Origin of the sequence: Pseudomonas sp. 43A, assembly GCF_013363935.1 — a bacterium.
Classification (GTDB): domain Bacteria; phylum Pseudomonadota; class Gammaproteobacteria; order Pseudomonadales; family Pseudomonadaceae; genus Aquipseudomonas; species Aquipseudomonas crudilactis.
Window position 1 is genome coordinate 2,623,776 of the sequence record NZ_CP054880.1, and the last position, 230,686, is coordinate 2,854,461.

A 230,686-nucleotide genomic window follows, 5' to 3' on the forward strand; every position below is an offset into this window, starting at 1 on the left:
TTCAGGACGAAGAAGTGTCCCCAATTGTCAAAAGCGCGTTTGCAGCTGCGCACAAATACTGGTTTGAAGGGGAAAAAAATGAAAAGGAGTTGAATGCTGCCAGAGTTAAATGCTGGGATTTTCTGGAGGCGAAAGGACGCGATGTCGACATTGAAGATAACGAGGACGCTGCTGTAAGAGCTTTATTTTGCGTCATGTATCCTGACAGAGTTTCCGATGAAGATTTCGTGCAAGAGTCTTTTGAGTGGTTTTTTGAGATGATCAACAGGATTGGCGATTTCAGTCAGGCGTTTGAAAAGCTAGCTACGAAAGTAGCCCTCGAGGGAGGGGCCTGACCATAAAAGGCCTAAGCGCTGGCTACCACAACCGAGGTAGCTCAGTAAAAGTGATAGCCATTTACTGGTCTAAAGTCGACATTATGAATCGCACTGGTTTCGTAGGCATAACTGGCTCGTTATTTTTTTTCGGTTCTCTACCGTTCACAACGGGCGGGAATCGGCCAAGAGCGGTTAATTGCCAGTGTCTGCTTTGGCCGATAGCGGTCGGTCAAAAGCGGCAACTATCGGCCAAAAGCGGACGTTCTGGAGCGACTGCTGTCGGCCAAAAATGGACATCAAGAGCGTCTATAAAACTTAGGGCGGTTCACAAATTGATCGACCTTGGTCTAGATTCAAAACGGCTGAGGGAATCGGCTATGATGATGGCCATTTGTTTATATGGTGCTTTTGGCCCCGGCGATAAGGACTCGCGACATGAAAAAACCGGTGGCCGCTGCAGTCGTTCATCTTGATGGGAAAATTCTCATCACTCGTAGGGCTCCAGGTCAAAAACTCGAGGGCCTGTGGGAGTTTCCAGGCGGCAAGCTTGAACACGAAGAATCTGCCCTGGAGTGCATTAACCGTGAGTTACGTGAGGAGCTTGGTGTTGAGTCTGTCGCCGGCGAAATACTCACCACCACGACTTACACCTATCCCGGCGGTGAGATCGAACTGATCGCCATTTCGGTTCAGCTGCAATCCACTCAGTTCACCTTGCAGGTCCACGACCGGTTTCAGTGGGTGCTACCTCAAGAACTCCTTCAATACAACTTGGCTCCTGCCGACATTCCCATTGCCCAAGAGATCATCCGGAAATATGGCTAATTTCATTTCTCCTGTCCCCGGATCAAACCTTAAAAACGAAGACCTAATTCTTCATTTTTTGTGCAGTCCTCAAGGTGGAATGCGCCGGTCAAATCGAACCAACACTCTCGTCATTGTTTCTAATCACGTGGCGTCAATTTACGACGATCGCTGGGTCGAAGATGTATTGCATTACACCGGTATGGGTCAGGTCGGTGATCAATCTCTTGCGTTCAACCAAAACAGAACACTGAACGAATCGCGCATTAATGGAGTGGCCGTACATCTATTCGAAGTCTTTACCGCCAAGACCTATACCTACATCGGTGAGGTAATGCTGGCTGATGAGCCATACCAAGAGAGACAACCGGATGTAGAAGGGCAGGACCGCTTTGTTTGGGTTTTCCCTTTGCGTTTGAAATCGGGCACTCCGCCGGCAATTTCTGATGTCACGCTGCAGCAACTCAATCGGGTTAAGGAAAAACAGGCCCGGAAATTGAGTGACGCTGAGGTAGAAGCGTTAGCCCGGCGTCAAGGACGGGTCAATGTTGGGAAGCGCAGCGCCAGAGTCACGCAACACCAGCGCTCACCATGGGTAGCAGAGCACGCTAAGCGTAGATCCAAGGGGCGATGTGATTTGTGCCAGGAAGCCTCTCCGTTCAACAGGAAGGATGGGACGCCATATCTGGAGACACACCATATCGAGTGGCTTGTACATGGTGGAGCAGATACGGTGGAAAACACAGTTGCTCTCTGCCCCAACTGCCATAGAAAAATGCATGTGCTTGACGACCAGGCTGACCAAATACTTTTGGTCGCACGGATCAATTCCCACTTATTAAAGGAGCTATGTGTGGACGAGGAAATCAGTTTTGAACATGAAGGGGCAAAGTACAGCGGCACCTACTCGGTTCACGGAGATGAGCTCATAGTTTATCTACCTGATGGTAGCCAGCGGGCAACCACGTTGCGTGGCCTTGACCCTGAAGTGACTGCCTTAACTCATCTACGTGGGTTTGTACTGCACTCGAAAAACGTTGATCGGACTGGTAACTGACAGTCAGCATCGTTATGCCGTGATCAGAAAACCCATCGGTAGGTCGTCATGAGTGGCTGTTCCCGGCTAGAAGCGGACATTTTTTTCGAATCCATACCTTACCTTGAGCACGCACAGCGCCGCCTACAGAGCGCGCTCACTCCGGCTTACAGATGAGTTTGATTTGCTTGCATGCAAGTTTAATGAAATAGCGCAAAATTAACGGATCCGGGAGTTTTTAGATGGCAAGCACTGAGATTAAAAACACTCTTTGCCCCTATCTGGTCAGACCTCTGATAGAGGTTGGGCAGATTAATAGGGAGCATGTACTACCAGTAGGAATAGGCGCTCCGGAGTCATTTTTTGTAGAGGCAGCATTGTCTGAGAATAGTCGGCTTAATGAGCTGATTGACGCTCCAATGGTAAATGACCAACTTATTAAGATGCTTTGCATGATGGCCGACATCCACGGACGCTCTGGTGGGAAGACTGCAACCATGCATGGAGAGACCGAGGTGGGAGGTCGATTTACTGCGAATGTTAGCAAGGAAAGTATTGATTTCAAATATCGAAAGCCTATTGAAAAGAACAAGCTCACTGGGGATTTTTTGGTAAAAGGCTTTAGCGAAGAGGTTTTTGAGGAAGCGGCTAAAATTGCCAAGAATATGGCTGACAAGGGGAGAAATAGACAAGGCGATATAACCATGCTTATCCACAGCAAAGAGCGCTTGGATATGAGCTTTTACAGTGATTTTATGTTGATTGTACGCGAGGCAATCAAGGCGGCTTACCTATTTACTGTCAAGACTTATGGGGATATTGCAATAACTTCTAAGAGCGGGCATGTGTTTAGAGCCGCCTTTGAGGCTCGTACTGAAGAAAAACTCAGAGCGTCAGGGCTGTATTGGCAGCAGCTGCCTGCCGACCATTACGAGCCTATTGTTAAACTTACTGCTAAGCATCATATGTTCATGACAAGCATAAAGGAGGATATGATGTACACTCAGGTAATCTTGTTTGGAGGGTTGTCATTTATTTTTTGGACTCCTCGGGATGACATAGAGTTCGAGCATGATGGCTGTGGAAAGCTGATTGATGCATCCAAGCAGTGTTTTATTGATAGGCCAGAAGATTGAGGTTGTATGTCATTTGACTTAGGTTTTTAAGTTCTGCACATGATTTCCTGAACTCTGGCGGCGTCCGGTGCGAATTAAATGAATGCCAACCAACACACTGATAACAATGCTTGCGGTCGCCACCGTCAGCTTTTGGCCGAACGCGGCTGCTTATGAGAGACGGCTTTCGACCATAAGCAGACGTTCAAGGTTGCCTCTCACGGTTGGTAGAGTTCGGGCCAAAGCACGCTTTCCTCGAGACACTTAAGTATTACAGCTGCAAGCTGTGAAGTGTAAAAAGATGCGATTATCAAGGACTTCCGCCCTTCTAATTTTACCATTGATCGCATTCGCGGTATGTCCAGAGTTTTCATGCGGGGACTGAGCAAGCGATTGAAGTTATTAGCTACTGATTGTATTTAAACATTCACATAAGGATAGGATGTTTTGCACGTACGCAGTCGATCATCCGGGTAATCATCTTGATTCAGTCTGAAATCACGTCTACCGAGCCGAGGATGGCATCAATTGAGACGCATGAAATAGCGCGCTTGACCTGGCTTGCACGATCTGGATATATTGATAAAACTAATATTATGATCCATGGTTTCATGCACCTCCTTTAAATTGTAGTAACTGTCGAAAGGAATCGATTCTAATGACCAATCTTAACTTGACCTCCTTAAGCGCTTTTGCGCCATGTTTGATGCAAGGTCAACTAAATGGAAGGCGGGCATTGTGCAGGCTACGCAGTCTCGTATCGACGCTTAAGTTCGAAAGATACCTGTCAACTTGCTTTATATAAAGCAATTAGTTTTAGGTGTTGTAGTCGGCCAAGTTCTCAAAAAATAATTTCGATCTAGGTAAGATCGCCACAATATTGGTAAATACATGAAAAAAGAATTAGTCTGGCTACACTTATCAGATATCCACTTCCATCCAAAGACCGCTTGGCGCGATAATGTTATCCGCCGTGAATTGTTGACTTTTTTGAGCCGTAGATTCGCCAGCGGCCTTCAGAAGCCGGACATCATATTCTGCACGGGGGATATTGCATTTGGAGAAACCAGCGGTGCCCCACTCAAAGAGCAGTATAAGGAGGCAGCAAAGTTCTTCGATGATCTGCTTCAGTGTTGCGATCTTACCAAAGATAGATTATTCCTAGTCCCCGGAAATCATGATGTTAATAGAAAAAACATTTCAGGTGACCAGCAGGCGAGACTGGTCGAGATGGCGGAAAAGTCGCGAAATCATGTTGGCGAGATTAATGAGCGGTTTGCAGATTGTACTTTTGATCACAAATCCGCAATGGGAAGACTAGTCGAATATGGAGATTTTGTTAAAGAATATCGTCCGGAGTTATACAAAGAACACTATCATTTATACGCCCATACTCTAGAAATTAACGATTTTATCGTAGGGATAGCTGGATTTAACTCTGCGTGGAGTTGCGCGGGACCAGAAGATGATCGTCATGTATGGCTTGCAAGCGAGTGGCAGTTTAATTATATGTCGGAAATAATCAATGGTGCGGATATTCGGATTGGCTTAATTCATCATCCGTTCGATTGGCTTAGTGAAGCTGAGCAACATGACGCAGAAAGTCGTGCAAGTAGGAGTCTGCACTTTCTTCTACATGGTCATACTCATACATCTTGGGTCCGCCCTACTGAAAACTGCATTCAGTTAGCCGCGGGCGCTGTAGGAGCAGATACCGTAGATCAATTTGGTGTTAACTTAGTGAGGACCGACCCGCTCACTGGAGCAACCACTGCCCATTTATTCGGGTATAACAAAGGTTGGACAATACAGCCAGTTGCCGACCACGCTGATGAAGGGCAATGGAGTTTCAACTCTTCCCTTAGACTTAAGAAGCCGCAGAAATATAGCGCAGGGTCAGATGCAAATACTCAGGCTGTGAATCACCCTTCATTGCCTTATGTGCCACCATTTTGTGGGCGCGAAAAACTTCTCAATGTGCTAACTGATTATCTAGAGCATAACTCATCGATTGCTTTGTACGGAATGAGTGGAAATGGGAAAACGGCGCTAATCAAAAAACTTCATGACCAAGCGAACTTTAACTCCTTAAAGTTTCTCGATATAAATTGTAGCAAGCAAATAACCGCAGGAGAGATTTTTCGCAGGTTGCTGGATGTTCTAAATAATCGCCGAGAAGATCCGCAGCCGCCGAGCGGAGTAACTTCAAGAGAAATGGCAGCGGGGTTGCTGAAATCCTATCCCGACCCCCACACAGCCTATATCTGGGTAAACAACGCACACTTACTTATGCACAATAGTAAATGGCGAAATGCGGAAGTACGTATTTTGCTAGAAAGCCTCTCAATTGCTTTTCCCGATTGGAAATTTGTTTTTGAACTTAATGAAAAGGTCGATGACGGCAGTTTCGGCGTTAACTGTCTACTTTATGAGGTTCCAGGCTTGGATAAGTCGGGGTTCGCTCAACTACTTGTTGAAAGTGCTCCTCTGGGACAGGAAGAGGAATGGACCTATTCAGGCAATAGTCTGAAAGCTCTATTCCAATGGTTAGGAGGTGGGCACGGGGGAACCGCTCACACGTTAGCCGCAGAATTACTTGCGTCTATCGCGCGGGAAAAACGCTCTACACCATGGGATGTTTATCAAACAATACGCCAAGACGTTATTGATCGATTAGACGAAAAATTACTTTCCATATTACATGATGAAATAATCGGGGATAGCGAACGCAGTCTTTTGAGGGTTCTGGCACTTTACAGAAATGCAATCCCACAAGACCATGCTGACAAGCTAGAGGATGGCATTGGTGTAAGTCATGCTTGGCAAAAATTAAGAAGACTTGGTCTTTTGCCGATTGACAATAACAAAGATCATTATTTACACGGATTTATTACCGGCTGGATTCGCCAAAAAATGGCTCTCGGTGACGCAGAGTTTTCTCCAGACTACGCTAGCAGCATACCTGAAGAAATCTCCAGTAAGCACTTGCTAATTGCTCAATGTTGGCAACATCAAATTGGCAGGCAGATAGAGCAGATTAACCTACAGAGAGCAAACGAGGCTTTTTATCATCTGCTTTGTGCGGATTCCCTCGCTGATATAGATATTTGGATTGCTCATTTGGAAGGAAAGGAAATAGGCTGGAGCGAGAGTGCCCTCTGGGGAATATATCATCGACGGCGGGATGCAGGAGAAAGTGTTATTCGGCAACAGGAAGTTTTGCAGATAATAGTAAATATTTATCCTCGAGACTCCAAGGCTTGGCGCTTTTATGGTGAAAGCTTGCAAAAAACTCAGAGTTTGGGTTGCGATGAAGCGATCTACGCATTTGAAAAAGCGTTGCAGTTGAATCCCAACTTTCCGCCAGGTGTTGCCAACCTTGGACAAGCACTTTTGGCACAGGGTAAAGCTGGCGCTGAATTTTTTTTAGAACGACTAGAAACTCATCAAAAAGATTATCCAGACTCTGTCAATAATTATGTTCAATCGGTCCAAAATCGCTGTATTCAATTAGTCGTGGATGCAGCGGAGGCTTCCCGTCAGCGCCGATTGGCCATTGAAGAAGGAAGTATGAATTCGGCTCTTTATAATGAAGAGGCCTTATATCAACTGGAGCAGCAGCAAAACCCAGATAAGTCACTAAAGATATTAGAAAAAGCTCAGTCCTTCGGCGCTACAGATGTGTATACAGACTCCATTTTGGGAAAAGTTTTAGAGCAATTAGGTCGTGGTCCCGAGGCTTCACAGTTACGTATGAACTTAATTCTCGAAGGCGCAGTTGATGATGTGATTTTTTGCGACGAGATTTATTATCAGTTAGAAAAAGCAGAAGACTTACCGAAGTCGATTGAGTTATTAAATCTTTTTGAGGCGAAAGGTGGAAGTCAATCATGGATTGAGCGTCTTCGGCGGAAGATACTTACAATGCAAAGCCAAAAAAATCATAGCTATGTAGCTGGAAAGAAAATATTCAAATGGTCACTGCCTCATCATGGATGACGCCATTTAAAAAATAGCCTGTAAAAGCGAGATTTGCTTGTCGTCTTAGAACTATAGATTTTGTCGTTAGTTTTAGTGGCTATTCTCGCTATCTGCTACCAAGCTGATTATAGGGCGCCTAACTTCTAACAAGTTAGTCCTTCTTCGTGCTTATGCGTCTTGAGCGTCCGTTCTTGGCCGGAAGGTGCCGATTTCAACCGTCCGCTTCTGGCCGGAAGCGGTCGGTTATGAGCGCCTGCTTATGGGTGACACCGCTAGCTTTGGGTAGTGAGCAGTCATTCGCTAACGTCTGCTAACCGCCGACCTCCGATTCAGGCAGCGGGAGCGGCGTGCTAACAATTATGTTGAGGGCAAATCTAGGGTCGCAGCAGACCACAAGACGCCAAAGGATTGAACGGAGAGACCGATTAATGTTGGCCTTACGCCTGTAGCGACGAGAGAAGGGGGGCGAAGCAAAATTCTGCCTCGCGACCAATGCGAGACATCTATCGTGTGAAAACAGAAAAGCAACCGTAAGAAAAAGAAATTCATCAAATCGTTGATGGCCATATAGAGTCACGCGGGAAGCACGCCAATTGCTGAAGCGTCTCGCTGCTTCAATGACGCTGTGCTTGGCTGAAGTGCCGAACAGCGTATCGCGAGACAACGCCTCTAAGCGAACGCTCAACCGAAAATCCGCTTCGTTTCATCGGGAGAGTTGACGCAATTAAATCGGCGGATGCGACTATGCTCGTTGTTCCTGGGGGCGTTGCGTCCGCGCGCGGCGAGCGACGTGATCGAATAACTCTTGGCGCAAAGCGGATAGGGGGGGCGACGTGGCGATCAAAGCTATTTTCGTGGGCATCAACAAACACCTCGACGCGACAATCCCCGAGCTGGGCGGGGCCCGCCGCGATGCGACGGCGTTGTGGGCGCTGTTCACCGACACCGTCGAAGGCCTGGCTGGCCGACTGCTTGTCGATGAGGTCGCCACGCATGCAGAGGTGTCGCAGGCCATCCTCGGAACGCTGTCGGCCGCGGGCCAGGAAGACGTGATAGTCATCACATTCGCTGGCCACGGTTCTCCCGATGGAAACCTGGTCCTGTTCGATACCAACGCAGCCGATCTTTCCAGCACAGGCCTGTCGATGGCGGGCCTGGCCGATGCCTTTAAGGCGACGAAGGCGCGTGCGGTGCTGTGCGTGCTTGACTGCTGCTTCAGCGGGCAGGCACCTGCGCGTGTACTGGAGGCTGCAGCGCGACCGCGCAGTGCATTTGCGTTGACTGGGATTTACGGGGAGGGGCGCATTCTGCTTGCCGCCTGTGCAACCAACGAATCCGCCTGGGAGCAGCCGGGCACCGGACACGGATTGCTTACACATGCCGTGATCGAGGCGTTGACGGGGGCGGTCGGCGACTCGGTCAGCTTTCCGGAAATCGCCGGGGAGATCATTCGATTGGCGCGTGTCGAGGCCGAGCGCATCAGCGTGACACAGACGCCTGTATTCCTGGGCAACGTCCTGGGTGGCCTCGTGTTTCCGGCTCTCAGGCGCGGTGACAACTACGCCGCTGCGTTCCCAGCTAGAGCGGTCCAGCAAATGTCGGGGTCGTTTGCGGAATTTTCTGCGCACGGCTTTCCGCCGGAAATCGTCGAACAGTGGACAACGGACTTCCCGCGAGGCCTCAACGCACTGCAACTCAAGGCAGTCAACGAACACGGCGTACTGGCCGGCAGATCGCTGCTGGTGGTCGCGCCCACTAGTTCAGGTAAGACCATGATCGGCGAACTGGCTGCGATTCAGGCAGTCACAGCCGGCAAGAAAGCCGCGTTTCTGCTGCCGTATCGGGCGCTGGTCAGCGAGAAGTTCGAGGAGTTCAGCGAGCGATACGGACCTGCGGGGCTGCGCGTCGCTCGGTGCAGCGGTGATGCAACGGATGGCATCGGTCCCGTGTTGGGCGGCCGCTATGACCTGGGTTTCTTCACCTATGAAACCTTTCTCAATCTGGCGCTCGGTTCGCCGCGCCTGTTCAACCAGCTCGGACTCGTCGTACTTGACGAGGGGCAGTTCATCACGGACCCTAATCGAGGTATTACGGTTGAGCTGATCTTCGCGCTCCTGCTACGAGCACGTCAGCGTGGCATTGAACCGCAACTTGTGATCTTGTCGGCGGTGATTGGCAACCTCAACAGCTTCGATCGCTGGCTCGACCTTCCCTTGCTGATATCCCGCGAGCGGCCTGTGCCCCTGGTCGAGGGCGTGCTTGATCGACACGGGACGTTCCAGTTTGTCGATGCGGACGGCACCACCAAGACCGAAGCCCTGTTGCCAGCACATCGCATCGTGCAGCGTCGCGAAAAGCCCAGCTCGCAGGACGTGATCGTGCCGCTGGTCCAGCAACTGGTCGCACAGGGCGAAAAGTTGCTGGTCTTCCGCAACATGCGTGGTCCGGCGCAGGGCTGCGCCAAATACTTGTCCAAGGAATTGGTACTCGGTCCCGCGACTACCGTTCTGGCCGTGCTTCCGACTCAAGATCTGACTGGCGCCTCGCAGGATCTGCGGGAGTGCCTCGCTGGCGGTACTGCATTCCACAACACCAATCTCTTGCGTGCGGAGCGCGAAGCCGTCGAGAAGGGGTATCGCAATGCTGGCGGTGGCATCCATGCGCTGGTAGCCACGACGACGCTGGCTGCCGGCATCAACACTCCGGCATCTACGGTGATCCTCGCGGAGAACGAATTCGTCGGAGAGGACGGCCGGCCATTCACCGTCGCCGAGTACAAGAACATGGCGGGGCGGGCGGGACGGCTCGGATACAACGAGACCGGCAAGGCCATCATCCTCGCCGACACGCCGATGGAGCGCGCGCAGCTATTCCAGAAATACGTGCTCGGTGTGCCAGAACATGTGAAGTCATCCTTCCAGCAACGAGACCTGCCAACCTGGACGCTGCGCTTGCTTAGCCAAGTCAGGGGCGTGCGTGCCACCGACATTCCTGGCCTCTTGGTCAACACGTTCGGTGGCTACTCTGCATCACGTGCGAATCCTCAATGGATCGCGATGGTGGAGCACGAAGTCACCGCTTTGGTCGAGCGCCTGTTACAGGCTGGGCTGGCCGAGCGCGAGGGCGAGTTGATCCACCTTACCTTGCTCGGACGCGCCTGCGGCGCTTCGTCCTTGTCGTTTGAGTCGAGCCTGCGGCTGGTCGAGTTGATGAAACAACTCAACGCCGCACAGACGTCGCCCACCCAGGTGCTGGCGATGGTGCAGGTCCTCGACGAGATGGATTCGATCTATACACCGGTCATGAAGCGGGGCAGGTCGGAGAGCGTGCGCTCCAATGATGTGGCGCAGCGTTATGGGCATGCCATGACGCAGGCACTGCAGCGATATTGCCGGGACGAGATTGAGTTCTGGTGCCGATGCAAGCGCGCGGCGCTCTTGTACGACTGGATCGAGGGCACCCCCGTCGATGTGTTGGAGAAGCGGTTCTCTACCACGCCCTTCGGAGGCGCCGTTGGATACGGGAACATCATCGGTATCGCAGACGCAACCCGCTTTCACCTGCGCTCGACGCACCAAATCCTGTCGGCACTCTTCCCGGACCAGCCTACGTTCTTGGCGGGACTCGACGAAATCCTGCAGCGGCTCGAATTCGGCCTTCCAGCCGGTGCGTTGCTGCTTACAAACTTGCCGATTGCTCTGACTAGGGGGCAGTACCTCGGGCTCTTCAATGCCGGATGCTTGACGCCGGAAGCCGTGAACGACTTGAGCGTAGAGCGGCTAGAAGCATGCATTGGTCCAACTAGCGCGTCCTTAATGAGGCCACAAGCATGAACACCATGGTACTGCGCAGGGAAATGAGTATTTTGGATAGACACGTCGCCACCATCGCGTCGTGGGCGCGAACGGAGTCAACGTGATGAGCGACTACTTCAGCGATCGTCAGAATGGTCCGCGCGCACGCACCGAGCAGGTGATTTCGCCCACGGTCTGGGCGGGCCTGGTGGCAACGGTGCAGGCGTTGATCAATAGTGGCGCATTCGGCCTGCGTTTCCCCGAACGCTGCCTGGACGGACAAGCAACTTGCGGCGGCGATGCGGACGCCTTGGCGGCTTCGGTAAGCGCAGAAATGCCGGGTCTGGCTTGGCCGTTGGAGACCGTCTCCATTGATGGGGAGAGCTACTTTGCCAACCGCCAACCGCCAACCGCCAGCCGTTCGCGCCGGACACCTTGCTTGTCTTGGACTTCATCGAGTTCGTTCACGCGTCATTGACAAAACCGATCTTAGGAAAGTATCACGACTACTTCAGTCATCACCACCTGACCTTCGACCAAGAGGCGGGGCAGGAAGACTTCCGCGTGACCGTCAATCGTATATTCGCGCGCAACGGGGTTGCGTTCGAGATGCTGCCCAATGGCCGAATTGAACGAGTGCTCCCGCCGGTGCTTGGCGAAGAGCTGAAGCGAACGCTCTTCAATACCGGTGATCGCACGCTCGACAATATGCTCGACGAGTGCCGGGCTAAGTTTTCGGACTGCAATCCATTGGTGCGTCGTGAAGCGCTGGAGCGGCTGTGGGACGCATGGGAACGACTCAAATCACTGGCTGACCCGAGCGACAAGAAGCGCTCAGTCAAGATCATCCTCGACGCGGTTACTTCCGTGCCGTCACTGCGGGAGAGATTGGAGACTGAAGCGAGAGAACTGAGCTCCATTGGAAACAGTCACCTCATTCGGCATTCGGAAATCAGCCAGGTGCCGGTGATGGATGTGGACCAGGTCGACTACCTGTTCCACCGCCTGTTTGCCATGATTCAACTGATGCTGAGAAAAAAGTAGTAGTTGGGTCGCTCAAGAGTTATGCGGCGTTAGTGACGCCTTAATAAATGGAAAAGATAAGTCGGGGAGGGACGCAATGCTTGAATGGTACTTGCAGGTAAATGCTCTATTTCGGGCAATGCGTCAGAAAGCGATCGACGCACAAGGCCTCCTTGAGAGCGACGATAAAGCAGGGGCCAAGTTGATCAATGGCTATTTGAAATCCGACTATCAACTGCTACGCAAGCTGTGGACCGGCGCAGGATTCCCCGAGCAGGACATGGGAAATCTTGGCAGGCATATCGGATTTGGCGACGCGAATGACTACGACGACATTCTTGCGCGCGATCTACCCCATGTTGAGGTGAGGGCAGAAGCGCACGTGCGCGACGCGACGGGCGCCAAACCGAGCATTGGTTTTGAGGAATTGCTGCATCCGGTTATCTTCGCGCATGCCTTCCAGCACTATATGGACGGACATTACCGCGATGCCGTGTTGAACTCCGTCGTTGCAATCTTTGATCTGATGCGAGAACGCACTGGCCTGGATCTCGACGGCGCAGCATTGGCGACGCAAGTGTTGAGCTTGGAGAGACCGCACCTGATCCTTAGCGAACTCGACACGGAGTCGGGTAGGAATGATCAGAAAGGGTTCATGCAAATTTTGGTCGGCGCTTACCTTGGCATTCGCAATCCCAAGGCTCATTCGCTAAATCATGATCTCGACTCGGAGAAGGCCGCGCAGTATCTGATCTTCACCAGCCTTCTCGCTCGACGGATCTACGAAGCAATAGACGCTCCGAAGATCTGATTCAGGCAAAACCAGATGGCCTTGAGCTGGCTAAATGCCGTTACCGCCTTTGAAAACTCGCTAATGTTGATCGCCCCCCCCCAAAAAAACGACTTCCGAGAGCAAAGACTGGAGTTAGACAGAACACCCGCTTTCGGCCGAAATCAGCCTACTGCTCAAGTAGTCTGTCGCATTAAATCTGGCAATTGAAATTTTCGGTAGGATGGCGTCTGAAAAGCAGGGTTGCGGAAATGCCCGAAAAGATGCGGAAACGATCCATAGAGAGAGGAGCAAAATTCCTGAATGCCAGAAACGACAAAGCCCTGAATAATCAGGGCTTTGTCGTACATAAGATGGCGGAGGCGATGGGATTCGAACTCATGGACCTGTTACAGTCGACGGTTTTCAAGACCGTACAATGATCGGATCTTATGACTGACCGGCTCCTTTTGGGAAATTGCTTCCAACCGTAACCGAGCGACTTCGGCGAGAAACGGACGGCGATGAGCCTACCCATCTGGCCGCTAGCGAACGTTCAGGAACGACCGCTTCCGGCCAGAAGCGGACATTCCCATGCGACCGCATACGGCCATAAGCAGAAGTTCGCAAGCGGCCGCAAGCTGCCAGAAACAGCCCATGTACTAAGTCGCAAATGAGTAGCGTCAAGCCGTCAATGATGTTATATCGAAAAATAATAACCACCATCTAAAGAACGTAAAATGTCACTCAACAATCCCGAAACTGCGCAGCGACTTCTAGATGCATGGAAAGCAATAAGAGAGGGGACGTTGAAATTTCCTCCATCACTGCAATCCCATGCAGATGAGCTATTAGCTGCTCCTTTGACAGCTACTGGATTGGTAGATACTAAAGGTATTTCCAGAGAGACTGTATTGATGGCAACAAGCTTTGGCGCAGCGATGTCGGTACAAAGACAAGAGGCTTTAAAGGAAAAAGCTCATAAATCAATCACTGGTGCGAACGAAGTTCAAGTTAAACTATTTGCCCTTTTCAGCTCGTTTTTTTCTGCATTGACAGGTCGCTCGGTCGATCTGATAAATGACGTGGCCGAGATTAAGCAAAGGTTGATGTGGCGTGTTAAATATCAACCAGACGTGTTCGCCGGTTCAGTAAATCGAGTAGCAGAAGAGCTGGGTGAGTTTTATAATTGCCACTCCACAAACATTTATCAACATGCAAAGACTTTCGGTGGAATGAGATTAGTTACTGGTGGCCAGCGTCAATTTGGCCCATCCGCACTCAATGCCGTTCGCATAACCGGTCTTTACGCAGATACACAACTAATTCCAGATCCTATATATCCATTCATAAGTTCCGACCTAAACCTAAATGCGGTACACTTGCAACTTGCCATTCAACTTTTCCACATTCTACAGTTGCGGCCATTAGTGGATGCTCAGTTACCCGTGCCAGCCGTTTTTGTTTTTCCTAGCTTCGAGGAAGTATTGGAGAGGAACGATGCACATACCAAGCTGGGGCTTGAGGAGTTAGCGATTCGCTTGATCTCGCCACTTTGCCGCGGGCAGATTCAATCACTAGAGGAGCTAGTCGACTATTCAAATAAACAGGAAACTGCGTTTCTTGACGCACTGATGCCATCAGGCTTGTTCATCCCTCCAGGCGGAAAACTAGGGATTCAACTCAGCGCCGCCGAAGCGGCAAGCCAATATCTCAAAGAGCTTGAGGGAATACGATCGCCTCTAATTTTGGATCAAATGAAACGCGTGTCCACCGGCCCACTGCTTCTCAATGGCGTTCTGGAGAGAATTCGCCCTCAGTACCATTTATTTGAGAATTCCAGCGAACTTGGGGCACAAGCACTTCTTTCGCAGCCTGTTCATTGGCACTATTTCGAGAAAATTGCGCAAGCAAATGCCAGAGATCTACGCTCTAAAAATGTTATTTCTGATCAAGCGCTTCGGACGCTTCACGCGATTCAGGATGACAGTCTATCCTGGCTTGCTAATATCCCCGTAAAGACTCTCGCTCAGCTAATTTTAAATAACGAACATCGATGGCTCCGAGAGGAACTCAACAAATATACAAGCCAATTGGCGTCCACAGGCCCCATTGATACGAATGAAATGATCAAAGAAGTCAGCCACGGTCTCGCTTCGCTGGTACAGCGGCAACGCAAGAGCCTTAAGGATATTGAGTTAAAGTATGCACCGAAGAAAGCAGCAGTCCTTACAGGCAGCATCATGGGGGCGGGGCTAGTAGCATCGGCAGTCATGCTTCCCTTACTTTCCCCGTTCCTTGCAGTGGGTGTTCCCACAGTTGCACTGGCAGGCGCAGCTAGCGGTGCCCTCATTGGTTTTGGTAAAGAAAAAATAGGCGAAGTCGTTGAGAAGCGTCATGCGGGTCAATCTATGCTGGGCGTGCTCGCTACAACCAGGCCTATTTGATACTCCGCGTCCTTCCACTGCCGTATCTGATTAGTTTGAGCGAGATGCTGGAGAGGGGCAGGTTGGTACGACTAACGCTCCGATACTGCCCCTTTGAGGCCATCCATCGCTCATTCGTCGATATCAATCTCAAGCGCTTTCATCACTGCGGCAAGAGCATGATCACAACCTTCGGCTAGGTGAAAAAAGTGCGAACGGAAATTCCCATGAGTGGTACGGGCTTCCCGAATAGCGACAGCTTTTTTTTCGTTAGTCGCATGTCCCCGGATTTCATTACGAAGCTCATGGAGTTTTCTCATCGGCGCCAAGATTTGCTTAGCTTCCTCCGCGGTGATTGAGTTTCCCACGAGAATTTCATACAACAACTTGAGCGAGCGCCAGTTCGGCTCCAGATCGCGTCCTTTTTCCTCAGCCATCTTACGCAGTGGCTTGTCGAGAAAGCCTTCTACCAGACATTGATCGAGAGCCATGACTTCATCTCCCCATTCCTTAGGCGAGTCTGTGGCTGGAGCAAGCACGCTATCGATCAGCTCCTCACCGCGAGGGTTCCACCAGGCAGGCTTTCTCTTGTCGAGCGTTCGGATCTTGCGCTTCAGCGCATCCAATGGTTGATATTCGGTGTACCAATCGCCTTCGATGTCCGTTCGATGCGCGCGCTCGGAGATTGGGGCCTTAGGCCATTCGTTGAATGCCTTCCAGTAGAGTTGTTCGTCATAGGGCAGATTTGATAGGTCCCAGATGTACGCATGAACTTGGCCGGCCTCATTGATATCGTAAGATTTAAGGTACCAAGCTCCTCTGCACGAGATGCTCCGGTCCTCCAGCGTGTACTTCTCAGGATCCCCCTTGAAACGATTTAGAACCTCTGGCCTGAAAAAACGGGAGATATCTGCCATGGAAGATCGCTATCTTCAAAATAGCTGACGATGTGCTCGGGGCTGCAAGAAGTCTCTACCTGGCGGTCATTCTTACGGTCATAGATTTTGAAGACCGCGTACTCACGATCTGGATCACCGTCGAAGTCTTTGCGCCACGCCTCTTCTTGTTCTTCAACGGTGGTATTAGGCCTTACCACCATTGCTCCATGCGTGAAGCTCGCCTTACTGGTTGATCCACCATGATAGAAAAGATCTAACTCGTCTCGGTTATATCGGCTGGCTCCATCCCAACTGTTGAAGCTACCGGCCACATAGCGAGTGAAATCAAATTTCATTACCAGCGCCATGTCCGCTAGGGCCATGTAGTTGTCCAGGTCCTTACGAAGGATCGTAACCATTTCCCGCCCCTCTATTTGGTCGGGAATTTGGAGCCTCAGTATTCTGATAACGTCCTCGATATCGCCATTATCATTCAGGCGACAATATGCCTTTCGCTCATCCACATAGTGAATGTCTAGGCAATGCACGAGTTTTTGGCTAATTTCGATCGGCGTAGACCCGGTATGAACACCCTCAAGGCGTCGCCGAATGACCAGAGGTTCCCCACCTGCTAAAGCAGACCCGCTGTCCTCTGGAAATGGTGCCTCAATGTAGACACGATGTCCCTCACTGGAACACCAAGACTTCTCGATGCGCCAAGTAGTATCGGTAAACAGTGAGAGGTTTTGAAGCGCTTCACCATCGGGTGGAGTGACATTATCGGTTGGAGCGAGTGCCCCTACGATTAGAAGGAAAGGCGCGCTAGCGTAAATCACAATCTCGTCTGATTCCGAGTTTGCTTTCATGTACTGAATAGCCAGCTCGGCTTCTTTATACCAAGGATCATCCTGGTCCTCTGGAGCCGTCGCCAACGCAATCAAAGGTCTGGTATCGAAACGACGCATTTCCACTCCCGCAAGCCTAATCGAAGAATTCAGGGGTTGGCCCGGTAAGCCTGATCGTGCAAAAAGATGATCGCAGAGGCCGTCATATTGAGGGTGTACTTAGCAACATGCTCTAGTACTACCTTCTGCATCTCACCGGCACCATGCGAGGTGCTCAGTTTGTTGCGAAGCGTGCCGACAGTCATCAGTGGCTGCTCCCAGAATGTATCCATCTCTGTTTTCTGCATGATGGTCCGAATGAGCTTGGAGGTTGTGTCTCCTTGGGTATACCCAAAGCCTTTCTGCCCACAGATTACCTTCATGACGCTTTCGTAGCTGCTGTTGCACTTGGTGACGCAGTCGCCGAATTTTCCATGCCGAAAGTCTTCCAGAGCTGACATGAACTCGGAGTTCGCATTCAGGAATGCAGGCTGACGCAATAACTTCAGAGCAGGCTCGATAGCCGTCTCGTGGATCGCTTGACTTTCCTTTGGGATGACCTTCGCCTGCTCACGGATTCTGGTGAATTGAGTAAGGGCGCCTCGGTACATTTCCTCCGTCGTTTCCCATACCGGTTTGGTGACGAAGTAGGGAAGATCATCTACATTTAAAAACTCGTTCAAACGATCAATCACGGGTTCATGTTGACCGCCTATGTAACGCCATCCTTCGTGATGTACTAGGTATTCAATAGCATCAAGGAAGTGCGGGTCGCTGCAGTCATGCAGAAACTCGAAAGCATCATCAGCATAGGAAATATTTTTCTTCCCTGAGAGGTTTTGGTGCCCGAGTAGGTAGGAAAGCCGGTCGTGAAGAAACTCTAGGGATTCGACCATGCCCGGGCCAACATCCCGAATGAGCATGAATGTCCTCTGCCGAAACTGCTGAGTGAGCTGCTTTCTAGGCTTATTCTGATTTTCTCTACGTCGTGAGAAAACGTTGAAGATATTTCCTATCACTACGACACCTTTGAGCCTTTTAAAGAATTGCATCATAGTCATGAGGGTGTCGCATAGCCATCATCTGAACGTGGCCGCCAATCGCTAGTTGAGTGCTTTACCCTCAGTAAAACAAAATGATCTTTTGTTGGTCTCTTGACGTCGCCTCATCGTCGTTGAGTCTTTTTCATCCATTTGGGTGGTGAGTCGGAAGCGTCTGCTTTTGGCCGACAGCCGCCGTTCGGGAGCGACAGGTATCGGCCGAAGCGGCCAGTCAGGGGGGGGGGCGGACGCGGACGTCAATCGATGGGAGAGCAACAACTTGCTTCGAGCATTGATGAAATCAACCGGATCTGTATCTATTGGCTTCCTTGTTACCTCGGTACGATTCAACCCCGCCCTCGTCCGAGATAATCCCATGTAGCTCACCGACATCCCATTTGGGACCACCAATTGGTCGAAAATAGAAGCGACTGCCCATCCTGGCGAAACCGGCACGGCACACTGGCGCACTTGCCAATTCGGTAATGCAAGAGTTCGAATGGTTGAATACAGCCCTGGCTATCTTGCCGATCATAGGTGCCGCAAGGGGCATATTCTGCTCTGCCTGGATGGTCGACTGGAGACCGAACTTGATGATGGTCGTACCTTCACCTTGACAGCCGGGATGAGCTACCAAGTGGCTGACAACGCGGAGGCTCACCGGTCTTCAACCGCTATTGGCGCCAAGTTGTTCGTCGTGGATTGAGACTTGAGTAGGAAGAGTTGCTTCTGGCCGACTTTTGCCTTCAGTAACAGGCAAAAAGCGGCTATTCCCGGCTGCTCGCGAAGATAGAATAGCGGTTGCCGGTTATTTCTGTGATTAGCTGATGCTCTGTCCGATCGATATGAGGCATAACTCGTAGTCGGTGCCTTATGAAGGTCCACTCTTAAAAATTCAAACACCCAGCGTTGGAATGAGAATGTCTGATAAAACTATCTATGCCAAAGAATTCGCGATCTGTGTATCGATGTCAGATTTAGTAACCTGGGAAGGTGATCAGACGTCTCCCAGCGTCTACCTGCAGGTGGTATTTTCGACCCTTGAAATTCCCGTCAATATTCTCGAACTCCACGCGTTGTATTTCGCCCACCTTTACAACGGCTACGGCGACGTGCATGTGTATCATGCTCGAAATAATGGAGGCAGTATTTTCGCAATCGACTTGTATCGAGAGCTTACGGACCAGCTAGATTTGACAGGTCTATTTCTACGTATTGAAAGCCCCAAATTTGATCAGGCACTCGCCCATCTCCGGTCGTTCTATGACAGCGCGAGGTGCCAAGTAGCATTTGAGCAGGCAGGCTACTCCAAGCGACTTCGTGAAACGCTTGATGAAAGCAGATACCCTAGATTGGTCGAAGAAGAGCACGCCTTCATACAGCAGCATTTCACTCATCGGTGACGCTAGCCGATAGCTGCAACTACTGACCGTCCGCTTCCGGCCGTAATCAGACAGTAAGCAACCTATTGCTAATGCTTATTGCCCGGTTCAGACCTTTCTCGATCACAATAAAACGGAAAAAAAAGGCATTGGTTGATTATGGGCGCTAAAATCCAGAATATTTACTAAAAGAAAATGTAAATGAAGAAGCTGAGTAATGATTTCAGTGGAGCACTCCGAACGTTTGCGTACTATATGGCAAGTGGAACCCACTACATGCTTGAAAACGTGGAGTACATCGATATTTATGGTTCTGAGCCGAGTGCAATTGAGATGGTCTTCGCGATATTCGCGAACGTCATAGAGATGGACGGTGAAGGTAACGTGCTCAATTTTACCTATGCCCAAAGGAGAGCGACTGACTACTTAAGGTCATACTGCGACCCATCTTTCAAAGTAACGCCGCCTCTTGAAGACTGGGAAACTGAGCTATATGGGCCGCCCTCACTCGGACGCTAAGAAATTGCTTTAGCTCGCAGACACGGGGACCGGAAAGGGGCGAAATATCGAGCCGAATGGCAGCTTGTGGCCGAGGCTGTGTAAAAACGTTTTTCAGCGCGACAGGCACTCAAAACCGGACTGGAAATCGCGCTTCTACGCAAAAACCACATCTGCTGACGTGCCGATAAATTTCAGATTTAACGTAAACGCGCACACCTCAATTTTGGCGAAGCGTTTTTACACACTCTGGGCCGAAAGCAGCTTTCCGCGAACGTCTGCTTTTGGCCGGTAGCGTTCGCTTGTGAGCGTCCGCTAATGGCCGATTGACGCCTGTCAGAAGCTTCCTAAAGTTGATCTGTCTCAAGCGCCAGTACCCAGCGGTTGAACGGCGCTGAGCCCGCCAAACCCAGCACGTCAAAGAACACCCATTTCCGAGTCTTTACCGAAAAAGACTGAACGGCTTGTCCGGGGGTAACCCTCTGTGCATTGCTGGTCGATATGACCTCACCAGACGCGCTTCCAATGTAAGGCGAGTTTCTGGGGTCAAGCATACCGACTTGCAACGTCCCGCAAGCGTCCGGAAGGTTCAAAGATAATGTTTCACCCGTTTCCAGGCGGCCCACGAACGTTCCATCAAACAAAATTGCCAGCGGGATAGCGTGGCCATAGGCGCTGTCAAACATTCCTTTCTTGCGCTGAATGGTGATGTCCATGTGCTTTCCTTAAGGTGCTCACTACACAGAGTGTAGTCGCACGCTTACGACGCACTGCGAGCGCGCGCACCGAGGTCTAACGCGCTCTAATTTGGCAGGCAGGTGGAATGACCGCTTCTGGCCGAAAGCTGACGACCACGACTGATCGCATTTGGTCGAATAGAACGACCGCTGCCTGCTAGGCATTCCTAGGACTGCCGTATACGCATAATTGCATCTTTAATCGCTTTTGCATTTGTGTCTAAGGTTTCCATAGCCATCACAGCGTTATCTGCAACTACCTGCACGCCATTAGCCGAAAGCCACACGGTGACCTCCTCTATTGCAGCCGCCAACGCATGCTGGTTGTGCAGTAGCAATGTCAAAGCATCTGCCGTTGCGATATTGGAGGCTGAGTGATCTGACATGAAAATCGTCCTTGAGCGATGGGTTTGAAAAGCCTAGTACATGCTGCGGAGTTGCATTGGCTTAAACACTTGTGCAACAGACATCTTTAGCGCACCACACAATGGTGGGACAGCTCATGTCAGATCTCACGGGACAACGTCAAGAGAGCGTTCATTGCACCAGTATTTCTATCCCCGTTTTTGACAGTATCAGTAGTGCCCAGATCGTAGCCGAAAACGCTTGCTTTAAAATTGCTACAAAGAAGGGAATAAATCGCGGAGTCTTCGAGAAGGGTACCTGGCTGGTACGATGCTGGTACAGGGCTTTTTAAAGCGGTCTTTTAGCCTTTATTAAATGGGGCAGGGACCGACGATGTGTCCGATCCATCATCGGAGCGACGCACAGTGCTTCAAGAAGAACGATTTGCTCTCTGCGCTGGTGACAATATTTGGATCGTTTAGCGTGCTCGTAGAGCCCTTTAAACAGAAAAAGCCGCGTCTGTTTAAATGAAGTCTCTTGCTGCAGCCCTAAGCCTACACAACCTTGCGCCTCCCCCTACACCTAAGACAGAATCCCCCGGCTTGTGCCTCTAGCCCGCAGGTTCTATCGTCCCCACATCACTGAAAACCAGTGATCGGGTTTGGTAGCCCGCTTCGTGTCTAGATGCATCGCATCACCAATTTCAGTCGCTTCCCCAGGACTCGGATTTCATGGTGGTCATGCGTGGGGCCCATTCGTGGGCGCCGGGTTCTAGTGCGACCGGTCTACCAACCCGCGTATGGCCGCCACCCATCGTTTGGTAGCGTGGGTGATGGCTCCTTTTAGTAATCGCGCTAGAGGTTCCATCTATGTTCAAAGTAACGCCCAACCCACCAGAAACCGATCCCGCATCCCCCTACGAATCCCTCAACTCCAAAAAACTCCACGAAGCCGCCGAGCGCGCGCTCGATCACTATCTCCTTCCCGCCGGCCACATCATGTCCAGCGTCAACGAGCCCGAGCGCATGTACCTCGCCAACCCCAAGTACGACTCGGAATCCCTGCTGGCCAACGCCAGTGAAACGCTGAGTTCCGCCTCGGAAATGCTCAACAACTTCGCCGCGACGCTTGAACCCTCGCACCGCAAAACCGCGCTGGGCATTGCGCAGGTGGTGATGTTGGGCGAGTTGGCGGTGAATCAGGCGTTGGATAACGTTGAGGTGAAGGCGTAAATCCTGTCCCGCCATGGGCAGGTGAAATGCTCTTTCGCTGATAACAAAAAGCCGTCACTTCCAGGTGACGGCTTTCTCTCGCAGATCTATCCAAACTGCCCCGCCGATTCAACCGCAGATTTCGGCTTCCTCAACCGCGTCAACTGGTAAGCAATCGCCAACCAGACAAACCACCCCGGCATGACCATCAGCGCAATCCGCGTATCAGGCCGCAACGCCAGCAACCCCAGCACAAACCCCAAAAACGCCAACGAAAACCAAGCCATCGGCACGCCGCCGGGCATCTTGTAAGCCGACTTCGCATGCAGATCTGGACGTTTTTTCCGGTAGGCGATGTAAGACGCAAGGATGGTCGACCAGGTGAAGATCACCAGAATCGCCGACACGGTGGAGACGATGGTGAATGCGGTCATGACTTCCGGCACGATGAACAGCACCAGTACGCCGACCAGCATCAACAGCGTGGTAAACGCCAGACTCAGCAGCGGCACGCTGTTGCTAGACAGTCGGCGGAATAGGCCGGGCGCGTTGTCTTGGTTGGCCAGCCCGAACAGCATGCGGCTTGAGGAGAACACGCCGCTGTTGGCCGAGGAGGCCGCCGAGGTCAGGACCACGAAGTTGACGATACCGGCCGCTGCGGGAAATCCGGCGACGAGGAACAGTTCGACGAAGGGGCTTTTGACCGGGGAGACTTGCTGCCACGAGGTCACGGCGATAATGCAGGTCAGTGCCAGCACGTAGAACAGGATGATCCGCAGCGGAATCGAGTTGATTGCTTTGGGCAAGGTCTTCTCCGGCGAGCGGGTTTCGGCGGCGGCGGTGCCGATCAGCTCGGTGCCGGCGAAGGAGAAGATCGCCATCTGAAATCCGGCGAAGAAGCCGAACAAGCCGTTGGGGAACGCCGCCTGTTTGTCCACCAGGTGACTCAGGGACGCGGTGACGCCGCTGGGCGAGACGAAGGAGCTGGCGATCAGTACGGTGCTGACGCCGATCAGGGTCACGACGGCAATGATCTTGATGATCGCGAACCAGAATTCCACCTCACCGAACAGCCTGACGGTCTGCACGTTTAGCGCGAACAGGGTTGCCAGCATGCCGACGGCGGGTATCCACGCCGGGACGTCGGGGAACCAGTACTGGAAGAATCCGCCGACCACGACGGCATCGCCGATCACCGCGACGCTCCAGCTCAGCCAGTACGACCAGCCGAGAAAGAACGCTGCGCGTGGGCCGAGGTAGGCACCGGCGAAGTCGGCAAAAGTTTTGAAGTTGAGGTTTGACAGGAGCATTTCGCCCATGGCGCGCATGACGAAAAACACGAACAGACCGATGATCATGTAGATGAGGATGATCGACGTCCCGGAGAGGGCGATGATCTTCCCGGAACCCATGAACAGGCCGGTACCGATGGCACCGCCCATGGCCATTAACTGGATGTGACGATTGCTGAGCGTGCGCTGCAGCGCGGGCTGTTCAGGCAGCCCGGAAGGGGTCGATTTCATTGCAAAACCTCTTGATTTTATGTTTTTGAGTTTTGGCAGAAAGTGGGTGTTGAGCGTTCTTGTTAGAGGTGCAGCGGCTGATCACAAGGTGAATCGCCCCCTGTGGCTTGGGGGCGGCGGTTAGCGATCAACTGACGGTACGCAGACGCGAGGCTTTGGCCGGTTGCGGATCCAGCAGTTGGAAGAGGTTTTTGATGTTGGCCGGCGTCGGTACCAGGTGGATGCGCTGGCCGATTTGCTGTGCCTGAGCCAGGTCATTCAGGTAGCGCAGAGAGGAAAAGTCTTCCAGGGCAAAACCCACCGAATCGAACACCGTCACCTGCGCATCGTTTTCGCGCCCGGCGACTTCGCCCTGCACAATGCGGAAAAATTCGATCACCGGGGAATCGGCGTCCAGTTGCTGAATGTCGCCTTCAATGCGCGTTTGCGGCTCGAACTCGACGATGACCCGGGCGTTGCGCAGGATGTCGGCGTGCAGTTCGGTTTTACCCGGGCAGTCACCGCCGACCGCGTTGATGTGCATGCCGGGCTCGATCATCTCAGGGGTCAGAATGGTTGCGTAGGCTTTATCGGCGGTGACCGTGGTGACGATATCCGCGCCCTTGACCGCGTCCTTCACCGAGGTGGCCAGAATCACTTCGATGTCCGGGAACGCCGCGAGGTTGTGCTTCAACTTGAGAGACGCGTCGCGATCGATATCGAAGATACGGATTTCGTTGATGCCCAACATCTCATGAAAGGCCAGTGCCTGAAACTCACTCTGCGCACCGTTGCCAATCAGGGCCATTGAGGTCGCACCCGGACGAGCCAGCGATTGCGCGACCAGCGCGGAGGTTGCGGCGGTGCGCACGGCGGTGGTCAAAGTCAGTTCGCTGAGCAACGTCGGATAGCCACTCTGCACATCGGCCAGAAGCCCGAAGGCCATGACCGTCAGCAAGTTCTGCTGGCCGTTGTTCGGGTGGCCATTCACGTATTTGAATGAGTACTGCTGGCCGTCGTCGGTGGGCATCAACTCGATCACGCCGTCTGCCGAGTGATTGGCCGTGCGCGGCGATTTACCAAACTGCGCCCATCGTGCGTAATCCGCTTCGATGTAGCCGGCCATTTCGCGGATGGCGCGGCGGATGCCGACTTGGGTGAACAGGCGTGCAGCATCATCGACATCTATAAAAAGCGTCATGTTTTTATTCTCCGATCCAGTCATTGAAAGGTTGTAGAGCGGCGGGCGGCTCAGCTGCGTTTGCTCTCGAAGCCGTGCAGCACGTTGACGGCATTGATGCCGATTTCATCGACCATGTAGCCGCCCTCCATGACGAACAGGGTCGGGCAGCCGACGCTGGCGATCAGTTCACCGATGCCAATGAAGTCCTCGCTTTCCAGCAGAAAGTGGCTGATGGGGTCGTCCTTGAACGTGTCGACACCCAGGGAAATCACCAGCACTTCAGGGGCGAACTGCTGAAGCTTTTTGCAGGCGTGGAGCAGGGCGTTGCGATAGCTCTCCCATGTGGTGTTTTTCGGCAGGGGATAGTTGAGGTTGTAACCCTCGCCGACACCCGCGCCGACTTCGTGGCTGTACCCCGAGAAGTACGGATAGGACACCGCCGGTTCGCCGTGCAACGAGACGAACATGACGTCGCTGCGCTGATAAAAAATGTTCTGCGTGCCGTTGCCGTGATGGAAGTCGACGTCGAGCACCGCGACACGTTTGGCGCCTTGGGTGATGGCTTGTTGCGCGGCAATCGCGGCGTTGTTGAGGTAGCAATAACCGCCCATGTATTCGCGCGCGGCGTGGTGGCCGGGCGGACGGCACAGGGCGAAGGCACTGTCGTGGCCTTCATCGATCAGGGCCAGGCCGGTGAGGGCAATATCGGCGCTGGTTTTTACCGCTTGCCAGGTCGTCGCGGTGATCGGTGAGCCGGCGTCCATCGCATAGAAACCGAGCTTGCCGTCGATGAAGGTCGGCACCTCTTCGCCGGCCAGATCGCGCACCGGCCATACCAGCGGCAAGGCATCGTGAGTGCGACCGGTTGCGCGCCATTCGCTCCAGGCATTTTCCAGAAAACTGACGTAGCGCTCGCTGTGCGCGTTGACGTAGCACGAGCGATCAAACGCGCGCGGTTCGACGATCTGCCCGAGGCCGACCTGTTTGACGCGGTTATGCACGGTGTCGGCGCGACTCGGTTGCTCGAACGAAGGTTTGAGCACGCCGTCTTTCAATTCGGTGCCGTGGTGCAAACGGTGGGAATCACTGAAAACTGTAAACATTCTGCGCATCCGTTATTGTTGGCCAGTGCAAATATTCTGTTCCGGCTTGGCTGCGCTTTCTTTGCTTTGTTTTCGTGGTTTGGTCGATTATTCGGGCGTTTTTACTCAGGAATGGCGGCATGCAGAAAAAAATATCCAAACGCATCAGCCTCGACGAGACCGACCTGGCAATTCTTGAGTTATTGCAGGAAGACGCCAGCATTTCCAACGCTGAACTTAGCGAGCGGCTGTCGCTGAGCCTTACGCCGTGCTGGCGGCGGCGCAAGCGCATGGAGGAGGCGGGGGTCATCAAGGGCTATCAGGCCAACCTTGATCGGCGAATGCTCGGGCTGGATATCATGGCGTTCGTGCACATTCGTTTTTCCACCCACGCCGACCACGCACCGGACGCTTTCGAGGCGGTGATTGCGCAATTGCCGCAGGTGGTGGCCTGCCACAAGATCACCGGCGATGCCGATTATGTGTTGCAGGTGTTGGCGGAGGATCTTGATAGCTACAGCGATTTCATCGAGCAGGTGCTCAGGCGTCAGGTGGGGATTGCTTCCATTCAGTCCAGCCTGGCGTTGCGCGAGGTCAAGACTGGGAGCCGGATTGCGATTCCCAAGCCAGCAAGGGACTGAGTCGGCAGGCGCCTGATTCAGCATTTTCAGCCTGGTTTTTCGCCAGTAGCGATGTGCCATAAATCATGATGGCAATGCGTCATCACGCCGCTCAAAAAGTTCAACGATTGTACAAAAATATAAAGTTGTACAAGTTTTCGCAAAATTACTAGCATCCCTCCAGACACCTTTGCTGAAACGATAAATCCAGTGTGCAGACGCCCTGTCTGCGACGTGATGGGTTTGTCTGCCGGTGCTCGCGTCGGGTGTTTCTCGACGCTTCAACAGCATCTGCATTTGCATTTCCGGGACAGTTGGAGCGTCCCGTATTACGCCTTGGATGACGACCCCCGAATGTCTGGACGGTGACTGTGGTTACCAGAGATCAATTTTTTGTGCCTGGCGTTTCGCGTCAGGGCGTTTGAGGCTGAATATGGCAGTAGCATCGAATTTCCTGGGTGACATCAAAGTTTCCCGCAAGCTGGGAACCGGCTTCGGCATTCTTCTGCTGGCCGTTTTGGCGGTTGCCTTCATTGGCTATAACAGCAACAGCGTGCTGGTTGATCGCTTGAGTACGACGCGTCTGATCGGCACGTTGAATGACGCGACGCAAGATATGCGTCTGTCTGAGAAACAGTACGAAGCCGCGGCTGACGCAGCGTTCGCCGAGTCCTATAACGCGCAGTTGAATGTCTTGCAGGGCCTTGTGAGCAAGGCGCTGGACACGTTGACGCGCGCTGAAAACCAGCAAGCCTTGAAGGCGTTGCAAACCACGATTGTCACCTACGACCAGAAGGTCAAGCGGCTGATCGCTGCTGATCAGTCGACCACCGATGCCCTGAAACCGCTGACTGCGCTGTCGGACAAGTACGCGCAAACTTTTGCCGGCATGCTTGAAGCCTCCACGACCAATGCGCTGGCGTCTGCCGACGGCGAACGCGTTCGGGATCTGCGCACGGTGGCCGACTTGCGCAATGGCATGACCACGTTTCGCCTGATGTTGCGTCGTTACATTGCGGTGCCTAACGACGCGAACAAAAAACTGATGATGGAAACCATCGATACCTTCTTGAGTGATATCACCAAGGCGCGTAGCAACTTGCCGGCGACCCTGTCGAGTCAACTGGAAGATGCGCATGCCGGGATGCGTCGTTATCGCGAAGTATTGGTGGAAGTGGCCGGGCTGTTTGAGCAGAAACAGAACATGCGCGACCAGGTCGACCAGGAAAGCAAGGCGATGGACAAGATCATGAATGGCCTGATGGACACCCAGCAGCGCCTTGCGCGTGAGGATCAGCATTCAGCCTTTGTTCAGATCGCCGTATTGACCGTGTTGGCGCTGGTGATCGGGCTGTTTGCTTCGGTGGTCATCTCGCGCCAGATCACTGCACCGCTGGCTCTGACGGTTGAACTGGCTCGACGGATTGCCAAGGGCGATCTGACGGTACAGGCCAAATCAAACCGCAAAGACGAGTTGGGCGATCTGCAAAATGCGATGCAGGACATGGCGCAAAACCTGAACACACTGGTGCAAGGTATCGGCAATGGCGTGACGCATATTTCCACTTCTGCGGAAAAGCTCTCGGCCATGAGCGAGCAGACCAGCGCTGGCGTGCGTCAGCAAAAAAGCGAAGTGGATCAAGTCGCCACGGCGATGCACGAAATGGCTTCGACGGTGCAGGAAGTTGCGCGTAACACGACCGATGCGTCCGCCGCCGCCACCCTGGCCGATCAACAGGCGCGCCACGGCAGTACGGTGGTGAAGCAGGCGACGTTGCAGATCAGCGAGCTCGCGGTGGCCATTGAAGAGTTGGGCGGCGCGATGAACGTGCTGTCTCAGGACAGTGAGCAGATCGGCAAAGTGATCGATGTCATCAAAGCCGTCGCCGAGCAGACCAATCTGCTCGCGTTGAACGCCGCAATCGAAGCCGCGCGGGCGGGAGAACAGGGGCGTGGGTTCGCCGTGGTGGCAGACGAAGTGCGCTCGCTGGCGCAGCGGACACAGGACTCGACCAAGGAAATCGAAGCGCTGATCGTCACCCTGCAACAAGGCGCGCAAGCGGCCTCGACACTGATGGCCTCCAGCCGCGAGCGCACCCTCGATACGGTGGTATTGGCGCAGAAGGCCGAGTTGGCGATTACCGAGATCAATCAGTCCATCGGCACGATCCAGGAAATGAGCCTGCAAATCTCGGCCGCTGCCGAGCAGCAAAGTGCCGTGGCCGACGAAATCAATCGCAGCATCGTCAGCGTACGGGATGTGGCTGACCAGTCGGCGGTTGCCAGTGAGGAGAGTGCGGCTGCGACGGTCGAGTTGGCGTCACTGGGGCAGGACCTGCAGCGAATGACCGCGCATTTCCGCACCTGATCATTTGTATGTAGAGCACGCGGCGCCTTCGAATATTCAGGCGCCGTCGGGCTGCAGTTGTCGCCTGGTTTGCAGATGAGTCAGTCCTGCGGCTGTTTATTAACCGCCATGGAAGGTTACAACCCGTTATCAGAGGGTGTCATGACCGACTTTCCAAAATCATTCACGTCTGCCGGAGGCTGCCAGGGCTGTAAGAGCAACGGCATGCCGGACATGGATTTTGCCTTCGCCTTTCAGCCCATTGTGGATCTGCGCGATCAAACGACGTTTGCTCATGAAGCGTTGGTTCGAGGCGTAAAGGGTGAGGGCGCCTTATCTGTCCTGGAGCAGGTGGACGATCAAAACCGTTATCGATTCGACCAACTGTGTCGCGTGCGGGCTATTTCCACGGCGGCTGAGTTAGGGATGACGCAGTACCTGTCGATCAACTTTCTGCCGAATGCCGTTTACCGTCCAGAGATGTGTATTCGCAGCACGCTGGAAGCGGCACGCACTTACGGCTTTCCGCTGGAGCGGCTGATCTTCGAAGCGGTGGAAGGCGAGCACGTTGAAAGCAACAAGCATTTGATGGCGATCTTGCGTGAGTATCGTGATTTTGGGTTCAAGACGGCGATCGACGATTTTGGTGCAGGCTATTCCGGCCTTAACTTATTGGCGGATTTTCAACCGGACTTGATCAAGCTGGATATGGCGCTGATCCGAAATATTCACCGTGATCGGGTGCGCCAGATCATCGTGCGTAACGTGGTGAACATGTGTAGAGAGTTGGGCGTGGAGGTGATCGCCGAGGGCATAGAAGATGCCGAGGAACGAGATTTTCTCGCCGATTGCGGTATTTACTTGATGCAGGGTTACTGGTTCGCCAGGCCTGCCTTCAAATCATTGGCGCAGATCCCGACGAGTGCGTGGCTGAAGAGCTGATCGCTTTCAGCTCGCACTGATCCGCTCGATAACTTGGCTCAGTGCCGGACGTTTGTTGAGCCATTCAGCGTTGGTAATCTCCCTGGCGATGAGCAAAGTTTCATCTTGCCGGGTGCGGCGCAGGCCTAGGATGTTCAGACAAGATCGTCGCTGTTCATCCCGAGGGGAATCGTGCCATGCGCCTTTATGTCGTCAAAGTGCTGTTGATCGCTGCAGCGGTATCGGTGTTGAGTGCCTGTTCCGGCGCGGGTGGTTTGACCACCACCAGTTGTTTCTCCAGCGACTGTCAGTCGCCGGAGGGGCGCAACGCCAATACGTTGAAGTTCGGCGGCAGCAGTATCGGCAGCAGCCTCAATCAGTACAGCTCCGGCATGCTGCATGACGATTAAGGATTACTTCGCGGCGGGTACGGCAATCCATTCGCTCAGGGTTTTCTGATAGTTGCCGGTGACTTTGCTCAAGTGCAGCCACTGATCTACGTACAGTTTCCAGCTGATGTCATCGCGCGGCAGCAGATAAGCCTTCTCGCCATATTGCATGTACTGATGCGGATTCACCGCGCACAAGCCCGGTTTGAGTTTCTGCTGATACAGCGCTTCCGAGGCGTCGGTGATCATCACGTCGGCCTTGTTGTCGAGCAGTTGCTGGAAGATCGTCACGTTGTCGTGCAGGGCCAGTTGCGCCTTGGGCAGGAAGGCGTGGACGAAGGCTTCGTTGGTACCGCCGGCGGGTTCGACCAGGCGTACGTTGGGCTGGTTGATCTGTTCGACCGTCTGGTACTTGCTGACGTCGGCGCAGCGCACCAGCGGGATCTTGCCGTCGGTGTCGAGGGTGTTGCTGAAGTAGGCTTTTTTCTGCCGTTCCAGGGTCACCGAGATACCGCCCATACCGATGTCGCACTTGCCGGCCTGCATGTCCGGCATCAGGGTTTTCCAGGTGGTTTGCACCCATTGCACTTTGACCCCGAGGCTGTCGGCCAGCAAGCGGGCCATGGCGATGTCGATGCCTTCGAAGTCGCCGTCGGGGCGTTTGAAGGTGTAGGGCTTGTAGTCGCCGGTGGTGCACACGCGCAGTTCGCCCTGTTGTTGGATGGTGTCGAGGTGTGAAGGGTTTTGTTCGGCGTGGGCAGCGCAGGACAGGGCGAAACCAGCACCCAGCACCATGATTTTTCTTATTGATGATTGCATGTCGTTTTCTTCAAGCTGATTGCAGGAGCAACCGATTTTAGTAGCACGAGCGCACGGTGCAATGAGCAGTTGGTACGCTGATCGGATCAGCGTGGGTTGATGGCGATTTAAGCGTGACTTGGTTACTCTTCATTTTTTCTGCCCAAAAGGGCTAAGGACGGCGTGAGTATGAAGAGTCGGCTACGGTCGTGGCTGCATCAAGCCATTGCAGTTGTTTGTTGCGGCTGTGCAGACCGGGTGTCCGCCAAAACGGACTATTACTATCGATTTGAGACGGCAAAAGGTTGGTCGAATTTTTTCAAAACTGGTTTTACGATAACCGAGCGAAAAGGTAATGCCGGAGATCTCAGAAACTCTCCCGAATACGCCAAGAATCTGAAGAACACCGGAAACGATCGGGCGTTTTATTTCTACGATACGTACGAAAACGCCCTGCTCCAGTTGAAGCAAAGATTACCGCTTGGCAGTACCGCGTATAACCGCGTTCATGATGAGTTTCAATTGGCCTTTCTCAGTCGAATCAAAAAATGTACGCCAGCACTAAAATGGCGAAAGTCCCACGTCGATCGTTCCGACGAACGGCGGGGAGCCAAATACATTCTTCCCTCCTTGAAATGTTTTGAGATCCCCGCTTCACATATTGAAATTTACCTGGACGGTCAGTGGTGGCCGAAGAATGGGGATGCTGAACACGTGATTTTGAATGCATATGAGAACATTCAATCTATGCCATATGAGGAGTTTTGCTCCCGATTACGTCCGCTGTCTTAATTCTGACCTGAGTGCTATTAGGGTCATGCATCAATATGTATGAGCCCGGTCACGTGTTTCACCAGCGCGGGGACGCCAATTTCGCTTACAGCCCCAACCCTTCTTGCACCGCCAACAACAGATTATTTTCCGTCAGCGCGATGGCATCCAACTGCTGGCCTGTTTCAATCGACTGCACCCACCAATGGCTTTCACCGTGCTCATCCACGGTGCGCAGCAGATAGGTGTCCGTGGCTGACGGGATGATCTGCACCCGCCCGGCGCCATCCTCGGTAAACCGCGCAATGGGATCAAATGTCAGGCTTTGATGATTGGCTTCGATCACCAGTTGGTCGATGGCGTAATCGTGGGATTCACCATCGGGTGAGGTTTCACAAACGTGGGTCGGATTGCGCCGAATCTTCAACCCAACCTCGGTGACCGGCTGCAGCCACGCCTCGATGCGGTGGTACAAGTCGTACACCTGCGCCGGCCAGCAATCGATCTCCAGCGCGGCATCCGCGTGGGTGTGCCGGGTTTGCTTGAGTTTGGCGGCGAGTTCGTCTGCTTTACTCATTTCGGATCCCTTGGTTTGATGTCTGCCTGTTAATCGTAGACCTTTCAACGGGGTACGGCGTTGCCTTGCGTCATGCGCTTGCAACACAAGCATGGCGAAATCAGTGCTGGCCAAGACTGGTCAGGATCGAAAACCACGGACGCAGGCGTCCCAAGGAGCGGGTAGATGAAAAAGCTGTTTACAATTTTGGCAGTGATTGCGCTGACGGCCGGTAGCATCGGTTTGAGTTCGGCGCGGCAATCACAGTCGAGCAAGGCCCAAGCGGAGTCGGTGGCGGGGGTGTTCGATTACTACCTGCTGGCGTTGTCCTGGTCGCCGACCTTCTGTTTGACGCACAAAGATGACGCGCAGTGCACGGGCAAGGGCTACGGCTTCGTGCTGCACGGTTTGTGGCCGCAATACGCCAAGGGCGGCTGGCCTGAATCCTGCCCGCCGCTGACTGCGCTGAACGCGTCGCAAACCACCCAGGGCCTGACGCTGTTCCCGACCAAAAAACTGCTCGACCACGAATGGTCCAAACACGGCACCTGCAGCGGCCTCGGCGCGATGGGCTATCTGGACGAAGCGGACAAAGCCGTCGCGGCGGTGAAAATCCCCGATGAGCTGCAACCGTTCAGCACCTCGTATTACTTCGAAGCCCAGGAAATCGCCGACCTGTTCCGCAAGGCCAACCCGGGCATTCCGGCGGATGGAATCGCCGTCATTTGCAGTGGCCCGGAGTTGTCGGAAGTACGCGTGTGCATGGGCAAGGATCTGCAGTTCGGCGCCTGTGGCAAGGGTGTGAAAACCCAGTGCCGGGCGGGGGATATTCGGGTGCCGCCGTCGCGCTAACCTGAGCGGTTTCCACGTATCAAAAAGGCGCCCGATCGGGCGCCTTTTTTGGTCTGGAGGTTTGAAGTACCCGGCGAACTCCCGCATGCTTGCACTCCCGAAAGGATGACCAAGTTACATTGCAAGGAGCTGTTCATGAGCGGAAAACCCGCCGCCCGCGTCACCGATCCAACCGCCTGTCCATTGCCGGGACATGGCACCAATCCCATAGCCAGTGGCTCGCCGAATGTCAATTTCGACGGTCTGGCGGCTGCGCGAATGACTGACAAATCCGCCTGCGGCAGCCCGATTACCGGTGCTGTTGCGTCGACGGTGTTCATCAATGGCTTGAACGCCGCCACGTTGGACAGCACCGGTGGTCACGGCAATGTCGTCATCGGCGGTTCAGGCACGGTGATCATCGGTGATACGGTGACAGCCGCGCCATTCAGTGGCCTGTTACCGATGCCGGTGCATTTCACTGACAGGTTGAAACTGGTCAATGATGTGACTGGTGAGCCCATGCCTGATCATCCTTACGTTATTCAGCGCGCTGACGGGCGTCTGGAACATGGGGTGTCTGACGCGAACGGATTTACTCACCAAGTCAGCTCGCACCTGCCGGAAACCATCAAGTTGTTTTTGGAGGAGTAAGGGATGACTGCTGAAACGGTAACGTGCGCGAAGGGCAACAATTACAAGCTGCACAAGGAGCATGCGCTGACGGACAAGAAGGATGTCAGTGACAAGCCGGTACCGGTGGAGAGTACCAAGGCGATTGTTTTATTTATTGGTGGGGCTGGCGACAAAGAGAGATATTACTTTTCCGGACCGTATAAAAATATCCGAGAGGCATGGGTGACATTTGATGATCGCACTCGTAGGTTGCAAGAGCAGGGTAGATACAAGTCAGATTGGTTGGGCTACAACGAGGTCAGAGGAAAACAGGATATTCAGCGTCATGTCTTGAGCCTTATTCCTTACAAGAGTTGTCCTGTTTATATCGTCGGACATAGCCTCGGTGGATGGAATGGCGCTCATCTGACAAAAATCATGTCGGAATGGGGCTACCGAGTTCAGATGCTGATCACTCTTGATCCGGTAGGAGAGGGGGCTTTGGTTTGGCTCGGGTCGGATATTTATCGCGAGCGACCTGCGCCAATCACCAATGACTGGATAAATATCAAGGCTGCACCCACCCAGAGAGACCCGTCAGATGGGGTGGCTGACTTTGGCGAGAAATGGCTTGTTTCATGCGGTCCCTCGGTGAATGTCAGTGTCGATACGAACCATGCCAACGCATTCGGGCTATTCAATGCGCCCATAGCAGGCAGGAAATCGGCGAGCGACTTCTTGTTCGAATCCATCATGAAGGAGTTTTCGGGTGAGTAAGTTCTTACTTTGCGTATTTCTATGTATTTGTTCCGGTTGTGCTAAAGACCATATAAAACCTCCTGCGAACTTGATATTCCGTTCTATTGAGAGGGATGATAGTTCGCTTCTGTATGTCATTCGGTATCAGTCGGATGTCGATGTCCTTAATCTTTTTGATCGAGGAGAAAGGGTGGGGATGGCTTCAGGCATGCTCGAGTGCGCTTTGTCGGATGACCAAGATTTTTCTATTAAGAAATTTATGCGATTTACTGCATTTGGTGTAATACAACCCGAAAAAGACGTCAGCAGTAAAATGGGGTTCTCCTACTTGACCCGTACATTCATGAGTGAACTTTCAAACGGTGGCGGTTCGCGGCGAGACTTGTCAGTGGCAGAACTGAACCAACTCCTCTCCAACAAACAACAGATCCCCTGCAAAGTCGTCGTCACCGCCTACGGCTACAAGCCCTACTACTCAAACACCATGAACATTCCCGTCGCGGACCTCCTACGGGAAATCAACAAACCCCAATGATAAAAACGGGAGGATTTCAGGCGAATCCCCCCGCATCCACCCCCAACTCCCCACGTAAAAACTCCACCAGACCGCGCTGTAACCCGCTCAACACACCCTCACGACTAACCAATGCCAATTCCGTCGGCGCCAGTTCCGGCAGATCCGTACACACCTGATGCTCAGGCAATACCGCCGACACCGGCAGCACCGACACCCCCAATCCCGAAGCCACCGCTGCTTGAATGCCGGTCAGGCTGTGGCTGCCAAACGCGACCCGCCAGGGGCGCTGGGCAACATCGAGCAAACGAATGGCGCGCTGCCGATACAGGCAGCCTTGCGGAAACAACGCCAACGGCAACACGCCGATCGACGAATCAAACTCCGCACCTTTGACCCACACCAGCCGCTCCGGCCAGGTCGCCCACGCCGGGCCGCTGTCGGGTTCGCGTTTGATCAGGGCGATGTCGATGTCGCCGGCATCGAGGCGCTGGCGCAGATCAAGGCTCATGCCGCTGAGGGTTTCCAGCCGCGCTTGCGGATGGCTGCGGGTGAAGCCTGCAAGGATCAGCGCCATGCGCCGCGCGTCGAAGTCTTCCGGCATGCCGATACGGAGGATTTCCAGGTCGAGGTCACTGGCCAGCGCTTCAGTGGCTTCAGCGGACAGCGCCAGCAAACGGCGGGCATAGTGGATCAGCAGTTCGCCGTGCTCGGTGACGGCGACATTCAGTCCGGTACGGTCGCGCAGCAGCAGGGCGTGGCCAACGAGGTCTTCGAGTTTGCGCACCTGCTGGCTGACCGTCGACTGGGTCCGGTGTACGCGCTCGGCGGCGCGGGTGAAGCTGCCTTCGTCGACCACGCAGACAAAGGTTTTCAGCAGTTCCAGATCCAGCATGGCGGTGCTCTCGATAGTGGTTTTTCAACTGACGATTGGCTATTTATTTAATTTCACACTATCACCGTGCGCTCATAAGCTGAAGTCCTCACCACGGAGGATTCGACCAATGACACTCATCAACACACCGCGCCCGCAATGGCTGACCTTCGATTGCTACGGCACGTTGATTCAATGGGACGAAGGCCTCAAAGCCGTCGTTGGGGAAATCCTCAGCGAGAAGGGCGAGCATCAGGTCGACGTCGGGCACCTGATCGAAGTCTATGATCGCCATGAACATCGCCTCGAACAAACGCCGCCGCACCGTTCGTTCCGCGAGCTAAGTACCCTCGGCCTGCAATTGGCCCTGGAAGAATTGGGCCTGCCCAGCCTGCCCGAAGACAACCAGCGTCTGGCCGCTGCGATCCCGAAAATGCCGCCGTTTGCCGAGGTGATCGAGACCCTGCGTGAATTGAAAACCATGGGTTTCAAACTGTGCATCGTCTCCAACACCGACGACGACATCATCGCCGGCAACGTCGCGCAACTCGGTGGTTACATCGACCGGGTGATCACCGCGCAACAGGCCGGCGCCTATAAACCGGCGCCACGGCTGTTCGACTACGCTCATGAGCAGTTGGGCGTCAGCCGCGATGAAGTCGTGCACATCTGTGCCAGTCCCATGCTTGACCACACGGCGGCGCGGGACATGGGTTTTCGCTGTGTGTGGATCGATCGCGGCACCGGTCGCCAGTTGCTGGCGGACTATCGCCCCGACGCGATCCTCAACCGCCTTGATCAAGTGTTGCCGCTGTTCAAATCCCTCGGTTGGTAATCACGGAGAATCGTCATGGCTCACACCCTGACCGCCAGTGCACGGGCCTCACGCCTGACAGCGCTGAACCTCGACACGGAAGCGATCATCACCGCGCGCACTGAGCTGGCGGCGTGCTTTCAACTGGCCGCGCTGCATGGCCTGGAGGAGGGCATCTGCAATCATTTTTCGGCGATGCTGCCGGGGCACGACGATCTGTTTCTGGTCAATCCCTACGGTGATGCGTTTGCCGAAGTGACTGCGCAGAATCTGCTGGTCTGCGACTTCGACGGCAATGTGGTTGAAGGCGAAGGCCAGCCGGAAGCCACGGCGTTTTACATTCATGCGCGTCTGCACAAGCAACTGCCGCGAGTGAAAGTCGCCTTCCACACCCACATGCCCCACGCCACGGCGCTGTGCCTGCTGCAAGGGCCGCCGCTGTTGTGGCTGGGGCAGACCGCGCTGAAGTTCTATGGGCGCACGGCGGTAGACGAGGATTACAACGGTCTGGCGCTGGACGCGTCCGAAGGCGACCGTATCGCCAGTGTCATGGGCGATGCCGACATTCTGTTTCTGAAAAACCACGGCGTGATCGTTGCCGCGCCGACCATCGCCGAAGCCTGGGACGACCTCTATTACCTGGAGCGCGCCGCGCAGGTGCAATTGCTGGCGATGGCCACGCAACGGCAATTGAAGCCTGTGCCTCATGCCATTGCGCAACGAGCCTATGAGCAGATGCGCGAAGGTGATCCGCAAAGTGCGCGCGCGCATCTGCACAGTGCGATGCGGCGCCTGGCCCTTCACAACTGACTAACCCGAAAGAGGCAATCGAAAATAAATCTGCGAACAGCGATCATCCAAACTCGTTGCGCGCCGATATACCTGGGCGGGACCGGGGTGTTTGCCCCGTAGATTCCAGTGGGCTACGCTCACAAACATAAGGGTTTTCCCGCTGGCGCCCTTGTCGTACCTGCCCAGGACTTGCTTTTGCCTATCCCTATTCACGACCCGCAACAGGCCCCCGGAGGCACCCTTAAACGCCTGCCGCTGCGCAAAGCGGCGGTGCTGTTTATCGTTGCGGTGGGGCTGTGCCTGTCCGGTTTGCTGTACCTGCAACTGGAGCAGTCGCGGCGTCAGGATCTGGCGGTGGCAAAAGTGGCTTCAAGCAACCTGACCCGGGCCATGGCGCAGCAAGCGGAGGACACATTCCTTGCCGCCGATCTGGTAATGACCAGCCTGGTTGACTGGATTCAGGATGACGGCTACGGCGCGGCGCAGCGACCGCGCCTGCAGAAAACCTTCGCCCGGCGCGTGCAGCAACTGGATCAGTTGCACGGCATGTTCCTCTTCGACACGCAGGGCCAATGGGTGATTACCTCGTTCGCCGATCTGCCCCGTGGCAATGGCGTGGCCGACCGCGAGTACTTCAGGTTTCACCAGCAGAACGCCTCGACGCTGGCGCACATCGGCCCGGCGATTCGCAGCCGCGAGAACGGTGAGTGGATCATCCCGATTTCCAAGCGCGTCAATGATCACGCCGGCAATTTTCAGGGTGTGCTGCTGGCCGGGATCAAGATGTCGTACTTCGACCGCTTCTTCGAAAGTTTCAGCCTCGACGACCAAGGCATCATGTTTCTCGGTCTGAGCGACGGCACCTTGCTCGCCCGCCGTCCGTTTGATGAAAACCTGATCGGCACGTCGCTGGCGCAAGGGCGGATTTATCGCACGTTGCTGCCCGAGGCCTCCGCCGGCACCGCAATGATCGATTCGGTGGTCGATGGGGTTGTGCGTCTGTACGGCTATCGACGCTTGTCGGCGTATCCGTTGGTGGTGTCGGCGGCGACGTCGCGCGACACGATTCTCGAGGGCTGGTACGCCCGCGCATTCCAGTCGAGTGTGATTGTCGCGCTGGTGATTCTCGGCGTCGGCCTGTTTGGCTGGGTGTTCATTCATCAGGTGCGCGACGGCGAACGGATCGAGAAAAACCTGCGCAAGGCCCAGCGCACACTGGAGCAGATTGCGACCCACGACAGCCTGACCGGGCTGGCCAATCGACGTCTGTTCGAGCGTTCGCTGGAGATCGAATTCGCCCGCGGCGCGCGGCAGGTCAGCCCGGTCAGCCTGATCATGCTCGATATCGACTTCTTCAAGCGCTACAACGATGCCTATGGTCATGTCGCCGGCGATCATTGTCTGACTCAGGTCGCACAGGTGCTGCAGACGTGCTGCCAGCGCAAGTCGGATCTGGCGGTACGCTACGGTGGCGAGGAGTTTGCGGTGCTGTTGCCAGACACTGACATCAACGGCGCGCTGGCAATTGCCGGGCAGATCCGCCGCAGTGTGATCGACAAGCACATCATCCACAGCGGCTCGCCGACCGGGTATCTGACGGTGAGTCTGGGGTGTTATTCGTTTATCCCGAGTGGCAATGACAGCCTGGAAGTGTTTATCCAACGTGCCGATGCGGCGCTGTATCAGGCGAAAAATGCCGGGCGCAATCGTGCGGCGGTGCTGTCGCTGGACAGCGGCCTGGCCGAGTTGATGCGCTCTGATCGCTGATCCAATCGCTGACACAAACCCCTGTGGGAGCGAGCTCGCTCGCGAAAGCGCCGTGTCAGCCGATGAAGATATTGGCTGATCTACCGCCTTCGCGAGCAAGCTCGCTCCCACAGTGATTTTCATCAAGCCAAGGTTATGTGAGTACCCATACAACCGAGGGTTTTCACCACGGATGGCTCTTGTTCGTTCAGCCGCCAGTGCCACCGCCCGCACCGCCAGTGCCGCCTCCGGCCGAACCGGTGCCGCCGCCAGCCCCCGACCCCGAACCGCTGGCGCCGCCATTGGTGCCAGTCCCGGAACCGGCACCGTTGGAGCCATTACCGCCCGAAGGCGCGCCCGGCGTGTTATCGGGTGGCATGGTCGAACCGCTCGTAGCACCGGATTTGGTGCCGGTGGCGTCAGCGCCATCGTTGGCGGCGAAGCTGACGGCCGAGGCGCTGGCCAGCAGCCCGGCCAGTAACAACGAAGTGAGTTTGCGCGTGATCATGATCCGTCTCCAGAAAGGGGATGTACCTGATATTGGTCAGACGCGCAGGACCCTTGGTGCCGGTTGCCTGACGAGCGGTCAGCCTTTGCACCCAGTGGCCTCCTGATCTTCTGGAATATTGGCTATTTGCCGAACCGGGTGTGAGGGCTAACGTAGCCACACATTCACTTGCTGCCCGGAGCCACCATGAAACCTCGTACCGATTTCTATACCGCTTCCCCAGACGCCCTGAAAGCGATGATCGCGCTGGAAACCGCGGTGTCCAAACTGCCGCTGGAGAAAAACCTGATCGAACTGGTCAAGCTGCGTGCTTCGCAAATCAACGGCTGCGCGTTCTGCATCGACATGCACACCACCGATGCGATCAAGGGCGGCGAAACCCCGCGCCGGCTGTTCGCGGTGACTGCTTGGCGTGAAGCGCCGTTCTTCAGCGACCGCGAACGCGCCGCGTTGCTGTGGACCGAATCGTTGACGCAACTGAGCCTGACCCATGCGCCGGACGAGGATTACGACGTGGTCGCGGCGCAATTCACCCCGAAAGAAATGGTCGACCTGACTGTGGCAATCAGCACCATCAACAGCTGGAATCGTCTGGCTGTGGGCTTCCGCAAAATCCCGCAGGTGTAAGCCTCAACGCATAACCCCTGTGGGAGCGAGCTTGCTCGCGAAAGCGATGTATCAGTCGCAAAATTGTTGCCTGATACACCGTATTCGCGAGCAAGCTCGCTCCCACAGGGGGCGGTGGATAGTTTCAGAATAGGCATCAATGCCCATCCGCACTCGGCGCCGCCGGTGGTTGCACCTTGCGCATCAAGGGCACCATCGCGGTGGCGATGACGAAGCACGCCCCGATCATCAAAAAGGTGTCGCCGTAGGTCTGGGTTTGCGCCTCGCGGTAGGTCAGCAACCACAACTGGCGCAGGCTGGCGGTGACGCCGACGTCGCCGCTCTGGCCCAGAGTCGCGAGGTTGCCGCCGACCTGCGACAGCCACTGATTCAACGCTTCATTGCTGCTGTTGAGATGCTCGGCCAGCCGCGTGAAGTGCAGGTTGGTGCGGTCATTGAGAATGGTCGCGCACGCCGCAATACCAATGGCACCGCCGAGATTGCGCATCAGGTTGAACAGGCCCGACGCATGCTTGAGCCGTGCGGGTGCCAACCCTCCCAAGGTCAACGTCACCGCCGGCGGCACTGCCAGTTGCTGAGCAATCCCGCGCAACGCTTGCGGCAGCATCAACTCTCCGGCACCCCAGTCGTGGGTGATCGGACTGAACTCCCACATCGACACCGCAAACAAACCCAGACCGACCATCATGATCCAGCGCAGATCGACGCGATTGGCCAGAAAGGCATACAGCGGAATCGCCATGATCTGGAATACGCCAGTGGAGAAAACCGCCAGACCAATGTCCAGCGCGCTGTAGCCGCGCACCCGGCCGAGAAACAGCGGCGTCAGGTAAATCGTTGCGAACAGGCCGATGCCGGTGACGAACGAGAAGAAGCAGCCGAGGGCGAAATTGCGATCCTTCAAGGCACGCAGATCGACGATCGGATTGGCCACGTGCAAGGTGCGGCCGATGAAGGCCAATCCGGCGAGGCCACTGATCCACGCTGTGGTCAGAATGGTCTGATCGCTGAACCAGTTCCAGCGCGGGCCTTCTTCGAGGGTGTATTCCAGACAACCGAGAAACAGCGCGAGAAACACCATGCTCAGGTAGTCCGCGCCTTTGAGCAGGGACAATTCCGGCTGGTCGATTTTCACCAGCATCGGCACCGCTACGGCAACGAAAATCCCCGGCACCAGGTTGATGTAGAACAACCAGTGCCACGAGGAAATATCAGTAATCCAGCCACCGATCACCGGCCCCATTGTCGGCGCCAAGGACGCGACCGCACCGATGGTCGCGGCGGCGATCACCCGTTGTTTGCCGGTGAAGAAAAAGAACGCCGTGGTGAACACCAGCGGAATCATCGAACCGCCGAGAAATCCTTGCAGCGCGCGAAAGGCAATCATGCTCTGGATGTTCCAGGCCACGCCGCAGAGCAGGCTGGCGAGGGTGAAACCGACTGCCGAAGCGCAGAACAACCAGCGCGTCGAGAACACGCGCGACAGCCAGCCCGACAGCGGAATCACGATGATTTCGGCGATCAGGTAACTGGTCTGCACCCATGCGGTTTCGTCGGTGCCGGCGGACAGTCCACCGCCGATATCACGCAGCGACGCCGAGACGATCTGGATATCCAGCAGCGCGATGAACATGCCGATGCACATGGTCGCGAAGGCGAACACCTTGGTCGCGGTCGCCATGTCCGCCGGGTTGAATGGCTGTGCAGGGGCGGCGAGGGTGCTGCTCATGGCGCGACGGCCACGGCGCTGGTTTCAGGTTGCGCGCGGGTGTCGACTTCCGCTGTTACCGAGAGCCCCGGACGCAAGTGGCCGAGCACGCCGTCAGCCGGATCAAGGAGGATCCGTACCGGCACGCGCTGGACGATTTTGGTGAAGTTGCCGGTGGCGTTTTCCGGCGGCAGCACGCTGAACTGGGAACCGGTGGCAGGGGCGAGGCTGTCGAGACGGCCGTGGAATTCCTGACCGGACAGCACGTCGGCGCGGATGCTCACGCGCTGGCCGGGTTTCATCCGCGCCAATTGGTCTTCCTTGAAGTTGGCATCGACCCATAAACCGCTGGCCGGTACCACGGACAATTGTTGCGAACCGGCCTGGGCATAGGCGCCGACTCGAGCGCGGCGGTTGCCAATGACGCCGTCGACCGGCGCGCGCAGTTCGGTATAGCCGACATTCAACTGCGCCAGATCACGTTCGGCGCGGGCTTGCTGGAGGGCGGCGCGGGCCTGTTGTTTCTGGGTGTCGATCACCGCGAGTTGGCGTTGCGCGGCAAGCAGTTCGGCCTGGGCGCGGGCGCTCAGGGCTTGTGCGGTTTTGAAGGTGGCGTCGGCGCGTTGTGCGCTTTCCACGGACACAGCATTGGTGCTCACCAAGCGTTTGTAGCGCGCGTTGTCATCCTGCGAACGCGCGGTTTCTGCGCCGGCGGCGTCGATGCCGGCTCGGGCCTGACCGATCACTGCTTGTTGCAGTTGTTCGGTGGCGTCGAGGTTGGCCAGCAGCGCTTCTTCGGCGGCGACGGCGCCATCGGCTTTGGCGAGGTTGGCGCGATAGTCGCGGGCGTCGAGGCGGATCAACACATCGCCGGCCTTGACGTGCTGGTTGTCGCTGACCAGCACTTCGTCAATGTAACCGGCGACTTTCGGCCCGATCACCGTGACATCGCCACCAATATAGGCATCGTCGGTTTCTTCGAGAAAACGCCCGGCGCCCCACCAGTGCACGGCATACACACCGGCGAAGATCAGCGCGAGCAAACCCGCGCCGGGAAGCAGCAAGCGTTTAAGCAGGGGCGGCTTGGACTTCACCACAACAGGTTCGAGGTTGGGCATGCTGGTCATGGCGGATTACCTGGGTAAACGGGTAGTTATTACGGCTGTAATATGACGCAGGTAATATTTAGTCGCAAATGATTTCTGACGCCGATCGTCAGTTGTTCATTTGAGCCAGTGGCCCGGTGTGCTGCCGGTCATGGATTTGAAGAAGGCGATGAAGGCGCTGTCGCTGGCAAAACCCGTTTCAAAAGCGCAGTAACTCAGGCTGCGTCCGGTGGCGAGCAATTCCATCGCGCGCATCAAGCGCCACTGCTGGCGCCATTGCTGATAACTCATGCCGGTTTCGCGCTGGAAGATTCGCCCGATGGTGCGGCTGCTGGCGCCGATCTGCTGTTCCAGCACTTGCAGTTCCGGTGGCAGTCGATCCGGCGTTTTCAGCAGCGGCGCCAGGCGCTTGTCCTGAGGTAACGGCAACAGCATCGGTTGCTGCGCCGCTTCGACGATTTCGCTCAGGCACAGGCCGAGCAGGTGGGCGAATTTGCCTTGCTGCCAATCGGTGGCGAAATCGGCCAGCGCCATTGGTTCCAGCACCGCACGCAACAAGGGGCTGACTTCGATCACGCAGACCTGCTGCGGCAACTCGGCGCACAGTTCGGGGATCAGGTAGATCGAGCGGTAATCGACACTTTGCTGCATCACGGCACGATGGCTGACACCCGGCGGAATCCACGCCGCCCGCGACGGCGGCAGCAGACACAGCTGCTGCGCCAGGGTAATCCGCGTGCAGCCTTGTCGCGTGTACAGCAATTGCCCGCGTTGATGACGGTGCAGGCCGGAATTGTGATCACTCAAAGTCGAGGCGATGCCAATCACCGGTGCCTGAAAGCGATCAGCGTCAAAGGTTGCGTGGGCGTCGAGCCAAGCCATGGGTTGTCCGATTTCAGCGATTAGTTGGCAGGGTTCGGATAATACGCCACTCACCGATTCTTAAACTCCTCGGCGATTTATGTGAGGAGTGATGAAGAATGAACAACAGACATTTCCTGTGGCTGGCGATTTCGCTGCTGATGTTTCCGCAGATCGCGCAAACCCTGTACAGCCCTGCGCTCGGTGATATCGGGCGTGTGTTTAACGTTGGCCCGCAAGCCGCCGCGCAGACGTTGTCGGTGTATTTCCTCGCGTTTGCTGTCGGGGTGGTGGTGTGGGGGCGTTTGTGTGATCGCATCGGTCGGCGCCCGGCGATGCTCGCGGGCTTGGCAATCTATGCGATGGCCACGCTTTTAGGCCTGCGGGTCAGCAGTTTCAACGGCTTGTTACTGGCGCAGATGTTGGCGGCGTTCGGTGCGGCGGTGGGCTCGGTGGTCACGCAAACCGTGTTGCGCGACCGCTTCAAAGGCGCCGAACTGGCGCAGGTGTTTTCGTTGGTGGGCATTGCGCTGGCGGCCAGTCCGGCGATTGGTTTGTTCAGTGGCGCCGGTCTGGTTCAGGCCTTTGGTTATCGCGGTGTGCTCGGCGCCTTGCTGTTATTGGCCACGCTGCTCTGGTTGTGGAGTGTGTACGCCTTGCCGGAAACCCGAGCGGAACAACCACCGCACGTCTGCCTGTTCGAAACGTCAGGGCGCATGTTGCGTGACCCGGGAATCTGGCGCTCGGCGCTGTGGATCGCGTCATTCAACGTGGCGCTTTTCAGTTATTACAGCCTCGGCCCGTTCATGTTTCAGCGGCTGGGGGTGGACGCCAGTGTGTTCGGTTACAGCGGTGTGATCCTCGCGCTGGGTTCAGGTTTTGGAGCATGGCTTAACCGGCGTTTATTGACAGCCGGGTTCAAGGCATTGCAGTTGATTCGCCTCGCGGGTGGCATCGCGTTGCTCGGTGGCGTGGGCGTGTGGTCGCTGCAGAACAGTGTCGCGTTCGTCCTGCCGATGTTGTTGGTGGTATTGGCGTTCGGCTTGGCGATCCCCAACATTCTCGGTGCGGCGCTGGCCGATTACGCTGATCGATTGGGCACCGCCGGGGCGTTGTTGGGCTTGATGTATTACTTGCTGATCGGCACAGGGCTGATGCTCGCCGGCTGGTCTCAAGCTCTCGGGGAAACCCTGATAGTGTGCAGCGCCGTGGCCTTGCTGCTGACAATAAAGCCAGGCAAAGCAATTGTTTAAGAAATGTAAGCGCTGTAGGAAGCGTCTTGCATTTGTGTAGGAGGGCTCCGACTATCACGATCATTGATGACATGGCATTACGCCATTTTATGATCGCAAGGATGTTGCGTGCCGTATCCGTTTCGCGCTGTTTTCCGTCGTCGTTCCACGCTTTGCCCGCTGTTGTCGGCCTTTGTGTCGAGTGTCTGTGCCTCCTCGATTGAAGCCGCCGAACCTGTAGCGCCGGGCCAGGAAGTGCTGCGCCAGCAGCAACAGCAACAGCGCGATCTGCAACAACTGCAACTTGAACAAAGGAAGCGACAGTTGGAGCGCGGCGCGTTCGGCCCGACGCCGATCACTCCGGCCATCCCGCAAACGGTTACTCCCGATGAACGTTGCTGGCCATTGAGCGGCACGCGCATCGGCGGCGTCACGCTGATCGACAGCGACAAACTCAACGCGCGGATCAAACCGCTGCTGGCGCCGTGCATGGGCGTCGGCCAGATCAATCATCTGCTGGCGACCATCACCGCGAGCTACGTCGACAAGGGCTACATTGCCAGCCGCCCGTATCTGGTCAGCGCACCGGCAGCGGGGCAGTCGCTGGATATCCGCGTTGACGAAGGCTACATCGAGTCCATCGAACTGGCCGATCAAAGTCTGCCGGTGTCCCTCGCTGGCGCGTTCCCGAACATGCTCGGTGAGCCGCTGAACCTGCGCGATCTGGAGCAGGGCCTCGATCAACTGAATCGCCTGCGCTCGATCGATCTCACCGCCGACATCGCCCCCGGCAGCCAGCCCGGCGCCTCGCGAATCATCCTGCGCTCACGCACCTCCGCGCATTCGCGCTGGGCCTTGAATGCCGGTTTCGACAACCTCGGCAGCGCCAGCACCGGACGCGACCGCGATACGGTCAGCCTCAGTCTCGACAGCCCGTTGCAACTCAACGACTTGTTGAGCCTCAGCGCCAGCGACACCCTCAATCAGGGTGACCGCTACAGCCGCAATGCCAGCCTGTATTACGCGATCCCTTACGGCTACTGGACCTACAGCGTGTTTGCCAGCCATGCCGAATATCGCGCGCCATTCAAACTGCCGAGCGTGACCTTTCACAGCACCGGCATCACCGACCAGGTCAGCCTGCGCGCCGACCGTGTGTTGTGGCGCGACCAGAGCCGTCAACTCAGCGCCAACCTGCAACTGGCGCACAAGGATGTCGACAGCTATCTGCAAGACGTCCGCCTCGGCATTCAGAGCCCGACCCTGACCGTGGCCGAGGCCGGGCTCAATCTGTTCTGGCTCGACCGCGCGGTGTGGAACCTCGACGTCAATTACGCCCAAGGCCTGCGCTGGTTTGGCGCCGACGACGATTCACAGCAGCAGATCAACAATTTGCCCAAGGCGCAGTTTCGCAAGTACCGCGCCGGCCTCAGCCAATGGCGTAACGGTCAGTTCGGCGCGCAGGCCTGGCAGTGGCAGAGCCAACTCAATGTGCAGTACAGCCCGGACCCGCTGCCAGCGATTGAACAGTTGCTCGGCACCGACGATTCGGCGGTGCGCGGCTACCGGGTCAGCAGTGCCTCCGGCGCCAGCGGCGCGATCTGGCGCAACACCTTGCGCCTGCCGATGCGCATTGAGTGGCCGCTGCAGATCACCCCGCGTGTGGGCCTCGACCACGGCTGGATCAAGGCTGATCACGGCGCGCAGGGCCAACGCCTGAGCGGCGCCAGTGTCGGCCTGAATCTGGGCTGGAAGAATCTGCAAGTCGACGTCGATTACCAGCGCGCCCTCAACACCCCGAACGGTCTGCAGCACGAGCCAGAGACCTGGCTGATGCGCGTGGGCCTGCAAATCTGAACAACGCAGTGAACAAACAGCCGTCGGATCTGAGCGCGTCAGCCACGGCCAAGACTAAACGCGCAACGTGATGCCGTACTCACATGGAGACGTTTTTATGCTAGCACACACCTTTGCATTTCATCTTTCCCCTCGGGGCAAATTGCGCTGGGCGATTGCCAGCCTGTTCTTCGCCGTGCATCTGCCGAGCGCGCTCGCCGGCGGCGTCGTGGTCGCACCAGGACCCGGCGGCACTGCGCAATTGCAGACCCAGGGCGGTGTGCCCATCGTCAACATCGTCGCACCCAACGGTTCGGGCCTGTCGCACAACCAATTCCTCGACTACAACGTCGACCGTCAGGGCCTGGTGCTGAACAATGCCTTGCAGGCCGGGCAATCGCAACTGGCCGGGCAACTGGCGGCCAACCCGCAACTGCAAGGACAGGCCGCGAGCGTGATCCTCAACGAAGTGATCAGCCGCAATCCGTCCGCCATCAACGGCGCGCAGGAAATCTTCGGCCGGCCTGCCGATTACGTGTTGGCCAACCCCAACGGCATCTCGGTCAATGGCGGCAGTTTCATCAACACGCCGAATGCCAATCTGGTGGTCGGTCGCCCGGAACTGAATGACGGCAAACTGCAAAGCCTGAACAGCCGCGACGCCAGTGGTCAGTTGCAGATTCAAAATGGCGGCCTGCGCAACGGCGAGGGCTCGATCAACCTGATCGCCCCGCGTATCGACAGTCAGGGCGCGATCACTGCGCGCGATCAATTGAACCTCACGGTCGGGCGTAATCAGGTCGACTACGGCAGCGGCCAGGTGAAAACCGTTGATCCGGCGGGCAACACCGCTGATCAACGCATCGACGCCAGCCTGTTCGGCGCGATGCAGGCCGGGCGCATCAACATTGTCAGCACCGCCGAAGGTGCCGGCGTGCGGGTGGGCGCGGTGCAGGTGGCCGGGCGTGACGGTGTGCAGATCCGCTCAGCCGGTGACTTGAGTGTCAGCGGTGAAGCGCTGGCCAACAGCCTCGACGTGACCCGCGCCGGTATCCGCAGCAGCCAGGGCGATGTCGCTTTGCACAGCGGCAAGGACCTGACGCTGGCCGCCACCGATGTCAGCGCTCGCGACGTTACGGTCGACGCCAAACGCAACTTGACCCTGTCCACTGTCGAAAGCCGCAAGCTTCAGGAGAAGCGCGAAAACTGGAACAACAGCACCATCGGTATCACCTGGGAAACCTACGATCGCACCCAGACTGACAGCGAATCGCGTCAGCACGGCAGCCAGATTATTGCCAGCCGCGACGCCAAGTTGTCGTCCGGCAAAGACACCGAACTGAGAGCCGCCAAAGTCGAAGCCGCGAACAATCTGAGCGTGCAAAGCGCTGGCGATCTGCGCCTGACCGCCGCCACTGAAAGCCACACCCAGACCGATCAAGGCAACCACCGCAAACACCTGTGGAAAGCCGACTGGAACAGCAGCAGCGAAGAGCAGCGCAGCGTCACCAGCCAATTGAAGGCCGGTAACATTGCGCTGCAAACCGCCGCGCTGTTGCGCTCCGAAGGCGCCGAATTGAGCAGCGCCGGCGACGTGCAACTGGCCGGCAAACAGGTGGAAATCACCACGGCAACTCGTACCAATCGCAGCAGCGACAACCGATATTCCGGCGATCTGGTTGGCGGTGGTTTCTTCGGCAAGACCGGCGATGCCGACAAGGGCAAGACCCAGCATCAGGGCAGCAAGGTCAACGCCAGCGGCAAGTTGATCGTCAAGGCTGACGACGTGCGTATCAGCGGCAGCCAGGTGCGTGGCGGCACCGACGCCAGCGTGATCAGCGACAAGGGTTCGCTGGTGATCGATGGTGTGCAGGACACCTCGCACAGCAACAACCACGACAAGGACAGCAAGTTCTTCGGCATCAGCAAGGACGAGTCGCGGCAGAACAGCCAAGACAGCAGCACCGTGCGCAGTGAACTGGTGTCGGACAGCAACCTCAAGCTCAAAAGCGCCAAGGACATCGAAGTGGCGGGTTCTACGGTCAAGGCTGACGGGGCGCTGACGGCCGACGCGGCGGGTGACGTCCATGTGCATGCTGCGCAGAACACTCACGACAGCACTGATACCACGCAAACCCGTGGCTTCGATGCGTACGCCAAAGAGCAAACGCCAGAGCAGTATCGCGCCGGGGTTCACTACCAAGACAAACAGCAAACCGTCACTAGCAACGACGTCACCCAGCAAGGCTCCAGCCTCAGCGGCGGCAGTGTGCAGGTGAAGGCGGGCGGTGACGTCACGCTCAAAGGCGCTGAGGTGAAATCCACTGCTGGCGACACAACGTTGAGCGGTAAAAACGTGTCGTTGCTGGCCGAAGTTGATAGCCACAAAACCGCCACCGACACCTCCAGCACCGGCGGTGGTTTCTACTACACCGGCGGCCTCGACCGTGCTGGCAGTGGCGTCGACTTCGCCCACAGCACGGCGCAGGATTCGACCAGCAAAACCACCGCACAGACCACGAATGTGCAGAGCAGCGGCAATCTGAACATCAATGCCGACAAACTCGCCACCGAAGGTGCACAACTCAAGGCCGGCAACGGTCTGAATGTTGCCGCCAACGAGATCGACAATCGCGCGGCCAGCAACCGCGAAAGCAGCACGCACACCGAGAGCAACTGGTCGGCGGACATCGGCGCCAACCTCGAGTACAAAGACATCGCCCGGCCGGTCGCGGGCGCGGTCAAGGACGTGCTCAACGGCAAGATCCCGGACAAGGACGCACTGGCCAATCTCGGTCAGCCGAATGTCGGTATCGACGTCGCGGTCGGTCACGGCAGCGCCAGCAAAACCGAGCAGAGCAGCAACGCTGTGGTCAGCCGTTTTGACGGCGGCACTGTCGATGTGAAAACCACTGGCACGCTGCATGACCAAGGCACTCAATACAACGCCAGCGCCGACCAAGTGAACATCAGTGCAGACAAACTGCTTGCCGATGCTGCGAGCAATACGCATAGCAGCAGCGCCAACGCGGTGGATGCCAAGGTCGACGTGCGCGTCTACACCAAGACCGGTGAAGACGTGAACGTCGCTGGCAGCGGCGCGGGTGGCAGCAGTGCGTCGAGCAAGGACAGTTCCACCGCCGTGGTCGGCGGTTACGCCGGCAGCCAGGGTGTGAACATCAAAGTCGGTGGCGACGCGCAGTTCGAAGGCAGCCGTTTCGATGGCGGGCAGGGCGGTGTGAGCATCAACACTGGCGGTGATCTGGCGCTGAATCAGGCCAACGACCGGCAGAACAGCAACGACAGCAGCCTGCGCGGCAATGGCTCGCTGACGGTCGGCACCTTGCCGGGCACCGATGGTACCAACGTTGATCTCGGCGCCGGGTTCCAGCTCGATCACAGCGGCAAGCACAGCACTGACACCCAGGCTCATGTGGCGAGCATCATCGGCAACGGCCCGGTGCAACTCAGCAGCGGCGGCAATCAAGTCCAGCAAGGCAGCAAGATCGGCGCTGGCGCCATAAATCTGCACGCCGACGGCAAGCTCGATCTGCAAGCCGCAACCGACACTCACACCGCCATCGGCAGCAACCTCGGCGGTGGTTTGAAGGGCGGCGGCAGCAAAACCAGCAGCGAGAAGAGCCGTGATCAGGGCGGCAATCTGAGCGGCAACTTCAACATCGGCCGGGTCAACGAGGATTCGAAAATCCTCAGCGGTGGCCAGCTCAATAGCGAGAACGGCATTGTCCTGAACGGTGATTCGGTTCATCTGCAAGGCACGCAAGTCAGCGCACCGAACGTCAACATCGACGCGCAGAAGGGCGGTTATGTGCAGGAATCGGCGCAGTCCAGCGACAACCGCAATAACTGGAATGTCGCGTTGAACGCCGGCGGCAAACTGAGCAGCAAGACCCCAACGGCAGCCGATGAAAAGGCCAGCAGCGATCATGATTTCAACGCCGGGGCCAAAGTGGGCGTGGATTACCTGCAAGGCGGCACCCAGCAGAACAGTCAGATCAAGGCTGACAGCGTGGTGTTGAACAGCGCCGGTGATGCACAGCTTTCGGGTGCGCAGATCGACGCGAAAACTGTCAGCGGCAAGGTCGCGGGTGATCTGACCGTCGAAAGCCGTCAGGACAGCAGCAACCACGCCAAGGTCGATGTCGATCTGGGCCTGACTGCGAAGAAAAATCCACCGAGCGACAAAGAGAAGCTCGCCGGCACCGACTACAAACCGACGCTGAAAGTGCAGGGTGAGTACGCGCACAAGGACAGCGTTGCGCAGGCGTCCGGTATCAGTGCCAGCCAAGGCTTGAACCTCGCGGTCGACGGCGCAACACAACTGACCGGTGCGCGCATATCGGCGACGCAAGGGAAGGTCGATCTGGGTGGTTCGAAGGTCAGCAGCACTGATCTGAGCAACCGTGACTACGGTGTGAAAGCGGGCCTTGATCTGCCGCATAAAGCCGAGGAAAACGCACCGAAGGTTTCCCTGGAAAACGGCAACCTGAAAGTCGGTCCGGTCACCCTCAGCGGGCATCTGGATACCCAGACCCTGCAAGCCGGGATCGACGAAAAAGGCTAAAACCAACGGTAGTGGATGTGCCAGATCTGCCATCCACCACCGAACCCTGTGGGAGCGAGCTTGCTCGCGAGAGCGTCCGCCCAGTCACTGCAACCAGTGCCTGATGTACCGCCTTCGCGAGCAAGCTCGCTCCCACTTTGTTTTGCGCCAAGCGATAAATCTCGCGCATCATGCGCGACCTTAAAGACGCCATGGAGGCAAACAATGAAAACAGCATTCGTCGCAGTACTCGGGGCTTTGTTGATCGCTCAACCCTCCGTGTCGTTCGCGGATAACAGCAACGGCAAAAACCTCTATTCGCAGCGCTGCGCTGTGTGCCACGGCGCCGATATAAAGGGCACCGGACCGCTGGCGCATAAAAGCAATCCGCCTACACCTGACCTGACAACGTCCGCGTTCAAAAAACGCCTGAATGAATATCCGGGCGTGATTGTGTCGTCGATCATCCTTCGCCCGAACGGCAACCTGATTCCGAAAACGTTGCAGGAGAACGGGGTAAAGATACCGCCACACGCCTGGAGCGTTAAGGATCTGCGCGATCTGCATGAATACATGAGCGGCGTGATTGCGCTAAAACGCTGATCTTCAGTTGCTGCGCGGACAGTCGGTCGAGGAATCCATTGCTTCGGCTTAATGGTAACCATTACTATTCACGCCCTTTTCTTTAGCACGCCGCCAATACCCCCATGCGTCCTCGCAGACCCGGCTTTTTCGAGCATTACGAAGAGTTGATCGGCACCTGGACTCGTCGCCTGCGCAATCGCGCGCAGGCCGAGGATCTGGCGCACGACACCTTTGTGCGCGTGCTTGAGTCCGATTCGGCGGCGGTGCAGCAGCCACGGGCGTATTTGCATCAGACCGCGCGCAATATTGCGGTCGACGGTTATCGGCGTGAGGATCGGCGCGGCGCCATGGAGTCACAGGCCCTTGATCACAGTGAGTCGTCATCCGGCGACCCGGAGCATTACATGCAGGCGATCCAGTTGGCCGATTCCATCGAACGGGCGCTCAGCGAGCTGCCGGTCAATTGCCGCAAGATCTTCGTCTGGCAGAAGATCGAAGGGCTGACCCAGGCCGAAATCGCCGAACGCCTGGGGCTGTCCAAGAACATGGTCGAAAAGTATATGATCCGCACCCTGCGGCATCTGCGCGATCGCCTCGACGGGCTGCAGTCATGAACCGCCGCAGCTTTTCATCCCCAGCCCAACAGGACATTCCATGATGGATACGCGTGATTGCGCGTGCGGGCAAACAACGGTGCGCGATGACGCGGCTCGCTGGTTTGTGCGTTTGCAGGAGCCGGCTATTGATGGCGTCGAGCAGCAGCGCTTCGACGCCTGGCTGAATCAACATCCGCAGCACCGTGACGAATTCCAGTTGCTCCAGGGCTTGTGGTCGGCGGCCGATCTGCTCCCGGCGCCACGCCTCAAAGCCCTCGCTGAAACACCGCCAACCCGCCGCGAACGCCGTCCGATGCTGCGTTATGCCGTGGCCGCGAGTGTGCTAGCGGTGGCGCTCGGGCTGGGACTGTTCAGTGGTTTGAATCATCCGGGCGGCTACAGCGCCGAGTTCGCCACAACGTTGGGCGAGCGCAAACATGTGGCGCTGCCGGACGGTTCGGTGATTGATCTGAACAGCCGCAGCCGTTTGCAGGTGCGTTTTGAACAGGATCGTCGCGTCATCGAATTGAGCGAAGGCGAGGCAATGTTCAGCGTCGCTCACGACACCTCGCGGCCGTTCGTGGTCGAGGCGGGCAACGGCAAAGTCACGGTCACCGGCACGCGTTTCGATGTGCGCCGCGATGGCATGCAAACCCGTGTGGCAGTTGAGCAGGGCACAGTGAAAGTGCAGGGTCGTGATGCAGCAGATGATCAGTTCATCAGCCTGACCGCCGGCCTCGGCACCTATGTCGACGCGCAGGGCAAAGTCGCCGCTGCCTATGCGGTGAACCCGGTGGAGCTGACGGCATGGCGCAGCGGCAAACTGGTGTTCAACAACGCCAGCCTCAGCGAAGTCGCCGCCGAAGTATCGCGTTATCGCGACAAGCCGCTGACCGTTGCCAACCCGTCGGTGGCCAGTCTGCGCCTGACCAGCGTGTTCAAATCCGACAACACCGATGCCTTGCTCAAAGCCTTGCCGAGCATCCTGCCAGTGGCCGTGCGCACCCTTGCGGATGGCAGTCAGGAAATAATTTCAAAATAAAATTCAGGTTTTTTTCGAGTTCATCGTCTTCCTGTTCAACTGCAACTGGTTTGCATTAACAGCCGCACACTCTTGCGATCCACAGGACTACGTACGACGTGAAAAACACCCCTGCCAACAACAAAAAATCCCCTTGGTTGCCGCTGGCTCTCGCGCTGGCGGTCAACGCGGCGATGCCGCTGGCCTTTGCTGGCGAAGCGATTCATATCCGCGCGCAGCCATTGGGTCAGGCTCTGAGTGAACTGGGTCAGCAGACATCGCTGCAAGTGTTTTTCAGCCCGGACCTGGTCGCCGGCAAACAGGCTCCGGCGGTCGACGGCGATATCTCTCCGGAACAGGCTTTGCGCCAATTGCTGCAGGGCAGCGGTCTGGATTATCAGATCAATGAAGGCTCGGTAACGCTGTCGCCAGCCGCGACTTCCGCCGCCGGCAACGGCCCGCTGGAATTGGGCGTGACCGACATCAAAGTGGTCGGCGACTGGCTCGGTGATGCCAACGCTGCGGTGGTGCAGAACCATCCGGGCGCGCGCACGGTGATCCGCCGCGAAGCGATGGTCGAGCAGGGCGCGATGAACGTCAGTGACGTGCTCAAGCGTGTGCCGGGCGTGCAGGTGCAGGACTCCAACGGCACCGGCGGCAGTGATATTTCCCTGAACGTCGGTGTGCGCGGTCTGACCTCGCGTCTGTCGCCGCGCTCCACCGTGTTGATCGATGGTGTGCCGGCGGCGTTCGCCCCCTATGGCCAGCCGCAACTGTCGATGGCGCCGATCTCCTCGGGCAACCTCGACAGCATTGACGTGGTGCGCGGCGCCGGTTCGGTGCGTTATGGGCCGCAGAACGTCGGCGGGGTGATCAACTTCGTCACCCGCGCGATTCCGGAAAAAGCCACCGGTGAAATCGGCACCACCCTGGAAACCACTCAGTACGGTGGCTGGAAACACATCGACACCGCGTTCCTCGGCGGCACTGCCGATAACGGCATGGGCGTAGCGTTGTTGTATTCCGGCGTCAACGGTAACGGCTACCGCGAGCGCAACAACGGCAACGACATCGACGACGTGCTGCTCAAGACTCATTGGGCGCCGACCGATCAGGACGATTTCAGCCTCAACTTCCACTACTACGACGCTACGGCCGACATGCCCGGCGGTCTGACACAGAAGCAGTACGACGCCAAACCGTACGACTCGGTGCGGGACTACGACCAGTTCACCGGTCGGCGCAAAGACGTGTCGTTCAAGTGGATCCGCCAGATCGACGAGCGCACCCAAGCGGAGATTCTGACGTATTACACCGACAGTTTCCGTGGCAGCACCATCGCCGCCCGCGACCAGAAAACCCTCAGCTCCTACCCGCGTTCGTATTACACGCTGGGCATCGAGCCACGGGTGTCGCGGGTATTCGATGTCGGCCCGACCACCCAGGAAGTCAGTGTCGGTTATCGCTACCTGAAAGAGGCGATGCACGAATCGTCGAGCCGTGTGGCGCTGGTCAACAACCAGCCGGTGCTTACACCGACTTCCGACGGCCATGTGTTCCAGGACCGTACCGGCGGCACCGAAGCCAATTCGGTCTACATCGACAACAAAATCGACGTCGGCAACTGGACCATTACTCCCGGTATTCGCTTCGAACACATCAGCACTGACTGGCATGACCGCGCGGTGCTCGACACGGCCGGCAAACCGGTACAGGCGAAAAACCGCAGCATCGAAAGCAACGAACCGCTGCCGGCGCTGAGCGTGATGTATCACCTGTCAGACGCGTGGAAACTGTTCGCCAACTACGAAACCTCGTTCGGCAGCCTGCAGTATTTCCAGCTCGGCCAGGGCGGTGCGGGTGATCAGACCGCCAACGGTCTAGAGCCGGAAAAGGCCAAGACCTACGAGATCGGCACGCGCTACAACGACGATGTGTGGGGCGGTGAAGTGACGCTGTTCTACATCGACTTCGATGACGAGCTGCAATACATCAGCAACGACGTGGGCTGGACGAATCTCGGCGCGACCAAGCACCAGGGCATTGAAGCCTCGCTGCATTACGACATGGCGGCGCTGGATCCGCGTCTCGATGGCTTGACCGCCAACGCGGGTTTCACTTACACCCGCGCTACTTATGAAGGCGAGATTCCGGGCTTCAAGGGCCGTGATCTGCCGTTCTATTCGCGGCAGGTGGCGACCGTTGGTTTGCGTTATGACATCAACCGCTGGACCTACAACCTCGACGGTTTTGCCCAGTCGAAACAGCGTTCGCCGGGCACCGGGGTGAACGCCGATGGCAGCTTCAACGGCAATTACATTACCGACGGCACGGCGGACGGGCAGTACGGCGACATTCCGGGTTACGTGACCTGGAACGTGCGTGGCGGGTATGACTTTGGGCCACAGGTGTCGAATTTGAAGCTGGGCGCGGGGGTGAAGAACGTCTTCGACAAGCAGTACTTCACCCGCTCCAGCGACAACAACTCGGGGATGTATGTCGGCGCGCCGCGCACGTTCTTTGTGCAGGCCAGCGTCGGCTTCTAAAGCATAAGATCAAAAGATCGCAGCCTGCGGCAGCTCCTACATTGGAATGCGTTCCTGTAGGAGCTGCCGCAGGCTGCGATCTTTTGCTTCAGACTTTCAGGACTTTGCCGCCGATGGCCACTGCCACCAACAGCACCGCCATCAAACCAAAGGCAAAACTCAAACTGCTGGCATGCGCTACAAAGCCGATCACCGCCGGCCCCGCCAGAATCCCTGCATAACCGAGCGTGGTAATCGCCGGCACCGCGATGCTTTCCGGCATCACCGTCTGCTTGCCCACCGCCGTGTACAGCACCGGCACGATGTTCGAACAACCGGCACCGACCAGCGCATAACCGACCAGTGCCGCTTCCCAGCTCGGCGCGAAGGTCGCCAGAAACAAGCCTGCCGCTGCCAATAGACCGCCAAACAAAATGATCCGCGTAGCACCGACAATCCGCACAATCCGGTCACCCATCAAGCGTCCTGCCGTCATGGTCAGGGCAAACGCTGCGTAACCCAATCCCGCATAGGCGGTGTCGATCCCGCGTTCCTGCGCCAGAAACACCGCACTCCAGTCCAGCGCCGCGCCTTCGGTGAGAAAGACGATGAAGCACATTCCGCCGATAAACAGCACGATGCCATGGGGGATGGCGAACGCTGGGCCCGAGCTTTCACTGCCGTAGGGCAACATGTGCGGCACGCATTTGAACAGCGCCGCGATCAACACCACGACCACCACCAGCATCGCCGCGAGCGGCGTCAAGCCAAGGCCGAGCAGGGCGCTGACACCCGCCGCGCCGACGATCCCGCCGAGACTGAACAAGCCGTGAAAGCCCGACATCATGTTCTTGCCGCTGGCGCGTTCGACGATCACTGCTTGCAGGTTTACCGTCGAATCCACCGTACCGAGGCCCGCACCGAACACGAACAGCGTGGCGATCAACGCCGGTATCGACGACACCGTCGCCAGTAACGGCAACGCCGCGCAGATCAATAACGTGCCGCCGGTGGCAACACGCCGGCAGCCGAAGCGCGTGGCCAGAATCCCCGCCAGCGGCATCGCCAGAATCGAACCCACCCCCAGGCACAACAGCAACAACCCCAGCGTGCCCTCATCCAGTCCGGCGCGGGCTTTGGCGTAAGGCACCAGCGGTGCCCACGCGGCAATCCCGAGACCGGCAATGAAGAAGGCGATGCGCGTGGACATCTGTTGCAGGCGTCCGGGGACGAAGGTGTCTTGAGGGTTGAGGCTGGTCATATCGATCCTTGGCAAAAAACATCGCGTCCCCGAAGGACAGTGATTGAGCGTCGAGGTTCGATCGCCAGTCATTCGAGGACGTACAGCCGACATCCTAACCTGTAGGAGTGAGCCTGCTCGCGATAGCCGTGTGTCAGTGGAAAAAATGTCGACTGCACACCACTATCGCGAGCAGCTCGCTCCCACAAGGGATTGCGTTTTACAGTGGCGGCTTCAGGGGATTTAACAGCAAGGGCCGGTGATGACGCAGTTCTACGATGCACGGGGCAATATTTATGGGGTGATTTCGCCGCAGGCACTTCGCGAGGCGGGCATTGATTTACCGGCCAGTGCTGCGCAGTGTGCTTCGTCGAGACAGATCTGGAGCCGCGCAGCCATCACGTTGTGCTGCGACTGGCCTGAAGGCGAGCGCCCGGCGAACAGCAAACCCCACCGCAGCGACGGTCTGTTGATCGGCCCGTTCCAGGCTTCACCGCCGTTCGAGGTGCTGATCGTCAACACCGATGGCTCGCTGGCCGAACGCAGTGGCAATGGCTTGACGATTTTCTCTGAGTTTCTGGCCGCGCAAGGCTGGATGGCGGAGGAGGGTGCGCTGTTGCGTGTTCATCATGACAAGGGCGAGCCGGTGGAAACCTCGGTAAAACCTGCCGAGGTCGAAGGCGTTAGGGGCTTCTGGCTGGACCTCGGTCAACCCGTATTCGGACCTGATGCCGTTGACGCATCATGGACGCCAACCGTTGGGTTCAACGGTCGGGATGTCAGCGCTGTGCAACCGTTGGTGCAGCTCGATCCGTCGTGGGCCCATAGCCAGTTCGTACGCATCGGCAACCCGCATTGCGTGACACTGCTCAGCGACAAGGGCGCATTGCCCGAGAATCAGCAGATGCGTGAGTCGCCATTGAGTGAGGGGTTGACCCGGATCGCTTACGCCATGCCGGCCGGCGCCGGGCAGCCCTGTCCGGCGGGCGTCAATCTGCAATGGGCCGCGCGCGAGGCGACACAACGCATCGTTGCCCGGGTGTTCGAACGCGGCGAAGGGCCGACCGCCTCCTCGGGCACCAGTGCCAGCGCGGTGGCGTCAGCGGCGTGGCGGGTCGGTTGGGTCGCAGGTGGCGCCGTACACGTCGTCATGCCCGGCGGCACGGCGCCGATTCTGCTGGAAGAGGTCCACGGTGAATTGCTGCGTGTCAGCTTGTTCGGCACCGCCCGCCTGATCGTATAACCGTTGCAGGCGCAGCCTGCGCCAGTGTCGGCAGAAAGTTGGGGCGAGGCCGTGTCGGCGCAAGATTAGTGAGCCTTGAACAGCGTTACGCTCGTCACGGCTGCACCCTGCACCTCGAGTCGTAGCATGGCTTGCGCAGTTGACTGCTGTTCAAAACATTCAACGATCACCGAGTGTGCCGATGTCGCCAGCAGCGACAGGCTGCGGGCATGCTTCAACTGGCGTTTCACTGCGGTACTGACAGGAATCGGCGCTTGTCCTTCGCGCACGAGCTCACAGAACGCCAAAGCCACCTCACGCGGCGTCGGTGCGGGAGGCGATATCAGACCGGCCTCGTCGAACAAACGATTGAGTTGCTCGGCCGCGCTCACCGCTCGCGGAAACCCCGCGAATGCCGACGCCTGCAGCAGCACTTCGGTCATTTCGCCGGGCGCCAGTCCCGAGGCCAGTCCCGTCTTGAGATGGACGCTCAACGGCGGGCCGATCATGCCTGAGGCCACGATCGCGGCGAATGACACGGCTTCACGCAGGCGCGGGTCGAGTCCGGGGCGTGCATGCAGATGTCCGTACACAACACCGACTGCCAGTTCTCCCAACGCCGGTACGGTATGAAACAAGGCGTCGAGGCGGGCACCGCCGTCAGGTACAAGTTCGACAAAGGTCTGGCGACCTTCGGTATACAGCGTGGTCATGGGAGGGGAGTGAGGGTTGTGTTTCATGGCGAGTCCTCAAGCGAATGAGGATGGCGGCTGATCAACTACGCACGAACTTCAGCATGAAAAAGCGTACATCCGAGAGGGGGTGTGCGGCCCGTTGCGATGGCGGCCCTCACACCTTAGCTCAAGTTTTGCGGGCGCGAACCTGTTAGTTCTTACAGTTTACGGATGCTCGAATTGCGCTTAAAAGGGGAACAGTTCAATCGCAAAGACTCCAGCTGTGTCGATGCCCGATCAGTATTCGGAGGCGATGATGGATCATCCAACGCAAGTGTTACTTGTGCGCAAAATATTCAGCCTGCTGGATCAGGGCTCTACCAGCCTGGCGGACGCGCCGTTTCTCAATCCGGTGTCCGTTTATCACTGTGCGCACCAGTTGGCACTGGAACAGGCCGGTCTGTTCGGTGCCTATCCGTTGTTGATGGGACTGAGTGCCTGTTTGGACCATCCGGGGGCTTATCTGACGGATGACTTGAGTGGCGTGCCCATCGTGATCATTCGCGCGGCCGATGGCACACTGAACGCGTTCATCAATGTCTGTCGGCATCGCGGCGCGCGACTGCTCGAGGGACAAGGAACGCTGAAAAACGCTTTGACTTGTCCTTATCACGGCTGGATGTACAACCTTCAAGGCCAGCTTGTGCAATTGATGCCAGCCGGCAGTTTTCCGGGCCTGACGTGCGCCGAGCACAATCTGCGGAGTTTGCCGGTGTTCGAACGGCACGGTCTGATATGGGTTGCCCGGGAGCCCGGACAAGCGGGCAGTGCACAGCGGCCATCGAATACGCTTGATGCAGAAATTGCTCATTTGCGCCTGGAAAACTTTTCTCTGTATGAAACGCGATTGCTCGAGAAACCGTTCAATTGGAAAAATGCACTCGAGACGTTTTTCGAGAACTGGCATTTCCCGTTTCTGCATCAGAAAACCGTGGCGTCGATTTTTCTTCCAGCGGTCAGCCATTTCGAGGCCTTTGGCAACGATGCGCGTCTGATCATGCCGCGACGAAGCATTCTGACCCTGCGCGATCAACCTCCCGAACAGTGGAATCTACTCAAGCATTCGCTGGTCATTTATTTTCTTTTTCCCAATACGCTGGTGCTCTGGCAGCGCGATCACCTTGAAATCTGGCGGGTATTCCCGAAGCCGCAAACGCCCGGCGCCTGCCTGGCGCAGGTCGCGCTGTATACCCCGCGTGCAGCCACCACGGAACGTGAGCGCGATCTCTGGGACACGAACATGAAGCTGCTGCTGGAAACGGTGGACGGTGAGGACTTCGAGGTCAGCACGAAAATACAGCAGGGCATCGCGTCAGGTGCGCAGACACACCTGACGTTCGGAAGAAATGAGCCGGCTCTGCAGCATTTCCACCGAGTGATCCAGCAAGCGCTGACAGCTCAGCGCGTGGGGTTGTCCGAGCCGGTTCGGTGACAGTGCGCATGCCGGGTATTCAACCTGGCAGCTGGTTGAACTCCACCACCGGCATCTGCCGCTTCATCAACACCTTGCCACTGCGAATCGAATACAACGGCAAGCCCTGACTGCGGATCACTTCGTAATCACTGTCCGCCGAGAGAATCAGCAGATTCGCCGGGCGGCCCTGTTCCAGACCATAGCGATCACCCAGGTGCATGGCTTTGGCACTGTTGTCGGTGACCAGATCCAGCGCACTTTGCAGGTTGCGGTAACCAAGCATGTGGCAGATGTGCAGCCCGGCTTCGAGCACGCGCAGGATGTTGCCGTTGCCCAGCGGATACCAAGGGTCGACGATGGAATCCTGGCCGAAACACACGTTCATCCCGGCTTCGAGCAGCTCATTCACGCGGGTCACGCCACGGCGTTTCGGGAAGTTGTCGAAGCGGCCTTGCAGGTGAATGCTCTCGGTCGGGCAGGAGACAAAACTGATTCCGGAATGACCGAGCAGGCGGAACAGTTTTGCGCAGTAGGCGTTGTCATAAGAGCCCATCGCTGTGGTGTGGCTGGCGGTGACGAGGGCGCCCATGTCGCGGCTGCGTGCTTCTTCGGCGAGTACTTCAAGAAAGCGTGAGTGCGGGTCGTCGGTTTCGTCGCAATGCACGTCGACCAGACAACCGGTGCGCTCAGCCAGATCCATCAGAAACTTCACCGAACTGACGCCCTGATCGCGGGTGTACTCGAAATGCGGAATGCCGCCAACCACATCCGCGCCCATGCGGATCGCTTCCTCCATCAACTCGCGACCGTTGCGGAACGACTCGATGCCTTCCTGCGGAAACGCGACGATTTGCAGGTCGATGAGATGACGGCTTTCCTCGCGCACTTCGAGCATGGCTTTGAGCGCGGTGAGTTGCGGGTCGGTGACGTCAACGTGGGTGCGCACGTGCTGGATGCCGTGGGCGGCCAGCGTCTGAATGGTTTTCTTCGCGCGGGTCTTGGTGTCTTCTTCGGTGATAGTGACCTTGCGCTCGCCCCAGCACTCGATGCCTTCGAACAGCGTGCCGCTCATGTTCCAGCGCGGCTCGCCAGCGGTGAGGGTGGCGTCGAGGTGAATGTGCGGCTCGACGAAGGGCGGCACCACCAGATTGCCGCCGGCGTCGAGGTCATCCGGGCCAAGGGTGGGCGCTTCGGTCTGGCGGGCGATGCTGCGGATCAGGCCGTCTTCGAGGTGTAATTCGTGCAAACCTTCCTGGTTGCGCAAACGGGCGTTGATGATGTGCATCAGGCGAATCCTTTTTATAGGTCTTGTAGTGGCGCGCTGGCGCTGCGAGCGCCAAGCACGCCGGTGACGATGACATACGTTAGCGCGGCAGCCGCGATCCCTACCAGCGGCGCGACCCACGGCGAGCTGAACGCGGCGATGGTGCCGACCGCATAGGCCCCGAGCCCCGGCCAGTTGAACGCCGGCAACCGTGCGTCGGCCAGACGCGGATAGTGCCCGCGCCAGCGGTAGAAAAAGTCCGCCATGATCACCCCGCCAATCGGTGGAATCACCGTGCCGAGCAGAATCAGATAAGGCACGAGCATGTCGTACATGCCCAGCAGAGCGAGCAGGGTGCCGATCACCGCGCCAGCGAGGGTCACGGTCTTGCGCCGGCCAGTGCGCAGCAGGTTGCAACCGGCGACGGCGAAGTTGTAGATGGTGTTGTCCTGAGTGCTCCAGATGTTCAGCAACAGCATGGCCATCGCGGCCATGGCGAAACCTTGCAACAGCAGCACTTCCACCACGTCCGGTTGCTGATAGACGATGGCGCCGTACGCGCCGATCAGCACCATCAGGCCATTGCCGATGAAGAAACCGATCAGGCTGGCCAGCACTGCGACCCGGGCCGAGCGTGAGAAACGCGTCCAGTTGGTCGCTTGCGTCGCGCCGCTGACGAAGGTGCCGAACACCAGGGTGATCGCGGTCGACCAGTCCAGCGAGCCGCTTGGCACCACGCTGAGCAAACCTTCGAAACCGCCGACTTTCACCGTCGCTACCCACATCGATAGCATCAGCAGCAACATCATCGCTGGCACGGCGATGTACGACAGAATTTCCAGCCCGCGATAACCGACGTACGCCGTGGCGCAGAACATCAGGCCGAACAACACCATCAAGCCGAGCACCGTACCTTCGTCGAGATCGAAATATTTACCGATCACAACGGCAGCCGTCGCCGTGCCCCAGGCATACCAGCCGATCTGGGTGAAACCAAGGATCAGGTCACTGAGCTTGCTGCCGACTTCGCCGAAACAGAAACGGCCCATCAGTACCGAGTTGAGGCCGCTTTTGAAGGCGATGTAGCCCAGTCCTGCCGCATACAAACCCAGCAGCAGGTTGCCGACGACGATCACCGCCATCATCTCGCCGAAACTGAACGCCACGCCGAGCTTGCCGCCGGCAAACATGGTCGCGGTGAAAAACGTGAAACCGAGCAAGACCATGGCCGTGGAGGCCAGACCTTTGCGTGCATGCATCGGCACTTCGCTGAGGGGGTAATCGTTGCCGGGATCGTTCTGCGTCATGGGGCGGTCCTTGCTGGAATAGAGGAGACGCGGGGGAGGGTTGCAGTGGTCGTGCCAAACGCCGGATGGCGCGGGTTATGTATAGACGAGTCGCGTCGTTCGGCACGAAAACAGTGCACCTGAATACACCGGAGCCCCAATGTAGGAGCTGCCGAAGGCTGCGATCTTTTGATCTTGTTTTAAAAAGCAAAATCAAAAGATCGCAGCCTTCGGCAGCTCCTACAGGTGGATAGGTGTTGGGTCAGAGAAATCGCAGCAGGGCGGCGACGATGGCTTCGGGGGCGTCTTCCTGGACGAGGTGGCCGGCGTTGGCAATCGGGTGGAATCGTGACCCCGGGATCATTTGCTGTAACGCACGGCCACGTTCGATGGGTATCCACTGATCGTCTTCACCCCAGAGAATCTGCACCGGGCAGCGGATCGTCGGGTACAGCGGTTCGGCCTCGCGGGTGTAGCGCTCGTCCATCTGCGCAATCTGCCGATAGAACGCCGCTTGTCCCGGATCGCCGAGCCACGGTTGCACGTAGGGAGCGAGTTCGTCGTCAGGAATATCCCGGTGAATCGCCCCGCGAATATAGGTTGGCACGATGGCGCGCTGGATGTAATCGGGCAGGCCACTGAACGCCGCTTCATGCTGACGTACATGTTGCACGAACGGCGAACCCCACGGCGTCAGCGCCACCGGATCGATCAGCGTCAGGCTGCGGTAATCCTTGCCGTTGAGCAGGTGTGCGCGCAGCACGGTGGCGCCGCCGAAGTCATGAGCGACGACGTCGGGGTTTGCAATATTCCAATGCTCGAGCAACTGCGCCAGCAGTTGATTTTGCACGCCGAGGGAGACGTCGGCGTCGGGTTGCTCGGAGCGCCCGTAGCCCAGCAGATCGAAGTAATGCACGCGATGCGTGCCGAAAAAATGCGGCGCGATCCGATGCCATACGTACGACGAAAACGGCGTGCCATGCACGAACACCAGCGGCGGGCCGTCGCCGCGCACGGCGTAACGAATGTGGTGCCCGTTGAAGTCAAAGACCTGATCCAGCAGCCAGTCTGTCATGGGCCTGTCCTCTTGGCGGGTGGGAGCCAAAAAGCATAGGCGTAAAAAAACAGCCGTGAAGGCTGTTTATTCATTCACTGACACGCCGCCTATCCCTGTGGGAGCGAGCTTGCTCGCGAAGGCATTGTGTCAGTCAATATTTATTTCACTTGCAAACCGCATTCGCGAGCAAGCTCGCTCCCACAATGGTCTTCAGTAATCTCTGCATTACTCACCGCGATAGATGCAACCGCTGGTGCACGTCTCGTGAATCCGGATCGCGCTCAGTTCCGGCAGCAACGGTTTCATTTCATTCCAGATGAATTTGGCCAGCACTTCGCTGGTCGGGTTTTCCAGGCCGGGAATGTCGTTCAGGTAGTTGTGATCGAGGCGCTCGTACAGCGGCTTGAAGATCGCTTTGATCTCGGAGAAATCGCGGATCCAGCCGGTGTGCGGATCGAGGTCGCCGCTGAGGTGAAGCGCCACTTTGAACGAGTGACCGTGCAGACGTCCGCACTTGTGGCCGTCCGGGACGTGCGGCAGGCGGTGGGCGGATTCGAAAGTAAACTCTTTGAAGATTTCCACGGTATTTTCGGCTCTGTTCAGATGGCGTTCGCCGCAGCGATTCGGGCAGGCGGCGAGTTTATCAGCTTGTGTTTGGCCGTGCTGACTAAAGGGTCAGCAAGCGCTCGGCGAGGCGACCATTGGCAGTCAGTTCAAGGAATTCGTCGCCGAGGCGGCGGCTCTCGGCCATCGCCGCGTGCCAGTATTTCTGCCGGCCCGGCGCATCCCCCATAAAGCGCTTGAAGTCATTGCGGTCGGGCAGTTTGCCGAAGGGCAGGCGCGCCAGATACTCCTTCGACGGCGCGAGCAACAGCACGTCCTGCAGGCGCTCCACCGAGGCCTTGCGCCACGGCAGGGTCTTGTCGAACCAGCCGGGAATCACCCGATCAGTGAAGTGCGGATAGAGCACGATGCCGTCACCGCTGTAGGGCAGGTCCAGATGATAGTCGAGCAGACCACCGTCGCGGAAAGTGCCGGCACCGGCGCCCGGCAGGTCGCGCACACCTTCCATGACCATCGGAATCGAGCCCGAAGCGAGCAAGGCCTGGCGCAGATTGCCGGCATTCAGCGCAACGAAGCGTGACGGGAAATCGTTCAGCGCATTGACCGGCGGGGCGAGGCGCGGGTCGTGGATGATCAGGCGTTCGAAGTGCCGCGACAGCCGTGCGCGGCCGCGCAGGTTGTCGGCGATCACCGAGCCCAGCGCCAGACCCAAACGCCCGCGATGATCGTCGGCCAGACGGCCCTGACTTTTCACCACCATGATGTTCAAGCGGTAATGCGCGTTATCGAGGATGCTCGCGTCGCGGCCGTCGAGCAGGTCGTTGAGCATGCGCTGCGAGCTCTGACTGATCTCGGCCATGGTCACGCCTTTGTTGAAGTTCTGCTCGGCGTACAGATGGCCAAGACGGCGGATGCCTTCGGCGGCGTCCGGCAGACAGGCACTGGCGAAGCGCCAGGAACCAACCGAGGCGCCAATCAGCGAGCGCTCACGCGGTGCGCTCGGCAGCCATTCGCCGAACAATGCCAGATCCAGCCCCTGAATCCCCAACGCCTTTGGCCCACCGGCAGCGCCGGGCAGGGTGCCGACGTCGGCGGCGTTCAGGCCTTGCGCACGAATACGCGCCATCGCGCGTGGGCCGGCCTTGAGGGTGAGGGCGGGGAGTTTGATGTGGATGGCGGTCATACCGGTCTCGATCGTTAGCAAGCGAAGGATTATAGAACGATGATGTCCCCTGTGGGAGCGAGCTTGCTCGCGAAAGCGTAGGGTCAGTCAACGATGATGTGTCTGATACACCGCATTCGCGAGCAAGCTCGCTCCCACAGGGGGGCCTATGTTGAGCTGGGGCAATGATGGCAATTCAGTTTCAGTTAAGTTCATCCCGCTAAGGTGCCCACCGTGAAGCAACACATAAAAATACGGAGACACCATGAAAACCCTGACTGCCCTGTCCATTGCCTCGATCATCGGTTTCACTGCCAGCCTCGCCCACGCCCGCGATCTCGGTCCTGACGAAGCCCTGCGTCTGCGCGACGCTGGTACTATCGTCTCCTTCGAGAAGCTCAACGCCACCGCGTTGGCCAAACACCCGGGTTCGACGATCACCGACACCGAGCTGGAAGAGCAGTACGGCAAGTACATCTACCAGATCGAAATGCGCGATCCGCAGGGGCAGGAGTGGGATCTGGAATTAGACGCGGTGACTGGGCAGGTTCTCAAGGATCATCAGGATACGTAATGAAGGTTAATGTTCGCGCCACCCGCCGCATGGCGTTGGCGCTGGTGATGTGTTGCTCGACGGCGATGGCCCGCGACCTCGGCCCGGACGAAGCGCTCAATTTGCGCAAGCAGGGCGTGATCCTGCCGCTGGAGCAAGTGCTGCAGCAGGCGATGGACCGCTATCCCGGCGCAAAACTGCTGGAAGTCGAGCTGGAAGAAAAACACGACGTCTACATTTATGAAGTCGAGTTGCTGACCGTCGAAGGTGTCGCCCGTGAGCTGCACTTGAAGGCCGATACCGGCGAACTTGTGAAAGACAAGGAAGATTGATCGATGCGTTTGCTATTGGTGGAAGACCACGTACCGCTGGCTGACGAATTGCTCGCCGGCCTGCAACGCCAGGGTTACGCGGTCGATTGGCTGGCGGACGGTCGTGATGCGCTGTATCAGGGCAGCAGCGAGCCGTATGACCTGATCATTCTCGACCTCGGCCTGCCAGGCGTGCCGGGGCTTGAGGTGCTGGCGCAATGGCGTGCTGGCGGTCTGGCGATCCCGGTGCTGATCCTCACGGCGCGCGATTCCTGGGCCGAGCGCATCGAAGGCCTGAAGGCCGGCGCCGATGATTACCTGACCAAACCGTTCCACCCCGAAGAGCTGCAACTGCGCATTCAATCGCTGTTGCGGCGCTCCAAAGGCCAGTCCAATCAGCCGACATTGCAGGCTGCCGGACTGCATCTGGACGAGGGCCGCCAGTGCGTGGTGCGCGACGGTGCCGACATTCAACTGACCGCCGCCGAATTTCGTCTGCTGCGCTATTTCATGCTGCACCCGGAGCAGATCCTTTCCAAAAGCCACCTCGCCGAACACCTCTACGATGGTGAGACCGAGCGCGATTCCAACGTCCTCGAAGTGCATGTCAATCACCTGCGGCGCAAGCTCGGCAAAAGCGTGATCGAAACCCGTCGCGGTCAGGGTTACCTGTTCGGCGGGCAAGCTTCGTGAGGTCGATCCAGCGCCGCTTGAGCCTGGGTTTGATCAGCGTGATGGTGGTTGTCGGTGTGGTGGTGGCGCAAACCAGTCTGTGGTTGTTCGAAGTGGGGTTGCAGCGCTACCTCGAAGCGGGTCTGCGCAACGACAGCGAAAGTCTGCTAGTGGCATTGGTGCGTGGCCCGCAGGGTTTGCAATTGGATGAGCGGCATTTGTCGCCGGCCTATCAGCGGCCGTTTTCCGGGCATTATTTCCGCATCGATTTCGCCGACAGCCATTGGCGTTCGCGCTCGCTGTGGGATCAGGATCTGCCGTTGCTTGACCATCCCGGTCTGCACAGCAATCTGCAACTGGGCCCGGACGGCCAGCAATTGCTGGTGCTGCGTTCGGACTATCGACGCTTGGGTCAGTCGATCTCGATCAGCGTCGCCCAGGATTACACGCCCGTGCGCGAGAGCTTTCAGCGCATGCGCCAGATCGGCCTCGGCCTCGGTCTGGCGGCGTTGCTGTTGATTCTGTTCTTGCAGCGCTTGACCGTGCGCCGTGCGTTGAAACCGCTGGAAAGGGCTCGCGAACAGATCGCGCAATTGCAGCAGGGCCAGCGTTCACAGCTGGATGATCAGGTGCCGGTGGAGCTGGAGCCATTGGTGGCGCAGATCAACCATTTGCTCGCACACACCGAAGACAGCCTCAAGCGCTCACGCAATGCCTTGGGCAACTTGGGACACGCCTTGAAAACGCCGTTGGCGGTGTTGTTGAGCTTGGCCTCAAGCGAAAAACTCGATGCTCATCCAGAGTTGCGCAAGGTGCTCAAGGAACAGCTGGAGCAGGTGCAGCAGCGGCTCAATCGTGAATTGAACCGTGCGCGACTGTCCGGGGATGCGTTACCGGGCGCGCTGTTTGATTGCGATGCGGAACTGCCGGGGTTGCTCGCCACGTTGAACATGATTCATGGCGAGCATCTGGCCTTGAGTTATGTCGCGCCGGCGGGGTTGCAACTGCCGTGGGATCGGGAGGATTTGCTCGAGTTGCTCGGCAATCTTTTGGACAACGCTTGCAAGTGGGCGGATGCCGAGGTGCGCCTCAGCGTGATCGAGCGCGCGGATGGCTTTGCCCTGAGCGTGGAAGATGACGGCCCGGGGATTCCCGAAGAACAGCGCACTGAGGTGTTCAGCCGGGGGACGCGGCTGGATGAGCAGACCCACGGGCATGGCCTGGGGCTGGGGATTGTCCGCGACATTGTCGAGACCTGGGGCGGGTTGCTGGTGTTGGGCGAGAGTGAGTGGGGCGGGTTGAAGGTGGTGATCGAGTTGCCTCGGCGGTGAGCCTTTTAGAAGCCCCTCACCCTAACCCTCTCCCGGAGGGAGAGGGGACTGACCGCGTTGTTTGGGAGAGGTACGCCGACGTGAGATACCGAGTCGAGCTCAGGGTTTGAAAGCCTTCCCGTGATCTGAAATACCGAGCCGAACTCAGGTTTTGAAAGCGTTACCGGGATCTGGAAAATCGAGTCGAACTCAGGTTTTGAATGGCGTGGAGATCGGCTCCCTTTCCCCCTCGCCCCTTGGGGGAGAGGGCTGGGGTGAGGGGGTAAGGATTTACCTGACACCCTCCAATCTTGAATCAAACCCGAAACTGATCCATCAAACTCTGCTGCTGATTCGCCAGACTATTGAGCGACTGACTCACCCGCGCCGACTCATTCGCCTGCCCGGACAACGACTCCGTTACATCACGGATCGTCGCCACGTTGTTATTGATCTCCTCGGCCACCGCGCTCTGCTCTTCCGCCGCGCTGGCAATCTGCAGGTTCATGTCGCTGATCACCGTCACCGCATCGCCAATCTGGCGCAGCGCAGTCACCGCTTGGCCAACCTGTTCAACGCTACCCTGAGCCTGACGATGGCTGTTGCCCATCGACCCGACCACATCCTGGGTACCGCTCTGCAACTGCTCGATGACCTGACGGGTTTCTTCCACCGACTCCTGTGTGCGGCGGGCGAGGTTACGGACTTCGTCGGCAACCACGGCAAAGCCACGTCCGGCCTCACCGGCACGCGCCGCTTCAATCGCAGCGTTGAGCGCCAGCAGGTTGGTCTGTTCGGCGATGGCGCGGATGGTTTCCAGCACGGCGCCGATCTTCTCGCTGTTGGCGGCCAGACCTTCAACTTGCACCATCGCTGCGCTCATGTCAGCGGCTAGGGTGTCGATGCTGGCGGTGGTGCGGTCGATCACGGTCAGGCCCTGGCGGGTGGCGCGATCAGCATCCTTGGCGGCTTCGGCCGCTTGTGCAGCGCTGCGGGCGACGTCTTGCGCGGTGGCGCTCATTTCGTGGGACGCAGTGGCGACCTGATCGACCTGACGGTATTGCTGTTCCATGCCGGCGCTGGTCTGGGTGGCAATCGCTGAGGACTGGTCGGCAGTGTTGCGCGCATCCTGCACCGAACGTTTCACCTCGGCGATGATCGGCTGCAACTTGTCGAGGAATTTGTTGAACCAACCGGCCAACTGACCCAGTTCGTCCTTCTTGTCATAGGCCAGACGGCGGGTCAGATCGCCTTCACCGCTGGCGATGTCTTCGAGCATGTGCGCCACGCCGAGGATCGGTTTGGTCACGCTGCGCGCCATCAGCCACACCAGCAGCAGGCCGATCAACGCGGCCAGCACGCCGAGACTCAATTCGATCAGCGTGCCCGAGTTGTTGCTCGCGTCCAGCTGTTGCTTGAGCGCTTCGGCGCGGCTGACCAGGACTTTCTCTGGCACATCGAGCAAGACGCCCCACGACGGACCACCCGGAATCGGCTGGAACGGCGACAGCACTTTCAACTGGCCGTTGCTGTGCAGGCTGCTCACGCTGGTGCTTGAGGCGAGCTTGCTCAGCAGTTCGGCGCCGCTGATTTTGTCCACGGCGTCCAGGCGCTGGCTGAGTTTGCCGGCATCCGGGCTGTACCCGGCGAGCAGGCCGGCGGGGCTGATGATGCTCACGGCGGTCTGGCCGTCGTAGAGCTTTTTGCTCGCGCCCTGGCTGATCGCTTGCAGGCTGTTGAGGTTGATGTCGACCGACAGCGAGGCGATGACTTTGCCGTTGACCATCAGCGGGAAGACGATGCTGGTCATCAGCACCTTCTGGCCGTCGATCACATAGAAGTACGGTTCGATCACACACGGTTTGAGCGTGGCGCGCGGGCAGGTGAACCAGGCATTGGCCGCTTGGCCGCTGGGGCCGGTGCTGGTGTCGGCCATGTCGCTTTCCGGCAGGGCCATCGAGGTGACCTTGCCCGGTGTTGGCTGCGACCAGTACAGGGCGAAACGGCCCTTGTCGTTGCTGCCGAGTTCAGCCTGACCGGCGAACAGTTCGTCTTTGCCGTCCAGTGCATTGGCTTCGAACACCAACGACAGGCCGAGCAGATCCGGGTTGGCTTGCAGCGCCGATTTGACCTGTCGGGTCATGTCTTCGCGCAGATCGAAGGCATCGAGAAAGCGCTTCTCGGCCTGCTCGCGCAGGAACAACACCTGCCGCGAGAAGCCATGGCCGTACTGATAGGCGTCCATGAACTGCTGGCGGATACCGGCGGCCTGCACTTCACCTTGCGATTCGATGCGTGCCTGCGCCGACTCAGTGAGCATTTCCATGCTCGAAGCTTTCACCAGTTCGGAACTGTGCTCCATGCGATACAGCGAAAGACCCACCAACAGGGTCACGATACCGGCCAGGCACAGGCCGGCGAGCAGGGTGATTTTCCATTGGATGGAAAGTTGTCTGAGCGACATGGAGACGTCCTTATTCGATAAATATCTGAGACTTTGCACTGTAACGGCCGTGTTTCGGCTTTCTTTATCCTTGAAACACAATATGGCGGATTGCCGCACCCGAAATCGCCGGCTCACTTTGACACTGCGGCCACTCTGCGGCACAGTGCGCGCCCTTCTAATAAGACCCTCTTTGCAAATCCGCCGGTTAAGCTTTGGCGGACTCATTCTGTCTGGCGGTCGGTTTTCCACCGCAGTGTTTTTCGAGGAAGTGAAATGAATGCAGTCATAGCGGCGGTCGGCGTCATGCTGGTGCTCAGCCTGTCCCGCGTGCATGTGGTGATCGCTCTGATCGTTGGTGCGCTGGTTGGCGGCCTGACCGGTGGTCTGGGCATCGACGCCACGCTCAAGGCCTTCAACAGCGGCCTGGGCGGTGGTGCCACGGTGGCGCTGTCCTACGCGTTGCTCGGCGCTTTCGCTGTGGCGATTGCCAAGTCAGGCCTGGCCCATGCCTTGGCCGACAAGGCGCTGGCGATGGTCGACCGTCAACATGCGACCGGCGGTGGCAGCGTCAAATGGCTGCTGATCGGCTTGCTGTGGGTTGTGGCGATTGCTTCACAGAACATCCTGCCGATCCACATCGCGTTCATTCCACTGCTGGTGCCGCCGCTTTTATATGTGCTGACCAAGCTGCAACTCGACCGTCGCTTGATCGCCTGCGTCATGACCTTCGGCCTGATCACGCCGTACATGTTTCTGCCGGTGGGTTTCGGCAACATCTTCCTCAATGAGATTTTGTTGGCGAATGTTGCGCGCAGTGGTGTCGATATCAGTGGCATCAATGTCACCCACGCCATGGGCATTCCGGCGCTGGGCATGGTCTTCGGCCTGGCGATGGCGTTCATCACTTATCGCAAACGGCGCGTGTACGACCTGGCGAAGATCGAGCAGGTCGAGCAAGTGGCGGTGCAGTACAACCCGCTGAGCCTGATGATTGCCGGTGTGGCGATTGCCGCCGCGTTCATTGTGCAGCTGCTGCTGGACTCGATGATTATCGGGGCGCTGGTCGGTTTTCTGATCTTCTCGGTATCGGGCATCGTGAAATGGCGCGAGACCGATGACCTGTTCACCGAAGGCATGAAAATGATGGCGATGATCGGCTTCATCATGATCGCCGCCTCCGGTTTTGCCGAAGTGATGAAGGCCACTGGCGAAGTGCAGACACTGGTTGAATCTTCGGCGTCGTGGATCAATCACAGCAAGGGCATCGGTGCGTTGTTGATGCTGCTGGTCGGGTTGCTGGTGACCATGGGCATCGGTTCGTCGTTTTCTACCGTGCCGATCCTGGCGGCGATCTTTGTGCCTTTGTGCGTGCAACTCGGGTTCAGCCCGATTGCGATCGTGTGCATCGTCGGCACCGCCGGCGCGTTGGGTGATGCCGGTTCGCCGGCCTCGGATTCGACCCTCGGGCCGACCTCCGGCCTGAACATCGACGGCCAGCATCACCACATCTGGGACACCGTGGTGCCGACGTTCCTGCACTATAACTTGCCGTTGCTGGCGTTCGGCTGGGTGGCCGCGATGGTTCTCTGAACCCCGCCGATCTCCTGTGGGAGCGAGTTGCTCGCGAAAGCGGTGTATCAGCGACTTAATGGTTGACTGACACGACGCCTTCGCGAGCAAGCTCGCTCCCACAGGGGAATGGGGTAATCCCTTTGCTCAACTTTTGTGATGGCGTGCCGTTAAAGCCTTTAACCACGCCAATAAAACCAAAAGAGTGAGCTCCCACAATGCGCCTGAGCCTCAAGGCTAAAGTCCTCTCCCTCGCCGTTCTTCCGGTATTGCTCTTTGCCCTGGTCATCAGCCTGACCACGCTGTTCATCCTCCAGGAACAGGCGCACAAAGAGGTCGAACAGACCCGCGAGCGCCTGCTCGGCGATGCCAAAGCGACCCTGCAAAGTTATGTCGCCGTGGCCATGACCACGATCAAACCGCTGTACGACGCGGCCGCTCCCGGTGACAACGAGGCGCGGGCGCAAGCGATCAAACTGCTTTCGGGCATTCGCTACGGCAAGGACGGCTACTTCTTCGGCTACGACTCCGAGACCGTGCGCCTGTTCAAGGCCAACGACCCGGAAGGCGTGGGCAAAAGCTTCAAAGACAACCGCGACCCGAACGGCGTTTACGTCAACCGTGGCCTGGTCAGTGTGGCGAAGGACGGCACGCACTATCTGCAATACAGCTCGCCGCTGCCGGGCAATGCGCAGGTGCTGGTGCCGAAACTCGGTTACACCGAATACCTGGCGAAGTGGGACATGGCAGTCGGTACTTCGGTCAACCTCGACGGCATCGAAGCGCAAGTGGCGTTGGTCGAAGCGCAGGTACAGGAGCGTATGCAAGGCGTGGTGCTGAGCATCGTCGGCGTTGCGGTGGTGGTGTTGTTGGTGATTGCGGCGGCGGGAATGCTGCTGGCCAATACCATTTTGCGTCCGCTGACCCTGATGAAAGCCAACCTCGATGACATCGCGGCAGGCGAGGGCGATCTGACCCGTCGACTGAATATCACCAGCCAGGACGAACTCGGCGAACTGGCCGGCTCGTTCAACCGCTTCGTCGACAAGATCCATGGCCTGGTGCGGCAGATCACCGAGATGACCACGCAACTGACCGGGCTGGTGACGCAAGTGTCCGATCAGGCCCAGCGTTCGGATCAGGCGATGGAACGTCAGCGCCATGAGACTGATCAGGTCGCTACCGCAATCAACGAAATGTCCGCCGCCGCACAGGAAGTCGCCAAAAGCGCGCAGAACGCCGCCGTCGCCGCTCAGCAGACTGACGAAGAAGGCCAGAGCGCCAAGCGCGTGGTGGCCGGCAGCATCAAACAGATCCATGCGCTGGTCGATGACATCCGCAGCAGCGGCGTGTCACTCGACAGCCTGCAGCAGGACGTGACGTCGATTGTCGGCGTGCTCGGGGTGATTCGTTCGATCGCCGAACAGACCAACCTGCTGGCGCTGAACGCCGCGATCGAAGCGGCGCGCGCTGGCGAGGCCGGACGCGGCTTTGCCGTGGTGGCGGATGAGGTGCGGGCATTGGCCAGTCGTACGCAGATCAGTACCCAGGAAATTCAGGGCATGATCGATCGTTTGCAGGCGGGCACGCAATCGGCGGTCGAGGCGATGCGCCGTTCCAGCGAAGCGGGTGACGGCACTTCACAGCAGGCCAATCAGGCCGGGGCTTCGCTGGATGCGATGGCCGAACTGATCGCGACGATCAACTCGATGAACGCGCAGATTGCCAGTGCGGCGGAAGAGCAGACGGCGGTGGCGGAAGAGATCAATCGCAGCGTGCATCAGATTGCGGTGGCGGTGGACAGCGTGGCCGATGAGACGCAGCTGGGTGCACAGACTTCGCGTAGTTTGGCGGAGCTGGGGCAGCGCCTGGGCAAACTCGTGGGTCAGTTCCGTATTTGACCGCTTGAGAAGCCCCTCACCCTAACCCTCTCCCGGAGGGAGAGGGGACTGACCGAGGTGTCTTGTGTCATCCATCGACCTGAGAAATCGAGTCGATTATGGATTCACAGCAGAGCTTTCAGGTCAGTGCATGCCTGCAATATCCCCCAATCAGTCCCCTCTCCCTCCGGGAGAGGGCTAGGGTGAGGGGCTCTTGATCTTCAGCTTTCAGGGACGATCCCAGTACGGCACTTCGCCGAAGCATTCGACAAAGAAATCAATCACCGTCCGCACCTTCACCGACAACCTGCGGCTCCCCGGCCACAACACCGCAATCTGCTGCGGTTCCAGGCTGTTCGACACCTGATAGTCCCCCAGCACCGGCACCAGCGTGCCGTCGCGCACCGCTTCGCCAATCAGCCATGACGGAAACATCACCAGCCCCAGGCCTTGCTCGGCGGCTTGGGTGAGGGTGTCGGCGTGGTTGCCAGTGATCGGGCCTTTCACCGAATACGGCGTCCAGTCCTTGCCGTCGCGGCGGAAAAACCAGCGTTGCTGGCCGGTCGCGCCCTTGTAGGCCAGGCATTGGTGTTGCGCGAGATCTTCAGGCTTCTGCGGTGTGCCATGAAGTTTGAGATATGCCGGGCTGGCCGCGACCTGAAAGCGATGCGGCGCCACAATCCGTGCCTGCATGCTCGAGTCGTGCAGCGGTCCGATGCGAAACAGCAAATCCGCGCCTTCCTGTAACGGGTCGACGTAATGGTCGGTCTGCTGGATATCCAGTTGCAGCTTCGGATAACGCGCACACAACTGGCCCAGCCACGGCGTCAGATGCCGTTGGCCGAACACCACCGGGGCGTTGATCCGCACCAGACCGGTGGGTTCGCTTTGCTGTTCCTGCAACGCCTGTTCGGCTTCTTCCAGTTGCACCAGCACCAGCCGCGCATGGTGACCGAGCATGCGCCCGGCTTCGGTCGGCGTCACTGCGCGAGTGTGGCGGTAGAGCAATTGCTGGTTCAACGCCTGCTCCATCAACTGGATCTGCCGGGAGATCGAGGAGGGTGCCACACCTTCGCGACGGGCCACTTCGGAGAAGCTGCCGTGATCGAGCACTGCCACAAACAGCCTGAGTGCCTTGAATCCGAGTTCATTGAGCCCGTACATGATGTGTCCTGCTGTGCGTATTGCGCAAAAGTGTTGTCCGGATGCTCCCATTTATCGCACAGCTTCGCCAGCCGATAATCCGCGCCATCGTTTATGTGAGTGGAATGTTGTTTATGCAGACGTTGGATGAGGTGAGCGTTAGCGCGCCGGCGACTAAATCCGGATTGCGCTTGTTGTTGCTGCCGCTGGTGATTCTCGCGGGGATGGGCTTGTCGGTGGAGGCCGGATTGCTTGGGCCGTTGGGTGTGCAGGTCGGACATCTGTGGGCAACCTTGAGCATCTTTGGGGTGGGTTCGGCGATTCTGTTTTTGCTGCTGCTGTTTGCCGGCCCGCAAAAAGGCCCGGCACTGACCGATCTGCCGCGCTGGCAGTTGATCGGCGGGTTTCTGGGGCCGATGTATGTGGTGGTGCTGACGTTGGCGACACCGCATATCGGCATTGCCATGACGATGATTGCGATTCTGTCCGGGCAGGTTGGCAAGAGTGTGTTGATTGACCATTTCGGCTGGTTCGGGGCGACGCGCAAGAAGGTCAACGCCGAGCGGTGGCTGGCGTTGGGGTTGATTGTGGCGGCTTTGGTTTTGATTGCGCGGGGGTGAGTGATGAGTCTGGTTATTTTGTTGGCGGTGGTGGTGTTGGCCGGTGCGGTGTTGAGTGTGCAGGCGGCGATCAATGGGCGTTTGGGCGAGAGCGTAGGGGTGTTGCGCAGTAGTTTGCTGACCTTTGTTGTAGGTGCTGTGACGACGGGGTTGTTGATTTTGTTTTTTGAGCCGGCCCAAGCGGTGAGCCTGTTGGATGTGCCGAAGTGGCAGTTGACCGGGGCGTTGTTTGGCGTGGTGTACATGATGGTGATGGTCGGGGCGGTGCCGGTGGTGGGGACGGCTGTGGCGACGGTGGCGGTGATTGTCGGGCAGTTGGGGATGGGGATGTTGATTGATAATTTTGGCTGGTTGGGGAATCCGGCGATTGAGCTGTCTGGTTCGCGGATTTTGGCGATGGTGTGTTTGGGGGTGGCTTTGGTGTTTATGTATAGGAGTTCGCGTCAGGCTGGGTGAGTTGAGTGCATATCCGTTGCTGCGGGTGTTGCTGATTAGGGTTCCGCCCTGACGGCGGGTCACCTTTTCCAAACGCCGAAAAGGTAACCCAAAAGGCTTGCTCCTACGTGCGGCCCGCTCGCTGGGGCTCGGGGTCCCTTCGCTGCGGGATCGATCCGGGCGCAGCGTCTCCGGTTTGCTTCGCTGCACCTACTCTCGCTGTGTTTGGCTGCGCCAAACGGTCGCTGCGCTCCCACGCCCGGATCAATCCCTCCACTCAGCCTTCCGACGTCGCCTTACAGATCAAGAGCTGCAGCCGAGCTAACGCTCATCCTATTGAGTGGTGAAGAGCGGGTGTTCGGCTTTTGATTTGTGGTGTGTTTGCCCCTCATCGGAACGCCGCCCGCCCAGCCCTCTCCCGAGGGAGAGGGAGCCGATTTGTGGGCCGTTCAAAATCTGAGTTCAACGCGGTATTTCACGTCGGCGTAGCTCTCCCAAACAACTCGGTCAGTCCCCTCTCCCTCCGGGAGAGGGCTAGGGTGAGGGGCTTTTGATCTGTTTCAAAACCTGAGTTCAACACGGTATCGCACGTCGGCGTAGCTCATCCAAACACCACGTTCAGTCCCCTCTCCCTCTGGGAGAGGGCTAGGGTGAGGGGCTCTTGATCTGGCTCTTGATCTTGCTTCGGCTTTTGATTTTTTGCCCCTTCGGCAGGCCGAGCGTAGGTGTTCATCCGGGGGTTAGGCGCGCAGCGCCGTGCGGCGAAGCCGCACACATCGAGAGGAGGTGCAGCGAAGCAAACCGTAGGCGATGCCCCCGGATGGACACCGTAGCGAGGGAACACTGAGCCTCAGCGAAGTGCCGTACGCCGGGGCAAAGCCTTTTGGGTTACCTTTTCGGCGTTTGGAAAAGGTGACTCGCTGTAAGAGCGAAACCGCCAGCGGCAACACCCGCAGCAACGGATATGCCCCCAATCCCAATCCCAATCCCAATCCCAAACAAAATCAAAAGATCGCAGCCTGCGGCAGCTCCTACACTGGTTATCAAGGCTTGCCCTTCAAGCCCCAGACAACCCCCACCCAAGGAGTCTGTCCCATGCCCGATAGAAAATGCGACTGCCCCAACTGCAAATGCACGATCAAGGAAGGCGATCATTCCTACGCCGTCCACGGCAAACACTATTGCTGCGAAGCCTGCGCCCACCACCACAAAAGTGGCGAAGAATGTTCAAGCAAAGGCTGCCATTGCGCCCATCCGAAATAACAGCACGCATAAAAAAGTGGAGCCTAATCAGGCTCCACTTCCAGTTTCAGGCTCTCATCATCCAGCCGCTCTGCATGCCTTACCGTACCTTGCAGCCTTCGCCCTTCAACCCTGACCACCACGGTTTTCGCCTGGTCGAGGTCTTCCGGCAGCGGCGCCGGCACACGCAAGGCAAAGCAAAACGGATCATCCGCGACCGCCTCCAGCCCAACGCGGCAGTCCACGCTTTTGGTGATACGCCCGAACAACGTATCAAGGCCGTAGTCCAGATGCGCCGGGCTGATGATGTTGCTCATGATGCATTCCCCCGAATGATGCCGATCGCCAGGCAGAGCTTAGCTGGTCGGTCGCCACACGACGTTTTCCACGCCGAATTTTTCCGCCATCGGTTTGCTGGTCTTCTGCACCTTCTCACGGCCAAAGCGCGGGATGCGGCCGACCCCGGCGTCGCAACTCGCCCAATGCCACGCCTCGGTGTTGTCCATTTTGTCCGAGCGGATAATGAACGACTTGGGCGTGCCGTGAAGGGTGTATTCGATGACATACAGTTTTGCGTTGTTCATAAAGCCCGTATTCCTCCCTGTGGTAATAGAGGGATCGCGGCGCATCGGGAAAATTCACTCGGATTGTCCGACGGTATCTATCGTTGGCGACGCTGTGGCGCACTGGTTACCATGGCGTTCCCGCCAAGCCCAATGAATGCTCGCCATGGCCCTCGCCACGCCCCCCGATCTCAGTGATACCGATGTGCCCGTGCAGCCGCTGGCGCGTACCTATCCGCGCGGCTTGTTTATCGAGCCGCACGAGCATGTCTGGGGGCAGTTGCTGTATGCGATGAGCGGGGTGATGTGGGTCGAAACCCCGCACGAGGCGTTGGTGGTACCGCCGCAGCGCGCGGTGTGGTTGCCGCCGGGCGTGCCGCACGGGATCCGCGTGGTGTCGGATCTGCAGATGCGCAATATCTACCTGCGCCCGGCGCTGGCGGCGACGCTGGATCAGACTGTGCAGGTGATCGAGGTCGGCGGTCTGCTGCGCGAGTTGATTGTCGGGCTGGTGGGGCAGGGTGATAGCGGTGATCCGGCGTATTACGAGGCACTGGTCGGGTTGGCCTTGCTGGAGCTGAAACGCGCACGGCGTTCGCAGTTGAAGATCCCGATGCCGGACGACTCCGACCGGCGCTTGATGAATCTATGTCAGGCAGTGATGGCGGCGCCGTCGCTGGAGATTCCGTTCGAGCAGCATGCGGAAAATGCCGGAGCCAGCGTGCGCACGCTGGCGCGGTTGTTCAAGGACAGCCTTGGCATGGGCTTCGCCGAGTGGCGGCGGCAGGTGCAGCTGGCGACGGCGGTGGCGGAGTTGATTCAGGGGGTGGCGGTGAGTGTGATTGCTCGGGAGCTCGGCTATTCACCCAGTAGTTTCAGCGACATGTTTCGCCGCGAATTGGGTATCGCCCCCTCGCAATTCATAGTGGAACAGGATTAATCAAACCAGCGCAGATCCAATGTGGGAGCGAGCCTGCTCGCGAATGCGGTGGATCAGCTGACTCATCCTTCACTGACACACCGCATTCGCGAGCAGGCTCGCTCCCACAGGGTTTTGTGGTGTGCATCCGATACTTGTCCGAAATTCAGAAGTCCTTGGCCGATACCGCACCTGCCGATTCCCTAGACTCTGCCCATTCCCTTCAAACGGCGGAGTTCCTCCCCATGAACTACCTGATTGCGCTGGCCATCGGTCTGGGCGTCGGCCTGTTGTACGGCGCGCTGGATTTCCGTTCTCCGGCGCCACCGGCCATCGCGTTGGTGGGTTTGCTCGGCATGTTGGCCGGTGAACAGTTGTGGCCGATGGGCCGACAGCTGGTCGCGGGTTGGTTGTCCTGAATTTCCTCTTTTCCTTTGGTGGATGTCCCCATGAAAGCACTGCAATTCGATAAAACCGGCGACCTGTCTTCCCTGCGCTGTGTCGAGGTGCCGACCCCGGTACCCGGCGCTGACGAAGTGCTGGTACAGATCAAGGCTGCCGGCCTGAATCCCAGCGATGTGAAAAACGTCCTCGGCCGTTTTCCCTACACCACGCTGCCGCGAATTCCCGGTCGCGATTTCGCCGGCGTCGTCGTCGAAGGCCCGCAGGCGTTGATCGGTCAGGAGGTCTGGGGCACCGGCCGTGAGCTGGGCTTTTTCGCCGACGGCACTCACGCGCAATTCGTCAAACTGCCAGCCAATGGCGTCGCACACAAACCGTCGCACCTGAGTTTTACTCAGGCCGCCAGCCTCGGCGTGCCGTACACGACGGCGTGGGATGCTTTGGAACGCAGTCTGGTAACGGCTGAAACACGTTTGCTGGTGATCGGTGGGGGGGCGGTGGCCACGGCGGCATTGGCTCTGGCAAAAGTGCGTGGCGCGCAGTTGCTGGCGGCGGCGCGGCGCCCGGAGCAAGTGGTGGAGCTGCAAGCGCAGGGTTATCAGACGATTCAGCTGGATAAACCCGAAGACCTCGGTGCGCAAGTCAATGCGGTGTATCGCGGCGGCGCCGATGTGATCTTCGACACCACTGGTTTCTGGCTGCCGGCGTCGGTGGCGGCATTGGCTAGCTTCGGCCGGATCGCGATCATCGCCGCGCCGGTGGACGGGCATGTGCAATTGCCGGCACTGGCGCTGTATCGCAAGGGTGGTTCGGTGGTCGGGATCAATTCGTTGTTGTATGGCGTTGAAGCCTGTGCGGCGATGCTGGAGCAGTTCGGGCGGTTCTTCGATGAAGGCTCACTGCCGTTGCCGCAAGGGTTGGTCGAGGCGCCGTTGGCCGAGGGACTACAGCGTTATGCGGATGTGAATCAGGGCAGCGGTGACAAGGTCATCCTTATCCCCTGATACACCGCAAAACCCCTGTAGGCCTTCGCCTGCTCGCGATAGCGGTGTGTCAGTCAGTCAGTCATGATTAAACTGACACACCGCTATCGCGAGCAGGCGAAGGCCTACAGTAGATCGGTGTCGGGCTCAGGATTGCGGGACGCCGTTTTCCCAGGCCGACCAGTTCTTCAGGATGTCCTGAACCAGCGGATTCCCGGTGCGATAGAGGTTTTCCAGCGCCGGCACAAAGCCTCCCTGATCAGCGTATTTGAGCAGGTTGTCCACTTCACTGCCGCCCGGCTCTGGACGATCAAAATCGGAGCCGGCACGCACCACGGCCAGACGTTGCACGTCGACCAGACCTTCGCGACTGGCACGCAGCAAGGCCTCGTAAGTCGAGTTGTCTTCCTGCTGTGTCGTGCAGTATTCGCCCTTGTTATCGGTCAGTAATTTGGTCCAGACCTCGGCCCGTTCGCTCAGGCGTGTGCCGGAAAACCAGGTGTTGCCGGCCAGCGTGTCGCAGCGGGTTACCACCGGTGGTTGATTGGCCGGGGCCGATGGATATTTCAGGCGCCACGCCGCCGATTCCTTGCTCTCGCTCAGCTCGACCTTGTGGCTGAGGGCGAACGCCTTGGCCTGCAGTTTCGGGTTGAGTTCAAAGACTTCAGTCTTGTAATCCAGCGGCGGTTTTTCGTTCGGGCCTTGGGTGTTGATGCCCAGATACCCGGTCGGCCAGCTCGACGGCGCATCGCGCGAATCGATCTCCCATTGTGTGCCGAACTCCACCAGATAATGCGCCCATGCAGCGGTGCCGATGGTCCCGTGTTGCGGGCTGATCCCGGCAATGCCGGCGATCAGGAAGTAGCTTTTACGCAGGTCGAATTTCGGCGACAGTGCCAACGCCAATGTCGAAGCGGCGGCGTTGGTCTGGCCCATACCGGTGGTCAGTAGGCAGACCTGCTGCGTGTTGCAGCGGATGCTCGGGTACTCGGCGGACAGGCCTGGCACGCGGATTTCCTGCTTCAACTCCAGGCGATCAATCCAGTTTTGTGCCTCGGGGGCGAACATGGTGATCAGCATGACTTTCGGTTGAATCGGTGTCTCGGCCGCCCACGCGGTGGAGGAGAGCAGGGCCGCACCGGCCAAGGTCAAACGCATCATTGCTTGCATGGAAAACTCCTTGATTCAGAACTGATAACCGACGCCGGCGTAGTAACCCCAGCCATTGGAACGCGCACGGAAATTACCGTCGCCAAAATTCAGCTCGCTGCCATCCTCCCAGTTGCCGCCGTTGTGGAAATAGCGGCCGACCAAGGTGAAGCGCAAGTGGGTGAACGAGTAGAGCAAGACGTTGGTCGCCACCGTCGCATTGGCGGTGCGCGCCGGGTTGTCCTTGTGGATGTCCGAGCCGAAATCGAAGTTGGTGAAGCCGATGTAAGTCAGCGATGCGCCGTTGCTGAACTTGTCGATCGGCACGATGTACTTGAGTTGCGCGCGATAGCCGTCCCAGGAATATTCATTGCTGGCGCCGTAGTTTTCCCACTGATAGCGACCGTAGAGGTTGGCCGACAGATTGACCCGCGAGTGCGTATCGATGTCGGTGCCGAAACCGCTGTAGAGGGTGTTGGCGCGGTTCTCTTTGCGGCTGCCGTGGTCGTAGATCCAGTCGAACGCCACATACCATTCCTTGAATGGACCGATGGCCAGGCTGCGGCCGGCGAGGTAGTCAATGGAGATGCGCGGTTCGTGCTCCATGAACACCGGCGAGCCGTGATCCCACACGCCTTTATCGTGGCTGTTGCCGATGTTGAAGATCTTCGGGATGTCGACATAGCCGTACAGTTCGAACGGGCCTTTGCGGCCGAAGTACTCGTATTCCAGATAGATGTCGTCGGCCGGTTGCGGGCCGAAGCTGATGTCCTTGCTGCCAATCAACATCAAGTCCTGGTTGTACCAGTCCGACAGATACTCACCTTTTTTCGGCGGGCTGGCTTCGGGGCTGAGCGCTTCGCCCTGGGCGGATTCTTCTTTGCTTGCCGGTTGCGCCAGAGCGCTGTGGCTGAGAAGTCCGGTAACGCCGGTCAGTAGCAAGGAAACAGCAAACGTGCACGAGAAAGGTGCGCGAAAAGGGCATGCAATGGCCATTCAAAGTCCTTTTTTGCGGATCGAGGCCCGTGTTCCGTGGGCTTGTACGGTTTTGTTACGAAAACGTTGGTATTGACGTTACGCAAACGTTTGCACAAGGCGTACCAAAACCTTCAATGGGCTGAAAAATCTGTCCTTTTTCAGTATTTCCTGATGGATCGGTCAGGCGCGGGTTTGCAGACCCTACAGTTCCCTGTGGGAGCGAGCTTGCTCGCGAAGGCGGGGTATCAGAAAAGTATCCGCAAGCTGACACAACGCATTCGCGAGCAAGCTCGCTCCCACAGGTGTTGTATCGCCCTCAAGACCAGCGCTTGCGGGCTGAAACCCTGATCCCAGACCCCTCTAGTATTAAAGTATTAACACCATTTAATCCGTGCCCCATTGCTGGGCGTCTACTAGCTTTGTCTCCAGTTAAGCGGTTTTGTGATGACCGTCGCAGTCTTGATTCGCGTGTGGAATAAGCACGGCTCTTCGCGCGCTCAAGGAAGAAATTGGCCACGACAAGGAGTAGCCCGTGGAAGCAAGGTTTGGTGTCGCCCTCGTTTCGCGCTTTTCCCCTCTTTCCCTTGCTGTGCACTTGAGCGTTGCCGGGCTGTTGTTCGGCGGCGTCAGCGCACCTGCGTTGGCCACGTGCTCCACGGCGGGTTCAACGGTGACCTGTACCGGCGTGCCGAGCCTGCCGCTGTTTCTCAATAATTTTTCCAGCGCCACCAGTGGCCTGACGGTCAACGTCAACAGCGGCGCGCAGATGAACGCGACCCTCGGCGGCCATGTGATGGACCTGACCGGGGTGAACATTTCCCTGAACAACTCCGGCACTATCGACCCGGCGCTGCTCGGCCTGGTCTCGGTATTGAGCGGCGGCGCGTTCATCGGCACTGGCGCAACAAGCACGGTCAGTGTGCTTAACAACGCCAGCGGGATCATCCGTGGTACGGGCATGCTGCTCGGGCTCAACCTGACCAGCATCGACGGCCTGGCCCTTTCGGTTAACAACGCGGCAACCGGCACCACCAGCATCACCAACAACGGCACCATCACCTCGACCGGACTCTCGATCGGCGGAATCACGTTGGCGGATACCCCGGTGATCGGCGTCTACGGTGGTTCGCAGGTCAACATGACCAACAGCAGCACCGGTGTGATCAACGGCCGGATCGCCTTCGAAACCTCGGCGGCGGGCAACACTTTCACCAACGCCGGTGCGATTACCGGCGGTGTGTCGATGGGCGCGGCGAGCACCAACACCTTCACTGCGGTGACCGGCTCCAGCGTCAACGTCGGTGACGGCGTGCAGATCAGCGTCGGCCTCGGCGGTTTGATCGGCATCAACCTGACCTTCGCGCCGACCGGCACGGTCGATGGCGGCGCGGGCGGCACCAACAGCCTGATCCTGCAAAACCCGGCTGGCGTCGGCGGCGGTATCACCGGGACTGGCACCGCATCGAGCGCCACCTACATCAACTTCAACAACCTGACCCTCAACAGCGGCACCTGGACCTTGCAGGGGCCATTGGTCAGCGGCGCGACCACGCTCAACGGCGGTGTCGCGAACTTCAACAACAACGCCACCTTCGGCAGCGGCGTAATCACCTCCAACGGCGGGATTCTGCAGGCCAGCAATGCCGGGTTGAACATCAGCAATCTGATTTCCCTCGGCGCTGGTGGCGTGACGGTGCAAGGCACCAACGCGACCACCCTGAGCGGGGTGATTTCCGGCAGCGGCGGTTTCACCAAGGCCGGTACCGGCCAGCTAAACCTCAGTGCCGCCAACACCTATCTGGGTAACACCACGCTCAATGGCGGCACGGTGCAGTTGGGCAACAATCAGGCGTTCAGTACTGGCACCCTCAACGTGACCGGCGCGACGACGTTGAGCGCACCGGGCACCATCAGCCTGGCCAACGCCATCAGCCTCGGCGGCACCTTGACCGCCGGCGGCACCGGCGCACTGACCCTCGGCGGTTTGATCAGCGGCAGCAGCGGCCTGACCAAAACCGGCAGCGGCAGCCTGACCGTCAGTGGTGCCAACAGCGGTTTCACCGGCACCACCACCCTGAGCGCCGGTAGCCTGCTGGTGACCAATAACAACTCGCTCGGCAGCGGTGCGCTGAATACGGCCGCCGGTACCAGTCTCGACAGCACCGCCAACGTCACTCTGGCCAACAACATCGCGATGACCGGCGCGCTCAACGTGCTCGGCAGCAATGCGCTGACCCTCGGTGGCGTGTTGTCCGGCACCGGCGGCATCACCAAATCCGGCAGTGCCAGCCTGACGTTGACCGGCAACAACACTAACAGCGGCAACACGTTGCTCAATGCCGGCAGCCTGTTCGTTGGCAGCAACACCGCGCTGGGGACCGGCGCGCTGAATGCGGCGGCGGGCACCACGCTGGATGCGACCACGGCGGTGACCCTGGCCAACGCCGTCGCGCTGGCAGGCGATCTGACCTTTGGCGGCACGCAGGCATTGGGCCTGAGCGGCGTCGTCAGCGGCGCCGGCAATCTGATCAAAAGCGGCACCGCGAACCTGAGTCTCAGCGGCAACAACACCTTCTCCGGCGGTACTGCGCTGAATGCCGGCACGCTGATTGTCGGTTCCAACACCGCGCTGGGCACTGGCGCCTTGACCACGGCAGCCGGCACTACGCTCGATGCCAGCACCGCCGTTGCGTTGACTAACGCCGTCTCACTCGGCGGCAACCTCAACGTCGGTGGCAGCGCCAACCTGACCTTGGGCGGGATTGTCAGCGGCAGCGGCGGGCTGACCAAAAACGGCGCGTCCAACCTGATTCTCAACGGCACCAACACCTTCCTCGGTGCCGTAGCGTTGAACGCGGGCACGATCACCGCGGGCGCCAACGCGGCGCTCGGCAGCGGCAACATCACCGTTGGTGGCGTGGCAACTCTGGACAGCAATGCGGCGGTGACCCTCAACAACGCGGTCATTCTCAACAACAGCCTGGGCATTGGCGGCAGCAACGCGCTGACCCTCGGCGGGGTGATCAGCGGCGCCAGCCAACTGGTGAAAAACGGTGCGGCCAATCTCACGCTCAACGGCACTAACACCTACAGCGGCGGCACCACGCTGAATGCCGGCAGCCTGACGGTCGGCAACGGCGCAGCACTGGGCACCGGCGCGTTGTCGGTGGAAGGTGCGGGCACGCTCAACAGCAGTTCGGCCGTGACCCTGAACAACAACGTGATTCTCAACGCCAACCTCACCGCTGGCGGCGCCAACGCACTGACCCTTGGCGGCGTGATCAGTGGCAGCAACGGTTTGATCAAGACCGGCGCTTCGAGCCTGACCCTCAACGGCAACAACACCTACACCGGCACCACGGCGCTGAATGCCGGTTCACTGATTGTCGGTTCCAGCACCGCCCTCGGCACCGGCACACTCAACGCCTCAAACGGCACTACCCTCGATGCCAGCACCGTCGCCACCCTGGCCAACAACGTCAACCTCGCCGGCACCCTGACTGTGGGCGGGACCAATGCGCTGACCCTCGGCGGCGTGGTCGCCGGTATCGGTGGGCTGACCAAGAATGGCGCTGCCGACCTGACCCTCAACGGCGCCAACAGTTATTTTGGCAACACCCTGTTGAACACCGGCAAACTAACCGTCGGCAGCAACACCGCGTTGGGTTCCGGCACGTTGAACGCGGCGGCCAACACCACGCTGGACGCCAACACCGCCGTCAGCCTGAACAATGCCGTGGCGCTGGCTGGCGCTTTGAACGTCGGCGGCACGGCGAACCTGACCCTGACCGGTCTGGTCAGCGGCGCCGGCAGTCTGGTGAAGGACGGCGCGGCCAATCTGATTCTCAACGCCGCCAACAACTACCTCGGCGGCACCACGCTGAACGCCGGTACCCTGACCGTCGGCAACAGTTCGGCGCTGGGTTCCGGTGCGCTGACCGTCGCTGGCGCGGCAACGCTGGACAGCAACTCGCCACTGGTCAGCCTCAACAACGCCGTTGCCCTGAATGCGGCGCTGACCGTGGGCGGCACGCAGAACCTGACCCTCGGCGGCGTCACCAGCGGCACCGGCCAGTTGATCAAGGACGGCGCGGCCAACCTGACCCTCAATGGCAACAACACGTTCAGCGGCGGCACCACGCTCAATGCCGGCACGCTGACCCTGGGCAATGCCAACGGTCTGGGCAGCGGCGCATTAATCGTCGGTGGCGCGGCAACGCTGGATAACAGCGCTTCGTTTGGCATCGGTAACGCGGTTACTTTGAACGCTGGGCTGACCGTGGCCGGCAATAACGATTTGAGCTTGAACGGCATCATCGACGGCGCCGGCAGCCTGACCAAAAATGGTTTGTCTGACCTGACTCTGGCCGGCAACAACACCTTCACCGGCGCGCTGAATATCGTCTCGGGCAGCGTCACCACGCTCAATACCAACGCGTTGGGTAACACCTCCGGCGTCAACATCAGTGCCGGTGCAGGGTTGAATCTGGGCAGTGACGCCAGCCTCGGCGCGCTGACCGGCAGCGGCAGTGTGCAACTGACCGGCAGCAACCTGCTGACCGTCGGCAGCGGCAACGTCACCAGCACCTTCGACGGTGATCTCAGCGGCAGCGGCGGCTTGGTCAAAGTCGGCACTGGCACGCTGAACCTCACCGGGATCAACGGCATTACCGGCAACACCGCGATCGATGGCGGTATCGTGAATCTCACTGGTTCGCTGGGCAGTGCGCAAGTCAACGTCAATACCGGTGGCACGCTGACCGGTACCGGCTCTGCGCTCGGCGCGGTCAACATCAACAACGGTGGGCATCTGGCGTTGTCGTCGGGCAACACCTTGTCGGCGAGTGCCCTGACTCTTGGCGCCGGCAGCAACGTTGATGTGGCACTGGGCACACCGTCGACCGCGTCGCTGATGAACGTCGGCGGCAATCTCACCCTCGACGGCAATCTCAACGTCACTGATGCCGGCGGTTTTGGCGTCGGCGTGTATCGCCTGTTCAACTACACCGGCGCCCTGACCAACCTCGGTCTGGACGTGGCCAGCGTGCCGGTCGGCTACGGCCTCGGCGATCTGCTGGTGCAAACCGGGGTGGCCAATCAGATCAACATTCAAGTGTCGGCACCGAACGTCAACATCCGTTACTGGGACGGCAGCCAGACCATTGCCAACGGCGTGGTCGACGGTGGCAGCGGCACGTGGAATGCGGTCGGCACCAACTGGACCGATGCCAACGGTCTGGTCAATCAACCATGGGCCGGCGACTTCGCGGTGTTCCAGGGCACCGCCGGCACGGTGACGGTGAACGGCACGCAAGCATTCACCGGCATGCAATTCCTCACCGATGGCTACAACGTGGTCAACGGTGCGGCGGGGCAACTGACGGCGGTCAACGGCACTGGCGGCACTACTTCGTTGCGCGTCGATCCGGGCGTGACGGCGACCATCAATGCCAATATCAATGGCAGCGGCATCCTCAATAAACTCGACGCCGGCACCCTGGTGCTCGGTGGTGCCAACACCTATACCGGCGGCACGCAACTGGACGGCGGCAAGATCATCGTCGGCAGCAATACGGCGCTCGGTACCGGTACGTTGACGGCGAATGCCGGTACGCAACTGGACAGCAACGCAGCGGTGACACTGGCCAACGCCGCGACGCTCAACGGCAATCTCACCGTGGTCGGCAGCAATGCACTGACCCTCAACGGCGTGATTGGCGGCACCGGCGGCCTGATCAAAACCGGCACGGCGAACCTGACCCTCGGCGGCAACAACGCCTTCCTTGGCCCGGTGGCGCTGAACGCCGGCGGACTGATTCTGGCGTCGAACTCGGCGCTGGGTTCCGGCACGTTGAACGCGGCGGGCGGCACCACGCTGGATGCGAGCACTGCGGTTTCGGTAAACAACGCGGTCAACCTGGCCGGCAACCTCGGCGTCGGTGGCACGGCGGATCTGACCCTGGCCGGTACAGTCAACGGCGCCGGCAGCCTGAGCAAAAACGGCGCCGCCAACCTGACCCTCAGCGGCAATAACAACTTCCTCGGCGGCACCACCCTCAACGCGGGCACGCTGACTGCCGGCAGCAACTCGGCGCTGGGTCTGGGCAACCTCACCGTAGCCGGCGCCTCGGCGCTCGACAGCAACAGCGCGCTGAGCCTGGGCAACAACGTCGTGCTCAACGCCAACCTGAGCAACACCGGCAGCAACAATCTGACCCTCGCAGGTGTGGTTAGCGGCGCGGGCGGGTTGATCAAGAACGGTGCGTCGAACCTGACCCTAAACGGCATCAATACTTACTCCGGTGGCACCACGCTGAATACCGGTACGCTGACCCTTGGTACAGGCGCGTCGCTGGGCAGTGGCGCGCTGACCGTGGCCGGCGCCTCCACCCTCGATAACTCCGCGCCGCTGGTGCTGGCCAACAGCCTCAACGTCAATGCCAATCTGGCCCTGGCCGGTAACAACAATCTGACCCTCGGCGGTGTCATCGCCGGTGTCGGCACGTTGACCAAAAATGGTCTGGCCGACGTGACGCTGAGTGGCAACAACACCTTCAGCGGCATCTTCGATGTGGCGTCCGGCAGCCTGACCACGCTGAACGGCGCAGCGCTGGGCAACAACGCTACGGTCAATCTCGCGGGTGGCGCGGCGCTTAATCTCGGTGCTTCCGGCAGCCTCGCCAGCCTGACTGGCAGCGGCACGGCGCTGATCGGCACTGGCAATACGTTGAGCCTCGGCGGCAACAATGTCAGCAGCACCTTCGCCGGCATCCTCAGCGGTGACGGCAGCCTGAGCAAACTCGGCAGCGGCACCCTGACCCTCAGCGGCATCAGCGACCTGACTGGCGACACCAACGTCAACGCCGGCACCTTGCAGGTCAACGGCTCACTGGCCAGTGGCAACGTGCTGGTCAACAGCGGCGGCACCCTCGGTGGCAGCGGCACGTTGACCGGTGCCGTGACGGTGGCCGATGGCGGTCATCTGGCGGGCGTCACCGGCAGTACGCTGAGCGTCAGTTCGCTGCTGTTCAACGGCAATTCCAACTTCGACGTCGGCCTCGGCACACCGGTGTCCGGCGGCGGCAATGCGCTGGTCAATGTCGGCGGCAACCTGACCCTCGACGGCACCCTCAACGTCAGCGACATCGGCGGTTTCGGCAGCGGCGTCTATCGCCTGATCGACTACACCGGCGGCCTGACCGACAACGGCATGCTCTTCGGTACGCTGCCGGGCAGCGTGACGCCGGGCGATCTGACCCTGCAAACCGCACTGGCCAATCAGATCAACCTGCTGGTCACCGCACCGGGCGTCACCGTGCAGTTCTGGGACGGCAACCAACTGGTGGCCAACGGTTCGGTGGAGGGCGGCATTGGCACCTGGGGTACCGGCACCACCAACTGGACCGACGTCAACGGCACCACCAATCAGGCCTGGACCAACAGCTTCGCGGTGTTCCAGGGCGCGCCCGGCACAGTGACCGTCAATGGCGCGCAAACCATCACCGGCATGCAGTTCGTCACTGATGGCTACAGTCTGGTGAATGGCACAGCGGGTTCGCTGAACCTGGTCAATGGTTCACTGGGCAATGCCACGGTGCGGGTTGACCCGAACGCCACGGCAACCATCGGCGTCGCGCTCAACGGCAGCGGCACGCTGGGCAAATACGACAGCGGTACGCTGGTGCTCAACGCGGCCAACGGCTACACCGGCGGCACCGCGCTCAACGGCGGCAAGATCGTGGTTGGCAACAACGCGGCGCTCGGCACTGGCGTGTTGACCGCTGCTGACGGCACAGCGCTGGACAGCAACGCGGCCGTCAGTCTGAGCAACGACGTGGTCGTCAACGGTGGTTTGACCGTTACCGGTTCCAACGCCTTGACTCTCGGCGGCGTGGTCAGCGGCAGCGGCAGCCTGATCAAGTCCGGCGCCTCGAGCCTGACCCTCAACGGCAACAACACTTACAGCGGTGGCACTCAGCTTGCGGGCGGCACGCTGATTCTCGGCAACAACAGTGCGATCAGCAGCGGGGCGCTCAACGTCACCGGCAATGGCACCCTCGACAGCACTTCAGCGCTGCAACTGGCCAACGCCGTTAACCTTGGCGCGCAACTGACCCTCGCCGGCAATCAGAACACCACCCTGATCGGTGCGGTGACCGGCACCGGCAGTCTGCTGAAAAACGGTAGCGGCGATCTCGTCCTCAGTGGTGCCAATACCTACAGCGGTGGCACCACGCTGAACGTCGGCACGACGCGCGGTGACACCAGCAGCTTGCAAGGGGCGATCGTCAACAACGCAACGCTGACCTTCGAGCAAAACGCCGATGGCAGCTACACCGGCAATCTCACCGGCGCCGGTACGCTGAACAAAACCGGCAGCGGCCAATTGCTCCTGACTGGCAACAACACCTTCACCGGCAACACCTCGGTGCAGGCTGGTCGCTTGACCGTCAATGGTGTGCTCAACAGCGCCAACGTCAATGTCGCCAGCGGCGCGAGCATCGGCGGTGGCGGCCAGCTCGGCGGCGCCGTGCAACTGGCCAATGGTGCGACGCTGGCCGGTGGCGGCACGGCGACGCCGTTGTCGGTCGGTTCGCTGGCACTGTCCTCGGGGACCAATCTGGACTTCAGCCTCGGCTCGGCGACCAGTTCGACCACGGTGGTCAATGTCGCTGGCAACCTGACCCTCGACGGTACGCTGAACGTCAGCAATGCCGGTGGTTTCGGCACCGGGGTTTATCAACTGTTCAGCTACGGCGGCAGCCTGACCGACAACGGTCTGGTCTACGGCAGCCTGCCGGTAGCGGCGACGAATCTGACCCTGCAAACCGCCATCGCCAACCAGATCAACCTGCTGGTGCAAGGCACGCCGGGTGAGGTGCAATTCTGGAACGGTGGCAAAACCAATCCGGATGGCAGCATCGGTGGCGGCAGTGGCGTGTGGGGGCCAGGCACTAACTGGACCGACCCGAACGGTACGCAGGCGCTCGCTTCGAACGGTCAGTTCGCGGTGTTCGGTGGCCAGGCGGGTACTGTGACCGTGCAGGGCAATCAGAACTTCACCGGCCTGCAATTCCTCTCCGGCGGCTACAGCCTGGTTCCGGGGGCTGGCGGGACGCTGACGCCGGTCAATGGCGCCGACGGCAGCCTTGCACCGGTGCGGGTCAATGCCGGCGCGAGTGCGGAAATTTCCACGCCGCTGGTGGGCACGGGCGGTATCGAGAAGCTTGATTCCGGCACGCTGGTGCTCAGTGGCGCCAATACTTACAGCGGCGGCACCACTGTCAGCGGCGGTACGTTGATCGGTAATACCACCAGCCTGCAAGGCAACATCCTCGACAACGCCACGCTGGTGTTCCAACAAAACGCCAATGGTCTGTTCAACGGATCGCTGAGCGGGCTTGGCGCGATGCTCAAACGCGGTACTGGTACCTTGCTGTTGACCGGTGATAACCCCTTCAGCGGCACGGTCGCGGTCGATCAAGGCGTGCTGCAAGTCGGCAGCCGCGCCGCGCGAGCTTCGCTGGGCGCGCAAGTCACCGTGGCCAACGGCGCGGGTCTGAGCGGCAACGGCAGCGTCGGTTCCGTGGTCAACCATGGGGTTGTCGTTTCGGGGTCAGAAGCCGGAACCCTGAGCGTCGCCGGTAACCTGACCAACGCTAGCGACGGCGTGCTGGCGCTGACGGTCAGTTCGCCAACCGCAACGCCACTGGCCGTCGGCGGCACGGCAACGTTGGGCGGCGCCTTGCAAGTCAACTCGCTGGCACCGTTCACCGGCAACACCACGTATTCGCTGATCACGGCGGGCGGAGGCGTGAACGGCTCCTTCAGCGCTGCGGACCTGCCGCAATACGCGTTCCTCAACAGCGCACTGGTGTATGACGCCAATGCAGTCAACCTGGTGGTCAGCCGCAACGGCAATTCGTTCGCCGATGTCGCCGCCACCGGTAACCAGTTCAGGACCGCCACCGCGCTCTCGAACAACGGTCCGGCGGGTGCAGCGTTGCAGAACGAGATCGTCAACCTCAGTGTCGCCGGTGCGCGTAATGCCTTCGACAGTCTGTCGGGTGAGATCCACGCCAGCACCGCCAGTGCGATCCTCGAGGATTCGCGTTATGTGCGTGACGCAGTCAACGATCGCATGCGCCAACCGTCGTGCAGCGCGGCGGATGATCCACGCCGTGCGCTGGCGCCAAGTGACAATCAACTGAGCAGCAACGGTTGCCACGGTGAAATGGTCGGCTGGGCCCGTGCACTCGGTGCCTGGGGCGAGTCGGATGGCGACAGCAACGCGGCGAAACTCGACCGTAACCTCAGCGGCTTCATGCTCGGCACCGACAAGCAACTCGATGACCAATGGCGCGTGGGCATGGCCGCCGGTTACACCCGCAGCGATCTCGACGCGCATGATCGTCGCTCGGATGCCACCGTCGAAAGCTACCACCTGGCGGCGTATCTCAATTCGCAGTTCGACGCCTTGGCGGTGCGCCTCGGCGCGGCTTACAGCTGGCACGACATCGAGACCAAGCGCAACGTCAGCGTCGGCAGCTACAACGATCGCTTGAAGGCCAATTACGATGCGCGCAGCGCCCAGGTATTCGGTGAAGTCGGTTACACCATTGAAGCCGGTGGCATTGCCCTTGAGCCGTTCGCAGGGCTCGCCTACGTCAACTACGACACTGACAAAGCCAAGGAGAAGGGCGGAGTAGGGCGCCTGGAGGCCGATGCCGATCAAGACATCACCTTCTCGACCCTCGGCGTACGCGCGGGCAAAGTCATCACCCTGGCCAACGGCGGGCAATTCACCCCGCGCGCGGCCATCGGCTGGCGCCATGCCTTTGGTGATACCAAGCCTGATGCCGACCTGACCTTCATCGACGGCGGTGCTTCGTTTAGCACCCAGGGTGTGCCGATCGCCAAGGACAGCGCCATCGTTGAAGCGGGTGTCGACTTCCAGATCAGCCCGACCGGCAAACTCGGGGTTGGCTACTCGGGCCAGTTGTCGAACGACAGCAACGACCATGCGATGACCATCAGCTTCAGCCTTGGCTTCTGATTTAGGGTCGAAGCACTTTTAGCCGCCCGTAAGGGCGGTTTTTTTTGCCTGTAAATTCTTTGGCAACCCGATGCTTGTGGTGACTGTTCGATTGCCTTCGCGAGCAGGCTCGGTCAGTGCAAAAATCTGCTGCCTCGTGCTCTGCTAGAATCGGCCCCATCAACAGCCTGAGACTCCCCCATGAGCGAGCCGATTCGTCTGACCCAATACAGCCACGGCGCCGGTTGCGGCTGCAAGATTTCCCCGCAGGTGCTGGAAGTGATTCTGGCCGGCAGCGGCGCACAGAACCTTGATCCGAAACTGTGGGTCGGCAATGCCTCGCGCGATGACGCGGCGGTGTACGAGATCGATGCCGAGCGCGGTGTGGTCTCGACCACGGATTTTTTCATGCCGATCGTCGACGACCCGTTCGACTTCGGCCGCATTGCCGCGACCAACGCGATCAGTGACATCTATGCGATGGGCGGCGATCCGCTGATGGCGATCGCCATTCTCGGCTGGCCGGTTAACGTGCTGGCGCCAGAAGTGGCGCGCGAAGTGATTCGCGGTGGTCGTGCCGTATGCGACGCCGCGGGCATTCCGCTGGCGGGCGGGCATTCGATCGATGCGCCGGAGCCGATCTTCGGCCTCGCTGTCACCGGTCTGGTGGAAAAGCGCCACATGAAGCGCAACGACACCGCCACCGCAGGTTGCCTGTTGTACCTGACCAAACCGCTGGGCATCGGCATCCTCACCACCGCCGAGAAGAAGGGCAAATTGCGCGCCGCCGATGTCGGCGTGGCCCGCGACTGGATGTGCACCCTGAACAAACCCGGCAGCCGCTTCGGCAAGCTCGCCGGCGTTACAGCGATGACCGACGTCACCGGTTTTGGTCTGCTCGGGCATCTGGTGGAAATGGCCGATGGCAGCAAGCTCACCGCACGTATCGCCTATGACCGCGTGCCGCGTCTGGACAGCGTCGAGTATTACCTCGATCAGGGCTGTGTGCCCGGCGGCACGTTGCGCAACTTCGACAGCTATGCGAGCAAGGTCGGCCGCGTGCAGGAGTTGCACAAACGCGTGCTCTGTGACCCGCAAACCAGCGGAGGTCTGCTGATCGCCGTTACCCCTGAAGGCGATGCCGAGTTCCTCGCCGTCGCCGCCGAACTGGGCCTGAACCTTGCGCCAATCGGCGAACTGGTTGAGCGACAGACGAACGCAGTCGAGGTGATTTGATGCTCCGCGACTGCACTGACTACCGTGACATTTTTCTCAACGACCGGCCCATGATGGATGCCCGTGCGCCAGTTGAGTTTTCCCACGGTGCGTTCCCCGGCGTGGTCAATCTGCCGCTGATGAACGACCGTGAGCGCGAACAGGTGGGTACCTGTTACAAACAGCACGGACAGCAAGCTGCGATTGCTTTGGGTGAGCGGCTGGTGTCCGCCGAGGTCCGGGAGCAGCGCATTCAAGGCTGGGTCGAGTTTGCCCGTAACAATCCTGATGGCTATTTGTATTGTTTTCGCGGCGGCCTGCGTTCACAGATTGTTCAGCAATGGATCAAGGACGAGGGCGGCATCGATTACCCGCGTGTCGGCGGCGGTTACAAGGCCATGCGCACATTCCTCCTGGAAACGGTCGATCAGGCTGTTGCCGAATGCGAACTGGTTCTGCTCGGCGGCATGACCGGCACCGGCAAGACCGAAGTGCTGGTGCAGTTGAGCAATGGCCTGGATCTGGAGGGCCATGCCAATCATCGGGGCTCGAGTTTCGGCAAGCGCGCCACCGAGCAACCGACCAACATCGATTTCGAAAACCGCCTGGCCGTTGACGTGCTGAAAAAACGCGCTGGCGGGATCGGGCAATTTGTTCTGGAGGACGAGAGCCGGGTGGTCGGCAGTTGTGCCTTGCCATTGCCTTTGTACAGGGGCATGCAAGCGGCCCCGCTGGTATGGTTGGAGGACAGCCTCGACAATCGGGTCGAGCGAATCCTGCAGGATTATGTGATTGACCTGCATGCCGAATTCGTTGCGGTGCATGGTGAGCAGGGCTTTGCGCTGTACGCCGAGCGATTGATTTCCAGCCTGAACAATATTCAGCGTCGCCTGGGTGGCGAGCGTTATCAGCGCATGTATTTGCAGATGGAAGCGGCACTGGCCGAACAGGCGCACAGCGGTTCGGTCGAGCTGTTCCGTGAGTGGATCGGCGTATTGCTGCGCGACTATTACGACCCGATGTATGTGTTTCAGCGCGAGAAGAAGGGCGGGCGGATCGAGTTTGCCGGGGAGCGTGGGGCGGTGCTTGAGTATTTGCGCGAGCGGGTCAGCCAAAAAGATTGAGGTTGTAGCGGCTGGCCTCTTCGCGAGCAGGCTCGCTCCCACAGGGGATTTGTATTTCACGCAGATCCAATGTGGGAGCGAGCCTGCTCGCGAAGGAGTCGGGTCAGGCCATACAAGACTCAGGTCGGGCAGGTTTCCTTGCCATGATCCAGCCCCTGCTTGTAGCTGTGGCTCTGCAGACTGGCCTTGCCGTTGTGCCAGGTCAGGGTCAGTACATACAGCGAGTCAAAATCGTTGCCCGCCCAGTCCTCGGTGATGTTCTGTTTCTCGCCGACCGCTTTGCCGGCCACCTTGTTGATCAGCTCCGGCAGATAGCCGTGGGACCACGCGGTGTAGATCGTCGAGTTGTGATACTTGTCTTCCAGCAGTTCGCGGGCCAGGTCACTGGTGTCGTTGGCCGAAAACTCGATATTCACCGGCAGGCCGAGCTTGATCGCGGCGGGGCTGATGGTCATCAGTGGGCGAATGTAGCTGTAGGAATTGTCCAGCTCTCCTTCCTCGACATTGCGCGTAGGGTTGGCGGCGAACACGTAGTCAGCCTTGCCGAACTTCTCCGGCAGCAGCGTCGACAGGTCGATGGCGCGGTTCAGGCCCTGGCAGTTGAGCTGGCCGAGACCGCCTTCGGGTTTCTCCGCATGGCGCAGGAACACCAGTGTCTGGGTGCCGTCCGCCGGTTGCGCGCGACTTTCGCTGGACTCAAGCGAAAGGAACAGCGCACTGACGGCCAGCAGGGAAGGCAGGGCCACATACGCGCGATGTTTGAAACGTTTGGCGAAACGCATAAGGTTCGTCATCAAATAGAAAGTTCTTCAGCTGATTCAATTAAGGCTGACAAACCTTTACACCGCGGGCTCCCAGCACCGGGTGTTTTCCCTGTCGTGAACAGCTTCCTCTGCGAGAAAGACATAGCTCAGAGTCCTCTGAGGCCCGTTGGTTCGATCCGAGCGAGTGCGTGGCACTCTAACGGCATCTTTCAAGGGCTTGGACGCAGGTTAACGACAGGATGTTACCGTTCGTGTAGGCGCTGCAGCAGGCCTACATTATGATCAGGCTTTAATTTGTGACTGGATGCTTCCCATGACCGATCTGTCCGCGTTCCCGATCACCCAGAAATGGCCGGCGCAGTACCCAGACTGGATTCAGCTCTATTCCTTGCCCACGCCCAACGGCGTGAAAGTCTCGATCATGCTCGAAGAAATCGGCCTGCCGTACGAGCCGCACAAGGTCGCTTTCGATAGTAATGATCAGTTGTCACCGGAGTTCCTGTCGCTGAACCCGAACAACAAGATCCCGGCAATCCTTGATCCCCATGGTCCCGAAGATAAGCCGCTGCCGCTGTTCGAATCCGGTGCGATCCTGATTTATCTGGCCGACAAAAGCGGCCAGTTGCTGGCCCAGGAAGGCGCGCTGCGCTACGAAACGATTCAGTGGCTGATGTTCCAGATGGGTGGCATCGGCCCGATGTTCGGCCAGCTCGGTTTCTTCAACAAATTCGCCGGCAAGGATTACGAGGACAAGCGTCCGCGTGATCGTTATGTCGATGAAAGCAAACGCCTGCTCAAAGTGCTCGATGGCCGGCTCGAGGGCCGTGACTGGATCATGGGTGAGCGCTACACCATTGCCGATATCGCCACGTTTCCGTGGGTGCGTAACCTGATCGGGTTTTATGAGGCCGGTGATCTGGTCGGCATTCAGAACTTCCCGAATGTCACTCGTGTGCTTGAGCGATTCCTCGCCCGCCCAGCGGTCATTCGCGGCCTGACCATCCCCTCGTAATCTCAGGGCTGCACACATAACCCTGTGGGAGCGAGCTTGCTCGCGAAGGCGTCGTGTCAGCCAGCATTTCTATTGCTGATACACCGACTTCGCGAGCAAGCTCGCTCCCACAGGGGATTTGTTGTGTCACAGCGATTATTGCACCCCCGGTAATGCACTCTTGATTGATCCAGGTTTGTACCCCAACCCCCGCAAGGCATAAGCTTCGCCCCCTACGACTTTCGTCTCATCTGCCGTTTTCAGGAAAGGCCCCCATGTCCAGTCAGTTCCCCGAAGCACGTCCCCGCCGTCTGCGCCGCAATGCGAGCCTGCGCAGCCTGTTCCAGGAAACCGAGTTCAGCCTGAATGATTTGGTGCTGCCGATTTTCGTCGAAGAGGAAATCGACGACTTCGTGCCAATCAAAAGCATGCCCGGGGTGATGCGCATTCCCGAGCGCAAGCTGGCCAGCGAAATCGAGCGCTATGCCCGTGCCGGCGTCAAGTCGGTGATGACCTTCGGCGTGTCCCACCATCTGGACAGCAACGGCAGCGACACCTGGCGCGAAGAAGGCCTGGTCTCGCGCATGTCGCGCATTGCCAAAGACGCAGTGCCGGAGATGATCGTGATGTCCGACACCTGCTTTTGCGAATACACCGATCACGGCCACTGCGGCGTGATGCACAACCATGAAGTCGACAACGACCAGACCCTGATCAACCTCGGCAAGCAAGCTGTGGCGGCGGCCCGCGCCGGTGCTGACGTGATCGCGCCGTCGGCGGCGATGGACGGTCAGGTGCGAGCGATTCGCCAGGCGCTGGATGCGGCCGGGTTCACGCAGATTCCGATCATGGCTTATTCGACCAAATTTGCTTCCGCGCTGTACGGCCCGTTCCGCGAAGCCGGTGGCAGCGCGCTGAAAGGCGACCGCAAAAGCTATCAGATGAACCCGATGAACCGCCGCGAAGCCCTGCGTGAATCGCTGCTCGACGAGCAGGAAGGCGCCGATGCGCTGATGGTCAAACCGGCCGGCGCGTACCTCGACATCATTCGCGACATCCGCGAGGCCTCGAACCTGCCGCTGGCGGCGTATCAGGTCAGCGGCGAGTACGCGATGATCAAGTTCGGCGCACAGGCCGGGGCGATTGATGAGGATCGTGTGGTGCGCGAGAGCCTGGGCGCGATCAAACGGGCGGGTGCGGATTTGATCTTCACTTACTTTGCGATGGATCTGGCATTGGCCGGGATCTAAGCAACACCGCAAACCCAAATGTAGGAGTGAGCCTGCTCGCGATAGCGTCTTGTCAACCGACATCAATGTTGACTGATACGACGCTATCGCGAGCAGGCTCACTCCTACAGGGGATTGTGGTGGGTCAGGGGCAGTTGAAGAACGGCCGGATGCCGTGATCGCGGAAATAGCGTTCAATCACCTTCGGATCCGCGCTGTTCTCGGCAATCGCCACATAGGTATCCGGGCGCAGCAGATAAAAGCCGTTGCGCCCCAATCCCGCCGTTTCAAACGCCGGGCGCCAGTCGAACACATGCAGCGGTAAATGGTGTTCATTGCACCAGGCAATCATTTCGTCGCTGGTGTCGCCGTACACATGCACCTGCCAGCACGGCTGTCTCAGCGGTTCGTAATTATCCCCCTCACCATCATGCGCCCAGGGCAAACGGTCACCGCCGTGGACGTGACCGGCCGCGCCCTGGCTCAGCGGCATGCCGCGATAGTGGAGGGTGACTTGCGACACCGTGCGAAAAAGGAATTCGCGACTGGCCTCGAACGAGGCCATTTTCGGGATCAGGAACGGTGCCACACGCATGCGCAGCAGATCGGCCATGCGCCCCTCGGCGGTGACGAAACTGAAGACTTTATCGGTGGTCGACACCAGCCTGCGGGCGAAGGCAATGCGTTCGGTTTCATAGCTGTCGAGCAGGCTCGGTTCGGCGGCGCCGCTGAGCACTGCAGCGAGTTTCCAAGCCAGATTGATCGCATCGCCGATACCGGTGTTCATGCCCTGACCGCCCGCCGGGCTGTGCACATGCGCGGCATCGCCAAGCAGAAACGCGCGGCCGCTGCGAAAATGCTCGGCCACGCGGTGATGCACACGGTAGGTCGAGAACCAGTGGACGTCTTCGATATGCACTTTCAGGTGTTCGATGGCGCGGCTGCTGACATCGGAAAATTCCAGGGTTTCGGCGCGATCCGCACGTTCATCACGCACGGTGCCGATCAGCCGCGCGCGGCCTTCGCCGGCCAGTGGAAACACGGCGAGGAAGTCCGCTTCATCCAGATCCAGATGCAACTCGCCGTTCATCGCCGGGCCGCTGGCCTTGACGTCGGCGACGTAGAAAATCTGCTGATAAGTGCCGCCGGGAAAATCCGTGTCGAGGGTTTTGCGCACCACTGAGCGGGCGCCATCACATCCGGCCAGATAACAGGCCTGGCAGATTTCCTGTTCACCGTCGGGCAGGCGCAGATGTGCGGTGAGGCCGTCGCCGGTTTCCTCGAAACTTTCCAGCATCGTGTCGCGTTCGACCGTGACGCCGTAGTCTTCGAGGCGCTCGATCAACAGCCGCTCATGCTCGTCCTGCGGGAAGATTTCGACGAACGCGTAGGGCGTCAGGCCTTCGCCGATGCGGTTCAGCGGCAATTGCGCGACCGGTTTGCCGTTGACCCAGAAATTCGCCGCCGCCACCCGATGACCATTGCGCACCACGGTGTCGGCGAGGTCCAGTTGCCGGTAGAGCTCGAGGGTGCGCGCCTGCACCGCCAGTGCTCGCGAAGTGGTGCCGGGTGCAGAGGTTTTATCGATGATGCGCACGCGTACGCCGAGTTTGCTCAGCCACAGGGCCAGCACCAGACCGGTCGGGCCGGCGCCGATGATTAGAACGTCGCTGCGGTTCATGGGGCTGTCCTCCGTTTGCTGTGCAGCAAGTATGGATCAGCAGGATAGGGTGGCCAGTGGATCGGCCAGACGGGGCTGTTTTGATGGTGTTCGGCTGGGGTGCTGTTGTGTGACGTAAATAGTGGCCCCTCACCCCAGCCCTCTCCCGAGGGAGAGGGAGCCAATTGGGGGCCTTTCAAAACCTGAGTTCGACTCGATATTTCAGGTCGGTGTAGCTTGCAAGAACACCACGGTCAGTCCCCTCTCCCTCCGGGAGAGGGCTAGGGTGAGGGGCTTTTCAGCGTTAGAAATCAATGGTGCCGGACAACTTGGCAACCCGCGGCTCACCCTGAGTCAGGTACCCACCCTGAGCCGATTCCCAGTACTTCTTGTTCGCCAGATTCTCCACGCCCAGACGCAACGTCACGTCCTTTTCCGAGACCTTGAACGCATAACGCGCACCGGCATCGAAACGGTTCCAGGTCGGCAGACTGAGGTTGTTCGCCGCATCGGCATATTGACCGCCGGTACGCAGCATCCGCGCGTTCAGCGCTACGCCTTGCAGGCCGGGCACGTCCCAATCCGCACCAGCGTTGAACTGGAAGGTCGGCACGCCGATCGCACGGTTACCGTCGTTGGCGCCGTTGAGGGTGTTCTTCAGTTCGGTGTCCATCAGGGTCAGGCCGCTGATCAGACGCAGGCCCTGGATCGGCTCGCCGAACACGTTCATTTCCACGCCTTTGTTGACCTGCTCGCCTTCACGCACGTAGGTGCAGGTGGTGGCGCTGTCGATTTCGCAGTAACCATCGCTTGGCTGTTCGATGCGATAGACACCCAGGCTGGCGCCGTAAGTGCCCATGTCGACTTTCACCCCGGCTTCGGTCTGTTTGGAACGCGCGGGTGCATAGACTTCGTTGCCGTTGGTCACACGGAAACCACCGGAACTGGTCGGCGAGGTCGGGCCCTGGGCCAGGCCTTCGATGTGGTTGGCGTAGAACGACACATGTTCCCACGGTTTGAACACCACGCCGTACACCGGGGTGGTGATCGATTCGTCGTAGCTCGACTTGCGATCGCCGCTGCCCCAACTGGCATAGTTGTAACCTTGCACCACCAGTTGCTGACGGCGCAGGCCGGCGGTGACCAGCAGGCGATCGTCGAAGAAACCGAGGGTGTCGGAAATCGCAATGCTGCGGTTGAAGGTCTTGCCGACGATGCCCGGATCATTCAAGTTGCCGCCGGCAAAATTGCCCACTGGCGACGGTGTTTGCACCGGGTGATAGATGTTGTTGGCGTATTGGGTCAGGTCGAAATCATAGGCACTGCGCTGTTCGGCCCAGATGCCGGTCAGGCCGAAGTTGAGCTTGTGGCTGACCGGACCGGTATCGAATTTACCGTTGAGGCCGGCCATCACACTGGTGTTGTCTTCATCGTGCGGAATGAACGAGCCGGTGGTGAACGAGGCGCCGTTGTTACCGACCAGGGTGGTCGAGTTGTAATTCCCGACTTCACGGGTGTGCTTGGCGCCGCCGGCGGCGTAGGCGGTCCAGTTGTCGTTCAGGTCGTACTCGGCGCGGAGCATGCCGAAGGTGTCTTCGATGTCGGTGTAGCCCCACTTCGGCGCGTAGTTGGTGTCGGCCGACGGCGCGTCCGGAATGTGCGTGGCGGTGCCGAGGTTGACCGAGTTGCGGCCACCGTTGACGCGTTCTTTCTGATAGGCGAAGTCGCCAGAGATGCGCAGGGCATCACCGCGATAGTCGAGGCCGATGGCGAACAGTTTCGAGCGCTGGTTCTCGTGATCGATACCGGTGTCGCCTTCGCGCTGCGACAGGTTGATCCGTGCGCCGAAGCGGTTGTCTTCACCGAAGCGCTGGCCGATGTCGAAGTGATGACCGATGCGGCCTTCGCTGTTGATGTCGGTGGTGTAACGACGCAATGGCACGTCACCGGCACGTTTTGGCTGCAGGTTGACGCCACCGCCGATGCCGGAACCGGTCGGGGTCACACCGTTGATAAAGGCGTTCGGGCCTTTGAACACTTCCACGCGCTCCAGCGCATCGGTGGAAATGATCTGCCGTGGCAGCACGCCGTACAGGCCGTTATAGGAAATGTCGTCGCCGTTCAGTGGCAGGCCACGGATCATGAAAACCTGCGCCTGGTTGGAGAAACCCGAGGCCTGCCGTACCGACGAATCGTTGAGCAACACGTCGGCAACGTCTTCGGCCTGCTGATCCTGAATCAATTGTTCGGTATAGGAGGCGGCGCTGAACGGCACGTCCATCATGTCCTGATTGCCGAGCACGCCAAGCTGGCCACCACGGGCGACCTGACCACCGGAGTAGACCGGGGGCAGGGCGTTCGGCGTCGGGGCTTGGGCATTGACGTTGACGTCGTCCAGCACCAGCGCCTTGTTATCGCCTTCAGCGGCGTGAGCGGTGACAGTCAGGGAGCACAGCAGGGCGAGAAGCGTCGGGCGAAACGGGACGGCGAGTCGAGCTGGAGCGGACATGTATGTACCTGGAGGCGCACGGCCAGTGAGAAAAATAAGGGCGGCGCGGGAACTCCTTGCGCAAATGCGACTCCAGGTGCAAATGATAGGTTTTCTCAGTAACGTTTTGCAATCAGTTTGTCATTAGTCTTGGAGAGCTCTATTTCAAGGCACTTGGCGACACAGGGAGATGAACATTCAGGGAACAGCGCCAAATCAGCGCAGTCCTAGCCTGCGCCACACCATTGATCGTATGGTGAACACGGCACAACGGACTGGATGAGGCTTCATGCACAATTTTCGATTACCGATCACGCTCGCTGCACTGCTGGTGCTCGCCGGTTGCGCCGGGCAGCGCAGCCAGGAACCGGTGCCCCGTGCGCCTGCTGAAGTCAAGGCTGAGATCGTGCGACTGATGCCGGCCAAGACCGCGGATCGCCAAGGCTGGGCCACTGATATCTATGCCGCGTTTGCCGCGCAGAACATCAGCCCGACCACGCAAAACCTCTGCTCGGTGCTGGCCGTTGCCGAACAGGAATCCACTTTTCAGGCCGACCCCACGGTGCCCGGCCTGGGTAAAATCGCTCGCGACGAAATCGACCGCCGCGCCGCCAAAGTGCACATCCCCAGCCTGTTGGTCAGCGGTGCTCTGCAAGTGCGTTCAACCAACGGCAAGACCTACAGCGAGCGCCTGAACGCAGCGCGCAGTGAAAAAGAACTGAGTGCAATCTTCGATGATTTCATCGGCAGGGTGCCCATGGGCCGCACGCTGTTCGGCGGCTTCAACCCGGTGCACACTGGCGGGCCGATGCAGGTCAGCATCGAGTTTGCCGAGCAGCACGCCAAGGATTATCCGTACCCGGTGGACGGCACGATCCGCCGTGAAGTGTTCAGCCGTCGCGGAGGCATGTATTTCGGCATCGCGCACTTGCTCGGTTATCCGGTGAGTTACCGCGAGCCGCTGTATCGCTTTGCCGACTTCAACGCTGGTTGGTACGCCAGTCGCAATGCCGCGTTTCAGAATGCGGTCAGTCGCGCCTCGGGCATCCCACTGGCGCTCGATGGCGACCTGATCCGCTACGACTCGATCATGCCCGGCGGCACGGAACTGGCGGTACGCACTCTCGGCAAGTCGCTGGGCATGCGCAACCCGACCATTCGCGATCAACTGGAGAAGGGCAAAACCCTGGAATTCGAAGAGACCAGACTCTATCAACGCGTTTTTGAGCTGGCGCAAAAGGCTGAAGGTAAATCATTGCCCCGTGCAGTGCTGCCGGGGATCGTGCTGCAAAGCCCGAAAATCACTCGCAAGCTGACTACGGCGTGGTTCGCCAAACGGGTGGATGAGCGCTACAGGCGCTGCATGGCCAAGGGCAGGTAAAACAGACGGACGTAAAAAACCCGGCTGACGTGCGCCGGGTTTCTCTGGGTTGTTGCGATGTTCCACTTCATTCAAGCGTTGCGAAGTTCGTTCAAACGATCTGCGCCACCTTCGGCGACGGTGTTGCCTTGCAGACGATCAGAGCCATCGGCGGCGACAGTGTTGCCCTGCAGACGATCAGAGCCATCGGCGGCGACAGTGTTGCCCTGCAGACGATCAGAGCCATCAGCGGCGACAGTGTTGCCCTGCAGACGATCAGAGCCATCGGCGGCGACAGTGTTGCCCTGCAGACGATCAGAACCATCAGCGGCGACAGTGTTGCCCTGCAGACGATCAGAGCCATCAGCAGCGACAGTGTTGCCCTGCAGACGATCAGAACCATCAGCGGCGACAGTGTTGCCCTGCAAACGATCAGAGCCATCAGCGGCGACAGTGTTGCCCTGCAGACGATCAGAACCATCCGCCGCAACAGCGTTCTGGTACAGACGATCGGAGCCGTCGGCGGCGATCATTGTGTGGGCCGGGGTAGCGGCGAAAGCGTTAACTGCGAAAACCGAGAAAGCGATGCTGAGAAGAGTCTGGCGTTTCATGATGGTGTGCTCCGGGGTGTTATTGGTTGGTATGGAGCAGATGTTACCCCCGGGATTTTTTATGAGAACTTCATTGCCGTGATTGTAAACATCGATGCCGATGATGTTTGCCAGAAGCCGCAGAGCAGAGCCTTACAGCACCTTCACTGCGCGCCCGATCGCCTGAATCGGCCCGGTCGGTTTGCCGATCGGCGAGCCGTTGGCGCTCTCTAGCGTCAGTTCGAACAACTGGTTCGGTTGCAGCGGCGGCAGCTTGTCCAGCGGCACCGACAGGGCCTGCCCCGGCTTGACCAAACCTAGCGAAACCGGCCCCTGCCAGCCATCAGCCTTGGTCCAGAATTCCAGTGCCTTGTCCGCCGGGACTTCGACCACACCCAGCGGTATCAACTGAATCTCCCGCGAATTGCTCGCCTGGATTACCCAGCCCGGCGCCTTGTCCTGCGGCGCGACCAGCACCACCAGAAAGCTTGGTTTCGGCGTGGTCTGGGTCAGCAGGATCGAACCCAGAATCAACGTGGCGACCAATCCGGCAGCACTCAATCCGCGCCATAGCGGCAGCAGGTTCCACCATGAAGTCGAGGGTGCTTTCGGCGTGAGTCGTTCGACACTGCGCTCAATGCGCGGCCACAACTGCGCCGACGGTTGTTGCGGTTCGGCCAGATCCGTCAGCTCCAGCAGGCGCCGTTCCCAGGCATCCACCGCGGCACGCAACTCGGGTTCATTCGGCAAGCGCCGTTGTACTTCGATCCGCTGTTCGGCAGGCAATGTGCCGAGCACATATTCGCCGGCCAGTTCATCCCGTTCCTGTGCCGATTCGCTGGTCATCCCATGCACTCCCGCAAGGCGTTGAGGCTGCGTTTGATCCACGCTTTGACCGTGCCCAGCGGCGTGTCGAGGCGCGCGGCAATCTGCGCGTGGCTGTAACCGTCGACATAGGCATGCAGGATGCAGTGGCGGCGTTGCGGCTCCAGTTGTTCCAGGCAACGGTGGATGCGCGCCGAATGTGCCTGGGCGTCGAAGTCGTTATCCTCCGCAGCCACCTCGTGAGCTTCGTCGAATGGTGTTTCCCGTCCGTGATCGCGCAGCAGATTCAGCGCCAGATGCCGGGTCACGCTGAACATCCAGCCACGCGCCGAACCGCGCGCCGGGTCAAACCCCGCCGCACCGTTCCAGATCTTGATAAACGCCTCATGGACAACGTCCTCCGCCAGCGCCGTGTCGCGCACCAGGCGCTTGGCCACACCGAGCAGACGCGGGCCTTCCTGCACATACAAATCGCGCAGGGCCGACCGCTCGCCGCGGGCACAGGCAGCGAGGCGGGCTTCGTAATCGAAAACGGATTCGGCTAAAGGCATGTCGTGCAATCTAGCTCACATTCCCCAAACATCCAGAACACATTGTCCACTGTGGGAGCGAGCTTGCTCGCGAAGGCGGCCGGTCAGAGAAGACTGTGTTGACTGACACTCCGCCTTCGCGAGCAAGCTCGCTCCCACAGGGTTTATCAGTGGTGCCAGGAATCAGTTCGCCGCCCAGAAGATGTAATCGGCCTGGTACTTCACCACTTCCTGCTTGCCCTTGTTCGCCGCCGTACATTCGCTGCCCGGCGCCACGCCGCCCTTGAGCGCGACCCGCTGGATGTAACTCACACCCGTCATCGCGCCTTTGCCTTCGGCGGGATTGGCCTTGACCAGTTGATAGGGCAGGTTGCCCGGAGTCGACGGCGCTACGGCCAATTGTGTGCCGGTGACTTTCGAACCGTCCTTGGCCTGCCAGGTGGCCGGCGGGCCGAAGTAGGTGCCGACCTGTTTGCCACTGCGATCATTGAGCACCGCTTTCGGGCCGACAAAGGTCCACTCGGTCTGTCCCGGGGTATTGGCTTTGTCACGGCATTCGTAGGTGATCTCGCCGACCCCGGTGGTCTCCATCGCGATCTTGTGGCCGTCCGGGACTTTGATCGCGTCGGGATAGCTGCTTTGGGCGAAGGTTGAGGCGCTGGCGGTGAGCAAACCGGTGAGGCAGATCAACTGGGTGATGTTCATCAGTATGTTTCTCCGAAAAGGGTAGATCGCTGGCAGCCGAAGAGGGCTGTTACAGGGACTACCCGTGACGGAGGTGTTTGGATGCAGTGCCTGAAAAATAAATTTCAAACCCCACCGATCCCATGTAGGAGTGAGCCTGCTCGCGATGGCGTCGTGTCAGCAAAATCTATATCACTGGAATACCGCTATCGCGAGCAGGCTCACTCCTACAGGGTTTTGTGTCGGACTTGAGGCCGGAGGCGTTCAGAAGTTCCTGGGTGTAGGGGTGTTTGGGCGCGGCGAAAATCTCCCGCGACGAACCCTGCTCAACAACTTTGCCATCCTTGATCACCATCAAGTCATGCGCCAACGCATGCACCACCGCCAGATCATGGCTGATGAACAAATAGGTCAGCCCATGCCTGATCTGCAATTGCCGCAACAACTCCACCACCTGCTTTTGCACCGTACGATCGAGCGCCGAGGTCGGTTCATCAAGCAGAATCAGCGCCGGTTCCAGCACCAGTGCGCGGGCGATGGAAATGCGCTGGCGCTGCCCACCGGAAAACTCGTGGGGATAACGATGCCGGCTCTGTGGATCGAGGCCGACTTCCTCCAGCACCCGAATCACTGCTGCTTCCCGCTCGGCTTCAGTGCCGATGCCATGGGTCAGCAACCCCTCGGCAATGATCTGCTGCACCGACATCCGTGGGCTGAGGCTGCCGAACGGATCCTGGAACACCACTTGAATCTGCCGCCGCAACGGCCGCATCAAGCGCTGATTGAGCAGGCTCAGTTGCTTGTTGCCGAAACGGATATTGCCCTCCGATTCGACCAGTCGCAGGATCGCTTGGCCTAACGTTGATTTGCCCGAACCCGACTCGCCAACAATCCCCAGCGTCTTGCCCCGTTGCAGGGTGAAACTGACGCCGTCCACCGCTTTGATGTAATCCTGCTGGCGACTGAACAACGCTTTGGGCAACGGAAACCACACCTTTAAGTCATCGACTTCGAGCAGGTTGTGATCATACTCACTCGGCACCGGCCCGCCGCTCGGCTCAGCCTCGATCAACAAACGACTGTAAGGATGCTGCGGCGCTCGAAACAGCGCTTCGCAATCCGCCTGCTCAACAATCTCGCCATGGCGCATCACGCACACCCGCTGCGCGATGCGCCGCACCAGATTGAGGTCATGGCTGATCAGCAACAGCGACATGCCCAGCCGTTGCTGCAACTCGATCAGCAACTCGAGAATCTTCTGCTGCACCGTGACATCCAGCGCCGTGGTCGGCTCATCGGCGATCAACAGTTCCGGCTCGTTGGCCAGTGCCATGGCGATCATCACCCGTTGCCGCTGCCCACCGGAGAGCTGATGCGGATAGGCTTTCAAACGCTGCAATGGCTGGCGAATACCGACCAGCTCCAGCAACTCCAACGTCCGTTCGCGGGCAGCACGTCCCTTCAGACCTTTGTGAATCTCCAGCACTTCGCTGACTTGCTTTTCCACTGTGTGCAACGGATTGAGCGAGGTCATCGGCTCCTGAAAAATCATCGCAATGCGGTTGCCACGCAAACCACGCATCTGCTGCTCGCTGGCGTGCAGCAAATCCACGCCGTTATAGCGGATCGCGCCGCTGCTGCTGACGTTCTTGCCCGGCAACAAACGCAGGATCGAATGCGCCGTCACCGACTTGCCCGAGCCGGATTCACCGACCAGTGCCAGGCACTCGCCCCGGCGAATATCCAGGTTCAAACCGTGCACCACTGCCTCCCCGGCGAAGGCCACGCGCAGATCGCGAATTTCAATCAGGTTGTCGTTCATCTCAGCTCCTTGGATCAAACGCATCACGGCAAGCCTCACCGATGAAAACCAACAAAGACAAAATCAGCGCCAAGGCAAAAAAAGCGGTCAACCCCAGCCACGGTGCTTGCAGATTGCGTTTGGCCTGACCGATCAACTCGCCCAGCGACGCAGTGCCGGCGGGCATACCGAAGCCGAGAAAATCCAGTGCGGTCAGGGTGGCGATGGCGCCGGTCAGAATGAACGGCAGGTAGGTGAGGGTGGAGGTCATGGCGTTGGGCAGGATGTGTCGGCACATCAGTTCGTTGTCGCTCAGGCCCAGCGCTCGCGCAGCTTTGACGTATTCCAGATTGCGTCCACGCAGAAACTCGGCGCGTACCACATCGACCAATGCCAGCCAGGAAAACAGCGCCATGATCCCCAGCAGCCACCAGAAACTCGGCGAGACAAACCCGGACAAAATGATCAGCAGGTACAGCACCGGCAACCCCGACCAGATCTCCAGCACGCGCTGCCCAAGCAAGTCGACCCAACCGCCGTAATAACCCTGCAACGCCCCGGCAACGATGCCGATCAGAGCACTGATGCCCGTGAGGATCAGCGCAAACAGGATCGAAATCCGCGTGCCGAAAATCACCCGTGCCAACACGTCGCGCGCCTGATCATCAGTGCCCAGCCAATTGCTCGATGACGGCGGACTCGGCGCCGGTTCGCTGAGGTCGTAATTGACCGTGTCGTAGCTGAACGGAATCGGCGGAAACAGCATCCAGCCGCCCTGATCCTCGATCAATTTGTGCACGTAACTGCTGGCGTAATCCGGTTGAAATGGCAGCTCACCACCGAAATCGGTTTCCAGGTAATCGCTGAGGATCGGGAAGTAGAAAGCGTCGTGATAGCGGATTACCAGTGGTTTGTCGTTGGCGATCAACTCACCGCCCAGACAAATCAGGCACAGTCCGATAAACAGCCACAGCGACCAGCGCCCACGCCGATTGGCTTTGAATTGCGCAACGCGACGCTGACCGAGAGGAGAAAGAGTGAACATCAGGCAGTCCTCGCCGAGAAGTCGATGCGCGGGTCGAGCAGGGTGTAGCAGAGGTCGCCGATCAGCTTGATCAGCAAACCGAAGAGGGTGAACAGAAACAGTGCGCCGAACACCACCGGGTAATCCCGCGAAACTGCCGCCTCGTAGCTCATGCGCCCGAGGCCGTCGAGGTTGAAGATGGTTTCGATCAGCAGGGAGCCGGCGAAAAACACCTCGATCAGCGCCGACGGCACACCGGCTACCACCAACAACATCGCATTGCGAAACACGTGGCCGTAGAGCACGCGGCGCTCGGTCAAACCCTTGGCCCGCGCGGTGATCACGTACTGGAGGCTGATCTCGTTGAGGAAGCTGTTTTTGGTGAGGATCGTCAGCGTGGCGAAGCCACCGATCACCAGCGCCGTCACCGGCAATACCAGGTGCCAGAGGTAGTCGCCGACCTTCCCCAGCGTGCTGAGGCTGTCGAAGTTATCCGAGACCAGCCCCTGCACTGGAAACCAGTTGACGTAGCTGCCACCGGCAAATACCACGATCAACAGAATCGCGAAGAGGAACGCTGGCATCGCGTAGCCGATGATGATTGCCGTGCTGCTCCAGACATCAAACGCGCTGCCGTTCTTGATCGCTTTGCGAATGCCCAGCGGGATCGAAATCAGGTAGGTGATCAGCGTCGCCCATAAACCCAGCGACAGCGACACCGGCAACTTCTGCACGATCAGATCAGTGACCTTGGCGCCGCGAAAAAAACTGCTGCCCAGATCCAGTTGCGCATAGTTTTTCAGCATCAGCCACAAACGTTCTTGCATCGGTTTGTCGAAGCCGTAATGGTGTTTGATTTCCTCGATCAGCGCCGGGTCGAGACCACGGCTGCTGCGCCCGGCGCCGCCAATCGCGGCAACCTCGCCACCGCCGCCCATGCTGTGCCCGCCGAAGCCTTGCAAGCGGGCGATGGCTTGCTCCACCGGGCCACCCGGCGCAGCCTGCACAATCAGAAAATTCACCACCAGAATGCACAGCAGCGTCGGGATGATCAGCAGCAAACGTCGACTCAGATAACGCAGCATGTCACTGGCCTCCCGCGAGCTGAGTGTGCATCTGCTGGGTGGTCAGCGCCTTGGCCGATACCTCCCACCAGGTGTTGAGGCCTTCGTCGTAGGCCGGTTGCACGGGCGGCATGCCGAAGCGGTTCTGATACACCGTCGGCGTGCCTTTGGAGTAATAGTTGGGAATCATGTAGTAACCCCATTGCAGCACCCGGTCGAGGGCGCGGGCGTAATGCACCATGGCGTCGCGGGTGTTGGCCTGCACCAGTCCGTCGATCAGTTGATCGACCGCCGGATTGGCCAGCACCATCGAGTTGGAACTGCCGACTTGCGTGGCACTTTGCGAGGCATACAGGCTGTACAACTCACGGCCGGGGGAGACGATCGGATCGCCGCTGCGCGGGAAACTGGTGACGATCATGTCGTAGTCGCGGGCGTTGAGGCGGTTGACGTATTGCGCCGAATCGATCCGTCGCAAATTCAGCGTGATGCCGATCTGCGCGAGGGTGCGTTTGAACGGCAGCAACATGCGGTCGAAGCCGCCCTGACCGTCGAGAAAAGTGAACTCAAGTGGCTCGCCAGCAGCATTGACCAGGCGATTGTGTTGCGGCGTCCAGCCAGCCTCGGCGAGCAGCTTCAGCGCTTGCAGTTGCTTGTCGCGGATGTAGCCGCTGCCATCGGTTTTTGGTGCCTGATAAACCTCGGTAAAGACCTCGTCGGGAATCTGCCCGCGGAGCGGTTCGAGGATCTTCAATTCTTCGGCGTCGGGCAGGGTGGTCGCGGCCATTTCGCTCTTTGGCCAGAAGCTGTTCTGGCGCACGTAGAAGCCGCGCATCATCTGCTTGTTGGTCCACTCAAAATCCCACAGCAGGCTGATCGCCTGACGCACGCGGCGATCCTGGAAGATCGGGTTCTGCAGGTTGAACACAAAGCCTTGGGCGGCGGTGGGTTTTTCCGGCGCCAGAATCGACTGCTGCAAGCGACCGTCGCGCAATGCCGGGCTGTCGTAGCCGACCACGTAGCCGGACGAGGAAAATTCGCGGTTGTAGTCGAACGCGCCGGCCTGCAACAACTGGCGGGCGACGTCGGTGTCGCCGTAGAAATTCACCGTGAGGGTGTCGAAGTTGTACATGCCGCGACTGACCGGCAGGTCCTTGCCCCACCAGTCCGGATCGCGCTGGAAACTGATGCTGCGCCCGGCGTCGACCTTGCTTATCCGATACGGGCCGCTGCCCAGCGGTGGCTCGAAACCGCCGCCATTGGCGAAATCGCGGGTCTTCCACCAGTGTTCGGGGACCACGCGCATCGTCGCCAAGTCTAGCGCCAAGGTGCGGTTGAGGTTGTTTTTGAAGGTGAAACGCACCTGTCGCGGGCCTTCGATCAGCACGTCCTGGACGTCGGCGTATTGCTGGCGATAACTCAGGCTGCCCTTGGTCATCAGCAGGTTGTACGTGTAGCGCACGTCTTCAGCAGTGATCGGCGTACCGTCGGCGAAGCGTGCTTTTGGATTGAGGGTGAAGCGCACCCACAAGCCATCCGGATCGCGCTCGATCTGTTGCGCGACCAGCGCGTAAACCGTGTACGGCTCGTCGAGCGAGCGGAACGCCAGCGGCGCATACACCCAGTCGTTGACCTGCACCACGGAAATGCCCTGATCGGCGTACGGGCTGATGTAGTTGTACTGGCCGATTTCCATCGACGCGCGGCTCAGCGAACCGCCCTTGGGCGCGTTGGGATCGACGAAATCGAAATGCTGGAAATTCGCCGGATACTTCGGCGCCTCGCCGTATACCGTCAGCGCATAACTGCCAGCGGCCAGCGCCGAGGTGCCAGTGCACAGCAGCGCACTGCCGAGCATCAGGCCAGCCATGTTGCGCAAAAAACTCATGAAGTCACTCCTCAAAATCCCTGAAAGAACCCGGCCCCCTGTGGGAGCGAGCTTGCTCGCGAATGCGGTGTATCAGTGAAGGATGTGTTGACTGATACGACGCCTTCGCGAGCAAGCTCACTCCCACATTGGGGGTATGGTGTTTCCGGTTAGAAGTGGTAAGTCATGCGCGCAAACAAGGTACGCCCCAGCGGGTCGGTGTAACGCGGGTCATAGCCGCTCTGGAAGTTGTAGGCCTGGTTGGAGAACGGCGGGTTGCGGTCGAACACGTTCTTCATCCCGGCATCGACATCCAGCACCTTGTTGAAGGTGTAACCGGCCGACAGGTCCCACACCGAATACGACGCCACCCGCGCGTGGGTATCGCGGTCGTAATCGTTGTAGCCGGTGGTGAAGCGGTTGGTCAGCGCCGCCCGTGCCGCGCCGAAGGTCCAGCTGCCGGTGAGGTTGTGCTTCCAGCGCGCGATCACGCCGTCACCCTGGAAGTCGCCGACCTTGTCGGTGAACGGGCCTTTGATGGTGCTCTGGAAGTCGTACTCGTCAACGTAAGTGCCTTGCAGCCCCAGACCGAACTGACCGTAAGGCGTGTTCGGGAAACGGTAATCCAGCGACACATCGACACCGTTGGTTTCGACGATGCCGAGGTTGGCGTTGCCGGTGACGATGTAGTTGAGCGTGCCGTCGGCATTGCGCACGAAGCGATCCGGGTAGGAGCCGGCCTGATCAAACACGGTGGATTCCGGGAACGGCTGGATCTGGTTGGAAATGTGAATCCACCAGAAATCCAGACCCAACGAGAGGTTGTTGATCGGCTGGTAGACGAAGCCCAGCGTCACGTTGCGCGCCTTCTCCGGGGCCAGGTCTTCGTTGCCGCCGATCTGGTTGAGGAACTGCTGACCGCAATCGCGGCCGCCGTTGCCGCCCGGTTGCACCACGCCGCCAGTACACAGTACCGGGTCGTTGTAGTAGCCCTGAGTGAAGGTGATGCTGCGCGGTGAATACAGCTCGTACAGCGACGGCGCACGGAAACCTTCGCTGTACGCGCCACGCACCACCAGCTCTTTCAACGGCTGATAACGGAACGAGTATTTCGGGTTGGTGGTGCTGCCGAAGTCGCTGTATTTGTCGTGACGCACGGCGGCGGACAGTTCGAGGCTGTCGAGCACCGGCACGTTGATTTCCGCGTAGGCGGCTTTGACGCTGCGGTCGCCCTCAACACTGCCGGCCGGGTCGATACCGAGGCTCTGAATGTCGCCGGCGAACGACTCGAAGTCCTGATGGAATTTCTCTTTGCGGTACTCGCCGCCCAGCGCCAGACCGGACGGACCGGCGCCGAACCAGTCGCCGATTTCACGACTGATACGACCATCGAAACCGGCTACACGGCCCACAGCAGTGGAATAGGCGCCGTGGTACGCCGCGTCGTCGATGTACTGCTGACCGGCGGCGGACTGCGGGCCGAACGGGTTGAGCAAACCACTGGCCAGACCATTGATCATCGCCTGGTCGCTGACAAAGCCATTGGTGACGCTGGAGACGATTTTGTTCTGGTTGTACGAGGCGCCGACGTTGTAATCCCAGCCGGCGACCAGACCATCGAAACTGAGCAGGAAGCGCTGGCTGGTGTTCTGGTCTTTCGATTCACGCGGGCCGGCAGCGGTTTCACGCCAGTTGACGTCCACCGGTTGGGTCGGGTCGAGGGCGAAATCGGTTGGCGCCGGGGTGATGCCGTTGCCGGGATAGTAGGGCGACGAGGAATCGAGGCTCAGACCGGTCAACGGCGCAGGGCCGATCGCCGTGGCGTTGTTGTTGCGCGACCAGAAGTATTCGAGATTGACGTTGTGATCGTCGCCGAGCTTGCCAGTGGTTTTGCCGAAGAACGAGGTCTTCTCGGTTTGCGGCACCAGATCGATGTATTCACGGGTGCTGAAGCGGCACAAGCCATCGCGGGCGATCAGGTTGGGGCCGTTGCAATTGCTGTTGGCCAAGGGATTGGTGGCGTTGCCGTTCTGGCTGTAGTTACCGGGAAACGCGGTGCCGGAGGTCTGATCGAGACCACGACCGGGCGCGTAGTCGGTGGCGAAGGAGCGGTCGTTGGCGTCGAGGTTCTGCTGCTTGTTGTAGTTGAACACGCCGAGGACGTTGAAACGGTCTTCTTCCAGGTCGCCGTAGCCCCAACTGGCGCTCATGTCTTTGGTCGCGCCGCCACCGCTGTGGGTCGGGGTTTCGCCGCCGAGGGTCAACTGGCCGTCGGTCAGGGATTTCTTGGTGATGAAGTTGATCACACCGCCGATGGCGTCAGTGCCGTACAGCGCCGAGGCGCCGTCACGCAACACTTCCACGCGCTCGATCGCGGCAAACGGGATCATGTTCAGATCCACCGCGCCGCCGGCCGAGTTGGTCCCCGACAAGGCGTTGTTGGCCAGGCGTCGACCGTTGAGCAACACCAGCGTCTTGTTCGCGCCGATGCCGCGCATGTCGGCGAACGAGGCGCCGCCAGTGGCTGCGCCGACTGAGCCTGCGCTGTTGTTGATCGACTGGCTGCCGGTGATGCGCTGCACCAGTTCGGCGGTGGTGGTCACGCCCTGTTTGCGCAGTTCATCGGCCTTGAGAATGGTGATCGGCACCGCCGTTTCCGCATCGACCCGGCGAATCGCCGAGCCCGTCACTTCCACCCGTTGCAGTTGCGTGGTCGGCGCAACCACCGCCGCAGCTGCCGGGACGGAAGCGTTGTCGTCCTCGGCCGCCTGCACAGTCCCGGCGCCCATCCCCATGGCCACCAGATACAACGGAACAAAACGGTGGCGAGAAATCGTTGCCACCAAGGGTTTGAGCGTGAAGCGTGGAGTGTTCATCAGCATGGTTATTTCCGACTTTTTAGACGTTATCGAATTGGCCTTGTGAGCCCCTCATTGCTCCGCTATCGGTGATACCGCGTGCGGAAAACCACTTTCTTCAAGCAAGCCGATCCCCTCCGAAGACGCGTGGCGTTTTTTCGGTCGGCTGATTGCGACGGGATTCAGCGGGCGGTGGCGGGCGCGTCTCTCAAGACGCGGCCGCCACCGTACTCAGTGGGTGGTCATCACCGAAATCTTGGTAATGCCCGAGCGTTCGATCGACGCCATGGCTTTCGCCACCTGGCCGTAATTGACGGCGGAGTCGGCCTGCAACTGCACGCGCACTTCGGCGTCCTTGGCCTTGACCTCCTTGAGGCTGGCCTCCAGCGATTCCGGGGCCAGCTCGGTTTTCGCCAGATAGAACTTGCCGTCCTGATCGACGCTGACCACCACCGGGTCTTTCTTTTCGGCGGGGGCGACGGCGTCGGTTTTCGGCAGGTTCACCTTGATCGCGTTGGTCATCAGCGGCGCGGTGACGATGAACACCACCAACAGCACGAGCATCACGTCGACCAGCGGCGTGACGTTCATTTCGCTGAGCACTTCATCGCTGTCCTGAGTAGAAAAAGACATCAGCTGGCCTCCCGCACGGCGGCTGTGGTTTTGCTGGCGATGGCCTGACGGCTGATGGAAAACGCGCTGCGCGAGGCGAGGGCGTCGAAGTCGTGGGCGAAGTCATCCATGTCGGCCGAAGCAAGTTTCAAACGACGCAGGAAAAAGTTGTAAATCAGCACCGCCGGTACGGCGACGGCGATACCGACGCCGGTGGCGATCAGCGCGTGACCGATCGGCCCGGCGACTGCTTCAAGGCTGGCCGAGCCGGTTTCGCCGATGCTTTTCAGCGCTTCCATGATTCCCCACACGGTGCCGAACAAACCAATGAACGGCGCGGTGCTGCCGATACTGGCGAGGATCGCCTGGCCGTTTTCCAGCGAGCGGCGTTCCTTCTGGATCTGCTGGCGCAGGTTGCGTTCCAGGCGATCCGAACGGTTGATGGTGTGCGCCAGTTGTTGCGTGGTGCGCGGCGAATCTTCCACCAGCAGCGCCTCGAAACCGCTGCTGGCGATGCGCGCCAGCGAACCCGGATACTGGCTGGCGTGTTCGGCGGCGGTGAGCAGATCCGGCGCGCCCCAGAAGGCTTTGCTGAACTGTTTGTTCTGCGCTTTCTGGCGCAGGTACTGCGCCGACTTGACCAGCAGGATCGCCCAGCTGACCACGGAAAACAGCACCAGACCCCAGAGCACGCCGGGGACAATCATCGAAGACAAATCGTTCATGGTGATACCTCGCTTGCGTTATTCGGTTGTGCGTTGATTGAGCATTCGGTTATTGCGGCAATTTGAAATCGATGGTCTGGGTGGCGAAGCCGTCGATCGGCGTGTCACCGCGTTTGGCCGGAATAAACTTCCAGTTCTTCACTGCCGCGACAGCGGCGTCATCCAGTTGCGGCTTGCCGCTGGATTTGGTCACCGTCACCGAGCCGGCGCGACCGTTGGCCAGCACCTGAATGCGCAGCACCACGCTGCCTTCCCAGTTGCGCCGCAGGGCCAGCGACGGGTATTCCGGTGGCGGGTTGCCGAGGCTGGCGAGGCCGGAAACAGCTGCCGATTCCTTCACCGGACCGGGCGCGGCGGCAGGGGCCGGTGGCGCGCTCGGGGTGGCTGGCGCAGCGGGTGCAGCCGGTTGTGCCGGGGCCGGTGGCGCTTTCGGCGGCTCGACCTTTTTCACCGGTTTCGGCTTCTCGACCGGTTTCGGTTTTTCGATCGACTTGGGTTTCTCCAGCGGTTTCGGTGGTGGCTTGACCGCGTCTTCGTCTTCCACCGGTTGTTCAGGCTCCGGTGGGGGAGGCGGCGGTGGCGGTGGTGGTTCCGGCGTCGGCGGTGCCGGTGGCGTCGGGCTGGTCAGCTCGACGGTCATTTCCGGAATCTGCGGTGGCGTTGGCAATGGCTCTGTTCTGGACTGCTGGAGAAACCACCAGGCGCCGCCATGTATCAGCGCCGACACAGCGACCAGCAACACCATCTGCTGTTTATTCATACCGCCGGGTTGTGAGGTATTGGCTTTAAACGCCGGCCTGCCCGGTGGCGGCGGGACTGGCGCTTCCCGCAACGGCCCCGGCAGGGTTCTGTGCTTTACCGCATCGTTCATTAAAGCTCCCTCGGGTTGATGAAGGGCAATAAGGTGCCGTCCGAACATCCAGGGGATATTCGAGTGGGTGGGTGCAACTTTCTTCAAGGTGTGCAGAAGCCGATAGTTGAACTATCCGGTGAACAAGGCTTGTGCAAACTTACTGGCTTGGCGCTATCGACTTCGAGTGTTCATTAGCCATTCCCTGGTTGTTCTTCTATTGCGTAAGACAACGGTCGGTGTCTCATGCTTGTTACACATAGCAACCGCTGTGCCACATGTTGCTGAAATGTAGAGTGCGTATTTCATGAGTGTTACCGATGTCGCATTTATATAAGTTTTACCCTTGTCGTGGTTTTTCCATGGCGCGCAGATTCCCGTGACTCCGGTTGAGGGAGCTTTTTCACAGGCGAGTCAGGCTGTGCGCCATATCACGCGGGCTGGCGGGATAGAGCGCCTGCGCAGCTGGCGGCCAGGGCACTTGCTGGTGCGCGGCGGACTGAATTGGTGCGGGTCAATGTTTTAGCGGCTCACGGGGCATGTTCCTTGTTGTTGTTTAAATGAAATCGCTGTTTGAAGTATTGAATAGTTGAAACCCGTGGAGCAGTTTTGGTGCACTTGCAATGGCGCTGAAAGTTATTGTTCGACAATCCTGCTTGCGTTCATTCAATACATTGGTTGTGCAATAACTTTGTGAGTTGTATTTAAAAAATAAATAGCGCGCCATTGCCGGCGAATAAGTCATTGCCGGTCACGGGGCGCGGTCGTGGATTCAGGTAATAAAATAAAGGCGTTGGTCGCCGGGACTGTTCGAATGAACTCGGCGTTGTGCACAAAGAGGCGAGCAGAGGTTGATGCGGCAGAGCGTTTGAAGATTCACGCGGTGAACTCCTTGATGCCAGCTCGGATACGCGAACTTTTGGTTCGGTATCGCACCTTACAAGAACGCGGATAGCGTTCGATGATTGCTCTTGGTGCGGGATGGGCACCGCCAGCGCTGTTTTGCGAGGTTTGAATTCGCAAGTCGCGAGTGCATGGGAAAACCGTGCCAAAGCCGATACACAGGCAGATTATTTCTACATCCACGCTACAGCCATCTACCCTGTGGCAATGGTCTTTTCGGGGGGATTGGATATGTACCAGCTCTACGGGCACAGAAATTCAGGCGCAGCCGCCATCGAAGCGGCGCTGGAACTGTGCCAGATCGCTTACCGTTTCATTGATATCGAGGCCAGCACCGAAGCCGCCGAGGCGCTGGCTCAGCTCAATCCACTCAAGCAGATACCGACCTTGCAACTGCCTGACGGCAGCGCCATCACCGAGAGCGCGGCGATCCTGATTCATCTGGGCCTGACGTTTCCCAAGTCCGGCCTGCTGCCTGCCAAGGCGGATGATCGCGATCAGGCGATCCGCGGTCTGGTCTACATCGTCAGCAATTGCTACGCAGCGATCGGCGTCATTGATTATCCGGAGCGCTGGCTGCTGATGCCTGACGAAGCCTCGCGGCAGAACCTGGTCGCCGGCGCCCGCGAGCGATTGCACTGGAGTTGGGAGGTGTTTGCCGACCAGTTTTCAGCGGAGTTGTATCTGGATGACGAAACGCCGGGGGCACTGGATGTGCTGGCGGCAGTAGTGACGCGTTGGGCGGGGAGCCGCGAGCATTTACGGCAGGCGCGACCGGGGTTTTATGCGTGGTTGCAGCGGATTGACCGGCATCCGGTGCTGGCACCGGTGTTTGCCCGGCATTGGCCTGCCTGAGCACCAAAGAACCCTGTGGGAGCGAGCTTGCTCGCGAAAGCGTAGTGTCAGTCGACGCTTGTTGTTCTGACCCACCTCTTTCGCGAGCAAGCTCGCTCCCACAGGGTTAGGGGATGATTCTGAAAAGTTATTCCCCGCGAATGTACTGCTCCAGCTGCTTGATCAGCTCTGCCTGTTCGGCAATCGCTTCCTTGACCAGGTCACCGATCGACAGCAAGCCGATCAGCTTGCCGTTCTCGACCACCGGCAAGTGGCGCAGGCGTTTGTCGGACATGATGCCCAAGCAGGTGTCGACGGTTTGGTGGGTGTCGACGGTGATCACGTTCGCCACCATGATGTCGCGCACCGGTGTGCCGACCGATGAGCGGCCATGCAGCACCAGTTTGCGCGCGTAGTCCCGCTCGCTGATGATGCCGACCACCTTATCGTCTTCGACCACCAGCAAGGCACCGACGTTTTTCTCGGCCATCTTCATCAGCGCTTCGAGCACCATGTGATCAGGTTTGATCTGGTGCACTTCCTGATTTTTCTGATCTTTGAGCTTGAGCAGTTGGGCGACGGTCTTCATGGCGGTTACTCAGGTGTTGTCGTTGTTCTCCAAGCATCGTAGACGCACGCGCGCAGGGCAAGGTGGCAAAGCGGCAGATAACACGCAAAAAACGTCATTTGCCGGGTTTTTCCGTGGCTGATGGCGATTTATCGCCAGGGCCATCCCGCGTAATGCCGCGTAGAATGCCTCTCTGATTCAATTCCTGAGGTTGCAGTGGTGGATTTACCGCAGGGCTTCGTCCTGACCCGGCATTGGCGCGACACCCCGGCCGGCACCGAAGTCGAGTTCTGGCTGGCGACCGACGCCGGGCCGCGCCGTGTGCGCTTGCCGCATCAGCCGTCGGTGGCGTTTATACCCGCCGAGCAGCGCGCAGCGGCCGAACGTCTGCTGCACGACGAAAAGAACGTCGAACTGCGCCCGCTGGCCCTGCAGGATTTTGAGCATCGCCCGGTGCTGGGTCTGTATTGCCAGCAACACGGCCAGTTGATGCGCCTGGAAACCGCCCTCAATCGCAACGGTGTCGACGTATTCGAAGCTGACGTGCGTCCACCAGAACGCTATCTGATGGAGCGTTTCATCACCGCGCCGGTGCGGTTCAGCGGCGCGCCCGATGCCGACGGCGTGTTGCTCAACGCCCAGCTCAAACCCGACCCCGATTACCGACCGAAACTACGGCTGGTCTCGCTCGACATCGAGACCACCGAAACCGGCGAGTTGTATTCCATCGCCCTCGAAGGCTGCGGCGAACGTCAGGTGTACATGCTCGGCGCGCCGAACGGCGACGCCAGCATCGTCGACTTCGACCTCGAATACTGCGACTCGCGCACCGTCATTCTGAAAAAGCTCAACGACTGGTTCGCCCGCCACGACCCCGATGCGATCATCGGCTGGAACGTCGTGCAGTTCGACCTGCGCATCCTCCACGAACACGCACGGCGCCTCGGTGTGCCGCTGAAGATCGGTCGTGGCGGCGAAGAAATGCAATGGCGTGAACACGGCAGCCGTAATCATTATTTCGCCTCGGCAGCGGGGCGGCTGATCATCGACGGCATCGAGTCCTTGCGTTCGGCAACCTGGAGTTTCCCTTCGTTCAGTCTGGAAAACGTCGCGCAAACCCTGCTCGGCGAAGGTAAGTCGATCGACAATCCGTACCAGCGCATGGACGAAATCAACCGCATGTTCGCCGAGGACAAACCGGCGCTGGCCAAGTACAACCTCAAGGACTGCGAACTGGTCACGCGGATCTTCGCCAAGACCGAACTGCTGACCTTCTTGCTCGAACGCGCCAGCGTCACTGGATTGCCGGCCGATCGCAGCGGTGGTTCGGTGGCCGCGTTCACGCATTTGTATATGCCGTTGATGCATCGACAGGGTTTTGTAGCGCCGAACCTCGGCACCAATCCGCCACAGGCCAGCCCCGGCGGGTTTGTCATGGACTCGCAACCGGGGCTTTACGAATCGGTGCTGGTGCTTGATTACAAGAGCCTTTACCCATCGATTATTCGTACCTTTCTGATCGACCCGGTCGGGCTGATAGAAGGCTTGCAACACCCGGATGACGCCGATTCCGTGGCGGGTTTTCGTGGCGCCAGATTCTCGCGCACCCGCCATTGCCTGCCGTCGATCGTCTCGCGGGTGGCCGAGGGGCGGGAGACTGCCAAGCGCGAGCACAACGCACCGCTATCGCAAGCACTGAAAATCATCATGAACGCCTTCTACGGCGTACTCGGTTCCAGTGGTTGCCGCTTCTTCGATACACGGCTGGCGTCATCGATCACCCTGCGCGGCCACGAGATCATGCTGCGCACGCGCAAGCTGATCGAAGAGCAGGGCCACGCGGTGATCTACGGCGACACCGACTCGACTTTCGTCTGGTTGCGTCGCCCGCACGGGCAGGAAGAAGCAGCGAGCATCGGTCATGCGCTGGTCAAGCATGTCAACGATTGGTGGCGCGAGCATGTGCGTGATGAATATGGCCTGGAAAGCGCCCTCGAACTGCAATTCGAAATTCACTACAAACGCTTCCTGATGCCGACCATTCGCGGTGCCGAGGAGGGCAGCAAAAAGCGCTACGCCGGACTCGTCACCCGTGCCGACGGCAGCGATGAAATGATCTACAAGGGCCTGGAAACCGTGCGCACCGACTGGTCGCTGCTGGCTCGGCAATTCCAGCAGGAACTCTACGAGCGGATTTTCCAGCGCAAGCCGTATCAGGATTATGTGCGCGACTACGTGCGCAAAACCCTCGCCGGTGAATTCGATGATCGACTGGTCTACCGCAAGCGCCTGCGTCGCACCCTCGACGATTACGAGCGCAACGTGCCGCCGCACGTGCGCGCGGCGCGGTTGGCCGATGACTACAACGCCCAGCACGGCCGCCCACGGCAATACCAGAACGGTGGCTGGATCAGCTATGTCATCACCCTGGCCGGTCCCGAGCCGCTGGAGGTGCGCCGCGCCGCCATCGACTACGACCACTACATCACTCGGCAATTGCAACCGGTGGCGGATGCGATTCTGCCGTTTGTCGACGACGACTTTTCAACCCTGATCGGGGGGCAACTGGGCCTGTTTTGAGTCCAGCAGTTGCAGCGTCCATTCATCGAGAATGCCGTGGAAGTAGCGTTCCAGCGCCTGATTGAACACGCTGTCTTCAGCGGCAAATTGGGCGAACAGGGTCATCGAGGAATGGAATTTCAGGTCATCGGGATGGCCGAAAATCTCCGCGATCGAGCGCTGTTGCACATTAAGCACAAGCTGCGCGCAGGTGCGCAGTCGGGCGCCGAGCAGCTCGTGGGCCAGATAGGCCCGGGCTTCCTCGGCTGAACCGATGGCGTAGCGCCGGGACATTTCACTGCCGCCCAGACCCGCGAACTGCGGGAAGACAAACCACATCCAGTGGCTGCGCTTGCGGCCCTCATCGAGCTCGCGTTGCACGCGCTCGAACACCGGGTCCTGAGCCTGGACAAAACGTTGCAGGTTGAACGGGTCGTACTGATCAGTGCTTCTCATCGCGAAGCCCTCGCCAGCCGCTGGCTCAAACCATGGCCAGCCGCTGCTTGCGTTGTGGCGCTTGAAACACCTGGTCCAGCGCCGCCAGATCCCCAGCCTCCAGTTGCAGTTGCGCGGCTTGTGCATTGAGTTGCACGTGTTCCGGTCGCACAGCCTTGGGAATCGCAATCACACCATCCTGACGCAGAATCCACGCCAGCGAAACCTGCGCGGGGGTTACACCATGACGAGCGGCAATCTCATTCAGCAGCGGTTCAGCCAGCATCGCGCCGCCCTGGCCGATTGGACAGTAGGCCATCAGCGGCATGCGCTGGTGTTGGCACCACGGCAGCAGATCGAATTCGATGCCGCGCTCTTCGAGGTTGTAGAGCACCTGATTGGTCGCGCAGGCCGAACTCGACAGTTCTTCGAGATCATCGACATCGAAATTCGACACGCCCCAACGGCCGATCTTGCCGTCCTCGCGCAGGCGCTCGAAGGCCTCGACGGTTTCTTCCAGCGGATACTGGCCACGCCAATGCAACAGATAGAGGTCGATGTAATCGGTCTCGAGCCGACGCAGACTGCGCTCGCAGGCCTGCGGAATGCCTTTGCGGCTGGCGTTGTGCGGGTAGACCTTGCTCACCAGAAACACCTGATCGCGCAGGCCGGCGATGGCCTCGCCGACCACGGTTTCGGCACCGCCCTCGGCGTACATTTCCGCCGTGTCGATCAGGCTCATGCCCAGCTCGATCCCCGTGCGCAGCGCCGCCACTTCACGCTTGTGCGCCGAGCGGTCTTCGCCCATGCGCCAAGTGCCCTGACCGATGACTGGAACCTGGACGCCGGCCAATTCGAGGGTACGCATGCAAACCTCCTTGCTGAATGTGTCGATACCTTTTAGTGGGCAGCAGGATAGCTCAGGGGTTCCTTCATCTACTCGTACAGGTGCGCAAGAAGTTGCGCAGTGCTTTGCCTGCTTTCACCTGGGTAAGTCTCTGCAGGCCGCGTAGCTCGTGGTCTCCAGCCAAGTGCGCAACTTCTTGCACACCACTGCGCAAGAAGTTGCGCACTTTCCCTTGTTTTTCATTGGCTTAATCACAGGAAAAGATCAGTCGATGAGCTCGGGGCCTTGATCTGTATGGGTTGCATAAAAGCTGGCATGAAGTTTGATGGCGCATAGCCATCCTTTTCAGGCAATGGTGCCTGAGAGGTATGTCTTTCAAGCAAGGAGAGCATCCCATGGCAACACCAGCGTACATGTCGGTTACCGGCGAAAAACAAGGCCTGATCACTGCCGGCGCATTCACCGCTGACTCCGTAGGCAACACCTACCAGGAAGGCCACGAAGATCAGGTTATGGTGCAGGCTTTCACCCACGACGTGATCATCCCGCGTGACCCGCAATCCGGTCAGCCAACCGGTCAGCGCGTTCACAAGCCAGTTGTGATCACCAAGGTCTACGACAAGGCTTCGCCGCTGCTGCAAGCCGCTCTGACCTCCGGCGAGCGCATGAGCGAAATCGTTATCCAGTGGTTCCGTACTTCTGCTCAAGGCACCCAAGAGCACTACTACACCACCAAACTGGAAGACGCGATCATCGTCGCCATCAACAACAAAATGCACAACTGCCAGGACCCAGGCAACGCGCACTTCACCCACCTGGAAGAAGTGCAGTTCACCTACCGCAAAATCACCTGGACCCACGAAGTTTCCGGTACTTCGGGTTCCGATGACTGGCGTGCTCCAGTCGTTTAATTACGGCTGATGGTTGTACCGCCCCGATCGGCATGACTGGTCGGGGCGGATTCACTTCTAAAGAATTTTTTGCCAATAGCCCCTTGAGGGCTGTTGCGCGTTGCAGCACTGCGCGAGGAACAAGGGATGTTCTCACCGGCCAACCAGCCTCATTTCAACCTGACCGTCGATGGCATCGACAGCGACTTTCAAGTGCTGTCGTTCACCGGTCGTGAGGCCCTCAACACGCCGTTCGAATTCGAGCTGGAACTGGTCAGCGAAAAGGCCTCGATCAACCTCGAAAGCGTGCTGCACAAACTGGCGTTTCTGCAGTTGTCGCCGAGCGGCACGGGCATTCACGGGCTGGTCTACAGCATCGCCCAGGGCGAGGCGGGCAAGCGCCTGACCCGCTACAAGATCTCCCTGCGCCCGCAACTGGCGTACCTTGCGCATCGGGTCAATCAGCGCATCTTCCAGCAGATGACCGTGCAGCAGATCATCAGTCAGGTGCTGGAAGAACACGGCATCCTCGCCAGCGACTACCACTTCCAGCTCAGCGCGATTTACCCCGAGCGTATTTACTGCGTGCAGTACGACGAGTCGGACCTGGATTTCATCCAGCGCTTGTGTGAAGAGGAGGGCATTCACTACCACTTCCAGCACACCTCTAGCGGCCACAAGCTGACCTTCGGCGATGACCAGACGGTGTTCCCGAAACTCGCGCCAGTGGCCTATCAGCAGGACTCCGGACTGGTCGCCGACAAACCGGTGGTCAAGCGCTTCGGCCTGCGCTTGGCCACCCGCACCAGCCGCACCACGCGCCGTGATTACGACTTCGTCAAACCGAAGATCGAGCTCGAAAGCGATGCCAAAAGCAGCGCGCAACCGGACCTCGAAGACTACGATTACCCGGGCCGTTTCGTCGATCGCGAGCGCGGCAAACACCTGGCCAATCGCGCGCTCGAACGTCACCGCAGTGACTACCGTCTGGCCGAGGGCAACAGCGATCAGCCGATCCTGGTCAGCGGACATTTCCTCGCCCTGACCGAGCACGCCAACCCGACCTGGAACGACCTGTGGCTGCTCACCGAAATCTTCCACGAAGGCAAGCAGCCGCAGGTGCTCGAAGAGTCGGTGACCAGCGACACCACCGACAACAAAGACGATTTCCACCAAGGCTATCGCAACCGCTTCAGCGCCATCCCGTGGGACGTGCCGTATCGTCCGCCGCTCGATCACCCGAAACCAAAAGTCCTCGGCACACAAAGCGCGGTGGTTTGCGGCCCTGAAGGCGAAGAAATCTACTGCGACCAGTATGGCCGAGTGAAGGTGCAGTTCTTCTGGGACCGCGAAGGCAAGCACGACGACATGACCAGTTGCTGGATGCGTGTCGCGTCGAGCTGGGCTGCGGAAACCTTTGGCTCGATCAACATTCCGCGGGTCGGCATGGAGGTGCTGATCACCTTCCTTGAAGGCGATCCCGATCAGCCGCTGATCACGGGTTGCCTGTACCACGGCGCGAATTTGCCGCCGTACAAACTCCCGGACTTCAAGACCCTGGCCACGGTCAAGAGCAAGGAATACAAGGGCAGCCGCGCCAACGAACTGCGCATCGACGACACCACCAGCGAGATCAGCATCGCGCTGCGCAGTGATCACGGTGCGAGTGCGATCAACCTCGGTTACCTGACCCATCCGCGCCCGAGCGGTGGCCAGCCGCGCGGCGAAGGTTTCGAACTAAGAACCGACCGCCACGGTGCGGTGCGTGCGGGTGCGGGTCTGTTGATCACCACCGAGCCGCGTCCGAACGAATCCAAGCACCACAAGGATCTGCCGGAAACCGCCGAGCGCCTCGCGACGGCCAGCGATCAGCAGGACGGTTTTGCGGTGCAGGCCAAAGAGTTGCAGGCCCAGGAGGCGGGCGATCAGGACGACGTCGCCAAAGCGTTGCACGCCCAGCATCAAGGCGTGCTCGGCAGTGGCCCGGCAAACCTCACCGCCAACGAATTCCCCGAGTTCACCGAACCGCATCTGGTCCTCGCCAGTCCCGCCGGCATTGCGCTGACCACGCCGCGTTCCAGCCACATCGCTACCGGCGAACACCTCGCGCTGAGCAGTACCGGCCACACCAGCCTGTCGATCGGCAAGCGTCTGCTCGCCAGCGCCAGCCGTGGCATGCGCCTGTTCGTGCAAAGCATGGGCTGGCGGCTGGTCGCGGCCTCCGGCGACATCGACGTACGCGCGCTGAAGGACAGCATCAACCTGCTGGCCAAACTCAACATCACCGCCAACGCCGACCGCATCACCATCACCGCGAAAACCGAACTGGTGATCCAGGGCGGCGGCAGCGCCACCACCTACAACGCCGGCGGCATCACCCACGCCACCAGCGGCCCGTACACCGCGCACGCGGCGAACTTTGCCTACACCGGGGCGAAATCTTTGGCCGGGGTATTCCCGGAACCACCGAAACCGGGCAAGGGCAACCTTGAATTGTTCAACCAGTACGCCGGGCGTCAGGGCATCAAGGAAGGCGATTACGAAGTCATCGATGCGCTGGGCAAAAGCATCAAAGGCAAGCTCGACGGCAAGGGTTTCGCCAGCGTCGCCGGCGCTGCACCGGGGCCGGCGCGCGTGTTGTTCGGCAAGGATCCGGCGGACACCTGGAGCGATGGCAGTTACATCGGCAAGCCGGAATGGCCGTTGAACCCGCCGGGGCCTGAAGAGGTGCCGAGTCAGGTGCAGGCGATGGTCGCGCAGGTGTTGCCGAGCAAGAGTTGGGACATGTTGGAGAAGGGCAAGAACATGGCGCAAACAGGGATGAGTGCGATGCAGACGGCGCAAGGTGCGATGCAAACGGCGCAGCAAGTGAAAGGTGTGGTGCAGGGCGGGGTGGCGGGGTTGCCGAAACTGGCGAGTGCGGTGTTGCCGAGTGCTTCGGGGATTTTGGGGGCGGCGGGTAAGGCGGGCAAGTTGCCGAGCCTGCCTGCACCGAGTCTGCCAAAACCTTCCTTGAAAACCCCGGGCCTGTTGGCGGGTGAGATGCTGTCATGACGACTGAAATCGTAAAACGTGAGCCTCAGGTTGCTATCGTTCCACTGAATGCTATCGACATCCAGGACGTTGCCAGCAGCGCAGCGACCTTCGATGCCTGGTTGCAATCAGCCACGGATGGTGTGGTCACCCTCGACCGGATCAAGAACGTCGCCGGCGCCTTGCCGGTTGTGGGCAACATCATGGCGTTGGTCGATGCGCTGGGTGACATCGTCACCCTGTCGAATGCCCAGAAGCGCGACCTGCTGGCGTGGGCCAGCCTGGGCATCAATCTGATCGGTGTATTGCCATTACCGCCGGCCATGGCGGCGGCGCGCATGACCCTGCGCCCGACTTTGTTTCTGGTACGCCAAGAGATGAAGGCCACCAGCAAAATGCTGCTCAGTGCATCCGTGATCGAGGTGCTGGTCGGGCACCTGAACGCCTCTATCATGGGCACCCTCGACGACTTCGTTGAACAGGCCAAAGGCAAGTTGCCCGGGATTCTTGCGGACGCTGGCAAGCTCGGCGAAGAGGTCATAAATGAGATTGCCACGGGTATCGAGGCGGTCGCTTTCGGCAATCTGGATGCCAAAGGTGATCTGAATGCGGCCAGCGCCCAGGCAAGCGCAGCAGTCGATCAATTCAAGAATGATCCGCTGGCCTCATTCAGCAATGTTTTCGGGGCTGCCGCGAGTGCTTATAAAGCGGCTGGCAAGGGCCTTGCCAACAGCGTGGCGCAAAATCTGGTACCCGATGACTTCAAGAAAAACGTCTCCGAAGAAACCAAAAAACTGCGGGTAATGGGTCCAGAGCTGCGCACCCAACTGAGCAAACTCGACGATGAGTCGGTGCAGAACTCCATTGGCTGGTTGCTACTGATCCTCTCCAGCGCCGTCACCCTGTGGCGCAAGCGCAATGCCCATGGTCAGAGCGCCGCGGTCCATCCAGACAAGACTGGACAGGCAAAGCACACGGCGTCCGATGGTCAATTGGGATCCAGTGGTCAACAGGCTCCTGCGAAAGGCGCGCCCGAGCCGAAGAAAAACGGCGCCTGCACGGGCACGTGCAACAGCATCAGTTTTGCCTTGGGTTCTGAAAGACTCAGTCATACTGATTTCAGCTTGCCGGGGCCTTTCCCTGTCGAGTGGACGCGCATATACAACTCACGCCTTGACGCCTACGATCAGAGCGAACTCGGCGCTCGCTGGATCAGCGAATTCACCACGCGCTTTGACTGCCTGGACGATGGCCTGACGTTCTACGGCGCCGACGGCCGCGACCACAGCTATCCGTTGCCTAAAGTCGGCCTGTTCCACTACGACGCCATCGAAGACATCACCCTGGTCCGCAACAGCGAAGACCAGCTGTTGCTGTGCCGTGGTTTCGAACGCAAGGAAACCTACGTCCGCCGCGGCCAGCGTTTCGTGCTGAGCAATATCTCACTGCGCAACGGCGCCGGGATGATGCTGCATTACGAACATCGTCACGGCGAACACTCGCTGCTCTCGGATCTGATCACCTATCAGGAAAACGACCTCACCAAAGTCCATTTGCACCTCGGCACGATGCTCGACGATCACGGCCGGTTTATCGGCCTCTGGCAGATCGTTGACGGCGAACCGCTGCGCCAGCTCTGCGCCTATCAGTACGACACCTGTGGCGACCTGATTCAGGCGCAGGACGAGAACGGCGCCGTCTGGTCGTATCAGTTCGAGCATCACCTGATCACCCGCTACACCGACCGCACCGGGCGCGGCATGAACCTGCAGTGGGATGGCCAGAGCGCCAAGGCCAAAGCCGTGCGCGAATGGGCCGACGACGGTAGTTTCGACACGCGCCTGGAATGGGACGAAAACATCCGTCTGACCTACGTCACCGATGCCCTCGGCAACGAGACCTGGCACTACTACGACATCCTTGGCTACATCTATCGCATCCGCTACGCCGACGAGCGTTCGGAATGGTTCTTCCGCGACGAGGCGAAGAACATCGTGCGCCGCGTCAATGCCGACGGCAGCACCGATCGCTACAGCTACGATGAACGCAGCAACTTGCTCGAACACATCCGCGCCGATCACACCGTGATGCATTACGCCTACGACGATCAGGACCTGCTGATCAAGATCAGCGATGCCGAGGGCGGACAATGGCAGCGCGCCTATGACGATCAAGGCAACCTGGTCGAAGCGCTCGATCCGCTCGGCAACAAAACCGAATACGCCTACAACAAATCCGGCCAGCCCACCGCGATCAAGGACGCCAACGGCAACGAAAAAACGTTGGACTACAACGACGCCGGGCAACTGGTCGAGTACGTCGATTGCTCGGGCAAGACCAGCACGTGGGAATACAACGAACTGGGGCAGATGATCTGCTTCACCGACGCTGCCGGAAACACCACCGAATACGAATACAAGGCCGGCCAATTGGTGTTGATCAAGCACCCGGACAAGACCGAAGAGCGCTTTGAGCGAGACGCCGAAGGTCGGTTGTTGGCGCACGTTGATGGACTTGATCGTTGCACCACGTGGAGCTACAGCGCCGCCGGTTTGATCGCCGAACGCATCGACGCTGCCGAACAAACCCTGCGCTATCGCTGGGACCGTCTCGGACGGTTAACAGCCCTGGAAAACGAAAACGAACAACGCGCGCACTTCCACTACGACCCGGTCGGACGGCTGCTCGAAGAGCGCGGTTTCGATGGGCGCAGCACGCGTTATCAGTACGACCCGCTCACCGGACGCCTCGCCCAATCGATCAATGGCCAACGCGTCATCTCGTTGAGCTTCGACCCGATGGGCCGTTTGACCGAACGTCGTGCCACCCTGGGCGACCAGTCGCAAAGCGAGACTTTCGCTTACGATGGCAACGGCAACCTGGTGCTGGCCGACAACGCCGACAGCCGCCTGCAATGGTTCCACGACCCGGCCGGCAATCTGCTGCGCGAGCACCAGCATTATCTCGGACTGGAAAAGCCCACGGTCGCGATCTGGCGGCATGAATACGACGTGCTTAACCAGTGTATCGCCACGACCCGTCCAGACGGCCACCGTGTCAGTTGGTTGACCTACGGCAGTGGCCACTTGCTGGGCCTAAGACTGGACGATCATGAACTGGTTGGCTACGAGCGTGACGACCTGCACCGCGAAATCGCCCGCCATCAAGGCAACCACCTGGTGCAAACCCAAAGCTGGGATCCGGTTGGTCGCTTGCAGGAGCAATTGCTGGGACGCAGCGACGACAAATCCATGCTGCTCAAACGCGAATACACCTACGACGCGGCCGGCCAACTGACTAACATCAACGACAGCCGCCGTGGCCCGCTCGCCTATCGCTACGATCCCGTTGGCCGACTGCTCAGCGCCGTGACGCGTCAAGGCGTGGAAACCTTTGCCTTCGACCCGGCCGGCAACCTGCTCGACGACAAGGCGACAGAAATTCGCCGCCCACTGGACCTGACCCCACCGCGCAGCAAACTGGTCGACAACCTGCTGCGCGAATACGCCGGCACCCACTACGACTACGACGAACGCGGCAACCAGATCCAGCGCTGGCACAACGGCCAACGCAGTGATCTACGTTGGGATCTGTTTGATCGATTGGTGCATTTCGAAGACACGCGCCTGAGCGTGGATTTTGCCTACGACGCACTGGGACGCCGCCTGCACAAAAACTCCCGCGCGCACTACAAACAGCGTCCAGAAGCAGGCTCTCTCTGGAACAGAAACGAACACGCGCGCAAACAACGCGAACTCGGCTGCGGATTCACCTTGTACGGCTGGGACGGCGACAACCTCGCGTGGGAAAGCAGCCCGGCACAAAGCGATGGCGAGCCCGGCCGCACGGTGCACTACGTCTTCGAACCGGGGACTTTTGTCCCTGTTGCCCAGGCTGTGCGGCACGCGCCGATCGATCTGATTGGGCTGCCGGACTACAGTGGTGAATACAGCCTCGATGAAGACCCGATGTGGAATCACAAGGCAACGGCGTTACCGTTTGATGCGTTGGCCTGGTACCAGTGTGATCACCTCGGCACGCCGCAGGAATTGACGGATTCCCAAGGCAACATGGCGTGGACCGCGCAGTACAAGGCGTGGGGACAGGTGACGGAGCAGCGTTCGGAGTGGGCGCGGCAACATGGCGTGAAGAACCCGATACGGTTCCAGGGGCAGTATCACGATCACGAGACGGGGCTGCATTACAACCGGTATCGATATTATGATCCTGCGGTAGGAAGGTTCCTTAGCAAAGACCCGATAGGATTTGCGGGCGGAACCAATCTTCATCAGTACGCACCGAATCCTACAGAGTGGATCGATCCACTTGGGTTGGCGAGAAAGGCTCCCTCCAAGTTTGCCAAGCGGGATGGTGAAGGTGCGAGCGCTGCTGATATCGCAGCCAGTAAAATTGATGGAGGCCATCGCCGGGGCCAAGAAGCATGCCGAGAGGAACTATTGGAGGAAAGCGGCTCGGATGACTATGTATGTTGGCGATGTGGCGGTAGTTCGAAAAACCCTAAAGATATGCATTTGGGGCACACCAACGTCCCGACCTCCAAGGGTGGTAACCTTGCGAGGGTTAACATCGCTCTTGAAGGCGCTTCGTGTAATCTGAGTGCTGGTAGTAGTGGTTATGTCAAAGAAGGCATGTCGTGTGTTGAACGTGGAAGCTGTGGAGCACCCTATGGTCGATGATCAATCAGCAGAACTTATCCGTGTGTATGCCGGAAAAAACTCAAAAGGTCCGGTATTTGAACAGCTACCGGCTCGCAAAATTGACGAACATACATATGAGCTTCTGTCTTCCCCGGGGCTGGCTTTGAATCTGGCACGAGGAGATATAATTTCGTTAGAAAATCCTCAGACACACGCCGAGGTTTTGAAGAGGGGGGGTAATTTTTGTATCCACATCTACTCCAAACACATTTCGCCAGAGCGGCTGGAGGTGCTTGAGGCGGATGTTGCAAATGAGCTCAACGGTACCTTGGACGGCGTATATAGGGGGAATTTGTCATTAGCAATTCCTGCGAAAAATGGAATGGATAGAATTGCGAATTTTTTTAACGCCTTCCATGAACAGACCGGGGTTCAGTGGTACTACGCGAACATCTACAAAAATATCGATGATGCAGAAGACGAAACGCTGCTCAATTGGTGGTTGGATAGTTAGAGGGGAATGACTGGAATAAGAATGTGGATTATTTTCGCCAGTAGAACCAGCAGGGGTAGTGAATTTTTCGGGAGCTGCCGTGAAGGAGAGTGCGGAGTTGCGTCCCAGTCAGTCTCAGATAAATATTCGTGAGAAGGACGAACTGGTGGTGCATGCTCCTGAGGAAATGGGTGCCGTCGCCTTGCAGACTATAGGCCAGTCCCCGGTTTATGGCAGCAGAGTTGACTGCCTGAAGGAAGGACTGTTAGCTGGTTCATACACTGCGGTGAGTATTCAGCGGCGGTTGTTTTCTAAACGCACGTTAACTGCTCTGGGACAGACCACGTTTCTGAAGGTTTTTTAAGCGTGGTTTTCCTGATTCGAAAGCTTGAATTGTTCGTGGATAGACCGAGTTTTTTGAATCTTTGAGAGATATTACCCAAAGTTCAACGTCTAGTACGGTAATGAATGGTCACCCGGACTCGGTATCAGTACGACATAGCGACCGGGCGCCTATAGAAGATTTCGATCAGACTTGGAGTGGTTGAACTATCCCGGATGAGCATTCCTTAAATGAAGCTGGCCGAAATTTATAGAAAAATTATAAGCGAAGAACCCTATAAAGATATGGGTGTATTCTTTGAGAGTTACGAGAGCTTCGAAGAGAAACCGCTTGTGTCTAGATGCAAGCGGTTGGATTTTCTAAAAAAAGAGATGAGCAACGATAAGGTTTCGGAAGTGCTGGCGGGGGGCGCTATCTTTCTGATGAATCTGATAAAGATAATGGGTGAAACGGACAAGTGTAGTTTCTATGCCATCACTTTTACGGATTTTTATGGAATAGATGAGCGGGAGGTTCTTGTCCCCAATATTTTTGTTTATCCCGGGGCTGCTTCAGTTGGATTTATCGATAAGATAAAAGAAAATAGCGCAATTGCCGCGTCGAAAGAAATGAAAGAGGTGATGAATAAATTTCATAAAATAGGTGGCGAAGCTATCTTCGATTTTTATGAAAGTAGATTTTCTGACTCCGCATGTGATGAGGAAATTATTAGGGTCTTTGCCGTACCCAAAGAGGTGGATACTAGGGTTGGCAATTCGAGCTTCCGAAGTCTTAGGCCTTAAAGCGCTGTGGGTGAATAAAGCTGGGATGAATTCAATTGATTTTAAGAGATATAACGTTGGCTCGATTATTCGTCCAGCAGATAATTTCGACGCGCTTAAGCAGCAGATCGGATTTTTGGTAAAGGTTGTGGATGCATTGGATATCAAATTCTCTGATTGCGAGAATGATCCTTTGCGTCTTGCTAAGGACTATGTGGATGGCAGGATCCCCATTGACACCTGTGAGGCTGAGGCTGCGGTTTGGTGGGCAAAACTCGATGAAAAAGGCGCAATACGAGACTTTCAAGATAGGGGCGTATTACTGGCGCGGCTAGCTATCTGCCTGCTGTCAAATGATGAAGATGATGTTTCTGTAATGGGAGACAATCTTTCATGGTTTTTTGAGGTACTGGGATTCTTGAAAGTGGATATGACGATGCCAATGAGAATGATGATTGAGTATTTTGAATTTAAATGAATTTAAAGATCGCTAGGTAGGGAGCCGTGTAGTAGCACTATGAGGCCAAACTTACCGGTTACGCTGGGACGGCAACAAACTCACCTTTGAACGCAGCCCGACTCAAAGCGATGGAGAACCAGGTCGCACCGTGCACTACGTCTGTGAACGTGCACTTTTGTCCTGTTGTTCAGGCTGTACGGCATGCGCCGATCATACAAAGATCCCTATAGCTCAAGCGGGCCGATAAATGAATTTTGATCATATTATTTTTATTGCGAGCACCGACTGCTTTTCAGCAAAGCTCTTAGGGGAGCATTTTGCTGATAATCTTGATGGCATAAAGAATATCGCCAGAGCGGCGACTTTGGAGTTAATGAATGGAGATGCTGACTATTACTACGATGCAGATTTTAGAGAGGAAAGAATAAGTAAGACAAGAAGCGCTTTTGTCCAAAAGCTCTCGATGCTTAGCGATTCAATTTCTGGAAGATTTGCTGAGCTTGACTCAATTGCTAACCAGCGAGCACTAAGCCAGAGAGCCAATTCGATTCAAGTAATAAAGAGCGTGTCTGCCAGAACATATTGGTTGAATGTCGATGACTTCCAGATTGAAATTTCTGACGAATTAATCGAGGCAGTCATTCAGGCTCAGCTTATAGAAGTGCCTTTAGACAAAGAAACAGATCTTGCTTGGGAAGAAATTCATGAGCGATGGGAGTATTCATCATCCGAGTGGGATAAATACATAAAAAATATTATGAAAGACGTTCCTAACGCGATCTGTGCGATATTTAACGATCTTTACAACTCGCCGCTTTCTTTAAGCTACCTGAATGTCTGGAGTGAAAGATTGTCAAAAAAACACTTTGTGACTCTGATTAAGGCCATTGAAGATGAAGCTTTCTTGGAAATGGAAAAAATCGATAAGGGTTACGCAGAACTGGTCAGGCCTATTATGAAACAGTTTTGCGACTGAAGGGTTTTTAACGGGCAGATCACGGTTTTAATACTATTTAAATCCAGTCTGTGCCTGTTAAGTTTCGGCGAGTAAAGATGGTGGCGAAGTTCGAATAGGGCAGAGCTTGTTGAGAAAGAAAGTTGCTGAAAACAAACCTGCCGGCGTTTTCACATGCTGGCGCTGCCAACACACCACAACTAACCCAGACGATATGCACTTAGGACACAAGAATGTGCCCACCTCAAAAGGAGGAAACCTGGAAGACGTCAACGTGGATCTTGAGGGAGCATCGTGTAACCTTAGCGCAGGGAATAGTGGTTACGTCAAGGAAGGGATGTCGTGTGTTGAACGTGGAAGCTGTGGAGCCCCTTATGGAAGATAAGCAATCACCTGTGCTGATTTCGGTATATATGGCAGACGACGATGGCGCAGTCCGTGAGGAACTGCTCGCTCGTAAAATTGGTGAAGATACTTACGAGCTACTCTCATCGCCTGGGTTAGCGCAAAATCTGGCGAGAGGAGATATTGTTTCAATTAAGGATAAAAATGCACCTGCAGAGGTACTAAAGCGAGGTGGTAACTTCTGTATTCAAATCTATGCAGACTATATTTCCCCGGAGGATGTAACTACGCTTGAGAATGATGTCATTCGAGAGTTAGATGGTACATTAGATGGTTTATGCGAGGGAGTGTTAGCATTAGCTATCCCTGCAAAGAATGGAATGGAGAAAATCAACGCTTTTTTTGATAAGTTTCGTGAAAAAACCGGCGTCGAATATTATTATGCGAACGTCTATAAAAGTCTTGACGATGACAGTGATGAGACGCTTTTGTACTGGTGGTTGGATAGCTGACGGCTGATTAGTGAATAGCTTGCAGCCATCTGCTCGAGCTTGTGTTTAATTAATAAAGTTCTCGGAGATAGACTGCGTTTGGAGAGTTAATTAAGCGTAGTCTGCCCGGTAAAAACGACACTCCAGGCTCGTGGCTACTTCGCCGGGATTAAAGCCAGCGTGGGTGCCAGTACCTCAACACCTTCCAAGAGATGGGTCGATAAATGAGTGCACCCACTAATCACCAAGCTTATGCCAAGAACAAATTGCTCGTAGAGGCCATCGATCGACGTGACTCGTCTACGCTTGAGCAAGATTTTGGAATATCCAGCTCGGTTGTTGATGAGATTTATGAGTGTATCGATGATTATTTCGTTAAAGACACCAAGATATCCATCGCGCCTGGAGAAAAAGCTTTTGATTTAAGCATAAAAGGTCGACCTTACATTGATGTATATGAAACTAATGAAAAAGCGCTCGGGTTAGAATGTGTTATTTTTGCTGATGGCGCATCCGGTGAAGCGATTCTTCACCTTGAGGTTTCCGAAGTTAATGGGATGCTAATGGTGTATTACAAGAACATTGGTTTCTGAGGGCTCACAGGAAGTCCCCTGCGGGAGACTGTATTTGAAAAGAATAATGAAACGTAGTCTGTACCGGTAAAACTGTACGGCATCAGCGTGGGGTACGGCCCCCGACAATGAAGCGCACATCGACCATATCATTCCCAAATCGAAAAACGGCTCGGGTACGCAAGAAGATGGTCAGGTACTATGCCGTATATGCAACCTCGACAAGAGCGACTCTTACATGCCTTAAGGATCCGAAATGGAAAAAGTTTTTTTTAGATTAACCGTCACGGATGACTATCCCCCTGTCTCAAGCGAGAGTGTTTGGGCAGAGTCATTGCTCTCCGGATCATTCACTGTCAAAAACATACCGTTCTACTCCAAGGATGCTTGTTTCGATGACGAGATTCTGGCTAGAGCGGGAGCCGACGGTGAGCGTTATTTTGAAAGGGTGATCACAAGCAGTGGAAACAGCACTATTCGAATTATCTTTTTTGATGTTGGGAAACCTCATATATCCATTGTCCTGAAGAAACTGGTCGCTATGGGATGCACCTGGGAAGGAGTGAATGAAAATTTCTTTTCCGTAAATATTCCCGTAAGTGTTTCTCTTGATGAAGTGATCGAGTACCTGTGTGAGGGAGAGGACAACGAGTGGTTGGATTATGAATACGGACTCCTTCGCCAGTAGGTTTTGATGATCTATTGAATATTGGAGCCGGAGGCTGGCTCAGGCTGTGTTTGGTGCCTACAGATCAGGATGCCAAACTTTGCAATAACATGATGACGAAACGTTGTAGAACTGGTGGCTCGAAAACTGACGATCCCGAGCCACCCATCGAATGGTATAGGGTCGATAAGCAAGGAGTCGCTGTGAGCGAACAAGATCAGAGATATCCCAGCGCTTTCCAGAGCGCGATATGCGAAAAATACGGGATGTCAGTGCTACCACCCGAGGGCATGGTCGCTATCGCCATCGAGTCGCTTGGAAATACACCCATTTACGGCACACGCATTCGATTGCCGTATGGGGGGAATGTCAGCTGGTTCATTCACTGCGGCACGCATTCGACTGCGATAGATTTTTACCAGCCGATTTGTATTGAACATTTACCCGAAATGCTACCGCTGGTTATGAAGTATCTATGCTTGCCCACGGGCGCAAAATTCATCATCGATACCCAAGGGTACGAAGACGTTTGGATGGCTGAGTAACTTGGTCAAAGGAGTGACAACATGAAAGACACCATTCGCTTGGGCGACTCCACCACTCACGGTGGCAAAGTCCTCGAAGCCTTCTCCCAGACTGACCTCAACGGCAAGCCCATCGCCGGGGTTGGCCACAAAGTCAGCTGTCCTCTGTGCAAAGGCATTTTTCCAATTGCCGAAGGCAGCAGCACTTACACCGTCGATGGCACGCCCATCGCGCTGGACGGCATGAAAACCGCCTGCGGGGCCGCGCTGATTGCCAGTGGCCCGAAAGGAGCGGTGGTCAGTTGAATCCGCGAGGGTGAGCTCTTCGTTCGCCCTCAGGAATACTGCAAGTAAACAACCTGGCTTCATCCATTAAAGGAATAAACATGAAGAACACCGCTTTGATCCTCGCACTGACCGCCGCTCTCGGCACCGTCAATGTTGCTCACGCAGAAGGACCGGACGCCGCTACGTTGAAAGGGATGTACGACACTGGGCGCAACATGTCCGGTCTGATTAACCATTGCGTTGACAAAGGTTTCCTGAAAGCTGAAAGCGCTACGAACGCCAATAAAATGGTGGCGTTTGTTGCCGGTATTCCAGGGCAGATGGACAAGAGCGACGGCGATAAGAACGAGGCCCATGGTCGCAAGGGTGAAGTATTGGACGATGGTCAATACAAAAACCTGGAGGCCAATCTGCCGCCGAGTCTGACGCTGAAGCAGTGGTGCGAGCAGGCGGATCAAGGCATGCGCCAGGGATTGGAGCGTGTGGGTCTGTAATCTCCTTGGTGATTGATCGTTCCCACGCGCAACAATGGAATGCCTCAAGGGACGCTCCGCGTTCCAGTTCGCGAAGGGACGCGGAGCGTGGGAACGATCAGCGTTGGAGGTTATTTGGCGGAGAACTTCAACACCACGCTGTGGCTGTAAGTCTGCCCCGGATCAAGGCGTGTACTCGGGAAGTTAGGCTGATTCGGTGAATCCGGATAGTGCTGAGTCTCCAGGGTAAACGCGCCCCAGTGCGGATACACCTTGCCACCCTTGCCCTTGACCGTGCCGTCGAGGAAGTTGCTGGTATAGAACTGCACACCCGGTTCCGTGGTGAACAACTGCAGCACGCGACCAGATTGCGGATCGCTCACCTCAGTCGCAACTTTGCCGATATCGCCCTTGGTATCCAGCGCCCAGTTGAAATCAAACCCACCTTGTTTCGGCTCGGCGAATTTCAACTGCGGATGATCCGCCTTGATGTGCGTGCCGATCGCGGTTGGTTTGCTGAAGTCCATCGGCGTGCCGGCCACGGGTGCCAGTTCGCCGGTCGGGATCAGTTTGGCGGTGACCGGGGTGTAATGGCTGGCGTGCAGGGTGGCGACCTGTTTGAGGATGTCGCCATTGCCGGCGCCGGCGAGGTTGAAGTAGCTGTGGTTGGTCAGGTTGAGCACGGTCGGTTTGTCGGTGCTGGCCTTGTAGTCGATGCGCAACTCGTTGTTGTCGGTGAGGCGATAGGTCACTTCGGTGGTGAGGTTGCCGGGGAAGCCCATTTCACCGTCCGCCGAGAGATAGGTCAGGGTCACGCCGACTGAGTCCTTGTCCTTGGTTTCCTGGGCCTTCCAGACTTTCTTGTCGAAGCCCAGAGTGCCGCCGTGCAGCGCGTTGGTCTTGTCGTTTTGCGGCACTTGATAGCGCTTGCCGTCGAGTTCGAACGCACCTTCGGCGAGGCGATTGCCGAAGCGGCCGATGGTCGCGCCGAAGTAGGCGATGCCTTTCTGGTAGCCCTGTACATCGTCGAAGCCGAGCACAACGTCGTCGAACTTGCCGTGCTTGTCCGCCACTTTCAGCGATTGCAGGGTCGCGCCGTAGGTGATGACGGTGGCTTGCATGCCGTGGCTGTTGCGCAGGATGTATTGCTCGACGGGCGTGCCGTCATTGGTTTTGCCGAAAGCTTTGTGTTCGGCGCTGAGGCCGGCCGCGTTGGCGGAAAGGGTGGCGATCATCAGGGACAGTCCGAGGCCGGAGAGCAGGTGACGGGATTGAAGCATGGTTGACCTTCCTTTTTGTTGTTGTTTTTGAAAGCGGCGTTCTATCGGTATGTTAATCACCGAAAAAACAAAGTAGTCATACTAAATACTCATCAGGTGAAAATTTATAGCTGATTAATCGTTTATTTCAACAATAAAGACAGACTAAATTGCAGGTCGTAGTAGGTGGAAGGACGACCGGGCATTCGGCGCACTGCACTTTTTCGCAATCGGCGGCTCTATCCATGGCCAGGATGCGGTGACTCCCGCCGCACAGGAATGTGCCTGTTCGAGATTTCATGCCGAGAGTTTTTGCCCTGATCGCTGCTTTTTTCCGCCGCCCGTGCCTGTTGCTGGCGTGTTTGTCGTCGCTGCTGTTCAGCGGTTGCAGTCACCAGGACGGCAACGGCTTCTTCAACCAGATGCGTGAAGGGAAGCCGCAGGAATTCCTGCAGACCAGCGTCGACCGCATGGCCACGCTGGCGATGCGCGACAACCTCAGCAGTCTTTACCGCTTGCAAGCCAAGCTGTACCTGCGCAACCCGGACGAGCTGCGCAAGTCAGGGTTTCTCAACATCCATGCTGCGGTGAAACAGGTGCGGATGGCCGTCGAGCAGCAACAGCCGCTGCCGGTGCTGGGTGGTCGCAAGGATCTGGCGGCGCTGAGCTATGCGATGAGCCCGGAGTTTCTTGGTGACCGCGTCGGCGCATTCATCTATGCGATCGGCAGCATGCTGGTCACCGCCCATGGCAATCGCACCGAGTTCTATATGACGGACGCGATCAACCCGACGTTCGTTCACAACGCTGCACGCAATATCGAAAAAGCCACGTGGATTTTGTCCCAGCGACAGAACAAGGAAGGTCAGCCGCTGCTGTTTTCCAACGAGATCTCGGAGGAGGGCAGCAACCTGAGCTTCGCCACCGAGTTCGGCAAAATCGTTGCGCGACTGGACCTGATCACGCAGATGCTTGATGAGCGTTACCGACGGATCGGCCTTAACTACGCGCAGAGTTTGCTGTTCCTGAATTTCTTGCCGGTGCAGTGAGTGCAGAGCACCAATGTGGGAGCGAGCTTGCTCGCGAATGCGGTGGATCAATCAACACTTCCACGCCTGAAAGACCGCATTCGCGAGCAAGCTCGCTCCCACATTGATCGAATAGTGAAGGTTGTTCTTGTATACAATCCGTCACCGCTATTGATCAAAATGGAGCCGCACCCGTCATGACCGACCCCGCCAGCGCCGATTTCAGCCGCGTCGACCGCACCGCCCGTGCGGACAAATTGCCCTATGCCGCGTTGCTGGCGTTCGCCATGACCGGCTTCATCGCCATCCTCACCGAAACCCTGCCCGCCGGGCTGCTGCCGCAAATCGGCGCCGGGCTCAATGTCAGCGAGGTGCTCGCCGGGCAACTGGTGACGCTGTATGCGCTGGGTTCGATTGTCGCGGCGATTCCGTTGACCGTCGCCACGCGCGGCTGGCCTCGGCGGCGGGTGTTGCTGATGACGGTCGGCGGGTTTCTGCTATTCAACACGGTCACCACGTTTTCCAGCCATTACGGCTTGACCCTGGCTTCGCGCTTTCTCGCCGGGATGGCGGCGGGTTTGTCGTGGGGGATCATGGCCGGTTATGCACGCGGCATCGTGCCGGTGCATCAACAGGGGCGGGCGCTGGCGATTGCCATGCTCGGCACGCCGGTGGCGCTGTCGCTGGGCACACCGGCGGGGACGTGGCTGGGCAATCTGATCGGCTGGCGTGCGTCGTTCGGGATCATGTCGGCGTTGGCCCTGGTGTTGGCAGCGTGGATTGTTATCGCGGTGCCGGATCGTCCGGGGCAGGCCAGTGATGAGCGTCTGCCGTTGCTCGAATCAATGCGCCTGCCCGGCGTGCGGCCGGTGTTGTTCGTGGTGCTGACGTGGATGCTCGGGCACAACATTCTCTACACCTACATTGCACCGTTTCTGATGCAGGCTGGGCTGGCTGACCGGGTCGATTTGGTGCTGCTGGTGTTTGGCCTGTGTTCGCTGGTGGGGATCTGGATTATTGGCATGCTGGTGGATCGCTGGTTGCGCTGGTTGACGTTGATCAGCCTCGCGGTGTTCGCGCTGACGGCGCTGGTTCTAGCGTTGGCAGCGCCGTCGCCTCTGATCATCTATGCCTGCATGGCAGTGTGGGGATTGTCGTTTGGCGGCTCGGCCACGTTGCTGCTGACTTCGGCGGCGGACTCGGCAGGTGATCACGTCGACGTTGTGCAGGCGATGCTCACCACTTCCTGGAACGTGGCGATTGCCGGGGGCGGGTTGTTTGGTGGCTTGTTGCTCGATCGGGCCGGGGCGATGTCGTTTCCGTGGGCGTTGCTGATTTTGTCGCTGATTGCGTTGGCCACGGTGTGGATCAACAAAACCGACAGCTTCAAACCGGGCCGAAGGGTGCACTGAATCTGGAAACCACCGCTTCACCCTGTGGGAGCGAGCCTGCTCGCGAAGACGTTGTGTCAGTCGATAAATGTGTCGGATGACCCAGCGCATTCGCGAGCAAGCTCGCTCCCACAGGGGGATAATCGTGGTGAGTTCGATATGGCATAACGATAGACCGCATCGATATATGTGGTTATAAGAAAAATCGCTATGCTGCGGGCCAGATTTTTCCTGTCGTTTTTCTGGACGGTTTAATGGAATTGGCAAATTTCGGCCTGGTGATTGCCGGGCTGGTGGTGGGTTTTATTGTCGGCATGACCGGTGTCGGCGGTGGTTCGTTGATGACGCCGATCCTGCTGTGGTTCGGCATCAACCCGGCAACGGCAGTGGGCACTGACCTGCTGTATGCCGCCATTACCAAATCCAGCGGCGTCCTCGTTCATCGCAAAAACAAGAACATCGACTGGGCCATCACTGGCTGGCTAACCCTCGGCAGCGTGCCGGCGGTGGCGATGACCTTGTGGTTCCTCAGCACTCTGCACACCGCGCCGGACGCGATGAATGCCATCATCAAGCAAGCGCTGGGCTTCGTCCTGTTCGCCACGGCGCTGGCGATCTTCTTCAAGAAGCGCTTGCTCGACTTCGCCCACAAACGCGCGGGTGGCAACTACAACCCGAGTGGTTCACGGCTGAACGTAATGACTGTGATCACCGGTCTGATCCTCGGCACCATGGTCGCGCTGACCTCGATCGGTGCGGGCGCCCTCGGCACCGTCGCGCTGTTCATCCTCTACCCGCTGCTGCCGACGCGCCGTCTGGTCGGCACCGAAATCGCTCACGCCGTGCCGCTGACCCTGGTCGCCGGTCTGGGCCATGCGAGCATGGGCAACATGGATTGGGGCGTGCTGGGCTTCTTGCTGGTCGGCTCGCTGCCAGGCATCTGGCTCGGCAGCCACCTGACCGGACGCATCTCCGATGAAGTGCTGCGCCCGTGCCTGGCGACGATGCTGGTGCTGATCGGTTACAAACTGGCGTTCTGATCCGGCCATGAGTGAAACCACTGTCCATTGCGCGGGCCGTCTCGCCATCACCGTCGAACCGCGTGAGATGCGCATGAGCCATTGGCTGTACGCGCCGCGTGTGGTCGATCTGCAGCAGCAAAAAGTGCTGCTGGATCTGAGCGAGAGTCTGTGGGATTTGCTCGGTACCGCCGACGAGACGGCCAATGGCATTGAGCTGGTGCTGCGCAAGTACCCGGGCGATCGGGCGTCGGTGAGGTTGAGCGTTGAACTCGACAGCGATGAATTCAAACTTGGCGGGCAGTCAGTCGACCCTGCGCAATTGCTCTCGGCACTCGATTCAGCGCTGGAGTAAGGCGGCGCAGCCTGTTGCGAGCCGCCTCACGAAGGGTTAACGCTGAATGGCGTATTTCATCACCGTCACCGGCAAATCGTCGTAGACCAGTTCTTCAACCACTTCCCAGCCCAGCCGCGCATACAGCGACTGCGATGTGTCGGTGTACAGATACAACTCAGGCACACCGAGCGCCGCCGCTTCTTCAACCACTCGATTGACCAGTTGCGAGGCAATCCCGCGACCGCGCTCCTCAGCTTTCACATAAACCCCGGCCAGCCATGGCGTCAGGTTCGGGCGCAGCTTCAGATCGCTTTCGATCAGCAGCGCGCCGCCCAGCAAACGCGAACCATCCAGTGCCACCACCACACTGGGAATCGCCCCTCTGCCACAAGACGCGCGCATGTGTTCAATGCGGTCCTCGACGGTTTGCCCGGGACGAAACTCGCCCCATTCCTTGAAGTTGAGCGTGGCCAGTTCTTCGATCAATTCGGGGTGATCGCACAGGTAATCGATGTGCATGCGGGTGAACTCCATTTCATGGGCAGAACCGCCACCCTAATGCGGTCATAAAAGGTAATCAAATCCGCGTTGCGATCACCTCGGATATGTTGCGCAATGTCGCGCCTGTCCTAAGCTTCTGACTAGGCGGAAGATATTTGCCGGGTTGGCCCGGAACAATCGCCACGATGCGCAATCATTAGAGCGTGGATATCAAAAGGAGATGCGCATGCTCATCAGGTCATTGACCCTGACACTCTTGCTGGCGATTGCCGGCCCCTTGTTCGCCGCTGACAACGATTCGCCCATCGCCGGGGATATGGGCCGCGCCCGACCGCTGATCGTGATCGCACAAAGCACCGTTGACCCCGTGTGGGTAGCCCTGAAAAAGTCGCTAGAGGATCCCGCCAATAAAAAGGGCGTCGCCGACCGCAACATCAAGGTCTACACCATCCTCAACATGGCCGGCCAGCTTGACGGCAAGGACATGGGCCAGCAAGACACCATGGCGCTGCTGCGCTCGCTGAAGCTCGGTGCCGGGGCGTATCCGAAAGTTTTCCTGGTGGGCAAGGACGGCGAGACCAAGCTTTCGGCGTCGGGGGATGAAGCGAAGTCGGTGGATTTGAAGAAGATCTTTGACACTATCGATGCCATGCCGATGGCCGAGAAGGAAGCGGCCGCTGCGGCTCAGGCACCGGTCGCTGCTACGCCGGAACCGGCAAAAGGCGCGAAGAACGCTAAACCCGCCAAGCCTGCGAAACCAGCCAAGCCGCCGGAAATGCCGGATGACTGATCGCACAGTCACTGAATAAAACGCGTCCCCTGTAGAGGAGTGAGCCTGCTCGCGATAGTGGTGTATCAGTCACCATCAGCGTTGACTGATACACCGCTATCGCGAGCAGGCTCACTCCTACAATGTTTATTCCGTTGCCTGCAGATTTGCGGACACCGAAGCCCTCACAGCAACCTGTCTACCCACGGCTATCGCCCTCATCAAGCAGGTAAACCAGCACACCTTTGGTATCACCTATGACCAGTGGAGAATGCGTGGTCAACACGAACTGGCAATTGGGAAAGGTCGCGCTTAATTGCGCAATTAGACCGAGCTGCCATTGCCGATCCATGCGCAATTCCACCTCGTCGATCAGAACAATGCCATCGCCGTGCAGCGGGTTGTCCATCGACGGGTTCATCATCGCCAGACGCCTGGCCATGTCACCCACCCACGCAATCATCGACTTTTCGCCAAGCGAGAGCTGAGTGACACTCAATGTCGCGCCATGCTTGTCGATAGCCATATGCAAATGCGGTTTGCGTTGCACGCGCAGGTTAGTGAAATCCGGCATGAACGCGGTGAGGGCCGAACGAACGGCAGTCAATTGGCGATCGCGAGTGGAGGCTTTCACATTGGCCAGCGTTTTCCAGACGTCGCTGTCAGTGCCGAATTTTTCCGCCATTTCGGCCAGTGCGGTATCGGAAATCCCGTCTTCGTTTTCGCTGTCTTCGCGTTCGCGGAACCATTCGAAAAAACTGCCAAAATCGGCACCCCCGTGAAAACTGGTGTCGTAGCCGTCGAGTTGATCGAAGGCTTGTTTGCCGCTGATTTTCAGCGGGACTTCTACAATGCAACGTTCGGCCGGGTAATAAGCGATCAGCGGGAGTGAGGCACTATCGTCGGCGGTGAGTTGAGTGCGGTAGTGGTCTGCAAGCAGTCTGACTTCGTTCAAATATCCACGGCCCGAAACTGCACCTTCTTGGCGACTTCGGGCAGCGCCCCATACGAACAATTCGTTTTCGGAACCCGCACCACTCTCAGCTGCGCGCGGATGTGAAACGTCGGTGATGCCAATCGAGAGGACGGCTCCTGAAGCGCCGTTGCGAATATCTTCATCGACAAGGTATTTGCCATTGCCTTTATTGGAGCGAATTTTTGCGATCAGCCAGCTCAGACAAATATTCAGGGATTTCAGAATGGTGGTTTTTCCGCTGCCGTTGTTTCCCACCAGCACCGTGATGTTCGAACGGTGTGTCGGGGTAGGGGCAAACTGAATATCCATGTCGCCAAAGTGTCCGACATCCGCAAGCTTCATACTTTTGATTTCCATCACTGCGCCCTTCGAATGACTGTTTTTTTTGCCCGACGCCATCCTCGTCCAAAGATTGACTCGATGCAGTGTAGATACAACAAATTCATTCGCTAATCCAAAGTCGTTGCAGCATATGCCGGCGGAAATGTCTGACACAAAGCTCCTTCAGGGCCTGCGGATTTTTCCTGCAAGTCGCGGCGGCGGTGGTGAACTGGTGGGCTTTGCGGTGTAGGGATAGTCTTCTTTGGCCGCTGCAAAACACAGTGGCCGGACGTGGAAGTCCGGTTGTCGGTTACATCCATCAATGTCTCAAAAGCGCATGTCGACGTTATTTATGTCAACATCGCCGCGTTTTTGGCGGCTGTGCGCAGGGGCACTTTCGAGTGCGCCGGGTTTTGGTGGATTGGCCTGGTCTTCCACACCTGCGTACAGCTGCCACCCTCATGTGGAAGTGAGAAAGGTAGTTTTTCCTACAATTCACTACGGTACTTCATACATGAAAAAACCAACGCCAAACCCTCCCGAATCCCCCATGGATTCAGGATCCTTCGACGCCAACAACCCCCGCTTACGCAACCCGCATCACCCCGATCCCATCAGCCATCTCTTCACCATCCTCCCCGATATCGATACGCCCACTTTGCTCTGCCACGCTTGCGAAACCCTTGCTTCACTGAACGTCCTGACCACCGACCTGGCCGCAGAACTTCAAGGTTCACCGCGTAGCCTCGCCTTGTCGATTCAGCAGTTGGCCGTGCTCGGCGAGTTGCTGGTCAACCGTGCGCTGGACAATCTCGATCCACCGGCGGCGACGCAACATTGAACAGGGAGGTTCAAACATGACGCGATACATTCCGCTAACCGGGATCGACTGCAAGATTCCCGCTCTGCTGATCGACCGCGAAGCACCGGTGGATGTGCTGCATGGCACGGCGGCTTATCGTTTGCGCTGTGTGACGCAACTGATGGAGACGCTGGCGCTGGTTGACGGCAAGGGCCACGATGCTTTGCTGCTGCAGGATTTCGCCCGGGTGATGGCGATTCCGTTGCGTGACAGTTGCGACTTGATGGATGTCATCGGCTGGAAGTTGCAGGCACAGCTTTAAAGACAAAAGATCGCAGCCTGCGACAGCTCCTGCATTGACCGAGTGAAAACCCGATCCTGTAGGAGCTGCCGCAGGCTGCGATCTTTTGATTTTCAGTCAGCGACAGCGCTGAGGATTTTGTGGGCGATCTTCACTCGCTCAGGAATCGGAAAGTTCTTGTTGGCCATGATCACGATGCCAACGTCCTTGCTGGGCACAAACGCCACGTAAGTCCCAAAACCACCGGTAGAGCCGGTCTTGTTGATCAACACGTCATGCGGCTGCGGTTGCGGCGGGTTCAGCCACTGCACCTTGTGCGCCTGCATGGCCATTTCCGTCGAGTTGCCAGCCAGTAAACGGTCGAGGCTGATCGGGTAGCGATACATTTCCCAACCCAAACCTTGAGTCATATCGCCGACCGTGTAGTACCCGGTGTGGGTGTTGGCGATGGTTTTTTGCAGGGACGCTTCCAGCGTTTCGGGTTTCAGGTTGGCCTGCACGTAACGCAGCATGTCCACCGCGCTGGTTTTCACGCCGTAGGCCTGCGAATCCAGGGCGCCGGGGGTGACGCGCACCGGTTTGTCGTTCTTGTCGTAACCCTGCGCATACAGGTCCATTTGCGCGGCAGGCACGCTGAGGTAGGTGTGCTGCAAACCGAGTTTCGGCAGCAGGGTTTGGGTCATCGCCTGATCAAACGGCTGGCCGAGGCTTTTCGCCGCCAGATAACCGAACAATCCAAGGCTTGGATTTGAATACTGGCGATGGCTGCCTGCCGGATAAACCGGTTTCCACTGTTGGAAATAGCCGAGCATCTTGTCAGACGAATCCCATTGCGCCGGGAATTGCAGCGGCAAACCACCGGCGCTGTAGGTGCCCAGTTGCAACACGCTGATGTTGTCGAACGCGCTGCCTTTCAGTTCAGGCCAGAGCTGGCTGGCTTTGGTCGACAGGTCGAGTTTGCCAGTGGCCTGGGCGTAACCGGCGAGGGTGGCGGCGAAGGTTTTGCTCACCGAGCCGATTTCGAACAAGGTGTTTTCGCTGACTTTCTGCCCGGTATCTTTTGCTGCAACCCCGTAGTTAAAGTAATGCGGCTGGCCATTAATGGTCAGCGCCACGGTCAGCCCGGGAATGTTCTGTTGTTGCATTACCGGCGTCACCGTGTCGTTGACCAGCGCTTGCAACTGCGCGTCGGTGGGCGTGGCGGCCATGCAGGCCGAGGCGCCGAAAAATAGGCCGAAAGCGGCGCAGGAAATGACTTTTTTTGAATGAATGGATGGCATGAATGAACCACTCTCCATGAGTGTTGATGACGTTATCCCGCTACACTGCGGGCGATTTCTTCGTTGGGCAACTGATCAGCGCCGCCAATCTAGTCAGCGCGCGACCAATCGACAAACGACGAAAACTCGCACGAGCCATTAGAAAAATTTGGGACTTGGCATGATTCGACCGCAATTGCCGCTCAACGCACTGCGCGCCTTCGAAGCATCGGCGCGTCATTTGAGCTTCACCCGCGCCGCCGTGGAACTGTGCGTCACGCAAGCGGCGGTCAGCCATCAGGTCAAAAGCCTTGAGGTGCAACTCAACGTAACCCTGTTCAAACGCCTGCCCCGTGGGCTGATGCTGACCAGCGAAGGGGAAACCTTGCTGCCGGTACTGAGCACGTCGTTCGATCACATCGCGCAGATTCTTGAACGCCTCGCTGGCGGACAGTACCGCGAAATGCTGACCGTTGGCGCGGTCGGTACGTTCGCCGTGGGTTGGCTGTTGCCGCGGCTGGCGGAGTTCCGGGCGAAACATCCGCTCATAGATTTGCGGCTGTCGACCAACAACAATCGCGTGGATGTCGCCGCTGAAGGTTTGGATTACGCCATTCGCTTCGGTGCCGGGGCGTGGCATGGCATCGAGGCGACGCGTTTGCTCGATGCGCCGCTGTCGGTGTTGTGCGTGCCGGAGATCGCTCGGCAATTGCAATCGCCGGGGGATTTGCTGCAACAGACGCTGCTGCGTTCCTATCGCACCGATGAATGGCCGGAATGGTTTCAGGCGGCCGGTTTGGCGACCCAGGCTGCTCCGCCGCAGAGCATCGTGTTCGATTCGTCGCTGGCGATGATGGAAGCGGCGTTGCAGGGCAGTGGTGTGGCGTTGGCGCCACCAATGATGTTCGCCCGGCAACTGGCGGCGGAGGCGATTTGTCAGCCGTTTGCGATTGAGATTACGACGGGGAGTTACTGGTTGACGCGGTTGCAGTCGCGCCCTGAAACAGCGGCGATGACAGCGTTCAAGGAGTGGCTGTTACAGGCTTCCGTCTAGCGTAAACCCTGTGGGAGCGAGCTTGCTCGCGAAAGGGGCAGGTCAGTCAACATTACTGTTTATGACACACCGCATTCGCGAGCAAGCTCGCTCCCACAGGGGCAGTGGTGGATTGGAGATCAGGTTAGCGCACCAGACACGGCCGCTTGTTATCGAATTTCCACCCCGGAATCAGAAACTGCATCGCCACGCTGTCGTCCCGCGCGCCGAGGCCCATGCCTTTATATAGCTCATTAGCCTTGGCCACCTGATCCATATCCAGCTCGACACCCAGTCCCGGTTTCTTCGGCACTTGCACCAGACCGTCGACAATTTGCAGCGGCGCCTTGGTCAACCGTTGGCCGTCCTGCCAGATCCAGTGGGTGTCGATCGCGGTGATCTCGCCCGGTGCAGCAGCGGCGACATGGGTGAACATCGCCAGCGAAATATCAAAGTGGTTGTTGGAATGCGATCCCCAGGTCAGACCCCATTCATGGCACATCTGCGCCACACGCACCGAACCCTGCATCGTCCAGAAATGCGGGTCGGCCAGTGGAATGTCCACCGACTGCAACTGGATCGCATGACCCATTTCACGCCAGTCAGTGGCGATCATGTTGGTGGCGGTTTTCAGCCCGGTGGCGCGGCGGAATTCGGCCATGACTTCGCGGCCCGAATAACCGTTTTCCGCACCGCACGGGTCTTCGGCATAGGCGAGCACTTGATGCTGATCGCGGCACAGGCGAATGGCTTCTTTCAGTGACCACGCGCCGTTCGGATCGAGGGTAATCCGCGCCTCGGGGAAACGTTCGGCGAGCGCCGTCACCGCTTCGATTTCGGCATCGCCACTGAGCACGCCGCCCTTGAGTTTGAAGTCCTTGAAACCGTATTTCGCGTGGGCCGCTTCGGCGAGGCGCACCACGGCTTCGGCAGTCATGGCCTTCTCGTGACGCACGCGGAACCAGTCGTTGTCGGCGTCCGGTTCGCTGCGGTAGGCGAGGTCGGTTTCGCGCTGATCACCGACGTAAAACAGATAACCGAGCATCTTCACTTCGTCGCGTTGCTGACCTTCGCCAAGCAGTGCTGCCACCGGTACATCGAGATGCTGACCGAGCAGATCGAGCAGCGCCGCTTCGAGGCCGGTGACCGCGTGGATGGTGATGCGCAGATCGAATGTCTGCAGCCCACGGCCGCCGGCATCGCGGTCAGCGAAGGTCTGGCGCACTTGATTGAGGATTTTCTGATACGTGCCGATCGGGCTGCCGATTACCAGGCTGCGCGCGTCTTCCAGGGTCTGGCGAATGCGCTCGCCACCGGGCACTTCACCGACGCCGGTGTGGCCGGCGTTGTCCTTGAGAATAACGATGTTACGAGTGAAAAACGGCCCATGGGCGCCGCTCAGATTGAGCAGCATGCCGTCGTGGCCGGCCACCGGGATGACTTGCATGTCAGTGATGATCGGGGCTTTAGCGATGTCGTGTGCAGTCATGGCTTTTATCCTTCTTATTCGCAATCTTTAAAAATGGACGTCAGGCGTGCTTTGGCGCGGCATCGGCCACGGCGATATCAGCAGCAGGTTTCGGTGTGGTGCGCGCGAAGAAGACGATGATCGCGGCAATGATCGAGGTCGCGGCCAAACCATAGAGGCCGCCCTGAATCGAGCCGGTGTGTTCTTCGAGCAGACCGAACGTAGTCGGCGCGACGAAGCCGCCGAGGTTGCCCACCGAGTTGATCAGCGCGATCACCGCCGCCGCGATGCGGGCATCCAGATACGCCTGCGGAATCGGCCAGAACAGCGACGAAGCGGATTTGAAGCCCAGCGCGGCAAAGCAGATCGCAACGAAGGCGAAGATCGGCCCGCCGGTGGTGGACATGAACATTCCCGCAGCGGCGATCAACAGTGCGGTGGCGACCCACGCCTGTTGGTGTTTCCACTTGGCCGAGAACGAGGCAAAGGCGTACATGCCGATGATCGACAGCAACCATGGGATCGAGTTGAACAGGCCGACCTGGAAGTCGCTCATCTCGCCCATTTTCTTGATGATGCTCGGCAGCCAGAAGGTTGCCGCGTAGATCGTCAATTGAATGAAGAAGTAGATCAGGCAGAACAGGATGATCTGGCGATCCTTGAGCAATTTGCCCATGGATGGCCGGATCGGTGTCGCGGCTTCGCGGGCTTTCTGTTCAGCGTCGATGGCGTTGACCAGTGCGTCCTGTTCGGCGCGGCTCAGCCATTTCGCGTCGTGGGGTTTGGCGTCGAGCCAGAACCAGACGAACACGCACAGGCACACCGAGAACATCCCTTCAATGAAGTACATCCATTGCCAGCCGTGCATGCCCAGCCCGTTGATTTGCAGAAGCAGACCCGACAGCGGACCGGAGATCAGCGAGGCCACGGCCGAGCCGCTGAGGAAGATCGCAATCGCCTTGCCGCGTTCGGCGCCGGGCAGCCAACGGGTGAAGTAGTAGATCACCCCGGGAAAGAATCCGGCCTCGGCCACGCCGAGCAGAAAGCGCAGCACATAGAAGTGGGTTTCGTTCTGGATGAACGCCATGCCGGCGGCGACCAGGCCCCAGGTGAACATGATGCGAGTCAGCCAGATACGTGCGCCGACTTTCTGCAGCAGCATGTTGGAGGGCACTTCGAACAGTGCGTAACCGATGAAGAACAGACCGGCGCCGAAGCCGTAAGCGGCGGCACCAATGCCCAAGTCATGTTCCATGTGGGTGCGGACGAAACCGATGTTCACCCGGTCAATGTAATTGACGATGAACATGATCACGAAAAGCGGCAGGACGTGGCGTTTCACTTTCGAGATGGCCGAGGCGAGTGTCGAATCGACACCCTCGTTCATCCCGGAGACGGAGGTTTTCACTTGTTTTTCTCCCACTGATTATTTTTATGCGGGGTAGGGCAGGTGCTGCGTTGTTGATAGACATCATACAACTGAGAATTTTTGTCCTACAAGTAGGGAGGGCCGATTAATTTTATCTGGAAGGCTGGTTTCTTATGCTTTTTCGTATTTTTACCTAGCGTTTATTGAGTGTTGTGCTTTGAGGTGCGCGATAAATTCCTGCGTCTGCGCACGAGCGGTCTTCAAGGAGTCCTGGTTTTTTCCAATTTATTTGAATGTTGTCATACAAGTTAGGCGCTAGAATCACTCCCGTCAGCCAGCTTCTCAATGCTACGATCGGCAAGCCCCGATCACCGGAACCGACCATGCAAGAAGACCTCGACGCTCCCGCTCGCAAACGTGCGCACAACCTCGCCCATGATCTGGTGGATAAACTCACCCAGAGCATCCTGCTCGGCCACCTGTCACCGGGTGACAAGCTGCCGTCGGAGAATTCCATCGTTCAGGAACACGGCGTCAGCCGCACCGTGGTGCGCGAGGCGATTTCCAAATTGCAGGCTTCGGGACTGGTCGAGACGCGGCACGGCATCGGCACGTTCGTCATCGAGCGTGCGCCGGAGCAGGGCTTGCGCCTGAATGTCGATACCGCGCTGGGCGTGCGCAGCATTCTTGAATTGCGTCTGGGCCTGGAAACCCAGGCAGCGGCACTGGCGGCGCAACGGCGCAGCGAACAGCAATTGCTGCAAATGCGTCAGGCGCTGGATGACTATCAGCGGTTACTGGACAACAACGACAGTTGCGTCGAGGCCGATCGACGTTTTCATCTGCTGATCGCCGAGGCGACCGGCAACGTCTGCTTCAGTGAAATCATGCAGCACTTGGGCAGTGCGATGATTCCGCGCAACCGGCTCAACGCCGCCGAGCGCGGTGCGGCGGATCTGAGCAAGCTCGGGCAACTGGCCCATCTGGAACATGAGGCGATCCTGAATGCGATCAAGCGTCAGGATGCCGATGCCGCGCGGGCAGCGATGTGGCTGCATCTGACCAATAGCCGCGACCGCTTTTCCGCGCAGGGTTGAACGCCGTTGGTCTGTTCAATAGCACGCGGTACGCAGCGCTGATTCCAAGTTGTACGGCCCGGGTATTCCGGACCTCCTGAGTGAGGTGCGTCATGGCTAACGATTTGCTGTTTCAGGGTGGTGTGCTGCCCACCGATCCAACCCGGCCGCTGCCCGGTACCGATGAGCCAACACTGGCCGATCATGATTCCCCGATGGGGATGCCCCCGGGGCGCGACCCGCTGAGCGATGCCGATCGGCCAGAGGACTGGAAGGATCCGACGGCGGACGATGAGGATGTGCCGCCGGCGGATGAGCCGACGCCGCTGTCCGATGATCGGCGCTGAATTCTGGTTGTTGCGCTGGATTTACCGGCCCCTTCGCGAGCAAGCTCGCTCCCACATTGGAACGCATTTTCCTGTGGGAGCGAGCTTGCTCGCGAAGACTGTATCAGGCGCAGAAACGATTTCAGATCAGACCCCGGCAGCCCGAACATCGCCAACCCGCCGCTCCAGATTCAACGCCAACACACTGATCACCACCACCACCGATCCCGCCAGCACCATCAGTGTCGGCCGCTCCGCCAGCCCGACCGAAGCAATCCCCATCGCCGTCGCCGCTGACCCTCACCCCAGCCCTCTCCCGAAGGGAGAGGGGGCCGACCGAGGTGTCTCGGGTTATACGCCGACCTGAAACACCGTGTTGAATATAGATTCAACCAATTCCAGTGTGCTTGATCGGAACAGTCGATTATGGATTCACTGCCATGCTTTCAGGTCGGTGGATTTCTCCAATATCCCCCAATCAGTCCCCTCTCCCTCTGGGAGAGGGCTAGGGTGAGGGGCTTTTTCACGCAGCCCGATATCCCGCATCAACAACCCAAACCGCAAATCCACCCCTTCCGGAATCGGCACATAAACCGTATGCCCATCCCCCGGCGCCACTTTGATCGCCTCACCCTTAAGGCTCTGCAATTCACGTAAATCAAAATGAAAATTGCCCTCGGGCGTCATCAATTCCAGATGATCACCAAGACCAAAACGGTTCTTCACCTTGATCTCGGCCAGGCCCTCACGCCGCTCACCAGTCAGCTCACCCACGAACTGCTGGCGCTCCGACACCGAACTACCGTGCTGATAATTCTGATACTCGTCATGCACATGCCGGCGCAGAAAACCTTCGGTGTAGCCGCGCTGGGCCAGTGACTCCAGATCCGTCATCAGGTTGCGATCAAACTCACGCCCGGCCACCGCATCATCAATCGCCCGGCGATAAACCTGAGTGGTACGCGCGCAATAGAAGTGCGATTTGGTCCGACCCTCAATTTTCAATGAATGCACACCCATACGCGTCAGACGCTCGACATGGTGCACCGCGCGCAGGTCCTTGGCGTTCATGATGTAGGTGCCGTGCTCGTCCTCGAAAGCAGGCATCAATTCGTCGGGACGGTTGGCTTCCTGTAACAGGAACACCTGATCGGTGGGCGCGCCGAGGCCCAGGGTCGGCTCGGGCTGAAAGGTCTGGACGATTTCGCCGAGCTGGTTTTCCGTGGCCTCTTGCGCCGAGTATTTCCAGCGACAGGCGTTGGTGCAGCTGCCCTGATTGGCATCGCGCTTGTTCATGTAACCCGACAGCAGGCAGCGCCCGGAGTAGGCCATGCACAGCGCGCCGTGGACGAACACTTCCAGCTCCATGCCGGGCACCTGTTCGCGGATTTCGCCTATTTCTTCCAGCGACAATTCCCGCGACAGGATGATCCGGCTCAGCCCCTGTTGCTGCCAGAACTCGACACTCGCCCAGTTCACCGTGTTGGCCTGCACCGACAGGTGAATCGGCATCTGCGGGAAATGGCGACGCACCAGCATGATCAGCCCGGGGTCGGACATGATCAGTGCATCCGGCGCCATCTCGATCACCGGCGCCAGATCCTTGAGGAAGGTCTTCAGCTTGGCGTTGTGCGGCGCGATGTTGACCACCACGTAGAAGCGCTTGCCCTGCGCCTGGGCCTCACGAATCCCCAGCGCCAGGTTGGCGTGATCGAACTCGTTGTTGCGCACCCGCAGGCTATAACGCGGCTGGCCGGCATAGACTGCATCGGCACCGTAGGCGAAGGCGTAGCGCATGTTTTTCAGGGTGCCGGCGGGAGCGAGCAGTTCGGGGGCGGCGAGGATCGAGGTCATGGCGGTGTCGGTCGCAAAAGCGCGGCAGGGTAAGTCAGATGCGGCGAGGGTTTGTTGATCTGGATCTATGCTCCATGAATAAAGATGGCACTCGTGCACGCCGCGGCTGACTAAGGAGCGGGGCGTGCATGACGCCTGACTGACATGGATCGGACATGAACGAAAAAAGCCTTCAATTCAAATCCCTCACCGTGCTGCTGTTGCTGGTCACGGTGGCGTTTATCTGGATCCTCTTGCCGTTCTACGGCGCGGTATTCTGGGCGGTGATTCTCGGCATTGTGTTTGCGCCGATGCAACGCCGGCTGCAGGCGAAATTCGGCTGGCAGCGCAACCTGACGTCGCTGTGTACCTTGTCGATCTGCCTGGTGATCGCGATTCTGCCGGTGATCATCCTCAGCGTGCTGCTGGTGCAGGAAGGCGCGGCGGTCTACAAGAACATCGAAAGCGGCGAGCTGGACATTGCTGCGTATCTGGCGCAATTCAAGCACAGCCTGCCGCCGTACTTTCAGCACTTGCTCGACCGTTTCGGCATGGGCGAACTCAATGGCCTGCGCGAGAAAATCGTCAAATCGGCGATGCAGGGCAGTCAGGTGCTGGCCAGCCAGGCGTTCAGCTTTGGCCAGGGTACGTTCGAGTTCGTGGTGAGTTTTTTCATCATGCTGTACTTGCTGTTTTTCTTCCTGCGCGACGGCGCCGAACTGGCGCGCAAGGTGCGCACCTCCGTACCGCTGGAGGAGAATCACAAGCGCCGCTTGCAGTTGAAGTTCAACCGCGTGGTGCGCGCAACGGTCAAGGGCAATCTGGTGGTTGCGGTGACGCAAGGTGCATTGGGCGGGGCAATTTTCTGGTTTCTCGATATCCCCAGCGCGTTGCTGTGGGCGGTGTTGATGGCGTTTCTGTCGTTGCTGCCAGCGGTCGGCGCGGGGATTGTCTGGGCGCCGGTGGCGGTATATTTCCTGCTCAGCGGGATGATCTGGCAGGGCGTGGTGCTGGGCTTGTTCGGGGTGTTTGTGATCGGTTTGGTGGACAACGTGCTGCGGCCGATTCTGGTGGGCAAGGACACCAAAATGCCCGACTACATGATTCTGATCTCGACCCTTGGCGGTCTGGCGGTGTTTGGCCTCAACGGCTTCGTGATCGGGCCGCTGATCGCGGCGTTGTTCATGTCGAGCTGGGCGCTGTTCGCCGAGACCAAGCCCAAGGTGCAATTGCCTTAGGCGTGAAACGGCTGGCTGACGATCTTTTGCGACAGTGCCTGCGCAGCGGGCAGCGAAGTGAGCGGGCCGCTGATGGCTTCGCCGTCGCGCATCAGATACCAGCAGGCGAGCAAGCCCGAGGCTCTGAGCGAGGCGGGAACGGCGCTGCCGATAACGGACATGATTTGAACCTGAGCCATGACGGGTACCTCCATCTATCAATGGAGCTACCTTAGAGATTCGCCGCTTCTACGGACAATCAACGCTTTCGATAGTGGTCATTGATGCCATTGAGGCTTCAGTCGACCACTTGATCAAGCATGTGCATGACTTCGCGTTCGTTGAGCAAACCTTTGTGCACCAGATTCTCCGCCAGCAGCGAAAGAAACTTGGCGCAGCGGTGGCCTTCCAGGTGCTTGAGTTCGGTCAGCGCGCTGTACACCTTGCTGGAGGTGCACAGGCCGACGATGCGGTGCGGGTTTTGTGTTGGCATACAGTCGTCCTTGTTGTTATCAACCTGTTGTTTACGGACGGATTCAGATTGCGGTTCCGTCATGACAAATAAGTGACCGTTTTGTGGAAATCTACATAACGGTCGAGTCAATCATGCCGACTTTAGCCGGTGAAACTGTCCTCACAGCGACCTTGGCGAGATTTTTTCAGACGCTGGCCGACCAACGGTCATAAAAAAGCCCCGCTATAAAAGCGGGGCTTTGCGTTCCGGTTACCAGCGTGGACCGCCGTAGTAGCCATGTGGCCGGCCGTAATAACCGCGAGGCGGGCCGTAGTAGACGGGGGCCTGTTGAATGTATACCGGTTGTTGCACATACACCGGCGCCGGCTGGTAGTAGACCGGTGGTGGCGGCTGCTGCACGTAGACCGGTTGCGGTTGAACATAAACCGGCTGTTGTTGCACATACACCGGCCGATCCTGGTTGATCAGTGCCGAGCCGATGATGGCCGAGCCGACGATCGCGCCAAACACCGCAGGGCCTTGCCAGCCGTGGCCACCACCGGCTTCTGCCTGACCTGTGACCGCAAGTGCGCCAATCAACAAGGCCAGAATGGGGAGTTTACGAATCATGATAATTCCTCGGTTCTTCGACCCGGCGGCAGGGCCTGCACCAGGCCCACAGTTGTCGCGGGGATACTTCTAAGACAGCGAAATTCTGAAAATCAGCACAGCCGCTGGGTAAATTTTGTGTAAGGTCTGTACCGGCTTCTTTACCGGGCCGTGCAAGGGCCACAGAACCCGTTTAAAACAGGCCTCTATGATCGTTCAGAACCCGATGGGCTGGCTAATCCCGTCTATCCGAAAGTGCGTTTGAAGGAGAAGTTTCATGCAGATGAACCCGAACAAAGACACCCAGCTGTGCATGTCCCTGTCAGGACGTCCAGGCAATTTCGGTCTGCGTTTTCATAACCATTTGTATGAGCAACTTGGTCTGAATTTCTACTACAAGGCATTCAGCAGTAAAGACCTGACCGGTGCTGTCGGCGGCATTCGCGCCTTGGGCATCCGTGGTTGCGGCGTTTCGATGCCGTTCAAGGAAGCGTGCATTGCGCTGGTCGATGAACTGGATGCGTCGGCAGCGGCGATCCAGTCGATCAATACCATCGTCAACACCGACGGTCATCTCAAGGCTTACAACACCGATTACATTGCCATCGAACAGTTGCTGAAAACCCACGCGGTGCCCAAGGATTCAACGTTCGCCCTGCGTGGCAGCGGCGGCATGGCCAAAGCGGTGGCCAGTGCCTTGCGTGATGGCGGTTACCAAAACGGTTTGATTGTCGCCCGCAACGAGCGCGCCGGGCGTGCGTTAGCGGATTCGCTGGGTTATCGCTGGCAGGCGGAACTGGGCGAGGAGCGCTCGCAGATGCTGATCAACGTGACGCCGGTGGGCATGGACGGCGGGCCGGAGGCGGGGCAGCTGGCGTTTGAGCCTCAAGTTATTGCTGCGGCTGAGACGGTGTTTGATGTGGTGGCGATTCCGTCGGAGACACCGTTGATCGTGCGAGGTCGGGCCGAGGGCAAGCGGGTGATTACCGGGCTTGAGGTGATAGCGATTCAGGCGCTGGAGCAGTTTGTCCTGTACACCGGCGTGCGCCCGAATGAAGAGCAGTTTGCGGCGGCGGTGGCGTTTGCCCGGAGCTGATTCTTTGGTTTTGTGTTGATCTGGCGGACCTCTTCGCGAGCAAGCTCGCTCCCACATTGGAATGCGTTCCCCTGTGGGAGCGAGCTTGCTCGCGAAGGCCGCGACTCGGTTTCAAACTTCGATTGCCTATACTGCCTCCCCAGCAAGCACAGACTTGCCCACCACAAAAACCGTGACCGAGGCTCCCCATGCACCCACCCATTCTCAACCTGCATCAGGTCGAACTCGAACCCCTGCCCGAAGCCCTGGCCCCGGAAGGCGAAACCGCCGGGCGCTATCAGCAGCGCATGGCCCGTGTCGGTCAGCGATTGGGGTCGCAAAAACTCGGTTATCGCCTGTACGCGCTGCCACCGGGCATGCGCGGCAGCCCGTTTCACAGTCATCGGGTCAACGAAGAAATGTTCTACGTGGTGGCCGGGGAGGGCGAGGTGCGTCTTGGCGCCGAGCGTTTTCCGATTCGCGAGGGTGACGTGATCGCTTGCCCGCCGGGTGGGCCGGAGCAGGCGCATCAGATCATCAACACCAGTCAGGCCGAACTGCGTTATCTGGCGGTGAGTACCCAGCAACAGCCGGAAATCTGCGAATACCCGGATTCGAACAAATATGCGGTGATGGATAATTTTCAGGTGGATGCTGAGGGCAATGCCTCAGGCTTTGTCGCCGTGGCGCGGCAGGCGGATGGTGTGGATTACTGGGATGGTGAATAACCCCAGGATCTGAAACCTGATGAATAACCCCTGTGGGAGCGAGCTTGCTCGCGAATAGGCCGTGTCAGTTACATCATCGTTGAATGACACACCGCATTCGCGAGCAAGCTCGCTCCCACAATAAAACGGTGGTAGTTATTCCAAGCGGGCCAGACGTTCTTCCAGTGCGGCGATCCGCGCCTCCAGCTCTTCGATGCGCTCGACTGACACGCCGCTGCTTGCGCCGCGATCCAACGGATTCTGCCGCGCCGCCATGATCGCCTCGATATCCGCCGGATCACCCAAGGCATGGGTGTAACGATCTTCGCGCTGCCCGGCCTGACGGGGAATCAACACGGCCAAACCCCGCGCGATCAAGCGCTCAAGCTGATGTACCACCTGCTCGGTGTCTTCAAATTCATGCATGCGCCCACTGCGGGTCAGCAGTTCATTGACGGTTTGCGGACCACGCAGAAACATCAATCCGCTGAGAATCACCTGCGCCGGCACCAGTTCCAGTGCCTTGTCGACCTTGTGCTCCCAGCGGTCGGCGCGACTGCCCATCACCAGTTTGGCGAAACCGCGACCTTCCAGCGCACGCAAACTCTGCCCGACCTGGCCCTGAGTCAGGTTCATCACCGGTTCGCGGCTGGTTTTTTGATTGCACGCCGTGACCAGCGCATTAAGGGTCAGCGGATAGGTTTCCGGACTGGTTGCCTGTTTCTCGATCAACGAGCCGAGGATGCGGATTTCCGTGGCATTGAGCCGTGGCTCGTCGAAGGTGGATTCTGGTTCAGTGGTCATCGCGCGTTCCCTTTGCAGTCGAAGGCGCCTAGCCTAATCCTTGCCAAACAAAAGGCAAGCCGTGTGGTCATCAAGCATGGCTATAATCGCCTCCTTGTTCCACCCAGCCACCACACGAGACTGCCATGACCATTTCCCTATACGCCGCATCCGTCCCGGTTTTTCAACAAATGCTCAACGCTTTGAGCGATGTGCTGAAAAAGGCTGAAGCCCACGCCACCGAGAAAAACATCGACCCGAACGCGTTCCTGCAGGCCCGTCTGTACCCGGACATGTTCCCGCTGACCCGCCAGGTGCAGATCGCCGTGGACTTCGCCAAAGGCGTATCCTCGCGTCTGGCTGAAGTCGAAGTGCCGAAGTACGACGATACCGAAACCACCTTCGCCGAACTGCAAGCCTTGATCACCAAGGTGTTGGCTTACATCGGCGAGATCAAGCCAGAGCAGATCGATGGCAAGGAAGGCATCGAAATCGTAACCCGTCCGGGCACGCCGAAAGAGAAGCGCTTCAGCGGTCAGTCGTACTTGCTGACTTATGGCTTGCCGCAGTTTTTCTTCCACGTCACTACCACCTATGCGCTGCTGCGTCATAACGGCGTGGAAGTGGGCAAACGTGATTACATGGGCGCGTTCTAAACCGCCAGAAGCCCCTCACCCTAGCCCTCTCCCGGAGGGAGAGGGGACTGATCGCGTTGTTGGTTCGAGATACGCCGACCTGATCTATCAAGTCGAACTCAGGTTTTGAACAACACTCGGTCTGCCCCCTTTCCCCCTCGCCCCCCTTGGGGGGAGAGGGTTGGGGTGAGGGGGAAAAGATCTCAGCCACAAAAAAGCCCGCCCGGGTTCACACCTCGGCGGGCTTTTCATTGCCGCAATTGTTACGCAGTGCGCTGGGCTTTCGCTTCTTCACCCAGACACGCCGCAGCGGTAAACAGCACATCAGTCGACGAGTTCAGCGCCGTCTCTGCCGAATCCTGCAACACACCAATAATGAAACCGACCGCCACCACCTGCATGGCAATTTCGCTCGGAATGCCAAACAGGCTGCACGCCAACGGAATCAACAGCAACGAACCACCGGCCACACCCGAAGCGCCACAGGCACAAATCGCGGCGACAACACTCAGCAGAATCGCCGTCGGAATGTCCACGGCGATGCCCAATGTATGCACGGCCGCCAGCGTCAACACAGTAATGGTGATCGCCGCACCGGCCATGTTGATGGTCGCGCCCAGTGGGATCGACACCGAATAGGTGTCTTCATGCAGACCCAGACGTTTGCTCAACTCCAGATTCACCGGAATGTTCGCCGCCGAGCTGCGGGTGAAGAAGGCGGTGATACCGCTTTCACGCAGGCACTTGAGGGTCAGCGGGTAAGGGTTGCGACGCAGCTTCCAGAACACGATCAGCGGGTTCATCACCAGCGCCACGAACAGCATGCAACCGAGCAGCACGGCCAGCAGGTGCGCATAACCGACCAGCGCGCCGAAGCCAGAGGTGGCGAGCGTCGAAGCGACCAGACCGAAAATGCCTAGCGGGGCGAAGCGAATCACTACGCGCACGATCACCGTCACGCCGTTGGACAGATCGCCCAGCACTTCGCGGGTGGTGTCGCCGGCATGGCGAATCGCGATGCCCATGCCGATCGCCCAGGCCAGAATGCCGATGAAGTTGGCGTTCATCAGGGCGCTGACCGGGTTGTCCACCACGCTCAACAGCAGGCTTTGCAACACTTCGCCAATGCCGCCCGGCGCGGTCACCGCAACGTTTTCAGTGGACAGCACCAGATGCGACGGGAACGCCATGCTCGCAACCACGGCCACCACTGCTGCGGCGAAGGTGCCCAGCAGATAGAGGAACAAAATCGGGCGGATGTGGGTTTCCTGACCGTGTTTGTGGTTGGCAATCGACGCCATCACGAGGACGAACACCAGAATCGGTGCCACGGCTTTCAACGCCGAAACGAACACCTTGCCGATGAATGCTGTGGACTTCGCGGCTTCCGGGGCAAACATCGCCAGGGCGATACCGGCGATCAGGCCGATCACGATCTGCGTGACCAGGCTGAGGTTTTTCAAACGTTGCAATAGAGAAGGGGATGAAGCAGTCATAGCGGCATCTCTGATTTTTTATAGGGTGCAAGGTTGCGTAGAGCGATGGCAAAACAGCGGCAGACCACCACCACGAACCGAAAGTGTTGACGCGACATCAACGCCAATAAACCGGTCGTTGAACAGGCTGTACGTTTTTCAGGGCGCGGACTTTATCACAGCGTAGGCCTTATCCTTCAGGCATGTGACGATCTGCCACCGGATCAGTCAACCAGATAGACAGGTTTGTGCAAGTCAGTCCGGACACACTCTGTTAAGATTGCGCATCCTTATTTTCAAACTCTGCCAGCGGGCCTCCGGGTCAACGCTGGTGTCGTCGTTTTGCTGGAGTTGCGCATGCTGTTGCCCATTCTTCTGTTGTCCGCTGCCGGATTCACGGTGCTGACCACGGAATTCGTTATCGTCGGCCTGTTGCCGGCGATTGCCCGAGACCTCGCAGTCACCATCCCGCAGGCTGGGTTGCTGGTGACGCTATTCGCTTTTACCGTGGCGATGTTCGGGCCTTTCCTGACCGCCTATTTCGCCCGGTTCGAGCGGCGCAAGCTGTTTATCAGCATCCTGATCATGTTCGGTCTGGCCAATACCGTGGCGGCGCTGGCGCCGAACATCTGGGTGATGGCAATTGCCAGGTTGATCCCTGCGCTGGGTCTGCCGGTGTTCTGGGCCTTGGCCAGTGAGACCGCCGTGGACATCGTCGGCCCGGATTTCGCCGGTCGGGCGATCGCCAAGATCGGCTTCGGCATTGTCTGCGCCACGGTGTTCGGCATCCCGGTCGGCACGCTGATTTCCGATGCGTTCGGCTGGCGCAGTGCCTTTGGCATTCTGGCGGTCATCGCTTTTGCCAAAGCCTTGCTGCTGTTTGTTTATCTGCCGAAAACCAGTCTGCATCAGCATCAGGTCAGCTTCCGCTCGCAGTTCAAGATCCTGCGTAGCCCGTTGATGATCGGCCATATCGTCCTGTCGATTCTGGTGTTCAGCGGCATGTTTACCGCTTACACCTATCTGGCCGACATTCTTGAGCGCCTTGCCGGCTTCAACGGCACCGTCGTCGGTTGGTGCCTGATGGCCTTCGGCGCGGTCGGGCTGATTGGCAACTCGCTGGGCGGTCGTGCGGTCGATCGCCATCCGCTGGGGGCATCGGTGTTGTTCTGTGCGTTCATGATTTCCGGCATGGTCTCGCTGGTGCCGAACATTCACTCGCCGCTGGGGCTGGCGGTGGCGATGGGAATCTGGGGCATCACCCAGGCTGCATTGTTCCTGGTCAGTCATGTGCGCCTGATGAAAGCCGCGCCAGAAGCGCCAGCCTTTGCCGCTTCGTTGAACATCGCCGGGGCCAATCTGGGCATCGGTCTGGGCGCTATCGTCGGAGGCCGGGTCATCGACAGCGCGGGTCTGGGCTTCCTTGGCTTTGCCGCCGCCGGTTTCATCTTGCTCTCAGTGTTCCTCGCCATGGTGCTGATGACACTCAAGCCGCGCGAAATGTGCGCCGAGGCCTCATAACGCCGTGAACAGCTCGCGTCGGGCACCTTCGGTAATCGCAACGATACCGGGGTGCTTGACCTTGCGTTCCACCGAAATGGCATAGAACGACTCGGTCACCGCGTCGGTCTGGCCTATCAGTTCGACGCCGTACTGGCGCTTCACTTCATCGGCAATCACGCTCGGGCCGATAAAAATTCCGCTGCCGGATTGGCCAAACGCCTGCATCAAGGCACTGTCATCAAACTCGCCGACGATTTGCGGCTGGATCTGCTGCTCGGCAAACCAGCGCTGCAAGCGGCTGCGCACTACGGTTTCCGCGCCGGGAATCAGCAGTGGCGCGCCGTGCAGGCTGCGCGGGAAATCCTGACCGTACCTGGCCGCCAATTCAGCAGTGGCAAAGAAGCTGATCCCGCATTCACCGAGTTTCTGGCTGTAGCCCTTGATGTCGAGGTGCGAGGGCATCGGGCTGTCGGAGATCACCAGGTCCAGGCGCTGGATCGCCAGATCGGCGAGCAAGCGTTCGAGTTTGTCTTCGCGGCAGGTGATGCGCAGCGGTTCGTTCAGCTCCATGGTCGGTGCGATCAGGCGATAGACGATGGACTTCGGCACCACATCTGCCACCCCTACACGGAACAGGATCTGCTGTTCATTGGGTTGTGCGCGCAGCATCAGTTCCAGTTCGCCACCGAGCTGGAACATCTGCTCGGCGTAGGGCAGGGCTTGTCGCCCGGCTTCGGTGAGTTCCAGCTGTCGGCCGACTCTGCGAAACAGTTCGATGCCATAAGTCTGTTCGAGCAGGGAAATCTGCCCGCTGATGGTTTGCGGGGTCAGGTTCAGTTGCTCGCAGGCGCGCACGATGCTGCCGGTCTTGGCTACAACCCAGAAGTAATGCAGTTGTCGGTAGTTGAGCATGGCGATCTACAGTTCGTGAAAACCGAAGTATAGCCGCTAAAAATACGAATTTTCCTGAAGTGTTCATCTCCCTAGAATGCCCAGCCATCGACGGCCGGTCTGTGAGCCTGTCTGTTCATTCGAAGGAAACCTTATGAAATACACAATCCCAGCTTTGATGTTTGCGTCTTTACTGCTTATGGCCGGTTGCGATCAGGCCGAGAAAAGCGCCCAGCAACTGATGGGCAAGGCTGCCGAAAGCGCCAAGCAAGCGATCGACGACACCCACAAAGCCGCCGAACAAGCGCTGAGTGATGCCACCGGCGGCTTGATCGAGAAAAAAGAAACACCGGAAAAAGACGCGGAACAATCCGAATCTTCCTCCAAGACCATCTAATTCGTCTTACACAGAGTCAGGACTGACCCATGGAATATCTGTTACAGCTCGCCGCCAGCCCCACCGCCTGGGTTGCTTTGGCCACATTGGTGGTGATGGAAATCGTGCTCGGCATCGATAACCTGATCTTTATTTCGATCCTGACCAACAAATTGCCCAAGCAGTACCAGCAGAAAGCACGCCGTATCGGTATCGGCATGGCGTTGATCCTGCGTCTGGCGCTGTTGAGCACCATCGCCTTCATCGTGCAGTTGACCGCGCCTGTTATCGAAATTCTGGGTCAGGCTTTCTCGTGGAAGGACATGATCCTGATCGCCGGTGGTCTGTTCCTGGTCTGGAAAGCCACGACCGAGATCCACCACAGCATGGACCCGGCGCCGGAAGATCCAAAGTCGGCGACCTCGACGGTTACTCTGGGTTTCGCTGCCGCTATTGGCCAGATCCTGATGCTCGACATGGTGTTCTCGATCGACAGCATCATTACCGCCGTCGGCATGACTGAACACTTGCCGATCATGATCATCGCGGTGGTGGTGTCGGTGCTGGTGATGCTGTTTGCCGCTGAACCGCTGGCCAAATTCATCAACGACAACCCGACGGTGGTGATGCTGGCCCTGGGCTTCCTGATCATGATCGGTATGACCTTGATCGCCGAAGGCTTCGGCGCCCACGTACCGAAAGGTTATGTGTATGCGGCGATGGCGTTCTCCGCTTCGATTGAAGTGCTGAACATGATGTCGCGTCGGGCGAAGCAGAAGAAGCTGGCTGAGCAGGTGTAACCGCCAGTAAGCCAAAAAGGCCGCTTGAACTGAGTTCAGGCGGCCTTTTTTCATTTCGGGTTTTCTATATCCGGTAAAACCAGCCCCTCACCCCAGCCCTCTCCCGAGGGAGAGGGAGCCGATCGGTGCGGTTCTCAAACCTGAGTTCGGCTCGTTATTTCAGGTCGACGTAACTCGAGAAAACAACTCGATCAGTCCCCTCTCCCTCCGGGAGAGGGCTAGGGTGAGGGGCTTTTCGCTTTGACGTTAATCCTCAATGCGCGGCGGCGTGTCGTACCCGGTGCTTCTCGGCTTTCTCAACCGCAACAGGCTGAACCGGATGGTGATGGTGGCGCCGCGAAACCCGCAGCACGCCCCACAACATGGCGGCAGCCACGGCCAGCCAGCCGGCAATCAACATTACGATAGTCATGGTCAGGCTCATCAGTGCCTCCTCTTCGCCCTGCATCGGGCGCACACTTTTTCAATTCGCTCTGTTTCAATGACAGTCTAGACAATGGGGTGTTTCAGGCTATTGACCAAAGGTCGCTGGTGACCAATCAGTTTGCTCTATGCAATCGATGTGTCTGCCGCTTAAGGCTATACCGCAGCCTGGCGCGGCCCTATGATCGCAGGCGTTGCCGGAACACGATGACCGGCGTCTGAACAGAGAGTGATGATGGTGCAGGTATTTTCTCGAATTCGTGTGGCGCTGCTGGTGGCCGGTTGCGCGGCCGTGTTGGCCGGATGTGCAGGCAGTGTGGCGCCTGAGGTCAAGCGTCTGCCGGAGCGGGTCGAACTCAGTGGCACGTTCTATCGCGGCGAAGCCAATCAGAGCGGCCCGCAAGTGCTGGCCAGCCTGTTGTCGCAGCAGGGCGTCGTGATCACCCCGGGTTTATTGGAAAAACCACTGCACTTGCCGGGTGCCGAAGACAAGCTGCAGCAGAATATCCAGAACCTTGCCCGTGAGTACGGCATGGTGGTTTATCCGCTGGACAGCAATCTGCCAGCGCTGTTGACGCAGGTGGCGGCGGGTTATCCGGTGATGGTGCGCTTCAGCGAGGGTTCGGCGTTCTGGGCCGAGCCGCGTTACGCGATCCTGTCCGGCTACGACCGCAACAAACAGAAGGTCTTGCTGCGTGCCGGGATGAACCGTCGCGAACTGATGAGTTTCAGCGCCTTTGAATCGTCGCTGGAAAAGTCCGGTGGCTGGGCGATTCTGATTCAAAAACCCTCACAGATCCCGGCAGCCGTTGATCGTCAGCGCTGGCTCAAAGCGGCCGATGAACTGTCCCAGGCCGGTCAGGAAAACGAAGCGGCCCAGGCGCGCAAGGCGTTGGCGGCACACTGAATCTCCGTTCGTCATCTGCCGGGCACGACTGCGCCCGGCAAGCCTCTTACGCCTATAACCCGTTTTCGGGTAAATCAGGAGGTGAGCATGGCAGATTCCCCATCGCCGAAAGGCCCGCATTCTTCCGAGCATTCTTCGGGTCATGATCTGGGCTTCGATCCGGATTCGCCGGATCTCGATGATCCGCAAGTCGATCCCGTCGGCCCGGCGAAAGCACCAAAAGACGTGAAACCCGGCGAAGACGACAAGCAGCCGGCCAAGCCTTATGACCCGTTAGCCAATCTGAAACCTTGATGTGAGGTGCGTATGAGTACCGATTCAAGCTTCGATGACCAGAAACCGGACAGCGTGCCTACAACTCCAGAGCCGGAGATTTATCCGGTGCTGGACCCGGACAGCCCGCTGCGCGATCCGATGGCCCGGCCTAATGTCATGACACCGGAACCTTCGCGGGATCCGAGTGCGGGCGATGGCATCCCTGATGACGACCAGATGCCGCTGCCAAATGACTGATACGCAGGCGAAAAAAAGCCCCGAGGATTCGGGGCTTTTTCTTGTGCGGTGGCTTACTTGGACGCTTCGACCACGCCGCTCTGGCGATTCTTGAGGTTTTTCTCAGCCTTGTACTGCTGAGCCACCGCCGGAACGCTGGCGCTGCGCCCGGTTTCCACCCAACTGCGAATGCGGCTGGCGTCAGCAAAGTGGGTGTACTTGCCGAACGCGTCGAGGATCACCAGCGCGACCGGGCGGTTACCCATTTTCGTCACCAGTACCAGGCAATGACCGGCAGGGTTAGTGAAACCGGTCTTGGTGATCTTGATGTCCCAATCTGCCTTGTTGACCAAGTGATCGGTGTTGCGGAAACCCAGGGTGTAATTGGGTTTGCGGAACGACACGGTCTTTTCCTTGGTGGTGGTGAGTTCGCTGAGAATCGGATATTTGCTCGCGGCGACCAGCAACTTGCTCAAGTCACGGGCGGTAGAGACGTTGCGTTCGGACAAGCCGGTCGGCTCGACGTAGTGCGTATTGGTCATGCCCAGTGCCTTGGCCTTGGCGTTCATCGCCGCGATAAAGGCTGCATAACCGCCCGGGTAGTGGTGCGCCAGACTGGCGGCGGCACGGTTTTCCGAGGACATCAGAGCAATCAGCAGCATCTCGCGGCGCGGCAGCTCACTTTTCAGTTTGACTCGGGAGAACACGCCCTTCATTTCCGGCGTGTTGCTGATATCGACATTGATCCATTCGTCCATGTTTTGCCGGGCTTCAACCACTACCAATCCAGTCATGAGCTTGCTGACAGAAGCGATCGGCACGACCACGTCAGGGTTGCTGGAGTAGATGACTTTGTTGGTCTGCATATCCATGAGCAGGGCACTGCCGGAGGCGATCTTCAGGCTCGAAGCATCACGAGGGGCAGCGGTGGTTTCCGCAGCGTTGATCGTTGGCGTGATGAATGTGCCTGTAAAAGCAAAAAACAGGCTCAGAATCGAAAGACGAATTTTCACGCGGGCGAACTCATAAAGGTTGGATATTCCGTTAGTTTGTAACGGGTTATTTCTTCAAAGCGTCGCATTCTAGGAGTATGGCTGAAGATCTGTCGATGGTTGTTTCAACGACCTGAAAAACTCGTGAAAAGGCCTGTAAAAAGAGGGGTTTCCGGCGAACGGTTACAGTTTTTTCTCAGGCATGAAAAAACCCGCACGAGGCGGGTTTTTCTATCGCTGAAAACGACGACTCAGGCGTGCAGGGTTTCTGCTGCGTAAAGGGTGTTTTCCAGCAGGCAGGCGCGGGTCATCGGACCGACGCCGCCCGGTACCGGCGTGATCCAGCCGGCGCGGGGCAGGGCGGTTTCGTAGACAACGTCACCGACCAGTTTGCCGTCGTCCTGACGGTTGATGCCGACGTCGATCACGATCGCGCCTTCCTTGATCCACTCGCCTTTGACCAGGCCCGGCTTGCCGGCGGCCACCACCACCAGATCGGCACGACCAACGTGGCCGGCCAGATCCTTGGTGAAGCGGTGGGTCACGGTCACGGTGCAGCCGGCCAGCAACAACTCCATCGCCATCGGGCGACCGACGATGTTGGAAGCGCCGACGACCACTGCGTCCATGCCATAAAGGTCAGCGCCGGTGCTTTCCAGCAGCGTCATGATGCCTTTAGGGGTGCATGGGCGCAGCAGGGGAATGCGCTGGGCCAGGCGACCGACGTTATAAGGGTGGAAACCGTCGACGTCTTTGTCCGGACGAATGCGCTCCAGCAATTTGGAGGCGTCCAGGTGCTCTGGCAGCGGCAGCTGAAGCAGGATGCCGTCGATCGCAGGGTCGTCGTTGAGGCGATCGATCAGATCGGTCAGCGCGTCTTGCGTGGTGTCGGAGGGCAGGTCGTAGGCTTGAGAGAGGAAGCCAACCTCTTCACAGTCTTTACGCTTGTGCGAGACATAAACCTGAGAGGCAGGATCGCTGCCGACCAGGATCACCGCGAGGCCGGGAGTGCGCAGGCCTTGCTGGCGACGCTCGGCAACTCGTTGGGCGATCTGCTGGCGCAGGCTGGCGGCGATCGATTTGCCGTCGATTAGTTGTGCAGTCATTGCGCGTGATTAACCATCGAGAGGGGAAAAAATGAGAACGCATTCTCGCATGTCGAGCGGTGAGGGCAAAGGCGCTTGGTCAGCAAATTCGTCTAACTCCTTTAATTAAATGAATTTTTTTCAAAAAGGATTTGACGACCTTCGGAGCGCTCTATACTATTCGTCGCACTTGTCGGGCACAGCCTAGCACTGGTTAAGAAGGTGAAGCGGAATCAAGGTTCTGCGACACTGGAAAGCACTTAGTTTGTAGTCCTTTAAGAGTACAGATTAATAAGGCGCCCGTAGCTCAGCTGGATAGAGCATCCGCCTTCTAAGCGGATGGTCGCAGGTTCGAGTCCTGCCGGGTGCGCCATTAGGCAGCTTTGGCACAAGTAACGCGATATGGTGGGCGTAGCTCAGTTGGTAGAGCACGGGATTGTGACTCCCGTTGTCGTGGGTTCGATCCCCATCGTCCACCCCATATTTCGAAAGGCGCCAGATGTAACAGTCTGGCGCCTTTGCTTTAAAGCTTCACCTGCGGATGTGGTGGAATTGGTAGACACACTGGATTTAGGTTCCAGCGCCGCGAGGCGTAAGAGTTCGAGTCTCTTCATCCGCACCAATTAAAGCTTCATTCATGTCTTCGGGCTGGTGAGGTTTCAACAAAGAAGTTGTTTGGCTTTTTTGTTACGCAATATGGTGGGCGTAGCTCAGTTGGTAGAGCACGGGATTGTGACTCCCGTTGTCGTGGGTTCGATCCCCATCGTCCACCCCATATTTCGAAAGGCGCCAGATTTAACAGTCTGGCGCCTTTTTTGTTTTAGCGGTTCTGAAAACCGGTGATTAACGGTTTCGGGGCGCAGGAGCAGGGCACTTCGTCGTATTTATGTTGCTCGATGATGCTGCGCTGCTCGCCGGGCTTGCTTGCAGGTTCGGCCGTCAGGGAGTGATTGGCAATCTCTTCTATATATAGAAGCGGTTGGCGCAGAGCCCTGGCGAGATTGGTTGTATTCGCCTGTGGGGCGCGCTGCACTGGTGCGGCGGTCCCGATAAAATGCCTGCTGTTTTTTTACCCGTTTTCAGTAGGGTGACTTCTTGAGTTTGACCCACTAGAATGCATGCCCTTGATTCTGGGGTCGGAAACGGCCGGCTAACGTCTGTGCAACGAGGAATATCCATGCAAGTTTCTGTTGAAAATACTACTGCTCTCGAGCGCCGCATGAGCGTCACCGTGCCGGCTGAGCGCATCGAGACTCAGGTCAACAAGCGTCTGCAGCAGACTGCCCAAAAGGCCAAGATTGCTGGCTTCCGTCCAGGCAAAGTGCCAATGAGCGAAATCAAGCGCCGTTTTGGTGCCGATGCTCGCCAGGAAGCTGTAGGCGACGTGATCCAGTCCTCCTTCTACGAAGCTGTGGTTGAGCAGAAGCTGAACCCTGCTGGTTCGCCGTCGATCGAGCCTAAGTCGCTCGAAGCTGGCAAGGACCTGGAATACGTTGCTGTATTCGAAGTGTTCCCTGAGTTCACCGTTGCCGGTTTCGACGGCATCACCGTTGAGCGCCTGAGCGCTGACGTGGCTGACGCTGACCTGGACAAAATGCTCGACATCCTGCGCAAGCAGAACACTCGTTTTGAAGTGGCCGATCGCGCTGCCCAGAACGAAGACCAACTGAACATCGATTTCGTTGGCAAGGTTGACGGCGAAGTATTCGCTGGCGGTTCCGCCAAGGGCACTCAGCTGGTACTGGGTTCCGGTCGCATGATCCCGGGCTTCGAAGAAGGCCTGGTTGGCGCTAAAGCGGGCGAAGAGCGCGTTCTGAACCTGACTTTCCCAGAGGACTATCAGAACCTGGACCTGGCTGGCAAAACCGCCGAGTTCACCGTGACCGTCAACACTGTTTCCGAGCCTAAACTGCCAGAGCTGAACGAAGAGTTCTTCGCTCAATTCGGCATCAAGGAAAGCGGCATCGACGGTTTCCGCACCGAAGTTCGCAAGAACATGGAGCGTGAACTGCGTCAGGCGATCAAATCCAAGGTCAAGAATCAGGTAATGGACGGTCTGCTGGCCACCAACCCGATCGAAGTGCCGAAGGCGCTGCTGTCCAACGAAGTTGACCGTCTGCGCGTGCAGGCTGTTCAGCAGTTCGGTGGCAACATCAAGCCTGATCAACTGCCGGCCGAGCTGTTCGAAGAGCAAGCCAAGCGCCGCGTTGTGCTGGGTCTGATCGTTGCTGAAGTGGTCAAGCAATTCGACCTGAAGCCTGACGACGCTCGCGTTCGCGAAATGATTCAGGAAATGGCTTCGGCTTATCAAGAGCCTGAGCAGGTTGTGTCGTGGTACTACAAAAACGAGCAGCAGCTGAACGAAGTGCGTTCGGTTGTGCTGGAAGAGCAAGTTGTGGATACTGTTCTGCAGAAAGCTAGTGTGACCGACAAAGCGGTCTCTTACGAAGAAGCAGTCAAGCCGGTAGAAGCTCCAACAGCCGACTGATTGGTTTTGCGTTAAGAAGTACACACCATAAGCCAGCTCTCGAGCTGGCTTATGCGTATTCAAGACATAACTATTTGGGAGCGACTGCAGAGCATGTTCCGTAATTCTTATATTCAGCAGAACTCTGATATCCAGGCCGCCGGCGGCCTGGTCCCGATGGTTGTCGAGCAATCTGCTCGTGGCGAACGCGCCTATGACATTTATTCGCGCCTGCTCAAGGAGCGAGTGATCTTTCTGGTGGGTCCGGTAGAGGACTACATGGCCAACCTGATCTGCGCGCAACTGCTGTTCCTTGAAGCGGAAAACCCGGACAAGGACATCCATCTCTACATCAACTCTCCGGGCGGTTCGGTGACAGCAGGCATGTCGATCTACGACACCATGCAGTTCATCAAGCCGAACGTATCGACCACCTGCATCGGTCAGGCCTGCAGCATGGGCGCATTCCTGCTGACCGCAGGTGCCCCGGGCAAGCGTTTCTGCCTGCCGAACTCGCGCGTGATGATTCACCAGCCACTGGGCGGTTTCCAGGGCCAGGCGTCGGACATCGAAATCCACGCCAAGGAAATCCTCTTCATTCGCGAGCGCCTGAACACGCTGATGGCCAAGCACAGCGGGCGTACTCTGGAAGAAATCGAGCGCGATACCAATCGCGACAACTTCATGAGTGCAGAAGCTGCGAAGGAATATGGCCTGATCGACGAAGTGATCAACCAGCGCCCAGCTTAAAATAAGCAGCTCAAAATAGGCTTGGTCGGCTGGTCTGATCAGCGGCGGGCTTGAAAAAGCCCGCAATAGCCTTCATCTTGTGTTGCAAGCCTATCGGATTTGGATCGAACGAATGACTGACACCCGCAACGGCGAGGACAACGGCAAGCTGCTCTATTGCTCCTTCTGTGGCAAAAGCCAGCATGAAGTGCGCAAATTGATTGCCGGCCCCTCGGTCTTTATCTGCGACGAGTGCGTCGACCTGTGCAATGACATCATCCGTGAGGAGGTGCAGGAAGCCCAGGCCGAAAGCAGCGCGCATAAATTGCCTTCGCCTAAAGAAATCAGCGGCATCCTTGACCAGTACGTCATTGGTCAGGAGCGTGCGAAAAAGGTTCTGGCCGTAGCGGTGTACAACCACTACAAGCGCCTGAACCAGCGTGACAAGAAGGCTGACGACGTCGAACTCGGCAAGAGCAACATCCTGCTGATCGGCCCGACAGGCTCCGGTAAGACCCTGCTGGCCGAAACACTGGCCCGCTTGCTGAACGTTCCGTTCACCATCGCCGACGCAACCACCCTCACCGAGGCGGGTTACGTGGGTGAAGATGTCGAGAACATCATTCAGAAGCTGCTGCAGAAGTGCGATTACGACGTAGAGAAAGCCCAGATGGGTATTGTCTACATCGACGAAATCGACAAGATTTCCCGCAAGTCTGACAACCCGTCGATCACCCGGGACGTTTCCGGTGAAGGCGTGCAACAGGCCTTGCTGAAGTTGATCGAAGGCACGGTCGCTTCCGTACCGCCGCAAGGTGGTCGCAAGCACCCGCAGCAGGAATTCCTGCAGGTCGACACCCGTAACATCCTGTTCATCTGCGGTGGTGCGTTCTCCGGTCTGGAAAAGGTTATTCAAAACCGTTCCACCAAGGGCGGCATCGGCTTCAACGCAGAAGTGCGCAGCAAGGAAGAAGGCAAGAAAGTCGGTGAATCCCTGCGTGAAGTCGAGCCTGACGATCTGGTCAAGTTCGGTCTGATCCCTGAGTTCGTCGGTCGTCTGCCGGTCCTCGCAACGCTGGACGAGCTGGATGAGGCTGCGTTGATGCAGATCCTCACCGAGCCGAAAAATGCTCTGACCAAACAGTATGCCAAGCTGTTCGAGATGGAAGGCGTGGATCTGGAGTTCCGGACCGACGCACTGAAATCGGTCGCCAAACGTGCTCTGGAACGTAAAACCGGTGCCCGTGGCCTGCGCTCGATTCTCGAAGGTGTGCTGCTCGACACGATGTATGAAATCCCCTCGCAGTCCGAGGTGAGCAAGGTCGTGATCGATGAAAGCGTGATCGAAGGCAAGTCCAAGCCACTGTATATCTATGAAAACAGTGAGCCGACGGCCAAGGCAGCGCCGGACGCGTAAGCGTCCACTGCGCCGCAACAAAGAAGGGGCCTTCGGGCCTCTTTTTTTTTATGTCGATTTTTACATCCGCTTTGCGCTTGTTTTTTTTCAAGGCAGCCCCCATCTTGGTTTCAAGCTCAATTCCATCCGATTACGGCCATATGGCCGCCGTAGAGGCGAAATCATGAAGACAACCATCGAATTGCCTCTCCTGCCATTGCGTGATGTCGTGGTTTATCCGCACATGGTTATCCCGCTGTTCGTGGGGCGCGAGAAATCCATCGAAGCCCTCGAGGCCGCGATGACGGGCGACAAGCAGATCCTGCTGCTGGCCCAGAGAAACCCGGCTGACGACGATCCCGGTGAAGACGCTCTCTATCGCGTAGGTACCATTGCCACTGTTCTACAGCTTCTGAAGCTGCCTGACGGCACCGTAAAGGTTCTGGTCGAGGGTGAGCAGCGTGGCACCGTCGAGCGCTTCAGCGAAGTCGACGGTCACTGCCGTGCCGAAGTCTCGTTGATCGAAGAAGTCGACGCCGCCGAGCGCGAATCCGAAGTGTTCGTGCGCACACTGCTGTCGCAGTTCGAACAATATGTACAGCTGGGCAAGAAGGTCCCGGCTGAAGTCCTGTCGTCGCTCAACAGCATCGATGAGCCAGGCCGCCTGGTCGACACCATGGCCGCGCACATGGCGCTGAAAATCGAGCAGAAGCAGGAAATCCTCGAAATCATCGATTTGTCGGCTCGGGTCGAGCACGTTCTGGCGTTGCTGGATGCCGAGATCGATCTGCTGCAAGTCGAAAAACGCATTCGTGGCCGCGTCAAAAAGCAAATGGAGCGCAGTCAGCGCGAGTACTACCTGAATGAGCAGATGAAGGCCATTCAGAAAGAACTCGGCGACAGCGACGAAGGCCACAACGAAATCGAAGACCTGAAAAAGCGTATCGACGCTGCCGGTCTACCGAAAGACGCGTTGGCCAAAGCCACTGCCGAGCTGAACAAGCTCAAGCAAATGTCGCCGATGTCCGCTGAGGCCACCGTGGTGCGCTCGTACATCGACTGGCTGGTGCAAGTGCCGTGGAAGGCGCAGAGCAAGGTACGTCTGGACCTGGCGCGCGCAGAAGACATTCTCGATGCCGATCACTACGGCCTCGAAGAGGTCAAGGAACGTATCCTTGAATACCTCGCCGTGCAAAAACGCGTGAAGAAAATCCGTGGCCCGGTGTTGTGCCTGGTCGGTCCTCCGGGCGTGGGTAAAACTTCGCTGGCGGAGTCGATTGCTCATGCCACCAACCGTAAATTCGTGCGCATGGCCCTTGGTGGCGTGCGTGATGAAGCGGAAATTCGCGGTCACCGCCGGACTTACATCGGTTCGATGCCGGGAAGATTGATTCAAAAGATGACAAAGGTGGGTGTGCGCAACCCGCTGTTCCTGCTCGATGAAATCGACAAAATGGGCAGCGACATGCGTGGCGACCCGGCGTCGGCGTTGCTGGAAGTGCTCGATCCAGAGCAGAACCACAACTTCAACGACCACTATCTGGAAGTCGATTACGACCTTTCCGATGTGATGTTCCTGTGCACCTCGAACTCGATGAACATCCCGCCGGCACTGCTCGACCGGATGGAAGTGATCCGTCTGCCGGGCTACACCGAAGACGAGAAGATCAACATCGCCGTCAAATACCTCTCGCCAAAGCAGATCGCCGCTAACGGTCTGAAGAAGGGCGAGCTGGAATTCGACGCTGAAGCGATCCGCGACATCATCCGTTACTACACCCGTGAAGCCGGTGTGCGTGGCCTCGAACGTCAGATCGCCAAGGTCTGCCGCAAGGCCGTTAAAGAGCACGCAATGGAAAAACGCTTCTCGGTGAAAGTGACAGCTGACCTGCTTGAACACTTCCTCGGCGTGCGCAAATTCCGCTACGGTCTGGCTGAGCAACAGGATCAGATCGGTCAGGTCACAGGCCTTGCCTGGACTCAGGTGGGCGGCGAATTGCTGACTATCGAAGCCGCGGTTGTGCCGGGTAAAGGTCAACTGATCAAGACCGGTTCGCTGGGCGATGTGATGGTCGAATCGATCACTGCCGCGCTGACCGTTGTCCGCAGTCGTGCCAAGAGCCTGGGCATTCCTCTGGACTTCCACGAGAAGCGCGACACGCACATCCACATGCCGGAAGGGGCGACGCCGAAAGACGGCCCTAGCGCCGGTGTAGGCATGTGCACGGCGCTGGTGTCGGCATTGACCGGCATTCCGGTGCGCGCCGATGTCGCCATGACTGGTGAAATCACGCTGCGTGGTCAAGTGCTGGCGATTGGCGGTCTGAAGGAAAAACTGCTGGCGGCTCACCGCGGCGGAATCAAGATCGTGATTATTCCGGAAGAGAACGTGCGTGATCTGAAGGAGATTCCTGACAATATCAAGCAGGATCTGCAGATTAAACCGGTTAAATGGATTGACGAGGTCCTGCAAATTGCGCTGCAATACGCGCCGGAGCCCTTGCCGGATGTGGCTCCGGAGATAGTTGCCAAGGACGAAAAACGTGAGTCTGACTCTAAGGAAAGAATTAGCACGCATTAATACGCTTTTGCCTGGGGGGCTTCCTTGACAGTTTTTTAGAGCCCTTGTTATAAAGCGGCTCTTAAGTGTCTGTAGGCCATTCAGCACTCGTTTTTGCTTTCACCAAAAAACTTAGAATCATCTCAAAATAGATATAAGGGGACTTAGAGTGAACAAGTCGGAACTGATTGATGCTATCGCTGCATCCGCTGATATCCCGAAAGCTGCTGCTGGCCGTGCGCTGGACGCTGTAATCGAATCCGTCACTGGCGCTCTGAAGGCTGGCGACTCCGTTGTTCTGGTTGGTTTCGGTACTTTCTCCGTGACGGACCGTCCGGCTCGTACCGGTCGTAACCCTCAAACCGGCAAGACTCTGGAAATCCCGGCTGCCAAGAAGCCAGGTTTCAAAGCCGGTAAAGCACTGAAAGAAGCTGTTAACTAAGTTTTCAGGTTTTTACCCATCCGGGTCGGGGTCATGCCTGACTTGGCAGCGGAGCGGTAGAGCAGGTCGCTGAAACAGTGGCCTGTAACGCCGGGATCGAGGGTTCGAGCCCTGTCCGCTCCGCCAGTTACGAGAAGGCGCATCCTCGGATGCGCCTTTCTTCTATCCGGATTCTACCCACGCTCCACGGTTGCCTAATTTTGAAGTTCAACCGTTTCTGGGGGACGCATGCTGCAGAATATCAGGGACAATTCACAAGGCTGGATTGCCAAGACCATTATCGGGGTCATCGTTGCACTGATGGCTCTGACCGGTTTCGACGCCATTTTCCAGGCCACGACTCACAAGAATGAGGCGGCCAAGGTCAACGGTGAAGAAATCAGCCAGAACGAACTGAGCCAGGCCGTTGACATGCAACGCCGTCAGCTGATGCAACAGTTGGGCAAAGACTTCGATGCTTCCTTGCTCGACGAAAAAATGCTGCGTGAATCGGCCCTCAAGGGTCTGATCGATCGCAAGCTGTTGCTGCAAGGCGCCGAACAAGCGAAATTCGCTTTCTCCGAAGGCGCCCTGGACCAAGTGATCCTGCAGACACCTGAATTCCAGGTGGACGGCAAGTTCAGCTCCGAGCGCTTCGACCAGGTGATCCGTCAACTGGGTTACAGCCGCATGCAATTCCGCCAGATGCTGGCTCAGGAAATGCTGATCGGCCAACTGCGCGCCGGTGTGGCGGGCAGTGGTTTTGTTACCGACGCTGAAGTGCTGGCATTCGCCCGTCTGGAAAAACAGACCCGCGATTTCGCCACCCTGAACGTCAAGGCTGATCCGGCGGCGGTCAAACTGACCGACGACGAGGTCAAGGCCTACTACGACGAACACGCCAAGGAGTTCATGACTCCTGATCAAGTGATCATCGATTACGTTGAGCTGAAGAAGTCCTCGTTCTTTGATCAGGTTGCCGTCAAGGACGAAGACCTGCAGGCGGCGTATCAGAAAGAGATCGCCAACCTGTCGGAACAGCGTCGTGCCGCGCACATTCTGATCGAAGTGAACGACAAGACCACCGAGGCTCAGGCCAAGGCGAAGATTGACGAAGTCCAGGCGCGTCTGGCCAAGGGCGAGAAGTTCGAAGCGCTGGCCAAAGAGTTCTCGCAGGATCCGGGTTCTGCCAACAATGGCGGTGATCTCGGTTACGCCGGTCCTGGCGTTTACGATCCGGCGTTCGAAAAAGCCTTGTACTCTCTGTCGAAAGACCAGGTGTCGGAGCCGATTCGTACTGACTTCGGTTACCACCTGATCAAGCTGTTGGGTGTGGAAGCGCCGGAAGTGCCAACTCTGGCCAGCCTGAAAGACAAGCTGACCCGCGAGCTCAAAGCCGCGCAGGTCGAGCAGCGTTTCGTCGAGGCGACCAAGCAACTGGAAGACTCCGCGTTCGAAGCGTCTGACCTGGCTCAGCCAGCGGCGGATCTGAAGCTGACCGTGCACACCTCCAAGCCGTTCGGCCGTGAAGGTGGCGAAGGTGTTGCAGCCAACCGTGCTGTGGTCACCGCTGCATTCAGCACTGAAGTGATCGACGAGGGTGCCAACAGCACCGCCATCGAGCTGGATCCGGAAACCGTGATCGTGCTGCGTTCCAAGGAGCACCTGAAGCCTGCGCAACTGCCGCTGGAAAGCGTGAATGCGGCCATCCGCACTCAGCTGACCAAAGAGCACGCCAGCGCTGCTGCCAAGACCAAGGCCGAGAAGCTGATTGCGGATCTGCGCGATGGCAAGGCACCGTTGGACAAGGCAGTTGATGGTCAGAACTGGAAAGCCACCGAAGCGGCCACTCGTGGTCAGGAAGGGGTTGATCCGGCGGTGCTGCAAGCGTTGTTCCGTATGCCGAAACCGGCTGCCAAGGACAAGCCGACGTTCACCAGCGTGACGTTGGCGGATGGCAGTCTGATGATCGTGCGTCTGAATGGCGTTAACGAAGCGGCTGCGCCGACGGATGAAGAGAAGGTTCAGTACCGTCGTTTCCTTGCTTCGCGTGAGGGGCAGCAGGACTTCGCGGCGTACCGCAAGCAGTTGGAAGCTCAGGCTGAGATCAAGCGGTTTTGATGTCTGATTGAGCTGTGATGTGATGTGAAAGCCCCGGCCTGTATAGGTCGGGGCTTTTTTTTGGGCGTTGGGTCGTGGCGGCCTTTGGGCCGACCATGTTTTTGGGGTTTTGGGTGAATATCCGTTGCTTTGGGTGCGGCCGCTGGCGGTTTCGCTCTTACAGCGAGTCACCTTTTCCAAACGCCGAAAAGGTAACCCAAAAGGCTTTGCCCTGACGTTCGGCCCGCTCGCTGGGGCTCGGGGTTCCTTCGCTCCGGGATTGATCCGGGGGCATCGCCTACGGTTTGCTTCGCTGCACCTCCTCTCGATGTGTTCGACTTCGTCGAACGGTCGCTGCGCTCCCACCCCCGGATCAATCCCTCCACTCAGCCTGCCGACGGGCTTTCAGATCAAGATCAAGAGCTGCAGCCGAGCTAACGCTCATCCTGTTGAGTGGGGCGGCTTTGCCGCGTGGGCGGTACACAGATTAAAACTGTGGGAGCGAGCTTGCTCGCGAAGGCGGCCTGCCAGCCGACCTGTTTCTTGCGGATTTACTCAATCCAATTGTGGGAGCGAGCCTGCTCGCGAAGACGGCCTTCCAGCCGACCGTTTTCCAGCCGTATGGCTTCAACTCAACAGCGCATTCGGTCTCATCCGGCTCTTGGAAAACCATGTTCCAGAGCTTTGATAGTTACTGACAGGGTCAACACCAACAATCCTGCAACAATCCACGGAAACGCCCCAACCCCGGGATTGCCCAGCAACAAACCACCCACCAACCCCCCGCCAGCAATCCCGACATTCCACAGCGTAACCAACATCGATTGCGCCGTATCGGCAGCCTCTTTCGCAGCTTTCGCCGAGGCGGTTTGCAGCAACGATGGCATGGCGCCGAACGCCAGTCCCCAGACGGCAGTCGCGATGTAAATGACGTTGGGCGAGTCGCGCCACAGGCCCAGTGCTATCGCCGAGAGCAGGAACAATCCGGCGCTGATCAACACCAGTTCGCGCAGCCAGCGGTCAATCAGGCTGCCGACGATCCACAGGCTCAGCACTGAAGCGAGGCCGAATACCAGTAGCACGCGGTCGACACTGGCATCGAGTCCGGAGGGTTGCAGGACAGGCGCGATGTAGGTGTACAGCAGATTGTGCGCAACGACGTAGGTGAGGGTGACTAACAATACCGATCGCACGCCCGGCAAGGTGAATACCTGACGCAGCGGCGTGCGGTTTCCCACGCGTTCGCCGGCGAAGTCCGGGACTTGCCAGTACACCCAGATCACCAGCGCAACGGTCAGTCCGGTCATGATGGCGAAGCTCAGGCGCCAGCCGACCAGAGTGCCGAGCAGAGTACCTGCGGGAATTCCCAGCGACAGCGCCAGTGGCGCGCCGAGCATCGCTACCGTTATGGCGCGGCCTTGCAAGTGCGGAGCGACCATGCGGCTTGCGTAACCTGCCAGCAGCGCCCACAGCAGCCCGGCAAATATGCCGGCAATAAACCGTGCAATCAGCGTCAGCCAGTACCATTGCGACAGGGCGGTGAGGCTGTTGGCGATGGCGAAGCCTGCGATGGCGGCCAGCAGCAGCGGTTTTCTTCGCCAGCCACGGGTGGCGATCGTCAGCGGGATTGCTGCCAGGATCGAACCGAGCGCGTACAGCGTCACCAATTGCCCAATCAGCGCCTGGGAAACGTCCAGGCCGCTGCTCATCTGCGGTAACAGGCCGGCTGGCATTGCTTCGGTCATGACCGTTATGAACCCGGCGGTGGCTAGTGCCAGCAGCGCACCGAGGGGTAATCGTCCGCGTTGAGAGACGGGGTGTTCAACTGTGGGGCAACTGAGTTGTGTGTCATTCATGAGCCGGCATCCATGTGCAACGTTGACGAGGAGCACAGGGTATGGCGCTGCACATCGGCGAAAAACGGGTTAAGGTTCCGAACATATCGGACACGGATGTCGGCAATGGGAGGGTGGTATGGATAGCCTGGGCAGTATTTCGGTGTTTGTTCAGGTCGCCGAGACGCGCAGTTTCACTGAGGCTGGCCGACTGCAAGGGGTGTCATCGTCGGCGGTGGGCAAAAGTATTGCGCGGCTCGAGGCGCGACTTGGCGTGCGGCTGTTTCAACGCACCACGCGCAGCGTCACGCTGACCAGTGAAGGGGCGCTGTTTCTGGAGCGCTGTCGCAGGATTCTCGCCGAGGTCGAGGCGGCGGAGTTCGAGTTATGCGATGCGGCTGCGAAACCCCATGGCAAGTTGCGCGTCAGCCTGCCGCAGGTGCATGGTCTGGTGATGCCGGTCATGACCGAATTCATGGCGTTGTACCCGCAGATCGAGCTGGATCTGGACTTGACCGACCGCATGGTCGATGTGGTGGAAGAGGGCTTCGACGCGGTGATCCGTACCGGCAAACCGCGGGATTCGCGACTGATGGCGCGAGCGTTGGGCGAGTTTCACATGGTGCTGGTGGCCAGTCCGGCTTATCTGGCGCAACGCGGTGTGCCGCAGGCGCCCGCCGATCTGGCGGATCACGCGTGCCTTCGGCATACATTTCATGCCACCGGCAAACTGGAAACCTGGCCGCTGAATCGCGCGGAGGGTACCGCAGAGCCGACGTTGCCGACGCGGTTGGTCAGTACGTCGATTGAGGCGGTAAGCCACGCGGCGCTGGCCGGTATGGGCATTGCCTGTCTGCCGGACTTCATGACCCGCGAGGCTGAGGCGCAAGGGCGCTTGCGTCGTGTGCTCGATGCGCATCTTGAACACACCGGGCAGTTCTGGGTCCTATGGCCATCGAGTCGTCACGCCACGGCAAAATTGCGCGTGTTCATTGATCACTTGGCGTTGCGACTTTTTCCCGCAACCGAGGGTCGATAGAGTTGTAACTGCTTTAAGACACTAATCCATGCGCAGCGGGGCAGCGATCTGTTGCACAATACGCCCCGGACTGTTTTCTCTCAGGATGTTCAATGTTGATTTCCACTCCCATGCGTGTAGTCGGGTTGGCGCTGTTGTTGACCGCTGTTGCCGGCTGTTCGAAAGACAAGCCGATGTATGAGCATGAGAACTTCGATGACTCCGGTACGTTTTCGCGCAATTACCCGGTCACCGACTCGGTCAGTTGCGAAGCGGCTCGCCGTGCGTTGCTCAGCCAGGGCTACATCATTACCAGCAGCGACCCGAAACTGGTCAGCGGCCACAAGAGTTTCCAGCAAACCGGCGACACCCACATGGAGATCAGCTTCAACGTGGTCTGCGCCGATGACGGCAGCGCCGGGCACCATGCGACGATGTTCGCCAATGCCTTGCAGGATCGTTACGCACTGAAGAAGACCAACAACTCGGCCAGTCTCGGCGTGGGTGTGCTGGGTTCGGTGTCGATGCCGATCGGCTCGTCCGACGATTCGATGGTCAAGGTGGCCAGCGAGACGGTGACCGCGCAGAAGTTCTACGAGCGTTTCTTTACCCTGGTCGAGCAGTTCCTGCCGGCAGATGCGAAGAAAGCCGCGCATATCGAAGAGAAACCGAAAGCTGACCTGGGTGTGCCTGAGGTGAAGGCTGCGCCGGCAGCGCTGGCGCCAACGCCGACTCCGGCGGCCGAACCTGCCGCAACGCCGGCCCCGGCTGCAGAACCAGCGCCAGCACCTGCCGAGACCGCGCCAGTGACGTCGGAACCGGTCGCTCCACCGGCAGAGGCCGCGCCGATCACCCCGGCGCCGAGCGCAGAACCTGCACCGGCGACCGAAACCATCACGCCACCGGCCAACCCGGACATCCCGCCGCCATCCGAGCCGATTCCGGCGATGCCCGCCTCCGGTCAATAATCAAGCCTCACCGCACATCCTGTGGGAGCGAGCTTGCTCGCGAAAGCGTCGGAACATTCAGCACGCATGTGACTGACTGGCCGCCTTCGCGAGCAGGCTCGCTCCCACAGGGGTTTTTGGGTTGCCTTGAATTTCGTTACATTCCCCGGACAAAAGTCCCGCGATAAATTCCTGACCGTCTGCTACGTTTTATTCATGAAGGCCGGGTTTCACTTTTCCTTCACACGAGCACGTTAAGCTCGAGGCACTGGGCATTTGCTCAGGCCCATTCAAAAGAGCAGCAGGGGGATTACGCGATGGATGACTATCAAGAAGAGCTGCTCGAATACCAGGCCTTTGAACTGGATCCTCTGGAACCCGCCGAAGACGCCACCGAGCTGTAAGGGTCAGGCGGATTTACGATGGCTGCGACGGAATTCGCCGGGCGTCTGGCCGCTCCAGCGTTTAAAGGCTCGCTGGAACGCTTCGGCTGAAGCAAAACCCAGCAAGTAGGCGATTTCGCCGAAGGCCAGTTCAGTATCGCGGATGTACGTCATCGCCAGATCCCGGCGCGTATCGTTGAGGATCGCGCGAAACTGCGTACCTTCCTCGGCCAATTTGCGCCGCAAGGTCCAGGTCGGCAGCTTCAGGCGTGCCGCCACTTCTTCCAGGTCGGGTTCCCGGCCACCATTGAGCAACGGCCCCAACAGCTGAGTGATGCGTTCACGCAGGCTGCGGGTGCGGGTCAACTGCTCCAGTTCACGTTCACACAGTTGCAGCAGATGCCGCCAGGTACTCGGGCAATGCTCGGGATTACGCTGTGCGAGGCTGTCGAGGCTCAGGCGCAATTGATTGCGCTCTGCACCGAACTGGATTGGGCAATCGCCCAACATGCTATAGGCATCGCGGTAATCCGGCGCTTCGAATTCGATGTCGATGCGTTCAGCGCGCAGCGGTTCGCGGCTGACGCTGGAGAGCTGATGCAGCCACCCGGCGATGATCGAGTCCACCACAAATCGGTTATAGGCGTTGTACGGGCTGATCGAATAGAAACGCAGCCACGCGCCATGGGCATCTTCGTGGAGGTTGGACTGGCCGCGATAGTTGGAACCGTACAACGCCTCGAAACGGATCAGGCAGCGCGCGGCCTCACGGACGGTCGGCGCTTGTGCGGCAGTGACACCGGCCAGCCCAGCCTGGCTCAGGCGACTGAGCTGACCCATGCGCAGACCCAACGCCGAATCGCCGGTCAACTGAATCGCTGCGTGGCCCAGGCGCATATAGCGCGGAATCGACAAGCGCGCCCCGGCCTCGGCCAGTCGCGCGGGGTCCAGGCCATATTGCTCCAGCAACGGCAGTGGATCCGCTGCATGACTGCGCACGGCATCGGCGAGGCTGTGAACAAAGCCCACCGACAGATCCCCAAGACGCATCGGCAGCGGCTTCATGGCTTACAACCAGATGTTCAGCAAGCGCGCGCCACGGGCCTCGCCGTCGGCAAACTGCTGACCGTTGCTGCTGAGGAAACTCTGACCGGAACTCGCCTTGTCCCAGAACTGCCCGCGCAGGAAAACGCTCATGCCGGCAATCGCTCGACTGCTTGGCGGTTGTGCAGTAAGGGTCAGGCGATGCCAGGCCTGACCTTCGGTGAGTTCGCCGGGTTTGAGGCTGACCGAGCTTGGGGTGTTGGAACTCTTGTAGCCGCGCCAAGGCAGGTTCCAGGCACGATGACCGAGAACCTGCGCGGGCACCGCTACCAATTGCGCGCGTTGCTCGTCGAGTTTGCGGTAGTTATCCGGGTACCAGCTGTCGCTGCCAATCAGCACACCGAGGCGTCCGGCCGGAGTATCGACGACATTGAGCAAGTGTTTGTCTGCGCTTTCGATCACTTCTCGCTGATCGAACACCGGGTGCATCTGCCGTTGCGGCTGGCCAAGCGGCACGCCATCACGACTGAACACCACGCTGCTGTTGAACAACGCGCCGCTGCCGGATTTGAGCTGGCCGTCGCGGATGCTCGGTTCTGGCAGCACGATCGAGCCGGCCACCAGCGTCACATGAAACTCCTTGGCCAGACCACCGAACAGCGCCTGATAATCCTTGGCCATGGCTTTGGATTTCATACGCAGGTACGCATCGTTGAGACGGTCTTTGCCGTTGGCGCTGAGCCAGGCGCGGGCGAACAATAACGGATTGCTCGCCGCCAGCCAGTTCATTGCTTCGGCGAGGGTCGGGGCCTGATACAACTCGTCTTTCTCGCCGCTGAGCAGCAGCCAGGTGCCGACATTCTCCGGCAACACCACCACGGTTTTGTCGTTCAACAAGCCTTGATCCTGCGCTTGCTGCAGGTAGGCCGCCAGTTTGCGATGCAGGCGCTCGGGGCTTTGGTAGTCGGTGGGAAACAATTCGGGCTGGATACCCAGCAGATTGCCACGGTCGGCGGGCGTGCCCTGGTCGACTGCCAGCTTGATACGCAGGTCCGACAAGTAATGTCCCGTCGGTCGATCCGCCGCCCACATGGCGTAGGTGGTCAGAGCGGCGACGAGGGCCATGGAAAAGAACAGGTACAAAAGTTTGCGCATGTAAACCAACAACTACCGGGTGCAGGGTATGGCGACTAGGGTAGGGCTCATACGCTTGATTGCCAAGGGGCGCTGCGCATTTGGATCAATAAGTTGTCAGTTACGGTCATTGAGTGACAGCGATGCGACTCTTAGTCTGTCGAACATGACTGACGGGAGCCGCAGAGCCCCCGCAACTTTTCCGTGATTGCTCGTTGTGGAGTTACCGATGACCGCCGCTCATTACCCGCACCTGTTGGCCCCGCTGGACCTGGGATTCACCACGCTGCGCAACCGCACCCTGATGGGCTCGATGCACACGGGCCTGGAAGAAAAACCGGGTGGATTCGAGCGCATGGCGGCGTACTTCGCTGAGCGTGCGCGCGGCGGTGTCGGCCTGATGGTCACCGGCGGCATTGGCCCGAACGACGAGGGCGGCGTGTACTCCGGCGCGGCCAAGCTGACCACCGAAGAAGAAGCGCTCAAGCACCGCATCGTTACCCGCGCGGTGCACGAGGCGGGCGGCAAGATCTGCATGCAGATCCTCCACGCCGGCCGCTACGCCTACAGCCCGAAGCAGGTCGCGCCGAGCGCGATTCAGGCGCCGATCAACCCGTTCAAGCCCAAAGAGCTGGACGAAGAAGGCATCGAGAAGCAGATCAGCGATTTCGTCACCTGTTCGGTACTGGCGCAAACCGCCGAATACGACGGCGTCGAAATCATGGGCTCGGAAGGTTATTTCATTAACCAGTTCCTCGCTGCGCACACCAACCACCGCACCGACCGTTGGGGCGGCAGTTACGAAAACCGCATGCGCCTGCCGGTAGAAATCGTTCGCCGCGTACGCGAAGCCGTGGGCCCGAAGTTCATCATCATTTTCCGTCTGTCGATGCTTGATCTGGTCGAGGGCGGCAGCACCTGGGACGAGATCGTTACCCTGGCCAAAGCCATCGAGCAGGCCGGTGCGACCATCATCAACACCGGTATCGGCTGGCACGAAGCGCGGATTCCGACCATCGCCACCAAAGTGCCGCGTGCCGCATTCAGCAAGGTCACGGCCAAGTTGCGTGGCTCGGTGAAGATCCCGTTGATCACCACCAACCGCATCAACACCCCGGAAATCGCCGAGCAGATTCTGGCTGAAGGCGATGCCGACATGGTCTCGATGGCGCGGCCGTTCCTCGCCGACCCGGACTTCGTCATCAAGGCCGCTGAAGGCCGCGCTGACGAAATCAACACCTGCATCGGTTGCAACCAGGCGTGCCTCGACCACACGTTCGGCGGCAAGCTCACCAGTTGTCTGGTTAACCCGCGTGCCTGCCACGAAACCGAACTCAATTATCTGCCGGTGCAGCAGATCAAGAAAATCGCTGTGGTCGGCGCCGGTCCTGCCGGGTTGTCCGCCGCGACCGTGGCCGCCGAGCGTGGCCATCAGGTGACGTTGTTCGATTCGGCCAGCGAAATCGGCGGCCAGTTCAACATTGCCAAGCGCGTGCCGGGCAAGGAAGAGTTCTTCGAAACCCTGCGTTACTTCAAGCGCAAGCTGCAAACCACTCACGTCGAGGTGTGCCTGAACACCCGCGTCGACGTGGCGAAACTGGTTGAAGGCGGTTACGACGAAATCATCCTCGCCACCGGCATTGCCCCGCGTGTGCCGGCAATTCCGGGAGTCGAGAATGCCAAGGTGCTGAGCTACCTGGATGTGATTCTTGAGCGCAAACCGGTCGGCAAGCGTGTCGCGGTGATCGGCGCCGGCGGTATCGGTTTTGACGTCTCGGAATTCCTCGTTCACCAAGGCGTAGCGACCAGCCAGGATCGCGCCGCGTTCTGGAAAGAGTGGGGCATCGATACGCAACTTGAAGCCCGTGGTGGCGTGGCGGGTATCAAAGCCGCACCGCACGCGCCGGCGCGTGAAGTGTTCCTGTTGCAGCGCAAGAAAACCAAGGTCGGCGATGGTCTGGGTAAAACCACTGGGTGGATTCACCGGACCGGTCTGAAGAACAAGCAGGTGCAGATGCTCAACAGCGTTGAATACTTGAGCATCGACGATCAGGGCCTGCACATTCGTATTGGCGAAACCGGCGAGCCGCAACTGCTGGCGGTGGACAACATTGTGATTTGTGCGGGGCAGGATCCGCTGCGTGAATTGCATGACGGTCTGGTGGAAGCGGGGCAGAACGTGCACCTGATCGGTGGTGCCGATGTCGCGGCCGAGCTGGATGCCAAGCGCGCCATCAACCAAGGTTCGCGCCTCGCTGCTGAACTTTAAGCTCCACCGCTGAACCTGGGAGCGACCTTGCTCGCGAAGGCATCGTGTCAGTCGACATATATATTGACTGACACTCCGCTTTCGCGAGCAAGCTCGCTCCCACAGGATTTGTGCACATCCTGAACCTTGTGAGCCTGCTCGCGATGGCGGCTTGTGAGCGACTAGAATGCCGGCTCTGTCCAGATCGAATCGCCGCCCATGCTTTTGCCTACCTCCGATTGGCTACCCCAAGCCCCGCTACAACCCCTTCATCTGGACTGGCTCGCAGCCGTCGGCATTGAAGTCGCCATCCTGCGCCTCGACCAGATCGACCCGCTGATCAGCGGCAACAAATGGTTCAAACTCATCGAACACCTCAATGCGGCAGACCGCGCAGGTGCCGAAGGCGTCATCAGTCTCGGTGGGGCTCACTCTAATCATCTGCATGCGTTGGCGGCAGCAGGGAAACGGCTGGGCTTCAACACCGTGGGACTGTTGCGCGGGCATGCGCAGGAGACGGCGACGGTGCAGGATTTGCTGGCGTTCGGCATGCAGTTGCACTGGTTGGGTTACGGCGGTTATCGCGCGCGCAATGAGCCAGGATTCTGGGCGCCTTGGCGCGAGCGGTATCCGCAACTGCATGCAGTGCCTGAGGGCGGCGGCGGTTTAATGGGTGCGCTCGGTTGCGCGGCCATCAAAGAACAGGCGCAGGCGCAATTGCGCACCCTGGGCTGGCGCGACTATCACGCTTGGTGGCTGGCTTGCGGCACCGGGACGACACTCGCCGGGCTGGTTCTCGCCGAGGCGGGTGTGCACCCGGTCTATGGTGCGCTGGCTGTCCCTGAAGATCACGGCGTGCAGCCGCAGGTCGAGTCGATTATGCAGTCAGCCGGACTGGCCACTGCCGGCTATGAACTGATCGACGCCAGCCGTGGGGGTTTTGCCAAGGTTGATCCGGCGTTGCTTGCGTTCATCGAACAAACCGAGCAGACCAGCGGCATTCCTCTGGAGCCGCTGTACACCGGCAAAGCATTGCTGGCGCTCAAGGAGAAGGTCGAGGCAGGCAAGTTCACAACCGGCACGCGGCTGATCTTCATTCATACCGGTGGCTTGCAGGGCCGGCGCGGTTTTATCGCCAGCCCCTGACGATCAACCGCGCTTGGGCATCATCCGCAGCAGCGTGTTATCGCGCACCACATAATGGTGATAGATCCCCGCCAGCGCATGCAGGCCGATCAGCCAGTAGCCGATCGTGGCAATGAGCACATGCCAGTGCTCGACCTGCTTGGCGAAATCCTTGTTCTCCGCGACCAGCAGCGGCAGATCAAAACCATAGAACATCACCTGATGCCCTTCGGCGCTGGTAATCATCCAGCCGAGAATCGGCATGCTGATCATGAACAGGTACAGCGCCCAGTGCATCAGCCGCGCCAGTACGGTTTGCCATTGCGGTGAGGCGGGGAAGATTTTCGGCGCCGGGCCAATGCTGCGCGCGAGCAGGCGAAACCACACCAGCACGAACACGGTCAGGCCGAGCATGTAGTGCACTTCGCGGATCAGCGTGCGCCCGCCACTGCCTTTGGGGAATAGCCCGCGCAACTCCATGCTGGCGTAGACCAGCACCAACAGGACCAGCATCAGCCAGTGCAACAGGACCGATACGGTGCTGTAACGGGATTCGGAACTTGTCCACGGCATACGGTGTTTCCTCACAGATCAGGGTCAAAACGGCCGTTCTTGTGCGACGGCATGCTTTAACTGTAATCCGCTTTGGCGGATTTGCCTGAGGCTGATCGGACTTTCAATGCCCTGAATCAGGGCTTTGCCAATAAAAAACGCCAGCGTCGTGCAGACGCCGGCGTTTTTATTGGCAGCAAGCGGCAGGGATCAGCTCGATTGCGGCATCTCACCGTTGGCCAGGCGCTTGTTGATGTCGGCGATCACTTCCGGCAGATCAGTGATGGTGTCGATCATGTAGTGCGGGCGCGAGCCTTCGAACAGCGCGTGAATGCGCTTGCGTTCGCTGGCCAGCTCATCGCTGCCCAAAGCGCGGAAACCGGCGTAATCCAGACCCAGCGCATTGCCCGAGCAGATCAGCGCGACCGTCCACATCCCGGCGCGGCGGCCTTCGAGAATGCCCGGCACGGTGTCATCGATCTTCACGCACGCCCCGACATCGTCAATGCCCAGCGCGATCACGTTGGCCAGCGCCTGAGCCGGCCATGGGCGGCCATTCGGCACTTCGTCGGTGGCGACCACATGGTCAGCGACGTAGCCGTTGGTGGCGGCCAGTTCGACGACCTTGTCCATCACTTGCTTCGGGTAGCCGGAGCAGGAACCGATCTTGATCCCTTGCTGGCGCAGGTTGGCGATGGTTTCCAAGGCGCCGGGAATCAGCGCCGAGTGCTCGGCGATCTTCTCGATCTGCAGCGGCATGAAGCGCTTGTAGATGGCGGTGACGTCGTCGTCGGTCGGCGTGCGGCCGAACGCCTTGCGATAACGCTCGGCCACTTGCGGCTGATCGCAGAGGGTGCGGATGTGGTCCCACTTGCCCATGCCCATCGGGCCACGGGCTTCTTCGATGGAGACCTGCACGTCGAATTCGGCGAAGGCTTCGACGAAAATCTGTGTTGGCGCGAAAGAGCCAAAATCGACCACGGTACCGGCCCAGTCGAGGATCGCGGCTTGCAGCTTGTTTGGATTGACGTAGTTCATGTTGATCAAATTCCTGAGTTGGCAATGCAATTCAAATGTGGGAGCGAGCTTGCTCGCGAAGGCGTCGGATCAGTCGATATCTATGTTGAATGTGCGACCGCATTCGCGAGCAAGCTCGCTCCCACAGGGGATTAAGGGTGGGTTTTAGATCTCTAACACTTCCATCTCGCGCAAGACCTCACCGACCGCCGCGACGGCTTCGCGCATTTCGTCCGGGCTGACGTGGCCGATGCAGCCGACACGGAAGGTCTCGACCTGAGTCAATTTGCCCGGATAGAGGATGTAACCCTTGGCCTTGACCCGTTCGTAGAAATCCTTGAACTGATAACGCGGATCTTGCGGGGCATGGAATGTGGCAATGATCGGCGCCTGAATCGCCGCCGGCAGAAAGCTGCGCAAACCGAGTTTGCCCATCTCTTCCATCAGTGCCTGACAGTTGGCGGCGTAACGCGCATGCCGTGCCGGCAGGCCACCTTCTTCGTTGTATTGCAGCAGCGCTTCGTGCAGCGCCGCGACCACGTGGGTCGGCGGAGTGAAGCGCCATTGCCCGGTCTTGATCATGTAGGCGTGCTGGTCGTACAGGTCCATCGCCAGTGAATGCGAATTACCGGCGGCAGCGGCCAGTGATTCCTTGCGAGCGAAGACAAACCCCATCCCCGGCACGCCTTCCAGGCATTTGCCGGAGGCGGCGATCAGTGCGTCGAACGGCACTTGCTGCGCATCTACTGGCAAGGCACCGAAGGAACTCATGGCGTCGATGATCAGACGTTTGCCGTGTTGCTCGACGACCTGAGCAATTTCCGCCAGCGGATTGAGAATCCCGGTGCTGGTCTCGCAATGGATCAGCGCGACGTGGGTGATGTCGCTGTCGGCGCGCAGCAGACGATCGACGTCAGCGGCTGTAGTCGGTTCATCTTCAGCGGTTTCAAAAGTGCTGAACGAGCGGCCAAGCACTTCGCAGATCTTCGCCAGACGCTTGCCGTAGGCGCCGTTGATCAGCACCAGCACTTTACCGTCACGTGGCACCAAAGTGCCAATGGCGGCTTCGACGGCAAAGGTGCCGCTGCCCTGCAATGGCACGCAGTGGTGAGTGGCGGCACCGTTGAGGATCGCCAGCAATTGTTCGCAAAGGCTGGCGGTCAGTTGATTGAAGCGGTCATCCCATGACCCCCAGTCGACCATCATCGCCTGGCGGGTGCGGGCCGAAGTGGTCAACGGGCCGGGAGTGAGCAGGATGGGTTCGGCGATACTCATTCGTGTGTCCTCGGATTGCGCTGTGGGATGAAGCTACGGGGCATACGTTGCAATTCGCCGTTGCATCAATCAAATTGTTTGTTGTTATGCCAGCCATCAGCGAGAGTTATTCATGAACCTGTTCCAGCTCCGAGCCTTCGACGCCGTGGCCCGCGAAGGCAGCTTCACCCGCGCCGCCGCGCGGTTGTTCATCAGTCAGCCGGCGGTCACCGGGCACATCAAAGCGCTGGAGGAGCACTACCAGATCACCCTGTTGCGGCGCACCGCGCGACGGGTGGAACTGACCGAGGAGGGCACCAAACTCGCGGCGATCACCCGCGCGATGTTTGGCCTCGCGGAAGAGGCGCAGACGATGCTCGAGGCCAACCGGCAGTTGTTGACCGGGCGGCTGGAAGTGGCGGCGGACGGGCCGCACATGGTCATGCCGATGCTGGCCAGCCTGCGTGCACGCTATCCGGGCATCACCGTCAATCTGCGCTTGGGCAACGCCCAGGAAACCCTCGCGGCGTTGTTGTCGGAACACGCCGATGTGGCGGTATTGACCGAAGTCGAGCCGCGCAAGGGCCTGCATCTGCAAGCGTTGAGCGAATCAAGAATTTGCGCATTGGTGCCGGCGGGGCACCCGTGGGCGATGCGCGCCGGGGAGGTGAAACTCAAGGAACTGGATCAGGTGATCATGGTGCTGCGCGAGCCGAGTTCGATCACCCGGCGTACGTTTGATCAGGCGTGTGCGCAGGCGTCGATCCATCCGCGTGTGTTGCTGGAACTCGATAGCCGTGAGGCGGTGACTGAAGCCGTCGCCGCTGAGTTGGGCGTTGGCGTGGTGTCGTCGGTGGAGGTCAGCCATGATCCGCGAGTGATGGCGATTCCGATTGTCGGGGACGGGCTGATGAACCGGCACATGATCGGTTGCATGGAGCGGCGTCGGGAGTTGCGCCTGATTCAGGCGTTCTTTGACCTGGCACCCGCCTGATACACCATGGCACTCCCTTCGCGAGCAAGCTCGCTCCCACAGGGAATATGCATTCCAAATGTGGGAGCGAGCTTGCTCGCGAAGGGGCCCTCACGGTTCACACAAGACTCTGGCGAACCATATCGAGAAAGGTCGCCACCACCCGTCGATTGCTTTGCTCACGCAAACACACCAGCGTCTCCGTCAGCCGTCGCGTGCAATCGATAATCGGCAACGCACACACACGCGAGTCCGCGCCAAACTCTGCTGCCGAGACCACGCCGACACCAATCCCGACCACCACCGCCTCACGCGCCGCTTCCCGGCCTTCCACCTGAATCGCCGGGCGAATGCGAAAACCGGCCCGGGCCATTTCCTCTTCCAGTGTCTGCCGCGTCACTGAACCGTGTTCACGCAACACCAGCGGCGTGTCATCCAAGTCTTCCAGGCAAATCGATTCGCGCTCGGCCCACGGATGATTGCGCGAAACAAACGCCACCATCGGATCGTTACGCAAAGGAACGCACAGTAAGCGTTCATCGCTGACATCTCGCCCGAGCAGCGCCAGATCGGCCTGATAGTTGAACAGGCGAAACAGCGATTCATCGGTATTGCCGGTTTCGATCTTCACGCTGATCCCGGGATAGCGCTCGCAGAACCGCGCGATTTGCGGCAGCACGTGCACCGGCGCATCCACTGCCAGAATCAGGCTGCCGGTCTGCAAAGCCTGGGATTCCTGCAGCAGTTCCTGCGCTTCCGCTTCAATCACGAACAGGCGCTGGGTGATCGCCAACAAGCGTTCGCCGAGATCGGTCAGGCGCACGGAACGTTTATTGCGGTGAAACAGCAAAACACCGAAGCGTTCTTCGAGTTTGCGCACCTGGTCGGAAATCGCCGGTTGCGTGAGAAAAAGGCGCTCGGCGGCTTTGGTGAAGCTTCCATGCACGGCCACGGCGTGGAAGGCTTTGAGTTGGGCGTGGGACACCGACATGCAGTCACCTGATCGTTAAGTCAGTAACAAGCTGAGCTTATGTGTGAAATACGATAAATCGATTTTATTTATTAAACAGTAATTGCTTTGATCGACTCACGCCATCGCTGACTGCCCGCTCGGGCAGCACGGTGGCCATGAGCCTGTGCGTGCAACAGCAGGACTCATCTGACCGATATCGCCGTAGGGACGGGGTGATATCGCAGTGCTCAACAATAAAAACACAGGCGTTTTGCTTAACGATTCTGCCGGCACACTCACACCCTGAGGTCAGAACCACAATGAACAAGCACATCGGCACCATTGCGCGTTGGCGCATGCAGATTTTCGCAATTACCTGGCTGGCGTACGCCGCGTTCTACTTCACCCGCAAAGCGTTTTCGGTGGCCAAACTCGGCATTGCCGAAGACCCGACCTTCATGCTCGACAAGATGGCCATGGCCAACCTCGATGCGATTTATCTGGCGGCTTATGCCCTCGGCCAGTTCACCTGGGGCATGCTCGCCGACCGCTTTGGTCCTCGGGTCGTGGTGCTCGGTGGTTTGCTGATTTCCGCGGCAGCGGCGCTGGTGATGGGCAGTTACGCCACGTTACCGATCTTCGCCACCTGCATGTTGATTCAGGGCCTGGCGCAGTCCACCGGATGGTCGGGGCTGTGCAAAAACCTCGGCAGTTTTTTCCCTTCGCAACAACGTGGGCGGGTGCTCGGGTTATGGAGTTCCTGCTACGCATTTGGTGGTCTGGTGGCGTCGCCGTTTGCCGGTTGGTGGGCGTATACCTTGATGGGCACCTGGCACGCGGCGTTCATTTCCAGCGCGGTGGTGGTCGCCGTGGTGGCGGTGTTGTTCTTTATCTTCCAGCGCAACAAACCGGAAGACGTCGGTTTGCCGGCGGTTGAGCCGGAACCTGTATTGACGGCGGAAGAAACCGAAGCTAACAGCAAACTCAGCGTTTGGGAGCCTCTGAAAGAAATCCTGCGTAACCGCACGGTGCTGGTGCTGGGCCTGGCGTATTTCATGTTGAAACCAGCGCGTTACGCGATTCTGTTGTGGGGCCCGGTGATTGTCTTTGAACAGATGCCCAGTGTCGGCAAGGTCGGCGCGGCGATCATTCCCACTTCGTTCGAGCTGGCCGGATTGCTCGGGCCGATTCTGATCGGGCTGGCCTCGGACAAACTGTTCGGTGCCCGGCGCATGCCAGCGTGCGTGATCAGTCTGCTCTTGCTCACTGTGACGCTGGCGCTGTTCATGGCTGCGTTGCACACCGGCAGTGTCTTGCTGGTGGTTGCGCTGCTGTTCGTCATGGGCCTGACCCTGTATGGCCCGGATTCAATGATCAGCGGTGCCGCTGCGATCGATTTCGGCAAAGCCAAGGCCGGCGCCACCGCTGCCGGTTTCGTCAACGGCTGCGGCTCGGTGGGGGCGGTACTCGGTGGTTTGCTGCCGGGTTACTTCGATTCGGTGACGGTGTTCATCGTCTTCGCCGGTTGCGCGCTGTTCTCGGCGCTGGTGCTGATTCCGCACTGGAACAGCCGCCCGGTTGGTGTCATGGAACCGCGTGCCTCGATCCCCAATTGCCCGCTGACGATCAAACCCCTGCGTTCCTGAAACCCTTTGCCTCGCGGCCTGCTGCGGCGCTCGCGGCAGGCTGCGGCGCGGCCAACTGACTGGAGAAAAACATGAGACCGTTTTGGCTGGAGCAAGCCTTGCAGGCCGACACCTCTGAAATCTGCCCGCCGTTGCAGGGTGAAGTCCGCACTGATGTGTGCATCGTTGGCGGCGGCTACACCGGGTTGTGGACGGCAATCATGCTCAAGCAACAGAACCCCGAGCTCGATGTGTTGCTGATCGAAGCGGACATCTGCGGCGCTGGCGCGAGCGGGCGCAACGGCGGTTGTGCGCTGTCGTGGTCGGCAAAATATTTCACCCTCGAGCGCCTGTTTGGCGTCGAAGAAGCGGTGCGCTTGGTCAAGGAGTCGGAACGCAGCATTCATGCGATCGGCGAGTTCTGCGAACACTACGGCGTCGATGCCGATTACCGCCTCGACGGCACGCTGTACACCGCGACCAATCGCGCGCAGGTCGGTTCGACCGACGCGGTGATCGCCGCACTGGAACGCAATGGCATCAACTCGTTCTCCCAGCGTCCGCTCGCTGATGTGCAGCGCATGGCCGGTTCGAGCAAACATCTGGAAGGCTGGTTCTCGCCGGCAGCGGCCAGCGTGCAACCGGGCAAACTGGTGCGTGGCTTGCGTCGGGTGGCGTTGCAACTGGGCGTGAAAATCCACGAAAGCACCGCGATGACCGGACTGGAAGAAGGGCGCCCGGCACGCTTGCAGACGCCGCATGGCACGGTGATCGCCGATCGCGTGGTGCTGGCGATGAATGCGTGGATGGCCCGTGCCTTCCCACAGTTCGAACGCAGCGTGGCGATTGTCTCCAGCGACATGCTGATTACCGAACCGCGTCCGGAGTTGTTGCAGGAAATCGGTTTGACCAGCGGCGTTACCGTGCTCGATTCGCGGATTTTCGTGCACTACTACCACAACACCCCGGACGGTCGGATCATGCTTGGCAAGGGCGGCAACACCTTCGCGTTTGGTGGGCGCATGCTGCCGGTGTTCGATCAGCCGTCGCCGTATGCCGGCCTGCTGAAAAACAGTCTCGCGGACTTCTTCCCGGCGTTTGCCGATGTGAAAGTCGATGCCACCTGGAACGGCCCGTCGGATCGCTCGGTCACCGGTTTGCCGTTCTTCGGCCAGATGAGCGGCGCGGGCAACGTGTTTTACGGTTTCGGCTATTCGGGCAGCGGCGTCGGCCCGTGCCACATGGGCGGGCAGATTCTCGCGTCACTGGTGCAAGGCCTGGACAACCCGTGGACGCGCTCGCCGCTGGTCAACGGGCCGCTGGGTTACTTCCCGCCCGAGCCGATCCGTTACCTCGGCTCGTTGATGGTGCGCAACGCTATCCGCCGCAAGGAGCGCGCCGAGGATCACGGGCGGCGACCTCGGCATCTGGATGTGCGTCTGGCGAAGTTCGCCGCAGCGGCCGGCAAGGCTGACAAAGGTTAAAGCACTGCTGCACATGCAGGCGCTGCGGCGGCTCCTGCAAACTGAGGCTAATGGGCGTCGCTATTGAGCAGCCAGTCGAGCAATAAACTGCTGTCGCGGGCGGGCGGTGACTCGCGAGGCGGGGGCTTGCGTGAGTTGCCCAGGCACAGAATGGGCCGATCCGGATCGCTGTCGAGAAAGCTCACCCACACTTCGCTGCCGACACAGGGTAACTCCTCAGGGACGATTCGCCCGTTGGCCCCCGTCATGGCGATGGGCAGCCATATCGCATGGGCATCGGCATCGGGTGCTGAATCCGCTGGCCACAGTCTGACGGCGACGCGACCCTGGTCGTCGAGTCTTGCCGGTTGCCCCTCGACGCCAAGTACGTTCGCCAAGTGATAACCGGCGATGCTCGGGCGCTGTTGTTTAAGCGGCGGGCGAAAGTCTGTCGACCATGGTTGGGCAGTGAAATCGTTGTGATAGCGGTGTACCGTCGGCGTCGGGTCAAGAATCGAGGGGTGTTGACCCTGATGGCTAATGGCAGTGATCCGCCATTGTTCGTTAAAGCTGTTGATCGGATGTTCGCTGACTTGCAGCAAATGTCCGCTAAGCAACCCGATACAGTCGCTGCGGCCATTGACCGAACGAAGGTGGCAGCGTTGTCGCTCCAGGTGCCGCCGACTGCGCTGTTCGCTGTGGCGTTGTTCCAGAGAAAGCACCGGCGGCCGGGCCATTGATCGGCTTTGATTGGCAGCATCCTCGTCGATGGCCCGCTGCCCCCGATTGCGTACCGCGGGCAGTGTCGTCATGGGGGCGGCATGGTGATGCTGGAATAGCGCACTGACGCAGGGGGAGCGTGCTTGCTGATCATCCATGAACGGCACCAGGGCTGGTTCTTGCGGCAAACTCAGGCTGTCATCGGCGAAAACGACGACGTGACCGTCCGCGCGGTGTTCGAAGTGATAGTGGATACCTTCTTCCTCGCAGAGCCTGTGCAGCAGTGCCAGATCGCTTTCTTCGAACTGGATGCAGAACGGCCGCACCGGATAGCAACCCACGGTCATTTCAATCCGGTAGCCCTCGGCGGGCAGAGCATTTCCCGCGAGCAACTGCAGGAGAATCTGCGGCACGCTCTGTTGCACGAACACCCGACGTCTGCTCGGCTGCGCCAACCGCAGCAGCGACGGCACTATCATCAGGCGATAGCCGATGCGATGGGTACCGCAATGTTCACAACTGGCGCTGTGGATAATCCCGTGAATCCCGTGATGGTCGTCCAGGCGCAGAAATACCGGTTGCTGCAATAGCGTACCCGGCGCCACGGCGGGGGCCAGACCGATAAGTTCGATGTCGAATCGGTAGGGCTGGTTGAGCGCTTCCTCGCCGCGAAAGCGCAACACCGGAAGGCATAAACCGCTATTGGTCAGGGTCAGGGTAAACGGACTTTCCTTGTCATTGAGCATTCGAACAGGCTCTGTCAGGCAATACGGGTTTAAGAGGGTACGAAACCCCAGCGCCGAAAGGTCATGTCAAAGGGTGTTTTCAGAATCGCCCTACAAGGTCTGGTGAAGATGTCGATTCCACATTGTTTTTTTGGTCGATTGCCGACTTTAGGCCGTATAAACTTGGCGCCATGCGTCGGCCAATAGATGTCTCGGCGCCACAGATCAAGAGAGTGAGTAATGGGCGCACAGTGGAAGGTTAAACACAAAGAAGCGGCATCCAACGCCAAGGGCAAGATCTTCGGCAAACTGGTGAAGGAAATCACCATCGCTGCCCGCAACGGTGCCGATACCGCTACCAACGCACACCTGCGTCTGGTGGTCGAACAGGCCAAGAAAGCCTCGATGCCAAAAGAAACCCTCGATCGCGCGATCAAGAAAGGCGCCGGTCTGCTCGGTGAAACCGTGCAGTACCATCGCGTGACCTACGAAGGGTTCGCCCCGCACCAGGTGCCGCTGATCGTCGAGTGCGTGACCGACAACATCAACCGTACTGTCGCGGAAATCCGCGTGGCCTTCCGCAAGGGCCAACTGGGGGCTTCCGGCTCCGTGGCTTGGGATTTCAACCATGTCGGCATGATCGAAGCCTCGCCGGACACTCCGGACGCCGATCCGGAAATGGCCGCCATCGAAGCCGGTGCTCAGGATTTCGAGCCGGGCGAAGACGGTGCGACGCTGTTTTTGACCGATCCTACTGATCTGGACTCGGTGCAGAAGGCGCTGCCAGAGCAAGGCTTCACCGTGCTGTCGGCGAAACTCGGCTACCAGCCGAAGAACCCGGTCAGCGGTTTGAGCGACGAGCAGATGGCTGAGGTCGAAGCGTTCCTCGAAGGCCTCGACAACCATGATGACGTGCAGGATATGTTTGTCGGCCTGGCGGGCTGATAGGCTTCGTCAGTGATGGCCTCATCGCTAGCAGGCTAGCTCCCACACTGGATCTGTGGCGTTCACAAATCCCCCGTAGGAGCTAGCCTGCTAGCGATCGACCGCGCAGCGGTCACAGATTCTCAAGCTGCCGCATGACCTCAGCGAACCCCGGCCGCGCCAGCACATCCGCCTGACAGCAACGCCGCTCCAGCTCTTCAAGCACCGCACGCCGCTCATCACCCAAGCCCGAGTCGATGCGCGCCAGCAATTCCCCCAGCAAAACCCCGAACGCACGCACTTCGATGCGTTGCAACGCGCGCGTTTCCGCTGTATCGGCAATGGCGTGGAACGACGCCCCACCAAAATCCCCGAGCAGGCAATCGCCGCGCTCATTCAGCAGAATGTTGTGCCCGTAGAGATCGCCGTGGGTGATGCCTTGCTGATGCAGATGCTCGGCTGCCGAGGCGATGCCTTTGGCGATGTTCAGCGCGACCTCGGCACTGAACCGGCAATCATCGGCGTAAACATCTCGTGAGCAAGACGCCAGGCTCGGCAGACCGGCGAGGTTGCCGAACGACGGATCGATCAACTGCATCACCAAGCCTTGCTGGCCGTCGGGATGGTCACTGATGCGCCCTTCGACCCGGATCAGATTGGGATGCAGGCCTGCGCTGATACAGGCATTCATTTCGTGCAGCGGCGAGCCGTCGCTGGTCATTTCACCTTTGTACAGTTTCACCGCGACCGGCGTCACTGAGCCATCGTCGCGCTGCCAGCTCGCCCGGGAAATCACCCCCGATGCACCTTCGCCCAAACGCTGTTCCAGACTCAGCGCCGACCAGGAGATTTGTGGTGTCGCTTCCAGCGCGGCGGCGTCCGCCTCGATCTCCAGCGGGTTACCGGCGTAGGCCAGCCAGGTCAGGCTCGGCAGGTTGAGCAGCCACTGCGGCAGTTCGCTCAGGCGGTTGGCAGAGATGCGCAGCAGCTCCAGTCGATGGCAGTTGCTCAGGGAGGGCGGCAGCGTTTGCAGACGGTTGCCGGACAGCATGAGTTTTTGCAGGGCAGGGCGCTCACCGAGTTCGCTCGGCAGGTTCTCGATGCAGTTGTCGGTCAGGATCAGCCAGCGCAACGCTGGTGGCAGAGCGCTGCCGGGTACGTTGACGATGCGATTGGCTCTGAAGCCGACCATCGTCAGGGCCGCGCACTGACCGAGGCAGGCCGGCAGTTCGGTGAACGGGTTGTCGGAGCAGAACAGCACGCGCAGGCGTGTCAGACGGTGCAAGTCATCCGGCAGGCTGCTCAATTGGTTGCCGCTGAGGTTGAGGATTTCCAGGGTATCGGCCAGATCGAAAATCTCGCGCGGGAACTCGGTCAGTCCGCACGACAGATCCAGCCGGGTGATGCCCGACAACTCGCCGGCGCGCAATTGAGCAAGGGTGTGCATGTTTGGTATTCGCTATTGATCAGTGGAGCGACGCAGGGGCGCTGAGAATGGGCGACATGATAACGGCAAAGCCCGGGTTTGAATTGGATAGGTGGCGAAACTTCAGATGCCCTTGGTGGGAGCGAGCCTGCTCGCGAAGGTGGAGTGTCAGCCGCTGATGTTTTGACTGATCGGGCGCTTTCGCGAGCAAGCTCGCTCCCACATGAGCTGTGTGGTCAGTCGTTGTTGTGCATCTCCTGCAACTGCCCCAGGCGACTGCGCGTGCGCGCCAGGTCTATGGCATAGCCGTCGAGGCTTTCACACAAGGGCAGGCGACCGAGCAGCGTCAGGTGTTTGTCCTGGTCGTACAACACGTCGATCAGGTTGATGAAGCGCTGTTGGGCGGCGATCGAGCACTCTCCCAGTTCCGGCAGATCATCAATGATCCAGCGGTCGAAACGTCGACACAGTTCCAGATAATCCATGACTGCCGTCGGCTGTTCACACAGATCGCTGAAGGTAAAACCAACACGCCGCTCTTCACACAATCGAGCCTGAAACTGCCGGGTGCCGACGGATATCTGAATGGCTGGCGTATCGGCCGGCGGCAGCTCCAGAGCGGTGCGTTGCGCTGGCGTGGCCGGCCACACGTAATGCCCCTGAGTGAAGATCTGATGTGCAGAGTGGCGTGCCTGACTGCGGTAATCGTGCGGACCGCCGACTTCCATCACCTGCATGCGCGTATTGATCAGTTCGATCACCGGTTTGAAGCGCGCGTGATAGAGCGGATTGGGCAGCAGCCCTTCCGGCGCATAGTTGGAGGTCACCAACAGCAGAATTCGCCGTTTGAACAGTGCCTTGAACAGCCGCGTGATGAGCATGGCATCGCCGATGTCATGCACATGAAACTCGTCGAAACACAGCACCCGACAATCCTCCAGCAGTTCGTCGAGGGTCACTTCGAGGGCATCGTCCTGCTCGCGATGGCTGAACATGCCCTGATGCAATTGCGCGAAAAACTGATGGAAATGCAGGCGCCGTTTCTGGGTGATCGGCAAGGCCTGAAAAAAGCCATCGAGCAACCAGCTCTTGCCGCGTCCGACGGCGCCGAACAGATAGAGACTCGGCGCGGTTCGGTTGCCGGCGCCAAACAGCAGACTGGCCTGCTGCGCCATGCAATCAATGACGCGCTGCTGGCTGTGGCTGAGGGTGTAACCCTGACCGCCGGCCTTGTGCCGGAAGTAATCGCGGATCGACTGGGCGCTGGCGTCATGCCCGGCGCCGGCCGGCAAACCCTTGCCCAACCAACGGCGCAGCGCCGGCCAGCGCTGGATCAGTCGCGATCGTTTCGGCGGTTGGGCAGGCACTGTGGGCGTCTCCGTGTTCGTCAAAACCGGCTCCCGCGAGCGCGGCGACACAGTGTAACCAGGCGTTGGGCTGGCCAGCCACCACAGTGGATCGACAGTGGGCGGTAATTGAACAAATTTGTGCCGCACGTACAGCTATTTTTAGCGACATGGCCGGACCTGTTGCCAACCTTTCGAAACATATCCCGGGCGATCCCTGGATCCAATCGACTGGCGGAATCGTCGACCGTTGCTAACCTCAAACACAGAAACGACGTCGCAAGTGATCACTGACAAGGAACGGCGCAGTGAATGTACATGTGGTCATGGGCCTGCTGGGGGTATTCGCGGCGCCTGTTCATGCGGCAGATCTTCAGGTTGAAGTGCGCGTCGATGTGCAGCGCGGCTGCCAGTTGATCGGTCAGCAGCGTGGCGCCGGCATTGAGCAACTGGGTGTGCTCGACTTCGGTAGCACCGCACGCCTCGATGACCCCGCCGGGCCGTTGGCTGCCGCGTTGACCAATCAGCGCCTGCCACGCCTGGAATGCAATCCGGACACGCCCTACCAGATGCGCGTCGACGGAGGCTTGCATGGCGGTGTCGGTGAAGTCCGCTATATGGCCGCTTCGACGGGCAGCAAACCGATTCCATACCGTTTGTATCAGGACGCGGCGCGACGGCTGCCGCTGGTGGTGGATGTGCCGGTCAGCGGGCGGGTACCGGACAGCGGCACGGTGGAGCTGCCACTGTACGCGCGGATCGAGCGATTGGCCGAAGTGCCGCGAGTCGGGCGTTATTCGGATCTGGTCAAGGTAACGGTCACCTGGTGATCGCGATGGCAACAGGCACCCGGTGGACGTGGGTGCGCAAGGAAGGCGTTCAAAGACGAGCGCGGTGATTGAGTCAGCGTAAAGGAGCAGGGACGGTCGCGATGACAGGCAAACACTGGATGGTGGTGGCGGCAGGTACGCTGGCATTGCTCGCAGACGAGGCGCAAGCGGCGGTCAGTGGGCAGATCAATGCGCGGCTGATCCTTATTGCCGGCTGTGAAGTCACCAACAGCGGCACGCCCGACAGCCCGGTCAGTGCCCTCGGCACCCTCGATTTCGGCCTTCAGGGGCCCACCTGGAACGCACCGATCAAGGCCAGTCTCGACGGCGACAGCAGCGGCAAACTCAACGTAGCCTGCAATCCCTCCGTCACCGGTTTCACCGTCACCATCGACGGCGGTACCCACGGTGACGGCAATACCCGGCGCCTGAGCAACGGCCGCCAGACCCTTCCCTATCAGCTGTTCGTCGATCCCTCCGGCGCCCGGAGCTACAGCATCGGCCAGCAACACAATTTCGCTGTCACCAGCGCTGCGCAGATACCCATTCCGGTATTTGGCTCGGTGGTGGCGAATACCCGCGCGGTACCGGCAGGTGTCTATACCGACACGCTGACGGTGACGCTCGACTGGTAACCCCGTAGAGGACGGACACCATGCGTACATTTGCATCAAGGATAGGTTTGTCGTTGCTTGGCCTGGCGCTGGTTTCCAGTGCCAACGCCGCCACCACGGTCACCGGCCAGATCACCTCCAGCCTGATTCTGATCAGCAGTTGTCAGGTCAACGGTGCCGGCGGTTCCACCGGGCTGAATTTCGGTGCGTTGAACTTCGGCACCGCCAACAGCCTGTTCACCACCGCCACCGGGCAAGTGTTGGGCGGTGGCGGCGGGGCATTGTCGATTCTCTGCTCCAGTGGCACCACGCCGACGGTCAAGGTGCGCGCGGGTTCCCATGACGGCATGTCACCGGGAGGCACACGAGCGTTGTACGACGGCGTTGCCAATTACGTGCCGTACGACTTGTACACCGATGCCGGGCACTCGCAACTGCTGGCGATCGACGGGACGATCAACCTTGCCGCCAGCACCGGTGTCGCGCAGACGGTGAACCTCTACGGTCAGGCGGTGGGCAAGGCCGGTTTGCCGGCGGGCACGTACACCGACACCGTCGCTGTTGAACTGACGTTCTGATGCCATGCGCCGCCATGGCTGTGCCGCGCTGCTCCTGCTCTGTGCCGGCAGTGCGCCGTTGCCGCTGACAGCGGCGACGAGCCAGAGCTTTCAGGTGAGCGCCACGGTCACTGCCGGGTGTCTGGTGGTGGGCGGAGTGTCGAACTATGGCGGGCTGAATTTCGGTTCGCGTTCGGCACTGGCTACCGGCACCGTGCAGGTGGCGCTGACCGGTGGCGTGCAATTGCAATGCACGCCGGGGGTGACGCTGAACATGAGCGTCGATGGCGGTCAGTACAACATCAGTGGCCGGCACATGCAGGTCAACAGCGGCAGTGCGCGGGTCGCGTATGCGCTGTTTCGCGATGCGGCATACAGCCAGAGCCTGGGCATTGGCCAGAGTGTGGCGGTGGCCTACATCGATGCGAACAACATCAGCCTGCCGATTTACGGTCAGGTGCAATTGCCGGGCAATCAGCCTGGGGGGACGTACAGCGACGTGTTGCAGGTGCAACTGTCGTGGTAAGGCGAAGTTGAATGGCCGACAAGGAGCAGGTTTATGGGGTCAGTTACGTCACGGCATTCTTTCGTGCGCTGTGTGATGTGGACGATGGTCATGCTTGGGGCAAGCCAGGCACAAGCGGCGAGTTCGGTACTGATCTGGCCGATCGATCCGGTGCTGGAGGCTGATCAACAGGCCAGTGCGCTGTGGCTGGAAAACCGCGGCAGCGAAACCGCCAATCTGCAGATCCGCGTATTCGGCTGGAGCCAGAGTGGTTTCGCCGAGCAATACCAGAACCAGCGCGACGTGATCGGCAGCCCGCCGGTGGCGAAGATCGAACCGGGGCAGAAACAACTGGTGCGTCTGACCCGAACCAAGGACGTACCGCCGGGGCAGGAGCTGGCCTACCGGATCATCATCGACGAAATTCCCTCCGCGCAACCAGCCACCGCTGACGGCGGCAAAACCGCTGCGGCGATTCGCTTCCAGATGCGTTACTCGGTGCCGCTGTTTGCCTATGGTGCCGGGCTGTGGAGCAAAGAAGACAGCACCCGCGCGCGCGATCCCAAAGGTGTCGGCCTGCCGCAGTTGAGCTGGCGCACGGTGGCGGTGGACGGCAAGCCTTATGTCGAAGTACGCAATCAGGGCGCGGTGCATGCGCGACTGACCGACGTGGCAATCAAACAGGCCGGGCAGAGCAAGCCATTGGCCGAAGGGCTGTTGGGTTATGTGCTGCCCGGCGCGGTGATGCGCTGGCCGGCACCGGCGCCGCTGACCAATGATTCGGCGTTGCAGGTACGAGTAAATGGCGCGGCACAGGTGCAGAGCATCACGCCCACCAAGTGAGCGAGTCGTAGCGCGGGCATCTGGCGGCGGCTAAAGCGGTATCAGGGAGGATTCAGTCCATTGACGGACGTAAAGCGCGTATGAACCCAGGACGGGTTCGCCGTATTCAGCGTCCGTTGTGGCTCATCACCGGCGCGTGTTGCCTGATGTTCGTTCAACCATCCGGGGCCGGCGATCTGCCGCCGCCTCCCAGCGGCATGGAGGCCGTCAGTGATGCACAGTTGTTTCTGGAACTGGTGGTCAACCAGATGAACACCGGACGCGTGGTGGCGGTGCAGCAGCGCGACGGGCGCTTGTTTTTGCCAGCGACGGCGTTGCGCGAAACCGGCATGAAGTTGCCCGACAGCCTCGGCGCCGAGGTCGATCTCGACAGCCTGTCGGGGCTGCACAGTGATTACGACAGTGTCGGTCAGCGCCTGCTGCTGGACGTGCCGCCGGACTGGTTGCCGGAACAGTTCATCGGCAATCGCCAGGCTTACCCGCGCACCCCGGCACTGAGCAGTTTCGGCGCGCTGTTCAACTATGACCTGTACCTCAACGACACTGACGATGCCGGCACTTATCTGGCGGCGTGGAACGAAGTGCGGCTGTTCGACAGCTGGGGCACGCTGTCCAACACCGGGCAATACCGGCAAACTTTGTCCGGTGATTCGCTCAACACGCTGGATAACGGCTATCTGCGCTACGACACCACGTGGCGATATTCCGATGACGAACGAATGCTCACCTACGAGGCCGGTGACGTGATCAGCGGTGCGTTGCCGTGGAGCAGTTCGGTGCGTCTGGGCGGCGTGCAGTTTTCCCGGGACTTTGCGGTACGCCCGGATCTGGTGACCTATCCATTACCGCAGTTTGCCGGTGAAGCGGCGGTGCCGTCCTCGGTGGATCTGTTCATCAATGGCTACAAGTCCAGCAGCGCAGACTTGCAGCCCGGGCCGTACACACTGACCAATATTCCGTTCATCAACGGCGCGGGCGAAGCCGTCGTAGTGACTACTGATGCGCTCGGTCGGCAGGTGTCGACTACGGTGCCGTTCTATGTCACCAGCACCTTGCTGCAAAAAGGCTTGAGCGATTTTTCCGTGGCCGCCGGTACGTTGCGTCGCGACTACGGTTTGAAGGATTTCAACTACGGGCCGGGTGTCACCTCCGGCAGCCTGCGCTATGGCGTCAGCGACAGCTTTACGCTGGAAAGCCATGCTGAAGCGGCCGATTCGCTGACACTGGGCGGCCTCGGCGGCAATTGGCAGCTCGGCAACTTTGGTGTGCTCAACAGTGCGTTGAGCCAAAGCCGTTTTGACGGCGAGGGCGGTCATCAGGTCAGCCTCGGCTATCAGTACAGCAACCAGCGTTTCAGCTTTTCCTACCAACGCTTGCAACGCCACGATCAATACGCCGACCTGAGCGTGGTCGACAGCCCGTACATCAGTCTTAGCCGGCGCAGCGAGCAGGCGACACTGAGCCTTAACCTTGAGCGCTGGGGCAGCCTCGGTGCCGGATATTTCGATGTGCGCGCGGCGGACGACTCGCGCACGCGGCTGCTCAACCTCAGCTGGAGCAAACCGTTATGGCGCAACAGCAGCTTCTACTTGTCGGCCAACCGTGAGATCGGCGACAGCAACTGGGCCGTGCAGGCGCAACTGGTGATTCCGTTTGATTTGCGTGGCAGCCTGGCGATCAGCAGTGATCGCAGTAAAACCGGGCAGAGCCAACAGCGGGTCAACTACAGTCGTGCGGTGCCAACCGAGGGCGGCGTGGGTTTCAATCTGGGTTACGCCAAGGGTGATGGGGCGGATTATCGTCAGGCCGACGTCACCTGGCGTCTGCAATCGGTGCAATTGCAGGCTGGTGTCTACGGCACGTCCGACGCCGAAACCCGTTGGGCCGATGCCAGTGGTTCGCTGGTGTGGATGGACCATCAGGTGTTTGCCGCCAACCGTATCGACGACGCGTTCGTACTGGTCAGTACCGATGGTTTTGCCGACATTCCGGTGCGCTACGAAAACCAGCAGGTCGGCCAGACCGACAAGAACGGTCATCTGCTGGTGCCATGGAGCAGCGCCTATTACCGCGGCAAGTATGAAATCGATCCACTGAATCTGCCGGCCAACGTACGCAGTCCCAACGTCGAACAGCGCATCGCTGTGCGGCGTGGCAGCGGTTATCTGTTGGAGTTTCCGCTGACCCGAGTGATTGCCGCGAGCATCGTGCTGGTCGACGCGCAGCAGCGCGAGTTGCCGCTGGGCGCGGGTGTGCTGCATGAGCAGAGCGGGACGCGGACGGTGGTCGGTTGGGATGGGCTGGTGTATCTGGAAAACCTGCAAGCGCAGAACTCGTTGCAAGTGACGCTGGCCGACGGCAAGACCTGTCAGGCGCAGTTCAGTGTCGATCTGAATCAGGATCAGGTGCCGTTGATTGGCCCGTTGGTGTGCCAATGATGTTCCGGCGATGGCTGTTATGTCTGGCACTGCTTATACCCGGGGCGGTGCAGGCCGCGTGCTCGGTGGTCAGCACCACGCCGGCGGCGTTCGGCATGCTCAGTTCGATTGCCGTGCGCACGACGTCGCAACCCAGTTCCACACTGAATGCGGGTTTGAGCTGCACCGGCTCTTTGTTGTCCCTGCTGACCAGCAACGACCACTTCTGGGGCACCGTTTCTTCGACTCAAAGTGGTCTGGTCGGGCCGACCGGCGATGTCATCAATTACACGATCTACGCCAACAACAGCACCAGTTACCCATTGACCCGCGGCACCGCCTATGACTTTGCGCGCAACGGCATCATCGACGCCTTGGGCCTGCTCAATGGTACGACGCCGAAAACCGTGCCGCTCTATCTCGGTACAACCATTGGCAGCAACGTCGCCGCCGGGGTGTACACCGAGACCCTGAGTATTTTCTGGAACTGGAATTACTGTTCCGGGATCGGCATCGGTGCCATCTGCCTCGGTCGCGATATTGCCAACGGCACGACGTCGTTGACGGTGAATCTGACGGTGTCCAACGACTGCACGATTACGGCGCCGAACATTGCCTTTGGCAGCGCGCCGGTGGTCAGCGCGTTCACCCCGGTGACCGGACAGACGATCAATCTGGCCTGCACCAAGGGCAGCGCTTATACCGTGGGGTTGAGCGACGGGCAGAACGCGGTGAGTGTCGGCGGCCGGCGCCGGATGATTTCCGGAAGCAATTATCTGGCCTACGATATTTTCAAAAGTGCCGGCACCACGCGCTGGGGCAGTGTCGGCGCGGCGCGGCGGGCGAGTACCGACGCCGAGGTCAATCCGGGGAACGGCTTGGGCACGGGCAGCCAGATCTTCAACTACAACGCGAAGATCTACACCGACCAGACCACGCCGCCGGCGGGCACTTATCTGGACAATGTGGTGCTCGACGTAGGCTTCTGAGCTGACACGATCCTTTGTAGGAGCTGTCGAGTGAAACGAGGCTGCGATCTTTTGATCTTGCCCTTAAGAACAAGATCAAAAGATCGCAGCGTGCCGCAGCTCCTACATAGAACAGCGGTGTTCTCAGAATTGCAGCGATTGCTTGAGCTGTTGCGCTGCCGGCGTATCGACCGGGCTGACCATCGCGTAGTTGTACCCGCCGCCCGACCAGTATTCGGCCTGCAGGTCGCCATCACTGCGGCTGCCACGGGGTAAAAAGGTGTTCTTCGGCCCCGGCGGGCGCACATAGAAACTGACTTTGTGCCCGCTGCCATCCTCATACATCACCATCGCCGCCGGACCTTCATCAGTGCTGAGCAAGCGTCCGCTGACCGGTTCGAACCCAGCGGCCTTAAGGTCAGGCAAGCGACTGGCCTGGGTGAAATAGCGGTCGAGCCAGCGTTGCATGTCGCCGTCATTGTCGACCTTGTAATCGGCCGGCAGCATCCCTTGCTGGGCAATCAAGCGATAAGCCTGCAAAGCATCGGTCATCGGCAGCATGGTCGAGCGCACGAGGGTCATTTCGCGAGCCTGCCAGCCACTGAAGCCACCGATGCTCACCGCGATCAGCAACACCGCCGCGCTGGCCAGGTGACGACGTGACTGACGCTGGCGGCGCTGGCGGATCATGGCCGGATCAAGCGCGGGATTGGCCGGTTGCTGCAACGCGCCGCCGAGTGCCGCGCGCAATTGCTGGGCATCCTGTTGCCAGGCGCGAACCTGCGCCGCTTCATCCGGGTGACTGGCCAGCCAGGTGTCCAGCACACGCCGGTCGGCGTCGCTGAGCTGGTGGTCGACATACGCGTGCAGGTCACGTTCGTTGGGAGGCAGGCTGATCATTTGAGTATCCGCAAAGAGGGGCTGCTGATTTCACCGTCGCTCAATTGGCGCAAGGCCTGGCGGGCACGGGACAGGCGCGACATCACGGTGCCGATCGGGGCGCCGAGAATCTCGGCGACCTCTTTATAGGAAAGGCCTTCCACCGAAACCATCAGCAGCAGGGCGCGCTGTTCGGTGGGCAGGCGATCGAAGGCTTGCAGGGTCGACTGGGCGATGACGGTGCGCTCGACCGAGGGCTCGGCGTCGTCGCGACCGGTGAAGAATTCGAGCATGCGCGCATAGCGTCGGGAGCGACGATGGGCGTCGAGAAACTGCCGATACAGGATCGCAAACAGCCAGGCACGCAAGTCGCCGTCAGCGCGTTTATCGCCCCAACTCGACAGCGCCCGCTCCAGGCTGGCCTGTACCAGATCGTCAGCGCTGCTGCTATTGCGTGTCAGTGACACGGCAAAGCGGCGCAATCTGGGAATGATTTCTCTCAACTGTTCGTCGAATTCGCTCATGAAACTCTGCTAGTCACTACGCTGTGGACTAGGGAGACGTCCGTCGTTGGAGGTTATTCCACGTTCGGAAAAATAAATACCGAGGCGGGGAATAAATCCGCGCGGGGTGCGTCTTGCTGATTCTTCCTACTCGTGGCCGATGGCCCTGGAGTCGTTCATGGTTGATCGTTCATCACCCGATACTGCACCGCCCGGCGGGCCAAAGCGTCCACCTCTGAGTGCAGCGAGCTTGGTGCTGCGTCTGGGCGGCATTGCTGTGGTAGTCGCTGCCGTGGCCGGGGCGTTTGCCTACGTGCACGGCAACTTTGACCCACAACGCCTGACGCCAAAAGCACTGGTCGATGTGCTGGAGAAGAACAACGGCGTGCACCCTGGCTTCCGTCGTAATCACGCCAAAGGCGTCTGCGTGATCGGCCATTTCGAAAGCAGTGGCGAGGCGCGGGTGTTTTCCACTGCGCAGGTGTTCAACGAGCCGCAGACCCCGGTGGTCGGGCGTTTCGCGCTGCCAGCGGGCAATCCGTATGCACCGGACAGCAGCGTGCCGATCCGCAGTCTGGCGCTGCGTTTCACTCAGGCCAATGGGCAGCAGTGGCGCACCGGGATGAACAGCATGCCGGTATTCCCGGTCGGCACCCCTGAAGCGTTTTATCAATTGCAGCAGGCGCAATCGCCAGATCCGGCCACGGGTAAACCTGATCCGGCGAAGGTTCCAGCGTTCTTCGCCTCGCACCCGGAAACCGTGCCGTTTTTGACTTGGGTGAAGACGGCCAAACCGTCGGCCAGTTACGCCACCGAAACCTATAACAGCGTCAACGCGTTCTATCTGGTCGACGCCAGCGGTAAAAAACAGGCCGTGCGCTGGAGCATGACGCCGTTGGCGCGCGATGCTGCGGGCGCCAGTGCACCTGAGGGCGGCGATTTTCTCGAGAAGGATCTGGTGCAACGGTTGGCGTCCGCGCCGCTGCGCTTTCAGTTGAACATCACCCTGGCCAATCCTGATGACCCGGTGAATGACGCCAGCAAGTCTTGGCCTGAGGGGCGCAAAGTATTGAACGCTGGCACGCTGGTGCTGGAAAAAACCCAGCCGCAACTGAGCGGCGAGTGCCGTGATATCAACTACGACCCGCTGGTGCTGCCGGCCGGGATTCAGGGCTCCGACGACCCGTTGCTCGCGGCCCGTTCCGCCGGTTACGCCAATTCCTATCTGCGCCGCACCAGCGAAGTCAGCCAGTTGCCCGCCGCCAAACAGGAGGCTCGCCCATGAGCACTCAACCGACGCATTTCGCCCTGTTGGCGCGGCTGCTGCACTGGCTGATGGCGGTGATGATCATCGCCATGCTGTTTATCGGCGCCGGCATGGTCACCTCGGTTTCCGAACGGCATGAATGGCTGATCCATCTGCACAAACCGCTGGGCATCGCGATTCTGGCACTGGTGATTGTGCGTTTGCTGGTGCGGCTGACCACGCGCCAGCCACCGTTGCCAGCGGATCTGCCGGGTTGGCAAGTGCTGGCGGCCAAGGCTTCGCATTTGTTGCTGTACGCGTTGATGCTGGTGTTGCCGTTGCTCGGTTGGGCGATGATCAGCGCTTCGGGTGAGCCGGTCATGCTCAGCACAACGTTGCAGTTGCCAGCGATTGTTCCGGCGGACGCGCAGCTGTTTGCGCTGCTGCGCAAGGCGCATGGCTATCTGGCCTATCTGCTGTTCCTGACGGTGCTGTTGCATCTGGCAGCGGCGCTGTTTCATGGCTGGATCCGCCGCGACGAGGTGCTCGACAGCATGTTGCGCGGTCGCGATCGCAGCTAACCCGTTTGCGTGGCGCATCCTGCCGGTGCGCCGCTTTTCAGGGTCAGCCACCAGTAGGCCAGCGCCACTGCGTTGATGCCCGCGCCGAGCAGGCACACGCCGATCCAGCCAGCCCACGCATACATGGCGGTCGAACTGATTGAGCCCAGCGCGCTGCCGATCGAGTAGAACAGCATGTAACCGGCAGTGAGGCGGCTTTGCGCTGCCGGACGCATGCTGTAAATCATGCTCTGACTGGTGACGTGTACGGCTTGCAAACCCAAATCGAGGGTGATCACACCAAGCAGTAATGCCCACAACGACGATTGGGTGAGGGCGATTGGCAGCCATGAAGCGAGCATCAGCAACAGCGAAAGACCACTGACCCATTGGCCAAGGCCGCGATCCGCCAGATGCCCGGCCCGTGCGGCGGCCAGCGCACCCGCTGCGCCGGCCAATCCGAACAGACCGATTTCACTGTGCGACAACGACAGTGGCGGGGCGGCCAGCGGCAGCACCATCGGCGTCCACAGCACCATCGCGCTGGCGAAGGTCAGCAGGGCGAGGATCGCGCGTTGGCGCAGCACCGGTTCTTCTTTGAACAGGCTGAACACCGAGGCGATCAGTGCGATGTAGCTAGTCGCGGGCTGCGGGGATTCATGCTTGGGCAGAACGCGAAACAGTAGCAATGCCATCAACAGTGTCAGCCCGGCTGACAGAAAGTAGATTGCACGCCACCCAGCCAGATCGGCCACACCCCCGGCAACCGTGCGTGCCAGCAAGATGCCGACGACGATGCCGCTGGTGACTACACCGACCACGCGCCCGCGCTGCGTCGGGACAGCAAGCGTTGCGGCGTAGGCCACCAGCACCTGCGTGACCACGGCGAGCAGCCCGGTCAATGTCATGCCGAGCAGCAGCCAGACACTGCTGGGCGCCAGCGCGATCATCAACAACGCCACTGCCGACAGCAGTGTCTGGGTGACGATCAATTTGCGCCGGTTGAGCAGATCGCCGAGTGGCACCAGTAATACCAGACCGATGCCGTAGCCGATTTGCGTCAGGGTGATCACCACCCCGATGGTTACCGGCGACATCGCAAACGCTTCAGCCATCGCGTCCAGCAGCGGCTGGGCGTAGTACACGTTACCCACGGCCAGCCCACAGGCCACAGAGAAAAGCAAAACGACACTGCTTTTGAGAGGTTTCATATCCCGCGTCCTTTTAGGTTTCAAAATAAAACCTAGATCACGGTATTGATTAGGGTTTTATTTTGCAACCTGTTTGCGCGAAAGTACGAATGGCAGAAAGCAAAAGATCGCAGACACGCTGCGATCTTTTGAGGGACGGAGGAGGGGATCAGCGCAAGGTATCAACCATGTCGGCGATGGTCGTCAGCACGTCTTTACCCAACTGTTTTGAGCGCTTGCCCGACCAGCCGGTTTCTTTGTCGGGATGGTCGTCGTGATCCTTGAACGGCATTTCCAGCGTCAGCGACAGGCAGTCGAATTTCTGGCCGACGCTGTTGCACGCCAGGGTCATGTTGGCCTGGCCTGGTTCGTCGCGGGTGTAGCCGTACTTGGTCTGGAAGTCTTTGGTGGTGTGTTTCAGGTGATTGCGGAAGTGCTCTTCGAGCTTTTCGATGCGCGGCGTGTAGCCCGGATTGCCTTCGCAACCGGCGGTGAATACGTGGGGGATTGTTTCATCGCCATGGGCGTCCAGGAACAGATCGACGCCGTACTTTTCCATTTGCTGCTGGACGAAGAGCACTTCGGGACTGATCTCCTGGCTGGCGTTCTGCCAGGCCCGGTTCAAATCCTGGCCCATGGCGTTGGTGCGCAAATGGCCATGGAACGCGCCGTCCGGATTCATGTTCGGCACCAGGTACAGATCGGCACTGGTGAGCAGCTTGTTCAGCACCGGGTCATCGTGCCTTTCCAGGCGCTCGATCACGCCTTCCATGAACCATTCGGCCATGTGCTCACCGGGATGTTGCTGAGCGATGATCCAGATTTTGCGTTGGCCTTCGGCTCCCGAGCCTTTGCGCAGCAACTGAATGTCACGACCTTCGACGCTTTTACCGGTCGCCAGTAATTCGGTGCCGGCCTTGCTCAGCGCCTGCTCGATCAGCCAGTCGTGACGGCCACGGCTGTAGGGTTCGAAATAGGCAAACCAGGCGTGGGTCTGGGTGGCTTCGAGGCAGAAACGCAGACAATCGCCTTCGAAAATGGTCGGCACGCGGAACCAGTTGACGTGATCGTAGGACGCTACGGCCTGATAACCGGGCCAGCCTTTGCTGTATGTGGACTGGCTGGCGTTGTTCAGGCGGAACCAGTGTTCCTGGCCGACGTGCAGACCGCTGGCCTTGAAGTGGAACCACTGAAAATGGGCGCTGCGGGTGTCCGGGCGAATGGCCAGAACCGGATTGAGCGGGTTGCTGATGTCGATGACTTGGATGTTGCCGCTGTCGAAGTTGGCGCTGATGTCGAACGAAGATTTGGCCACGGTCATAATCGATTCCTGAATATGATTTTTATGGCCGTTACTGTACACGCAGGCAGGGCTGAAACCGAGGGGAATTGCGGGGTGTGGCGGGGGGCGTCCTCCATGACGCGCAAGCAGCTTAGAGACTGTGCGATTGATTCTCAAGTGCTAATTGTCATTAGTTTGCCCCAATGTGGCCGGGCTCGGCTTGCCAAGCGATATTCTTTTGATATTATCCGCGCCATCGAATTTGCAACACCTGAAGACTTCATTAGCCTGAAGCTATAAGCCCGAAAAAAGGGCAAAAAAAGACCCGGCAAAAAGCCGGGTCAAAAACCGTGATTAGCCTGATGAGGAGATAGTCCAGAAGACCGACCTAAGGTCTCTGGTCCATCGACTGATCTCGCGACCAGCTGCATGCAATAATAATCATTATCATTTGAAAGTCAAATGTTTTTATCTGCGCGATTGGAAAATTCTTTCCGGTCCGTCCGCACTCCCGCTCCTCAGGCCTCATCGCCATCGAGTGAATGGTCGACCATTGCCCGCGCCATATCCACCATGTGCACCACTGAAAAGGCCAGGTCGCGACTCGCGCCTTGCAGGTTTTCGGCTGCCTTGAACGCAGTGGCCGCCGCACAGCGCAACAGATCCGACGCGTGCACCAGCGCTTCCTCGCCACTGAGATGGCGCCTGACATCGAAAAAACGTTCGTCGACCTCGGGTTCTGACACAGCTGGTTTCAAGTAATAGTCGAGTGCTCGCTGGGCCGCCGCATTGCCCTGAGGCGAGCTGAAAGTGGTGTCCATTTGCAGATCGGGCAAGTCTTTGCTGCTGATATTCATGGTGAAGGGCACTCCTTGTTGAGGGGAAATCCGTGAGCCTCAGAATAGTACGTGTTGTAGTCATTACTAAAATTTAAATACTACAATTTGTGTTTTGTAGCCCGCAGGGCGTCCGCTAAGGTGCCGCACATGGATAAATGGATTGAGTTGGTCAAGGCCAAGATGAGTGAACTCAAAATCACTCAAACAGAGCTCGGAGAGCGCGTCGGCATGTCCCAGGGCGGGATCGGCCATTGGCTGAACAAGCGTCGCGAACCCGGCATCACGGAAATGAATCGCGTGCTGCAAGCGCTGGGCATGGATTTTCTGGAAGTGGTGCTGGTGATCCGGGAACCGCAAATAACATCTGACGACGACATGCCGCTGGCGCAGAAGTACAACCCTTACTTCCGTTACCCGGTCAGCGATTGGCAGACGACCTGCGAGGTGCGCGAGAGCGATGCGGCATCCTACGCCAAGGCATCAGGCAAACAGCGTTTCGAACTGACGGATTACCACGCGCGTGGCCCGGCGTTCTGGCTGACGGTGACGGGGGATTCGATGACCGCTCCCAGTGGCCAGAGCATCGCCGAAGGCATGCTGATTCTGGTTGATCCGGCGGCCGAGGCGGTGCCCGGCAAACTGGTGATCGCTCAGTGGCCCGACAGCGCTGAAGCGATTTTTCGCAAACTCGACGAAGAGGGCGGCCAGCGTTACCTGGTGCCGCTCAATCCGACGTGGCCGAAGGCGCTGCTGACCGATGAGTGTCGAATTATCGGTGTTGTGGTTCAGGCAACGGCGCGTTACTAGTCAGATCGATCCTCGCCAGGCGTAGGATCGATCCTCTCGTTCACACTTCTTCCAGTTCAACCAAAGCGCTGCCTTCGCCGACCATTTCACCTTCCTGGCAATACAGTGCTTTGATCACCCCGGCATGCGGCGCGCGGATGCTGTGTTCCATCTTCATCGCTTCCAGCACCACTAGTTGCGCGCCGGCCTCGACCGATTGCCCGGCCTCGACCAGCACACGGACAATACTGCCGTTCATGGGCGCCGTCAGGCCACCCTGATGACTGTGACTGGCTTCGACCGCAGTGATCGGGTCATACGTCTCGATGCGCCGCAACTCACCGTCCCATTGCAGGTACAGCGCATCGCCCTGGCGAATCGCACGCAACGTGCGACGGACGCCTTCGTGCTCGACGATTAGCACTTCACCGGACAGTCTGGCGTGGTCAGCGGCGCTCAGCGTCAAGGCTCGGTCCTGCCCCTCGCAAGTCAAATGCAGAGTGATTTCCCGTGGCAGACCCGCACGCAAACCGCTGTTGAGCGACCACGGCGAAGCAGGGTCATCCTGGCGCGCCAACTGGGGCAGGCTCTGCGCCACCGCTTGAGCCGCCGCGTCCCAGAACGCATCGCTCAGCGTGCCCGGAGCAGGCAGCAATTGCTCCTGATAACGTGGAATAAACCCGGTATCCAGTTCCGCCGCCGCGAACGCCGGGTGCGCAATGATCCGCCGCAGGAAGTTGATGTTGGTTTTCAAACCGCCAATCGCAAACTCGTCGAGCATGCTCAGCAAACGCAGTCGCGCCTGTTCACGATCCTCACCCCAGGCAATCAGCTTGCCGAGCATCGGGTCGTAGAACGGCGAAATTTCATCGCCTTCTTCGACCCCGCTATCGACTCGACGCCCGGGCCCTTCAGCGGACTCGCGATACAAATCCAGACGTCCGGTTGCCGGCAGAAAGTCATTTGAAGGATCTTCGGCATACAAGCGCACTTCAATTGCATGGCCGTTGAGCGGCACCTGCTCTTGAGTGATCGGCAGCGTTTCACCACGAGCAACGCGGATCTGCCACGCGACCAGATCGAGACCGGTGATAGCTTCAGTCACCGGATGCTCCACTTGTAAGCGCGTGTTCATCTCCATAAAGAAGAATTCACCGCGCGCATCCAGCAGAAACTCCACCGTACCGGCTCCGACATAGCCGATTGCTTGCGCCGAACGCACAGCCGCTTCGCCCATGGCGCGACGCAACTCCGGGGACAAGCCCGGTGCCGGCGCCTCTTCGACGACTTTCTGGTGACGGCGCTGAATCGAGCAGTCACGCTCATTGAGGTACAGGCAGTTGCCATGCTGATCGGCGAACACCTGAATTTCCACGTGACGCGGCTTGAGCAGGTATTTCTCCACCAGCATCCGCGAATCGCCGAACGATGACTGCGCTTCACGCTGAGCCGAGGCGAGGGCTTCGGCCAATTGGCTGACGTCCTCGACCACTTTCATGCCTTTGCCACCGCCGCCGGCCGTGGCTTTGAGCAACACCGGATAACCGATGCGTTCGCAGGCATCGCGGAAGGTGTCCAGGTCCTGCGCTTCGCCGTGATAACCCGGTACCAGTGGCACGCCAGCGGTTTCCATCAGCGCTTTGGCGGCGGACTTGCTGCCCATGGCGTCGATGGCCGAGGCGGGCGGACCGAGGAAAATCAGCCCAGCCGCTTCAATCGCGCGGGCAAACCCGGCGTTTTCCGAGAGAAACCCGTAACCCGGATGAATCGCCTGAGCGCCACTGGCCTTGGCCGCTGCGATCAATTTGTCGATTTGCAGATAACTGTCGGCCGCTTTGCTGCCACCGAGATCGACACGAATATCCGCTTCACGACTGTGCCGCGCCTCGCGGTCGGTGGCGCTGTGCACGGCGACCGTGGTCAGGCCCAGCGCTTTGGCGGTGCGCATCACGCGGCAGGCGATTTCGCCACGGTTGGCCACCAGCAGGGTGGTGAGAACGGGTGCGCTCATCAATGCGGCTCCTTGGTGGTGGTTGCGGCTTGCCAGCTCGGTGGACGTTTTTGCAGAAAGGCGCGCAAGCCTTCCTGACCTTCCGGGCTGACGCGGATACGGGCGATGGCATTTTCGGTGTAGCGGCGCAGCGCCGGGGTCAGTGAGCCGTTGCCGACTTCACGCAGCAGGTCCTTGCTGGCGCGCATGGCGGCGGGGCTGTTGAGCAGCAAGTTGTTGATCCAGTGCTCGACTTGCTGATCAAGTTCAGCGGCCGGATAGCTCTCGGACAACAAACCGATTTCGCGCGCACGTTGCCCGCCGAAACGCTCGGCGGTCAGGGCATATCGACGTGCAGCGCGTTCGCCGATGGCCTGCACCACAAACGGGCTTATTACCGCCGGCGCCAGACCAATGCGTACTTCCGACAGGCAGAATTGCGCGTCATCGGCGCCAATCGCCATGTCACAGCAACTGATCAACCCCAGCGCGCCCCCGAATGCCGCGCCTTGTACCACAGCCACGGTGGGGATCTTCAACTTGGCGAGGTTGTACATCAACTCTGCCAGTTCACGGGCGTCGTCGAGGTTGGTGTGGTAATCGAGTTCGGCCGATTGCTGCATCCACGCCAGATCAGCGCCGGCACTGAAGTGCTTGCCACGGCCACGCACCAGCAGGAAACGCAGGCTGGCGTCGCTGGCGACTTTGTCCAGCGCGAGGATCAGCTCGCGGATCATCTCGGCGTTGAAGGCGTTGTTCTTTTCCGCGCGGTTGAGCCACAGCGTCGCGAAACCGCGTGGGTCGTTTTGCAGTTCGAGGGTGTTGAAGTCACTCATATTCATCCGTCTCCACGGTTCCTGTGGGAGAGAGCCTGCTCGCGAACGCGTTGTATCAGTCGACATTTCCGCTACCTGACAAACCGTATTCGCGAGCAGGCTCGCTCACACAAAAAATCACATCCGGAACACGCCGAAGCGGCTCGGTTCGATTGGCGCGTTCAGCGACGCGGACAGGGCCAGGGCCAGCACATCGCGGGTCTGCGCCGGGTCGATGACGCCGTCGTCCCATAGCCGTGCGCTGGAATAGTAGGGGTGACCCTGCTCTTCATACTGGTCGAGGATCGGTTGTTTGATCTCGGTTTCCTGCTCGGCACTGAAACCCTGACCGCTGCGCTCAGCCTGCTCACGTTTGACCTGCACCAACACGCCAGCGGCCTGTTCTGCACCCATCACGCCGATCCGCGCGTTCGGCCACATCCACAGGAAGCGTGGATCGTAAGCGCGTCCGCACATGCCGTAGTTACCGGCGCCGAAGCTGCCGCCGATGATCACGGTGAATTTCGGCACCTTGGCGCACGCCACCGCTGTCACCAGTTTCGCGCCGTGCTTGGCGATGCCGCCGGCTTCGTATTTCTGCCCGACCATGAAGCCGGTGATGTTCTGCAGAAACAGCAGCGGAATGCCGCGCTGGCAGGCCAGTTCGATGAAGTGCGCGCCTTTCTGCGCGGCTTCGGCGAAGAGGATCCCGTTGTTGGCCAGAATCGCGATCGGATAACCGTGCAGGTGCGCAAAGCCACAGACCAGCGTAGTGCCGAACAGCGCTTTGAATTCATCGAACACCGAACCGTCGACCAGTCGCGCAATCACTTCGCGCACGTCGAACGGCTGCTTGGCGTCGGCCGATACCACGCCATACAACTCGTCGCTGCTGTACAACGGCGCAATCGGTGTGCGCTGCTGCACTTCACCGAGCTTGCGCCAGTTAAGGTTGGCGACGCTGCGGCGGGCGAGGGCGAGGGCATGTTCGTCACTCTCTGCATAATGGTCAGCAACGCCGGAAATCTTGCAGTGCACATCGGCACCACCCAGGTCTTCAGCGCTGACCACTTCACCGGTCGCGGCTTTTACCAGTGGCGGGCCGGCGAGGAAAATCGTCGCCTGATTGCGCACCATGATCGCTTCGTCAGCCATCGCCGGCACATAGGCGCCGCCAGCAGTGCAAGAACCCATGACCACGGCGATCTGCGGAATGCCCATCGCGCTCATGTTGGCCTGATTGAAGAAAATCCGTCCGAAATGCTCGCGATCCGGGAACACTTCATCCTGACGCGGCAAGTTGGCGCCACCTGAGTCGACCAGATAGATGCACGGCAGACGATTCTGCTGCGCGATGGTCTGCGCGCGCAGGTGTTTTTTCACGGTCAGCGGGTAGTACGAACCGCCCTTCACCGTCGCATCATTGGCGACGATCATGCACTCGACGCCTTCGACCCGACCGATCCCGGCAATCACGCCAGCGGCGGGCACGTCTTCGCCATACACGGCGTGGGCGGCCAATTGGCTGATTTCCAGAAACGGTGAGCCCGGATCGAGCAAACGGTTGATGCGTTCGCGCGGCAGCAATTTGCCGCGCGAGGTGTGACGTTCCTGAGCTTTCGCGCCGCCACCCTGCGCCACTTGGGCGAGCAGGGTGTGCAGGGCGTCGACCTGTTTGAGCATCGCCGCGCTGTTGGCGGCGAACTCCGCTGAGCGGGGATTGAGCTGAGTGTGCAGGGTAGCCATGGCCAGCTCCGTTTAGCGGGTTTCGTTGAACAGTTCGCGACCGATCAGCATGCGACGGATCTCACTGGTGCCAGCGCCGATTTCGTACAGCTTGGCGTCACGCAGCAAGCGCCCAGCCGGGAATTCGTTGATGTAACCGTTGCCGCCGAGAATCTGGATGGCGTCGAGGGCCATTTGTGTGGCGCGTTCGGCGGTGTAGAGGATCACCCCGGCGGCGTCTTTGCGTGTGGTTTCGCCGCGCTCGCAAGCCTGCGCAACGGCATACAGATAGGCGCGGCTGGCGTTGAGTTGGGTGTACATGTCGGCGACTTTGCCCTGGATCAGCTGGAATTCGCCGATGCTCTGGCCGAACTGTTTGCGGTCGTGGATGTACGGCACGATCAGGTCCATGCACGACTGCATGATCCCGGTCGGGCCACCGGACAGCACGACGCGCTCGTAATCGAGGCCGCTCATCAGCACTTTCACGCCACCGTTGAGCACGCCGAGGATGTTTTCTTCCGGCACTTCAACGTCATCGAAGAACAGCTCGCAGGTGTTGGAACCGCGCATGCCGAGCTTGTCGAACTTGTTGCTGCGGCTGAAACCTTTCCAGTCGCGCTCGACGATGAAGGCGGTGATGCCGTGTGGGCCTTTTTCCAGGTCGGTCTTGGCGTAGATCACATAGGTGTTGGCATCCGGGCCGTTGGTGATCCAGGTTTTGCTGCCGTTAAGGACGAAGCGGTCGCCGCGTTTGTCGGCGCGCAGTTTCATCGAAACCACATCGGAACCTGCGTTCGGTTCGCTCATCGCCAGTGCGCCAACGTGCTCGCCGCTGATCAGCTTCGGCAGGTACTTGGATTTCTGTTCGTGGTTGCCGTTGCGGTTGATCTGGTTGACGCAGAGGTTGGAATGCGCGCCGTAGGACAACGCCACCGAGGCCGAGCCACGGCTGATTTCTTCCATCGCCACGACGTGCGCCAGATAACCCAGGCCAGCGCCGCCGTACTCTTCCGGCACGGTGATACCGAGCAGGCCCATGTCGCCGAACTTGCGCCACATGTCAGCGGGGAACAGGTTGTCGCTGTCGATCTGCGCCGCGCGGGGAGCGATCTCCTTGGCGACAAAGGACTGGACCTGATCGCGCAGCATGTCGATGGTTTCACCGAGGGCGAAGTTCAGGGATGGGTAGCTCATGGGTCACCTTTTGGCTTTTTTGTAGGGTGGGGAGGGCGGTCACTCAGCTCTCACCTTTACGTTAACGTAAGCTTGTGGCTGATGGCTGTCAATCACCCTTTACGTTAACGTCAACTTGAGCGAGAGTAAGGGCAGTTCAAGATTGAAACGGAGTAGACCTTGTGGGAGCGAGCTTGCTCGCGAAAGCGTCAGATCAGTCAACATGGATGTTGAACCCGCTGGCCTCTTCGCGAGCAAGCTCGCTCCCACAGGGGTTAAATCCGGCAAAACCCACTAATAAAGACAATAGGGGTCGTCATGGATCAACCCAGTGCAAACCCGCAGCGCAGCTACACCCGTGGTTCTCAGGACAAAGCCTTGCTGGCGATGACCATCGGGCAGAAGTTCGATCAGACCGTCGCGCAGTATCCCGACGGTGAAGCGCTGGTGGTGCGCCATCAGCAACTGCGCTATTCCTGGCGACAACTGGCCGACGCGGTGGATCTGCACGCCAGAGCGCTGCTCGCCCTGGGTTTACAGGCCGGCGATCGTCTCGGTATCTGGGCGCCGAACTGCGCGCAGTGGTGCATCACCCAATTCGCCACCGCAAAAATCGGCGTGATCCTGGTCAACGTCAACCCGGCCTACCGCAATTCCGAACTGGAATACGTGCTCAAACAATCCGGCTGCCAATGGCTGGTCTGCGCCGGGGCATTCAAGTCCTCCAACTATCACGGCATGTTGCAAGGCCTGGTGCCGGAACTGGCCGAGCAATCCATCGGCCAACTGCGTAGCGATCGTCTGCCGGACTTGCGTGGGGTGATCAGTCTCGACCCGCAGCCACCGTCAGGTTTCCTGCCGTGGTCGCAACTGGCAGATCTGGCCACCGGCATCTCCCCGGAACAACTCATCGAACGCAGCGACAGCCTGCACTTCGATCAACCGGTCAACATCCAGTACACCTCCGGCACTACCGGTTTCCCCAAGGGCGCGACCCTCAGCCACTACAACATCCTCAATAACGGTTACATGGTCGGTGAAAGCATCGGCCTGACTCCTCGCGATCGCCTGGTGATCCCGGTCCCGCTGTACCACTGCTTCGGCATGGTCATGGGCAACCTCGGCTGCATCACCCACGGCAGCACGATGATTTACCCCAACGATGCTTTCGACCCGTTGCTGACCCTGCAAACCGTCGCCGATGAAAAAGCCACCGGCCTCTACGGCGTACCGACCATGTTCATCGCCATGCTCGATCAGCCGCAACGTCACGACTTTGACCTGTCGAGCCTGCGCACCGGGATCATGGCCGGCGCCACGTGCCCGATCGAAGTGATGCGCCGAGTGATCAGCGAGATGCACATGAGCGAAGTGCAGATTGCGTACGGCATGACCGAAACCAGCCCGGTGTCGCTGCAAACCGGCCCGAACGACGAACTGGAGTTACGCGTGACCACCGTCGGCCGCACCCAGCCACAACTGGAAAGCAAGATCATCGATGAAGCCGGCAACCTCGTACCACGCGGCACCATCGGCGAGCTGTGCACGCGCGGTTACAGCGTGATGCTCGGCTACTGGAGCAATCCGCAGGCCACGGCTGAAGCCATCGATGAAGCGGGCTGGATGCACACCGGCGACCTCGCGAGCATGAACGAGGAGGGTTACGTCAACATCGCCGGGCGTAACAAAGACATGATCATTCGTGGCGGCGAGAATGTTTATCCGCGTGAGCTGGAAGAGTTTTTCTTCACCCATCCGGCGGTGGCGGACGTGCAGGTGATCGGCATTCCATGCTCACGTTACGGTGAGGAGATTGTCGCCTGGATCAAATTCCACCCCGGCCACAACGCTTCGGAGCTGGAGCTGCAAACCTGGTGCAAGGAACGCATCGCGCACTTCAAGACGCCACGGCACTTCAAGTTCGTCGAAGAGTTTCCGATGACGGTGACGGGCAAGATTCAGAAATTCAGGATGCGAGAGATCAGTATTGAGGAAATGAAAACAATCGAACGGTAACCACAACCCCTGTGGGAGCGAGCTTGCTCGCGAAGGCGTCAGGTCAGCCAATATCTTTGTTGATGACACACCGCATTCGCGAGCAAGCTCGCTCCCACAGGGGATAGGCGTTGAGGAAAACAGGAATCACAGAAAGCACAAAGGGGAGCCGAGGCTCCCCTTTAATTTTGTCGTCGCGTGCTCTTTTTTATTATTGAGGGTCGGTCTGTTGTTGTTTTTGGCAACCGTGGCCCTTTACCGCTGTTTTTGGCGACCCCCATCCGGGGTCAAGAGCAAACGTATTTTTTTGAGCGCTGATCTACTTTCTCGCTAAGCGATCCAACCGATTCGGGAGCTACCTGAAGGTAGTTTTATTGTTCTCTGCCCGGTTGCGGGTCACTCCTGGGAGCACCCTGAAAAGCACACCTTCTCCAAAAAAATCTGTTAGCTGCGTCTCTGCCGTGTTGTTTTTGTTATGTCAGAGTCGGTACGTCTTATTTTTATTGGTTTGCTGCTTTTTATTCTTGTTATGCCATAGAGATAGCAGAAGCCGTGCCAACTTTTAAAATTCTTTATAAATCAATGTCTTGAGAATTTAGGCGTATTTTCATTCCAGCGGAACCAGACAATTTGTTTCCGTGTTACTCGCTTTAACCCACATTCCGGACACAGCGGTAACACCTTGTCCCCTCACTGCGCGCTGCGAGCTTTGGCAACGCGCGAACCGGTTGCGCGACCGAGTACCGCACTGATCTGCTGACCCGCGGCAATCAAGGCGTCCAGGTTGATACCGGTCTCGATGCCGAGACCGTTGAGCAGGTACACAACGTCTTCGGTAGCAACGTTACCGCTCGCGCCTTTGGCGTACGGGCAGCCGCCGAGACCCGCGATAGAGCTGTCGAACACGGAAATGCCTTCGAGCAGGCTGGCATAAATGTTGGCCATGGCCTGGCCGTAGGTGTCGTGGAAGTGCCCGGCGAGTTTGTCCCGTGGCACCTGCGCCGATACCACCTCAAACAAACGGCGAGTCGCGCCAGCGGTGCCGGTGCCAATGGTGTCGCCCAGCGATACTTCGTAGCAGCCCATCGCATACAACTCGCGCGCGACCATCGCCACTTGTTCCGGCGCGACCGTGCCTTCATACGGGCAACCGAGCACGCAGGACACGTAACCGCGCACGGTAACGCCGTGCTGTTTCGCGGCTTCCATGATTGGCGCAAAGCGCGCCAGACTTTCGCTGATCGAACAATTGATGTTGCGCTGCGAGAAGGCTTCGGAGGCAGCGGCGAACACCGCGACTTCCTTGACCCCGGCGGCTATGGCGTCTTCGAAGCCGCGCAGGTTCGGTGCCAGTGCACCGTAGGTCACGCCGGGTTTGCGCTGGATCTGCGCGAAGACCTCGGCAGAACCGGCCATCTGCGGCACCCATTTCGGTGAGACGAAACTGCCGACTTCTATATAGCCAAGGCCGGCGGCGCTCAAAGCGTCGACCAGTTGCACCTTGTCGGTGACGCTGATCGGTTGGGCTTCGTTTTGCAGGCCATCGCGCGGGCCGACTTCGATCAGGCGTACTTGGGAGGGGAGGGACATGGCGGTTGACCTGCTCTTTTGAATTCGTGGAAAACCCTGTGGGAGCGAGCTTGCTCGCGAAAGCGGTGTATCAGTCGACAAACATTTAAATGTCAGACCGTATTCGCGAGCAAGCTCGCTCCCACAGGGAATAGTGTTTGATCCGTTAGATCGCCTGCTGGCTCTTGAGGGTTTGTTCAAGCGCCTGCACGCAGCGCTCCTCGGCGGTATCGAGTTCCAGCTTCATCTGTTCGATATCCAGCAACTGCTGCTCCAGTTGCTCGCGGCGTTCACTGATTTTCGCCAGCATGCTGTTGAGCTGTTTGGTGTTACCGCTGGACGGGTCATAAAGCTCGATCAGTTCGCGGCATTCGGCCAGCGAGAAGCCAATGCGTTTGCCACGCAGGATCAGCTTCAGGCTGACCTTGTCGCGCGGCGAATAGATGCGTTCCTGGCCACGGCGCTCAGGACTGAGCAGGCCTTGCTCTTCATAAAAGCGGATCGCCCGGGTGGTGATGTCCAGCTCGCGGGCGAGGTCGGAGATGCTGTAAGTCTGGCTGCTCATGGAAGCGCTCGGAAAAAGGTCTTGGCGCTAAGCTAATGGCAGGTTGACGTTTACGTCAAGCGGGATGATTTGTTGTTGTCAGTGCTGGCCTCTTCGCGAGCAGGCTCACTCCCACAGTGGATGTGTGAACGCCACATAACCTGTGGGAGCGAGCCTGTCTCCGGGCGGCGTTCCGACGAAGAACGATAACGCGGTGTAATTTCTTACACCTTATCGAGCTTCTTCTCCTGCGCCGTCACCTGCTGGCACAACTCGATCATCTGCTCGCGCATCCAGCGATTCGCCGGATCCTGGTCAGTGCTTTCATGCCAATACAGATGCGTCTCCACCGGCGGCACATCATTCACCGGCAAATTAAACGCCTGCAGCTCATGCCGACGGGCAAAGCGCTCCGGCACGGTCATGACCATGTCGGTCTGCTGCATCACCTGCGACGCCATCAAGTAATGCTGCGAACGCAGGGCAATCTTTCGCTGAATACCCATTTTGCCCAGCGCCAGATCGACATAACCCAAGCCACTGCGGCGACTGGATATGTGGATATGGGTCAGCGACAGATAGTCATCCAGTGAGAGTTTTTCCTTGCCCGCCATCGGATGGCCCTTGCGCATCGCACACACGTAACGGTCTTCCATCAGCTTGACGTGACGCACCTGTGGGTCGGTGTTAAGCGGTGCATCCACGGCAAAATCCAGGCGCCCGGCCGCTAGTTCCTTGGTGGTTTCCCGGCGCTTGGACAGAAAACTTTCGATGATCACCGTTGGCGCCAAGCGGCGCAGGCGCTGAAACAGCGGCGGCAGAATCACTGCCTCGGTGAGGTCGGTCATGCTGATGCGGTAGGTTTTGACCGCTTGCGCCGGGTTGAAAATGCGGCTTTCCTGAACCGACACACGCAGCAGTGACAGCGCGTTGCGCACCGGGCCGATGATGTTCTGCGCCATGGGCGTCGGCACCATGCCCTGAGCCGTGCGCACGAACAGTGGATCGTTGAAGGTCTCGCGCAACCGCGCCAATGCGTTGGATACCGCCGGCTGCGTGATGCCGACAATCTGCCCGGCGCGGGTCAGGTTGGCTTCGGTATAGATCGCGTCAAAGACGATGAAAAGGTTGAGGTCGACCTTGCTCAGATTCATAACGCGGCTTCTCTTGTTTTTAAGGGCTGACGATCACTGGATCATATATCGGTGATGAATGTTTATACACGCCGAGAATAGGCTAGGTAAATTATCAGCGCTGTTCTAGCATCGATTGCATGACTTGAACAACCTCTGCCCAAGAAGGTAATTGATCATGGATTTCGCTTATTCGCCCAAGGTGCAAGAACTGCGTGAGCGCGTGACCGCGTTCATGGACACTTACGTTTACCCGGCCGAAGCCGTGTTCGAGCGCCAGGTTGCCGAAGGCGATCGCTGGCAGCCGACGGCGATCATGGAAGAGCTCAAAGCCAAGGCCAAAGCTGAAGGCTTGTGGAATCTGTTCCTGCCGGAGTCGGAACTCGGTGCCGGCCTGACCAACCTTGAATACGCGCCGCTGGCGGAAATCATGGGCCGCTCGCTGCTCGGCCCGGAGCCGTTCAACTGCTCGGCGCCAGACACCGGCAATATGGAAGTGCTGGTGCGCTATGCCAACGAAGAACAGAAACAACGCTGGCTCGAACCACTGCTGCGCGGCGAGATCCGCTCGGCGTTCGCCATGACCGAACCGGACGTGGCCTCGTCCGACGCCACCAACATGGCCGCCCGTGCCGTGCGTGATGGTGACGAGTGGGTGATCAACGGCAAAAAATGGTGGACCTCCGGCGCTTGCGATCCGCGCTGCAAGATCCTCATCTTCATGGGCCTGAGCAATCCCGATGCGCCGCGTCACGCCCAGCACTCGATGATCCTCGTGCCGGTCGACACTCCCGGGGTGAAAATCGTCCGTCCGTTGCCGGTGTTTGGCTACGACGACGCTCCGCACGGCCACGCCGAAGTGCTGTTCGACAACGTGCGTGTGCCGTTCGAAAACGTTTTGCTCGGTGAAGGTCGCGGTTTCGAAATCGCTCAAGGTCGCCTTGGCCCAGGCCGCATTCACCACTGCATGCGCTCGATTGGCATGGCCGAGCGTGCGCTGGAATTGATGTGCAAACGTGCGGTGAGCCGCACGGCATTCGGTAAACCGCTGGCGCGTCTGGGCGGTAACGTCGACAAGATCGCCGACTCGCGGATGGAAATCGACATGGCACGTCTGCTTACGCTGAAAGCGGCGTACATGATGGACACCGTCGGTAACAAAGTGGCGAAAAGCGAGATTGCGCAGATCAAAGTGGTTGCGCCGAACGTCGCGCTGCGAGTGATCGATCGGGCCATCCAGATGCATGGCGGGGCAGGGGTGTCGAACGACTTCCCGCTGGCCTACATGTACGCCATGCAACGCACCCTGCGCCTAGCCGACGGCCCGGACGAGGTGCACCGCGCAGCGATCGGCAAGTTCGAGATCGGCAAGTATGTGCCGAAGGAAATGCTGCGTAGCGGTCATTAAGACCGCGTCGCCTGCTTCGCGAGCAAGCTCGCTCCCACATTAAACCGCATTCCAAATGGAAGAATGCGATCCCTGTGGGAGCGAGCTTGCTCGCGAAAGGGTCAGCCCATTCAGTACATAACCATCAGACTCAATACACCCAAACCTCAACCCGCCGATTCTTGATCCTTCCTTCATCCGCATTGTTCGCCGCCACCGGCATCAACGCACCAAAGCCGCGAACCTCACGCAACACCACGCCGTTCTTCACCAGTTCCCGGCGCACCGCCATCGCCCGCAGCTTCGACAGCAGATCCGCGCGTGCCGGGTCATCCTTGGCATCACCAAAGCCGACCAAGGTCACCGCGCGTTCGGTTTTGTCACGCCGCTTTATATAGTCGATCACCCGCGCCAGATCCTG

200 protein-coding genes, 4 tRNA genes and 6 pseudogenes (2 of these 210 only partly in view) are annotated in these 230,686 nt (G+C 58.6%); 123 read left to right on the forward strand and 87 right to left on the reverse strand.

Annotated features, from left to right (window positions below):
* The 10 genes from HUW52_RS11745 to HUW52_RS11785 form a co-directional block, all read left to right on the forward strand.
* On the forward strand, nucleotides 1-335 hold the 3' portion of the coding sequence (locus tag HUW52_RS11745; protein WP_175553710.1) for a hypothetical protein. It extends 115 nt beyond the left edge of the window; only the last 335 of its 450 coding nucleotides appear in the window; its start codon lies off the left edge, out of view; the stop codon is at nucleotides 333-335.
* A gap of 417 nt (nucleotides 336-752) precedes the next feature.
* A complete protein-coding gene (locus HUW52_RS11750; protein WP_175553711.1) occupies nucleotides 753-1,142 on the forward strand; it encodes a (deoxy)nucleoside triphosphate pyrophosphohydrolase in 390 nt (129 codons plus the stop codon).
* Nucleotides 1,135-2,178 carry an HNH endonuclease gene (locus HUW52_RS11755; protein WP_256668186.1) on the forward strand — a complete coding sequence of 348 codons (1,044 nt, stop codon included), beginning with the start codon at nucleotides 1,135-1,137 and terminating at the stop codon, nucleotides 2,176-2,178. Before HUW52_RS11750 ends, HUW52_RS11755 begins: the two co-directional genes overlap by 8 nt.
* Before the next feature lie 221 nt (nucleotides 2,179-2,399).
* A complete protein-coding gene (locus HUW52_RS11760) occupies nucleotides 2,400-3,293 on the forward strand; it encodes a hypothetical protein (RefSeq protein WP_175553712.1) in 894 nt (297 codons plus the stop codon).
* 870 nt (nucleotides 3,294-4,163) lie between these two features.
* On the forward strand, nucleotides 4,164-7,271 hold the full coding sequence (locus HUW52_RS11765; protein ID WP_175553713.1) for a metallophosphoesterase: 3,108 nt from the start codon (nucleotides 4,164-4,166) through the stop codon (nucleotides 7,269-7,271).
* Between the two features lie 815 nt (nucleotides 7,272-8,086).
* Nucleotides 8,087-11,086 (forward strand): DEAD/DEAH box helicase, encoded by a 3,000-nt coding sequence (locus tag HUW52_RS11770; protein ID WP_175553714.1) that lies wholly within the window; start codon nucleotides 8,087-8,089, stop codon nucleotides 11,084-11,086.
* 85 nt (nucleotides 11,087-11,171) lie between these two features.
* Nucleotides 11,172-11,525 carry a hypothetical protein gene (locus HUW52_RS30160; protein WP_218586343.1) on the forward strand — a complete coding sequence of 118 codons (354 nt, stop codon included), beginning with the start codon at nucleotides 11,172-11,174 and terminating at the stop codon, nucleotides 11,523-11,525.
* On the forward strand, nucleotides 11,492-12,091 hold the full coding sequence (locus HUW52_RS11775) for a hypothetical protein (RefSeq protein ID WP_218586344.1): 600 nt from the start codon (nucleotides 11,492-11,494) through the stop codon (nucleotides 12,089-12,091). Before HUW52_RS30160 ends, HUW52_RS11775 begins: the two co-directional genes overlap by 34 nt.
* 76 nt (nucleotides 12,092-12,167) lie before the next feature.
* Complete coding sequence (locus tag HUW52_RS11780) at nucleotides 12,168-12,881, forward strand: TIGR02391 family protein (RefSeq protein WP_175553715.1); 714 nt, start codon at nucleotides 12,168-12,170, stop codon at nucleotides 12,879-12,881.
* Between the two features lie 698 nt (nucleotides 12,882-13,579).
* Nucleotides 13,580-15,286 carry a hypothetical protein gene (locus tag HUW52_RS11785; RefSeq protein WP_175553716.1) on the forward strand — a complete coding sequence of 569 codons (1,707 nt, stop codon included), beginning with the start codon at nucleotides 13,580-13,582 and terminating at the stop codon, nucleotides 15,284-15,286.
* A gap of 110 nt (nucleotides 15,287-15,396) precedes the next feature.
* Here HUW52_RS11785 and HUW52_RS30320 read toward each other — a convergent pair whose 3' ends face one another.
* The 3 genes from HUW52_RS30320 to HUW52_RS11795 are packed head-to-tail and all read right to left on the reverse strand — an operon-like array spanning nucleotide 15,397 to nucleotide 18,088.
* The gene (locus HUW52_RS30320) at nucleotides 15,397-16,182 is read right to left on the reverse strand and encodes a hypothetical protein (RefSeq protein ID WP_256668188.1); all 786 of its coding nucleotides are present in this window, start codon (nucleotides 16,180-16,182) and stop codon (nucleotides 15,397-15,399) included.
* Nucleotides 16,143-17,108, reverse strand: a complete 966-nt coding sequence (locus tag HUW52_RS30325; protein WP_256668189.1) for a hypothetical protein — start codon at nucleotides 17,106-17,108, stop codon at nucleotides 16,143-16,145. The genes HUW52_RS30320 and HUW52_RS30325 overlap by 40 nt, the downstream gene beginning before the upstream one ends.
* 29 nt (nucleotides 17,109-17,137) lie before the next feature.
* A complete protein-coding gene (locus HUW52_RS11795; protein ID WP_256668190.1) occupies nucleotides 17,138-18,088 on the reverse strand; it encodes an abortive infection family protein in 951 nt (316 codons plus the stop codon).
* A 370-nt stretch (nucleotides 18,089-18,458) separates the two neighbouring features.
* Here HUW52_RS11795 and HUW52_RS11800 point away from each other — a divergent pair, with 370 nt between their 5' ends.
* From HUW52_RS11800 to HUW52_RS11810, 3 genes are all read left to right on the forward strand, one after another.
* Nucleotides 18,459-18,773, forward strand: coding sequence for a DHCW motif cupin fold protein (locus HUW52_RS11800; protein ID WP_256668514.1), 315 nt, complete (start codon nucleotides 18,459-18,461; stop codon nucleotides 18,771-18,773).
* 214 nt (nucleotides 18,774-18,987) lie between these two features.
* A complete protein-coding gene (locus HUW52_RS11805) occupies nucleotides 18,988-19,470 on the forward strand; it encodes a hypothetical protein (RefSeq protein ID WP_175553717.1) in 483 nt (160 codons plus the stop codon).
* A 180-nt stretch (nucleotides 19,471-19,650) separates the two neighbouring features.
* The gene (locus HUW52_RS11810) at nucleotides 19,651-19,968 is read left to right on the forward strand and encodes a hypothetical protein (protein WP_175553718.1); all 318 of its coding nucleotides are present in this window, start codon (nucleotides 19,651-19,653) and stop codon (nucleotides 19,966-19,968) included.
* 326 nt (nucleotides 19,969-20,294) lie between these two features.
* On the opposite strand, the gene HUW52_RS11815 is transcribed toward HUW52_RS11810, so the two are convergent.
* Together HUW52_RS11815 and HUW52_RS11820 are read right to left on the reverse strand one after the other, a co-directional pair.
* Nucleotides 20,295-20,663, reverse strand: coding sequence for a hypothetical protein (locus HUW52_RS11815; protein WP_095135724.1), 369 nt, complete (start codon nucleotides 20,661-20,663; stop codon nucleotides 20,295-20,297).
* A gap of 188 nt (nucleotides 20,664-20,851) precedes the next feature.
* A complete protein-coding gene (locus HUW52_RS11820) occupies nucleotides 20,852-21,070 on the reverse strand; it encodes a hypothetical protein (RefSeq protein WP_175553719.1) in 219 nt (72 codons plus the stop codon).
* 828 nt (nucleotides 21,071-21,898) lie between these two features.
* Here HUW52_RS11820 and HUW52_RS11825 point away from each other — a divergent pair.
* Nucleotides 21,899-22,261 carry a DUF6124 family protein gene (locus HUW52_RS11825; protein WP_175553720.1) on the forward strand — a complete coding sequence of 121 codons (363 nt, stop codon included), beginning with the start codon at nucleotides 21,899-21,901 and terminating at the stop codon, nucleotides 22,259-22,261.
* 86 nt (nucleotides 22,262-22,347) lie between these two features.
* On the opposite strand, the gene HUW52_RS11830 is transcribed toward HUW52_RS11825, so the two are convergent.
* The 3 genes from HUW52_RS11830 to HUW52_RS11840 all read right to left on the reverse strand — a co-directional run bounded on the left by HUW52_RS11830 (nucleotide 22,348) and on the right by HUW52_RS11840 (nucleotide 26,028).
* The gene (locus HUW52_RS11830) at nucleotides 22,348-23,763 is read right to left on the reverse strand and encodes an amino acid permease (RefSeq protein ID WP_175553721.1); all 1,416 of its coding nucleotides are present in this window, start codon (nucleotides 23,761-23,763) and stop codon (nucleotides 22,348-22,350) included.
* 127 nt (nucleotides 23,764-23,890) lie between these two features.
* Nucleotides 23,891-24,943 carry an ornithine cyclodeaminase gene (locus tag HUW52_RS11835; RefSeq protein WP_175553722.1) on the reverse strand — a complete coding sequence of 351 codons (1,053 nt, stop codon included), beginning with the start codon at nucleotides 24,941-24,943 and terminating at the stop codon, nucleotides 23,891-23,893.
* Between the two features lie 50 nt (nucleotides 24,944-24,993).
* Nucleotides 24,994-26,028: a histone deacetylase family protein gene (locus tag HUW52_RS11840; protein ID WP_175553723.1), complete on the reverse strand. Its 1,035-nt coding sequence runs from the start codon at nucleotides 26,026-26,028 to the stop codon at nucleotides 24,994-24,996.
* Between the two features lie 119 nt (nucleotides 26,029-26,147).
* Here HUW52_RS11840 and HUW52_RS11845 point away from each other — a divergent pair, with 119 nt between their 5' ends.
* The 5 genes and pseudogenes from HUW52_RS11845 (at nucleotide 26,148) to HUW52_RS11860 (ending at nucleotide 30,305) form a co-directional block, all read left to right on the forward strand.
* On the forward strand, nucleotides 26,148-26,648 hold the full coding sequence (locus HUW52_RS11845; protein ID WP_016987646.1) for an Lrp/AsnC family transcriptional regulator: 501 nt from the start codon (nucleotides 26,148-26,150) through the stop codon (nucleotides 26,646-26,648).
* 412 nt (nucleotides 26,649-27,060) lie between these two features.
* Nucleotides 27,061-28,137: pseudogene (locus HUW52_RS30750) on the forward strand (methyl-accepting chemotaxis protein); the annotation flags it as partial.
* A gap of 78 nt (nucleotides 28,138-28,215) precedes the next feature.
* Nucleotides 28,216-28,995 carry a methyl-accepting chemotaxis protein gene (locus HUW52_RS30755; RefSeq protein WP_371857719.1) on the forward strand — a complete coding sequence of 260 codons (780 nt, stop codon included), beginning with the start codon at nucleotides 28,216-28,218 and terminating at the stop codon, nucleotides 28,993-28,995.
* A 141-nt stretch (nucleotides 28,996-29,136) separates the two neighbouring features.
* Nucleotides 29,137-29,916 (forward strand): EAL domain-containing protein, encoded by a 780-nt coding sequence (locus tag HUW52_RS11855; protein WP_175555672.1) that lies wholly within the window; start codon nucleotides 29,137-29,139, stop codon nucleotides 29,914-29,916.
* Between the two features lie 176 nt (nucleotides 29,917-30,092).
* Nucleotides 30,093-30,305 carry a hypothetical protein gene (locus HUW52_RS11860; protein WP_175553725.1) on the forward strand — a complete coding sequence of 71 codons (213 nt, stop codon included), beginning with the start codon at nucleotides 30,093-30,095 and terminating at the stop codon, nucleotides 30,303-30,305.
* Between the two features lie 3 nt (nucleotides 30,306-30,308).
* On the opposite strand, the gene HUW52_RS11865 is transcribed toward HUW52_RS11860, so the two are convergent.
* Entirely contained in the window at nucleotides 30,309-31,079 is a 771-nt protein-coding gene (locus HUW52_RS11865) for a transporter substrate-binding domain-containing protein (protein WP_175555673.1), read from the reverse strand.
* 192 nt (nucleotides 31,080-31,271) lie between these two features.
* Here HUW52_RS11865 and HUW52_RS11870 point away from each other — a divergent pair, with 192 nt between their 5' ends.
* Complete coding sequence (locus HUW52_RS11870) at nucleotides 31,272-31,874, forward strand: hypothetical protein (RefSeq protein WP_016984582.1); 603 nt, start codon at nucleotides 31,272-31,274, stop codon at nucleotides 31,872-31,874.
* Nucleotides 31,875-31,959: 85 nt separating this feature from the next.
* Here the strand turns inward: HUW52_RS11870 and HUW52_RS11875 are convergent, their stop codons facing one another.
* Nucleotides 31,960-32,430: a hypothetical protein gene (locus HUW52_RS11875; RefSeq protein WP_016984581.1), complete on the reverse strand. Its 471-nt coding sequence runs from the start codon at nucleotides 32,428-32,430 to the stop codon at nucleotides 31,960-31,962.
* 165 nt (nucleotides 32,431-32,595) lie between these two features.
* Between HUW52_RS11875 and HUW52_RS11880 the strand changes: the two genes are divergently transcribed.
* The 4 genes from HUW52_RS11880 (at nucleotide 32,596) to HUW52_RS11895 (ending at nucleotide 35,149) form a co-directional block, all read left to right on the forward strand.
* On the forward strand, nucleotides 32,596-33,261 hold the full coding sequence (locus HUW52_RS11880) for a ribonuclease T2 (RefSeq protein ID WP_175553726.1): 666 nt from the start codon (nucleotides 32,596-32,598) through the stop codon (nucleotides 33,259-33,261).
* Nucleotides 33,262-33,396: 135 nt separating this feature from the next.
* On the forward strand, nucleotides 33,397-33,894 hold the full coding sequence (locus HUW52_RS11885) for a PAAR domain-containing protein (RefSeq protein ID WP_038362545.1): 498 nt from the start codon (nucleotides 33,397-33,399) through the stop codon (nucleotides 33,892-33,894).
* Between the two features lie 3 nt (nucleotides 33,895-33,897).
* Nucleotides 33,898-34,632, forward strand: a complete 735-nt coding sequence (locus tag HUW52_RS11890) for an alpha/beta hydrolase (protein WP_175553727.1) — start codon at nucleotides 33,898-33,900, stop codon at nucleotides 34,630-34,632.
* Complete coding sequence (locus HUW52_RS11895) at nucleotides 34,625-35,149, forward strand: hypothetical protein (protein WP_175553728.1); 525 nt, start codon at nucleotides 34,625-34,627, stop codon at nucleotides 35,147-35,149. The genes HUW52_RS11890 and HUW52_RS11895 overlap by 8 nt, the downstream gene beginning before the upstream one ends.
* A gap of 16 nt (nucleotides 35,150-35,165) precedes the next feature.
* Here the strand turns inward: HUW52_RS11895 and HUW52_RS11900 are convergent, their stop codons facing one another.
* On the reverse strand, nucleotides 35,166-36,023 hold the full coding sequence (locus HUW52_RS11900; RefSeq protein WP_175553729.1) for a LysR substrate-binding domain-containing protein: 858 nt from the start codon (nucleotides 36,021-36,023) through the stop codon (nucleotides 35,166-35,168).
* Between the two features lie 109 nt (nucleotides 36,024-36,132).
* Here HUW52_RS11900 and HUW52_RS11905 point away from each other — a divergent pair, with 109 nt between their 5' ends.
* The 3 genes from HUW52_RS11905 (at nucleotide 36,133) to HUW52_RS11915 (ending at nucleotide 39,375) form a co-directional block, all read left to right on the forward strand.
* Entirely contained in the window at nucleotides 36,133-36,837 is a 705-nt protein-coding gene (locus HUW52_RS11905; RefSeq protein ID WP_175553730.1) for a haloacid dehalogenase type II, read from the forward strand.
* 15 nt (nucleotides 36,838-36,852) lie between these two features.
* Nucleotides 36,853-37,626, forward strand: a complete 774-nt coding sequence (locus HUW52_RS11910; RefSeq protein WP_175553731.1) for an aldolase — start codon at nucleotides 36,853-36,855, stop codon at nucleotides 37,624-37,626.
* Between the two features lie 177 nt (nucleotides 37,627-37,803).
* Entirely contained in the window at nucleotides 37,804-39,375 is a 1,572-nt protein-coding gene (locus tag HUW52_RS11915; RefSeq protein ID WP_175553732.1) for a diguanylate cyclase, read from the forward strand.
* A 187-nt stretch (nucleotides 39,376-39,562) separates the two neighbouring features.
* On the opposite strand, the gene HUW52_RS11920 is transcribed toward HUW52_RS11915, so the two are convergent.
* The gene (locus tag HUW52_RS11920; RefSeq protein WP_175553733.1) at nucleotides 39,563-39,862 is read right to left on the reverse strand and encodes a hypothetical protein; all 300 of its coding nucleotides are present in this window, start codon (nucleotides 39,860-39,862) and stop codon (nucleotides 39,563-39,565) included.
* A 186-nt stretch (nucleotides 39,863-40,048) separates the two neighbouring features.
* On the opposite strand from HUW52_RS11920, the gene HUW52_RS11925 reads away from it, so the two are divergent.
* Nucleotides 40,049-40,489, forward strand: a complete 441-nt coding sequence (locus HUW52_RS11925; protein ID WP_175553734.1) for a carboxymuconolactone decarboxylase family protein — start codon at nucleotides 40,049-40,051, stop codon at nucleotides 40,487-40,489.
* A gap of 136 nt (nucleotides 40,490-40,625) precedes the next feature.
* Here HUW52_RS11925 and HUW52_RS11930 read toward each other — a convergent pair whose 3' ends face one another.
* From HUW52_RS11930 to HUW52_RS11940, 3 genes are all read right to left on the reverse strand, one after another.
* Entirely contained in the window at nucleotides 40,626-42,218 is a 1,593-nt protein-coding gene (locus tag HUW52_RS11930) for a DHA2 family efflux MFS transporter permease subunit (protein ID WP_175553735.1), read from the reverse strand.
* On the reverse strand, nucleotides 42,215-43,324 hold the full coding sequence (locus HUW52_RS11935) for an HlyD family secretion protein (RefSeq protein ID WP_175553736.1): 1,110 nt from the start codon (nucleotides 43,322-43,324) through the stop codon (nucleotides 42,215-42,217). Before HUW52_RS11935 ends, HUW52_RS11930 begins: the two co-directional genes overlap by 4 nt.
* A 96-nt stretch (nucleotides 43,325-43,420) precedes the next feature.
* Complete coding sequence (locus HUW52_RS11940) at nucleotides 43,421-44,185, reverse strand: helix-turn-helix transcriptional regulator (protein ID WP_175553737.1); 765 nt, start codon at nucleotides 44,183-44,185, stop codon at nucleotides 43,421-43,423.
* Between the two features lie 98 nt (nucleotides 44,186-44,283).
* Between HUW52_RS11940 and HUW52_RS11945 the strand changes: the two genes are divergently transcribed.
* The 7 genes from HUW52_RS11945 (at nucleotide 44,284) to HUW52_RS11975 (ending at nucleotide 56,544) form a co-directional block, all read left to right on the forward strand.
* On the forward strand, nucleotides 44,284-45,417 hold the full coding sequence (locus tag HUW52_RS11945; protein ID WP_175553738.1) for an MFS transporter: 1,134 nt from the start codon (nucleotides 44,284-44,286) through the stop codon (nucleotides 45,415-45,417).
* 108 nt (nucleotides 45,418-45,525) lie between these two features.
* Nucleotides 45,526-47,253, forward strand: a complete 1,728-nt coding sequence (locus tag HUW52_RS11950; RefSeq protein ID WP_175553739.1) for a ShlB/FhaC/HecB family hemolysin secretion/activation protein — start codon at nucleotides 45,526-45,528, stop codon at nucleotides 47,251-47,253.
* Between the two features lie 97 nt (nucleotides 47,254-47,350).
* Entirely contained in the window at nucleotides 47,351-51,817 is a 4,467-nt protein-coding gene (locus HUW52_RS11955; RefSeq protein WP_175553740.1) for a hemagglutinin repeat-containing protein, read from the forward strand.
* 204 nt (nucleotides 51,818-52,021) lie between these two features.
* Nucleotides 52,022-52,399, forward strand: a complete 378-nt coding sequence (locus HUW52_RS11960; RefSeq protein ID WP_175553741.1) for a c-type cytochrome — start codon at nucleotides 52,022-52,024, stop codon at nucleotides 52,397-52,399.
* 104 nt (nucleotides 52,400-52,503) lie between these two features.
* Entirely contained in the window at nucleotides 52,504-52,995 is a 492-nt protein-coding gene (locus tag HUW52_RS11965; protein WP_095121112.1) for a sigma-70 family RNA polymerase sigma factor, read from the forward strand.
* Between the two features lie 40 nt (nucleotides 52,996-53,035).
* Nucleotides 53,036-54,019, forward strand: a complete 984-nt coding sequence (locus HUW52_RS11970; protein WP_175553742.1) for a FecR family protein — start codon at nucleotides 53,036-53,038, stop codon at nucleotides 54,017-54,019.
* 98 nt (nucleotides 54,020-54,117) lie between these two features.
* On the forward strand, nucleotides 54,118-56,544 hold the full coding sequence (locus tag HUW52_RS11975; protein WP_175553743.1) for a TonB-dependent receptor: 2,427 nt from the start codon (nucleotides 54,118-54,120) through the stop codon (nucleotides 56,542-56,544).
* 88 nt (nucleotides 56,545-56,632) lie between these two features.
* Here the strand turns inward: HUW52_RS11975 and HUW52_RS11980 are convergent, their stop codons facing one another.
* Nucleotides 56,633-57,784, reverse strand: a complete 1,152-nt coding sequence (locus HUW52_RS11980) for an MFS transporter (protein ID WP_175553744.1) — start codon at nucleotides 57,782-57,784, stop codon at nucleotides 56,633-56,635.
* A 241-nt stretch (nucleotides 57,785-58,025) separates the two neighbouring features.
* Between HUW52_RS11980 and HUW52_RS11985 the strand changes: the two genes are divergently transcribed.
* On the forward strand, nucleotides 58,026-59,006 hold the full coding sequence (locus HUW52_RS11985; protein WP_175553745.1) for a diaminopimelate epimerase: 981 nt from the start codon (nucleotides 58,026-58,028) through the stop codon (nucleotides 59,004-59,006).
* A 65-nt stretch (nucleotides 59,007-59,071) separates the two neighbouring features.
* Here the strand turns inward: HUW52_RS11985 and HUW52_RS11990 are convergent, their stop codons facing one another.
* Nucleotides 59,072-59,725, reverse strand: a complete 654-nt coding sequence (locus HUW52_RS11990) for a carboxymuconolactone decarboxylase family protein (RefSeq protein WP_175553746.1) — start codon at nucleotides 59,723-59,725, stop codon at nucleotides 59,072-59,074.
* 223 nt (nucleotides 59,726-59,948) lie between these two features.
* Here HUW52_RS11990 and HUW52_RS11995 point away from each other — a divergent pair, with 223 nt between their 5' ends.
* The gene (locus HUW52_RS11995) at nucleotides 59,949-61,151 is read left to right on the forward strand and encodes an SRPBCC family protein (protein WP_256668515.1); all 1,203 of its coding nucleotides are present in this window, start codon (nucleotides 59,949-59,951) and stop codon (nucleotides 61,149-61,151) included.
* A gap of 19 nt (nucleotides 61,152-61,170) precedes the next feature.
* Here HUW52_RS11995 and codA read toward each other — a convergent pair whose 3' ends face one another.
* From codA to HUW52_RS12020, 5 genes are all read right to left on the reverse strand, one after another.
* Nucleotides 61,171-62,418, reverse strand: a complete 1,248-nt coding sequence (codA, locus tag HUW52_RS12000; protein ID WP_175553748.1) for a cytosine deaminase — start codon at nucleotides 62,416-62,418, stop codon at nucleotides 61,171-61,173.
* 14 nt (nucleotides 62,419-62,432) lie between these two features.
* Nucleotides 62,433-63,704: a cytosine permease gene (gene codB / locus HUW52_RS12005; RefSeq protein ID WP_175553749.1), complete on the reverse strand. Its 1,272-nt coding sequence runs from the start codon at nucleotides 63,702-63,704 to the stop codon at nucleotides 62,433-62,435.
* A gap of 241 nt (nucleotides 63,705-63,945) precedes the next feature.
* On the reverse strand, nucleotides 63,946-64,758 hold the full coding sequence (locus HUW52_RS12010; protein ID WP_175553750.1) for an alpha/beta fold hydrolase: 813 nt from the start codon (nucleotides 64,756-64,758) through the stop codon (nucleotides 63,946-63,948).
* Between the two features lie 207 nt (nucleotides 64,759-64,965).
* Entirely contained in the window at nucleotides 64,966-65,322 is a 357-nt protein-coding gene (gene queD / locus HUW52_RS12015; RefSeq protein ID WP_007915588.1) for a 6-carboxytetrahydropterin synthase QueD, read from the reverse strand.
* Nucleotides 65,323-65,407: 85 nt separating this feature from the next.
* On the reverse strand, nucleotides 65,408-66,487 hold the full coding sequence (locus tag HUW52_RS12020) for a patatin-like phospholipase family protein (RefSeq protein WP_175553751.1): 1,080 nt from the start codon (nucleotides 66,485-66,487) through the stop codon (nucleotides 65,408-65,410).
* A gap of 244 nt (nucleotides 66,488-66,731) precedes the next feature.
* On the opposite strand from HUW52_RS12020, the gene HUW52_RS12025 reads away from it, so the two are divergent.
* The 4 genes from HUW52_RS12025 to HUW52_RS12040 are packed head-to-tail and all read left to right on the forward strand — an operon-like array spanning nucleotide 66,732 to nucleotide 69,333.
* Nucleotides 66,732-67,040, forward strand: coding sequence for a PepSY domain-containing protein (locus HUW52_RS12025; protein ID WP_016986293.1), 309 nt, complete (start codon nucleotides 66,732-66,734; stop codon nucleotides 67,038-67,040).
* A complete protein-coding gene (locus HUW52_RS12030; RefSeq protein WP_016986294.1) occupies nucleotides 67,040-67,351 on the forward strand; it encodes a PepSY domain-containing protein in 312 nt (103 codons plus the stop codon). The genes HUW52_RS12025 and HUW52_RS12030 overlap by 1 nt, the downstream gene beginning before the upstream one ends.
* A 3-nt stretch (nucleotides 67,352-67,354) precedes the next feature.
* On the forward strand, nucleotides 67,355-68,023 hold the full coding sequence (locus HUW52_RS12035; RefSeq protein WP_016986295.1) for a response regulator transcription factor: 669 nt from the start codon (nucleotides 67,355-67,357) through the stop codon (nucleotides 68,021-68,023).
* Entirely contained in the window at nucleotides 68,020-69,333 is a 1,314-nt protein-coding gene (locus HUW52_RS12040) for a sensor histidine kinase (RefSeq protein ID WP_016986296.1), read from the forward strand. The genes HUW52_RS12035 and HUW52_RS12040 overlap by 4 nt, the downstream gene beginning before the upstream one ends.
* Nucleotides 69,334-69,628: 295 nt before the next feature.
* Here HUW52_RS12040 and HUW52_RS30760 read toward each other — a convergent pair whose 3' ends face one another.
* Nucleotides 69,629-70,384 carry a methyl-accepting chemotaxis protein gene (locus HUW52_RS30760; protein WP_371044236.1) on the reverse strand — a complete coding sequence of 252 codons (756 nt, stop codon included), beginning with the start codon at nucleotides 70,382-70,384 and terminating at the stop codon, nucleotides 69,629-69,631.
* Between the two features lie 102 nt (nucleotides 70,385-70,486).
* A pseudogene (locus tag HUW52_RS30765) lies at nucleotides 70,487-72,091 on the reverse strand (HAMP domain-containing protein); the annotation flags it as partial.
* Here HUW52_RS30765 and HUW52_RS12050 point away from each other — a divergent pair.
* The 3 genes and pseudogenes from HUW52_RS12050 to HUW52_RS30775 form a co-directional block, all read left to right on the forward strand.
* Nucleotides 72,032-73,348, forward strand: a complete 1,317-nt coding sequence (locus HUW52_RS12050; RefSeq protein ID WP_175553753.1) for a Na+/H+ antiporter family protein — start codon at nucleotides 72,032-72,034, stop codon at nucleotides 73,346-73,348. The pseudogene HUW52_RS30765 and the gene HUW52_RS12050 overlap by 60 nt on opposite strands.
* A gap of 197 nt (nucleotides 73,349-73,545) precedes the next feature.
* A pseudogene (locus HUW52_RS30770) lies at nucleotides 73,546-74,322 on the forward strand (cache domain-containing protein); the annotation flags it as partial.
* A 312-nt stretch (nucleotides 74,323-74,634) separates the two neighbouring features.
* Nucleotides 74,635-75,228, forward strand: a pseudogene (locus tag HUW52_RS30775) (methyl-accepting chemotaxis protein); the annotation flags it as partial.
* Between the two features lie 207 nt (nucleotides 75,229-75,435).
* On the opposite strand, the gene HUW52_RS12060 reads toward HUW52_RS30775, so the two are convergent.
* On the reverse strand, nucleotides 75,436-76,371 hold the full coding sequence (locus HUW52_RS12060; protein WP_175553754.1) for a LysR family transcriptional regulator: 936 nt from the start codon (nucleotides 76,369-76,371) through the stop codon (nucleotides 75,436-75,438).
* 113 nt (nucleotides 76,372-76,484) lie between these two features.
* Between HUW52_RS12060 and HUW52_RS12065 the strand changes: the two genes are divergently transcribed.
* From HUW52_RS12065 to HUW52_RS12075, 3 genes are all read left to right on the forward strand, one after another.
* Nucleotides 76,485-76,970: a DMT family transporter gene (locus tag HUW52_RS12065; protein WP_095051024.1), complete on the forward strand. Its 486-nt coding sequence runs from the start codon at nucleotides 76,485-76,487 to the stop codon at nucleotides 76,968-76,970.
* 3 nt (nucleotides 76,971-76,973) lie between these two features.
* Nucleotides 76,974-77,426, forward strand: coding sequence for a DMT family transporter (locus HUW52_RS12070; RefSeq protein ID WP_175553755.1), 453 nt, complete (start codon nucleotides 76,974-76,976; stop codon nucleotides 77,424-77,426).
* 1,074 nt (nucleotides 77,427-78,500) lie between these two features.
* Nucleotides 78,501-78,668: a metallothionein gene (locus tag HUW52_RS12075; protein WP_016982823.1), complete on the forward strand. Its 168-nt coding sequence runs from the start codon at nucleotides 78,501-78,503 to the stop codon at nucleotides 78,666-78,668.
* A gap of 23 nt (nucleotides 78,669-78,691) precedes the next feature.
* Here HUW52_RS12075 and HUW52_RS12080 read toward each other — a convergent pair whose 3' ends face one another.
* Both HUW52_RS12080 and HUW52_RS12085 read right to left on the reverse strand, forming a co-directional pair.
* On the reverse strand, nucleotides 78,692-78,964 hold the full coding sequence (locus tag HUW52_RS12080; protein ID WP_016982824.1) for a hypothetical protein: 273 nt from the start codon (nucleotides 78,962-78,964) through the stop codon (nucleotides 78,692-78,694).
* Nucleotides 78,965-79,003: 39 nt separating this feature from the next.
* Nucleotides 79,004-79,231 (reverse strand): DUF6555 family protein, encoded by a 228-nt coding sequence (locus HUW52_RS12085; protein ID WP_007919026.1) that lies wholly within the window; start codon nucleotides 79,229-79,231, stop codon nucleotides 79,004-79,006.
* 136 nt (nucleotides 79,232-79,367) lie between these two features.
* Between HUW52_RS12085 and HUW52_RS12090 the strand changes: the two genes are divergently transcribed.
* From HUW52_RS12090 to HUW52_RS12100, 3 genes are all read left to right on the forward strand, one after another.
* Nucleotides 79,368-80,150, forward strand: coding sequence for a helix-turn-helix domain-containing protein (locus tag HUW52_RS12090; RefSeq protein ID WP_049802091.1), 783 nt, complete (start codon nucleotides 79,368-79,370; stop codon nucleotides 80,148-80,150).
* Nucleotides 80,151-80,374: 224 nt separating this feature from the next.
* Complete coding sequence (locus HUW52_RS12095) at nucleotides 80,375-80,548, forward strand: DUF1427 family protein (RefSeq protein ID WP_175553756.1); 174 nt, start codon at nucleotides 80,375-80,377, stop codon at nucleotides 80,546-80,548.
* Nucleotides 80,549-80,578: 30 nt separating this feature from the next.
* Complete coding sequence (locus HUW52_RS12100; RefSeq protein WP_175553757.1) at nucleotides 80,579-81,535, forward strand: zinc-binding alcohol dehydrogenase family protein; 957 nt, start codon at nucleotides 80,579-80,581, stop codon at nucleotides 81,533-81,535.
* Between the two features lie 126 nt (nucleotides 81,536-81,661).
* Here HUW52_RS12100 and HUW52_RS12105 read toward each other — a convergent pair whose 3' ends face one another.
* Together HUW52_RS12105 and HUW52_RS12110 are read right to left on the reverse strand one after the other, a co-directional pair.
* Nucleotides 81,662-82,684, reverse strand: a complete 1,023-nt coding sequence (locus HUW52_RS12105; RefSeq protein ID WP_175553758.1) for a purine nucleoside permease — start codon at nucleotides 82,682-82,684, stop codon at nucleotides 81,662-81,664.
* 15 nt (nucleotides 82,685-82,699) lie between these two features.
* Nucleotides 82,700-83,659 carry a nucleoside-specific channel-forming protein Tsx gene (locus tag HUW52_RS12110; RefSeq protein ID WP_150694888.1) on the reverse strand — a complete coding sequence of 320 codons (960 nt, stop codon included), beginning with the start codon at nucleotides 83,657-83,659 and terminating at the stop codon, nucleotides 82,700-82,702.
* Between the two features lie 514 nt (nucleotides 83,660-84,173).
* On the opposite strand from HUW52_RS12110, the gene HUW52_RS12115 reads away from it, so the two are divergent.
* The 3 genes from HUW52_RS12115 to mnmH all read left to right on the forward strand — a co-directional run bounded on the left by HUW52_RS12115 (nucleotide 84,174) and on the right by mnmH (nucleotide 97,015).
* Entirely contained in the window at nucleotides 84,174-94,697 is a 10,524-nt protein-coding gene (locus HUW52_RS12115; protein ID WP_175553759.1) for an autotransporter-associated beta strand repeat-containing protein, read from the forward strand.
* A gap of 180 nt (nucleotides 94,698-94,877) precedes the next feature.
* Nucleotides 94,878-95,912, forward strand: a complete 1,035-nt coding sequence (gene selD / locus HUW52_RS12120) for a selenide, water dikinase SelD (protein ID WP_016985324.1) — start codon at nucleotides 94,878-94,880, stop codon at nucleotides 95,910-95,912.
* Nucleotides 95,912-97,015: a tRNA 2-selenouridine(34) synthase MnmH gene (mnmH, locus tag HUW52_RS12125; RefSeq protein WP_175553760.1), complete on the forward strand. Its 1,104-nt coding sequence runs from the start codon at nucleotides 95,912-95,914 to the stop codon at nucleotides 97,013-97,015. The genes selD and mnmH overlap by 1 nt, the downstream gene beginning before the upstream one ends.
* A 119-nt stretch (nucleotides 97,016-97,134) precedes the next feature.
* Here the strand turns inward: mnmH and HUW52_RS12130 are convergent, their stop codons facing one another.
* Nucleotides 97,135-97,809 (reverse strand): hypothetical protein, encoded by a 675-nt coding sequence (locus tag HUW52_RS12130; protein WP_016985322.1) that lies wholly within the window; start codon nucleotides 97,807-97,809, stop codon nucleotides 97,135-97,137.
* A 283-nt stretch (nucleotides 97,810-98,092) separates the two neighbouring features.
* Between HUW52_RS12130 and HUW52_RS12135 the strand changes: the two genes are divergently transcribed.
* The gene (locus tag HUW52_RS12135; RefSeq protein ID WP_016985321.1) at nucleotides 98,093-98,791 is read left to right on the forward strand and encodes a glutathione binding-like protein; all 699 of its coding nucleotides are present in this window, start codon (nucleotides 98,093-98,095) and stop codon (nucleotides 98,789-98,791) included.
* A 254-nt stretch (nucleotides 98,792-99,045) separates the two neighbouring features.
* On the forward strand, nucleotides 99,046-100,020 hold the full coding sequence (gene hemB / locus HUW52_RS12140) for a porphobilinogen synthase (RefSeq protein ID WP_150731622.1): 975 nt from the start codon (nucleotides 99,046-99,048) through the stop codon (nucleotides 100,018-100,020).
* 124 nt (nucleotides 100,021-100,144) lie between these two features.
* Here hemB and HUW52_RS12145 read toward each other — a convergent pair whose 3' ends face one another.
* Nucleotides 100,145-101,680 carry an FAD-dependent oxidoreductase gene (locus tag HUW52_RS12145; RefSeq protein ID WP_175553761.1) on the reverse strand — a complete coding sequence of 512 codons (1,536 nt, stop codon included), beginning with the start codon at nucleotides 101,678-101,680 and terminating at the stop codon, nucleotides 100,145-100,147.
* A gap of 283 nt (nucleotides 101,681-101,963) precedes the next feature.
* Nucleotides 101,964-104,168 carry a TonB-dependent siderophore receptor gene (locus HUW52_RS12150; RefSeq protein WP_016985319.1) on the reverse strand — a complete coding sequence of 735 codons (2,205 nt, stop codon included), beginning with the start codon at nucleotides 104,166-104,168 and terminating at the stop codon, nucleotides 101,964-101,966.
* Between the two features lie 268 nt (nucleotides 104,169-104,436).
* On the opposite strand from HUW52_RS12150, the gene HUW52_RS12155 reads away from it, so the two are divergent.
* Nucleotides 104,437-105,528 carry a DUF1615 domain-containing protein gene (locus HUW52_RS12155; RefSeq protein WP_016985318.1) on the forward strand — a complete coding sequence of 364 codons (1,092 nt, stop codon included), beginning with the start codon at nucleotides 104,437-104,439 and terminating at the stop codon, nucleotides 105,526-105,528.
* A gap of 71 nt (nucleotides 105,529-105,599) precedes the next feature.
* On the opposite strand, the gene HUW52_RS12160 is transcribed toward HUW52_RS12155, so the two are convergent.
* From HUW52_RS12160 to HUW52_RS12215, 12 genes are all read right to left on the reverse strand, one after another.
* On the reverse strand, nucleotides 105,600-106,118 hold the full coding sequence (locus tag HUW52_RS12160) for a hypothetical protein (RefSeq protein ID WP_150694894.1): 519 nt from the start codon (nucleotides 106,116-106,118) through the stop codon (nucleotides 105,600-105,602).
* Between the two features lie 132 nt (nucleotides 106,119-106,250).
* Entirely contained in the window at nucleotides 106,251-106,943 is a 693-nt protein-coding gene (locus tag HUW52_RS12165) for an anti-sigma factor domain-containing protein (protein WP_175553762.1), read from the reverse strand.
* Entirely contained in the window at nucleotides 106,940-107,473 is a 534-nt protein-coding gene (locus HUW52_RS12170; protein WP_026000513.1) for a sigma-70 family RNA polymerase sigma factor, read from the reverse strand. Before HUW52_RS12170 ends, HUW52_RS12165 begins: the two co-directional genes overlap by 4 nt.
* 162 nt (nucleotides 107,474-107,635) lie before the next feature.
* Entirely contained in the window at nucleotides 107,636-108,157 is a 522-nt protein-coding gene (locus HUW52_RS12175) for a DUF3455 domain-containing protein (RefSeq protein WP_175553763.1), read from the reverse strand.
* 166 nt (nucleotides 108,158-108,323) lie between these two features.
* Entirely contained in the window at nucleotides 108,324-109,958 is a 1,635-nt protein-coding gene (locus HUW52_RS12180) for an ABC transporter ATP-binding protein (RefSeq protein WP_175553764.1), read from the reverse strand.
* 1 nt (nucleotide 109,959) lies between these two features.
* Entirely contained in the window at nucleotides 109,960-110,982 is a 1,023-nt protein-coding gene (locus HUW52_RS12185) for an ABC transporter permease (protein ID WP_175553765.1), read from the reverse strand.
* Nucleotides 110,982-112,046, reverse strand: coding sequence for a microcin C ABC transporter permease YejB (locus HUW52_RS12190; RefSeq protein ID WP_175553766.1), 1,065 nt, complete (start codon nucleotides 112,044-112,046; stop codon nucleotides 110,982-110,984). The genes HUW52_RS12185 and HUW52_RS12190 overlap by 1 nt, the downstream gene beginning before the upstream one ends.
* Nucleotide 112,047: 1 nt before the next feature.
* Nucleotides 112,048-113,913: an extracellular solute-binding protein gene (locus HUW52_RS12195; RefSeq protein ID WP_175553767.1), complete on the reverse strand. Its 1,866-nt coding sequence runs from the start codon at nucleotides 113,911-113,913 to the stop codon at nucleotides 112,048-112,050.
* Nucleotides 113,914-114,062: 149 nt separating this feature from the next.
* Nucleotides 114,063-116,774, reverse strand: a complete 2,712-nt coding sequence (locus HUW52_RS12200; protein ID WP_175553768.1) for a TonB-dependent receptor — start codon at nucleotides 116,772-116,774, stop codon at nucleotides 114,063-114,065.
* 207 nt (nucleotides 116,775-116,981) lie between these two features.
* A complete protein-coding gene (locus HUW52_RS12205; RefSeq protein WP_007918272.1) occupies nucleotides 116,982-117,383 on the reverse strand; it encodes a biopolymer transporter ExbD in 402 nt (133 codons plus the stop codon).
* Nucleotides 117,383-118,069 (reverse strand): MotA/TolQ/ExbB proton channel family protein, encoded by a 687-nt coding sequence (locus tag HUW52_RS12210; RefSeq protein ID WP_371748312.1) that lies wholly within the window; start codon nucleotides 118,067-118,069, stop codon nucleotides 117,383-117,385. The genes HUW52_RS12205 and HUW52_RS12210 overlap by 1 nt, the downstream gene beginning before the upstream one ends.
* Before the next feature lie 67 nt (nucleotides 118,070-118,136).
* Nucleotides 118,137-118,958 carry an energy transducer TonB gene (locus HUW52_RS12215; RefSeq protein ID WP_175553769.1) on the reverse strand — a complete coding sequence of 274 codons (822 nt, stop codon included), beginning with the start codon at nucleotides 118,956-118,958 and terminating at the stop codon, nucleotides 118,137-118,139.
* A 1,113-nt stretch (nucleotides 118,959-120,071) separates the two neighbouring features.
* Here HUW52_RS12215 and HUW52_RS12220 point away from each other — a divergent pair.
* A complete protein-coding gene (locus HUW52_RS12220; RefSeq protein WP_016983989.1) occupies nucleotides 120,072-120,695 on the forward strand; it encodes a glutathione S-transferase N-terminal domain-containing protein in 624 nt (207 codons plus the stop codon).
* A gap of 127 nt (nucleotides 120,696-120,822) precedes the next feature.
* Here the strand turns inward: HUW52_RS12220 and HUW52_RS12225 are convergent, their stop codons facing one another.
* Entirely contained in the window at nucleotides 120,823-121,263 is a 441-nt protein-coding gene (locus tag HUW52_RS12225) for a CBS domain-containing protein (protein ID WP_008084932.1), read from the reverse strand.
* A gap of 198 nt (nucleotides 121,264-121,461) precedes the next feature.
* Between HUW52_RS12225 and HUW52_RS12230 the strand changes: the two genes are divergently transcribed.
* Nucleotides 121,462-123,822: a DNA polymerase II gene (locus HUW52_RS12230; protein WP_175553770.1), complete on the forward strand. Its 2,361-nt coding sequence runs from the start codon at nucleotides 121,462-121,464 to the stop codon at nucleotides 123,820-123,822.
* On the opposite strand, the gene HUW52_RS12235 is transcribed toward HUW52_RS12230, so the two are convergent.
* Together HUW52_RS12235 and HUW52_RS12240 are read right to left on the reverse strand one after the other, a co-directional pair.
* On the reverse strand, nucleotides 123,787-124,257 hold the full coding sequence (locus HUW52_RS12235) for a DUF1810 domain-containing protein (RefSeq protein WP_175553771.1): 471 nt from the start codon (nucleotides 124,255-124,257) through the stop codon (nucleotides 123,787-123,789). The genes HUW52_RS12230 and HUW52_RS12235 overlap by 36 nt on opposite strands.
* A gap of 25 nt (nucleotides 124,258-124,282) precedes the next feature.
* Nucleotides 124,283-125,104: an aldo/keto reductase gene (locus HUW52_RS12240; protein WP_175553772.1), complete on the reverse strand. Its 822-nt coding sequence runs from the start codon at nucleotides 125,102-125,104 to the stop codon at nucleotides 124,283-124,285.
* Between the two features lie 374 nt (nucleotides 125,105-125,478).
* Here HUW52_RS12240 and HUW52_RS12245 point away from each other — a divergent pair, with 374 nt between their 5' ends.
* From HUW52_RS12245 to HUW52_RS12315, 15 genes and pseudogenes are all read left to right on the forward strand, one after another.
* On the forward strand, nucleotides 125,479-125,994 hold the full coding sequence (locus HUW52_RS12245; protein WP_016983993.1) for an Hcp family type VI secretion system effector: 516 nt from the start codon (nucleotides 125,479-125,481) through the stop codon (nucleotides 125,992-125,994).
* Nucleotides 125,995-126,120: 126 nt separating this feature from the next.
* Entirely contained in the window at nucleotides 126,121-129,027 is a 2,907-nt protein-coding gene (locus HUW52_RS12250; protein ID WP_175553773.1) for a type VI secretion system tip protein VgrG, read from the forward strand.
* A complete protein-coding gene (locus tag HUW52_RS12255; protein ID WP_175553774.1) occupies nucleotides 129,024-133,703 on the forward strand; it encodes an RHS repeat-associated core domain-containing protein in 4,680 nt (1,559 codons plus the stop codon). Before HUW52_RS12250 ends, HUW52_RS12255 begins: the two co-directional genes overlap by 4 nt.
* Complete coding sequence (locus tag HUW52_RS12260; protein ID WP_175553775.1) at nucleotides 133,693-134,178, forward strand: DUF4265 domain-containing protein; 486 nt, start codon at nucleotides 133,693-133,695, stop codon at nucleotides 134,176-134,178. Before HUW52_RS12255 ends, HUW52_RS12260 begins: the two co-directional genes overlap by 11 nt.
* A gap of 79 nt (nucleotides 134,179-134,257) precedes the next feature.
* Nucleotides 134,258-134,521 carry a hypothetical protein gene (locus HUW52_RS12265; protein WP_175553776.1) on the forward strand — a complete coding sequence of 88 codons (264 nt, stop codon included), beginning with the start codon at nucleotides 134,258-134,260 and terminating at the stop codon, nucleotides 134,519-134,521.
* Nucleotides 134,522-134,730: 209 nt separating this feature from the next.
* Complete coding sequence (locus HUW52_RS12270; protein WP_175553777.1) at nucleotides 134,731-135,282, forward strand: Imm15 family immunity protein; 552 nt, start codon at nucleotides 134,731-134,733, stop codon at nucleotides 135,280-135,282.
* Nucleotides 135,283-135,307: 25 nt separating this feature from the next.
* A complete protein-coding gene (locus HUW52_RS12275) occupies nucleotides 135,308-135,739 on the forward strand; it encodes a hypothetical protein (RefSeq protein ID WP_175553778.1) in 432 nt (143 codons plus the stop codon).
* Nucleotides 135,740-135,968: 229 nt separating this feature from the next.
* Nucleotides 135,969-136,697: a hypothetical protein gene (locus HUW52_RS12280; RefSeq protein WP_175553779.1), complete on the forward strand. Its 729-nt coding sequence runs from the start codon at nucleotides 135,969-135,971 to the stop codon at nucleotides 136,695-136,697.
* 353 nt (nucleotides 136,698-137,050) lie between these two features.
* Entirely contained in the window at nucleotides 137,051-137,533 is a 483-nt protein-coding gene (locus tag HUW52_RS12285; protein WP_175553780.1) for a DUF4265 domain-containing protein, read from the forward strand.
* Nucleotides 137,534-137,736: 203 nt separating this feature from the next.
* Nucleotides 137,737-138,105 carry a hypothetical protein gene (locus HUW52_RS12290; RefSeq protein ID WP_175553781.1) on the forward strand — a complete coding sequence of 123 codons (369 nt, stop codon included), beginning with the start codon at nucleotides 137,737-137,739 and terminating at the stop codon, nucleotides 138,103-138,105.
* A 109-nt stretch (nucleotides 138,106-138,214) separates the two neighbouring features.
* Nucleotides 138,215-138,331, forward strand: a pseudogene (locus HUW52_RS30780) (HNH endonuclease); the annotation flags it as partial.
* 9 nt (nucleotides 138,332-138,340) lie between these two features.
* Nucleotides 138,341-138,772 carry a DUF4265 domain-containing protein gene (locus tag HUW52_RS12300; protein ID WP_175553782.1) on the forward strand — a complete coding sequence of 144 codons (432 nt, stop codon included), beginning with the start codon at nucleotides 138,341-138,343 and terminating at the stop codon, nucleotides 138,770-138,772.
* Between the two features lie 182 nt (nucleotides 138,773-138,954).
* Nucleotides 138,955-139,296: a hypothetical protein gene (locus HUW52_RS12305; protein WP_371929248.1), complete on the forward strand. Its 342-nt coding sequence runs from the start codon at nucleotides 138,955-138,957 to the stop codon at nucleotides 139,294-139,296.
* A gap of 21 nt (nucleotides 139,297-139,317) precedes the next feature.
* Nucleotides 139,318-139,581: a PAAR domain-containing protein gene (locus tag HUW52_RS12310; RefSeq protein ID WP_016984664.1), complete on the forward strand. Its 264-nt coding sequence runs from the start codon at nucleotides 139,318-139,320 to the stop codon at nucleotides 139,579-139,581.
* Between the two features lie 80 nt (nucleotides 139,582-139,661).
* On the forward strand, nucleotides 139,662-140,057 hold the full coding sequence (locus HUW52_RS12315; protein ID WP_016984663.1) for a hypothetical protein: 396 nt from the start codon (nucleotides 139,662-139,664) through the stop codon (nucleotides 140,055-140,057).
* Nucleotides 140,058-140,167: 110 nt separating this feature from the next.
* Here the strand turns inward: HUW52_RS12315 and HUW52_RS12320 are convergent, their stop codons facing one another.
* A complete protein-coding gene (locus tag HUW52_RS12320) occupies nucleotides 140,168-141,316 on the reverse strand; it encodes an aldose epimerase family protein (protein ID WP_016984662.1) in 1,149 nt (382 codons plus the stop codon).
* Between the two features lie 278 nt (nucleotides 141,317-141,594).
* Here HUW52_RS12320 and HUW52_RS12325 point away from each other — a divergent pair, with 278 nt between their 5' ends.
* The 4 genes from HUW52_RS12325 (at nucleotide 141,595) to HUW52_RS12340 (ending at nucleotide 145,088) form a co-directional block, all read left to right on the forward strand.
* Nucleotides 141,595-142,344 (forward strand): hypothetical protein, encoded by a 750-nt coding sequence (locus HUW52_RS12325; protein ID WP_093433963.1) that lies wholly within the window; start codon nucleotides 141,595-141,597, stop codon nucleotides 142,342-142,344.
* A 176-nt stretch (nucleotides 142,345-142,520) separates the two neighbouring features.
* Nucleotides 142,521-143,735: an MFS transporter gene (locus HUW52_RS12330; protein ID WP_175553783.1), complete on the forward strand. Its 1,215-nt coding sequence runs from the start codon at nucleotides 142,521-142,523 to the stop codon at nucleotides 143,733-143,735.
* A 233-nt stretch (nucleotides 143,736-143,968) separates the two neighbouring features.
* Complete coding sequence (locus HUW52_RS12335) at nucleotides 143,969-144,754, forward strand: sulfite exporter TauE/SafE family protein (protein WP_034154648.1); 786 nt, start codon at nucleotides 143,969-143,971, stop codon at nucleotides 144,752-144,754.
* A gap of 7 nt (nucleotides 144,755-144,761) precedes the next feature.
* On the forward strand, nucleotides 144,762-145,088 hold the full coding sequence (locus tag HUW52_RS12340) for a hypothetical protein (RefSeq protein ID WP_175553784.1): 327 nt from the start codon (nucleotides 144,762-144,764) through the stop codon (nucleotides 145,086-145,088).
* A gap of 36 nt (nucleotides 145,089-145,124) precedes the next feature.
* On the opposite strand, the gene HUW52_RS12345 is transcribed toward HUW52_RS12340, so the two are convergent.
* Nucleotides 145,125-145,589: a GNAT family N-acetyltransferase gene (locus tag HUW52_RS12345; RefSeq protein WP_175553785.1), complete on the reverse strand. Its 465-nt coding sequence runs from the start codon at nucleotides 145,587-145,589 to the stop codon at nucleotides 145,125-145,127.
* 208 nt (nucleotides 145,590-145,797) lie between these two features.
* On the opposite strand from HUW52_RS12345, the gene HUW52_RS12350 reads away from it, so the two are divergent.
* Nucleotides 145,798-146,361, forward strand: coding sequence for a DUF4174 domain-containing protein (locus HUW52_RS12350; protein WP_175553786.1), 564 nt, complete (start codon nucleotides 145,798-145,800; stop codon nucleotides 146,359-146,361).
* Between the two features lie 178 nt (nucleotides 146,362-146,539).
* Here the strand turns inward: HUW52_RS12350 and HUW52_RS12355 are convergent, their stop codons facing one another.
* On the reverse strand, nucleotides 146,540-147,811 hold the full coding sequence (locus HUW52_RS12355; protein WP_256668226.1) for an AAA family ATPase: 1,272 nt from the start codon (nucleotides 147,809-147,811) through the stop codon (nucleotides 146,540-146,542).
* Between the two features lie 376 nt (nucleotides 147,812-148,187).
* Here HUW52_RS12355 and HUW52_RS12360 point away from each other — a divergent pair, with 376 nt between their 5' ends.
* Together HUW52_RS12360 and HUW52_RS12365 are read left to right on the forward strand one after the other, a co-directional pair.
* Entirely contained in the window at nucleotides 148,188-148,478 is a 291-nt protein-coding gene (locus tag HUW52_RS12360; RefSeq protein ID WP_371929249.1) for a DUF6124 family protein, read from the forward strand.
* 16 nt (nucleotides 148,479-148,494) lie between these two features.
* Nucleotides 148,495-148,761 (forward strand): hypothetical protein, encoded by a 267-nt coding sequence (locus HUW52_RS12365; RefSeq protein ID WP_175553787.1) that lies wholly within the window; start codon nucleotides 148,495-148,497, stop codon nucleotides 148,759-148,761.
* A gap of 92 nt (nucleotides 148,762-148,853) precedes the next feature.
* Here HUW52_RS12365 and ampC read toward each other — a convergent pair whose 3' ends face one another.
* Entirely contained in the window at nucleotides 148,854-150,020 is a 1,167-nt protein-coding gene (gene ampC / locus HUW52_RS12370; RefSeq protein WP_175553788.1) for a class C beta-lactamase, read from the reverse strand.
* A gap of 160 nt (nucleotides 150,021-150,180) precedes the next feature.
* On the opposite strand from ampC, the gene HUW52_RS12375 reads away from it, so the two are divergent.
* Nucleotides 150,181-151,053: a LysR family transcriptional regulator gene (locus HUW52_RS12375; protein WP_175553789.1), complete on the forward strand. Its 873-nt coding sequence runs from the start codon at nucleotides 150,181-150,183 to the stop codon at nucleotides 151,051-151,053.
* Nucleotides 151,054-151,177: 124 nt separating this feature from the next.
* On the opposite strand, the gene gudD is transcribed toward HUW52_RS12375, so the two are convergent.
* Nucleotides 151,178-152,521, reverse strand: a complete 1,344-nt coding sequence (gene gudD / locus HUW52_RS12380; RefSeq protein WP_175553790.1) for a glucarate dehydratase — start codon at nucleotides 152,519-152,521, stop codon at nucleotides 151,178-151,180.
* Between the two features lie 40 nt (nucleotides 152,522-152,561).
* Nucleotides 152,562-153,908: an MFS transporter gene (locus HUW52_RS12385; RefSeq protein WP_116030207.1), complete on the reverse strand. Its 1,347-nt coding sequence runs from the start codon at nucleotides 153,906-153,908 to the stop codon at nucleotides 152,562-152,564.
* 344 nt (nucleotides 153,909-154,252) lie between these two features.
* Between HUW52_RS12385 and HUW52_RS12390 the strand changes: the two genes are divergently transcribed.
* Together HUW52_RS12390 and HUW52_RS12395 are read left to right on the forward strand one after the other, a co-directional pair.
* The gene (locus HUW52_RS12390) at nucleotides 154,253-154,966 is read left to right on the forward strand and encodes a FadR/GntR family transcriptional regulator (protein ID WP_175553791.1); all 714 of its coding nucleotides are present in this window, start codon (nucleotides 154,253-154,255) and stop codon (nucleotides 154,964-154,966) included.
* A 92-nt stretch (nucleotides 154,967-155,058) separates the two neighbouring features.
* On the forward strand, nucleotides 155,059-155,292 hold the full coding sequence (locus HUW52_RS12395) for a hypothetical protein (RefSeq protein WP_016984646.1): 234 nt from the start codon (nucleotides 155,059-155,061) through the stop codon (nucleotides 155,290-155,292).
* 126 nt (nucleotides 155,293-155,418) lie between these two features.
* Here HUW52_RS12395 and HUW52_RS12400 read toward each other — a convergent pair.
* Both HUW52_RS12400 and yegQ read right to left on the reverse strand, forming a co-directional pair.
* Nucleotides 155,419-155,559, reverse strand: a pseudogene (locus tag HUW52_RS12400) (EamA family transporter); the annotation flags it as partial.
* A 144-nt stretch (nucleotides 155,560-155,703) separates the two neighbouring features.
* A complete protein-coding gene (gene yegQ, locus HUW52_RS12405; RefSeq protein ID WP_175553792.1) occupies nucleotides 155,704-157,125 on the reverse strand; it encodes a tRNA 5-hydroxyuridine modification protein YegQ in 1,422 nt (473 codons plus the stop codon).
* A gap of 155 nt (nucleotides 157,126-157,280) precedes the next feature.
* Between yegQ and HUW52_RS12410 the strand changes: the two genes are divergently transcribed.
* The gene (locus tag HUW52_RS12410; protein ID WP_016984643.1) at nucleotides 157,281-158,342 is read left to right on the forward strand and encodes an AI-2E family transporter; all 1,062 of its coding nucleotides are present in this window, start codon (nucleotides 157,281-157,283) and stop codon (nucleotides 158,340-158,342) included.
* Here HUW52_RS12410 and HUW52_RS12415 read toward each other — a convergent pair.
* The 3 genes from HUW52_RS12415 to HUW52_RS12425 form a co-directional block, all read right to left on the reverse strand.
* Nucleotides 158,339-158,521 carry a hypothetical protein gene (locus HUW52_RS12415; protein WP_016984642.1) on the reverse strand — a complete coding sequence of 61 codons (183 nt, stop codon included), beginning with the start codon at nucleotides 158,519-158,521 and terminating at the stop codon, nucleotides 158,339-158,341. The two genes, HUW52_RS12410 and HUW52_RS12415, sit on opposite strands and share 4 nt — an antisense overlap.
* Before the next feature lie 98 nt (nucleotides 158,522-158,619).
* Complete coding sequence (locus HUW52_RS12420; protein WP_016984641.1) at nucleotides 158,620-158,814, reverse strand: hypothetical protein; 195 nt, start codon at nucleotides 158,812-158,814, stop codon at nucleotides 158,620-158,622.
* A 231-nt stretch (nucleotides 158,815-159,045) separates the two neighbouring features.
* Complete coding sequence (locus HUW52_RS12425; protein WP_007917357.1) at nucleotides 159,046-159,405, reverse strand: hypothetical protein; 360 nt, start codon at nucleotides 159,403-159,405, stop codon at nucleotides 159,046-159,048.
* Between the two features lie 256 nt (nucleotides 159,406-159,661).
* On the opposite strand from HUW52_RS12425, the gene HUW52_RS12430 reads away from it, so the two are divergent.
* Entirely contained in the window at nucleotides 159,662-160,480 is an 819-nt protein-coding gene (locus HUW52_RS12430; protein WP_175553793.1) for a shikimate 5-dehydrogenase, read from the forward strand.
* A gap of 188 nt (nucleotides 160,481-160,668) precedes the next feature.
* The gene (locus tag HUW52_RS12435; RefSeq protein WP_175553794.1) at nucleotides 160,669-161,187 is read left to right on the forward strand and encodes a cupin domain-containing protein; all 519 of its coding nucleotides are present in this window, start codon (nucleotides 160,669-160,671) and stop codon (nucleotides 161,185-161,187) included.
* A 135-nt stretch (nucleotides 161,188-161,322) separates the two neighbouring features.
* Here the strand turns inward: HUW52_RS12435 and HUW52_RS12440 are convergent, their stop codons facing one another.
* Entirely contained in the window at nucleotides 161,323-161,970 is a 648-nt protein-coding gene (locus tag HUW52_RS12440; protein WP_108225592.1) for a YceH family protein, read from the reverse strand.
* 125 nt (nucleotides 161,971-162,095) lie between these two features.
* On the opposite strand from HUW52_RS12440, the gene HUW52_RS12445 reads away from it, so the two are divergent.
* A complete protein-coding gene (locus HUW52_RS12445) occupies nucleotides 162,096-162,605 on the forward strand; it encodes a DUF1993 family protein (RefSeq protein ID WP_175553795.1) in 510 nt (169 codons plus the stop codon).
* A 242-nt stretch (nucleotides 162,606-162,847) separates the two neighbouring features.
* On the opposite strand, the gene sstT is transcribed toward HUW52_RS12445, so the two are convergent.
* Nucleotides 162,848-164,080 carry a serine/threonine transporter SstT gene (sstT, locus tag HUW52_RS12450; RefSeq protein ID WP_175553796.1) on the reverse strand — a complete coding sequence of 411 codons (1,233 nt, stop codon included), beginning with the start codon at nucleotides 164,078-164,080 and terminating at the stop codon, nucleotides 162,848-162,850.
* A gap of 336 nt (nucleotides 164,081-164,416) precedes the next feature.
* Here sstT and HUW52_RS12455 point away from each other — a divergent pair, with 336 nt between their 5' ends.
* Nucleotides 164,417-165,580: an MFS transporter gene (locus HUW52_RS12455; protein ID WP_016986873.1), complete on the forward strand. Its 1,164-nt coding sequence runs from the start codon at nucleotides 164,417-164,419 to the stop codon at nucleotides 165,578-165,580.
* Here HUW52_RS12455 and nhaR read toward each other — a convergent pair.
* Entirely contained in the window at nucleotides 165,575-166,474 is a 900-nt protein-coding gene (gene nhaR, locus HUW52_RS12460) for a transcriptional activator NhaR (RefSeq protein WP_016986874.1), read from the reverse strand. The genes HUW52_RS12455 and nhaR overlap by 6 nt on opposite strands.
* A 133-nt stretch (nucleotides 166,475-166,607) precedes the next feature.
* Here nhaR and HUW52_RS12465 point away from each other — a divergent pair, with 133 nt between their 5' ends.
* The gene (locus HUW52_RS12465) at nucleotides 166,608-166,850 is read left to right on the forward strand and encodes a hypothetical protein (protein ID WP_175553797.1); all 243 of its coding nucleotides are present in this window, start codon (nucleotides 166,608-166,610) and stop codon (nucleotides 166,848-166,850) included.
* Between the two features lie 29 nt (nucleotides 166,851-166,879).
* Nucleotides 166,880-167,629, forward strand: a complete 750-nt coding sequence (locus HUW52_RS12470; protein WP_016986876.1) for a TerC family protein — start codon at nucleotides 166,880-166,882, stop codon at nucleotides 167,627-167,629.
* A gap of 253 nt (nucleotides 167,630-167,882) precedes the next feature.
* Here the strand turns inward: HUW52_RS12470 and HUW52_RS12475 are convergent, their stop codons facing one another.
* The gene (locus tag HUW52_RS12475; protein ID WP_175552660.1) at nucleotides 167,883-168,041 is read right to left on the reverse strand and encodes a hypothetical protein; all 159 of its coding nucleotides are present in this window, start codon (nucleotides 168,039-168,041) and stop codon (nucleotides 167,883-167,885) included.
* 246 nt (nucleotides 168,042-168,287) lie between these two features.
* Here HUW52_RS12475 and HUW52_RS12480 point away from each other — a divergent pair, with 246 nt between their 5' ends.
* The 3 genes from HUW52_RS12480 to HUW52_RS12490 all read left to right on the forward strand — a co-directional run bounded on the left by HUW52_RS12480 (nucleotide 168,288) and on the right by HUW52_RS12490 (nucleotide 169,472).
* Nucleotides 168,288-168,959 (forward strand): peptidase C39 family protein, encoded by a 672-nt coding sequence (locus HUW52_RS12480; RefSeq protein ID WP_175553798.1) that lies wholly within the window; start codon nucleotides 168,288-168,290, stop codon nucleotides 168,957-168,959.
* A gap of 87 nt (nucleotides 168,960-169,046) precedes the next feature.
* Complete coding sequence (locus tag HUW52_RS12485; protein ID WP_026000733.1) at nucleotides 169,047-169,253, forward strand: DUF6021 family protein; 207 nt, start codon at nucleotides 169,047-169,049, stop codon at nucleotides 169,251-169,253.
* A 12-nt stretch (nucleotides 169,254-169,265) separates the two neighbouring features.
* Nucleotides 169,266-169,472: a hypothetical protein gene (locus HUW52_RS12490; protein ID WP_175553799.1), complete on the forward strand. Its 207-nt coding sequence runs from the start codon at nucleotides 169,266-169,268 to the stop codon at nucleotides 169,470-169,472.
* A 53-nt stretch (nucleotides 169,473-169,525) separates the two neighbouring features.
* On the opposite strand, the gene pbpG is transcribed toward HUW52_RS12490, so the two are convergent.
* Both pbpG and folD read right to left on the reverse strand, forming a co-directional pair.
* The gene (gene pbpG, locus HUW52_RS12495) at nucleotides 169,526-170,464 is read right to left on the reverse strand and encodes a D-alanyl-D-alanine endopeptidase (protein ID WP_016986881.1); all 939 of its coding nucleotides are present in this window, start codon (nucleotides 170,462-170,464) and stop codon (nucleotides 169,526-169,528) included.
* Between the two features lie 230 nt (nucleotides 170,465-170,694).
* Entirely contained in the window at nucleotides 170,695-171,549 is an 855-nt protein-coding gene (gene folD, locus HUW52_RS12500; RefSeq protein WP_038362797.1) for a bifunctional methylenetetrahydrofolate dehydrogenase/methenyltetrahydrofolate cyclohydrolase FolD, read from the reverse strand.
* Between the two features lie 275 nt (nucleotides 171,550-171,824).
* On the opposite strand from folD, the gene HUW52_RS12505 reads away from it, so the two are divergent.
* The 10 genes from HUW52_RS12505 to HUW52_RS12550 all read left to right on the forward strand — a co-directional run bounded on the left by HUW52_RS12505 (nucleotide 171,825) and on the right by HUW52_RS12550 (nucleotide 181,222).
* A tRNA-Arg gene (locus tag HUW52_RS12505) sits at nucleotides 171,825-171,901 on the forward strand.
* Nucleotides 171,902-171,933: 32 nt separating this feature from the next.
* Nucleotides 171,934-172,009 (forward strand) — tRNA-His (locus HUW52_RS12510).
* 56 nt (nucleotides 172,010-172,065) lie between these two features.
* Nucleotides 172,066-172,150, forward strand: a tRNA-Leu gene (locus tag HUW52_RS12515).
* 77 nt (nucleotides 172,151-172,227) lie between these two features.
* Nucleotides 172,228-172,303, forward strand: a tRNA-His gene (locus tag HUW52_RS12520).
* 402 nt (nucleotides 172,304-172,705) lie between these two features.
* Entirely contained in the window at nucleotides 172,706-174,016 is a 1,311-nt protein-coding gene (gene tig, locus HUW52_RS12525) for a trigger factor (protein WP_016986883.1), read from the forward strand.
* Between the two features lie 93 nt (nucleotides 174,017-174,109).
* Nucleotides 174,110-174,745 carry an ATP-dependent Clp endopeptidase proteolytic subunit ClpP gene (gene clpP, locus HUW52_RS12530; RefSeq protein WP_007951559.1) on the forward strand — a complete coding sequence of 212 codons (636 nt, stop codon included), beginning with the start codon at nucleotides 174,110-174,112 and terminating at the stop codon, nucleotides 174,743-174,745.
* A gap of 112 nt (nucleotides 174,746-174,857) precedes the next feature.
* The gene (gene clpX, locus HUW52_RS12535; RefSeq protein ID WP_003223632.1) at nucleotides 174,858-176,141 is read left to right on the forward strand and encodes an ATP-dependent Clp protease ATP-binding subunit ClpX; all 1,284 of its coding nucleotides are present in this window, start codon (nucleotides 174,858-174,860) and stop codon (nucleotides 176,139-176,141) included.
* 163 nt (nucleotides 176,142-176,304) lie between these two features.
* Nucleotides 176,305-178,701, forward strand: coding sequence for an endopeptidase La (gene lon / locus HUW52_RS12540; RefSeq protein WP_016986884.1), 2,397 nt, complete (start codon nucleotides 176,305-176,307; stop codon nucleotides 178,699-178,701).
* Nucleotides 178,702-178,849: 148 nt separating this feature from the next.
* Complete coding sequence (locus HUW52_RS12545; RefSeq protein WP_003183171.1) at nucleotides 178,850-179,122, forward strand: HU family DNA-binding protein; 273 nt, start codon at nucleotides 178,850-178,852, stop codon at nucleotides 179,120-179,122.
* A gap of 228 nt (nucleotides 179,123-179,350) precedes the next feature.
* Nucleotides 179,351-181,222, forward strand: coding sequence for a SurA N-terminal domain-containing protein (locus HUW52_RS12550; protein ID WP_175553800.1), 1,872 nt, complete (start codon nucleotides 179,351-179,353; stop codon nucleotides 181,220-181,222).
* Nucleotides 181,223-181,851: 629 nt separating this feature from the next.
* On the opposite strand, the gene HUW52_RS12555 is transcribed toward HUW52_RS12550, so the two are convergent.
* Nucleotides 181,852-183,057 carry an MFS transporter gene (locus HUW52_RS12555; protein WP_175553801.1) on the reverse strand — a complete coding sequence of 402 codons (1,206 nt, stop codon included), beginning with the start codon at nucleotides 183,055-183,057 and terminating at the stop codon, nucleotides 181,852-181,854.
* A 118-nt stretch (nucleotides 183,058-183,175) separates the two neighbouring features.
* Here HUW52_RS12555 and HUW52_RS12560 point away from each other — a divergent pair, with 118 nt between their 5' ends.
* Nucleotides 183,176-184,075, forward strand: coding sequence for a LysR family transcriptional regulator (locus HUW52_RS12560; RefSeq protein WP_175553802.1), 900 nt, complete (start codon nucleotides 183,176-183,178; stop codon nucleotides 184,073-184,075).
* Nucleotides 184,076-184,167: 92 nt separating this feature from the next.
* Nucleotides 184,168-185,022 (forward strand): DUF2242 domain-containing protein, encoded by an 855-nt coding sequence (locus tag HUW52_RS12565; protein WP_016983898.1) that lies wholly within the window; start codon nucleotides 184,168-184,170, stop codon nucleotides 185,020-185,022.
* 386 nt (nucleotides 185,023-185,408) lie between these two features.
* Here HUW52_RS12565 and HUW52_RS12570 read toward each other — a convergent pair whose 3' ends face one another.
* Complete coding sequence (locus tag HUW52_RS12570) at nucleotides 185,409-186,449, reverse strand: AraC family transcriptional regulator (RefSeq protein ID WP_175553803.1); 1,041 nt, start codon at nucleotides 186,447-186,449, stop codon at nucleotides 185,409-185,411.
* Between the two features lie 3 nt (nucleotides 186,450-186,452).
* Complete coding sequence (locus HUW52_RS12575) at nucleotides 186,453-187,583, reverse strand: carbon-nitrogen hydrolase family protein (RefSeq protein ID WP_175553804.1); 1,131 nt, start codon at nucleotides 187,581-187,583, stop codon at nucleotides 186,453-186,455.
* A 208-nt stretch (nucleotides 187,584-187,791) separates the two neighbouring features.
* On the opposite strand from HUW52_RS12575, the gene HUW52_RS12580 reads away from it, so the two are divergent.
* Both HUW52_RS12580 and HUW52_RS12585 read left to right on the forward strand, forming a co-directional pair.
* On the forward strand, nucleotides 187,792-189,831 hold the full coding sequence (locus HUW52_RS12580) for an NADPH-dependent 2,4-dienoyl-CoA reductase (RefSeq protein ID WP_175553805.1): 2,040 nt from the start codon (nucleotides 187,792-187,794) through the stop codon (nucleotides 189,829-189,831).
* A gap of 198 nt (nucleotides 189,832-190,029) precedes the next feature.
* Nucleotides 190,030-190,956: a 1-aminocyclopropane-1-carboxylate deaminase/D-cysteine desulfhydrase gene (locus HUW52_RS12585; protein ID WP_175553806.1), complete on the forward strand. Its 927-nt coding sequence runs from the start codon at nucleotides 190,030-190,032 to the stop codon at nucleotides 190,954-190,956.
* Nucleotides 190,957-190,959: 3 nt separating this feature from the next.
* Here HUW52_RS12585 and HUW52_RS12590 read toward each other — a convergent pair whose 3' ends face one another.
* The 3 genes from HUW52_RS12590 to HUW52_RS12600 form a co-directional block, all read right to left on the reverse strand.
* The gene (locus HUW52_RS12590; RefSeq protein WP_016983903.1) at nucleotides 190,960-191,508 is read right to left on the reverse strand and encodes a cytochrome b; all 549 of its coding nucleotides are present in this window, start codon (nucleotides 191,506-191,508) and stop codon (nucleotides 190,960-190,962) included.
* A 189-nt stretch (nucleotides 191,509-191,697) separates the two neighbouring features.
* Complete coding sequence (gene phnX / locus HUW52_RS12595; protein ID WP_016983904.1) at nucleotides 191,698-192,525, reverse strand: phosphonoacetaldehyde hydrolase; 828 nt, start codon at nucleotides 192,523-192,525, stop codon at nucleotides 191,698-191,700.
* A gap of 144 nt (nucleotides 192,526-192,669) precedes the next feature.
* The gene (locus tag HUW52_RS12600) at nucleotides 192,670-193,779 is read right to left on the reverse strand and encodes a 2-aminoethylphosphonate--pyruvate transaminase (protein ID WP_016983905.1); all 1,110 of its coding nucleotides are present in this window, start codon (nucleotides 193,777-193,779) and stop codon (nucleotides 192,670-192,672) included.
* 112 nt (nucleotides 193,780-193,891) lie between these two features.
* On the opposite strand from HUW52_RS12600, the gene HUW52_RS12605 reads away from it, so the two are divergent.
* Complete coding sequence (locus HUW52_RS12605; RefSeq protein WP_175553807.1) at nucleotides 193,892-194,752, forward strand: LysR substrate-binding domain-containing protein; 861 nt, start codon at nucleotides 193,892-193,894, stop codon at nucleotides 194,750-194,752.
* Nucleotides 194,753-194,849: 97 nt separating this feature from the next.
* Here HUW52_RS12605 and HUW52_RS12610 read toward each other — a convergent pair whose 3' ends face one another.
* Entirely contained in the window at nucleotides 194,850-195,722 is an 873-nt protein-coding gene (locus HUW52_RS12610; protein WP_175553808.1) for a LysR family transcriptional regulator, read from the reverse strand.
* Between the two features lie 281 nt (nucleotides 195,723-196,003).
* Between HUW52_RS12610 and HUW52_RS12615 the strand changes: the two genes are divergently transcribed.
* Both HUW52_RS12615 and HUW52_RS12620 read left to right on the forward strand, forming a co-directional pair.
* Nucleotides 196,004-197,329, forward strand: coding sequence for an MFS transporter (locus HUW52_RS12615; RefSeq protein WP_175553809.1), 1,326 nt, complete (start codon nucleotides 196,004-196,006; stop codon nucleotides 197,327-197,329).
* 71 nt (nucleotides 197,330-197,400) lie between these two features.
* Nucleotides 197,401-198,792, forward strand: coding sequence for an FAD-dependent oxidoreductase (locus HUW52_RS12620; RefSeq protein ID WP_175553810.1), 1,392 nt, complete (start codon nucleotides 197,401-197,403; stop codon nucleotides 198,790-198,792).
* A 47-nt stretch (nucleotides 198,793-198,839) separates the two neighbouring features.
* On the opposite strand, the gene HUW52_RS12625 is transcribed toward HUW52_RS12620, so the two are convergent.
* The gene (locus tag HUW52_RS12625) at nucleotides 198,840-200,237 is read right to left on the reverse strand and encodes a type VI secretion system Vgr family protein (protein WP_175553811.1); all 1,398 of its coding nucleotides are present in this window, start codon (nucleotides 200,235-200,237) and stop codon (nucleotides 198,840-198,842) included.
* Nucleotides 200,238-200,456: 219 nt separating this feature from the next.
* Between HUW52_RS12625 and HUW52_RS12630 the strand changes: the two genes are divergently transcribed.
* Nucleotides 200,457-201,161, forward strand: coding sequence for a YebC/PmpR family DNA-binding transcriptional regulator (locus HUW52_RS12630; protein WP_016983911.1), 705 nt, complete (start codon nucleotides 200,457-200,459; stop codon nucleotides 201,159-201,161).
* A 112-nt stretch (nucleotides 201,162-201,273) separates the two neighbouring features.
* On the opposite strand, the gene HUW52_RS12635 is transcribed toward HUW52_RS12630, so the two are convergent.
* Both HUW52_RS12635 and zapE read right to left on the reverse strand, forming a co-directional pair.
* Nucleotides 201,274-202,587: a leucine-rich repeat-containing protein kinase family protein gene (locus tag HUW52_RS12635; protein WP_175553812.1), complete on the reverse strand. Its 1,314-nt coding sequence runs from the start codon at nucleotides 202,585-202,587 to the stop codon at nucleotides 201,274-201,276.
* Between the two features lie 215 nt (nucleotides 202,588-202,802).
* Nucleotides 202,803-203,933 (reverse strand): cell division protein ZapE, encoded by a 1,131-nt coding sequence (gene zapE / locus HUW52_RS12640; RefSeq protein ID WP_175553813.1) that lies wholly within the window; start codon nucleotides 203,931-203,933, stop codon nucleotides 202,803-202,805.
* Nucleotides 203,934-204,238: 305 nt separating this feature from the next.
* On the opposite strand from zapE, the gene HUW52_RS12645 reads away from it, so the two are divergent.
* The 7 genes from HUW52_RS12645 (at nucleotide 204,239) to HUW52_RS12675 (ending at nucleotide 210,667) form a co-directional block, all read left to right on the forward strand.
* Nucleotides 204,239-204,742: a spore coat U domain-containing protein gene (locus tag HUW52_RS12645; protein ID WP_016983914.1), complete on the forward strand. Its 504-nt coding sequence runs from the start codon at nucleotides 204,239-204,241 to the stop codon at nucleotides 204,740-204,742.
* A gap of 101 nt (nucleotides 204,743-204,843) precedes the next feature.
* Entirely contained in the window at nucleotides 204,844-205,377 is a 534-nt protein-coding gene (locus HUW52_RS12650) for a spore coat U domain-containing protein (protein WP_016983915.1), read from the forward strand.
* Between the two features lie 20 nt (nucleotides 205,378-205,397).
* A complete protein-coding gene (locus HUW52_RS12655) occupies nucleotides 205,398-205,934 on the forward strand; it encodes a spore coat protein U domain-containing protein (RefSeq protein WP_007949687.1) in 537 nt (178 codons plus the stop codon).
* A gap of 4 nt (nucleotides 205,935-205,938) precedes the next feature.
* Nucleotides 205,939-206,439 (forward strand): spore coat U domain-containing protein, encoded by a 501-nt coding sequence (locus HUW52_RS12660; protein ID WP_175553814.1) that lies wholly within the window; start codon nucleotides 205,939-205,941, stop codon nucleotides 206,437-206,439.
* Nucleotides 206,440-206,472: 33 nt separating this feature from the next.
* Nucleotides 206,473-207,261 carry a molecular chaperone gene (locus HUW52_RS12665; RefSeq protein ID WP_175553815.1) on the forward strand — a complete coding sequence of 263 codons (789 nt, stop codon included), beginning with the start codon at nucleotides 206,473-206,475 and terminating at the stop codon, nucleotides 207,259-207,261.
* An 80-nt stretch (nucleotides 207,262-207,341) separates the two neighbouring features.
* A complete protein-coding gene (locus tag HUW52_RS12670) occupies nucleotides 207,342-209,699 on the forward strand; it encodes a fimbria/pilus outer membrane usher protein (RefSeq protein WP_175553816.1) in 2,358 nt (785 codons plus the stop codon).
* Nucleotides 209,696-210,667, forward strand: a complete 972-nt coding sequence (locus HUW52_RS12675; protein WP_175553817.1) for a spore coat U domain-containing protein — start codon at nucleotides 209,696-209,698, stop codon at nucleotides 210,665-210,667. The genes HUW52_RS12670 and HUW52_RS12675 overlap by 4 nt, the downstream gene beginning before the upstream one ends.
* Before the next feature lie 123 nt (nucleotides 210,668-210,790).
* On the opposite strand, the gene HUW52_RS12680 is transcribed toward HUW52_RS12675, so the two are convergent.
* Both HUW52_RS12680 and HUW52_RS12685 read right to left on the reverse strand, forming a co-directional pair.
* The gene (locus HUW52_RS12680) at nucleotides 210,791-211,546 is read right to left on the reverse strand and encodes an anti-sigma factor (protein ID WP_175553818.1); all 756 of its coding nucleotides are present in this window, start codon (nucleotides 211,544-211,546) and stop codon (nucleotides 210,791-210,793) included.
* Nucleotides 211,543-212,049, reverse strand: coding sequence for a sigma-70 family RNA polymerase sigma factor (locus tag HUW52_RS12685; protein ID WP_016983921.1), 507 nt, complete (start codon nucleotides 212,047-212,049; stop codon nucleotides 211,543-211,545). The genes HUW52_RS12680 and HUW52_RS12685 overlap by 4 nt, the downstream gene beginning before the upstream one ends.
* 157 nt (nucleotides 212,050-212,206) lie before the next feature.
* Here HUW52_RS12685 and HUW52_RS12690 point away from each other — a divergent pair, with 157 nt between their 5' ends.
* Both HUW52_RS12690 and HUW52_RS12695 read left to right on the forward strand, forming a co-directional pair.
* A complete protein-coding gene (locus HUW52_RS12690; RefSeq protein ID WP_016983922.1) occupies nucleotides 212,207-213,313 on the forward strand; it encodes a catalase family peroxidase in 1,107 nt (368 codons plus the stop codon).
* Entirely contained in the window at nucleotides 213,310-213,855 is a 546-nt protein-coding gene (locus tag HUW52_RS12695) for a cytochrome b (RefSeq protein ID WP_175553819.1), read from the forward strand. The genes HUW52_RS12690 and HUW52_RS12695 overlap by 4 nt, the downstream gene beginning before the upstream one ends.
* Here HUW52_RS12695 and HUW52_RS12700 read toward each other — a convergent pair.
* The 3 genes from HUW52_RS12700 to HUW52_RS12710 form a co-directional block, all read right to left on the reverse strand.
* Complete coding sequence (locus HUW52_RS12700; RefSeq protein ID WP_175553820.1) at nucleotides 213,852-215,045, reverse strand: MFS transporter; 1,194 nt, start codon at nucleotides 215,043-215,045, stop codon at nucleotides 213,852-213,854. The genes HUW52_RS12695 and HUW52_RS12700 overlap by 4 nt on opposite strands.
* A 148-nt stretch (nucleotides 215,046-215,193) precedes the next feature.
* Nucleotides 215,194-216,345, reverse strand: coding sequence for a M14-type cytosolic carboxypeptidase (locus HUW52_RS12705; protein ID WP_016983925.1), 1,152 nt, complete (start codon nucleotides 216,343-216,345; stop codon nucleotides 215,194-215,196).
* 479 nt (nucleotides 216,346-216,824) lie between these two features.
* Entirely contained in the window at nucleotides 216,825-217,163 is a 339-nt protein-coding gene (locus HUW52_RS12710; protein WP_016983927.1) for a DUF6124 family protein, read from the reverse strand.
* 129 nt (nucleotides 217,164-217,292) lie between these two features.
* Here HUW52_RS12710 and HUW52_RS12715 point away from each other — a divergent pair, with 129 nt between their 5' ends.
* Entirely contained in the window at nucleotides 217,293-217,952 is a 660-nt protein-coding gene (locus HUW52_RS12715; protein ID WP_016983928.1) for a LexA family transcriptional regulator, read from the forward strand.
* 40 nt (nucleotides 217,953-217,992) lie between these two features.
* Here the strand turns inward: HUW52_RS12715 and HUW52_RS12720 are convergent, their stop codons facing one another.
* The 4 genes from HUW52_RS12720 to HUW52_RS12735 all read right to left on the reverse strand — a co-directional run bounded on the left by HUW52_RS12720 (nucleotide 217,993) and on the right by HUW52_RS12735 (nucleotide 223,658).
* Complete coding sequence (locus HUW52_RS12720) at nucleotides 217,993-219,942, reverse strand: acetyl/propionyl/methylcrotonyl-CoA carboxylase subunit alpha (RefSeq protein WP_175553821.1); 1,950 nt, start codon at nucleotides 219,940-219,942, stop codon at nucleotides 217,993-217,995.
* A complete protein-coding gene (locus HUW52_RS12725; RefSeq protein ID WP_175553822.1) occupies nucleotides 219,942-220,757 on the reverse strand; it encodes a gamma-carboxygeranoyl-CoA hydratase in 816 nt (271 codons plus the stop codon). Before HUW52_RS12725 ends, HUW52_RS12720 begins: the two co-directional genes overlap by 1 nt.
* Nucleotides 220,758-220,874: 117 nt before the next feature.
* A complete protein-coding gene (locus HUW52_RS12730) occupies nucleotides 220,875-222,482 on the reverse strand; it encodes a carboxyl transferase domain-containing protein (RefSeq protein WP_175553823.1) in 1,608 nt (535 codons plus the stop codon).
* 12 nt (nucleotides 222,483-222,494) lie between these two features.
* Nucleotides 222,495-223,658: an isovaleryl-CoA dehydrogenase gene (locus HUW52_RS12735; protein ID WP_007917237.1), complete on the reverse strand. Its 1,164-nt coding sequence runs from the start codon at nucleotides 223,656-223,658 to the stop codon at nucleotides 222,495-222,497.
* A gap of 297 nt (nucleotides 223,659-223,955) precedes the next feature.
* On the opposite strand from HUW52_RS12735, the gene HUW52_RS12740 reads away from it, so the two are divergent.
* Nucleotides 223,956-225,653: an AMP-binding protein gene (locus HUW52_RS12740; protein ID WP_175553824.1), complete on the forward strand. Its 1,698-nt coding sequence runs from the start codon at nucleotides 223,956-223,958 to the stop codon at nucleotides 225,651-225,653.
* Nucleotides 225,654-226,322: 669 nt separating this feature from the next.
* On the opposite strand, the gene HUW52_RS12745 is transcribed toward HUW52_RS12740, so the two are convergent.
* From HUW52_RS12745 to HUW52_RS12755, 3 genes are all read right to left on the reverse strand, one after another.
* Nucleotides 226,323-227,222 (reverse strand): hydroxymethylglutaryl-CoA lyase, encoded by a 900-nt coding sequence (locus HUW52_RS12745; RefSeq protein ID WP_175553825.1) that lies wholly within the window; start codon nucleotides 227,220-227,222, stop codon nucleotides 226,323-226,325.
* Nucleotides 227,223-227,367: 145 nt separating this feature from the next.
* Nucleotides 227,368-227,766, reverse strand: coding sequence for a MerR family DNA-binding transcriptional regulator (locus HUW52_RS12750; RefSeq protein WP_042559912.1), 399 nt, complete (start codon nucleotides 227,764-227,766; stop codon nucleotides 227,368-227,370).
* A gap of 203 nt (nucleotides 227,767-227,969) precedes the next feature.
* Nucleotides 227,970-228,899, reverse strand: a complete 930-nt coding sequence (locus tag HUW52_RS12755; protein WP_016986544.1) for a LysR family transcriptional regulator — start codon at nucleotides 228,897-228,899, stop codon at nucleotides 227,970-227,972.
* A 157-nt stretch (nucleotides 228,900-229,056) separates the two neighbouring features.
* Here HUW52_RS12755 and HUW52_RS12760 point away from each other — a divergent pair, with 157 nt between their 5' ends.
* A complete protein-coding gene (locus HUW52_RS12760) occupies nucleotides 229,057-230,286 on the forward strand; it encodes an acyl-CoA dehydrogenase (RefSeq protein ID WP_175553826.1) in 1,230 nt (409 codons plus the stop codon).
* Nucleotides 230,287-230,416: 130 nt separating this feature from the next.
* Here the strand turns inward: HUW52_RS12760 and HUW52_RS12765 are convergent, their stop codons facing one another.
* Nucleotides 230,417-230,686: the end of a substrate-binding domain-containing protein gene (locus tag HUW52_RS12765; protein ID WP_175553827.1), read on the reverse strand. The gene runs 1,065 nt beyond the window's last position; the window shows 270 of its 1,335 coding nt (coding positions 1,066-1,335); its start codon lies beyond the right edge, outside the window — the gene reads right to left on this strand; its stop codon occupies nucleotides 230,417-230,419.

Coding starts and splice junctions, on each gene's coding strand:
- HUW52_RS11750 (WP_175553711.1), top strand. CDS start 753: ATGAAAAAACCGGTGGCCGCTGCAGTCGTTCATCTTGATGGGAAAATT.
- HUW52_RS11755 (WP_256668186.1), top strand. CDS start 1,135: ATGGCTAATTTCATTTCTCCTGTCCCCGGATCAAACCTTAAAAACGAA.
- HUW52_RS11760 (WP_175553712.1), top strand. CDS start 2,400: ATGGCAAGCACTGAGATTAAAAACACTCTTTGCCCCTATCTGGTCAGA.
- HUW52_RS11765 (WP_175553713.1), top strand. CDS start 4,164: ATGAAAAAAGAATTAGTCTGGCTACACTTATCAGATATCCACTTCCAT.
- HUW52_RS30160 (WP_218586343.1), top strand. CDS start 11,172: ATGAGCGACTACTTCAGCGATCGTCAGAATGGTCCGCGCGCACGCACC.
- HUW52_RS11780 (WP_175553715.1), top strand. CDS start 12,168: ATGCTTGAATGGTACTTGCAGGTAAATGCTCTATTTCGGGCAATGCGT.
- HUW52_RS11785 (WP_175553716.1), top strand. CDS start 13,580: ATGTCACTCAACAATCCCGAAACTGCGCAGCGACTTCTAGATGCATGG.
- HUW52_RS30320 (WP_256668188.1), bottom strand. CDS start 16,182: ATGGCAGATATCTCCCGTTTTTTCAGGCCAGAGGTTCTAAATCGTTTC.
- HUW52_RS30325 (WP_256668189.1), bottom strand. CDS start 17,108: ATGCGTCGTTTCGATACCAGACCTTTGATTGCGTTGGCGACGGCTCCA.
- HUW52_RS11795 (WP_256668190.1), bottom strand. CDS start 18,088: ATGACTATGATGCAATTCTTTAAAAGGCTCAAAGGTGTCGTAGTGATA.
- HUW52_RS11805 (WP_175553717.1), top strand. CDS start 18,988: ATGTCTGATAAAACTATCTATGCCAAAGAATTCGCGATCTGTGTATCG.
- HUW52_RS11810 (WP_175553718.1), top strand. CDS start 19,651: ATGAAGAAGCTGAGTAATGATTTCAGTGGAGCACTCCGAACGTTTGCG.
- HUW52_RS11815 (WP_095135724.1), bottom strand. CDS start 20,663: ATGGACATCACCATTCAGCGCAAGAAAGGAATGTTTGACAGCGCCTAT.
- HUW52_RS11820 (WP_175553719.1), bottom strand. CDS start 21,070: ATGTCAGATCACTCAGCCTCCAATATCGCAACGGCAGATGCTTTGACA.
- HUW52_RS11825 (WP_175553720.1), top strand. CDS start 21,899: ATGTTCAAAGTAACGCCCAACCCACCAGAAACCGATCCCGCATCCCCC.
- HUW52_RS11830 (WP_175553721.1), bottom strand. CDS start 23,763: ATGAAATCGACCCCTTCCGGGCTGCCTGAACAGCCCGCGCTGCAGCGC.
- HUW52_RS11835 (WP_175553722.1), bottom strand. CDS start 24,943: ATGACGCTTTTTATAGATGTCGATGATGCTGCACGCCTGTTCACCCAA.
- HUW52_RS11840 (WP_175553723.1), bottom strand. CDS start 26,028: ATGTTTACAGTTTTCAGTGATTCCCACCGTTTGCACCACGGCACCGAA.
- HUW52_RS11845 (WP_016987646.1), top strand. CDS start 26,148: ATGCAGAAAAAAATATCCAAACGCATCAGCCTCGACGAGACCGACCTG.
- HUW52_RS30755 (WP_371857719.1), top strand. CDS start 28,216: ATGAGCGAGCAGACCAGCGCTGGCGTGCGTCAGCAAAAAAGCGAAGTG.
- HUW52_RS11855 (WP_175555672.1), top strand. CDS start 29,137: ATGACCGACTTTCCAAAATCATTCACGTCTGCCGGAGGCTGCCAGGGC.
- HUW52_RS11860 (WP_175553725.1), top strand. CDS start 30,093: ATGCGCCTTTATGTCGTCAAAGTGCTGTTGATCGCTGCAGCGGTATCG.
- HUW52_RS11865 (WP_175555673.1), bottom strand. CDS start 31,079: ATGGTGCTGGGTGCTGGTTTCGCCCTGTCCTGCGCTGCCCACGCCGAA.
- HUW52_RS11870 (WP_016984582.1), top strand. CDS start 31,272: ATGAAGAGTCGGCTACGGTCGTGGCTGCATCAAGCCATTGCAGTTGTT.
- HUW52_RS11875 (WP_016984581.1), bottom strand. CDS start 32,430: ATGAGTAAAGCAGACGAACTCGCCGCCAAACTCAAGCAAACCCGGCAC.
- HUW52_RS11880 (WP_175553726.1), top strand. CDS start 32,596: ATGAAAAAGCTGTTTACAATTTTGGCAGTGATTGCGCTGACGGCCGGT.
- HUW52_RS11885 (WP_038362545.1), top strand. CDS start 33,397: ATGAGCGGAAAACCCGCCGCCCGCGTCACCGATCCAACCGCCTGTCCA.
- HUW52_RS11890 (WP_175553727.1), top strand. CDS start 33,898: ATGACTGCTGAAACGGTAACGTGCGCGAAGGGCAACAATTACAAGCTG.
- HUW52_RS11900 (WP_175553729.1), bottom strand. CDS start 36,023: ATGCTGGATCTGGAACTGCTGAAAACCTTTGTCTGCGTGGTCGACGAA.
- HUW52_RS11905 (WP_175553730.1), top strand. CDS start 36,133: ATGACACTCATCAACACACCGCGCCCGCAATGGCTGACCTTCGATTGC.
- HUW52_RS11910 (WP_175553731.1), top strand. CDS start 36,853: ATGGCTCACACCCTGACCGCCAGTGCACGGGCCTCACGCCTGACAGCG.
- HUW52_RS11920 (WP_175553733.1), bottom strand. CDS start 39,862: ATGATCACGCGCAAACTCACTTCGTTGTTACTGGCCGGGCTGCTGGCC.
- HUW52_RS11925 (WP_175553734.1), top strand. CDS start 40,049: ATGAAACCTCGTACCGATTTCTATACCGCTTCCCCAGACGCCCTGAAA.
- HUW52_RS11930 (WP_175553735.1), bottom strand. CDS start 42,218: ATGAGCAGCACCCTCGCCGCCCCTGCACAGCCATTCAACCCGGCGGAC.
- HUW52_RS11935 (WP_175553736.1), bottom strand. CDS start 43,324: ATGACCAGCATGCCCAACCTCGAACCTGTTGTGGTGAAGTCCAAGCCG.
- HUW52_RS11940 (WP_175553737.1), bottom strand. CDS start 44,185: ATGGCTTGGCTCGACGCCCACGCAACCTTTGACGCTGATCGCTTTCAG.
- HUW52_RS11945 (WP_175553738.1), top strand. CDS start 44,284: ATGAACAACAGACATTTCCTGTGGCTGGCGATTTCGCTGCTGATGTTT.
- HUW52_RS11955 (WP_175553740.1), top strand. CDS start 47,351: ATGCTAGCACACACCTTTGCATTTCATCTTTCCCCTCGGGGCAAATTG.
- HUW52_RS11960 (WP_175553741.1), top strand. CDS start 52,022: ATGAAAACAGCATTCGTCGCAGTACTCGGGGCTTTGTTGATCGCTCAA.
- HUW52_RS11965 (WP_095121112.1), top strand. CDS start 52,504: ATGCGTCCTCGCAGACCCGGCTTTTTCGAGCATTACGAAGAGTTGATC.
- HUW52_RS11970 (WP_175553742.1), top strand. CDS start 53,036: ATGATGGATACGCGTGATTGCGCGTGCGGGCAAACAACGGTGCGCGAT.
- HUW52_RS11980 (WP_175553744.1), bottom strand. CDS start 57,784: ATGACCAGCCTCAACCCTCAAGACACCTTCGTCCCCGGACGCCTGCAA.
- HUW52_RS11985 (WP_175553745.1), top strand. CDS start 58,026: ATGACGCAGTTCTACGATGCACGGGGCAATATTTATGGGGTGATTTCG.
- HUW52_RS11990 (WP_175553746.1), bottom strand. CDS start 59,725: ATGAAACACAACCCTCACTCCCCTCCCATGACCACGCTGTATACCGAA.
- HUW52_RS11995 (WP_256668515.1), top strand. CDS start 59,949: ATGCCCGATCAGTATTCGGAGGCGATGATGGATCATCCAACGCAAGTG.
- codA (WP_175553748.1), bottom strand. CDS start 62,418: ATGCACATCATCAACGCCCGTTTGCGCAACCAGGAAGGTTTGCACGAA.
- codB (WP_175553749.1), bottom strand. CDS start 63,704: ATGACGCAGAACGATCCCGGCAACGATTACCCCCTCAGCGAAGTGCCG.
- HUW52_RS12010 (WP_175553750.1), bottom strand. CDS start 64,758: ATGACAGACTGGCTGCTGGATCAGGTCTTTGACTTCAACGGGCACCAC.
- HUW52_RS12020 (WP_175553751.1), bottom strand. CDS start 66,487: ATGACCGCCATCCACATCAAACTCCCCGCCCTCACCCTCAAGGCCGGC.
- HUW52_RS12025 (WP_016986293.1), top strand. CDS start 66,732: ATGAAAACCCTGACTGCCCTGTCCATTGCCTCGATCATCGGTTTCACT.
- HUW52_RS12030 (WP_016986294.1), top strand. CDS start 67,040: ATGAAGGTTAATGTTCGCGCCACCCGCCGCATGGCGTTGGCGCTGGTG.
- HUW52_RS12035 (WP_016986295.1), top strand. CDS start 67,355: ATGCGTTTGCTATTGGTGGAAGACCACGTACCGCTGGCTGACGAATTG.
- HUW52_RS30760 (WP_371044236.1), bottom strand. CDS start 70,384: ATGGAACAGCAATACCGTCAGGTCGATCAGGTCGCCACTGCGTCCCAC.
- HUW52_RS12050 (WP_175553753.1), top strand. CDS start 72,032: ATGAATGCAGTCATAGCGGCGGTCGGCGTCATGCTGGTGCTCAGCCTG.
- HUW52_RS12060 (WP_175553754.1), bottom strand. CDS start 76,371: ATGTACGGGCTCAATGAACTCGGATTCAAGGCACTCAGGCTGTTTGTG.
- HUW52_RS12065 (WP_095051024.1), top strand. CDS start 76,485: ATGCAGACGTTGGATGAGGTGAGCGTTAGCGCGCCGGCGACTAAATCC.
- HUW52_RS12070 (WP_175553755.1), top strand. CDS start 76,974: ATGAGTCTGGTTATTTTGTTGGCGGTGGTGGTGTTGGCCGGTGCGGTG.
- HUW52_RS12075 (WP_016982823.1), top strand. CDS start 78,501: ATGCCCGATAGAAAATGCGACTGCCCCAACTGCAAATGCACGATCAAG.
- HUW52_RS12080 (WP_016982824.1), bottom strand. CDS start 78,964: ATGAGCAACATCATCAGCCCGGCGCATCTGGACTACGGCCTTGATACG.
- HUW52_RS12085 (WP_007919026.1), bottom strand. CDS start 79,231: ATGAACAACGCAAAACTGTATGTCATCGAATACACCCTTCACGGCACG.
- HUW52_RS12090 (WP_049802091.1), top strand. CDS start 79,368: ATGCTCGCCATGGCCCTCGCCACGCCCCCCGATCTCAGTGATACCGAT.
- HUW52_RS12095 (WP_175553756.1), top strand. CDS start 80,375: ATGAACTACCTGATTGCGCTGGCCATCGGTCTGGGCGTCGGCCTGTTG.
- HUW52_RS12100 (WP_175553757.1), top strand. CDS start 80,579: ATGAAAGCACTGCAATTCGATAAAACCGGCGACCTGTCTTCCCTGCGC.
- HUW52_RS12105 (WP_175553758.1), bottom strand. CDS start 82,684: ATGCAAGCAATGATGCGTTTGACCTTGGCCGGTGCGGCCCTGCTCTCC.
- HUW52_RS12110 (WP_150694888.1), bottom strand. CDS start 83,659: ATGGCCATTGCATGCCCTTTTCGCGCACCTTTCTCGTGCACGTTTGCT.
- selD (WP_016985324.1), top strand. CDS start 94,878: ATGAGCGAGCCGATTCGTCTGACCCAATACAGCCACGGCGCCGGTTGC.
- mnmH (WP_175553760.1), top strand. CDS start 95,912: ATGCTCCGCGACTGCACTGACTACCGTGACATTTTTCTCAACGACCGG.
- HUW52_RS12130 (WP_016985322.1), bottom strand. CDS start 97,809: ATGACGAACCTTATGCGTTTCGCCAAACGTTTCAAACATCGCGCGTAT.
- HUW52_RS12135 (WP_016985321.1), top strand. CDS start 98,093: ATGACCGATCTGTCCGCGTTCCCGATCACCCAGAAATGGCCGGCGCAG.
- hemB (WP_150731622.1), top strand. CDS start 99,046: ATGTCCAGTCAGTTCCCCGAAGCACGTCCCCGCCGTCTGCGCCGCAAT.
- HUW52_RS12145 (WP_175553761.1), bottom strand. CDS start 101,680: ATGAACCGCAGCGACGTTCTAATCATCGGCGCCGGCCCGACCGGTCTG.
- HUW52_RS12150 (WP_016985319.1), bottom strand. CDS start 104,168: ATGTCCGCTCCAGCTCGACTCGCCGTCCCGTTTCGCCCGACGCTTCTC.
- HUW52_RS12155 (WP_016985318.1), top strand. CDS start 104,437: ATGCACAATTTTCGATTACCGATCACGCTCGCTGCACTGCTGGTGCTC.
- HUW52_RS12160 (WP_150694894.1), bottom strand. CDS start 106,118: ATGAAACGCCAGACTCTTCTCAGCATCGCTTTCTCGGTTTTCGCAGTT.
- HUW52_RS12165 (WP_175553762.1), bottom strand. CDS start 106,943: ATGACCAGCGAATCGGCACAGGAACGGGATGAACTGGCCGGCGAATAT.
- HUW52_RS12170 (WP_026000513.1), bottom strand. CDS start 107,473: ATGCCTTTAGCCGAATCCGTTTTCGATTACGAAGCCCGCCTCGCTGCC.
- HUW52_RS12175 (WP_175553763.1), bottom strand. CDS start 108,157: ATGAACATCACCCAGTTGATCTGCCTCACCGGTTTGCTCACCGCCAGC.
- HUW52_RS12180 (WP_175553764.1), bottom strand. CDS start 109,958: ATGAACGACAACCTGATTGAAATTCGCGATCTGCGCGTGGCCTTCGCC.
- HUW52_RS12185 (WP_175553765.1), bottom strand. CDS start 110,982: ATGTTCACTCTTTCTCCTCTCGGTCAGCGTCGCGTTGCGCAATTCAAA.
- HUW52_RS12190 (WP_175553766.1), bottom strand. CDS start 112,046: ATGCTGCGTTATCTGAGTCGACGTTTGCTGCTGATCATCCCGACGCTG.
- HUW52_RS12195 (WP_175553767.1), bottom strand. CDS start 113,913: ATGAGTTTTTTGCGCAACATGGCTGGCCTGATGCTCGGCAGTGCGCTG.
- HUW52_RS12200 (WP_175553768.1), bottom strand. CDS start 116,774: ATGCTGATGAACACTCCACGCTTCACGCTCAAACCCTTGGTGGCAACG.
- HUW52_RS12205 (WP_007918272.1), bottom strand. CDS start 117,383: ATGTCTTTTTCTACTCAGGACAGCGATGAAGTGCTCAGCGAAATGAAC.
- HUW52_RS12210 (WP_371748312.1), bottom strand. CDS start 118,069: ATGATTGTCCCCGGCGTGCTCTGGGGTCTGGTGCTGTTTTCCGTGGTC.
- HUW52_RS12215 (WP_175553769.1), bottom strand. CDS start 118,958: ATGAACGATGCGGTAAAGCACAGAACCCTGCCGGGGCCGTTGCGGGAA.
- HUW52_RS12220 (WP_016983989.1), top strand. CDS start 120,072: ATGTACCAGCTCTACGGGCACAGAAATTCAGGCGCAGCCGCCATCGAA.
- HUW52_RS12225 (WP_008084932.1), bottom strand. CDS start 121,263: ATGAAGACCGTCGCCCAACTGCTCAAGCTCAAAGATCAGAAAAATCAG.
- HUW52_RS12235 (WP_175553771.1), bottom strand. CDS start 124,257: ATGAGAAGCACTGATCAGTACGACCCGTTCAACCTGCAACGTTTTGTC.
- HUW52_RS12240 (WP_175553772.1), bottom strand. CDS start 125,104: ATGCGTACCCTCGAATTGGCCGGCGTCCAGGTTCCAGTCATCGGTCAG.
- HUW52_RS12245 (WP_016983993.1), top strand. CDS start 125,479: ATGGCAACACCAGCGTACATGTCGGTTACCGGCGAAAAACAAGGCCTG.
- HUW52_RS12250 (WP_175553773.1), top strand. CDS start 126,121: ATGTTCTCACCGGCCAACCAGCCTCATTTCAACCTGACCGTCGATGGC.
- HUW52_RS12255 (WP_175553774.1), top strand. CDS start 129,024: ATGACGACTGAAATCGTAAAACGTGAGCCTCAGGTTGCTATCGTTCCA.
- HUW52_RS12260 (WP_175553775.1), top strand. CDS start 133,693: ATGGTCGATGATCAATCAGCAGAACTTATCCGTGTGTATGCCGGAAAA.
- HUW52_RS12270 (WP_175553777.1), top strand. CDS start 134,731: ATGAAGCTGGCCGAAATTTATAGAAAAATTATAAGCGAAGAACCCTAT.
- HUW52_RS12275 (WP_175553778.1), top strand. CDS start 135,308: ATGAATTCAATTGATTTTAAGAGATATAACGTTGGCTCGATTATTCGT.
- HUW52_RS12280 (WP_175553779.1), top strand. CDS start 135,969: ATGAATTTTGATCATATTATTTTTATTGCGAGCACCGACTGCTTTTCA.
- HUW52_RS12285 (WP_175553780.1), top strand. CDS start 137,051: ATGGAAGATAAGCAATCACCTGTGCTGATTTCGGTATATATGGCAGAC.
- HUW52_RS12290 (WP_175553781.1), top strand. CDS start 137,737: ATGAGTGCACCCACTAATCACCAAGCTTATGCCAAGAACAAATTGCTC.
- HUW52_RS12300 (WP_175553782.1), top strand. CDS start 138,341: ATGGAAAAAGTTTTTTTTAGATTAACCGTCACGGATGACTATCCCCCT.
- HUW52_RS12310 (WP_016984664.1), top strand. CDS start 139,318: ATGAAAGACACCATTCGCTTGGGCGACTCCACCACTCACGGTGGCAAA.
- HUW52_RS12315 (WP_016984663.1), top strand. CDS start 139,662: ATGAAGAACACCGCTTTGATCCTCGCACTGACCGCCGCTCTCGGCACC.
- HUW52_RS12320 (WP_016984662.1), bottom strand. CDS start 141,316: ATGCTTCAATCCCGTCACCTGCTCTCCGGCCTCGGACTGTCCCTGATG.
- HUW52_RS12325 (WP_093433963.1), top strand. CDS start 141,595: ATGCCGAGAGTTTTTGCCCTGATCGCTGCTTTTTTCCGCCGCCCGTGC.
- HUW52_RS12330 (WP_175553783.1), top strand. CDS start 142,521: ATGACCGACCCCGCCAGCGCCGATTTCAGCCGCGTCGACCGCACCGCC.
- HUW52_RS12335 (WP_034154648.1), top strand. CDS start 143,969: ATGGAATTGGCAAATTTCGGCCTGGTGATTGCCGGGCTGGTGGTGGGT.
- HUW52_RS12340 (WP_175553784.1), top strand. CDS start 144,762: ATGAGTGAAACCACTGTCCATTGCGCGGGCCGTCTCGCCATCACCGTC.
- HUW52_RS12345 (WP_175553785.1), bottom strand. CDS start 145,589: ATGCACATCGATTACCTGTGCGATCACCCCGAATTGATCGAAGAACTG.
- HUW52_RS12350 (WP_175553786.1), top strand. CDS start 145,798: ATGCTCATCAGGTCATTGACCCTGACACTCTTGCTGGCGATTGCCGGC.
- HUW52_RS12360 (WP_371929249.1), top strand. CDS start 148,188: ATGGATTCAGGATCCTTCGACGCCAACAACCCCCGCTTACGCAACCCG.
- HUW52_RS12365 (WP_175553787.1), top strand. CDS start 148,495: ATGACGCGATACATTCCGCTAACCGGGATCGACTGCAAGATTCCCGCT.
- ampC (WP_175553788.1), bottom strand. CDS start 150,020: ATGCCATCCATTCATTCAAAAAAAGTCATTTCCTGCGCCGCTTTCGGC.
- HUW52_RS12375 (WP_175553789.1), top strand. CDS start 150,181: ATGATTCGACCGCAATTGCCGCTCAACGCACTGCGCGCCTTCGAAGCA.
- gudD (WP_175553790.1), bottom strand. CDS start 152,521: ATGACTGCACACGACATCGCTAAAGCCCCGATCATCACTGACATGCAA.
- HUW52_RS12390 (WP_175553791.1), top strand. CDS start 154,253: ATGCAAGAAGACCTCGACGCTCCCGCTCGCAAACGTGCGCACAACCTC.
- HUW52_RS12395 (WP_016984646.1), top strand. CDS start 155,059: ATGGCTAACGATTTGCTGTTTCAGGGTGGTGTGCTGCCCACCGATCCA.
- yegQ (WP_175553792.1), bottom strand. CDS start 157,125: ATGACCTCGATCCTCGCCGCCCCCGAACTGCTCGCTCCCGCCGGCACC.
- HUW52_RS12410 (WP_016984643.1), top strand. CDS start 157,281: ATGAACGAAAAAAGCCTTCAATTCAAATCCCTCACCGTGCTGCTGTTG.
- HUW52_RS12415 (WP_016984642.1), bottom strand. CDS start 158,521: ATGGCTCAGGTTCAAATCATGTCCGTTATCGGCAGCGCCGTTCCCGCC.
- HUW52_RS12420 (WP_016984641.1), bottom strand. CDS start 158,814: ATGCCAACACAAAACCCGCACCGCATCGTCGGCCTGTGCACCTCCAGC.
- HUW52_RS12425 (WP_007917357.1), bottom strand. CDS start 159,405: ATGATTCGTAAACTCCCCATTCTGGCCTTGTTGATTGGCGCACTTGCG.
- HUW52_RS12430 (WP_175553793.1), top strand. CDS start 159,662: ATGCAGATGAACCCGAACAAAGACACCCAGCTGTGCATGTCCCTGTCA.
- HUW52_RS12435 (WP_175553794.1), top strand. CDS start 160,669: ATGCACCCACCCATTCTCAACCTGCATCAGGTCGAACTCGAACCCCTG.
- HUW52_RS12440 (WP_108225592.1), bottom strand. CDS start 161,970: ATGACCACTGAACCAGAATCCACCTTCGACGAGCCACGGCTCAATGCC.
- HUW52_RS12445 (WP_175553795.1), top strand. CDS start 162,096: ATGACCATTTCCCTATACGCCGCATCCGTCCCGGTTTTTCAACAAATG.
- sstT (WP_175553796.1), bottom strand. CDS start 164,080: ATGACTGCTTCATCCCCTTCTCTATTGCAACGTTTGAAAAACCTCAGC.
- HUW52_RS12455 (WP_016986873.1), top strand. CDS start 164,417: ATGCTGTTGCCCATTCTTCTGTTGTCCGCTGCCGGATTCACGGTGCTG.
- nhaR (WP_016986874.1), bottom strand. CDS start 166,474: ATGCTCAACTACCGACAACTGCATTACTTCTGGGTTGTAGCCAAGACC.
- HUW52_RS12465 (WP_175553797.1), top strand. CDS start 166,608: ATGAAATACACAATCCCAGCTTTGATGTTTGCGTCTTTACTGCTTATG.
- HUW52_RS12470 (WP_016986876.1), top strand. CDS start 166,880: ATGGAATATCTGTTACAGCTCGCCGCCAGCCCCACCGCCTGGGTTGCT.
- HUW52_RS12475 (WP_175552660.1), bottom strand. CDS start 168,041: ATGACTATCGTAATGTTGATTGCCGGCTGGCTGGCCGTGGCTGCCGCC.
- HUW52_RS12480 (WP_175553798.1), top strand. CDS start 168,288: ATGGTGCAGGTATTTTCTCGAATTCGTGTGGCGCTGCTGGTGGCCGGT.
- HUW52_RS12485 (WP_026000733.1), top strand. CDS start 169,047: ATGGCAGATTCCCCATCGCCGAAAGGCCCGCATTCTTCCGAGCATTCT.
- HUW52_RS12490 (WP_175553799.1), top strand. CDS start 169,266: ATGAGTACCGATTCAAGCTTCGATGACCAGAAACCGGACAGCGTGCCT.
- folD (WP_038362797.1), bottom strand. CDS start 171,549: ATGACTGCACAACTAATCGACGGCAAATCGATCGCCGCCAGCCTGCGC.
- tig (WP_016986883.1), top strand. CDS start 172,706: ATGCAAGTTTCTGTTGAAAATACTACTGCTCTCGAGCGCCGCATGAGC.
- clpP (WP_007951559.1), top strand. CDS start 174,110: ATGTTCCGTAATTCTTATATTCAGCAGAACTCTGATATCCAGGCCGCC.
- clpX (WP_003223632.1), top strand. CDS start 174,858: ATGACTGACACCCGCAACGGCGAGGACAACGGCAAGCTGCTCTATTGC.
- lon (WP_016986884.1), top strand. CDS start 176,305: ATGAAGACAACCATCGAATTGCCTCTCCTGCCATTGCGTGATGTCGTG.
- HUW52_RS12550 (WP_175553800.1), top strand. CDS start 179,351: ATGCTGCAGAATATCAGGGACAATTCACAAGGCTGGATTGCCAAGACC.
- HUW52_RS12555 (WP_175553801.1), bottom strand. CDS start 183,057: ATGAATGACACACAACTCAGTTGCCCCACAGTTGAACACCCCGTCTCT.
- HUW52_RS12560 (WP_175553802.1), top strand. CDS start 183,176: ATGGATAGCCTGGGCAGTATTTCGGTGTTTGTTCAGGTCGCCGAGACG.
- HUW52_RS12565 (WP_016983898.1), top strand. CDS start 184,168: ATGTTGATTTCCACTCCCATGCGTGTAGTCGGGTTGGCGCTGTTGTTG.
- HUW52_RS12570 (WP_175553803.1), bottom strand. CDS start 186,449: ATGAAGCCGCTGCCGATGCGTCTTGGGGATCTGTCGGTGGGCTTTGTT.
- HUW52_RS12575 (WP_175553804.1), bottom strand. CDS start 187,583: ATGCGCAAACTTTTGTACCTGTTCTTTTCCATGGCCCTCGTCGCCGCT.
- HUW52_RS12580 (WP_175553805.1), top strand. CDS start 187,792: ATGACCGCCGCTCATTACCCGCACCTGTTGGCCCCGCTGGACCTGGGA.
- HUW52_RS12585 (WP_175553806.1), top strand. CDS start 190,030: ATGCTTTTGCCTACCTCCGATTGGCTACCCCAAGCCCCGCTACAACCC.
- HUW52_RS12590 (WP_016983903.1), bottom strand. CDS start 191,508: ATGCCGTGGACAAGTTCCGAATCCCGTTACAGCACCGTATCGGTCCTG.
- phnX (WP_016983904.1), bottom strand. CDS start 192,525: ATGAACTACGTCAATCCAAACAAGCTGCAAGCCGCGATCCTCGACTGG.
- HUW52_RS12600 (WP_016983905.1), bottom strand. CDS start 193,779: ATGAGTATCGCCGAACCCATCCTGCTCACTCCCGGCCCGTTGACCACT.
- HUW52_RS12605 (WP_175553807.1), top strand. CDS start 193,892: ATGAACCTGTTCCAGCTCCGAGCCTTCGACGCCGTGGCCCGCGAAGGC.
- HUW52_RS12610 (WP_175553808.1), bottom strand. CDS start 195,722: ATGTCGGTGTCCCACGCCCAACTCAAAGCCTTCCACGCCGTGGCCGTG.
- HUW52_RS12615 (WP_175553809.1), top strand. CDS start 196,004: ATGAACAAGCACATCGGCACCATTGCGCGTTGGCGCATGCAGATTTTC.
- HUW52_RS12620 (WP_175553810.1), top strand. CDS start 197,401: ATGAGACCGTTTTGGCTGGAGCAAGCCTTGCAGGCCGACACCTCTGAA.
- HUW52_RS12625 (WP_175553811.1), bottom strand. CDS start 200,237: ATGCTCAATGACAAGGAAAGTCCGTTTACCCTGACCCTGACCAATAGC.
- HUW52_RS12630 (WP_016983911.1), top strand. CDS start 200,457: ATGGGCGCACAGTGGAAGGTTAAACACAAAGAAGCGGCATCCAACGCC.
- HUW52_RS12635 (WP_175553812.1), bottom strand. CDS start 202,587: ATGCACACCCTTGCTCAATTGCGCGCCGGCGAGTTGTCGGGCATCACC.
- HUW52_RS12645 (WP_016983914.1), top strand. CDS start 204,239: ATGGGCCTGCTGGGGGTATTCGCGGCGCCTGTTCATGCGGCAGATCTT.
- HUW52_RS12650 (WP_016983915.1), top strand. CDS start 204,844: ATGACAGGCAAACACTGGATGGTGGTGGCGGCAGGTACGCTGGCATTG.
- HUW52_RS12655 (WP_007949687.1), top strand. CDS start 205,398: ATGCGTACATTTGCATCAAGGATAGGTTTGTCGTTGCTTGGCCTGGCG.
- HUW52_RS12660 (WP_175553814.1), top strand. CDS start 205,939: ATGCGCCGCCATGGCTGTGCCGCGCTGCTCCTGCTCTGTGCCGGCAGT.
- HUW52_RS12665 (WP_175553815.1), top strand. CDS start 206,473: ATGGGGTCAGTTACGTCACGGCATTCTTTCGTGCGCTGTGTGATGTGG.
- HUW52_RS12670 (WP_175553816.1), top strand. CDS start 207,342: ATGAACCCAGGACGGGTTCGCCGTATTCAGCGTCCGTTGTGGCTCATC.
- HUW52_RS12675 (WP_175553817.1), top strand. CDS start 209,696: ATGATGTTCCGGCGATGGCTGTTATGTCTGGCACTGCTTATACCCGGG.
- HUW52_RS12680 (WP_175553818.1), bottom strand. CDS start 211,546: ATGATCAGCCTGCCTCCCAACGAACGTGACCTGCACGCGTATGTCGAC.
- HUW52_RS12685 (WP_016983921.1), bottom strand. CDS start 212,049: ATGAGCGAATTCGACGAACAGTTGAGAGAAATCATTCCCAGATTGCGC.
- HUW52_RS12690 (WP_016983922.1), top strand. CDS start 212,207: ATGGTTGATCGTTCATCACCCGATACTGCACCGCCCGGCGGGCCAAAG.
- HUW52_RS12695 (WP_175553819.1), top strand. CDS start 213,310: ATGAGCACTCAACCGACGCATTTCGCCCTGTTGGCGCGGCTGCTGCAC.
- HUW52_RS12700 (WP_175553820.1), bottom strand. CDS start 215,045: ATGAAACCTCTCAAAAGCAGTGTCGTTTTGCTTTTCTCTGTGGCCTGT.
- HUW52_RS12705 (WP_016983925.1), bottom strand. CDS start 216,345: ATGACCGTGGCCAAATCTTCGTTCGACATCAGCGCCAACTTCGACAGC.
- HUW52_RS12710 (WP_016983927.1), bottom strand. CDS start 217,163: ATGAATATCAGCAGCAAAGACTTGCCCGATCTGCAAATGGACACCACT.
- HUW52_RS12715 (WP_016983928.1), top strand. CDS start 217,293: ATGGATAAATGGATTGAGTTGGTCAAGGCCAAGATGAGTGAACTCAAA.
- HUW52_RS12720 (WP_175553821.1), bottom strand. CDS start 219,942: ATGAGCGCACCCGTTCTCACCACCCTGCTGGTGGCCAACCGTGGCGAA.
- HUW52_RS12725 (WP_175553822.1), bottom strand. CDS start 220,757: ATGAGTGACTTCAACACCCTCGAACTGCAAAACGACCCACGCGGTTTC.
- HUW52_RS12730 (WP_175553823.1), bottom strand. CDS start 222,482: ATGGCTACCCTGCACACTCAGCTCAATCCCCGCTCAGCGGAGTTCGCC.
- HUW52_RS12735 (WP_007917237.1), bottom strand. CDS start 223,658: ATGAGCTACCCATCCCTGAACTTCGCCCTCGGTGAAACCATCGACATG.
- HUW52_RS12740 (WP_175553824.1), top strand. CDS start 223,956: ATGGATCAACCCAGTGCAAACCCGCAGCGCAGCTACACCCGTGGTTCT.
- HUW52_RS12745 (WP_175553825.1), bottom strand. CDS start 227,222: ATGTCCCTCCCCTCCCAAGTACGCCTGATCGAAGTCGGCCCGCGCGAT.
- HUW52_RS12750 (WP_042559912.1), bottom strand. CDS start 227,766: ATGAGCAGCCAGACTTACAGCATCTCCGACCTCGCCCGCGAGCTGGAC.
- HUW52_RS12755 (WP_016986544.1), bottom strand. CDS start 228,899: ATGAATCTGAGCAAGGTCGACCTCAACCTTTTCATCGTCTTTGACGCG.
- HUW52_RS12760 (WP_175553826.1), top strand. CDS start 229,057: ATGGATTTCGCTTATTCGCCCAAGGTGCAAGAACTGCGTGAGCGCGTG.